Origin of the sequence: Carnobacterium alterfunditum DSM 5972, assembly GCF_000744115.1 — a bacterium.
GTDB classification, from domain to species: Bacteria; Bacillota; Bacilli; order Lactobacillales; family Carnobacteriaceae; genus Carnobacterium_B; species Carnobacterium_B alterfunditum.
On sequence record NZ_JQLG01000004.1, the window covers coordinates 1 to 230,686 of the forward strand.

Genomic DNA, 230,686 nt, shown 5'->3' on the forward strand with positions numbered 1-230,686 from the left:
ATGAGGGAGTCAAAGTCCCTTGCCTTACCGCTTGGCTATAGCCCATAAATAAAAAAGGCGACTGATGGGGTTCGAACCCACGCATGCCGGAACCACAATCCGGTGTGTTAACCACTTCACCACAATCGCCATGGTAATTATTTGTTTCCTGTCTTTCTTTAAAAATGGCAGGGGTAGTAGGAATTGAACCCACACTGATGGTGTTGGAGACCATAGTTCTACCTTTAAACTATACCCCTATCTTAAAATAGGTCTTTCTTACAAAAAACAATGGAGGGGGACAGATTCGAACTGTCGAACCCGAAGGAGCGGATTTACAGTCCGCCGCGTTTAGCCACTTCGCTACCCCTCCATAAATGGTGGCCTGGGACAGAATCGAACTGCCGACACCTTGAGCTTCAATCAAGTGCTCTACCAACTGAGCTACCAGGCCATTATAGAAATGGTTTTTAGTTTATTTAGTATACCAACGGTCTCGACGGGAATCGAACCCGCGATCTTCTGCGTGACAGGCAGACATGTTAACCCCTACACCACGAGACCTTGTTAAACTAATGGAGGTTGACGGGCTCGAACCGCCGACCCTCTGCTTGTAAGGCAGATGCTCTCCCAACTGAGCTAAACCTCCAGATAAAAGCGTACTTCTTTTCCTAATCTCAGTAACGTCGTTACTGATGACCCGTACGGGAATCGAACCCGTGATACCGCCGTGAAAGGGCGGTGTCTTAACCGCTTGACCAACGGGTCAGTGTTTTAAACGGAGAGTAAGGGATTCGAACCCTTGAGACAGCGTTCACCGCCTACATGATTTCCAATCATGCTCCTTCGGCCACTCGGACAACTCTCCAGATGGGGTTCACCAAACGAATCTCGTTTATAGTTACATAGATCGACTATGGTACTCCACAAGTAGGGCTCGAACCTACGACATCATGATTAACAGTCATGCGCTCTACCAGCTGAGCTATTGCGGAATAATTAAATTTGCGTGGCAACGTCCTACTCTCACAAAGGGAAACCCTTCACTACCATCGGCGCTAAGAAGCTTAACTTCTGTGTTCGGCATGGGAACAGGTGTGACCTTCTTGCCATCATCACCACACAATTTCAATCAAGAGAACATTATTCTCTCAAAACTGGATAAGTTAAAAATCGTTTTCGTTCATTGACCGTCTATCACCGTTTAAATCTTTGGTTAAGTCCTCGACCGATTAGTATTGGTCCGCTCCATATATCGCTATACTTCCACTTCCAACCTATCAACCTGATCATCTCTCAGGGGTCTTACTCACTTACGTGATGGGAAATCTCATCTTGAGGGGGGCTTCACGCTTAGATGCTTTCAGCGTTTATCCCGTCCACACATAGCTACCCAGCAATGCCCTTGGCAGAACAACTGGTACACCAGAGGTGTGTCCATCCCGGTCCTCTCGTACTAAGGACAGCTCCTCTCAAATTTCCTACGCCCGCGACGGATAGGGACCGAACTGTCTCACGACGTTCTGAACCCAGCTCGCGTACCGCTTTAATGGGCGAACAGCCCAACCCTTGGGACCGACTACAGCCCCAGGATGCGATGAGCCGACATCGAGGTGCCAAACCTCCCCGTCGATGTGGACTCTTGGGGGAGATAAGCCTGTTATCCCCAGGGTAGCTTTTATCCGTTGAGCGATGGCCCTTCCATACGGAACCACCGGATCACTAAGCCCGACTTTCGTCCCTGCTCGACTTGTAGGTCTCGCAGTCAAGCTCCCTTATGCCTTTACACTCTGCGAATGATTTCCAACCATTCTGAGGGAACCTTTGGGCGCCTCCGTTACACTTTAGGAGGCGACCGCCCCAGTCAAACTGCCCGTCAGACACTGTCTCCCAGCCCGATAAGGGCTGTGGGTTAGAGTGGTCATACAGCAAGGGTAGTATCCCACCAACGCCTCCACCAAGACTGGCGTCCTGGCTTCATTGGCTCCTACCTATCCTGTACAAGCTGTACAAACACTCAATATCAAACTGCAGTAAAGCTCCATGGGGTCTTTCCGTCCTGTCGCGGGTAACCTGCATCTTCACAGGTACTATAATTTCACCGAGTCTCTCGTTGAGACAGTGCCCAGATCGTTACGCCTTTCGTGCGGGTCGGAACTTACCCGACAAGGAATTTCGCTACCTTAGGACCGTTATAGTTACGGCCGCCGTTTACTGGGGCTTCAATTCTGAGCTTCGCCCTAAAGCTAACCCATCCTCTTAACCTTCCAGCACCGGGCAGGCGTCAGCCCCTATACGTCATCTTACGATTTTGCAGAGACCTGTGTTTTTGATAAACAGTCGCCTGGGCCTATTCACTGCGGCTGACCAATTGGTCAGCACCCCTTCTCCCGAAGTTACGGGGTCATTTTGCCGAGTTCCTTAACGAGAGTTCTCTCGCACACCTTAGGATTCTCTCCTCGACTACCTGTGTCGGTTTGCGGTACGGGCAGTTTGTTTCTAACTAGAAGCTTTTCTTGACAGTGTGACATCAGGAACTTCGGTACTTAATTTCCCTCCCCATCACAACTTGTTCTTAAAGAAGCAAGCATTTGACTCACTTCAAAACTTGTTGCTTGGACGTGCATATCCAACAGCACGTATTCCTTAGCCTACTGTGTCCCTCCATTGTTCAAACAAAACAAACTGGTACAGGAATCTCAACCTGTTGTCCATCGTCTACGCCATTCGGCCTCGACTTAGGTCCCGACTAACCCTGGGAGGACGAGCCTTCCCCAGGAAACCTTAGTCATTCGGTGGACGGGATTCTCACCCGTCTTTCGCTACTCATACCGGCATTCTCACTTCTAAGCGCTCCACTAGTCCTCACGATCTAGCTTCAACGCCCTTAGAACGCTCTCCTACCATAGAACCAATGGTTCTATCCACAGCTTCGGTGTTATGTTTAGCCCCGGTAAATTTTCGGCGCAGGGTCACTCGACTAGTGAGCTATTACGCACTCTTTAAATGATGGCTGCTTCTGAGCCAACATCCTAGTTGTCTAAGCAACTCCACATCCTTTTCCACTTAACATAAACTTTGGGACCTTAGCTGGTGGTCTGGGCTGTTTCCCTTTCGACTACGGATCTTATCACTCGCAGTCTGACTCCCGGATATAAATCAATGGCATTCGGAGTTTATCTGAATTCGGTAACCCTAGAAGGGCCCCTAGTCCAAACAGTTGCTCTACCTCCATGATTCTAATTCCGAGGCTAGCCCTAAAGCTATTTCGGAGAGAACCAGCTATCTCCAAGTTCGATTGGAATTTCTCCGCTACCCACACCTCATCCCCGCATTTTTCAACATACGTGGGTTCGGTCCTCCAGTGCGTATTACCGCACCTTCAACCTGGACATGGGTAGATCACTTGGTTTCGGGTCTACGACCACATACTCATTCGCCCTATTCAGACTCGCTTTCGCTACGGCTCCGTCTCATCAACTTAACCTCGCATGTGATCGTAACTCGCCGGTTCATTCTACAAAAGGCACGCTATCACCCATTAACGGGCTTTAACTATTTGTAGGCACACGGTTTCAGGGGCTATTTCACTCCTCTTCCGAGGTTCTTTTCACCTTTCCCTCACGGTACTGGTTCACTATCGGTCACTAGGGAGTATTTAGCCTTGGGAGATGGTCCTCCCGGATTCCGACGGAATTTCTCGTGTTCCGCCGTACTCAGGATACTGATCAGAGTGAAATTGGTTTCGGTTACAGGGCTTTTACCTTCTTCGGCAGACCTTTCCAGGTCGCTTCTCCTACCAACTTCATTTATGACTCTATATGTTCAGTCCTACAACCCCAGAAAGCAAGCTTTCTGGTTTGGGCTATTCCCGTTTCGCTCGCCGCTACTCAGGGAATCGATTTTTCTTTCTCTTCCTGCAGGTACTTAGATGTTTCAGTTCTCTGCGTCTACCTCTACTGACCTATGTATTCAGTCAGCAGTAACATCCTATCAAAGATGCTGGGTTCCCCCATTCGGAAATCTTTGGATCAAAGCTCACTTACAGCTCCCCAAAGCATATCGGCGTTAGTCCCGTCCTTCATCGGCTCCTAGTGCCAAGGCATTCACCGTGCGCCCTTATTAACTTAACCTATGGTTAATCGTTAATGTTTAATACTCATCTTTCGATGAGAACCTTAAAAAACTTATTATTTAAAAATTTCGGTGTGTTTCTGGTTTCTTACTTAAATTACGATTTTTAACTTTATCCAGTTTTCAAAGAACAAGGTGTTTCGATTAAAAAGATTGAGAAGATTAGACCTCTCAAAACTAAACAAAGATAAGGTGAATGTGTGGGTTTCCGTTATATTCCTTAGAAAGGAGGTGATCCAGCCGCACCTTCCGATACGGCTACCTTGTTACGACTTCACCCCAATTATCTGTCCCACCTTAGGCGGCTGGCTCCCAAAAGGGTTACCTCACCGACTTCGGGTGTTACAAACTCTCGTGGTGTGACGGGCGGTGTGTACAAGACCCGGGAACGTATTCACCGCGGCGTGCTGATCCGCGATTACTAGCGATTCCGGCTTCATGCAGGCGAGTTGCAGCCTACAATCCGAACTGAGAATGGCTTTAAGAGATTAGCTTAGCCTCGCGACTTTGCGACTCGTTGTACCATCCATTGTAGCACGTGTGTAGCCCAGGTCATAAGGGGCATGATGATTTGACGTCATCCCCACCTTCCTCCGGTTTATCACCGGCAGTCTCACTAGAGTGCCCAACTGAATGCTGGCAACTAATAATAGGGGTTGCGCTCGTTGCGGGACTTAACCCAACATCTCACGACACGAGCTGACGACAACCATGCACCACCTGTCACTTTGTCCCCGAAGGGAAAGCCCTATCTCTAGGGTTGTCAAAGGATGTCAAGACCTGGTAAGGTTCTTCGCGTTGCTTCGAATTAAACCACATGCTCCACCGCTTGTGCGGGTCCCCGTCAATTCCTTTGAGTTTCAACCTTGCGGTCGTACTCCCCAGGCGGAGTGCTTAATGCGTTAGCTGCAGCACTGAAGGGCGGAAACCCTCCAACACTTAGCACTCATCGTTTACGGCGTGGACTACCAGGGTATCTAATCCTGTTTGCTCCCCACGCTTTCGAGCCTCAGCGTCAGTTACAGACCAGAGAGTCGCCTTCGCCACTGGTGTTCCTCCACATATCTACGCATTTCACCGCTACACGTGGAATTCCACTCTCCTCTTCTGCACTCAAGTTCCCCAGTTTCCAATGACCTTCCCCGGTTGAGCCGGGGGCTTTCACATCAGACTTAAAGAACCGCCTGCGCTCGCTTTACGCCCAATAAATCCGGACAACGCTTGCCACCTACGTATTACCGCGGCTGCTGGCACGTAGTTAGCCGTGGCTTTCTGGTTAGATACCGTCAGGGGATGAGCAGTTACTCTCATCCTTGTTCTTCTCTAACAACAGAGTTTTACGATCCGAAAACCTTCTTCACTCACGCGGCATTGCTCCGTCAGACTTTCGTCCATTGCGGAAGATTCCCTACTGCTGCCTCCCGTAGGAGTCTGGGCCGTGTCTCAGTCCCAGTGTGGCCGATCACCCTCTCAGGTCGGCTACGTATCATCGCCTTGGTGAGCCATTACCTCACCAACTAGCTAATACGCCGCGGGTCCATCCATAAGCGGTAGCCGAAGCCACCTTTCTTCTATTCGTCATGTGACGTTTAGAAATATGCGGTATTAGCATCCGTTTCCGAATGTTATCCCCCTCTTATGGGCAGGTTACCCACGTGTTACTCACCCGTCCGCCACTCCTTGACTTCGGTGGGTGCAAGCACCCGGTGAAGTCAAAGCGTTCGACTTGCATGTATTAGGCATGCCGCCAGCGTTCGTCCTGAGCCAGGATCAAACTCTCATATAAAATGATGCTTGAAGCTCATTATTGAATTGCTAGCGAATAATTATTCACTAATTTTGTTACTGTTGACTTAGCACTGCTAAGTCACCCTCACATTTATTTCATCTTACTTTGTTTAGTTTTCAAAGGTCTAAAGCGTGTTATCTGTTTGTGACAACTTCTAAATAATACAACAAATTTTTCGTTTCGTCAAGCTTTTTAATTTTTATTTTGAATATTTATTCAAAATAAAAATGCGAATCTGCTTAACGACATTTATTAGATTACCATGATTCACATAGCATTGTCAATCAAAAAAAAAAAATTTTATAATGTGAAATATTTTGGTATCGCTAGTGTTTAACTGCTTACGACATCAATTACTATAACAAGTCTATTCCCTATGGTCAACCATATTTTTCACATTTTTTACAAAAAAAAAAAAAGGCGAACGTTTATTTATTTACCTAGAGAGAAAAGACGAATATATATTCAAAACACATTCTACTCCAGAACTATCGCAAATAAAAAAAGGTTTTTGTTCGCATTTTTATTATTTCATAAAATTCATTTTAATTTGAAAACGATCGATTCAAATGCACGTAATGTTAAATCGTCTATTTTTTCACTGCTATCTTCGTAATTACTGATAATGATCGTGTCTACTTTTCTATCCTCATCTTTATAAAAAGTTGGTTCTTGATAGAAATTAATAATAACTAGCCATGTTTCGCCTTTATAACTGCGTTCATAAACAAACAGTTGCGGATCATTTGGTAAGAGTTCCTTATACTCGCCCCATACAATGAGTTCGTGTTCTTTTCTTAAACGAATCAAGGTTTTATAGTAGTTAAAAACAGATTCATCGTCTTCTTGGTCATTTTTCACATTCAATTCTTTATAGTTAGGATTAAGAGCCAGCCAAGGTGTACCTGTCGTAAATCCTCCATTTAAAGATCCATCCCAAGGAATAGGGCGTCTAGCATTGTCTCGACCTTTTTTATTGATGGCTTGAAGGATCTCTTTTTTACTATATCCTTGCTGAAGTCGTTCATTGTACATATTGATACTCTCTATATCATTGACTTCTTCAATTGAAGCAATCGGTGTATTTGTCAGCCCGATTTCTTCGCCTTGATAGATGTATGGCGTCCCCTTTAGAAAATGCAAAAACGTTGCGAACATCTTGGCAGCTACTTTACGGTACTGCGGGCTATCATCGCCCCAATTAGATACGATCCTGGGAATATCATGATTGTTCCAAAATAAACTATTCCAGCCATCTCCATCTAACGCTAACTGCCATTTAGTAAATACTTGCTTTAAAGCGATAAAGTTTAAGGGCTTTGTATCCCATTTAGGCTTGCCGGGTTGTTCATCGAGACCAATATGTTCAAATTGGAATACCATTGACAGTTCATCACGTTCAGGTGAGGAAAATAATTTTGCATCGTCAGTCGTTACTCCCCAAGTCTCACCTACTGTTAAGACATCACGCTTGCCAAAGGTTTTTTGATGCATTTCTTTAAGGTAGGTATGCAGCATTGGACCGTTTCCAGTAATCAGCTCATCCGGAACTTTTCCAATCAGGTCGATAACATCCATTCTAAAACCGCCAATACCTTTATCTAGCCAAAAATTCATCATCTGCCAAATTTCATTGCGGACTTTTGGATTCTCCCAATTTAAATCAGGTTGTTTCTTACTATATAAGTGTAGATAATATTGATTGGTTTGCTCATCTAATTCCCAAGCCGATCCGCTAAAGATAGATGTCAATTCGTTAGGTGCTTCATTATTTTTTCCATCACGCCAAATATAGTAGTCTCTGTACTCGTTGTCTTTGCTCTTTCGGGATTCGATAAACCAAGCATGTTCATCAGATGTGTGATTCACGACAAGGTCCATAAGGATACGAATTCCCAATTCCTTAGCTTTTTGGATCAACATATCCATATCATCCATCGTTCCAAAGTCTGGTGAGATCGCTTGATAATCACTAATATCATACCCATTATCATCATTAGGGGATCGATAAACCGGACTCAACCAAATGGCATCGATTCCTAACTCTGCCAAATGGCTCAATCGTTGAATAATGCCTTGGATATCTCCAATACCGTCTCCATCGCTATCTTGAAAACTTCTAGGATAAATTTGGTATATAACCGAACTATGCCACCATTTTTTTTGCATTCTAACCACTCCTCAGCTATTTGCTCTTTCTAGAATATCCGTTAATTTTAATTTACTAGTATCTGCTACTGCATAATCAGCTTTTTCCATTGCTTCTTTTGTTCCTACACCAACAGAAAAGATCCCGGCAGCATTGATTGCTTCTATACCAGCTTGAGCGTCTTCGACTCCAACACATTCAGCTGGTTTTAAATGCAACTGTTCGGCTCCTTTAATAAAAATTTCTGGATCTGGTTTTCCATTTTCTAATCCTGCAGGATCGACGACTACATCAAATAAATCAGCAATGCCAAGTTTCTCCATTATTACGGGCCCGTTTTTGCTAGCTGAGGCCAGCGCTAAACGAATACCTGCCGCTTTTAGATTTGCCAATAGGTCACTTATCCCAGGCAATAAATCAGCTGGCGTAACATCTAAGATCAATTTTTTATAGTCTTCATTCTTTTCATCTGCTAATCGTTCTTTTTCTTCAACAGAGTAACTTTCTATCTGATTTCCTAAAGCTAAGATACGATCAAGTGAATCCATTCGACTGATCCCTTTTAACTGTTCGTTCATCTCACGGTCAAGCGAAATCTTTAATTTATCCGCAAGTCTTTTCCATGCTTGATAATGATATTCAGCAGTATCCGTTATTACGCCATCTAAATCAAAAATAAATCCTTTGATCATGTTCTATCTGCCCCTTTTTTTCAATAGTAAAAGCTATCAAATGAATTTATCGATTTGATAGCTTCCTATTGATAGTCTGTTTAAATCCATCTTTTTATCATTCGATTGCCTGTAATTACTGAAGCTGACTTTTAACTTCATCCGTCAACAGCATTTCTTGATCAAATAAAGTAAGGTTGATTGCTTCGCCTTCTTCTAACCGAACACTCACAGATTCTTGCGTCACTGAGATATGCAACAAGCGTTTACGATACTTGATCATGAAGTTGTATCCTGTCCAATTCTTTGGACAAAATGGTTTAAATGATAATTTATTGTCAAAAGTACGCATGCCTGCAAATCCTTGAACAATAGCTAGCCAACCACCGCTCATGGAAGTGATGTGCAATCCATCTTCCGTATCGTTGTTGTAGTTGTCTAAATCTAAGCGAGCAGTACGCGAATAAAACTCGACTGCTTTTTCTGTCTTGCCTAATTCTGCTGCTAATATAGCATGGATAGAAGCTGAAAGAGATGATTCATGGACTGTCATTGGCTCATAAAAATTATAATTTGCTTCTTTTTCTTCTATAGTGTATTCATTATTCAAATAATAAATACCTTGTAAAACATCTGCTTGTTTGATGAAGCAAGAACGTAAAATTTTGTCCCATGACCAATGTTGGTTGATCGGTCTTTCAGATGGGTCAAGATCATTTGTGGTAAGCAATTCTTTATCTAAAAAAGTATCATGTTGGACAAAAACATTTAATTCTTCATCACGAGGGTAATACATTTTTTGAACGATATCTGTCCATTTAGCCTTTTCTTCAGCGGTAACATCCAGTTCATTCATTATTGCAGAAGAACCTTTTTCCAAGCTTCCCAACGTGTAACGTAACGTCCAAGCAGCCATCGTATTTGTGTACCAGTTATTATTGATATTATTCTCATATTCATTTGGACCAGTGACTCCATGGATCATGTAGCATTCATTGCGTTTAGAATAATGCACACGATCAGCCCAGAAACGTGAAATAGAAACTAACATCTCGATACCTTTGGTTTTTAAAAAAGATTCATCGCCAGTATAATTCGTGTAATTGTATATGGCATAAGCAATCGTACTATTGCGGTGGATCTCTTCAAATGTAATTTCCCATTCATTATGGCTTTCGATTCCATTAAAAGTTACCATTGGATACAAAGCACCTTGCAACCCTTGTTGTTTAGCATTATGAAAAGCACCTGAAAGTTGATTATGACGGTAAGTCAATAATTGTTCTGAGACTGTTTCATCAGCTACCGCTAAATACATAGGTAAAATAAACGCTTCTGTGTCCCAGTAAGTTGCACCGCCATACTTTTCACCGGTAAAGCCTTTTGGACCGACATTCAAACGGTTGTCTTCTCCATAGTAAGTAGAAAATAATTGGAATATATTGAAACGGATTCCTTGTTGGCTTTCTGCATCTCCTTCGATCACTACATCTGCTTTATGCCAACGTTCTTGCCAAGCGGCAACGTGCTGCGCTTCTAGCTCTTCTTCACCCAAGGCAATAGCTTGATCTAAAATTTCAGCAGCTTTCGTTAGCTGATCTTCAGGTTGCACATCACGACTTGTAAGCACACTGACAAATTTAGTCACTTTGGCTTTTTCACCAACAGCTAATGTATAGGTAATATTTTCTTCAACTAACATAAATCCTTCAGAGAATGTTCTCTCTTCATAATTTTCCATCACAGTTTCCATCATGGTCGTTACCGTAAATTGTTCTACCCCAAAAGGATTTTCAATCGTTTTAGTAGTCAAACTGCTTTTTTCACCTGAAACGCGGTTCATTTCCAACCAGAAATTTTCTTCATAATTACTGTCTTCATTCACCACATTTCCATCCATTTTGGGACTGAATACGATTGTTGCTGTACCCTTTAATACCTCACCGGTCACTTCAATGACTGCTAATTCTTTTAATGCTGCACTAACAAAGCGTTTAAAGGTAAATCGAACCTCGATTTCTCCTTTGACCCAAGTATATGAACGATTTAAAATACCTTTTTTCATATCTAAGTCGATTTTATAATCTTTCACTTCATCAATAGCTAAATCAACTTTATGGTCATTTACCGTTATTTCGATAGGAATAAAATTCGTGGCATTGATCACTTTTCCAAAATATTCTGGATAACCGTTTTTCCACCAACCAACTCTCGTTTTATCAGGATACCAGACCCCAGCCAAGTAAGTCCCTAAATGCGAATCACCAGAATATCCTTCTTCAAAGTTTCCCCGCATACCCATGTACCCGTTCCCGATAGCGGTTAAACTTTCTTGCAATCTTTTATCTGCTCTATCTAATTTTGTTGAGCTGACTCCCCATGGATCAACATCAAATAAACGCTTAATCATGAACTCTTACCCCCAAATCCTTTTTCACTTCGTTCTTATTCATTTTGTCGTTAAATCTTGTTTTATAAAAGACGAACAGCAACATGATTACCAGTCCAACTGATTGGATCATTAACATGATCACGATATCGAATTGGATCGATCCGATCAATAATGCAATCAACGATGGCAACCCAATACAATTCGTTAATAAGTTGACTGATTCTTTATAGCTATTAATAGAAGAGAACTGACTTTTTCTAGTCAGATATAAGAAGATTGCTGAACCAAATGTTAGAAAAAGGGTACTGACCAATGTAATAGTGAAAACTAAAAACATCAACGTCGCTACAGTGTATCCTTTATTTTTGATAAACCATTGGCGAGAAAGAGCTTCCTTTAATTCAGCTGTATTCGTAACTTTTGACAAATCAAAATCTTTTGTATAAGGAATGGTCGACAACGACTGGTTGCCTTCTTTGATCACGAATTCATTTTCTTGAAATATCAATGCATTTTCAGGTGCTAAAGTTTCTTCTATCTCACTTTCGGTCAACATTCCGCTAATAGTGCCATTTTCAGATATAAGGACAAATGATTCCGGCAACACTAAAGTGCCGTTCTCATATTTGCCTTGTTGCAATTTCAAAACAGCCGATTCATCTATCAGACCAAATGAATCAGGTAAGGTATCTTCTACTGGGAAAGTATCCATTTTTGTATAATTTAGCGATACGGGAATCATCAATAAACTGTTAACAAACAGCAAAACAATAAAAATTTGAAACCAGTTCAATTGATGACGATTTTTGAAAATTTGTCTTGGAGACCAAATACTTTTAAAATAATTTAATGGGAAAGCATCAGTTTTCATTGTTTCACTTCTTTTCTTTCAAAATTAGTGTTCATTTACCCTTTTGTTCCACCGCTCGTTAAACCAGAAACAAAGTTCTTTTGCAGTAAGAAGAACAATACGGAAATTAGAACAGCGATCAAGATCGCACCAGCTGCGAATAAGGCAACTTTTTGATCTTGCGGATTACTGATAAACGTTTGCAATCCTACTGCTACAGTGATTTTTTCCGGACTTCTCAATAAGAATCTTGCTAGCATAAAGTCGCCGAATGGAGTCATAAATGCCCATAATGCTTGTACAGCAATCATTGGACGGACCAGAGGAAGAACGATTTGCCAAAAAATTCTAAAATGTCCAGCTCCATCTAATTTAGCCGATTCATCTAAGTCTTTTGGAACCGTATCAAAGTACCCTTTCATTAACCATGTATTCATGGGTATTCCACCACCGATGTATAACATCGTCAAGAACCAAAATTGATCTAAGGCCCCTAACAACAAGGCCATAACATAAAAGGCAGTCAATGCAGCCATAGTTGGGACCATTTGGATCACTAAGAAAAACATTAAACTCTTTTTCCGTCCCAAAAAATTGTACCGGCTGTAAGCATACCCAGCAATTGTAACCAGCCCTACTTGAATGATCATAGTGGATACTGCTACAATCAAAGTATTTCTATACCATGTTCCATAAAGCGTTTCTTGGAATAAACGCGCGAAGTTAGACAAAGTCCACTCTGAAGTTAAATCTAGCGAAAAAGCCGTTATGTTCCCTGACTTAAACGCTGAACTAGCTGTGATCAATAATGGATAGATGATGATGATCGCTAAAACGATCAAATACACATACGTGAAAAAGCGACTAAACAAACGACCTACTTTTTGTGATCCAATTATTTTTTTCATGTTATGCATCCTCCATATTAAATGCATTTGTTCTCTTGAAGACTGTCAAGGAAACAACGATAACCAAAGCCGAAATAATCAAGGTGATGGCAGCTGCCATAGAATATTGAGGCGATGTTCCGGTCGTTAATTTATAGATCCAGGAAATCAAGATATCGGTAGCTCCTGCGCCACCTCCGACACTTCCTGGTCCACCATTATTGAAGAGGTAGATCATTGAAAAGTTATTGAAGTTCTGTGTATATTGTGTAATAAAAGTTGGAGCAGCAACTAAAAAGACCATTGGCATAGTGATTTCTCTGAAACGCTGAAACGCACTAGCTCCATCAATTTTTGCAGCTTCATATAAATCTTCTGGGATCGATTGCAATATACTTGTTGTCATGACGTAGATATAAGGGAAACCTAGCCACCCTTGTATCATGATAATAGCTGCTTTAGACCAAAAGGCATTTGTTTTCCAAGCGATCCGACCAATTTCTACAAATGGCAGTTCATTTATCAACGGAATAACTTGGGTATTGATTGCTCCGATACTATCGTTAAAAATATTTGAGAAAGATAGTATTGTGATAAATGCTGGTACAGCCCAAGGTAGCAAGAAGATAACACCAAAGAAACGTTTTCCTTTAATGAAGGACTGATTGGCAATAACGGCTGTGAAAATCCCAATAACGATTTGCAGTGTCGTCGCACTGAATGTCCAAATGATTGTCCAACTAAAAACAGACGTAAATGCATCTCGGTATGTGCTTAAGAAGAAGATATTCACGAAGTTTTTTAATCCGATCCAGTCAATTAAATTTGCTGGAGGAATATGATAAAAATCGTAGTTTGTAAAAGCCATAAATAATGTGACTAAAACGGGGAAAATAATTGTAAAAGCCATCATTAAGTATGCCGGTACGATCAGCAGATAAGGAAAACCTGCATTGTATACATTCCACATCACATCTTTAATCGTTACGTTAACTTTTTGTCCTCTATTCCAAATGGACGCCACGCGTTTTGCATCATAGATATTTAACGCATAAAAAGCTAAGAAAATGACTGTTATGATCAATTGAAGTGTTCCTTCGATCATAATAAATAATGAATGATCTTCTACTGGAGTGCTTCCTAATGTAATTAATCCGTTAAATGCATCAAAACCAAAAACAATCATCTCGACAATAAATGCGACGAAAATAGCTAAAAATACGATTCCTTTAAATAATTGTCCGTTATAAAGCTGACCTAAACCTGGTATGATTGAATACCGCATCGCTTTTTTTTCATTTTTGATATTTTGAGGTTCTGTCTGAGAAGACATTTTTAATTCCTCCCTTTTCTATTAACATTTTTCGGCAGAGAACAACTACGTTCTCTGCCGAAATCTGTTCATTTTTTTTGGAAATTAGTTTGTGTATTTTTGTTCGATTGATTCTTTAATTAATTTAGCAGAATCATCAGCTGATTCTTGAGGTGTCTTGTTGCCAGATGCTGCATCAAACAACATGTTTTCAGCGCCAGTCCAAACTTCAGCCATTTCAGGGATGTTTGGCATTGGTTGTGCATCTTTGTATTGGTTGATTACAGCAGTTGTTAACTCATCTTCTTTTTCAGTAGCATAAACACGTGAATCTTGATTTGCTGGAACTTCATTTGTTGCATCATAGAATTTGTTTTGGTTCTCAGTATTTGTTACATAATCTAACCAAGCTTGGCCAAGGTCTTTGTCTTCTGAGTAGTTGCTGACAACCCATCCTTTTCCGCCACCGAATGCTTCATAAGCTTCGCCATTGTTCAAAGTTGGGATAGTAGAAACACCATAATTTACACCAGCATCTTTCAAGCTAGCTGCTTGCCATGGTCCGCCGATGAATGCGCCAACTTTACCATTTAAGTATTGATCTGTGATGAATGCATCAGAACTTGTTACATCTTGCATTCCTTGAGGCCATGTATTTTGGAACCAGTCAGTAGCATATGTGATAGCTTCAACAGCGCCTTCATTGTTTAAACCGATGTCTGTTGGGTCTGTTCCATCTTCACCAAAAACGTATCCGCCGTAGCCAGAAACCAAACCGTAAGTGAAGTAGAAATCAGTCCATTTAGCTAAGAAACCTGTATTTTTTCCTTCTTCGCCTTCAAATGCAAATTGATCGTCTTTTGCTAATTCTTCTAGATCTGCAAATGTTGTTGGTGCTTCATCTAATAAATCAGTATTGTAATACAATACCAATGTTTCGATAACTGAAGGTGCTCCATAAATTTTTCCATCTAAAGTTACTTGAGCTCTATCTGTATCATCATATTGATCGTCATTTGCCAATGTTACTTCAGCAATATGTCCTTGTTGTCCTAAAGATCCCATACGGTCATAAGCAGACATCATAATATCAGGTGCATTCCCAGATGGACCATCTAGAGGTAATGCTTCTAATTGTTCAAACATATCTCGTTCAGTAATTTCGATTTTAACACCATTTTTCTCTTCAAAATCACCTTTGATATCTTCAACATATTCTACATAACCTTTGTCAACCGAAATCTGTAATGTTGTATCTTCTCCTGCTTCTTCGCCACCGGCTGTTGAACCCGATTCTGTTGCATCTTCTCCGCCACCACATGCTGCAAGTACTAATGCACTAGCCGATACCAAACCTAAAACATATTTTTTCCAAGCTGTCTTCTTCATCTTTGTATTTCCCCCTCATATAAAAAGCTTTTTGATTACATTCTTATTATCAGTTATTAAATCTCTTTCTGCAAACGTTTTCTTTCTGTTACCGGTAACAGGATATTTTTTTAAAATAATAATCGTTTTTTTTAGATTCTAAAATAATCTTTCGACTATACCAATGAGCGTTGAAATTTAGATTGCAGCTCTCTTTTTCACCATCGGTTATTTTTGGTATTTTTGTGCAATATTTTCTTCAATAAGTTGAACAGCATCATCTGCAGCTTGTTGAGGCGTTTTATTGCCCGAAGCAGCATCAAAAATCAATGTTTCAGCTCCCGTCCAAACTTCACTCATTTCAGGTATATTTGGCATTGGAACGGCTGAATCAAATTGTTCAATGACCGCTTTTGTTAACTCATTACCTGATTCGCTGGCAACGGCTCTAGCTTCTTGATTTGCTGGGATTTCTGAAGTTACCTCATACAATGTTTCACTGTTTTCGGCATTTGTTACATAGTCCAACCATTCTTGAGCTAACTCAGGATTCTTTGAGTATTTACTAACGGCCCATGCAACTCCGCCAGCAAATGGTTCATACTCTGATCCATTCGGTAGTATTGGGATGGTCGAAACACCGTAGTTTACACCCGCATCGTCATAACCGCTTGCTCCCCATGGACCATTTATTACAGCAGCCGTTTTTCCGCTAGTGAATAACTCGTTCATAAAGTTTTCTGAACTTGTCGCATCTAACATACCTTGTGGCCAAACATCTTGGTACCAATTTGCTATATAACTGATCCCTTCAACTGATTTGGGCGAATTCAATCCAATATCCGTTGGATCTGTTCCATCTTCCCCAAAAACATATCCGCCATACCCAGAAAGAAGACCGATGTATTGGTAAGCCGTTGTCCAATTAGCTAAGAAAGCTGTATTTGTTTCTTCTTCATTTTCAAATGCATATTGGTCATCTTCTGACATTTTTTCTAAATCTTCAAATGTTTCAGGTGCTTGTTTAAGTAAATCTTTATTGTAGTATAAGACTAATGATTCGATCACAAAGGGCGCTCCATAAATTTTATCTTCAAGCGTAACTTGTCTTTGATCCAATTCGTCATAACGTCCATCATCCGGTAGCGTTACTTCTGCCAAATGCCCTTGTTGACCTAGTACTCCGACTCTGTCATAAGGAGCAATCAAAATATCTGAACCGATATCGGCCGGTCCGTCTAATGGCAAAGCTTCGATTCCTTCAAACATATCCCGCTCAGAAATCTCGATCGTTACACTATGTTCTTCTTCAAAAGCTGGAATAATTTCATTTACATACTCACTATAGCGAGGATCAACATCAATTTTTAGCGTTGCAGACTCCCCATCTTTAACAGCATTTTCTGCATCTGTTTCCGTTGCTTCTTCGCCACCTCCGCAAGCTGCCAATAATACCGTACTGACCGATACCAGACCCAAAACCATTTTTTTCCAATCTTTCTTCTCCACCATAATTTACTCCTCCTTTTCATATAATTTCATTATCTAACTTCTGTTATTTTTTCGCAACCGCCACCACTTGGTTAAAGTAAAATAAAAAATTTAGCCTAAAATCTGGTTAAAGGAATCTTATTCGGTGGTTGTTGAGCACGCTGTTTGGAATGCATTTAAGCATTATTTTTTACCGACACAAAAAATGGAACTGGCTAAAGATCCCAGTTCCATTTCTCTTTTATCCTTTATAAATAACAAAGCCATATTGTTTGATCAACAACGATTTAGTGTCTGTTTCAGCAAAATTGGCGAGTAAGACTTCTGTTTTTTGTTCTAAGTCCAATTCTAAATCTTTCTCTCCTTGATTGAAATAACAGACAAGCTCTTCGGTGCCAAACTTCCTTTTGAATCCGATGACCTTTTCGTCGTCTCGAACATCAAACCATTCGATTTCTCCATAACTCAATAGTTCCTGGTTATGCTTTCTAAATGTGATCATTTTTTTGGTGAAAGCAAGCATATCGCTATCTTGTTCTTCTTTATCCCAGATCATACATTTGCGGCAATCGGGGTCATTAAACCCATCCATACCAATTTCAGTTCCATAATAAATACATGGTGATCCGTGTTGGGTAAACATAAAGGCTAGACCTGCTTTTGCCAATTGTTTGTTATTTCTACTGATGGTCAGCAAACGAGCAGTATCATGAGAATCTAACATATTGAACATGACTTCGTTTGTTTGGTTACGGTATAACATCAATTGTTCATTTAACCCAGCAACCATTTTATTCGCTGAAATAGTTTCCTTCATAAAGAAATTTTGGATCGTTTCGGTATATGCATAGTTCATAACAGCATGGAATTCATCGCCTTGCAGCCAACTTTGTGAAGAATGCCAGATCTCTCCTAAAATATAAAAATCCTCTTTTAAAGCAACAGAAGCTTGGTTGAATTTCTTCCAAAAATGATGGTCTACTTCATTTGCGACATCTAGACGCCAAGCATCAATATCAAACTCTTTGATCCAGTAAGTAGTAACATCCAATAAAAAGTCTTGGACTTCAGGATTGCTGGTATTTAATTTTGGCATGTGACCTGTAAAAGCAAATGTATCATAAGTTAGTTCATTCACATTTTCTAATTCTTCCATGGATAAACCAGCGAGTGATTCAACCGGAAATTGGTTGATATGGAACCAATCTTTGTAACGCGATTTCTCTTGATGTTCAAGCACATCTTGCCATTGCATCGAATCCATTCCTAAATGATTGAATACAGCATCCAACATGACACGGATCCCTTTTTTATGTGCTTCTTGTACTACTTTTTTAAAGAGTTCTTTGTCACCAAAATCTGGATCGATATCATAGTAATCGATCGTATCGTATTTGTGATTCGATTTAGCTTTAAACAATGGACAAAAGTAGATTCCATTGATCCCTAAGTCGACTAGATGATCCAAATGATCAAGCACACCTTGTAAATCACCACCATAAAAATCGTCACGTCCAGGATGTTTTTTGCTGCCCCAAGGCAACGTTCCTGCTGGATCATTAGTCTTGTCTCCATTAGCAAACCGTTCCGGGAAAATTTGATACCAGACCGTTTTTTTTACCCATTCAGGCGTTTTCACTCGATCGATTTCATGTAAGTAAGGCATTCTAAAAAAGGTATTAGCATCTTCTAAGTAGTTATCCGTAAATGGAAAAACGCCACGATCTCCATATAGTACTTCAATGCCATCAGTTCCTTCTACATGGAAACAATAAGCAATGCGCTTTGTTTTTTCAAATGTTTCAATTACCCAATAATCATGAATATCCGTACTCACAGCTAACTTCATCGGTTTATCTTCTTTGTACCATTTTTGTGATCCATGAGCATAAGGATCTCCGCTGATCAAATTGACTTTCTTGGCATCCCCTTTTTTTGTTCTTAAGCGAACGTGAAATTGATTTGTTTCATATAAATAAGCGTATTCGCTATCCGGTCTGTGGTAAATTGCAGCTGTTTCCATTGTTATTTCCTCATTTCTTTAGTTTGTTTTAGCTCTACTTTTTAATAGATCATATTCACATCAAAATAACCATTGCTCCATATGGGCTCAAAGTCACTATTCCTTCTTGCAGAGAATTTCCTTCATTGGTCAATTTAATTGTATATGGCTCTTTTATTAATTCTTTTATTGAAACGACTTGCGTTTTTCCCGACATATTGCAACACACTAAAGCTTTAGCCGATTCCCAGCTGCGTTCGTAACAATAGGTTTCTAAACTCGTTTCTAACAATTGAAACGCACCTTCTATAAATACCGGTTCTTGTTTCAATTCTAATACCATTCTATAGTAGTTTAAGATACTGTTTACGTCTGCTTCTTGATCCAACACATTATACTTTTCTTCACGATTTACTCCGCTCCATGGAGCACGGGCTGAAAACCCAGCAAAATTCGAGTTATCCCACTGCATAATACCTCTGCTGACGTCTTTGCTTCGTGCATTTAAGTGTTCCAAAGCAAATTCTTTTGAGTGGCCTAGATCCAGTGCTATTTGATAAAAAAGATCTGCTCCGGGCAATGAGAAATTTTCAATCGTTTCGATCGTTAAATTTTTCATTCCTATTTCTTCGCCATTCAATAAAAAAGGAATACCTTTTTGTAAATACATTAACGTCGCCAGCATCTTACTGCTATTATCACGATGCTGTTCATCATCACCAAAGCGTGAGACCGCTCGAGCCATATCATGATTATTCCAATACAATACCGGTCCACCGATTGGGGCTAATTCTTTTTGCCATTCTGCCATTATCTGCTTGAATTTTTTTAAATCCAGTTTTCCATGTTGCATGTTCAATGGAAGCCGTTCATCTTTTAACTGTTCCGTTTCTGGAAAGTACCGGAATGTTATCACGCTGTCACACACTGCATTGATTGGGTCTGTATATTGTTTTGCTAAATCAATACTCGCTGACGCCGCCTCTCCAACTAGAAAGACGTTCGGATAATCTTTACGGATGCGCTGACTAAATTCCTTCATGTAGTCGATTACTTTTGGTAAATTAGCATAATAATTCTCCGCTAAAACGATTTCATTTTTGTTTGCCGTGCTAACATCTGGAAAATCCGCTTCTTTGTCGACATGAATAAACGCATCTAATCTCAGTGCATCGATTCCTTTGTCTAGCCAAAACTCCGCACAATCAGCCATTGCTAACCTTACTTCAGGATTTTCCCAATTCAGATCCGGCATTTCTTTTGCAAATAAATGAAAATAGAAAGAGTCACTATTTGGTTCTTTTTCCCAAACAGAACCGCCAAAAAACGAGCCCCAGTTATTTGGCACTGATCGTTCTTTAACTGCTTCATGCCAAATATAGTAATCACGATACAAATTGTCCGGCCCTTTCAATGCTTCTTGAAACCAAGGATGCTGATCAGATGTATGATTCAATACGAAGTCCATCATGACTTTAATACCTCGTTTATGTGCTTCTTCGATCAGCTTCTCCATATCCGCCATCGTGCCAAAACTATCATCAATAGCATAATAATTAGCCACATCGTAACCATTGTCGATCTGAGGGGAATCAAAAACAGGATTAAGCCAAATCATATTTACTCCAATGGATCGAATGTAGTCCATCCGTTTAAGAATCCCTTTTAGATCGCCGATTCCATCATCATTTGTATCTTGAAAACTTTTTGGGTATATTTGGTACACAACTGCATTTTTCCACCACTTGTCATGAATGGTACTCATACTCCACCACCTCGTCTTCACTAAATTCCATTTCAACTATCAGTTTACAGAATCTAGAAAGCACTTACAATCAGAACTCCACTGTTACCGGTAACAACTTAATTCATTGAGGTGGTCGTTTTTCATAATTTCTTAGCTGTTTGAGTATCATGCATAAAGACAATGGCTCCGTATGGGGCTAAAGTGACTGCATCTTGATCGATAGTATTGCCTTCATTTTGCAATATAATCTTCCACCCTGCTTTTGAGATGCCGTCTTCTTGAATGTGTTCTTCCGTATCGGACAAATTACAGCAGATGATAGCGCGCTGACCATCAAAATCTCTTTCATAGATGTATAACGTATCTTTAGTCTCCGTTAATTTAAAAGAGCCTTCTCTAAATATGGCCGATTTCTTTAACGTTAAAACTTTTTGGTAATACGCCAAAATACTATTTGGATCTTTTTGTTGATCCTCTACGTTGTATTTCGTTTCCACATTTACAACACTCCATGGTTCGACCGTTGAAAAACCAGCAAATTTTGAAGCATCCCACTGCATAGCTCCTCGGCTTACATCTCGTCCTGTATGATTTAATTCTTTCAAGATATGTTCTTCAGAATACCCAAGTTGCTTAGCCTTTTCATAAAAAGGGATAGCCCCCGGTGTGTCAAATATATGGTGGTCTGCACATTGCAGATTACGCATGCCGATTTCCTCACCATTGAAAATAAATGGGATACCATGTTGAAGATACATTAAAGTAGCTAGCATTTTACTACTGTTGTCTCTGTATTGTTCCACATTTCCAAAACGCGAGACAGCTCGGGGCATGTCATGATTGCTCCAGTATAAAATGGGTCCACCGGTTGGGTTCATTTTCGTTTGCCAATCAGTCATGATTTTTTTAAAGGCTTTTCTATCTAATCGACTTGATTGCATATTAAATGGTAATCGTGGATCTTTCATTTTTTCGTCTTCTGGAAAGATCAAAAAGGAAACAACGGCATCGCACATATTACTTTCAGGATCGGCATACTCAAAAGCAAGATTTACATCTGCCGAAGCAGCTTCTCCTAGAATGAAAACGTCTTTTTTAACTTTTCGCAGATCCATCGTCAATTTTTGAACATAGTTTTTAATATTAGGCAAAAAAGCATTAATTTTTTGAGCAGAAACCAGTTCTCGACCTTCTTCCATTTCAATTATCTGAAAGTCATCTACTTTATCCATATGAATAAATGCATCTAAGCGAAATCCATCTACACCGTGATCCAACCAAAATTTTCCAATATCCAACATAGCTTTTTCAACTTCCGGATTATCCCAATTCAAATCCGGCATTTCTTTTTTGAACAAATGAAAATAATATTGGTCTCCAACTGGTTCTTTTTCCCAAACAGAACCACCAAAAACGGCGACCCAATTATTGGGTAGATGACCACCTTTTTTTGGATTTTCCCAAATATAGAAATCACGATAAGGATTTTCTGGTCCTTTTAGCGCTTCTTGAAACCAGAGATGCTGATCAGATGTATGATTCACAACGAAATCAAAAATAACTTTCAAGTTGCGTTTATGAGCTTCTTCGATCAATTCGACTGCATCATCGATTGTTCCAAAAATTGGATCGATCGTATAATAATCTGATACATCATATCCATTATCCACTTGCGGTGAAGTGAATATCGGGTTGAGCCAAATAGCTGTAGCACCTAATTGATGAATATAATCTAACCGCGAAATGACACCCTTGAGATCCCCAGTGCCATCCCCAGTCGTATCCTTGAAACTTCTTGGGTAAACTTGATAAACGATCGCTTTTTTCCACCAATCCTGTTCTTCCATCGTTATCGCTCCTTTATACTTTTTTAACCGCTAGTTATTATTATTGTATGTAAATCTTGAAAAAATTGCCACTTTTCTGATTATCGTTTACTTTCCAAACGAAACTAGGCACACGTTAAAGTTTAATTGTCCCATAAAAAAACAAACTTCCCCCAAAGATACTCCCACTTATTTTGCTATAAAAAATGACCCCCAAAAGGTTAGATTTTACTCTAACCTTTTGGGGATCGCTACTTGATCAATGGTATTTTTTTAACGGCTAGCTTGATTTTTTCAAAAAAGCGCTCGCTATAATGCTTATTGTTGCGTTGTTGTGCCTCTGATGATCAATTCAGGAGTGAAAAACAGCTCTCCTTGCGGGGCATTCTTTTGCTCGATTTTATTCAACACCATTTTAGCACAGGCTTCTCCCATTTGAACAACCGGTTGTTTCACAGTTGTTAATTGTGGAAAAGCAATTTGGTCTAAAAATACACCATCATAGCCAATAATTCCAAAATCAGAAGGAACTGTTCCTTCCATATTAATGATCCCTCTTTGGATCCCGATTGCTAACCGGTCTGAACTGCAAATGAAGAGCGTATTGGTTTTAAATTTGGCCCAATTTTCTTTAATAAAATCTGCAGCATAACGCGAACGATTTTCAAAACGGTGGATTTCTGGTTTTAGCTTGTTTTTTTGAATCGTTTTTATATAACCATTTTCTCTTGAGTACTCGAAAGATTCTTTTACATCGATCCCAATGAAAATAATATTTTCATAACCTAAATCGATCCCATATTGTGTTGCTTTCGCTACACCTTCTTTATTATTTGAATCCACAAAGTCATACCCATGTCGATTTTCTCCAAATAATACTACCGGTTTTGTTGCGCGGCTTATCCACTCATAGTCGTTTTCACGCATGCCGCAAATAATATACCCGTCGCATGCCCCAATATCGAAGTTGTTTTTAGTTACTAGTTGCAAAGAATAATGGCGATTGTCTAACTCACGTGCGATACCCATCAATAAATTCATGTAATACGGTTCAGTTGTATCCATTTCTTCAAGAATAAACAGTTTAATGATTTGAGTGCGGTTACTGACCAATGCTTTTGCTGCAACGTTTGGCCGATACTTTAGTTCTTCCATTGCTTCAAATACCAGTTCTTTTAATTCATCTGTCACTTGTTCAGGATGATTGATCACTCTGGACACAGTCATTTTGGACACATTTGCTTTTTTTGCGACATCATTAAGCGTTGTCATGCACTGCCTCCTTTCTATTATCTCAATTTTCTAGCTACCTTATAAATACATGCTCTCTTATACACGAAATGTTTTACTATCCTACTAATAGTATAGAGAATCTTTTTTTGTGTCAACATTCTTTCTAATTTTAGGGGATTACTTGCTTTAACAACAATTTTTTCTTTTTGGAACACTTTCTAAAGGGCTAAGTCAAAACAAGCAGATGCAGCTAGGGCAAATATCCCTACTGCATCTGCTTATTTAGATCTGTACATTAATCTTCACCATTTAATTTTTTGCTGCTTGCTCTTGTTTCAGTTGACATTCAGGGCAAGTACCGTATATTTCCAAACGATGCCGTTTCACTTTAAAGCCAGTCAAGTTGGTTGTTACCTCACCGATATCTTCTAAACCTGGATAATAAAGATCTTCAATTCTCCCACAAACTTCACAAATAGCGTGATAATGCTGGGTTGAGGTGAAATCAAATCGACTTGAAGCATCTCCGTAGTTCATTTCAACTACAAAACCAATTTTAGTAAATAACCGTAAATTATTATAAACAGTTGCAGCACTCATACTAGGGAATTGTTCTGCGAGAGCTTGATATATCTCATCAGCGGTAGGGTGGTTATGATTTTCAATTAAATATTCTAATATTCCATGACGTTGTGGTGTAATACGAATATGAGCTCGCTTTAATTTCTCAATCGATTGGGTAACTAAATGATTTGAAGACATACTACTCCTCCTTTCAAATCGCATAATAAATATTTATATCGGTAGATCAACAATTCACCGTTATCATTTGATAGTGATTATTATATTGTAATAAATATTTTATGCTTTAATAATAACTTTTCTAGCTCAACTTTGCAACTGATAGTTAGTGCTTAAATTAGTAGAAAGATTGCACTTCTAAGTTAAGAGATTTACAATAGATATGATTTTACTTTTAAGGAGGCAATTATTTTATGTTAAAACATGTTCAAAGTGACCGTTTAGCTAATGAAGCAAGTCAAGTTATTGTAGGAGGAGTGAATAGTCCCAGTCGTTCCTTCAAAGGAGTTGGCGGAGGGAATCCTGTAACGATGGCTCGCGGAGATGGAGCATACTTATATGATGTTGATGACAATCGTTATATCGATTACTTAGCAGCTTTTGGACCAATCATAACCGGTTTTAATCACCCACATATTGTCAAAGCAATAAAAAGAGCTGCCGATACTGGTGTTTTGTTTGGTACTCCATCCGAACATGAAATAATTTTTGCAAAAATGTTAACCGATGCTATCCCTTCAATGGATAAAGTTCGTTTTACCAATTCAGGAACTGAAGCTGTTATGACTACTGTTCGAGTAGCTCGTGCTTATACAAACCGTGAACTGATTGTGAAGTTCTCTGGTCAATACCATGGTCATTTTGATCTTGTTTTGGTTGAAGCAGGCAGCGGCCCTTCTACTTTGGGAGCCACAGATTCTGGCGGAGTAACCCGTGGAACCTCTAAAGAAGTGATCACCGTACCTTATAACGATGTCGAATCTTACCGAGCCGTCATGGAAAAATGGGGTAGTCAAGTAGCGGGCGTTCTAGTTGAACCGATTGTTGGAAACTTTGGCATGGTAGCTCCAAAACCTGGATTTTTAGAAGCCGTAAATGACATCACACACGAGCATGGCGCGTTAGTGATTTATGATGAAGTAATCACTAATTTCCGCTTCCGATATGGAGCTGTACAAGATATGTTAGGTGTCATCCCTGATTTAACAGCATTTGGTAAATCAATAGGCGGTGGATTGCCAATTGGGGCTTATGGTGGCCCATCCGAAATCATGGATACTGTTGCGCCTCTTGGACCCGCATATCAAGCTGGTACAATGTCAGGTAATCCTCTTTCTATGCAAGCTGGGATTGCTTGTTTAGAAGTTTTGCAAGAACCTGGCATTTATGAAAGAATGGCTGATTTTGCTGTTCAATTAAAAGAGGCTCTACTTGAAGCTGGTAAAAAACAGGCTATTCCAACCGTTGTGAATCAAATCGGTGGATCATTAACGGTCTACTTCACAGATCATCCAATTGAAAATTATGCAGATGCAAAAGATACAGATACTGAACGTTTTGGACACTTCTTCAAAGCTATGTTAGACGAAGGCATCAATCTTGCTCCAAGTAAATACGAGGCTTGGTTTTTAACCATTATGCATACCCAAGAAGATATAGATGAAACAAAACGAGCTATTGATAAAGCTTTTGCTAAATTAGTATAAGAATTCAAACATTCCTGATATTATTATCTTAATTTTCAAACTATTGACTACAAAATCTTTGCTTAATCACATAAAGTAGCATATTATTGGGGTACAACTATCAATCAAATGGAGTGAATTTATCTTATGAGAATTGGAGCAAGAACGCTAAAAACAGGAATTGCTGTGGCTCTTTCAATAGCGATACCTGCGCTACTCAGCTTTCCATCGGGCAGTGTTTTAGCTGCTATATCAGCAATTTTTGCGTTACAGCCTTCTGTTAAGCGATCGATCAATACTCTTAAAGATCGTATTATTGCTAATTTGATCGGTGCATTTGTCGCTGTGACTATTACTTTGACTTTAGGAAATAATTTCATCGTGATCGGATTAGCTGCTTCTCTGTTGATTGCTATCTTATATCAGTTGAACCTTAGCAGCGTGATTGGTTTAGCAACGGTAACTTTGATTGTTATCATGCAAACTACTGAAGACAATTTTATTCTTTACGCAACTATAAGGGTCCTAGCTACTATTGTTGGTGTTCTTATTGCTTTCGTAGTAAACACGACTTTATTCCCACCGAAATATGAAGAGAAATTATATCATGTTACAGACTATTCAACCACTGAGATCATGAAATTTTTACGTGCAAGCGTTCGGAAAAATAGCCAGTATCCAGTTCTAAAAAAAGATTTAAAATGGATCAAATCCGAATTAAATCGAATGGATGTCTACCTATCATTATTCAAAGATGAAGGGCTAGTCACTAGAAAAAAAGACCGTGTTCAAAAAATGCGAAAAGTAGTTGTTTATAGAAAAATAATTGCAACCGCAAATGAAGCTTATAATCTTTCCTATACTTTTCATAAGTATGAAAATTCATTTAACCATTTTCCAAAAGAATTACGTATTTTGATCCGTGAACGTCTTGAGACCTTGCTCACAGCGCATGAACAAATTTTATTGAAATTTAATGGGCGTGTTTCACCAGATAGTGTGAATTTTATCGCATATAAAGCTCCGCTTAGAAAAGAATTCATGCAATCCTTCTTTGATGAAGCTAGTTTAGAAGAGTACATGCATGATGATTACGGTCAAAGCAATGCGGTCATCCATATTATGTCAAGTATTTTAAAATACGAAGAATTCTTGGAACATTTAAATATTTTAGTTAGCAGCTACAAGGGAAACGATTGGAATCAAGATACAGAAATTTCGAACATTGAACACATTGAACAATAAAAACCAGGCTGGGACATAACCAGCTAATAACAATGAGAGAGTCTGCTTATCAGGAAACTGATAAACAGACTCTTTTTTGGTCTATATCTATTGATTGATTAATAAATGGTGTTGGTGTCCCAAAAAGTAATTTCTTCTGGAATAACGGGTTTACTTTTGGGGAGCCATGGAAGCGCATGAAGCCCAAAAGGAAAGCTGTCATGGTTGTTGCTGCTTTAGCAGCTTACAAACATGATATACTTGGGCGTTATTTGCCCACAGTGCTTCATTTTAGGCTACAAGCAAACCCTATTCCGCCAGAAATTCCAGGTAAGTGATCAAACTGATCTATTAACACCTAAAATATTAACTTCATATCGATTGTTTCAAAAATGGTATTAGTGTTCCAAAAGTAATTTCTTTTGGAATAACGGATTTGCTTGTGGAGAGCCATGGAAACGCCTGAAGCCTGAAAGAAGGTCTTCAGGTTTTCAAGCCTCAAATAAAGCTTAATCGCTGAAGCGTTAAAGCTCTATAATTCGCATTGAATTCTCTACATGGCTACAAGCAATTCCTATTCCGCCAGAAATTCCAGGTAAGTGATCAAACTAATTTCAGTTGAGCATTTTGATAAAAAAAGTTAAAGGTATTATAAATGCAGTCTCATTTTCTAACGGCGAAGCTACTTTTAAAATCACTAGTTAAATAGGAAAAGAGGCTTGGATTTATGTCCAAGCCTCTTCTTGTGCTATTAAATGCCACTAGTCGTATCTACTTTTTGGTTTAACATTTCTTCGAATAAAGTGCTATAAATGGATGTTCCTTCCCCATTCAATGATTTACCAGTTTCATTCAATGTGTTTTCCAATGCTATACCATCTGTTTCAAGTTTTTTCAGATAGCTTTTATGAAGATCAAAAACAGTCCATTCATTCTCTTCAACGGTTGCTACCATTTCATTTAGATAAGAAGTGTAATCCAAAGTTCTTGAATTATTATTTCCTCTTTCACTACTGCTAGGATTGGGTGTCACAAAAATAACTAATGCTTCTGGTAAGACATCTTTGATTGCAGCATAATTCATAGCTAGATACTCGCTTGAATCATCTAAACTGATGTCTTTTTCTTGATCAGCATATGGCGTCACTTGAAAAAATACAACGTTTGGATTCGTTTTTGCTAACTCAGTTACTTTATTCTCACTTATTAACTGATAAGAATTATAAGTTGGATAAGCCAAACGATTGCTGTTTATTTTGCTGGCTATTTGTTCATCTATGTACTCTTCTGTTGCAGCTATCCACGGCTCTTCTTGTGCTATATCGCCATAAAAGCTAATAGAAACTTCTTCTTTCAGAGAACCGATATATTTTAAGTAATCCAATACTGATAACGCTCCACGACTTTCTTCATAATCCGTCATTTGTTGGGAATCATCTTCTTGGATTTCCACTTTCTCTTTTTTATTCGTTTGTTCTGCAACCATTTCTAGCTCTTGTTGTTGTTGTTTTGAGTAACTCATACCAAACAAGACAACTCCTACTGCTAAAATCATTAGTAGAAAAACAGCAAATCCACTTTTTTTAGACAACTTTCTCACTCCTCAGGACTAATAATCATTTTTTACCTCGAATGATTTCATTCGTTATTCAATTATCCATTATTTTACCATACATTTGTTAAAATCCACTACTCTTTTTCTGTAAAATAGTAAAGGGACTCCAATAAATTGGAACCCCTTTACTATTTTACTATCTATTTTTGGAGAACTGACTTTCATCTTATCCAGTAGAAGCTCATTTTTTATGCGATAACTGTTGATAGCGTTTATACCATAAGTCAACGTACTCTTTTGAAAAAGGACCTTTTTCTTCATTGATCCAATCCACTAAAATTTTCACGTTTTCTTTTAAAATATGGTCAATATCATCAGGATAATCCCACTTTTTGCTATGATCTTCATACTCATCTACATCCAACAAGCGTTTTTCGCCATCTGGAAAGACTTTGATATCTAAATCATAGTCTATATACTTCAAGCCTTCTTCATCTAATGCAAAAGGCGAAGCAAGATTACAATAGTAAGAAACACCATTATCTCTTATCATTGCAATGATATTAAACCAATAATGCTTATGAAAGTAAACAATCGCTGGTTCTCGAGTTAACCATCTTCGGCCATCCGATTCCGTTACAAGAGTATGATCATTTACTCCTATTAACGATTGATCACTTGTCTTAAGTACCATTGTATCTCTCCAAGTGCGATGTAAACTGCCATCATGTTTATAGCTATGGATCGTGATGTATTCTCCTTCTTTTGGAATATGCATCTCTAACCCAACTTTCTTTTTCTCACGTGAAAATTGCAAGAACTTAGCAAATAATAAACCAGAGAGTGACTGAACACTCGACTCGTATTTATTATATCACAACTCTTATTATTTATAGTATAAAACCAAATAAATAATAAAAAAAACAAACAACCCATTTTTCAGTAAGTAAAAACTGAAAAAAGAGCTGCTTGCTTTTCCTTTTCTTATACAAATGGCTATTTTTTGAATTTAGACAAGTAACTTTGCCACATTTTAGTTTGTGGACCTGGAAATACGTATTGATCAAAGTCAGAAGGCTCTACCCAATAACAATTTTCAGGAATATTTATTGGTTCTTCTACTCTTATTTGACCATAATAAACAGCTACAAACCATTTCAGGTGACTAAAAATATGTTGGACTTCCTCAAATGGTGCTTCCATAAGAGTCGGTCTGATCCCATACTTGCTCCCTAGTTCAAGCATAACATTTTTCATCACTTTTTCAGTAAGTTCTTCATCCTTTAACTGAGTCAATGTTCCTATTGCAATACCTGTTTCTTGGATCACCAATTCTTCCTCAATCAATGGAAAGGTCCACATATTAGCCAACAAGCCTTGCATAGGACGTTTTTCTAGCAAGAAAGCGCCTGTGCTGTTTTTAATGATCGCCCCCACATAATAAACTGGTTTGGCTTTTTTCTTTTTACTTTTCACAGGAAATTTATCCCATGTGCCCTTTAAATACGACTGATTAAATTCTTTGATTGGGCTTGATTCTGGATGATAATTTTTAGGTGTACAGATGCTTGAACCTAGATCCATAAAAGCTTGATTAAAATCTCCTGGTTTATATGGATCGATCAGCTCTCGCATAATACCCTCAAAAATTTTACGATTACCTGGTTTTGCAATATCCGCATCAATTTCAAATAAGCGACTTAATACACGCATTACATTTCCATCAACAGCTGGCTCGGGCAAGCCGAATGCCATACTGGCGATTGCTCCTGCTGTATAAGGACCGATCCCTTTTAATTTAATGATTTCCTTAGGATCGACAGGCATTTTCCCATCATAATTTTCCATGATTTGTTGCGCTGCAGTTTGCATATTGCGAACGCGTGAATAATACCCTAAACCCTCCCAAGCCTTTAGCAGCACATCTTCGTTTGCATCTGCTAAGCCTTTGATCGTTGGAAAAGTTTTCATGAAATTCAAGTAATAGGGAATGACCGTGTCTACTCTTGTTTGCTGTAGCATGATCTCAGATACCCAAATACGATAAGGATCATTATTTTTTCGCCAAGGCAGCTCTCGTTTTTCTAAATCGTACCAGCTAAGAAGTGTTTCCCGGAATCGTTCGATTTTTTCTTGAGGCCACATAGGTATATCAAAAATCAACTTTTGCTTTTTTTCGGTTACATTTGATTCGATTTGTGTCATTCTTCTTCGTCTTCCATTTCTTTTTCATTAATAAATTGCGAGATCAGCTCACCAGCAAAACCTTTTTGGAACAATCCACTTTTAACTTTTTGAATCTTTTTAGCTCCCTTTAATTTGGATTGCTTACGCCAAATTTTATCGCCTTGTACTTTCAATGCACTGTATTCATCGTCTTCTTCTTTTTCTGTTGAGATTTGTTCAAGTACTTGAGTGATCACATCAGATTGAAACCCTTTTTGCATCAGATTTTGACGGATCTTATTGCTAGTTTCTCTGGATGATTGTCTTGTGGACCGTCGCATCACTTTTTCGGCTAACGCGACTCCATTTTCTACCATTTGATCAAATGGGTATTGTTCCAATGCTTCTTCAATTATTTCATCATTAACTCCACGTTTTTTCAATTCTCTTTTTATCACGTAAGGCCCCTTTCCGCTAACATTTGCAGCGGTTCTTGTGTAACTTTCAGCGTACATCAAATCATTTAAATAACCTTGTTCTTTTAATTGCTCAACAACTTGATCAGCTGTTTCACGAGTAAATTCATGGGCGATCAAATCATCTTTGATTTCTTTTATTGAACGCATAGAATAATTTAGATAGACGAGTGATCTTACATAAGCTTTGCGGTACCCATCTTCAATTTCTAGCTCTTGACGGTAGGCATCTGAGACTTCCATTCCTTTATGCAAAATATGTTTAATTAAAATGGTTTCATCAACAGGAAAAGCATATTCTTCATCTAAGTAAATATTGTAGCGCCCTTTCCTTTTTTGCGCTTCAATTTTTGTGATTTTAGGTAATGCTGATGTTGAAGCTTTTTTTTTACTATTTGGTTCATATATCATAGCCTCACACTCCTACTTCAGTCTCACTAGTATAGCATAAACCAAAGACAAACACATGTTCGAAATTCGAATATTGTTGCTTTTCAAAAAAAAAACGATACTGACCTAAGTCAGAGTCGCTTTTACTTTTAGTTATTTTTTATCAGTGCTTTGGGAAATTTCTTTCTGGATCATTTCTTGGCTGACCTGCTAACGTGCTGCCATCAAATCTTGGTAGATCTAATTCCTCTTGGTTTGTTGAACTAGGCCCACTTAATTCATTATTTGGTAAATTTTTGTCTAGTGGTGTGCCTTGTAATGGATTAACATCAGGATCATATTCTTGGTATTTTAATGGATCGACTGTAGGAGTAACTTCGTCTTTAGTTTCATCTCGATTATCTTGCAATCTAGGTTTATTGTCAATTCCAATAGATTCTTCTATAATCTTGTCGTCTTTGGTCATTTTAGGTTCATTCATCTTTAACACACTCCGTCTCTTAATATCATTCTTTTATCGATCCTTTTATTCCTCATTATCGAACCGAGGAATAGAATAATTTAGTTTTATTCCTCTAAATCAACCGTAACAAATGAAAACCAAATTTTCAAAATAGACGACTTGGATTCGCCCTTCAAGTTTCAAAGCTAAAAAGAGGTTGAGAGAAAATAATCTCAACCTCTTTCAGCTTTATTTGTTTTCTTCTTCATCTTGTTGGATCGATTTTCCACCAGCTTCTTCGTATCCATCGCTGTAATAAGCATCACTTTCTGGTTGATTAGCATTTTGCTCTGGCTTTGTCTCATCCAATTTTCCAGTTCCATTTATATGTGCAGCTTTTGAAGAAGAATTTCCGCCATCAATGACTCCTTTGCTGATATTATTAGGATAAGCATGCTCTTGATCTTCAGCTACTACAGTAGATTCATCCCCCGTTAATTCAGGAGCTGCTTCATCTGTTGGACTGATCTCTTTATCTGAAGTTGAAGGCTTTTTATCGGGAGCTGTAAAAGCATCTCCTTCGATATCTTCTCTAGAAGATTGAGCTTTAGTAGGATCAAATTGTTCTTCCTCACCAGGAGTCGGTTCCATTTCTTCTTTTATAGAAACTTCAGTTGGGTTTTTAATTGCAACAGTTTCATCGTTAACCTCATCAGTCCCTTTAAGCACATCTTCAGTCACGCGAGATAAACGGTGGGTCTTAGTTGGCCCTGCACTATTGACGAGAATGACGATTTCACCTTTTTCTAATGCTTCTGTATAATGATCTCCTGGATCTTCTTCAATACCGTAATCCTCTAATGGGTTAGAAGGTTCATCCGAATTGTAGCGTCCAAAACTAAAGGTTTCTTTCAATTTTTCCCATAATGACAATCCCTCATTAGGATCTACTGCATCCACCTCAACGATCGTTAAGTCTTCTAACTCACTTTCATTCTTCTCGTTTGTTACGATAATGATTTCTTCAGCTACATAACCTTCGTTGATCAAACGTTCGACCGCACTTACGGTTTCTTCTTTTGACAAATATGTTCCTTCTACTTTTCTATCCATTAAATCCACACTCCATTTCGTATTTGTATTACTGAAATTTTTAAATTCCCATTGCCTTGCCCCTGGTTTTAAGAGCTTTTTCAGAAGCCTTGATTTATATTCATAATAGCAAAATTTCATACTGCAAGCAAAGAAGAAGCCTTTGTTTGTAGTATGAAATAAGTACAACTTTTTTATTGGATGAAAAATTCTTCGTCAACAACAATCTCAATAGTAGAGTGAGTCACATTCGCATCTTTGATTAAGTAGCGAATGTCTTCTTTAACTTGTTCTTGTTTTTGGGTATCCTCTGAGTCGAGATAGACTGTAACTACCAGAGCATTTTCTTCTCCATCGATCGACCACATATGCAAATGTGAAACGGCATGAACATCTGGAATGAGCTTTATTTTATCTTCTAATGCTTTCATGTCAACTCCTGTTGGTACAACCTCAAGAAAAACTGCTGCACTTTCTAAAAAATTTGGAATGGCTTTCGATAAAATATAACTCGCTATTACTAGTGATAAGATTGGGTCTAAAATAAACCAATTGGTATACTCTAACGCGATGCTGACAATTAAAACACCTACCCAACCTAAAACATCTTCTAACATATGCAAGTTGAGTACTTTTTCATTTTTCGATGTACCCTTGCTGATCAACCATGCGGCATAACCATTGATTCCAATTGCTACTATTGAAAGCCAGAACATCCCTCTTGAATTGACAGGCTGAGGATCAAACAACAATGGAATACTATTCATGATAACTAAAATAGATCCCCCTATCAAGATGATCGAGGTGATCAATGCACCCAGAAGTGAAAAACGCCTATGCCCAAAACTGTACCGCTCATTCGCTTCTTTCGCAGAAAATTTTTGAAAAAATAAAGCTGATCCGATAGACAAAGAATCGCCTAAATCATGGACGGCATCAGATAAGATAGCTGCACTATTAAACAGGGCTCCCAAAATAAATTCAACTACTGAAAATGTCAGATTTAAAATAAAAACAAATTTTATATTTTTGACTGCTTTACTACTGCCCGTAACAGGATGATCATGAGAATGATGATGATGATGATGCTTTTTTGTGATTTCTCTTACTGAATGGTGTTGGTCCTGTTCCGTTTCAAAACCCGATTTCCGGTCGCTTGCATTATTTTCTAAAATTTGTATTTTATCAGATAATAAAATCTTTTTTACAGCTTTGAGATCGATTTCTTCTGGAAGATATATCTGACTAGTAGCATAATTTAAACGGATAGTATCACCATTTTTTAGTTGGTGCAATTTAGCTTCCATAATTTTAGTACAATTGGCACAATGTAATCCCTGAACAGTATAGTTGTTCATTTTTATTCCTCCTTATCATAAAAGCTATTGATTTTCTTCCTTTGAGTGCAAAATCACTTGTTTTAGAATACTGTAAACATGGTCATCTGTTTGACTGTAAAGCATCGTTTTTCCTACTCTTCTAGACTTTACTAAACGAGCAGCTTTCAAAAGCTTTAATTGATGAGAGATCGCAGATTGCTCAATGGATAGAATCGAAGCCAATGTTCCCACGTTTATTTCTTTACTTTCTAATAGATACAGGATTGAAAGTCGCGTAGGATCACTTAATACTTTAAAAATTTTGCTAACCGTTGCAAGAGTCTCGTCATCTAGCAATACATCTTTATCGTTATTTAACATATACTGTATTCTCCTTTCATATCCATTTATATTCATATGAACATTTTATCATATGTGGAATAATAAAAAAAGTCGGAATCTTTCTTCCGACGGTTTAACTTTCTTAAAGGGTCACTCAATTTCATCCGTTTCACTTATGATCGTCTCATCTTTTTTGTTTTGCTTGGTAGATTCTATTGTAAACATGATCTCATCTTTTTGTTCTTCTAAATACACTTTATTGTTGATAAATTCAGCAACTTTAAGAACGACTTTTTGACTGTAAAAATCAACAGCAAATGCAATAAGTTTATCCGCCTCTAAATGATATTTATTCATATGATGAGTCAGTGTATAGTTATATTGAATATTGTCTCCTTTGATCAAATCGTTTTTTATTAGGTCTAATATTTGCAAATAACTATAATTTTTATTCGTTACAGTTGTCGGAGGATTGACCAACTTAAAGTTCATATCAGCCGATTCAACATTCCCATTCCGCTTTTCATTTGTTGCAATGACGATTTCGCTTGGATTATTTTCAATCAATCCTAGCTTATGCAAGTAAGCTTCACCTGTTAAATAGCCATAGACATTCCCTATTTTATCCTCTACATAAGTTCTCTCGATCAACTCGACACTATCAATACCTGATTCTTCTGTCTGCTCTGTGTCGTCACGATAATAGACACCCGTTCCAAAACGCTTTAAACATTTGTCTTTTTTTACCATTCTCATTAAAATTACATTCACATTTTTTCTTATTTGTTGGTGCTCTTTATCTTTGTCAACATGCTCCTCTATGTATTGCATAATATCAGAAATGAAGATTGGGCTGCCAATTTTTTGACTCAAAATATACTGTTGCACTAGTTTCTTTAAATTCATAAGGACCTCCATATTCATTCGTCTGATTTAAAAATCATAATCGCTATAAAAATCCTAAATAAAGAACGCTTTTTTTATTTTACATAAACAAATTGCATTCTGCAAGAAAAAGTAGCTTTTATTCATTTGAAAATGTAAGCAGAATGTCATTTAAACTAGGATGTTCCTCACCTAAGAGTGCTGTTAAGGACTGCTTTTTTATGATTGTTTTAAGATCATTGCACTGGCTTCGGATGAAAAGTGCATATCGTCTTAGTGTTAATTGGTCAATTTGGTTGAGGAATAGTCCTGTTTCTTTAAAATAAAACAGATTTTGTCCAGTGTTTTTATCAAGTATCATTTCTTCTGCAAATAACTTTTGACAAAAACTTAATGCGGTTCCTTTTCTTGCTTGACTCAAAAAACACGTTCGTTTAGTCATTACACTGATATTTGACTGGTTCTTAAAATATAAACGGATAGTATTTGACTGCTCGACCACTTCATATCGACTGACATGATGCAACGAAAACCAGCTGCTAGTTCCCTTCAATGAACTTTTTTCAGGTATAAAGACTAATTCGCCTAATACGTAAGGGATTTTATAATGAAAGCCCATCGATTGGCCAATCAATCGGATTTTCTCATATGGAACACCTTTATGATCAATAAAGCGTTGCATTAGATCCTTTGACGTTTCTTTGGTCTTAAGCGGGTATAGATTAGACTGAAAAACGATCGTATTGAATGGTGTTGATGAATGATGACTAATATCCATTACATAAAAAGTGTGGTAATCGAGCAGAATTTGATTTTGCTCGATACTCCTTTTCAACCATTCCTCTATCGTATTTGTTGTTGCGCTCATTTTCTCTGTTATGTCTGTCATAATAGTATCAACTAATTCTTCTTCTTCAAAATAATCTTCTTGTAAACGATTCTCTCTTTGATGCTGCAATTCTTCTAATAAATTACAAATTATATCCTCTACTTCACGGTTCCAAGTCATTTTATTGAAAAAACAGTTATCTTGAATAAAGTAATCTTTCAAGCATGCATCCTCACTTCCATCACCCTTTTTTTAATATATAACAATTGTAATCGTTATCAAAATAAAAAGCACTATCATTTGGTTGAATTCAAAAAAAATTTATCGATTTTGTGTTATTTTCTTCACTTTTCCAATACTAGGTAACACTCTTTGCTTTCTAAACGTTATTAAAAGTGTAAGACGTCATGACAAAAAACTTACACAGCAACTTATTTTACAAGGAGGAATTAATTATGCAAAAAGAATGGACAAAAGGGTCAATCGAAGTACATTTTGAAGATGCCGTAAATGAAAAAATACTATCACGCGGCTATTCTAATACGATCAACAATGTCACACCTGAACAAGTTGAAGGATTTACAGCTGCTTTAGAATCTTTAACTAGTTTCCCTTATTTAGAAACAGTCATGGTTGAAGAATATACCTATACTCGTTAAGCACTAAAAGCACGTTATCTTTACTCAGTTTGACCATTAAAGGAGGAAAATAGTATGGCAAAATCACTAGAATTAAGATTTGGAACAAGTTTAGGAAAAACAAAAACGATGAGCGTGAAAGATCCGATCCTTAACTTAACAACAGAAAAAGCTCAGCAAGCAATGAATTCCATCATCTCATTAAATATGTTTCAAATCGAAGGTGCTAATCCCTACGCTACTGTGGTAGGTGCTCGCTACGTTGAGCGAGTCGTAGATGATATCTTTGAAGCAGAATAGAACTTGACAAAAGTTAGATAGACTAATTATTCGAATATACAAATGGGATGAGACAAAAGTCTTATCCCATTTTATTTTTCAAAGGAGGAATACAAATGAAGTATCTAATTGAACAGCAACTATTGCCGATCACTCAAAAAGAATTGATCAGTACCAGTCTAATCATCGCTCATGAATCTGGCAACGCCAAAAATAGTGGTCCGCTTTCTTTAGAAAACGAGGTAGCTTATATGAAACGACAAGCTCAAGCAAATGGCGCCTTCACAAGTCATTGGGTCGGTGGCGGCGGAAGGATCATCCAAATTGCTCAGTCAGGAAAAATGCAATATGGTGCAGGGAAATATGCAAATCCACATGCATACGCCCAAGTAGAGTTAGCTCGGACATCAAACCTGGATTGGTTCCAAAAAGATTATCAAGCTTATATTTGGCTTTTACAAAAGCTGGCAGCTGAAGCTGGTATCCCTAACACGTTAAATTCCGGTACTACTCTCGCTTCTAAAGGTATCAAAACCCACCATTGGATTTCTAGTAATTTAGGAGGCACTACCCACACAGATCCTGATGCTTACCTTTCGCAGCAGAATATTTCACTTGAACAATTTTCCAAAGATCTGGCTTTTACCGATCAAACTACCCCTATACCTATTCCCAACTCTTCTGAGCCGCATCATTTGTACCACAATGTTTTAAAAGGCGATTCTTTATGGGGTATCGCCAAAAAGTATCATACTACCCTTACTTGGCTAAAAATGATCAACAACTTGTCCTCTGAAACGATACTGATTGGCCAAAGACTGATCATTTCGATAGAACAACCAAAAGCAGCTGCACCCTCTCAAATCGAACTGATCAAACTAGTTCAAAAAAAACTTGGCATCAAGCAAGATGGACTCTTTGGATCAGTAACAAAACAAGCCTTAATAAAACTAGTCCAAAAAGAAGCTGGTTCCAAAACAGATGGCCTTTGGGGGCCTAAAACGGCTTCTAAAATGAGGATCCTAAAAAGTGGATCTACCGGATGGGATGTCTATGCCGTCCAAGTCTTTTTATTAAGCAAAAAAAACTACTTGATGGGTAATCCAGATAATTTTTTTGGATCTAAAACAGTTCAAGCAGTCAAAAAATTCCAAACCGCTTATGACCTTCTATCTGACGGCATTGTCGGTCCAAAAACATATCAAAAATTATTTTCCTGAATATTTTAGCCATATGGGTTTAGAAAATTCACAGAACTGATACCTTAAAATATGGTATACTAGCATTCGAAAAGAAACCAGAAAAGGACATCGGTCTTTGATAGGAGTGTGACCGTTATATGGAAGGGGAAAATAAAGCTGTGATTGTTTTAGCTGGTATGATTGGTGCTGGTAAAAGTACCTATACAAAATTTATTTCAGACGCATTAGGAAGTGAACCTTTCTATGAAAGTGTCGATGATAATCGGATTTTAGAAAAATTTTATGAAAATCCTGAACGATGGGCTTTTTCCTTACAGATTTATTTTTTGAATACTCGTTTCAGAAGTATAAAAGAAGCTTTTAAACACGAAAATAATGTATTAGATCGTTCTATTTATGAAGATGCTTTATTCACTCGTATCAATTATGAAGAAGGAAACATGAGCGATGCCGAGATGGATACTTATTTAGACTTATTGGACAACATGATGGAAGAACTTGACAATATGCCTAAAAAATCTCCAGATCTTTTGATCTATTTACGCGGTTCATTAGATACTGTTTTAAACAGGATCGAAAAACGTGGCCGTACTTTTGAACAAATTGATGGAAACAAAGGTTTATTAGACTATTATACTCATCTTCACGGTCAATATGACGGCTGGTTTAACGAGTATGATAAAAGTGAAACGCTCATTATTGATATCAATCAGTATGACTTAGAGAAATTAGAGGATGCTGAAAAGGTGATCAACATGGTTACCGAAAAATTAGCAGAAGTTCGAAATAAAGCGTCTATCAAATGAAAAACAGAGGTCGAGAATCTTTAGCTCGACCCCTGTTTTTTTGTACTTAGTTGGATATTCCAGACTACCTCAAAAATTTGGACAAAAGGAAATAAAAACCCGATTTTTTATACGGCGACTTCTACTCTGATTTTTTTTGTTACATTAGAGTAACCTTCATTTGTATTCGATTACAAAAAATATAACATTGCTTATAGCAACACATTATTTATCAAAAGTATCGCTAACCCTTCCCTGTTGATTAAAATCGGTTGACATTGTCCTTAAAAATACTATTTTCCAACTGATATAGACCATTAGACCATTTTACACAAATTCGTTGACATTTCTTTTTCATTCCTTTATTATTAACCTGCTTGACAGATTAATAACTTTTTTGATGTCTATACCAATTTTAATTACACAAAAAAATCAACCTAGGTATTCTTTAATTCCTGGATGATGAAATTAAAGAAGTTAACTTCACTATGAAAGACTATAAAAAAACGAAAGTAGGAATTTAAAAATGTGCGGAATCGTAGGCTATATTGGAAGACAAGATGCAAAAGATATTTTATTACATGGGCTTGAAATGTTAGAATACCGTGGATATGACTCTGCTGGTATTTATGTAATGGATGATAAAAATGTAGGTCATTTATTCAAAGAAAAAGGACGTATTGCTGCTTTAAGAGAAAAAGTAGACCATAACGTTCCTGCAAAAACAGGTATTGGACATACTCGATGGGCTACTCATGGCGTACCAAGTATCGAAAATGCTCACCCTCATCAATCAACTAGCGGTCGTTTCTCAATCGTGCATAACGGAGTAATTGAAAACTACAAGGCTGTAAGAGATGCTTTCCTTACAGATAGTATGTTACACAGTGATACAGATACTGAAATTATTGTTCAATTGATCGCATGGTATGCTGAAGAAGAAGGTCTAGATACTATTGATGCTTTCAAAAAAGCAATCGTTGCTTTAAAAGGTTCTTATGCCCTAGCTTTAATTGATAATGAAAAACCCGATGTCATTTTTGCAGCTAAAAATAAAAGCCCTTTATTATTAGGTACCGGAGACGGCTTTAATGTTATCTGTAGCGATGCTATGGCAATGATCAAAGAAACAAATCAATTTATCGAACTAATGGATGGCGAAATTGCCACTTTAACAGTAGACGACATCAAAATTGAAACATTAGCTGGTGATGTGATCATTCGTACTCCGTACACTGCTTTGTTAGATCTAAATGATTTAAGCAAAGGTACTTACCCTCACTACATGATAAAAGAAATTGATGAACAACCTGCCGTTATTCGTAAAATCGTTCAAAATTATCAAAATGATAATGGTGAGTTAGAGATCGATGCTGCTATTCTTGAAGAAATGACAGCTAGTGACCGTATTTATATCGTGGCTTGTGGTACAAGTTACAATGCTGGTTGGGTCGGCAAACAGATTATTGAAAACTTAACAAATATTCCAACAGAAGTTCATATATCTAGCGAATTCGGCTACAATATGCCTTTATTAACGGAAAAACCATTCTTCATTTTCTTATCTCAAAGTGGAGAAACAGCCGACAGCCGTCAGGTACTAGTAAAAATCAATGCTTTGGGCCACCCTTCTCTAACCTTAACAAATGCACCAGGATCTACTCTTTCTAGAGAAGCAAAATATACCTTGTTATTACATGCAGGTCCAGAAATTGCTGTTGCTTCAACAAAAGCTTATACAGCACAAATTGCCGTTCTTGCTATACTTGGAGAACTTGCAGGCCGCAGAAAAGGGTTTGCTCTTGATTTAGACATTGCACACGAATTAGGTATTGCAGCTACAGCAATTGAATCGATCATTGATGAAAAAGAAGTTTTCGAGCAATTATCGGTTACACATTTAAGTACTAGCCGTAACGCTTTTTACATTGGACGCAGTATTGATTACTATGTTGTGATGGAAGCTGCTCTTAAATTAAAAGAAGTTTCATATGTTCAAACTGAAGGCTTCGCAGCTGGAGAATTAAAACACGGAACGATCGCATTGATTGAAGAAGGTACTCCTGTTATTTCGATCATTACTGATCCAACAACAGCTGGCCATACTCGTGGAAATGCACAAGAAGTTATCTCTCGTGGCGCACACAGCATGATCATTTCTTTAGATGGTTTAGACCAACCTGAGGATGCTTATGTATTGCCAAAAGTACACCACCTATTGACTCCGTTAGTGAGTGTAGTACCAACTCAATTGATTGCTTACTATACAAGTTTACACCGTGGAAACGACGTTGATAAACCAAGAAACTTAGCTAAGAGTGTAACAGTCGAATAAAACTTGATCTATTCAAAAGCCCTCAAAACTATGAAGAATTTCCTTCATAAATTGAGGGCTTTTTTTTTGGTTATAATTTGAGTTGCCCGAACTGAAGCTCGTCACACTTACTCAACCTAAAAGGATCTTTGAGTTACTCGAACTGAGGCTCGTTACCGTAACTCAAATGAAAAGCGCCTTTGTGTTACCCGAACTGAGGCTCGTTATTGTAACTCAAATCAAAAGTACCTAGTGAGTTACTCGAACTCAGGCTCGTTACCGCAACTCAAGTGAAAAGCACCTAGTGAGTTGCTCGAACCAAGGCTCGTTACCGCAACTCAAGTGAAAAGCACCTAGTGAGTTGCTCGAACCAAGGCTCGTTACCGCAACTCAAGTGAAAAGCACCTAGTGAGTTGCTCGAACCAAGGCTCGTTACCGCAACTCAAGTGAAAAGCACCTAGTGAGTTACTCGAACTAAGGCTCGTTTACCCTACTCAACCTAAAAAGCATCTCTGAGTTGCTCGAACCAAGGCTCGTTTACCCTACTCAACCTAAAAAGCACCTAGTGAGTTACTCGAACTAAGGCTCGTTTACCCTACTCAACCTAAAAAGCATCTCTGAGTTGCTCGAACCAAGGCTCGTTACGCTTACTTAAATGCAAATGGCAAATGCTAAATGCAATTTTCAGACTGCTTCTATCCATACACAGCCAATTGTTTGTGATGCTGGTATAATTGCTTTATATCTCCCGTGATTATCATACGCTTTAAAAAACAGCTTCCCCTCCTCATTGTATCCATAAGCGTAAACGACTAGCCAATGGTTTTTATAAGGGCTGCCAAATAAAGTTGCTGTGCCGACTGCAACTGGGATAGGATTCTTTCTGTTTAATAGAGCCACTACTTTTCGTTCAGGAACAAAGTGCATTTTTACTTTAAAATCCTGGTTTCCTTTTAATACCCAATTCAAACCATGCCAAACATCCCAAGGAAAAGTACCTTTGTAAACAAAGGTATCATCAATGATCATCTTTAATCCGGTGATCAATTTTTCTTTAGATAAATCGATCCCGTACTTTTGGTTAAAAGCATCATGTAAGATCACTGCACCTACATAAGTACCACATATTCCTGGTTTAACAGCATTGATCCAAGTTCTGTATTTTCTAAAACGAGCTGGTTTAAGCCCAATCCAACTCACTGGATAAGCATTTTCCATTTGCTTAGACATGTTATCACCCTTCATATATCTGCCATCTTTTCCTTTACTATTATTTAAATACAAAAAAGCTTGTAAGTAAAGGGTTTCCTTTGCTTATAAGCTATTAGCTCATTGCTTCATATGTGGATAGGTAACCCCATTGCTAATTCAGCTGTATCCATTACTGATTCTGCAATTGATGGATGTGCGTGGATCGTTAATGAAATATCTTCGGCAACCATTTCTAACTCAATAGCTAATGCTAATTCAGCAATAACATCTCCAGCACTTACACCAACAACTTGCGCTCCAGCAATTTTACCTGTTTTTTCTTCGATGATCATGCGAACAAATCCTTCATTTGCATTTAGAGATAGTGCACGACCATTACCTGCTAACGAAAATTTACTGACTTTGTAGTCTTTATTGCCTCTCACTTCGTCTGCTGCTAAGCCAACTTTTGCGACTTCAGGTTCAGTATAAGTAGCAATCGGCAACGTTTTATAATTCACCACTGCTTCTTTACCCGAAATAACTTCTGCCACGACTTTTGCATCATGACTTGCTTTATGCGCAAATGCTGGACCTGGAGTGATATCACCAATAGCATAAATGCCTTCTACATTAGTTTTCAATGAAGCATCCACATCAATTCTGCCGTTTTCTAATCGTTTAACACCAGCTGCTTCTAAATTTAATTTAGTTGTATTAGGCACTCGACCTGCCGAAACTAAAACAAAGTCAGCTTTAACTGTTTCTTCTTTATCGTCTTTTATATAATTAATCGTCACTGTTTCGTCTGTTTGTACCGACTTAGTGATCTTAACGCTTTCTATAACATCAACACGCTTTTCTGCATAATTTTTCTTAACTAATTTCACTATATCCCCATCAAAAAAATTGATGATACTAGCTTCCTTTTCAAGAATCGTTACTTTAGAACCAAAATTACTGAAGGCAAATGCTAATTGACTAGCAATATACCCACCACCGACGATCACTAAATGTTTGGGAATTTCTTTTATACTTAATCCGCCAGTTGTATCTAAAACGCGTCCGCCCATTGGAATTTCAAAAATTTCAAGTGGTGAACTTCCTGTAGCAATCACCACATTTTTGAACGCGATATCTTGAGAACCATCTTTCGCTTCAACGGTCAAATGATTTCTATTCATGAATACAGCTGTTCCGCGAATAATTTCTACTTTATTTTTTTTTAATAAAGCTTCAGTACCACTTGTTAGCCTATTTACTACTTTAGTCTCTTTCCATTTTTGCATTTTTATAATATCAAACGAAACCTTTGAAGCTATGACACCAAATGTTTCAGAATGCTGTATATTATAAAAGTGATGTCCAGCAGTGATCAATGCTTTAGAAGGAATACAACCGACATTTAAACATACCCCACCGATAAATTCTTTTTCAATGATGGTTACTTTTTGTCCTAATTGTGCTGCTCTGATTGCCGCAACATAGCCTCCTGGGCCAGCTCCAATTATAACGGTTTCTTTTTGATTAGTTGCCAAAATAGTTCAACCCCTCTTTTATTTTTATCCATAGGCATAAGGCTTGAAAAACTGGGTATGCTAACGTTTTCATTGTATTTTGATATAAAAAAATTATAGTTACAGTTGATCAAATGTATCAGCCACTCTTCATTTTCCAGATATTAAAATAAATATGTGTCATACTTCTAGCCATGATACAAGATGTTTTAACTTTCTGACTTCTCAGCTCATCTAATGAAAAATGATATAGAATTTGCCTTGCTTCATCAATTAGCTGACGATTTTGCTTTTCCTCATCTAAGAGATGCATCAATAATTGAATCGAATAATTGACATGCTGTTCTTTTATGATAGAGACATCAAAATTGTTTACATCCTTTGTTAACTCAATGACTTTCAACAGTCCTTTTGGTCCAGAAAGTTTTTCTTTTGTAAGCCCGTTAAAAAAAGATGCATGCTTATAAGCAATATAGTGATAATGTAAATTAGGATCGTAAATAATTTTTTCACTTTTTAAAATACATTGGACTGACATCACTAAATCCCCAAAAGTATCCAGTGTTAAATCAAATTCAATAACAGGTTCAGACCGGAATAAATCTATGGTATACAGTTTGTTACATAAAAAACTTTTGAGCTGAAATTGATCAATGATCTTATTTAAGGCCGTTTCTTTTGCCCAAATAACTGTTTCCGAAGATTCAATTATCTCTTTTTTATTTATAGTTAACTCTTCTCCATAATTAGCTATTACCATATCTGCTTTGTTTCTAATGATCGTTAAGATTAATTTTTCAAACATGAGCCCATCCATCCGATCAACCGGATCAATAAAACTAATAAATTCTCCTTTAGCCATCCCTAGCCCAATATTTAAGGCTTCAGAAATATTTCCAACTTTTTTATGGAGTACTTTAAATCGGGAATCAACTCGTGCAAAGCGGTCGCATATCGCACCACTCTTATCTGAGGATCCTTCATTGATTAAAATGATTTCAATATTCCGATACGATTGGAATCTCAAACTATTCAAACAGTGGCTTAATACATTTTCAACATTGTGAACAGGAACAATAATAGATAACATCAACTGTTCCTCCTTCCCAGACAGCATCATGGATCGTCAGTCTACTACATGTTTTTCCCTTCCTGATTTAGCTGTTTCGTCTATCGATTATTGCTTTAAGCTGCTTTTTGATGAGCCTTAGCAAATGAAATCAATTGATCTTTTAATGAAGCTTCCGTGCATCCTTCAACTGTTTTCAAAAATAACATTACTTCTTCTATAGAACGTTTTGCAGCTTTTCCTACGAATATTTTATCATATACTTTTTCACCAGTATTTTCACTAGCAATCAGTAATTCTTCATATAGCTTTTCTCCTGGGCGAATACCTGTTTCAATTACTTGAATCTCATCATTACTAAAACCACTTAATTTAATTACTTTTTTAGCTAAGTCAACAATTTTAACGGGTTGTCCCATATCTAAGACAAAGATTTCTCCACCTTTTGCTAAAGTTCCAGCTTGGATCACTAAACGGCTAGCTTCTGGAATAGTCATAAAGTAGCGTGTCATCCTAAAGTCGGTTACCGTTACAGGTCCTCCAGCTTTAATTTGCTCTTTAAAAAGGGGAACCACACTGCCACGACTGCCAAGCACATTTCCAAAACGAACAGCAGCAAAATTCGTTTTGCCTTCTTCATTCAAGCTAGTCACGATCATCTCAGCGATCCGTTTGGTTGCACCCATAACATTCGGAGGATTAACGGCTTTGTCAGTCGAAATCATGATAAAAGTACCAACTCCAGCTGTTTTAGCTGCTTCAGCTATATTTTTTGTGCCAAAAACATTGTTTCTTACTGCTTCAAATGTATTCAATTCCATCATTGGTACATGTTTGTGAGCAGCTGCATGATAAACGATATCAGGTTTATAGATTTCCATAATATCAAACATTCTTTGTCTATTTTGAACATCTGCTATAACAGGAGTGATCTCGATTTTTCCGACAAATTTTTTATTCAATTCACGATGGATCTGGTAGATCGAATTTTCACCATGACCTAATAAAATGATTTTTTTAGGTGAAAAATCAGCAATGATTCGACAAATTTCTGAGCCAATAGATCCACCAGCCCCGCTAACTAAAATCGTCTTGCCAATTAGATCTTCCGAAATTTGTTTTGTATCTAACGTTACTTCATCCCTGCCCAACAAGTCGACAACGTCAATTTCTCTGAAGCGGCTGACCGTAAGTTTCCCATTCATCACATCTTCGATCGACGGCATCAAGTTCACCGGGAGATCGATCTCATTACAAATTTCTAAGATTTTTTCAAGTTGTTTGGGTTTTAGAGAAGGAATAGCAATTGTTATTTGTTCAATATCTAATTTTTTTGTAAACAGTGGGATATCGATGATATTTCCCAAAATAGGGATATTATAGAGCCTCATTCCATGTTTAGTTTTATCATCATCCACGATGCCCACCACTTTTATCTCTGTTGAATTTTTTTGAATATTTTTTATAAATAAATTCCCGCCATCTCCAGCACCAACGACTAATGTGCGAATTTCATTTGCCAATTTTTTTTCTGGAGAGGTAGTTGTCTTATACTCATGGAAAATTCTAAAAACGATGTGCCCACTACTAACAAGTAACAAAGAAATAAGATAGACTAACAAGATATACCTAAAACTCATTTCATCTAACAACAAAATGGATAAAGTTGTCGTCACACCGAAAGATATGGTTATCGAAATAAAAATAATCAGCATGTCCTTGATGCTTGTGTAGCGGTAAAGGGTAGCACATATCCCTGAATAACTGGCCAAAACACTGTAACCTGCTATCCCAAAAACTATCATGAACACATAAGAGAATACCGGGAGGGCAACATAAGGATTAAGAAAGAAATAAGCTATCACACCTGCTAAAAGGATCACTAAACTATCTAAGAGCATATAAAAACCTTTTTTGTTCAGAATTGTTCGAACCATTTCGATCACCCCTATTATTTTTTACGTTCATTGATATTAATAATTGACTTGATTTCCCTCGCTGCCCTTATCGAATACCATCTGGTTCTTTTTCTTTAGCATAATAACCGTATTTCATACCTTTTATTCGTTCTTTACTGTTGAATATTGCACCTAAAACATTCGCATGTACTAAGTTCAATAGCTCTTTAGCTTTTAAAATATCGCTTAAATCAGCAACTTCTTTGCGAATGACAAATACCGTTCCATCTGTTTTGTTTCCCATAACTTGTGCGTCGGTCACGATATTAATAGGCGGTAAATCAAAAATAATTAAATCATAATCATTTTTTACGGCTTCAATAAATTGGGTCATCCGTCGAGAAGCCAGCAATTCTGAAGGATTTGGGGGTATGATCCCACTAGTCAATAGTACTAAATTTTCTTGACCAGTTCTGTGCACAATATCACTTAGTTGTCTATTCTTAGCGGTCAAAATACTAGTTAGACCTTGCTGATTGCGTACTTTAAATAGTTTATGAAGGGAAGGATTCCGCATATCTGCATCTACAAGAAGTACTTTATCCCCCTGAGAAGCAAAGATAACCGCTAAATTTGCTGCAATTGTCGATTTTCCTTCTCCTTGTCTTGAAGAAGTGACCATTAAGGTTTTTAATTCTTTATCGATCATAGAAAACTGGATATTGGTTCTAAGTGTTCGAAATTCTTCTGAAATAAAAGAGGAAGGATCTTTTAACGTGATCAAACTTTTTCCTTCGTATTGGTTGTTATTTATTGTTTTTTTAAACATAATCAATCTCCTCCCAAAACTTTTTTAGAGTGATTTGTTGCTATAGTAATAACATGATTTTTTTCTTCTGCAGCAACTTCTGATGGTGTCATCTCAGTAATATTTCCTAAATGGATCCATCCTAGTTTTTCAGTAATGATTTTTTCATCGTGCACTTTCTTATCTTTCGTTTCTAAAATAATAGATAGGGTCATCCCTAATAGAAAACCAATCAATACACCTACTACTTGATTTAACATTAGATTAGGTGAAACAGGATCAGGGTTTGCCTTAGCTTTTGAGAGAATCGCGACATTTTCAACATTAATGATGCCATCTATATTTTCTTGGAATGTAGCAGCCACAAGATTGGCGATCTCAGCAGCACGATTTGGATTTGTGTCTGTCACCTTTATACCAAAAATTTGGGAATCCTCTTGGGTAATAATTTCAATTTTTTTTTGCAGCTCAACCTCAGACAACGTATTCCCTAACTCATTTATTACTTTATCAATAACCACCGGGTCTTCTATGATATCTCGGTACGTATTGATCATTTGGATATTGGTTTCAATTTCTCCTAACGCAATTGATTGTGTGTTAACATTTTTTCTACTAACTAAAAGCTGAGTTGTAGTAGCATATTGAGGAATAAGTACATAATTCGTCAATATCGTTGTAAGCACGACTCCCATTACACTTACTAGTAAAATTACCCACCAACGTTTCTTTATCATTTTAAACAGGTCTATTATTCCAATCGTATCCATCATCTTCTGTTCCTCCTCCTAAACTTTATTTTCTAAGAAATTTAAGTATGCGCTGATTATTTCATCTATTAAGATCATTAAGTTCAATTTTTGACTTTATACCTCTTTGAATGATAAATTTTCCCTTTTAATAGTAAAAATAGATCTTTTAAATATGGCACTTTCAAAGCGATTGAACAGCTGCCATAAGTTACTGATCCAATTACAATTTGAACAAGTGTCGTTACGAAATTATCGTCCATTCCTTTAGTAGTCAATTTAATAGTGACTGCCATGATTACCGCTGAAGCAACCATTTTTAAAATCAAAACTATATCAAATGTGAACTTAGTCTGTCTGTTTAAATAAATCAATCGGAAAGCCGTAACAAATGTTTCTACTATTAAACTTGTTATGACCGATCCTATAACACCTAATATTGGGATCAAAGAAAAATTTAATATAATACTAATTGCTGCACCACCAAAGGTAGAATAAGAATAAATTTTTGTATTCCCTCTCGGCAATAAGTATTGGTTACTAATGGCTATCCCTATAGGCATGATAATAATGACCGGTGCAATAATAGGAATATAAATTTTTAATATTTCGAAGTCGCTGCCAAAAAACCAAGGAACCATTGTTGCGGCTAGCGCACTTACACCAAAAGCTGCAGGTATAGAAATAAACATTTGAGCATGGATCAAGCTGTGGAGGGTTTTATTTATTTCATCGATTTTATTTTTTGAAAATAGATTACTCATTTTAGGGAGCATTACTAAATTAATAGTTGAAATCATCGTAATGATGATCGTACTCAGATTAAGTGTGTTTGTATAGATCCCAACAGCTGTTGGGCTCTCCAAGACGCCTAAAATCGTTTTACTTAATGTAGTATAAAAAATCACGGCAATTTGAGGGAAGAAATACGCTACCATCGGAATCAAATGCCTCGTCATTTGCTTAATAGGTACCAACTGGATGGAAATTTTTTTAAAGACAAAGCTCCACATCACTAATTGTGAAAGAAGATTTCCTAAGGATTGAAGCAGCAAATATAAAGGTAAATCATCATAGTCGTTAATAAAAAACAAAATTCCAAAAAATACCATTGTTTGAACAGCTAAGTTACTTAAACTCACTTTTTTAAAATCTTCTATTCCCATAAAAAACCAAGAAATATCAAACAAAACGGCTATAATATGCAGCGATTGAATCAAATAATAGAGTAAGTCTCTTTGAAAAAAAACTAACACAACAACTGAATAAAGGATAAAGGAAACAATCGTTGTCACTAATTTCAAGCTGACCAATTCAGAAAATGTTTGATTCATTTTTTCTTTATCATCTCTAACCCTTGCAATCTCACGATTTCCATACAATGTGATGCCTAAGCCGGATAGTAAAATAAAGTACTCAGCTATCGAATTAGTAAAGGAATAAATCCCAATTCCTTGTGCACCCAATGCTTTAGAGATAATTGGAATAGTAATGACAGGCATTAAAATTTTAATCCCTTGAAATAGTGACTGATAAAACAAGTTTTTTGCAACACTTGATGTCATTTTTAGCACCTCAATTTTATTAACTCCACTTAGTAGAATAAGGACCTCCTTCACTAAATAAATGCTCCTTATTCAGCCTATTAAGTTCCTGTTATCTTTTTTAATGCATTAAATGCGTAATGATAATTTTTGCTGAATTGGATTTTAACTCTCATCACTTTTAATACTTGAAGATACCTAGCATTTTTTAATAACAGAATCAATAAATAGATATGGTATTTTTTTTTCAATCCTGAATTCAGGGAAAATAATGTTTCTTGAATTTTGGGGTGGTTTAAAATTGATGCCATGTGTTGTTCCTTCTGGTAATCATTAATAGGGCAATCTTCTAACACTAAGTTACTTAACTCTACATATAGTGTTCTCCAATAAGCTAAACTAATTAAATCACGATAGCTTTGTTCCTGTTGCCAATACACCAATAATTTTTCAAAATGTTCTGCAATATTGTATTCTAAAAGAAAACGATCCGGGTGGTAACGATTAATGGCTGATCCAAATCGTGAAACGTAATGATAATAAGGAGTTTGATTAAAATAAACTGACTCTAAATCGCGATAAACCAGGTGGTTGAACAAAGCATCTTGACCTACCCTTTGGTCAGTAAAGCGGCAGTTATTTTCAAGTAGATAACCGTGTTTATAAAGCTTGTTCCATAATACATTTGAATCTAAAGTTTGAAACGCTCTAAAACTTTTTCTGAAATCCTCTTTTGTAGTTAATACAGATAAAGTCGGAAGTTCTCTAGTCTTTTTAATTTTTCCTTTTGGATTTATTTCTTCAAAATAATATCCAAAGACAACCATATTCGCTTGATTTTCTAAAGCAATCTTTACATTTTCTTCAATCAGTAAAGTTTCTACATAATCATCGGGATCAGAAAAGTAAATATACTCTCCAGATGCTTGATCAAGACCGGCATTTCGAGCAAATCCAGAGCCAACATTTTCTTGATGGATGACTATTATTCGGCTATCTTTTTTTTGAAATTCATCACAAATATGTCCTGAACTATCTGTTGACCCATCATTAACCAGAATTAATTCAAAATCTTTATAGGTTTGATCTAACAAACTTTGAATGGATTTTCCTAATTCATCCGCGACATTGTATATTGGCATAATAACAGACACTGTAACCATAGTAATCTCCTTCCTTTTCTTGAAAAATTTTTTTATTCTAGATAGTTGGGTGAGTTTTTTTATCAACCGAATTTTTTTCTAAACCTTGATGCCGCAACAATGTCAGTACTGCCTGAGGAATGAGTCCTACAATTAAAGGTTTGAGTACATAAAGCAATCCTAATGGCATAAGCTTCATTTTCTTGAAACCGTTATACCGCACCTTAGCTTCATCTAATCTGTAATTATAAGCCCTTCTTTTAAATGTTGCGTTATCTTCTCTGTAGTTGAGTAAAACGTCTTGCAAATTATGCCCTCTAAATCCAGCAGCATATACTCGCATAAACAAATCATAATCTTCTGCTCTTAATGTCGCTTTCGAAACAGTATAATTTCCAATCTGGTTGAGGATGGTTTTTTTGATAATGATTGTCGGATGAACAAATTGCGATCCGAATAAAAAATCTTTTTTTAAAGGATCACTTTTTGCTTTTCGAACTCCCCAAATGCCATTATCATTAAATAGAAAAACTTGACTTCCAACTAATGCACATTCTGGATGAGACTCCAAATAGCTTATTTGTTTTTCCAACCTGTTTTTATAAGAAACATCATCTGCATCCATTCGTGCGATATACTCGCCTTTTGAAATATCGATGCATCTATTTAACGAGTAAGCTAATCCATTATTTGTCTCATTTTGGATCAATCTTATTTTTTGTGGATATTTTTTTACATAATCTTTTGCGATTTGTAAAGTTGTATCCTTTGAACCATCATCACATAATATGATTTCAAAAGATTTATAAGATTGATTCAGAAGTGAATCAATACTTTCTTTTAATGTTTTTTCACAGTTATAAATGCCCATTATCACGGATATTTTCATGCTGATTTTCTCCTTTCGATGACTGAGTTAATAGATCGCTGTATCTTGTTTGGAAGACGCTCATACCTAATACTAACCAAAATATTCGAGCATTATTTAATGATATTGAGATAGAAGCAATTAAAAAGATGATCAAGATATCTCGAATAATTTGTCTATTTTGATTATCTTGGTCATTTTTAGAAATACTTCTCTTATTATCGATCAGAGTTGATCCAACATATAAAAAGAACAAAGCAGTTAAAACGATTCCCCATTCAGCAGCGAGCTGAAGATACGTATTATGAGCAACATTTGGATCATGAATAAATTGGTTGGCTATGTTAATATAATTACCTAATCCGACTCCTAATAATGGAGCAGAATCAATCATTTGTCGTGCTGTCTCCCATACTTGCACTCTTCCTGATCCGCCATCAGATACGGCCGAAGAGAAGTCTGTAAACAATAATTCGACTCTTGAAAAAGTAGGAAATCGCTCAATGATCATTGCCAACAGCTCATCTGAGTACTTCAAAAGAGTGGGTACAATTGATGATAGCCCTAAAATCAAGAACAGTGAGCCTATAACCTTTGAAGGAGTTGTTTTGTTTATTCTCAAAAATTTACCAATCAACAAATATCCGCTGTAAAGTGCAACTAGAATAATCGCAGACTTTGAGCCGGAGCTAATGATTGATAAAAGAATGATCCCAATCGCTCCACTTCGAACGAAAATATTTATTGGTTTCATTCTTAGCAGAATACTTAATGCACAACATTGGATCACTGCAAAAAAATTCGGATCATTCATAAAGCCGATCAATCGGCTTTCTCCATACAACATGATCGAAGATAGATAAGGAATTTGAACAAATGAAATCAAAATGCCTAAGAAACCGATTCCAACCGCTCCAACTACAAATCCATTTAGAAAAACTGCTGTTAATTTTAAGCGGGAGAGATTGAAGCCAATGATGTAATAGAGGAAAACAACTAGCAGCTTTGTATAATCGATTAGAGTGGCTAATGGATCAGCTGCGATCATGTACTGATTAGGAATGATAAATAAAGAATGAAACAAAATTAAAATTGAAAAAGCACTAAATGTCACAATATGTGTTAGAGGTAATTTCAGTTCCTGCTTCATAATCAAACTAATCACTAAACCTAGAATTAAAAAATCAGAAAGCGATAAGTTGATTCCAAATAGCACATTAGATTGATTTAAAAAGATAGATAGTAAAAATACGATGACAATAATGAATGGAGTATCTCGTCTTTTATCTAGCTGCAAAGAATTTGCGACCACATTTTCCACCTCCAATGAGACCCTTTTTATAGGAAACTCATTTGATCAAAGCTTTTGTTACTTTTTTATTATTGATGAGCGATGAATCTGGGGTATAGTTCACGCTTTGATAGATTTGAGTCATTTGGCTCATAACTGACTGAACAGAATACTTATCAAGGTACTCTAAGTTTTTCAGACCAAAAGCTTCTCTCAAACTACTGGAATGGTAAAGTATACCTACATAACTAGCCAACTGTTCTCCATCACCTAAATCTACTAGATAGCCATTTTCACCATGGTGGATCAAGTCTCGATTTCCTCTGCAATCAGTGGCTATAATTGGCAATCCGGTTCCCATCGCCTCCATAAGGTTAACAGGCAGCCCTTCTTGTTTTGACGTAGAAATGACAATATCTGATACACTCATCAGCTGATCTACATCTTTTCGATAACCAAGTAAAAATACATTTTTCTCTAGCCGCAAGTCTTTGATCTGTTGAGCATACGTTTCTCTTAATTCACCGTCTCCGACTAATAATAATTTAGCTTGTGGTATTAATTGAACGACTTTTTTCATCATGTCGATAGTTAATTGCTGATTTTTTCTTTTGCTGAGTTCTCCAACATAGATCAACAGAAAGTCATTTTCTTTATAACCCAGTATGCTTCTTCGCTGATTTTTCAATTCCGTATCGATCGGTTTAAATTTATTCTTATTGATTCCTACGCCATTGATTTTTTCAACCTTTTTAACTTTAAAATGATTATTTTGAGCTGCATGATAATCTTCTTCATTGATCGTTATTAAACAATCGGTGTATCTAGACAACCATTTTTCAACTGAATAATACATTAACCAATTTTTCATGGGTGCCCCTTTAAAAAAATGAAATCCATGTGCTGTATACACAACTTTAGTATTTCTTTTTCGCGCTTCTCTTGCTGCGAGTCTGGATAGCACTCCTCCAATTGGCGAATGGCAATGGATAAAAGCATAGTTTTCGTGATCAATAATTTGCTTGATCTCTTTATAAGCTTTATAATTTATCATTTTGAATGGATTTCGGTTAATAGGTATATCGAATACCAATACGCCTCTAAATTCTAATTGATTTCTAAAATGATTATTCCGCTCATTTGCTTCTGTATGTTCATCTTTAAAATTTGCTAAGACATGGACTTCGTATCCTTCTTTTTGTAACAGGTCTATATTGGGTATATTGAAGCCTTCTATCATTGGAGCGATCGATGCTAAAATCAATACTTTATCCATAATTGAATCCCCCAAACTATTTACTTTATCTGATTACTATTTTCATGACTTTAAACTTGACCAACTTGTATTTTATTCAACGAAACCTTTACTCTATCAACAGGTGCTAGAATTTTTTTCACTTCTTCAATAACTCTGAATTGATTTTCTTCTGTCAAATTAGAACCAGAAGGAATACAGATACCCATTGCAAACAGTAATTCAGAGACAGCAGGTGTTCTTTCATTATGCTTATAAAATTTATTGTGTTTAAATAGTGGCTGTAAATGAAGGGGTTTCCATAAAAGACGAGTTTCAATATTTGCTTGGTTCATTCTGTCAACAAATTCAAACGGAGTAACCTTTGTCATAAATGGATCGATTATTAATGTCGTCAGCCAACGATTCGATTTGGATTGTTTGAGTTCAGGCATAAAATGCACTTCTTCAATTGTATTTAATTCTTTATAATAATTTTGGAAAATCGCTCTTCTTTTTTCAACCCGATCGTCCAAAACCTGTAATTGAGCTCTTCCAATTCCAGCCAGCACATTGCTCATACGATAATTGTAGCCAACAATTGAATGTTGGTAATAAGGGGCTGCATCTTTTGCTTGAGTAGCCAAGAAGAGAGCTTTATCTAATAATTCTTCATCGTCACTAACGATAGCTCCTCCACCAGAAGTAGTAATGATTTTGTTACCATTAAAGGAATAAATACCTATTTTTCCTAATGATCCGCTTTTTTTATTTTTGTATTCTGCTCCTAGAGATTCTGCAGCATCTTCAATAATTGGAACACCAAACAAATCGGCAATATTCAGTAATGTATCCATATCTGCACTTTGTCCATAAAGATTTACCACAATGATCGCTTTTGGCAGCTTATTTTCTTTGCTTGCATCAAACAATGCCCTTTCTAATGCTTGCGGCGACATATTCCAGCTGCTAGGTTCAGAATCGATAAAGGTTAATTCAGCTCCTAAATATAGTGCTGGATTGGCACTTGCAATAAAAGTAAAACTTGAACAGAAAACGCTGTCTCCTTTTTCTACCCCCAAACAGGCAAGAGCCAAATGGATAGCAGCCGTCCCGGAACTCGTTAATGAAGCCCCTTTTTTATTTGTATATTGAGCCAGTTCAAGTTCAAAATTAGTGACATTCGGACCTAAAGGAGCGATCCAATTGGAATCAAATGCCTCCCTGATGTATTTTTGTTCATTTCCAGACATATGTGGGGATGATAATAAGATCCGGTCTTGATTTGTCATTGCCTTCCCTTCTTTCTATCGCTGATTCCTATCAGATTTCGTTCGAATCAGCGATGACTACTTTTTAGTTAATTTGGTTTAAATGCTCTATTTTTCATTATTGGTTTTGATTTCAAAGAAACTGTTTTAGTAAATAACAGAGTATCATTATTGACTACCTTTTCCTGTTCCCATTGTTTTTTGCGGTATTCATCAAAAGCAAGGATGTAATCATCTTCATTTTCGACAATATCTGCTTTCATCAATACTTTTTGGATCGTCATAAAAACAATTTTTACATCTAAGAAAAATGAACATTTTTCAACATATTCAACATCTAAAGCAAATCGGTCTTCCCAACTTAAATGGTTGCGTCCCTTAACTTGTGCCCATCCACTGATACCTGGCCTTACATTATGGCGACGCAATTCTGTTTCGTTGTAACAAGGCAAGTATCTGACAAGCAACGGTCTAGGTCCGATAAAACTCATATCTCCTTTTAAAATATTGATGAGCTGGGGCAATTCATCTAAACTTAGTTTCCGAATAAATTGTCCGATTTTTAACATCCGCTCATCATAAGATAGTTCCTTACCATCAATAATAGTTGGATTTTTCATGCTCCTTAATTTATAAATATTAAAGATTTCACTGTCTTTTCCTACTCGTTCTTGAATAAATAAGATAGGACCTGCAGGATCTTCTATTTTTATTAAAATTCCTAGCATGATTAAAATGGGGAAAACTATTAAAAATAATATACTAGCAAAAATCCACTCAATAACTGACTTAACTGAATAATAATTTGTCATAGCATTCTCTCCTCGGATTATATTTTTACGTTCCTTTTGACTAAATGCCAGAAAGAGAGGGGTAGGGCTAAAGACCGATTGGAGGTTAATTAATAAGGGATTATTATGTGGATGGATCAGAGGTACATTTCAAGAGGCGATCAATAAGAGGAAAGGTTTAATTACGAAGTTGAATTACTGGAAGAATGAGTATGGGGAATATTTAATAATAAAGAGGGAGTAAATTTTTTAAATGCTGACATTTGGTAACCACTGAACTGGTAGTGTTGACGATAATACATATTGTTGGCATCCGTTCCTTTATCAACAACTAATATTACTTTTTTATCTTTTGTTAGCGACATAATAAATTTTTGGATTTCGGTTCCTATTCCTTTATTTTGTGAGGTTAGTGCAACTTCAAAGTGATCGATTTCAATAAATGGTACAGATAATATAATATTAGCTGTTCCTACAACCTTTCCATTTAGATATGCACTGATTTGCTGGATCTTAGTTGAGTGAAAACGATTCAAGTAAAATACCTGCTTTTTATGAGCAAATGAAATACCATTTTTTAAATTTAATTGGTACATAAAGTTTAAATAATCTTTTAATTGGCTGTTACTTTGGACCAAAACAACAGTCACTTCTTCATTTGAATGTTTAAAGAAAAAATCCTTGGGGTCAATACTCAATAATTCTTCACTTGCAATACTATAGTTTTTTGATAATAAATAGTGTTCTACTTCCTTTGAGAATGGTTCATTTTCTACTGTATAAAGAAAAATATAATCTTGATTCATTATCTGCTGGAACTCCATTAATTTATTTTCAGCTACAATATATTCTTCAAGTGTAGGATTTCTTTTGAATTTTAGTACATTACAAGAATAGATAGAGGGCATTTTTGGATTATAAAAATGCTGATAGAATTCTGTTTCCTCTACTAAATCATATTCATGGTACGTTTCACTGAAAGATATCATATTCAACTCTCCTCGCAATAACGGGATTTTATTAGACCTAGTGAATTCAATATATTATTTAAGTTCTATACTTTGGAAAAAAGGAGGTCTCTCCATCAAAATCACCAATTGTCTTGCGGAGATTAATCAATTTTTTATAAATAATTGGATCATGTACTTTTTTACCCACATAGAATGGATAATCGCCATTTCTTGCGTATCCCTTTTTATGAAGATATATACCATCTTCTCCTTTATGTCCTCCACCTATAATGTATTTTGCTAACCCTTTATCTTTTAACCATTGGATAGTCGTTAATTCAACTAAAGCTTCTGGATGATAGTCGTAATACTCTCCAAGTGTTCCTGCTAAAAAAGCAAATGACTTTTCTTTGCCAATTAATATCAAGGCTGTTGAAATGACTTTATCATCCATAACAGCATGGAAATAGATGAATTGATCTTTCATCGTTTCGTGGATCTGTTCAAAAAAGGGTTTTTTAAAATAATAGTAATCATCTGCTCCAGTGCGCTCCATTGTTGAATAATAAACATCTAGAAAATCATCAATGTACTCTCCTGTTTTATCTGAAATAATTTTTATGCCACTTTTTTTAGCTAATTCCGCATTTTTCAAGTTACTCTTACGAACATCTTTAGTCATTGGTAAATTTAGGTCTCTTACTATATTTTTTCCAACTAACGTTACATCTCCATAAAACTGATCTCTTACTTGTGTATTTTCAAATAAATCAAATCGAATAAATTCAGTAATAATATCATTTTTTTGACAATAATCGGAAAAGGCTTCAAAATACCCTTCCAATAATTTTTTTTCATTCGTCGTTTCTTGAATGACCGGTCCGCCATATCCGTAAGGGGTAACAATATCAAAAAACACTTTATTGTCTAAATCAAAGGGTATTTTCCTTTTAATGAACATATTTTTTACTTTTCCATACTTGTTTTTGAAGTTAAAAAATTCTAATTCTCCATCTTCTATTGTTTCGTATAATCTTCCATAAGGTTCGGTGAAATTAATTTCCATACAGCATTCTCCTTCACATATTTAATATATTTCCTGTAAAAAAGTAACTTAAATAAACCTACTTTAAATTATTTTTTTCTAAACTAATTTACGACTAAATATAAAGAATGGATAAAGAAGAATAGGTGAATAAAAAATTATGGAATGATGCTTACGGTGCGTGGGGTACAAATGGGTGAATTAAATAGGGATCAGGATATACTACTTAAAAAAGCTAAACTAAAGGTTTGAAAGGCGGTCAGGATGACCAAGGATAAAACTGGGGATCTTACTTTTAAGAGGAAAATAGATACTAAGTAAACGCAGATCGGTCAATAGATCCTACTTTACTATTTGATAATCAAAGTATATCAACTAATATTTGAGAGGGCTAACATTTCACATTAAAAAAAACCTTTTGTTATTGATTTGTGACAAAAATATGTACACCTCTATTGAAAATGCCTACGTACAGTCTTTTAGAGTTGTACATATTTGTGGAATTATTAATTTTTTTGATTTTACGTAACCAGGACTAAGAATCTACGCATTTGAGTTAAATCGATTAAACAAAACTTATAAAAGAATATTTAATAACAAAGTGTCAGTAAACGATCTAAACGCATTGGTCTGGTAAAAGCTGAACTCGTAATATTGAACATAATTCATACTGTCAGCATTTGATTCCCTCCTGCTTACCAATCTTTCCTGCAACTTCTTGATTTAAACGGATAAAGTTAAAATCCTCTTTTTTTAAGTTCTGTACTTTGGAAAAAAAGAAGTTTCCATATCAAAATCACCAAATGTTTTGCGGAGTTCAATCAATTTTTCGTAAATAATTGGATCATGTACTTTTTTACCTACATAAAACGGATGAGCGCCATTTCTTGCCAGCCCTTTTTTATGGAAGTATATCCCATCTTCCCCTTTATGCCCTCCACCTAAAATATATTTTGTTAAACCCTTATCTTTCAACCATTGAATAATCATTAATTCCATAGAAGCTTCTGGATCATACTTGTAATACTCTTCAAGTGTGCCTCCTAAAAAGGAGAATGCTCTTTCCTCACCAATCAAAATTAAGGCTGCTGAAATAACCTTTCCATCCAGAGTAGCAAATACATATAAAAACTGATCTTTCAGCGTTTCATGGATTTGTTCAAAAAAGGATTTTTTAAAATAATAGTAATCATCAGCCTTATTGCGGTCCATCGTTGAATAATACATTTTCAGAAAATCATCGATGCGTCCTCCAGTCCGATCGATACTCATTTTGACACCCTTTGCTTCAGCTGCCCTAGCATTTTGAAATATTTTTTTTCGAACATCTTCTTTTACGGGTAAATTCAAGTCCCTCACGATCGTATTCCCAACTAGCGATACATCCCCATAAAATTGATCCTGTACTTGTAGATTTTCAAATAGATCAAATCGGATAAATTCAGTAATGATATTATTTGTTTGACAATAATCGGAAAACGCCTCAAAATATCCTGCAAGCAATTTTTCTTCATCTATCGTTTCTTGAATGACCGGCCCTCCATATCCATAGGGTGTTACGATATCAAAAAACACCTTATTTTCTAAATTAAATGGTATTTTCCTTTTAATAAACATATTCTTTACTTTTCCATACTCATTTTCGAAGTCAAAAATAACTAATTCTCCATCTTCTACTGTTTCATATAACCTTCCATAAGGTTCGGTGAAATTAATTTCCATACAACATTCTCCTTCGTATTTTTAATAGCTTCTATAGAAAGGTCAACTCAAATAAATCTACGTAAATCATTTTTTTCTAAACTACTTTATGACTACATATCACAAGTGAATCAAGAAAATGGGTGAATAAAAGATTATGGACTGATGGTTACGGCGTATGGAGTAAAAGTGGGTAAATGAAATAAGGGGTCAAAATATACTGCTTGAAAAAACTGAACTGAAAGTTTGAAAAACGGCCAGGATGACCAAGGATAAAACTGGGGATATTGCTTCGAAGAGGAAAATAAGCACCAAGTGAAAGCAGATTTATCACTAAATTCTGCTATTCTAATTGATACTCAAAGTATAGCAATTAATATTTGAGTGAGCTAATACTTTCCATTATAAAAAACCTTTTGTTATTATTTTGTGACAAGAATATGAACAAATCTATTAACAATACTTATCTATAAGCTTTTAATGTTATACCTTTGTAGAATTCTAAAAAATGTCCCTTGTGTTATCACATTAGCTACTGATAAAGAAAAAACCCCTAGTTTAAAGGCTTTACTCGCACAACAAGTTATAGCTATATTGATCATAGATCAAACGTTCATTGATGGACTTAAGCTCTAAAAAATAAAGCTATCTGAAGGAAATCCTTCAAACAGCTTTATTTTAATTTTATACTAACCTAAAATTGAATACCCTAATCATTGTTACAAGCTTACTATTAATTAAATCACTCATTTAAAATTTCTAGCGGAATAGTGGTTGCTTGTAGCCATGTAAAGTATTCAATGCGAATTACAAAACGTTAGCGCTTCAACGATTACGCATTGTTTGAGGGGGAGTGTGGCTAAAAGCGTTAAGACCCGAATCACTGGAACAAATAAGCACAAGATGGTCCCTAACTATCGAGCGAGAGCACTGTAGGCTACGCCTAAGTGTATCATGCCTGTATGTAGCTGAAGCAACTACAGTCATGACAAAGTGGACGTCGGGTCTGCTTTTTGAAACACGTTCTAGAACAGACCTTCAGGCGTTACCATGGCTCTCCACAAGCAAACCCGTTATTCCAGAAGAAATTCTTTTGAAAAATCACTAACCAATTAACAATTACTTATTAATTACCCTTTTAATGCCCATTCATAAATAGCATGTGCAACTCCATCTTCTTGATTTGATCTGGTTACATGTGTCGCTGCTTGCATGATCGAATCTACCGCATTTCCCATGGCTATACTTGTACCTGCTACTTTCATCATATCTAAATCGTTTTCTCCATCACCTATAGCCATCACTTCATCCATCGAAAAACCCAATTTTTCAGCTAATCCCGTTAATGCTTCGCCTTTATTGGCTTTTTGAGGCAATAACTCTAAAACGTAAGATAAGCTTCTGATTGGATAAAAATTTTCAGAAATAAAGGGCGGCAATGAAGCAACTAAACGATCGAGTTCTGTTGCTTCAGCCACATACATAGCCTTAAAAACTTTCATTTCTTTAGGAATCTCTTTGATCGGTAGGTGCTTAGCTTCCATTCCCAACAAATTAACATCATAGTGCATCATTTCAGTTGGTTCTCCCGTAAAATAGTAATTATTTTCATCAAAATAAGTGAAATTCATTTCAAATGATCCAATCAATTTTTCAGCCTCTACCAAGTGCTTATGGTCTAATTCATGTGAATACACAATTTCCCATGTCGTTGTTTTTTGAACGACCGTACCATTTAATGAAATAACATAGTCCTCTTCATCTTGAGGCATCTCTAATTCTTTAAGGTACTCATAAACAGCTTGCACCGGTCTTCCCGTACATAAAACAATTTTAATACCAGCATTACTGGCTTCTTTGATAGCTTTTTTCACCTTATCCGTCACTAGGTGATGTTCATTTAATAGTGTTCCATCCATATCGATTGCAATTAACTTGATCAATTTTGTTCTCCTCCAATTACCAATTCGTTATTAATAGTTAACTCTTCTTTATTAATATTCTACGTACTCATAGTCTACACTATTCAACGTTTGTTTGACCCATTGATTATGGATCACTTCTTTTTTAGGACCAGATAAATTTTCAATCGATTTTTCAATAGCTAAACAAGCTTGATAAAATTGTTGAGCATCCTCTTCTAGTTTAAATTGGAATTCTTGAGCCAACTCTTTCGAGTTTGCATAGTGCAGAACGACTTCTTTTTCATTTATATAAACACTGAAATAAGTTGAAATTATTCGCTTTTTCACTCCAAGTCAACTCCTAGACTGCCTTAATTACCAGACGAATGATTTACCTTTATCATAACACTAATTCAGAAAAATCTGTAGGGTTGTTCCGCATCTTCACTCAAACGAAGTAAAAAATAGAATAAAAATCAGACTATGAACAGCCGATTCCCCTTCTATTATACCTCACATTTTTGTGTCGAAATTTTGATTGTAGCGTTGAATAGCTGCCTTTGATTTTTCTAAATTAGTTACACTTAACTCATAATATTTAGAAGCATAATCATAAAATAAAATATCGACAGCATACATTTGGGTCAACAATGAAATTGTCGCACCACTTCTCAATGGAGCTTCATGAGCAAAAGCTGTTTTCAAAGCAATATCCGCTTCAAGACTTAACGTGTTTTCTGTATTGCTTGTAAGCGACACTGTTTTTAAGCCCAACTCTTTTGCGATGGTCATTAAGGCTAAAACTTCTTTCTTTTCGCCACTATTTGAAACACCAAAGAATACCGCACCCTCTGAAGCAACGGCCATTGAAGTAACTAAAAAATGTTGATCAAGGGAACAAATAATTATTTTCCCCATCCGGCTAAATTTTTGCTGGATATCTGAAGCAACAATGTGCGATGCACCTAGACCGTATAAATAGATCACTGAACTTTCGTATAACAGTTTCGTTGTGCGCTCGATTTGTATTGTACTCAACACATTATTGGTTTCATTAAACAAGTGATTGGTGTTGATCAGCAATTTCTTCTTCACTTGTTCTAAGCTTTCGTCTGATTGAATATCTGTGTACAAATTATCTTTGATGCCTTGCGAATCAGCCGATAATTGCAACTTTAATTCGGTGAAGCCTTTTACACCGATCGACCGACAAAAGCGAATCACAGCTGCCGAACTGGATCCCGCTTCAGCTGCCAAGTCAGTAGCGCTCATTTTAATAACCGACACTGGGTCTTTAAGGATCGTTTCAGCAATCTTTTTTTCCGATTGCGGCAAAGCAATTATTTTCTCTCTGATAGTTAATAAGACATTATTTTGCATAACCTGCAACCTCCGTATTTTTTAAAGAACAAACTTTCATTTGATTTCAAGTAAAAAAAACATGCGAATCTTTAGACTCACATGCCCTTTCAAATGCTATCGCCATATTACTAGTTTACATTTTATACATCTAATTAGCCAACAATACTTTCTGTTACCAACTCTTCTTCTTCATCATAGGTTACTAATTCGGTTGGTTCCATTGCTGCTTTTGGAACACCAAATAGGTAAGTTGCTGCGAATCCTCCAGCATAAGCTGCTAATAATCCGACAACGTAACCCCACCATTGACCATTTGCAATCAACGGGATCAAAGCTACTCCACTTGGCCCGATTGCAGTTGCACCAATGCCGCCAAATAATCCAATGACAGCTCCACCGATACAGGCCGTAATGAACGGACGGCCTAAAGGCAATGTGACAGCATAGATCAGTGGTTCACCAATGCCTAAAATACCAACTGGTAATGACCCTTTGATCATATTTGTTAATTGTTTGTTTTTACGACATTTTACCCAAAGAGCGATCGAAGCTCCCACTTGTCCAGCACCAGCCATTGCTAAGATCGGCAATAACAGAGTCATGCCTTGAGAAGCAATCATTTCGATATGGATCGGTGTTAAAATTTGGTGTAAACCGAACATAACCATCGGTAAGAATAATGTGCCTAAAACAAATCCGGCAAATGCTCCACCTACATTTAATACCCAAGTAATTGCTCCAACTAAACTAGTTGAAACAGCACCTGCAACTGGCATGATCAAGAATATTGTGACTAATCCAATCACTAATAGAGAGACGGTCGGTGTTACAATAATATCGATTGAATCTGGAACAACTTTGCGTAAACTTTTTTCTACTAGTGATAAGAGGTATACAGCAAAGATAACGCCGATGATCCCACCTTGTCCTCCAGCCATCGGTGCACCCGTAAAGATGTTCGTCAATGGTGCTTCAATGTTCATTCCTGGAAGGTAAATGATTCCAGCAACGACCCCACCGAGACCTTCTGTGGCACCAAATACTTTAGCTGCATTGATCCCTACATATACATTCAAGTATAAGAATAATCCGTTTTTAATGATGTTCAATACAACGACACTATTCTCCCAGTTTGCTCCACTGATGGTTTCAGCAACTAACATATTACCAAAAATAGAAGCGATCCCGCCAATGATTCCAGCTCCTACAAATGCAGGAATCAAAGGAACAAAAATATTTGCAATATCTTTTAAGACGCGCTTAAATGGTGTATTGTTTTTCTTTTTCAATTCAGCTTTATTTGCCGCAGCTTTTTTTTCGGCTTCAGAACGGCCAGATACAGTTGCCGCTGATTTACCAGCTGGGATTTTATCGCCTAAACGAACGCCCGCCATAGCGACCATTTGATTCGCAACTTTATTTACAGTCCCTGGTCCAACGACCACTTGCAAGGTATCATCTTCTACGATACCCATCACACCGTCAATTTTTTTCAGTCCATCAAGATCCACTTTAGCATTATCTTTGATATCCATCCGAACGCGTGTCATGCAGTGAATAACTGAATCGACGTTTCCCATACCCCCAACTTGCTCATAAATCTGTCTAGCTATACGCTGTTCTTTAGTTTCGGTCATTTTTTCTCCTCCTAGTTTAGGCTAAGGTTTCGCGAATGAACCCTTTAGCTGTTGTTAATTTTTGTGCTGCTGTTGTTTTATCTGAGTCCGTTAGAATCATAACGATGGCTAATTTCACTTGCTGATCTGCTAATTCAAATGCTTCGCCAGCTTTTTCATACGTACATTCTGTCGCTTGCATAATGATGCGTTTTGAGCGTTCTTCTAATTTTTTGTTAGACGGTTTTACATCTACCATTAGGTTTTGGTAAACTTTGCCAGAACCGATCATTGCCCCTGTTGACAACATATTTAAAATCAGTTTTTGAGCTGTACCTGCTTTTAATCTTGTAGAACCCGTTAAGATTTCAGGACCGGCATCTACTTCGATCGGCATTTGGGAAAATCGGCTGATTTCAGCATTCTTATTACATGAAATCGTGGCTGTTTTTGTTCCGATACTAGCCGCATATTCTAATCCACCGATAACATATGGTGTACGTCCGCTTGCCGCAATCCCTACGACAACGTCTGTATCATTTAACTGGATAGCTTTCAGATCTTCTGCACCAAGTGTTTTTGAATCTTCTGCTCCTTCAACAGCAATCGTCATTGCTTTCATCCCGCCAGCAATCAATCCTTGGACCATGCTCGGATCTACGCTAAAGGTAGGCACACATTCAGCTGCGTCTAAAACGCCTAATCTTCCGCTTGTTCCAGCCCCCATGTAGATCAAACGGCCGCCTTGACTGAATGATTCAGTTATAGCTTCGACTACCTTTATGATCATTGGCAATGCTTCTTCAACGGCTACAGCCACTTTTTGGTCTTCTTGGTTCATTAACGTCATGACTTCACTTGTTGAGAGTTCATCTAAATTCATTGTTTGCGTGTTTCTTGTTTCGGTCGTTAATTTAGCTAAATTCATTTCATTAACCTCTTTCATTGTCTTGTATCGATTGAAGTTCAAATAATTGACCTTCTTTACACCAGTCGATTAATTGGATATCTTCTGGGATAACATGTGCCACTATATTTACCTTTTCATCGTTAAATAATGGTCGCTTGACCACCTGGATTTCTCCCATATATCGTCCATATAATTTATTATCTAATGTGATACTTCCTTTTACTCGATCATCCATGTGTTGTGGTTCAATTGTCGGAATAGTTCTAAAGCGCGCATCAGCACTTCGAATCACATCTCTTGCTGCATCCCAACGATTTTGATGCTTTCCAACAATGACGGATAAATAGTTTGTTTCTGGGACTTCTTTAATTGAGAATAATAACGTTTTCTTTTTAATATAATAAAAAAATTGCTGTTTTGTTCTTTCATCGATTGTTGGATCGCCAATATAAACATCATTGACTGCACATTCTTCTAACAACTCGATCGTACTAGCTAAAGGATGCATTCCGCGATGATTTTCTAACGTTGGCAACTGGCAAAACAACGGCCCTCTCAACTTTTCATTTCCTGGAACAAATGCCATCACATTGAATCCTAGTGCTTTTAACCATTGATTTTTACGGATAAACAGCCTTTTTTCTAAGCCCGTTTCTGGACGCGGATAATAATTATGCCACGCTTCCATTTGATCAAAATCTGCGTTGTATTTCTTCAACTCTTCAACATCTTCTTTAGTGATCGTACTAGCATTAAAAGCAACTGTCATTGATCGGCTTACTTGGGCACTGATCTGGTTCGTGATGCCGTAATCCATTCTTAAACCTGTGATCCCAATCGCCAACATTTCATCAGGTCGGTCAAATGAAAAACCAATCTTCCTCAAGGCTTCCCCTGAAATATCGACCATCAATCGCATGCCTAATTCTTTAGCCCATTGCCCTAACGTCTTTAACCGTTTTACGTATTGAGAAACATCTTCTTCTGGAATATGCAATGAAGAAAATACACCTTCAAAACCGCTGTCTTTCATCGCTTGCAGATAGTCTTTTGTCTCAATGGTTAACTCATCTCCAAGAAAGACAGATACACCAAACATTGCACCACTCCTTTGTAATCGTTTTACTAACTGAATCAATCATAACATTTTAAAATAAAATTTCAATAACTTTTCCTCATTTTAATAAAATTAGACCACCCAGTACTAAAAAACCCTTTAACCCATATAATATCTAATCAATTAAATGTATACCTTTACATTTAAATTCCATTTCATAGGTTATTTTTTAAATTTATGCTTGAATAATTGTTTTTATCCTTTCTTTTTTTAGCAACTCGTTTATGTTAAACTGAAATTATATTTCAATATAGGAGGACGTTTTATGCAACGACTATTTTTTATCCGTCATGGAATGACCGAATACAATTTAGCGGCTCGGATCCAGGGTGGGAGTATTGATTCTCCCTTATTGCCGCAAAGTTTAGAAGATGCTAAAAAAACGGGCCAGCACCTTAAAGATTATGGATTTGAACATATTTTCGCTAGCCCTCAAGAACGGGCGGTCGAAACCGCTCGTCTGATCACTTCACAATTTGATCAAGCTTTCACTATGCATTACACAGATGATCTCAAGGAATTTGGCTATGGTTCACGGGAAGGAACCTTTACGACTGATTGGCGTGAAACATCACCTGACTCTTTTTATAATTTGCGTAATCGGCCAGATCGGTATGATCCTAGTGATTTTAATGGTGAAACGTATCCAGCGTTGATTGCTCGAGGAAGCGAAGCAATCCATCGCGCTATTGAACAATTTCCTGATACTGATTTATTGTTTGTTGGGCACAGCATCATCTGGACAATGACACTTTTATCACTGATTGGAATGGATCTGAAAGATCTTCGTTCTCAAGAACCGCTAGCAAATACAAGTATTTCTGAACTAGGCTACGCTGATGGAAAATTCACCTTGACTGCTTGGAACCAGATTGGTCATTTGCAATAAATGATTGGTAGCGGACTAGCTGAGAATAAGCCAAAGGGTCTGTTATCAGGAAACTGATGAACGGACCCTTTTTTTCTATACATATTGATTGTTTGAAAAATGGTGTTGGTGTTTCAAAAGAAATTTCTTCTGGAATAACGGGTTTGCTTGTGGAGAGCCATGGAAGCGCCTGAGGCCTAAAAGAAGTCCTCAAGCTTTCAAGCCTCAAACAAAGCTTAATCGCTAAAGCGTTAATGCTTTATAATTCGCATTGAATTCTTTACATGGCTACAAGCAACTCCTATTCCGCCTGACATTTCAAGTGAGTGATCCAACTGATCTATTAATATCAAAAATTATAATCTCATATTGATTGATCAATTAAGTGTGTTGGTATTCTAAAAGAAATTTCTTCTGGAATAACGGGTTTGCTTGTGGAGAGCCACGGAAGCGCCTGAGGCCTAAAAGAAGTCCTCAAGCTTTCAAGCCTCAAACAAAGCTTAATCACTGAAGCGTTAACGCTTTATAATTCGCATTTAATTCTTTACATGGCTACAAGCAACTCCTATTCCGCCTGACATTTCAAGTGAGTGATCCAACTGATCTATTGACAACAAAAAATATAGACTCTACATATCTGAATCATAAAAATTTTGGTTTAATACACCAATATTTTTATCAGACAACGTAAAAAAAGAAGTTATGCGATTTTCGCACAGCTTCTTTTTTGCGGTCGATTCATCTTTCAATTTGTTTCTAGCAGTTTATTTTTTTCTCTTAGCGAAAAAAATTTGACTGCTAAGATGTGTAAGGCTATACCTAACCCTGCGCCCCAACTGTCAATAACCACATCGCTCAATTGGCCGCCTCTTCCCGGAACCAATAGTTGATGGGCCTCATCTGAAAAAGCATAGCCGACACAAATCAGCAACCCGATTCCTATCGCTTTGACTCCCTTGATACCACTACTATTCAAGGCGTATTTTACTAAAATACCTAAAATGAGATAAATAAAAAAATGAGCATTTTTTCGGATAAAATGATGTAAGTCTGGCGGAACTAACGCTTGCCTTACTCCAATTGATAAAAGATAAAGCAGATAAGCTGTGATAAAAATAAATGTGAATTCTTTTATCCCAATAGTTACGCCACGTTTTTTTAATTTTATAATTACAAATCCTGCTAAACCGATCATGATGATCACTTGACTGATTTTAATCGCTTGGATACTGATTCCTAAAACGGTATAACTCAAATTCCAGGATTGTTGTTGAACTTGCTGTGAAAAATAAAAAATCAAAGCCATCCATAATAGCACGAGTAACCAAGACCATCCTCTTGCTAATTTTTTATTTTTACCATTCATTTCACACATCCCCTATATCCGGCATCTAGTTCAATCTTTTCATTTGTGTTCAATATGATTTTTCTAGTATACCGATAAGACCTGGGCAATTCAAATAAAACTCATTTATGGGTGATAAGAATATGAACCAACTAAAAAAGAAGGGTTTATAATTTTTAGAGTTGATAAATTAATTTCATTTTGAGCATCCCCACCATTTGTTGTAGAACAAAAAAAGTTGAGAATAGCATATAAAAATGGCTGTATAATTTTTAGTGTTGATAGACTTAATCTAATGGCATTACTTACCCAAAATTTATGAAGGAATAGGGTTGCTTGTAGCCATGGAGAGGATTCAATGAGAATTACACAACGTTGCCGCTTCAGCGATTACGTTGTGTTTGAAGCTTGAAAGCCGGAAGACTTTCTCTTTAGGCTTCAGGCGTTCCCTTGGCTCTCCATAAGCAAACCCGTCCATTCCAGAAGAAATTTTTTTGAAGCATCCCCACCATTTGTTGTAGAACCATAAAAATAGACTCTATAAAGATCTCTTTTTTAGAGTTCACTTTATAGAGTCTATGTTATTCAACTCAACTTCTTTTTTGATGGATATTTTTTTGGATCCATTTTAATACCACTTGTATTTCTTGATCCCAGAATGCCCAATCATGGTCTCCAGGATTTTCAAGATACGTATAATCATTAGCAATCGCTTGAAGATGCTTTTTAAAGTTCAAATTATCAGCATAAAGGAAATCTTCCATACCGCAAATTTGTAAAAATGATGGTTGAACAGTTTTCCCTTTTAATTGTTCTAGCAATGCATACAAGTCGTTTTCTGACCCTTTCAAAGACTCTTTTGATTCAAATATGGCTGTGAAAAGCTTATCTCTATCTGGATCCTCTTGCCATATTCGATAAGGATCTACAGCAGCTGACAAAGCAGCAACACCTGCTACTTGTTCTGGATAGGACAGTCCCCACTTCAATGCGCCATACCCGCCCATTGATAGACCGGCAACAAATGTCTCCTCGCGTTTGTGAGAAATATTAAATATATTTTTCATTTTTTGGGGGAATTCTTTCGTTAAGAAGCTCCAATAATTCGCCCCCATATACATATCGGTATAGTAACTTAAGTGAACTTGCGGCATAAAAATGGCTATATTGTACTGCGCGGCATAACGCACTAATGATGAATTATAAAGCCAACTGGAATCATCGTCTGATGATCCATGCAATAGATATAAAACAGGATATGGTCCTATTTGCTCCTCAGGCAAAATAGCTTTATACGAAATCGTGAACCCTAGTTCTGAAGAATTGATTTGACCAGAAATAACACTCATCATTATTCCCCCAACGGTTTAATAAGATTGGTTTTTCACCAATACTGTTTTAAGTACCTTATTTTCGACTGGTTCTTCTTTGATCAGATCAATCAAAGATTGAGCCGCAAGAGAACCCCATTTGTGCTTAGAATACGCGATACTTGCTAATCTTGGTTCCAAGTAATTGCTGACCAGTAAGTTGTCGAAACCAATCATGCGGATATCTTTTCCAATTTTCAACTCAGTATCCTTAAAGTAATTATACATTCCAATAGCCATTTCATCATTAAAGGAAAATACGGCAACCGTTTCAGTCCATTTTTCATGGATCATTCTTCCGATTTTTTTTCCGGATGCTTCTGAAAAATCACCTTCGATAACTTCATAGGACTGGTCATTTTCAGTCAACTTCTCGATTGCAGCTTCCAACCGCTCACGACTATCAAATGAGTCAGGTGGACCAGTGATCAAATAGACCAAAGACACCGGTTTTTCCAAAAGAGCTTCAATTGCTGTTTCGGCTCCAAGTCGATTATCAACCAATATTCTGCGGATATTTTCATGTTCGATTTTACGATCCATTACCACAATTTTATGTCCTCGATCAGCGTAATCAATCAGCTCGTTATCTGAAAAACCAGCATCTAGGATGATCGCACCATCGATCATTCGTTCTGGTAGAAACAAATGCGAACGACCTCCTGAACAAACGATCATGTCATAGTTATTTTCTTTTGCGGTAGCCATGATTCCTTCCAATAAATCACCATAAAAAGTACCCCCATATGTCGCTAGGTAGACTCCAATGATGTTCGTTTCTTTTTTACGTAGATTTCGGCCTGCTCTATTCGGAATGTAATTTAGGTCATCCGCAATTTTCACGATTCTTGCGCGTGTTTCTTCGGTTACCTTAGAGCTACCATTTAAAGCATATGATACGGTCGAGATGGAAACATGTGCTTCTTTTGCGATATCCTTTATTCCTACCATTTTATTTTCCAACTCTCTAACCTTCATTTTCTAATAAAATCAATTAGTTCATTAAAAAACGACTTCATCTTTTATCAAAGGTAAATATCGATCCGGTTATTCTCGTCTTTCAGCCATTTTTCAACTTCTGCTTTCAAGACGATAAATCCCCCAGAACGGTACCGATTTGAGTAATCATCTTTTGCAGCTTTTTCTTGATTTATTTCTAAATGCGGCTCTTCATTATTCAGGTGATAATAAAATTTTATCGGTTTATCATAAAGTTCAAACTCAAATACTAAGCCGTTCAATGAATCAGGCAGCACAGGATCGATGGTCAAATCAGTTGCTGTTGCACGGATCCCTAGAATATTTGTGATCAATTGGTTCATGTAGATCCCCGGTCCGCTTGAATAGATGCGCCAACCGCCCTTAACATCTACCGTTCCATCTCTTAGCTTACTAAAGTTTTCAGCTGCTTCATACCGCGTCTTGAAAGCTCCATCTGAACTACTGAAATAAGCATTGCTTTGACGTCGTTGTGCATTAGGAACAACAGTTTTGATATTGATTGGATTCACGATCGCTAATGCGTGCCAAGCTTCATCTCGTTTGCCGATTTTCGCCATAGCTTCAGCAAACCGGATGTGAGCATGCACATACTGCAACCCAACTTCACGGCCAAAGTTTGCCGCTTGTTCGGCCCGCTTGAAATAGGTGCTCACTCCTCCATCATAACGTGCAGGTTCACTCATAAGACGTACACCGTCTGGGTGGCTCAATTCATTTTTGATCACTTGATAATGTTGTTCTGCTTCTTCTGGGCTGAACAGTTCAGCGATCATCGATTGCTGCATAGGCAACAAACGATAGGCAATACCGGTTCGGGTGTCCGTTGGATGGATCATCAGTTCGACTTTATCCGGTTCTTCCATAAATACAAAACCCGGGATCACATCCGTTGAAAGCATATATTTTTTATAATCTGCTTCAAGATCTTGATACATCTCTTTCAGTTTATTAGAAAATACAGGATCGTGTGAATTTAGAACGTCTGCTAATTGCTTTAATGATTGATACATCAAGGCTACTGTCCAGCTGCTTGCCATATGACTCTTTAAACGAGAATCGTATGGTTGCAAGGTGTCGTCCCAATCGCCATCACCGTAACCAGGTAGATTCGTACCCTCTAATAAATGCTGTTTAATATAATCGATAGCTTTAACGATATGTTCAAATACCGTAGCAGTCTGCTCGGTCTTATCACATGTTTCGCGGTCTGTATAAACGATTGTTTCGTCTAAAAATGCATGATCATTTGAAGCCGATAGATAATCGCCTATCACTTTAAGCGGCCAAACAATGACATCACCATGACTTTCTTTAGCTTTCAGATGGGTGTACCGATCAAACATAAACCATTGTGGCCAGTTCCCATCATCCGCAAATTGGTTCGCAAACAAGACCCGCAATATTGCTTTGATGCTGCTATAATTTTGCGTTGCCATGAAATATTCTGTTGGGCCTTGCATCACATCTCTTGTACCCCAAGCTGCTCCACCATATTGCTCTAATCCATGAGGCATCAAGTAGTGGACCAGCATATTGTGGGTATACCACCAAGCAAGAATATTTACCCGGTCTAATGACTTGTTGTCTTCAGAATTGATCGATAATGCGAATCCATTCATCACTTGTTTAAAATGGTGATTGTATTTTTTGACTTCATCAGGAAATGAGCGTTGCACAAATGCGCTTTTCTCATCTTCTAAACGGCCTTGGATAGCAATTGTGAAATGAGCTGTTTTAGCTATTTTCAATGCCACTAGCGGGCTATCCGAAGATGAACTGTTTTCTAAGAAAAACTGCTCATCGGTAAGAGCGAATTCTGCACCGTCGACCGTCATTGTATAGCTTAATTCTGGATAAAAGTCGAACATGGTCGATTCTTTTTCAGGACGAAACTCAAGTTGATTTTTTTGTTTAGACAATGAATAAGGCACTCTATTTTCGATTTCATTCATGATCACTTGATTGGTCACAACAAAACGATACGTTTTGTTGTTTTCGCTCTCTACTTCTAAAAAGAGTTCAGGTCCATCGATCGTCGTATAATTTTTGATTTTTAACACGTCATCTTGTAATTTATAATACCATATCGCATAATTAAATCCCATTTCAAATGCACTTGGCATCGTTAGAAGATGATAGATTCCATCTAGTTCGACATAAAGTCTTTGTCCAGCCGTTTTAGGAATATTCAAGTCATTCCGCACATTGCTGATCAATTTATTGTTCGATGTATTTCCCATAACCACCTGCGAATTAAAAATACCATACATATAAGCGGTGGTTGTCAAAATCGTTTCAGCGATGGTCAATTGAGCGCCACTCAACAAAATATGTCCATGAGGCCGTTCCATTAACTGTTCTTTTTCTTGTAGCACAACATGGGCTTTCTCAGCAGTGAAAAAAGATAACAGTGTTTCTCCTTCATATTCTTCTTCTAATCGTTTTGGAAAATAGTTTTCAACTTCTGTTTTGGTGAAAGCTTGTGTTTTTAAAGACTCACCGATCACAGCTGCTTTTTTCACCATCACAACGTCTGTAAATGCATCCTCTGTTTGGATCGTCTCTTCCCAAAGTTGTTGGATCGTTTTTAATGCGACCGGCTTTGTGATGGCTTCTGGATGGTCAGAGACTGTATACCCATAAAATACTACGCTATACTTGCCGTTTAATGCTATTTGTTCAGATTGTAACGCGCTATATGCCATTTCATATTGATAAATTTCATTTGCTAAATGTTCTTGGATCAATACAGCTGGTTCGTTGGTTGTTTTATAGCTTTTTCCAAAAAATTGGAAACCATCTGTTGAATACCCTGCCGTTTTACTTAATGCGCCTTGTTGCAGATACGGGTGATTCCCATCGCTTTGCGGTTGATTCTGGCGGCTGCAAATAATGTATCCACTCGCTTCTGTTTCGACTACCACATGATCCAGGTACTGGGAGTTGTAAGATTCATTTGACTGGACCGTCCCTTTGTCTGCTAGACCAATATCTTGACCATAGACGATATCGATGGTGACATCCTGTCCCTCTACTTCCACATTCCAAAACCAGGCCTGATTCGTTAACGAAAATGTGACGCTATATGCAATGTCTTCCCATACACCCGTCCAACGAAGCTTATTTTTAGAACGTGCAAGCTGACTGGCAGATTGCAGTCCAATCAATGGTGTGTAAGACACTTTACCCACTTCAAATTTTCGCAGATAAAGATTCATAATGGAGGGATCAATAGCTCCAACATTTAGCTGGTTCAACATGGTCCCATTTGAATTTAATTCAAATAGATCACCGCTCATTTTAAACTGAGCGGTCAGTTCGCCTTCGTTTATACTGATCAATTGATTTATCGTCATATTTACCCCTCATCTTTTCCTATTTAGTGATCAATTTAGTGATCAATCTAATGGTTTCACTTTGGACATTTTCACTATCAGAACCTACCATGATTTTGAATGTCCCATTATCAGCAGCAAACATCAGATCTGGATGCACATAAGCCAATGCTTCAGCTGTTAACGTAAAAGTCACTTCTTTTTGGGCTTGGGGTTCTAACGTGATTTTTTCAAAATTTTTCAACTCTTTTACCGGTCTGACAACTTTTGCGACTTCATCTTGAACATACAATTGGACGATCTCAGCTCCCGTAACGTTCCCTTCATTTTTCACGGTAACACGCACTGTGACGGTCTCTTCTTCAGTAAAAGTTGTGTGCGAAAAATTTAGAGCTGAGTACGAAAACTTGGTGTAGCTTAAGCCGAAACCAAATGGAAATAAAGGCGTGTTCTCGACATCTAAATATTTAGATAAGTACTTTTCAGTTTTATTAGTTTCATTTATCGGTCTGCCAGTTTTATCTTGATTGTAGTACATCGGAACTTGTCCGATCGTTCTTGGAAAAGACATGGTCAATTTCCCAGAAGGATTTACTGCTCCAAATAGTACATTTGCTAAAGCTGTTCCCCCTTCTGAACCTGGGAACCAAGCTTCTACTAAACCGTCTACTTCCTCAACAATAGCGGATAGATCCAAAGGACGTCCGTTAAATAAAGTCGCTACAACGGGTTTAGCTGCTCTACGAACAGCTTTCACTAATTCAAGTTGATTGCCTGGTAAAGTAAGGCTTGTTCGACTAGCTGCCTCACCACTCATTTCAGATGTTTCGCCAAGTGCGAGTACGATCACATCTACATCCGCTAATTTTTCATCAGCCGACTGATCTAGCATATCCGCTTCTGCTATTACAACTAACTGTTCGGTAGACACATGTTGCAGTATTCCTTCATAAAGCGAAGGTGTTTCTGCCGTATCACCCTTCCACGACCATGACCCCAGTAAATCACGGGTTTGACTGTTTGGTCCGATCAAGGCAATTTTTAGATCATTTCTCAAAGGTAAGACATGTTCATTTTTCAGCAATACGATTGATTGCTCTGCACTCATTCGCGCAACTTCACGGTTTTGAGGACTAAACATTTCCTGTGTTTCTTTTTGGGCATCTGCTCCACGGTAAGGATTTTCAAAAAGACCTAAGTCATTTTTCAACTCTAATATACGTAACACAGCCGTATCTAATTTGGTTTCATCTAATGTGCCGCTTTCAATCAAACCTTTCAACTCACTTGAATAGGCCGCTGACATCATTTCGATATCAACTCCAGCTTCAAAAGCTAACGTCCCGGCTTCTTTTAAATTTTCTGCAACACCATGGGCAATTAATTCACCAATCGCACCCCAGTCTGAAATGAGGACACCATCGAAACCCATTTCTTTACGCAGCACTTCATTCATCAACCAACTATTGCCCGTAGCCGGTATGCCATCTACAGTGTTGAAAGCTGTCATTACTAAACGGCTGCCTTCATCAATAGCGGCTTTATAGGCGGGTAAATAATTTTCACGCAATTGACGTTCCGACATATTGACGGTGTTGTATTCTCTACCAGCAATCGGTGCTCCATAGGCTGCAAAATGTTTCACACATGCAGCTAATTTAGTCACATCCTCTTTAAGGTTTGGACCTTGATAGCCTCGTACAAAAGCTCGCGCCATTTGTTGGTTTAAATAAGCATCTTCTCCAGTTGATTCCATAACCCTGCCCCATCTTGCATCTCGGACTAAATCGACCATTGGGGAAAACGTCACATGCAAGCCCGCAACCGCTGCTTCTTTTGCTGCGATCGAAGCTGTTTGTTCCACTAATTTAGGGTCCCAAGAACTGGCTAAACCTAAAGGTATCGGAAAAATAGTCCGGTAACCATGTACGATATCGGCCATAAACAATAAAGGTATGCCTAATCGGCTAGATTCTAAATGTGACCGTTGGATCTCTTTTACTTGATTCGCTCCTGAAATTCCAAGGACCGACCCCACTGTCTTCATTTTTTCGGTTGTCAAATACATCTCATTCATTGGACCTGTAATTTCATTTTCCGTTGTATTGTAGAAATCGGATGACAACTGGATCATTTGACCAATCTTTTCTTCAACCGTCATTTGATCTACAAGTTCTTTTAATTTTATTGCTTCCATAATATCCTCCTTATGACAAGATTATTTCAAACCAGATACGTTGAAGCCTTGTAAAATATATTTTTGGAATGTTAAGAAGATAATGATGATTGGAATAACCATGAAGGTTGAACCAGCCATTTGTAAAGCGAAGTTATTGCTGTATTGACCTTTTAGTAGGTTCAACCCAACTGAAAGAGTATAATACTTTTCATCATTAGCAATGATCAACGGCCACATGAATGAATTCCATCCGGCAATAAACGTTAAGATCCCTTGTACAGCTAAAATGGGTTTAGATAAAGGTAAGATGATGCGCGTGAAAATGTACAATTCGCTAGCTCCATCTAACCGTGCTGCTTCTAATAATTCATCAGAAATGGTAGTCATAAATTGACGGAATAGAAAAATTCCATAGGCTCCCACTAATCCTGGTAAAACGATCCCAGCTAAAGTGTTCGTCAATCCCATCCTGTTTAAAATTAAATAGACCGGGATCATCGTTACTTGTCCAGGAATCATCATCGTTGCCAATATCATGATGAAAAGGCTTTTTTTTCCTTTGAAGCGGTATTTGGCAAAGCCATATCCTGCCATAGCATTTAGAAACATCCCCCCAAAGGAGAAAGCTGTAATGATCAATGTGTTTTTTAAATAAACACCAAAATTCATTTTTTGAAATAAATCAATAAAATTTTGAACGGTCCATTCTTTAGGTATCAACCCTGATTCCATAGAAACAATCTCAGCATTTGTTTTAAATGCCGAAAGTATCATCCAGATAAACGGCATAACGGCAATGATCCCTCCGATAGCCAAAATAATGCCTACGATCCATTTATTTATTTTTTGCGTATTTTTATATGAATTCATACGTCCTGTACTCCTTTCGCTTACCTGTCATTTCAGTCATTTTTTAACTGTCCTCTAAGTTGGAATAAGGTTATCAGAATAATGACAACAAATAGGATCAGTGATCCAGCAGCAGCATAACCAAATTCATTTAATTGGAACCCATTACGGTACAAGAAGAGAGCAATACTTGTCGTACTGTTTAAAGGTCCTCCTTCAGTCATAACAAATGGTTCTTCAAAGAATTGCAGCCAGCCAATAACGGTTGTGATACTGACAAAAAAGATCGAAAATTTAAGCATCGGGATCGTAATGAATCTCAACTGATTCCATTTTGAAGCGCCATCTAATTCTGATGCTTCATAATATTCTGGTGGGATCCCTTGTAAGGCTGCTAAGAAAATCAACATATTGATCCCTGTTCCTCTCCAAAGAGCCAAAATGATCAATGAGATTTTGGCTACTGCTGGATCTTGCAACCAAGAAACAGGAGCAATTCCAACCAAATCTAATAGTTGGTTAAATAATCCTATCGCAATATTTGGATTATACAAAAAGGTCCATACAACGGAGACCGCAACAATATTGGTTATCGAAGGAGCATAAAAAATCAACCTCATGAACGAGAAAAACTTTCCGTCTCCAACATTTATTAAAATTGCCAGTCCTAAGGAAATGATTACGACTAAAGGAACTCCAATCACAACATAATACAACGTATTTCCTGCAGCTTTAATAAAAATTGGATCCTTTAAAATCTTTTGATAGTTCTCTATCCCAATAAAATTGATTCTTGACCAGTCGGCCAATCCTGCTAAACTCAAATCGGTGAAACTAATGAACAAGGCGATAAAGATTGGAAGAATCGAAAAAATCAAAAGTAAAATAATGGCAGGTGAGATAAAAAGATACGGGGCATTTTTGTTTGCTGATTTCATACTATTTTCATCCTTTCTACTATTGACTAATCTGATACAAGTATTTATTCATGATCCTCTGATGATAAGAAACAGTAAAAATCCAGAAAAATAAATCAAGAACCGATTCGTTTTGATTATTTTTCTGAACCTCTACACCATGCTGCTAACTACTATTATTAAAAAAATCGCTTATTCTAAACGCTTGCTTATTTAAGCAAGCCTTCCGTTTCACTATTGAATTCATCCATTTTTTCTTGAATGTCAGCTCCACCTAAATAAATTTCTTCCCAATCTTCTAAATAGATTGCTGCAATTCTTTCAAATTCTGGAATCAGTGGCATTGACGCTGAATTTTCAAGTTGTTCACCAAAAGTCGCAATTTTTGGATCAGCTAAAGCTTCATCTTCCCAAGCAGCTGTTGCTGATGGTAATGAATTTGACGTTTCAAAGAATGCCAATTGATTTTCAGGACGAGATAAGAATTCAATCAAGTCAACAGCATTTTCTTCATTTTCTGTTCCGCCAAATACGGCTAAGTTAGCTCCACCGGTACTTGATAAATTACTTTCAGAACCAGTAGGCAATACAGCTGTTGCCCATTTGTCTTCAATATCTGTTGTGCTGTCATTAATAGCATTGATCATCCAAGGACCGCTGATGAACATTGGCACTATTCCGTCGCCACCAAAGGTTTGAGAAATATCTAAACCTAAATCTTGTTTAGGAGAAGAACCATCTTGGATAAAGCTATTTAAATAGTCAACTGTTTCTACAAACGGTGCTTCATTAAAAACTGGTTTTCCATCTTCATCAAATAATTCGGACCCATTTTGACGAGCAAACATAAAGGCAAATGATTGATCGTTAGAATCAACTTGGAAACCATACTTATCGTCACCACGTTCAGATAATTTCATAGCAGCATCTTCTAACTCTTCCCAATCTTTTGGAGCTTCAGGATAGCCAGCTTCTTCTAATAAATCAGTACGGTAGTAAAGAGCTCTTGTTTCTGTGTACCAAGGTACGGCATAAAAAGCATCATCAAATTTAGTTGTAGCAACTGAACCTTCAAAAAAGTTTTCTGAATTCAAGGTTTCCTCTGATTCAACGTAAGAAGAGATATCTTCTAAAGCACCCGCATCAACGAATTCAGCCATCCACGTTGTACCCATTTGGACCACATCCGGGCCGTCACCTGAAGCCACTGCTGTCAACAATTTATCATGCGCACTATCCCAAGGAATACTTTGAATATCAACTGTTATACCTGTTTCTTCAGTATAATCATCTAAAATCGGCTGAATTTGTTCGTTCCCATCCCCCATATACCAAAAAGATACCGTATCATTTGCTGCACTGTCCTCTGTATCTGCACCATCACTTGAACAAGCCATCAATAAATCGGCTGAAGCTACTGTCACGGTCCCAACTACTACTTTTTTACCCCATTTTCCCATACTTTTATTCCTCCTTTTTATTAGTGAAACGTTTCTATAACCATAATATAGCTTTTATTTTATAAATGCAAGCGTTTTACAGAAACGTTTTTCTTGATAATTTAAAAAATAAATGTTATTAAATAACATTTATTTTCCTATATCTTTTTTTTGAAATAATGGGTAAAATGAAGATATAAATACCATAATCAGGCTTACGTATTTATTTTAGTTCTCCGATTGCTAATTATTAAAAATCCTTAAAGAAATGAGGGCTATTTATGCGTCAAGTATTAGAAGCCAATGAACGTAGGCGTCTAGAAGTGATCGAACACCTTTATGCCAGTAATAGATGGTTGACCTTAAAAGAAATTGCGCAAAATACGACTGGTTCTGAGCGGATTTTAAAACAAGATATGATTATGCTACGCGAACAATTTTCTAAAGAAGTGTTACAAACGTCTCATCGTGGCATCCGATTAGTCTTGCCTTCGAATAAAGATATTGACGATGTTTATCGTCTTATTTTAAAAAGTAGTCTGGCCTTTAATTTTATTGAGCAATTGATTTATGATGAAACAAAAACTGTTACTGAACTAGCAGAGGAATTATTTATCAGTCCTTCTACATTGATTCGTTTAATAAAGAAAATCAATCTTTCATTAGGAGCCTATTGTGTTCAAGTACAGACAAATCCTTGTAAAATGATCAGTGAAAGTGAAGATAATATCCGCTATTTCTATATCAGCTATTTTTCTGAACGGTACAGTAATTTTGAATGGCCTTATAAAACGATTGATCAAAGTTTTTTTGAACAATTTTTACTGTCTCTAGCAAAAATGGTCCATCTTCCTTTAGATTTTGCGGATTTCAAACGTTTAAAGCTTTGGACAGCTATTCCTTTTTTAAGGACACAACAAGGACATTATGTAGAAATCAAGTCTGACCGCTACTCACATATGATCCCCGATTCGACTGATTTTAGGTCCTTAATAGAACTATTTGAGAAGAAAATAGCAATCACTCTGGATGTCCCCTTTATTGAACAGGTCTTTTCGATCTTTATCAACAATCATTTCGCATTAAGCTATGATTTTTTAATCGAAGAAGCAAAAAGTGACCCTATTGTTAAACAAAAGATCTCTTATCATGCTATGTTGCTAGATCATTTATCTGATGAGGTAAAGATCTGCATACCAAACCGCAGTCATTTAATAAAAGAAATGTACAATATTTCTCATTTTGCATTCAAAACCGAACAAGGACACTATCCGCTTCCTTATATTTTATTTAACCCTAAAAAAATTTTCATCCAATCGATCGAAGAATTATTTCCTGATTTTATAAACGCCGCTTTTGTAACTTTAAACATGTATGAACATAAAATACATGAAAGCTATAGTGAAGCTGCCCGTTATGAAATTATTTACACACTGCTCATCCATTGGGATCGCTTGGTACCAGAACTTTATAACCAAAAAGCGAAATTTCATTTGCTGATTATAAGCGATCTTGATTTTGAACACGCTAAAATGATTCAATCCTTATTTCATCACTACTTTAAACAAGAAATCACGACTGAAATTTATCTAAAATCAGATATCTCAATAGACCAAATCAAAAAGCAGCCGCATGATCTTCTGGTGACCACTTTTACATTGGAAACAGAAGATCATACCCTTGCAGAAAATTGTATCTGTGTTCAAAACATTCCAACTAAACGTAATATATATAATATCCGCCAAGCTATCGAAGAAAAATATAGACTGAAAAAAATCGCTTCAAATATTCAGTGAATAGACCACATTTATTCTTGAGAATAAATGTGGTCTGTTTTTTTGTATTGATAGATCAGTTGGATCACTTACTTGAAATTTCTGGCGGAATAGGGTTGCTTGTAGCCTAAAATGAAGCACTATGGGCAAATAACGCCCACGTGTATCATGTTTGTAAGCTGCTAAAGCAGCAACAACCATGACAACTTCCTCTTTAGGCTTTAGGCGTTCCCACGGCCCCACAAGCACAACCGTCAATTCCAGAAGAAATTCCTTTTAAAACACCAATACCATTTGACGTAGAATCAATAAATGGCGGTAAAAATTACTCAAAAAAAATAGTCTTGGAGATCACATAAAACGTGACCCCCGAGACTATCTTACTTATCCTTATTATTCACCTTTAACTAATTCTAATGGTGAAGCAATATATTCTTCGATCGTTTCGCCAGCAAAGTAATCAAAAGCCGCTTGCATTGCTAATTTACCCATTTCACTAGGTTGTTGAGCAACCGTTGCACTTAATGTTCCTGCTTCTACAGCTTTGATTCCGTCTTCTGTTCCATCAAAACCAACAACTTGGATCTCTCCTGTTTTTCCTGCAGATTGGATGGCTTGGATCGCTCCTAGAGCCATTTCATCATTTTGTGCAAAGACAGCTTGGATCTCTGGGTTTGATTGCAACATGTTTTCCATAACGGTCAATCCTTCTGCACGGTCAAAGTTAGCTGTTTGACTATCTACTACATTTAATGATTTTTCGGCTACATTAGTGAATCCTTCGCCACGTTCTCTAGTAGCTGATGCTCCGGGAACGCCTTCTAATTGAACCGTATTTGCATCTGTTCCTGAAATTTCTGCAATATATTCAGCAGCCATTTCTCCACCTTCAACATTGTCTGAAGCTACTAAGGTTACCACTTGTCCGCCATCACTTGAACGGTCGATCGTAATGACTGGAATCCCTGCTGCATTCGCTGATTCAACAGCTGGTGTGATAGCAGATGAATCGACTGGGTTGATCAGTAAAATGTCTACTCCTTGTTGGATCAAATCATCAATATCATTTGTTTGTTTAGCCGTATCATCTTGAGCATCGACACTTTTCACTGTTGTGCCTTGTTCGTCTGCTAAATCAGTAATACCTTCTTCAAGAGAAATGAAAAACGGATTATTTAATGTTGAGATCGAAACGCCAACCACTAATTCTGCCGTATCTTTTTCTTCAACTGGGCCACTCTCCGTTGTATTTTCACCTTCCAAAGTTGCCGCTCCACATCCTGCAATAAATAACGCTGCTGCTGTTGCTAATCCGACTAATTTTTTCATAATTATAATTCCTCCTATTTTTTGTTTTTTCTGTCTAATAGTACAGCGATAATGATTACAATACCCTTAACAACTTGTTGATAGAAACTTGAAATACCTAATAAGTTCATACCATTGTTCAATGTCCCAATGATCAAAGCACCAATCAAAGTCCCAACTAATCTTCCGCGTCCGCCTGATAAACTCGTTCCGCCTAATACGACAGAAGCAATGGCGTCCATTTCATAAGACGTACCAGCAGTCGGTTGTGCAGAATCCAATCTAGACGTAATAATGATACCCGCTAGAGAAGCCATTAAACCAGATATAGCATAAATACCTGTTTTGATTCGGTCGTTCTTGATCCCTGCAATAAATGCTGCTTTTTCGTTCCCTCCTATCGCAAATGTTTTTCTACCAAAAGTCATTTTGTGTAACAGGATATACAATAAGATAAAACTGATGATCATCAATACAACTGGGAATGGGATACCGAATAAATATCCGCGTCCGACAAATTTGAAAATGAAGCTGTCGCCGATCCCAGTGATCGGATTTCCATTCGTATAAACCAATGTCAATCCACGATAAATCGTCATCGTTGCAAGTGTTGCAATAAATGGTGCCATCTTGCCTTTAGTGATCAACAAGCCGTTGACTGCTCCAAAAGCTGTTCCTGCAAATAAGCTTAACACCATAGCCAGTATCGGATCCAAACCAGAGGCGATTGCACCAGCCATCAAAGCACTGCTTAAAGCTAGCGTTGAACCGACTGATAGATCGATCCCACCGGTGATGATGACAAATGTCATCCCGAAAGCGATCAATGCATTCGTTGATACTTGTCTCAATAAATTCAATAGATTATTTGGTGAGATAAAACCTGGATTGACGACTGTGACTAAGATAACTAGAACGACAAGCGCAAGCAATGGACCAAGTTTTCCCATATAATCTTTTGGGTTTCTTTTTTTCGTTTTTACTGTATCTGTTTGTATCATTTTAGTACCCTCCCGTTGCGAGTTTCATTATTTTTTCTTCTGTTGCTTCTGTTTTAGCGAGTTCACCTGCGACATGACCTTCGTGGATCACGATCACGCGATCACTGACGCCTAAGATCTCTGGTAAATCACTAGATACCATGATAATGGCCACTCCTCTATCAGCTAACTCATTCATCAGTTGATAGATCTCTCGTTTTGCTCCAACATCAACGCCTCGTGTCGGTTCGTCTAAGATCAAAACTTTTGAACCGATCCCGATCCATTTAGCTAACACGACTTTTTGTTGATTTCCACCTGACAAACTCGATACGCTGTCAAATTGATCTTCAGCTTTGACATGCAGCCGTTCCATCAATAATTTGGCAAAATCGGATTCAGCATGTGTATCGATCAGTCCTTTTTTACTAAAGCCATCGATCGATGGTAAGCTGATATTATCTCGAATCGAATAATCTAAGATCAAGCCTTCTTCTTTACGATTTTCGGTCAAGAACCCGATCCCTTTTGCAATAGCCATACTTGGATTCTTGATCGTAATTTTTTCTCCTTCAAGGTAAATTTCGCCTTGATCCAACTCATCGATTCCGAATAGACTGCGCATGATTTCTGTTCTTCCTGCTCCCATCAAACCTGAGAATCCAACGATTTCACCTGCTTTGACAGTGAAAGAAATATTTTCAAAGCGATTTTCTTTTGTCAGTCCTTTTGTTTCGAATACAACTTCCCCGATTTTGGAGTGTTTCTTCGGATAATAATCTTCCAAGTCACGTCCAACCATTTTACGCACCACATCATCATTCGTGGTTTCTTTTGTCAGCGATGTATCGATCGATACGCCGTCTCGCATGACGGTGATTCGATCACTGATTTTAAAAATTTCTTCCATCCGATGTGAGATATAAATAATAGCAACATTTTTTGTTTTCAATGTGTGGATGATCTTAAACAGCATCTCGATTTCTCTTTCCGTCAAAGCAGCTGTCGGCTCATCCATGATGATCACTTGAGCATTGGTCATCAATGATTTGGCGATTTCGATCATTTGTTGTTGGCCTACTGAAAGTTTTTTAACGTCTTCATCTAACTCGATCTGAACACCTAAATCAGCAAAAGTTGCTTCAGCGAGTGTTCTCATTTCTTTGGTCTTGACCCAACCCATTTTATTTTTAAGTTCTTTTCCAATAAATAAATTTTCCAGCACAGTCATTTCTGGCCAAGTATTCATTTCTTGATGAATAAAACTTACCCCATTTTCTTCTGCTTCTTTTGGATTGTCAAAACGCTTATTTTCGCCGTTGATAACGATCTCGCCGGCATCTTCTTTGTGCAGCCCAGTCAAGATATTCATTAAAGTCGATTTTCCAGCGCCATTTTCACCCATCAATGCATGAACTTCTCCAGCTTGGATATCAAAATCGACTCCTCTAAGGACCGAGTTGCTGCCAAAACTTTTTCTAATACCAGTCATTTTCACTTCCATTTGATACACCTCCTAAAATAGCACACCTGATTGCAATATGATGTTGGAATACGGTGTTGCCTCCCCTGTTCGGATCACAGCTTTAACATCCTTCAGCTGACTTTTAAAATCTTCGTGACTCACGTACGTTACAACTTCATCTTCAGTCAACGCTGCTTCAACAGCTGCCAACTGAACGGCATTTTGTTGTTTGATTTCTTCCGCTAAGACAACTTTTTCGACTTTCATGTCACTCAATACGACTTTTAAAACGGACAAGAAAGACGGTTCGGATAAAGTCAACGCTAAATCGATTTTTTTCACACCATCCGGTACCGGAAGTCCCGCATCCCCGATTGCAATTTTGTCCATATGTCCTAAATCTGCTAACACTTTGGCGATCTCACTATTCAATATTCCATGTTTTTTCATACTCTTCACTCTCTTTCATTTCTGCTAGCGTAGGCATTCCGCCTTGAGCGCCAAATTTTTGGATCGATAACGAAGCGGCTAAATTGCCAAATCGAATACTGGATTCCATATCCAGACCAGCCGTAAGAGCGACTGCAAAAGCTCCGTTAAACGTATCGCCGGCACCGGTTGTATCTACTGGGTCGACCTTGTAAGAAGAAACCTGTTTTTCACTTGTTCCATCATGGTAATAGACACCTTTTGATCCCATCGTCAAAATCAATTGATTTGGAAATTTTGCTAACCCTTCAGAAATGGTCATATCCGGGAACAACAATTTGAACTCACTTTCATTTGGTGTAAAGTAGGTTGCTTTTGCTAAAAGACCTTGGTCCACTTGTCTAGCCGGAGCCGGGTTATAGATGACTTTGACCTGCTGTTCAAAACAACTTTCGATAATTTGTTCCACGACTTCTTGCGGCAATTCATTTTGCACCACTACGATGTCGCTTGATTGGATCAATTCTCTTAGTTTTGCCATTCGATCATTACCTATCACATTGTTTGCTCCTGGTATATAGACGATGGCATTGTCTCCATCAACAACGGTGATATGAGCAGATCCTGACGGCACTTGTGTAACGGGTTCCACATAATCCGTATGGATATTATTTTCGGTCAAGTTTTTGAGCAATTCTTTCCCAAACAAATCTGTTCCAACGGTTCCAGCCATGTAAACGTCTCCGCCTAAACGAGCACTTGCTACCGCTTGGTTCGCTCCTTTACCGCCAAAGGTTGTCTTAAATCCGTTACCGGTAATGGTTTCTCCAACTTTTGGTCTTTTATCAGCAGTCACTACGAAATCTGTTGAAATACTGCCGATCACTGCTATTTTACTCATCTTTATCCTTCTTTCTGACTGATTCTCTAATTTTTAATGTTACAGGTAATTGGATGCGGCCATTCTCAACGAATCCTTTTTCAAGAATATCACATAATAATTCTGCTCCCTTATAACCCATTTCATAGGCTGGTTGAGCAATCGTCGATAAGCCTGGATACATCATTCTGCTAAACGGCATATCATCATAGCCAATAATTTGAAACTCTTCTGGGATACGTTGCCCTCTTTTGGTGGCTTCTTTCATCAACGCGATTGCGTACACATCATTTGAGGCGATGACGCTATCAGCTTGAGGAAACGTTTCAAAAAATTGGTGAGCTGTTTGCTCGGCTAATTCAAATTTGTAACTCTGTGTTTGAAACAATTGATAGTCTAAATGGCGTTCTTTTAAAACCTTTTCGTTACCAGCTAATCGCATTGCTGAACTTGGAACGTCTTTTGGTCCCACCATGATCACGATCTCTTTTGGATCTCTATCTGCAATAACTTCTGCAGCGAGCATCCCGCCAGTGTAATCATCGGAATGGACCGCAAGATCTCGGTCGCTTTCGACACGGTCTAACGTAACAAATGGCATTTTTTTTATTTCTTTGGCATCTCCCTGAACAGCAGAGATCACACCAGCTATGTTATTTTGTAAGAAAATTTTTAAGTAGTCTTTCTCTTTTTCTAAATCATCTTCTACATTGCCTAACAGTAAACTGTACCCTCGTTGGTTCACACCGTCTTCTACTCCTTTAGCGATCAAAGGAAAAAACGGATTCGCGATATCTGGCAACAATAGCCCAATCAATTTTGATTTTTTTTGATACAACGACCGTGCCACTTCATTAGGGTAAAAATTCAATTCCTCGACGGCTGCCTCTACTTTTTTGCGAGCTGCTTCACTGACGTAGCCGCTATTGTTTAGCGCCCTCGATACAGTAGCTACCGATACACCTGCTAATTTTGCTACTTCTTTTATCGTTGTCATGTCATCCCCCGCTCATTCTGAAAGTAATGTGGAACCGATTACATACAAATCTTAACACGGTTCAATTTTATATGCAAGCGTTTTCTTGTTCTTTTTTTAATTAATTTAAAAAAGGTTATTTAGTTACTGTTATTGGTAATGGCGGTAGTGGTGATTCAAGAGAAATTTCTTCTGGAATGAATGAATTCTACTTGTAGAGAGTCGTCGTACAGCACTAAATTTTGCAGTTATTATAGTTATTTAATGACTGGTATTCGTATTCTAATAGAAATTTCTTCTGGAATATACGGGTTTGCTTGTGGAGAGCCATGGTACCGCCTGAAGCCTTTAGGTCTTCTTGGCTTTCAAGCCTCAAACAACACGTAATCGCTGAAGCGTTAACGGCTTGTAATTCGCATTGAATACTTTACACGGCTACAAGCAATCCCTATTCCGACAGCAATTTCAAGTACGTGGTTGAACCAATCAACCAATATAAAGAAGGATAAAATAGAAAACAGCATCTAAAGAAGGAACACTTCAGATGCTGCTCGAACCATGTTAAATTTAGCGGTTCACATACCTTAGGATGACGATCCCATTATCGACAATATATTCTTCCAACTTCAACTCAATTGGCGGATGCCCACCATAGAACAGCGGCCGCCCGCCTCCTAGAATGATTGGGATCAATCCGATGATATACTCATCAATACAATCCGCTTTTAAAAAGGTATTGATCAACTGACCACCGCCAAAAAGCAAGATATCTTTCCCTGCTTTTTTCTGTTCACTTTTGATGACATCAATAATATCACTGCCGTAAAATTTGACGTTATCGTAATCAGCGATCGGCGAATGAGTGGCTACATAAACGGTCTTCGTTTTGAATTCCAGATGCATATCTTGTTCATAGCACCTTTTTCCCATTACCACGATATCGACATCTTCTAACAACGTTTCATAATTGTACTGATTGTCCGTATCTAATGAACTGTCTTCGTACCCTTTGATCCATTCATAGCTGCCATCTTCATTGGCGATATATCCATCTAAACTCATCGCTAAATTCATCATGATTTTTCTCATTTTAATTACTCCTTTTCAAGCTGCCCTTCGTAAGCTTTTTTCAATTCAGCGATATTAATTTTTTTCATTGGAAGAAAGGCTTGTGTCACACGATCCAATTGTACTCGGTCTGTCGTATTCATCATGTCATTCATGATCGTAGGCGAAATTTGCCATGAAAATCCGTACTTATCTTTCAACCAGCCACATTGCTCAGCTTCTGGTACAAAAGATAATTTTTCCCAAAAGTAATCAATTTCTTCTTGCGTATCGCAATTCACTAAAAATGAAATGGCTTCAGTAAACGTAAACCCATGATCAATGACACTATCCATCGCTACAAAATTTTGACCTTCTAAATTGAACATTCCGTGCATTACTTTTCCACCCTGACCTTGTTCATCATCCTCGCTGTAATAACTCAACCCGTCGATGGCGGCATTCGCAAAGACCGAAGTATAAAATTCTATCGCCTCTTCTGCTTTGCCATACTGTTCACCTGTAAATAACATAGTTGGCGTAATTTTTTGCGAAATCAATTGATCTGGCAAATATATAATTTGCCAAGAAAGGCCATACTTATCTTCTGTCCAACCATATTTCTCACTAAATGGATAAGTATCTAGTGGCATGAGAATTGAACCATTTTTGGATAGTTGTTTCCATAAATGATTTACTTCTGCCAAAGTGTTACAAATGACTTGCAGCGAAACAGATGGATTTAACTTAAAAGTTGGACCAGCAGAAATGGACATAAAAGTTTGGCCTGCCAGAGTGAACACGATACTTTCTGCAGATCCAGAAGGCGTATCAGAGGGGGTGTCATTAAGGGTTACTACGCTGTCGATAGAAGAATGATCAAATAACTTTATATAAAATTCCGCAGCTTCAAGAGCTTCTTTATCATACCAAAGATGTGTAACAATTTTTTGCATGTGTATACCCTCCTTAGTTCTTCTAATTCAGTGTACGACTGACAAAAATAAGTGTCGAAGCATATTGGTTCAGTTTGGGTAACTCAAAGTCGTTTTTCATTTGAGTTGGTGCAACGAGCTTCAGTTCGAGTAACTCATTAGACGCTTTTCATTTGAGTTAGTGCAACGAGCCTTAGTTCGAGTAACTCAAGGTTGATTTTCCATTTGAGTAGCCGCAACGAGCGCTAGTTCGAGCAACTCATTAGACACTTTCCCTTTGAGTCAGTGCAACGAGCCTTTGTTCGAGTAACTCATTAGACGCTTTTAATTCGAGTTAGGGCAACGAGCTTCAGTTAGACTAAATCATTGCTAAATTCATGATGATTTTTCTCATTGCAAGCTTGCCAGCTACTATTTTTTAAGTTACCCTTCATAGATTCTTTTCAATTCGGCAATATCAAGCTTTTTCATTTTAAGGAAGGCTTCTGTTACTCGCTTTAGTTGCTCAGGATTTTTTGTTGCCATCATATCTTTTATGATCGTAGGAATAATTTGCCAAGACACGCCATATTTATCTTTTAACCAGCCGTAATGTTCTGATTCAGGTACAGTAGATAATTTTTCCCAATAGTGGTCGATTTCCTCTTGCGTATCGCAATAGATCATAAAGGAAATAGCTTCGTTAAATGTAAAGTCGTGTGCTGCCCCGCCATCCATCGCTACAAAAAATAGTCCTTCTAGCTCAAACAACCCATACATAACTGTGCCAGCTTGATTCTGTTCATCATCCTCACCATAATAATGAAGGACATCAATTGTTGAATTGAAAAATACCGAAGTATAAAACGTCATTGCTTCTTTTGCTTTGCCGCACTGTTCATCGGAAAAGAGCAAGGTCGGGACAATTTTTTGCGTAATGAATTGATTAGGTAGATATAAAATTTGCCAAGAAAGACCGTACTTATCTTCTGTCCAACCGTATTTATCACTAAATGCGTTGGCACCGAGTGGCATCAAAATGTTGCCTCCGTCAGATAGTTCTTTCCATAAATATTCTGCTTCCTTTGCAGTATCGCAAAAGACTTGAAAAGAAACAGCTGGTGTAAACTTAAAGGAAGATTCGGCAGAAATAGCCATAAACGATTGGCCAGCTAATATAAATTTGACGGTTTCTGCTGCTCCTGAAGGAATATCATAAATAGTCACATGAGTGTTGAGCGAATGAATGTCAAATAATGACGAGTAGAATTCGGCTGCTTTTATTGCTTCTTGATCGAACCAGAAATGCGGAATAATTTTTTGCATGGATAGTACCTCCTTATCGCTTATTGCCCTTGTTTAGTTGAGTATACGCCACACAAAATTAATTGAAAAGTATCTTGCCTATCCTTTTAGAGAGCTGACTAACATCTGATTTTCTACTAAAAAAAGGCCTTCTCTTTTCAAATTGTTCCAAAGAATAATGATAAGTATCGTTCAATCAATCTGTTGTTCAATAAAATAAAACCATTTGTTATTTTTATGATTATTGGTATTAAAGGAAATTAATTAAAAAACAATTACATTTTAATGTCAAAGATAAAAAAGTGAGTGTTATATGAAATGATAACGTTTACAATATTATCATGTTATCTTTTTAACAAATAGGCATTTGAAATGGAGACAGAAGTATGAAAGAAGATTTTGAACGTGATCAGCAGCACGGTTATTACAATAACTGGCGAAAGAGCTATTATCAATTTAATGAGAAATCACACATTAACCATTTTCCTTCTCATTTAAGCGAAGTTTATGAATCGAATTACTATTATAAAACGACTCTTATTCGAAAACCGATCAGCCCTTTATTGATCACGGATAAAACGATTTCTGCTCTGCTTGGGATTAGTTTTGAACAATCCCATATTCTGGTAAATTCAAAAACCTTTTACATCAAAGATATCCGTGATGTAAAGGATACACCTTTTAACACGATTGTTTTTCAATTAGGTGCATTGCCGCTGAAGACAAAAGAAGATTCTCGTACCATCATGAACCGTTACTTCAACAAAGGACCCTTAAATTATCAAATCATTCAATACATTGGGAAAAGTCTAGGGTATCATCACCGTTGCCCTTTTGTTTCAGGTTATGAAATATTTGTACCTGAAAAAGGTTCCTCTAACGGTTCAACAAGTTGGTATGGGCTCCATCATATCCTAGATAGTGTGGAAGATAAAAAAGCGAACCATATCCAGGTTTATTTTCGCGAAGGGCATGAATTGCAGCTGAACGTTTCCGCTCGCAGCTTTAATGAGCAATTAGAGCGTTCGGTCAATCTTTCCATTCTTCAGCAAATGGTGATCGACGAGCTAGTTGGGTTGTTACACTACACCCGTACGCCTTACTTTACCGAAGAACTAAATATTGTCCAAAGACGGCTAAAGGCTTCTACTTTCACTTCAACATTCCACTCAATAGAAAAAGTTCTGAATTTCATGTCAAACTATCGCGTAAACGAGATACTTGAAACAGTTTTTGGGGTAGGGAATCCTTATATCGACGAGATCAGAAGAGATTTTACCCTGACCTTGAAAAATAAACCATCCTCTTTTAATGAATAAATCAAATAGGTCGCGCTCAATTAAAAACTGAGCGCGACCTATTTTTTAGTTGACTGTTTCTTTTAATTTTTTAAAATAAGCAAAAAATGGTTTAATTTTTCGGATACTCTTTTTTTCCATTGGTAAACCGTTTTACGGCTCACTCCTTGCTTTTCAGCAATTTCGGTAACCGATAACTGATTGACCACTGCATCTAATAAATAGGATTGTTCATTTTTAGTTAAAAGCGGCAGCATCTCTTTCAATAGATCCATCTCTTGATAAGCTTGTTCGAATGGCAATTGCGTGTCTGGCTGATTGGACTCTAGTTCTTCTGGCCAAGGCATTTCACGATCCCATTTCCGCTTCTGTTTTCTTAACAAATCAAGTATATGCCAGCGGACCTTTGTGTACGCAAAACCAGTAAATTGATACAAAAATTCTTCTTGTTCTAGGTCTTCTGGAAATGTTTCATAAGCTTCTACTAGTTTTAACAATCCTTGTTGCACAAAATCATCGTAGTCTGCATGTTTCCAGTTTACGTTTAATTTCTTCAATGCTCCATGGACGATTTTTGAATGTTGCTCAAAAAAGGCTTTTTCTTTGTCTTCGCTCAATGTTCTTATCATCTGTCTCAAATCCTTCATAGTGGTGTTACAAGGCCTTGTACCCTTACAGAATAACCAGTTATTGAATAATCGACAATAAACCAAACTAGACAAAAAAACCGCCAAATCCTCACTAATGAGAGACTTTGGGGTCATTTAATGCTATTTGGTGGTTCTGTATATTAAATTTCTAACGGAATTAATGAGTTTGCTTATAATAAGCCATGGTAACGCTTGAAGCCTGAAAAGAAAGTCTTCCAGCTTTCAAGCCTCAAACAGACCATAATCGCTGAAGCTCTAACGCCCTAGAATTTAAATATGAATCCATTGATGATCACAAATGCGGCAAGAACAATAAATAATGAACCTTTCATAAATCCGATTGCTTCAGTTTTTTTGTCAGTTTCAGCTTCTTCATTAGCTGATGATCTGTCTACCGCTTGAGCAGCTTCTTCGATTGCTGACGTTTTTTCACTTGTCATGCTATTTACATCTTCCGCTTTTTGTTCATCAATAAGTGAGCTGTTCTCCACTCCCACTGCTGCTGATACGGTTTCTTTACTCTCGATAGCATCCGACTCTGCTAACAAACTAAGGGGTTCTTCTTCTGATGTGCCACTTTCCGCTTCATTCTTGCTTGGCATCTCTTTATCTATTTCTTCATCTATCGTTTCGGCATCTTCTTCTACTATAACTTCTTGTACAGTGAAGTTCCCTATCGAAAGATTCGTTTGTAGCATCTTTTCTTTTGCTTCTATTCTTGTTTCCAGTTGTTTTATTTCTGCTTTTAATAGATCGATTTTACTTTGATCGTCTGTCTCTTCTAATTCTTCTGCCGCCTGTTCTTCTAGCAGTTGATTGTTTAATTCAGCTAGTTGTTTTTGCATTTTCGCTTGATCCAATTCGATTACGAACTGGTTATACAATGAAAATGAATCGCCTTTGCTATCAACAGCACTCAGATACTCTATCACCCAATCGCCTATTAACTGGTTTGCGATCGAAGGCAACTTTCCTTCATAGGCTTTAGTTTCTTCGTTAAACGTTAAGGAGAGCGTCAATTGTTGGCCCGCTGTCTCTCCATCGAGAGATAATAAGCGGTAAGCAACCGTTACATTTGTCAATAAATCATCTTTAGCTGAATGCAAACTAAATCGAAGCTTTTCACCAACTTTAACCATATTTTGTTCAACTTTGATGGATGAGAGATCAAATAAGGCGGCAGGGTGCGGGATCACTTCAAAATCACCTTTTTTTAGTACTGATTCTTCAGTTATCAAGGCCCTCGTTTCTAATATACTCGAGACATTATTCTCTTCGACCCCAACCGCCTTTGTCATCGACCAAATCCCGATATCTGTTTCTTTATTTGTTTCAAGTCGGCCTTCATATCGTTTTGTTTCACTATCATAGGTCAAGACAACTGTTGTTTCTGCCTCTGTGTTGCTCGAAGAATAACTTAACCTAATTGTTTCAAAAATTTGATCTTCTGGCAGCATCAATTTGAAGGCAATTTGCTCGCCAGCGTGTGCTTTTTTAGGCTCGATCATCAGCTTGTCACTAACGGTTATTTCATTCGTTGGAACAGGCTCCACATTCTCTTCAAGTTCTCTGATTTCATCTGATGCAGCACTCTCTGATCCTACACTTGATTCTATCTCATCATTTGGTGTTGCTGAGACAGATTGGCTGTCGAAATTGGCAAGCAGTATCAAACTCATCGCCAGCAGTAGGTGTATTCCTTTTGATTTCATTTTATGTATCTTCCATTCTATATGTTATCTAATGGTCCCTTAGCTAGTTTAGCGCAAACAAAAAGTTAATCAATCTATTTAAGGGTTTTGACACCAAATAGACAAAAAAAGCCAAGACGATTGTCTCAGCTTGATTCAATAAATTTATATTTTCAAGTAAATAACAAAGGTCTTTTTTTGTTTCGCCACAATTTGTTCATTAATAAACAAAATCGATTTTTTTCTTTTTTATTTTTAATCTTTTTATAGAAAGTTTGTGCTAAAATTATTTGAATTCATTTAAAGGTTCACATTTAATTTAACGGTACGAAGGATTTGTTCATCATCATTCTTAATAAGAATAAACTGGATCTCTTCAGCTGACCAACTATTTAGATCATTAAAAGTATATTCATTTTTACGCAAGACTGTATCGATTGGACAATCTATCATACCATCAGCATTGATTAAAACATCCGCATTTTCTACATCTAGTCGAATCGTCTGATTTCTTCCTTTGATCACATAAATATACTCTGGTTGAAAATATTCTGGTTTAGTTAATTGCATTTCTGTTGTAATGTTTAATCCCTACTTTCGGTGTGCAGCTTGTACAAACATCGTTAAGATAAAATGTGTTGCTTAGTCTCAACTTGAGTTCGTTACTTAACTAGTATACCGAGTATTCATGGCTTCATAACCAAAAGTTACAATAATAACTGGACTAATTTTTTTAAGGAGGCAGTCAAATGACTGACATAAATGTACCCATCGGTTCCACACTAAAGAAAATTAGAGAAAATAAAGGCTATACACAAAAAGAAATTTCTGATCATACGATGGCTCGTTCAACGTATACAAAATTCGAAAATGATGATATCACCCCTACGCTTTCAAAGTACCTTGCCATTTTAGATCATATGGATATGTCCCATGAGGAATTCATCTATCTTTTAAATGATTTTGAACTAGGACAGAAAGAAATGATCCTTTATTTATTTAAACAATTAGAGAAAAATCCAACTCGTGAATTAGTTAATGAGATCATTGAAAAGGGCGAAACATTAGTGCAAGAGCGCTACGACCAATTGATCTTGGATATTCTAAATGCTTGTCGTGGATATGCGGTTTTATTTGAAGGACAAGATCTAGCTACAGCAAAAGAATATGCGCAAAAAGTTTGGGATCGGATGGAAGCATTGGATAAGTGGTACCTAGCTGAACTGCACATTATCAATAGTATCTTGTATCTATTTGATAGTGAAACGGCTGCTTTATTCACAGAAAGAGCACTTGAAACATTAGTTCAATACCCACATCTCGAAGAAGCACTTGTTTTAAAAACCAGCTTTTTGCTTCACTTGACCAACCTCTTGATGATGGATCAAAAGTACGAACAAGCCTTGTTTTACATCAAGCAAATGGAAAGCGAATGTTCCCGTTTGGATTATCCGGTCTTGCTGGCAGCTGCCTTAGTACGCAAAGAAGTTTGTATGAAAAAAATCGGCGATGACTCTGAACCGGGACTTATTGACCAAGCTATCCGTATTTTCGATAGTTTAAACAAACAAAACTTAAAAGAACTAGTTGAAAAAGACCCTGAAAATTTTTTCAATCTTTATTCAAACTACCCTGTCGATAAAATACAAAGTGAACTTTTAACTCATTAATAATAGATCGAATTAGCTGTCAAGATAAATGTTCTTGGCAGTTTATTTGGCGTTAAATGATTTTGGCTTTAGCAATTGCGGTGGTAACGATAAAAATGATATTTGTCTCATCCAACGTTGCTCTTGATCGACCTTTCCTTTTAACAGGTATGTGTAAAATAGTTCTCGAGATGATTTTATTTTTTACTAGCAAAATGAAAGAAGGCGTTCTATCATAAATGTATGCTGAGCGGCAAATACATAGATGAAAGAGGCCTTCTTATGGATAGAATTATAACAAAATTATATGAAATAATAAAGGAATCGAGCGATTTAATCGCTACAGAGGAGTCTATACAACTCTATATGTATGAAGTATTCACTGAATTAGTAGGAGATATCTTCACCCATATGAATCAAGTGATCAAAGAACAAAAACAAGGCGAAGGCTGGAAAGTGAAACGAGACGATTGGAAAACCGTTCAGTTTATTTTTGGTCCTGTTCGTTATCGCCGTACCTTAATGGTCGATCAAGAGAGTCAAAATCATTATCCGCTAGATGACTGGTTAGGCATTCGAAACTACCAACGCCATAGTCCACTCGTAGAAGTGAAAGTAGCAGAACTAGCTAGTAAGTGTACCTACCGGGACACCGCTGAATTATTGAAAGAATGGACGGCAGTCACTATTAGTCACCAAACAGTCGGCAGTCTTCTTAAACGAGTTGGAGGAGCACAAGCACGTGAAGATGAAGAAATGGTAGTAGAACTAGACGAAGCCGTCGAGTTGCCAGAAGGTAAAAAAGTGGACTATTTTTACGCCGAGGCTGATGGCATTTTTGTTCGTGGGACGGAAAAGAGAAAAAGCTTAGAAGTTCGTCATGCGCTACTTTACGAAGGCTGGGAGAAAAATGGAAAGAGAGTCTCCTTAAAGGAGCCTAAAGCGATCATGACGACTAAAAAAACGGCTGGTTTTTGGGCAGAAGTTCAAGCCTTTACTGCGAGTCATTATGCGTTACAACAAGCTCAAGTCATTACCAATAGTGACGGTGGACAAGGCTATACCGCAGACAAATTTCAAGAAGCCTTTTCTCAGTCGAACTATCCTGTAGTCAATCAGTTAGACTCTTATCACATCTTCCAAGGCTTAAATCGCGCGTTTGGTTCACAGACTAGCCTCTTTAAACAGAAGGTCAATCAAGCTTTAAAAACACATGATTTAAATGAGTTAACAATCTGGTTGGATACTTATGAAAGCACACTAGACGAGACACCAGCAGTGGAAAAACTGACTACCTTTAGAACATACGTATTACGGAATTGGGATCGAATTTTCGATTGGCGTGAAAAAGTAGAACAGGTTCCGCAGGACGCAAGAGGTTTAGGCGCAATGGAGTCGAATCAGCGGCATATTTCTTTTCGGATGAAAAAGCGTGGGATGCATTGGAGCGAAGAAGGCTGTGAAGCCATGGTAAAGGTAAAACAAGGCATCTTAAATCACACGTTACGTGACGCCTATCTTCACCAACAAAATAGGAGTACGAGACAACAACGCAAGCTGAAACAAACGGTTCGTTTATCGTCGCTATTGCATCAGAAGACACGTCAGTCGGTTGGTGCAAAGGATGGGACAATGCCGTTGTATGCTTCTCATTCATCAGCAATGGGGAAACTCATAAAAAGTTTTCGTTAATTCCCTTCTGTTTGGGGAAGGTTCCTTGTTTTAGGAACCTTCTCCAAACGGATGGGCCAGCAAACGGCGGAGCCGTGCGGTAGTAGACGAGTGTACAAAAGTAGAACGCCTAAACTAGCAGGATAATAGGACGACCGAGAAAAACTTGACACAGACTTTTAACAGTCCAAAATTGAGTTCCCTAGCCTTTTATGCTAAACTAAATTAGTATAAAAGGAAGCGCTTACTTATTTCGTTATTTTTTGTTTGTTTTTACAAAAAAGGAGGAGGAAGTTAAGATGACAAGTTTTGTAGAATGGGATTTTTTGACCGAGTTTGTGGAAAAAGCTTTTATGGCTTATGGAATACCGGAAGCAGATGCGAAGATCTGTGCGGACGTTTTATTACAGTCAGATAAAAAAGGGATCGAGAGTCACGGAGTCAATCGTTTTAAACCGATCTATATCGACCGGATCAAAGATGGTATCCAAAATCCGGTGACTGAATTTGAAATCGTGCGTGAAACACCTACAACGGCCGTAGTTGATGGACATGACGGTATGGGCCAAGTGATCGCCCATCGTTCGATGCAAATGGCCATTGATAAAGCTAAAAAATACGGTATGGGCATGGTAGCCGTGCGGAATTCTACCCATTTTGGCATTGCCGGTTATTATACGGATATGGCGGCAGATGCTGGTTGTATTGGTATGGCTGGAACAAACGCCCGCCCTTCCATTGCGCCAACATTTAGTGTGCAAAATAAATTGGGTACGAACCCATTGACGGTCAGTTTCCCAACGGATGAAGCATTCCCATTCTCATTAGACTGTGCCACTTCCATCATCCAACGAGGCAAAATTGAACTCTATGAGCGTGAAGGCAAAGATACTCCGGCTGGAACAGTCATCGCCCATGATGGTTCTGTCATGACGGATTCTCCAACGATTCTAAAAGCTCTTCAATCTGGCGAAGCAGCTCTTGCTCCACTGGGAGGGATCGGCGAAGATCTTTCTGGTTATAAAGGTTATGGTTACGCTACGATCGTTGAAGTTCTTTCATCTGCTTTACAGCAAGGGAATTTCTTAAGTATGCTATCTGGTATCGGCGAAAGCGGCGAAAAAATCAAATTCCATTTAGGTCACTTCTTCATCGCCATTGATACGGAAGCCTTTATGGGTCTAGAAAGTTTCAAGAAAACGACCGGTGACATCATGCGTGAATTGCGGGCTGCTGAAAAAGCTCCCGGCGCTGAACGAATCTATACTGCCGGAGAAAAGGAATACTTAATTTGGCAAAAACGTCAAAAAACTGGTCTTCCGGTTAGTGAACCCGTTCAAAAAGAACTGATTGCGATCCGCGACGATGCTGGATTGACCGATTACCGCTTCCCATTTGAACAGTAAGGGAGATCAATTATGGATAATAAAAAAGAAGCACTTGCAAAGCATTACGAATGGAACGGAAAAATTGAAGTCATGAGCCGCGTTCCGCTCAATAGTCGGGAAGATTTGGCACTCGCCTATACACCTGGCGTGGCCGAAGCTTGTTTAGCTATTGAAAAAAAACCAGATGAAGCTTATAAATTAACGCGGAAAAACAATTTAGTAGCGGTCATCACGAATGGGACGGCTGTGCTTGGCCTAGGCGCTATCGGTCCAGCGGCTTCTATGCCAGTAATGGAGGGCAAATGTGTTTTGTTTAAAGCCTTCGCTGACGTTGACGCCTTCCCTATTTCCATTCAATCAAGAGATGTTGCTGTTATTGTGCAAACGATCGAGCAAATCAGTGGCAGTTTTGGTGGGATCAATCTTGAGGACATTGCAGCGCCTGAATGTTTTGAGGTTGAACGTCGCCTGAAAGCTTCGCTGGATATTCCGGTTTTCCATGATGATCAACACGGAACAGCCGTCGTCGTTGCTGCTGGATTGATCAATGCCTTAAAACTAGTTGATAAATCCTTTGCTAGCATCAAAGTCGTTGTCAATGGAGCTGGGTCAGCTGGTATCGCTGTTGCAAAACACTTATTGAACTTTGGTGTGCGAAATCTGATCTTAACGGATAAATCCGGTATTTTAGCTAGTGATACACCTGATTTAAATAGTGAACAGCAACACATGATGACCGTGACCAACTTGACGAAGCAACATGGTGATCTGACTTTGGCATTAAAGGATGCGGATGTTTTCATCGGTGTATCGTCAGGGAATATCTTGAAGCCGTCTATGATTCAAAACATGAAGTCAGATCCAATCGTTTTCGCCATGGCTAACCCGGTACCAGAGATCATGCCTGAACTGGCAGCTACAGCTGGTGTCGCCGTCATAGGGACTGGGCGCAGCGATTATCCGAATCAAGTCAATAATGTCTTAGCTTTCCCTGGGATATTCAAAGGCGCTCTCAGCGTTCGAGCTTCTGATATCAACGAAGCCATGAAAGTCGCCGCCTCTCACGCAATTGCTTCGCTGATTACTAGTGATGAATTAAGAGCGGACTATGTGATCCCTGATGCGTTGGACCCAAGAGTCTGTCCTGCTGTTGCTAAAGCTGTAAAAGAGGCTGCTATTGAGACACAAATTAATCGCATTTAACGATGTATGCTTTACTAGTTAAAGGTACTAATTTAAACATAAAGGGTTCTTAACAAAATAATATTAGTACATTTTAAATGAAATTTATGGAGGAATAGGATTTGCTTGTAGCCGTGTAAAGGATTCAATGCGAATTACAGAGCGTTGACGCTTCAGCGATTACGCCCTGTTTGAGGCTTGAAAGCCTTAAGACTGTGCGTTTCAGGCTTCAGGCGCTCCCATGGCTCCACAAGCAAATCCGTCTATTCCAGAAGAAATTTCGTGTCATCAATACTATCTATTGAATCCAAATAAATAACCTGATAACCGCCACAGAGAAAATTGGCCGTTATCAGGTTATTCTTTTTTAATAGGTATCGCTTGTCCAGCCATTGGCTTTGTAAGCATTCACCATGTTCTTATTGTGCTCATCCGTTGCATAGTTGATTTCTAAAGGTCTTAAATGGATTGCAATCGTTCCTGCTGCTTTATTTTTTTCTACTGAAATTACTTCGATCTCAACAGGATCCACAAACATAGAATCTTTGATGAAATCCCCTTTTCGCGGAATATTGATTGATTCAAAGGGTTTTGTCAGTGTGATTACTTTCTCTTCAGGGATTTTTATATTGATCGTGCGATAAAGTGTCATTTCCATTATCTTCCCTCCAAAGTTTTATCGTTAAGTAAATCATATCATACCTTTCGAAACGCGACGAATAGAACACTCATTTTTTAGATTAATTTAATTTTACTTGAATTTTTTTGATGTCTGGCTGATTTCTTTATTTCATAGTATTTATTCATATACTGTGCAGCTAAACTTGTTACTTTATCAAAATCGCCTATTTTTACAGATTCGAATAAATGTCCACCCACACCAACAGCAACGACTCCTGCTTTAAACCATTCTGCCATGCTGTCTATGCTGACACCGCCTGTAGGCATGATATTTAAATAAGGTAAAGGTGCTTTAAATGCCTTGACGATACTCGGACTATAAACACTTCCTGGAAATAATTTAACAATATCGACGCCACTTTTAAGTGCTGTTTCCATCTCAGTAATCGTCATGCACCCTGGTAAGTAGGGAATTTGATAAAGATTGCACATCTCTGCTGTTTTATGATTAAAACTTGGGCTAACAATATATTGCGCACCAGCTATAATGGCTAAGCGTGCCGTTGTTGCGTCTAGCACTGTTCCAGCACCTATGAGAATGCCAGTATCCTCTTTGTAGTAATCAGATAGTTCTTTTATAATTTCATTAGCTTCTGGGACAGTAAAGGTTATTTCTATACTCATGATCCCACCCTTAATGACAGCATGACTCGTTTTCAACACTTCTTCTTTTGTTTCACCTCTTAGAACAGCTATAACTCCTGCTTTTTCTATTCGTTGTAAAATCCTCATTTTTTTCATTTTTTCGATCTCCTTAAAATAGTATCAACATGAAGTAACCGTATTCATTTTATCTTCAACAAAATTATTTAAATCGACTTTTTTTTCATATTAGGAGCTCTTTAGATTTAACTAGTGTATCTTCCTCTAAGTTGATTACTTCTAAAAATAAAAACATAGCTTCTATACGAATGGTATAGAAGCTATGTTCGACGATCTTATTTTAGAATTCTTCCTCTTCGTCATCTTGATCATCTTGATCAGAATATTCAGCTGACCATGTCACGATCCCTCGCTGAGCTTCGTTGATTACAGAAGCGACTGCGTCTTGGATGGAAGAACCAATCATTTGTTGATTGATCGCATCAATAAACATTGGTAAATTGACACCTGCGATCACGTGGACTTTCTTTTGTTGTTCCGCTGTAAGTGAATTCACAGCCAAAACAGCTTGGTTATACAGACTAGCGCCCGCTAGATCCACGAAAATAATGACACCATCATTTTGATCAACTGCTTTGATTGCTTTTAAAAATTTTCCATTTAAATCTTGGACATTATCTTCTTGAAACAGGTTTAGCGTTTTAATATTTTCGGTGCTGCCAATGATCAAATCGGCCGCGCTGACAATACCATTACTCATCTCTCCATGTGTAGCAACGATGATCCCAATCATTTATTATTCCTCCCGACTAGCTGTTTCAAATAAAGTAATACTTCATTCATATTCGTATCACTCAGTTGATTCTGCTTCAAATCGTCTTTACTCAATGTAAAACGATCTTTTTCTTTGGTGGCGCTGATGACGTACACTAAGCGATTATTTGCAATCTCAGACGAAACAACTGTCTCTATTGAGTTGCTAGAAATGGCTAATTTACGATTACTCATCACTTGGTATAATTTTTTTCTTGAACCAATACTATCTAACATATAGACAGTAGCATTGCTTTGGCCCATGACTTTTTCTAAACCGGCATTATTCGTACAACCGGCATCTAGAAAAGCAAATGCTAGTTTTTTATTTCTAAATTGTTTCGTGCTATAAAGCTGCACTAGAACAGAAGATGTATTTCGAATCAAATTGTGCTTATTCGGCCAGCCTCTAGCTACGCTCTTTAAAAAGAAGAAATAGAGAACATAGAATAGAATGCACAGTAGCGAAACCGGGCTTATCAAAGCATTGGTTTGGAATACCGGCATAGCCACTTGCCATGTGAACACTAACCCTACGATGATGTATAAGATAGCCGAAAGAAAAATGAATCTCATCGTATTTTTCTTTCGATCTGCTACATCAAAAAATTGATACGGACCAAGATGAGCTGCTGGAGTATCATAATAAGTGCAAATAATTGTATCTGCTTTTTTTATGTCTCCAACATAAAGATTATTATATTCTACAAGATCTTTCTCATTCAATTTAAAGGTCTCTAGCTCAACATCTGACCTGAATTGACGAATGTCAGCTGTCAAACTTTCTAAAAAACGATCTTTTCGTTTTCGCGTATAACGCTTCCCAAAAATGGAATGATAGCGAACATACCAATCTTCTAATTGTTCATCTTGTTCCATCAATTATCATCCTAACTCATTATAGATTAAATTTTGCCAAAACTTCTTTCAAATTAGTTCTTGGAGCAGATGGTGTTGCTTGGAAATAGATATCTTCCACATGGTACTTTTCATCAAGCTCTTTTAATTTTAACGCATCTTCTCTATTTAGGTAAACGGATTTTGTAACAAAAATATCCTCTTCCCCTTTTTGAGCGATGCCGCCGATATTTATTTCTTTCATTGGAACACCATGTTTCACCAATTCATAAATAACATCAACTGTTTTGGCGATCAAGATACAGCTGTATTCTTTGAACTCGAATTCATCCCAATAGTATTTGCATTTTTCTAGAGTCATAACGACCGTTTTCTTACCTGTACGTCCTCCAGCACTTTTATACAAACTTTTCATAAATTTATCTTTTGCTACAATATCATCCACAACGAATAATGAATTTACTCCGTCACGCCCAGAAAGTGTCAGCATGACTTGTCCATGGATCAAACGCTCATCTATACGCGCTAAATTTACTACTCCCATTGATTTCAACTTCCTTTCTTATGCTTGTTTCGCTTCTTAATTGATTATAAAATTCCTACTGCTGCTAATACGATCAAGATCAATGTTAACCATAACAGTGCTCTCGTAACTTTTAATCCCTTCTTGACATAGTACCAATAAATACCCATAACGGTTGCAAGTGGTAGTATACCTGGCAAGATAGTGTCAAGCGTTTCTTGAATGATAAACGGCCTTCCAGAGATCATGAATTCCAAGGAAGAGGAGACCGTTACATAGTTTCCGGCTAGGATCCCCATCATGAACAACCCTAAAATAGACAACAATTCGATCGCATTTTGAACTCCTGCACTTTCCATTAGTCCTGTAGCACTTTTACCCATGACGAACCCTTGACGAGCAAAGAATAAACCGATCAACACTTGATAAGTGGCAAAAGCGATGAATGGGAATAACGCTCCAGCAGCTGATCCATTTTGAGCCCAAGGAATAGCGATAGCAATAAAAATATATTGGATCGTTCCTGAGTCGATCGAGTCACCAATACCAGATAAGGCACCCATTAGACCGGCCTTAGTATTGTACATTAAGTCATCTGTCATAACAATTTCTTCGTTGTTTTGTTCTTGTTTGGCACGTTCTTGTTCCATTGAAGACATTAAACCGGTTAAGATCCCGCCACCCCATGTTAATTGGGTATTGAAGAACAATAATTGTCTTTTATATGCTGCACGTAAAGCATCATCGTCTTTGTATAGTTTTCGCAAAACAGGCATCATACCGTATAGTAAAGATGGTGCAAGGTAACGCTCAAATGAATGAGGGATCTCATTTGCAAAGTGCCATCTTAAGTAAGCTATCGAAACATCCTTGTTTGTCAGTTCTCCTAGTTCCATTTCTTTAGTGCTCTCAGTAAGCGTTGCTTGTTGTGTGTCAGTCGTCATTTTTAGTGCTCCTTTCGCTCATCGTTTTTTTTAGAAATCATCGTCGTCATCATCATCGGGTCCGTCAACATTATTTGTGCCGTTTGCCGAAGATGCATTTGCAGTATTGTTGCGACTAAGTACGAATATTGCTGCAATCAATGTCCCTACAATTGCATAAGTTACCATTGTAATGCCTATATCCTTGAAGACTACACTGATAAAGTAAGCTAGTAAGAAAAATACCATATAATCGCGACGTCCAATAACATAAATGGTAGTAGCGATCCCGATAGCTGCTAATCCGCCACCAACAACTTCAAGGATGTGTAAGAATACGGTCCCTTCCAAAGTTGCGATAACATCCGCAATGACTGGGGCTCCCCAATACAAAGCACCGAAAACTAATGGTACGAATAAGATGAAAGAAGCAATGACTGGATAAAAAACGATTGAACGAGCAATGGCACCGTGGTCCAATTTTTCGACCGCTCTATCTGTATATCTTCCAATAAATGTATTGATAAAGAAACGGAATTGGTAGAGATAAGATCCTAACAAACCGACTGGAACGGCGACCGCGATTGCAGCCTCAGGCGAAAGATCTCCCAACAAAGCTACTGACACAGCAACGGCTGCAGCAATCGATGGTTCAGAAGGCATTGTACCCCCTGGAGAAAATACCCCCATATAAATCAATTGGATCGCTGCAGTGATGATCATTGCACCTGCAACATCTCCCATTACGATACCAACTATTAAACCGGTCATTAATGGAGAAAAACGTAGTGTTAACGTAGCCCCACCTAAAAATGACCTTGACATGATTGCAGCTACCCAAAGTGCGATAACGAGACTTTGCCATATTGATAATGTTTCCATTTCTTATTACCTCCTTATTTATTGATAAAATTTTCTAAATCGATCAGTGTTGTTGTTAATCGTTCTTCATTTATTTGCAACGGCAACAGATGAACTTTTTGTTTGCTGTCGATCAATTGGACTATGTTTTTTAACGTACTTTCAGACATCGGATACACACCCATCTCTGTTAACGATTTGGGTAACTGCAGCGATTCATAAAATGGGATCAATTCATTGATCGTAGACCATTTTTTTTCTAATGCTAGTTGATAAAAGATACCATATGCTACCTTTTCACCGTGTAAGTATTCATGCACCTCTGGTAGATAAGCCGAGATCGCATCATGGATCGCATGGGCCGCCGTATTTCGCGCATATTTATCGCCCAAGCCGCCAACCAAACCAGCGATGGCAAAAATGATCTCTGAAATATGAATAAATTCAGCTGAGATCGTTTTTGCTTCCATATCCATGATCGCTTTTTCAGCTTCTGCCAGCACTTTTTCTTTGCACATACGAGCAGCAAAACGTGCCATCTGTGGAAAAGGTTCGTCGTTAAACGCTTCTTGCTCTAAAATCAAGTCTGACTCATACCATTTTGCTAGCGTATCAGCAATTCCAGCAATAAAGTAATTGACCGGTGAATCGATCACTAGTGCTGGATCGGTGATCAGGAAAGCGGCTTGTCGCTTGACATGCTCGGATTTCCCTTCTGCTAAACCATTGTCATGATACATGACCGAGAGCGGTGTCCATGGTGCACAATTGCTAGCCATTGTTGGAACGAGGCCGAATTGCGTATTAGTTAAATGACTAGCATATAAAACTAAATCGGATAATTTACCTCCGCCGACTCCGATAACAAAATCGATTTTATTTTTTTCAATAATTTCTGTAATACGGTGACACTCGTTATAACTGCATTCTCCATTATATTGTTCATAGATCATTTTTTTGTCTAGCTGCATCACCTTAGTTAGGTAAGGTTTTGCTTTTTCCCAAGATATGCTGCCATGCACGATCAATATACGACTAGCATCATATTCTTGAAGTAGTTCTGGAATCAGGTCTATCGATCCCTCACTATAACAGTAAAACTGCGGCCCTCCCTTCACATTTAAATCGGTAAGCATTCACAAATCTCCTTCCTAATTCAAGTAAGAACTACTGCTCTGTACGGCTCTATTTGGAAGAAGACCTTGTGTGATCCGCTCACAATCGGCAGCACATTTATTTCCCATTTCTTCAAGACATTCCATCGTGTAAGCCGAAGTATGCGGAGTGATGATAACGCTGTCAAAATCAAGGTAAGAATGATCTGCACGACCGGGTTCAACTTCCAGTACATCGGTCGCAAATCCAGCAACTTTACCTATTTCTAATGCATGGATCAACGCGTCTTCTTCGATCAATGCTCCTCTAGCCGTATTAGATAAGTAGACATTATCTTTCATTTTAGTAAACTCTTCCGTAGAGAGCATATGGTAGTTATCGTCTGTTAGACTTGCACATATACAGATCACATCTGCTCTTTCTAAAAGCTCATCTAGTGCTACTTTTCTTGCACCAAATGCTTCAATTTCCACTTTTTCTTTATTGGGATCGTATGCCAGCACTTCGCAACGGAAACCATAATGAAGGATCTCAGCAACGCGGCTGCCAATATTTCCGATTCCGATAACACCTACTGTTTTCCCACCAAGAGCATGACCGACAAATTGAGCTCGTTCTTCCCATTTGTCTTGCACGACGCTCTGATAAGCTAAGCTGGTTTTTCTCATGACATTCAATAAATTGGTCACATTGTTTTCGGCAACTGCATCCCGTTCGATCAAAGCCGGTACGATCGATACGATCGTGTTGTGTTGCTTAGCTGCCACTAGATCGACATTGTTAAAACCGATGCCATGTCTTGTGATCAATTTTAATTCATCTTTATGATCAAAGAACGTTTGTGTGAAAAAAGGTGTCACGCTGGCAATGATCATATTGAATCCTTTTAATTCTTCGGCTAACGTTTTTCCATCGATAGCACTATCAAAAGTAAATTTTTGCACCTCTCCTATTTGTTGCAAACGTTTTAAATGGTCTGGAAAAATTTTTCCAAAACTACTTGAATTGACGATTGCGATTTTGTTGTGTCCACTCATTTTTAGCGTTCCCCATTTCTCGTAACCTTATGACCGCCGAATTGATTGCGCATAGTTGCTACAACTTTTGCCGAAAAGCTATCATCGATTTTCGATACGTTACGAGCGAATAATGAACTTGCAATAACCGGAACAGGGATATTTAAATCGAGCGCCTCAACGACTGTCCATTTTCCTTCGCCACTGACATCTACGACACCTTTGATATCGTCCAATTTAGGATCACTCTTGAAACTTTCTTCGGTCAGTTCCATCAGCCATGAGCGGATAACCGATCCATGATTCCAAACGGAAGCTACTTTTTCGAAATCGTAATCGTATCTACCAGCATTTAAGATATCGAATCCTTCACCAACAGCTTGCATCATGCCGTATTCGATGCCATTGTGAACCATTTTCAAGTAATGTCCGCTACCGGATTCTCCTGTATAAAGATAACCTTGATCACAAGCTAGTGCAGCAAAAACTGCTTCTGTTTCTTCGAAAACGTCAGCATCTCCGCCAACCATCAGACAAGCTCCAGTTTGAGCCCCTTCCATTCCACCTGATGTACCGCAATCTAGAAAACCGATTCCTTTTTCTTTAGCTAGTTCATAATTTTTCACACTATTCTTGAAATACGAATTTCCTCCGTCTATCAAAATGTCACCTGGGTGCAATTGATTGCTAAGTGTTTCCACTAATGCATTGGTAATTTCTCCTGCAGGTGTACTTAAAAAGATGATTTTTTTTTCTTCTAAGCTTTCTAAAAATTCTTCTTGTGAGTTGGCAATTGCTAAATGACTTTCAGAAGCTTTTTGGCGTGCTGGGATCGAAACATCGTAACCCACAACAGCGATATTACTTTCTTGTAAATTCAAAGCTAAATTCAAACCCATTTTTCCTAAACCTATAATACCTACTTTCAAGTCTTCTCCTCCTCTTTGCTCTTCTCTTTCATAACCCAATTATAACAAATATTTTTTATTTGTAAAGGGCTTTCATAAAAAATATTTTTTACTCAAAAAATGTAGTATACTATTATTAAAGAGGAGTTGAACTTATATGTCCTATAATTATTTAGAAAAATTACTACGACCTTATATGAAAGGTTTTAACGATACTGAGAACATCATCGCCGACCATTTCATTAAACTCGGCAATGAAGTAGTCAATAAAACGCTTTCTAATTTAGCAGATGACACCGGACTTTCTGAAGCTACTATTTTCAAATTTGTTAAAAAAATCGGTTTTGACGGCTTCCCTAATTTCAAAATTTCGGTGGCTTCCAATTTTCGAACGATGGAAGAACGAAAAAACGAGTTAGCGGTCTTTTCTGACATCAGTAAAGAAGATTCTTCGTACACGATCGCCCAAAAGTTGGTTTATTCAAATAAACTCGCACTTGATAACTTAGGTGAATCACTTGATGAAAAGAAAATCAATCAAGCATTAGATTTAATGTATGATTCAAAAACCCTACACTTTTTTGGCCAAGGGGCTTCCTCCGTGATCGCATTAGACAGCTACCACAAATTTTTGCGCACAGGGGTCTACTGCAATTACATTTCTGATTACCATATGCAACTGAGCTACGCTACAAAGCTTGGCCCAAATGATTGTGTCTTTTTATTTTCCCACTCTGGAGAGACGATCGAAACGATTGAAGTGGCGAAAATTTTGTGCGCCAATCATGTCAAAATTATTGTCTTGACCGGTAACCACTACACGGATTTAGTGAAACTTTCGACTGTCGCGTTTATTGTCGATTCAGAAGAATCCGTTTTCCAATCAGAGACACTCACCTCACGAATTCTTTATATGACGATCATTGATATTCTTTATGTGGCCTTGATGTATCATGATGAAGCCAAAAATAAAGAGTCACTAGAGAAGATCCGCAAAGCACTAGTTATTACCAAAAAAAGAAGGCCATTGCGATGACCATTAAAGCAATCGTATGCGATATGGACGGGACGCTGCTTACTTCTGATCATACTATAGCCCCTAAAACGTTCAGTAAATTGATGGAGCTGCAAACTAAAGGCGTCCAATTGATTCTGGCCAGCGGGCGTAGCTATATCCGCTTGTTGCCTGATGCTTTAAAATTGCAGATGGATAAAAATGCTGGCTTGATGATCGATGTCAACGGTACGTCTATCTATCACGTCGAAACCGCTAAACGCGACCGGATCGGGCTATTAGAAGGATCTTTCATTACTGAACTCAATCAGTTCTTCTCGCTCTTTACAGTGGAATTGCAATACAGTCAAGATGATACGATCTTTACTTATTTACCCGATGAGATTTACACCATTAAACAAAATATCCGCGGGGAAATGCGTCTGCCAGATGATTACCCTTGGATGGGCGGGATGTATGGCTGGTTATGCGACACTCGTGACGGTTACCCTAATCAACATATGATTCGCAGTTTGGCAAATACGCCAACTTCTTGCAATAAGATATCCGTCGTCCAAGAGCCTGCTTATATGTCCTTTGTTCGTGACACATTAAAAAATCATCCGATCTACGAGCAATATGAATACGTTTTCTCAGACGAACGTAAGATGGAGATCACGAATAAAGCTATCACCAAAGGAAATGCTTTGGATCGCATTATGGCAAAACAAAACATCCAGCATGATGAAATGGTCGTGTTTGGCGATAGTGAAAACGACATCTCGATGTTCAAAAATAAAAAATATTCGGTTGCTATGGGGAATGCACTTGCCTCCGCAAAGCAACAAGCTAATTACACCACCGATAGTCATAACCATGAAGGGGTCTATCATATGTTGGTTCGTTTAGAAGATCAAGGACTCTTCGAATGAGAAGATAAAAAGTGATACACTTATTTCTTAGTATTAGTGCAATAAAATAAAATTCCTTCTGGAATGGACGGGTTTGCTTGTGGAGAGCCATGAGAGCGCCTGAAGCCTCTCGTCTTACAGGCTTTCAAGCCTCAAACAGAGCATAATCGCTAAGGCTCTAACGCTCTGTAATTCGCATTGAATCTTTGACACGGCTACAAGCAACCCCTATTCCTCCAGAAATTTGGTGTCATCAATTTATCTAACATAAGAATAAAAAGTTGTATAATTTTTGGTTCTACGTCAAATGGTGTGGATATTTAAAAATAAAATTTCTTCTGGAATGGATGGGTTTGCTTGTGGAAAGCCATGAGAGCGCCTGAAGCCTTTGGTGTTATAGGCTTTCAAGCCTCAAACAGAGCGTAATCGCTAGGCTCTAACGCTCTGTAATTCGCATTGAATCTTCGACACGGCTACAAGCAACCCCTATTCCGACAGAAATTTGGTGTCATCAATACTATAAAATCGTTATAAATAAATAACCTGATAACTGCCATTACTAAATAGGTAGTTATCAGGTTATTCTTTTTTTATAAGTATCACTCATCTAGCCATTGGCATTATAAATAGGACTATTACCGAAGAAAATGCGTTAAATTTCATTATGAAATGAAAAAACATCTAGCATGATGAAATACCTTAATAAATCAATTCCACATCCATAGATATGATTATTAAAATTTATAGATACTTCTTCCTGTTTGCGTACTCTAATAAAGAGGAGGCGAAGATTATGATAGTAGTCAAAAATCGAAATAAATCGAGTTACTTGTGTGCTATAGAAGCTTTGGATAAACGAATGGTACTGCCTGATGAAGAAGCTCTTCATTTATTGAATATGCAAAAAGGATTTAAAGGAGAGGTCTTATTTGATTCGCTGTTGGAAGAATTTTTAGACGTGGACGCATTGATCCTGAATGACTTGATGTTCACAGAAAAAGGAAGTACGTTTCAAGTCGATTCATTGATTCTGACCGGAGAAAAAGTTTTATTGTTTGAGGTAAAAAATTATGAAGGGAATTTTCAATTCAAAGCGCATCATCTCTTGACATCTTCCGGCAAAGAAATCGGTAACCCATTAAATCAATTGGATGATACTTCTATCAAGATGCGGCAACTTTTGAGCAAATGGAATGTCAATCTGACGTTTGATCCTACACTCATTTTTGTGAATCCTGCTTTCACGCTGTACAATGCGCCAGCTGGCAGTCCAATCATTTTTCCTACACAAATCAAGGAACACTTTTCCCGAATGAATCGGAATGTCTTACCACTATCGAAAAGGCATCACCATTTTGCGGATAAAATGATAGCAGAAAATCAGGAAGAAGCGGCTTTTCAACGGAAGTTACCGAGTTACACTTACGATCTACTCAAAAAGGGTCTATGGTGTATCGAATGTGACTCTCCCGATTTATCAAATACTCAACGGACTTGTTCTTGCAAAGCTTGCGGATCTAAAGCAACTATCGAAGATACGGTTTCGCGTCAAATAAAGGATTTCAAACTACTGTTTCCTGATTCTAAAGTAACTACCGCTGCTATGTTTGACTGGTTAGGTTCCACTATTTCAATGGAAAGAATCAGGAAGATATTATTAAAAAATCACAAAACTTGCGGAGCCACGTATGGTTCCTATTATGAATAAAAAAAATCTTTTTAAGTTATAGATACTCGTCTGGTGACGAGTATCACCCGATCAATTCCTTTCTATTAACTTTTTTTATTATCATCGCTTAGATTCGGTCGATTCAATTGCGATTCAGCTTTGAGTTACCCGAACTGCGGCTAGTTGCTGCAACTCAAATGAAAAGTGACTAATGAGTTACTCGAACTGAAGCTAGTTGCTGCAACTCAAATAAAAAACGACTAGTGAGTTACTCGAACTGAAGCTAGTTGCCGCAACTCAAATGAAAAGAGCCTTTGAGCTACTCGAACTGAAGCTAGTTACTGCTACTCAAATGAAAAGTGACTAATGAGTTGCACGAACTGAGGCTAGTTACCACTACTCAAATGAAAAGCGACCAATGAGTTGCTCGAACTGAGGCTAGTTGCTGCAACTCAAATGAAAAGCGACCAATGAGTTACTCGAACTGAAGCTAGTTGCTGCTACTCAAATGAAAAGTGACTAATGAGTTGCACGAACTGAGGCTAGTTACTGCTACTCAAATGAAAAACGACTAGTGAGTTACTCGAACCACGGCTAGTTACCGCAACTCAAATGAAAAGCGACCAATGAGTTACTCGAACTGAGGCTAGTTACCACTACTCAAATGAAAAACGCCTAATGAATTACTCGAACTGAGGCTAGTTGCCTCTACTCAATCGGAAAGTGACTAATGAGTTACTCGAACTGAAGCTAGTTACTCTTTCCCAAATAAAATACGCTAAGAAAAGAAAGAGAGCCTCAAGAATGAAGATTCTTGAGGCTTTCTTAGTTTATTAATGAAGTTCTTTCACTGGTACATCCAACCGCTCTTTCAATAATTCGAACCACAACTTATAGCCTTCTCCATTTGGATGGACTTCGTCAGACAGAACATCTCCAATCAATAAATGACGTTCTTCCATTCTAGTTTGCATTAATTGATAAATATCAATAAACGGCCACTGCTGCTCTTTAACATATTCAGCAATTTCATTATTGTATTGGTCATAGGTAACTCGACTGCCCGTTAAATATACATCATTATAAATAGTAGGATTTGCAGTTTGCAAAACAACCAATGTATCTGGCAGCTCCGTTTTGAACGTGTCCATGATCCAGTGGATGTCTGCTTTTGTTTGGTCAATATCCCTTTGCGGATAGCGGTTATTGTTGATCAAACACAATTCAAAAATAATAATATCCGGATCGTCTTTAATGACTGACCTAATTTTATGCCTTGAAATCAGATTTGCTGTACTATAGCCGCTGTAACCATGATTGATTACTTTAGCGTTTATCCCAGCCATCTTGTCAAGATCCGTTTCCAGTAAATTACCCCACACGGATTGTGCTTCAGTCGCACCTTTTCCATAGGTTACACTGCTGCCTAGAACAACGATAGTTACTTCACCATCGCGTTCCGTTACAAATTTTGAACGCTCCACTAAACTTTCATGTTTAAAAGTATCCGATAATTTATAGGTTTCATTCATCTGAGCCAAGGTTCTATTTTCTTTAGTAAACTTGAAGAAGAAAATAAAAACCGCTACCAACACTATGACTATCCCAATTTTCAAATTAGCTCGTTTCATTTAAACGACTCCTCCAACTATTAGTTAATGCAGTATACCATGATTTACTATCCTAAAATAAGGCAACTTTCCGACTATTTTGACGGCTGATTTTAAAAAAAATCATCCTGGTTTAATGCGTGGTTCAAACTGCTGTTTCAAGAAAAATTTTATCAACCTCATTCTTTAACTCAACGTCTATAAGTATTTGCAAGCTTTTTATTTCCTTAGTCACAGTATCTCTTTTTTTTATCTATTACAAATTTATTTTAGTTGTACTCGAGCAGTTTGATAGATCCATGCCGTCACTTCTTCTACGGTCATCTGTTCCAATTGACTCTTAACTTTCTGCATATACTCTTTAAATTGCATATCCTGTTCTCCTCCTATTTGTAAGGTCGGTTTTATCCACTTCTATTTTGTCACATGGGTCGTATTTTGATGTTTAAAGACATTAAAAGCAGCTATTGTATTTATCGGGATAGAAAAAAAACGCTCATTACATCAATTGTAATGAACGCTCTTTTGAATTGCTAAAATGTTTGTCTTTATAACTTTTTAGTTTTGGCAGAGTAGTTAAATCGATTACACGAAATTTTTAGAAGGATAAAAGGTGCTTGTATCCATGTAAAAAAACTGAAAGGAAGTACTGTAGTCACTAATGCCCAAGTGTAACAGGTTTGTAAACTGTTAAAACAACCCTAAGAATTTAGCCTTTTTCACTTTTTGAGGTGTCTTAGTAAAAATAGGTTCACCATTTACCAAGTCTTTAGTGACTTGATGGTATTCTGCAACTTTTTCTGGACCAAATTCTTTTTCCAATTTTTGATAAGCTTCTTTCATATGAAAAGAACGTGAACCAATATTGTGTGCATCCGAAGCAATAAAATGTACTAAGTTGGATTCGATTAATTGCTTACTGACTTTTTGGATTTCTTTACCGAACCCTCCAGTATAACTGGCGGCAGTTAGTTGCACCAAAACTCCTTTTTCAACAAAAGACATCAATAGGTCCGGATCTTTCAATACTGCATGATTGCGTTCTGGATGAACGATGATCGGTGTGATACCTTCTCTTTGCATCTCAAAAAATAACTTTTCAGCATATTGAGGAATCATCGGTGTCGGAAACTCAATCAAAACATACTGATTTCCTTCATCAATAAATTGAATTTTATTTTCTTCAACATCCTCAAAAAATTCTCCATTGATGCGAACTTCTTGTCCAGGAAAAATTGTTAAGGGAATATCTCTAGCATCTAATTCCTCTTGCACTTCTTCGACTAAGCTTAAAATATCTTGTTTTTCGTTATCCCAATGTCCGTTTTTATAATGGGGAGAGGCTAAAATATGGGTGATTCCTTCAGCCACAGCTTTACGCGCCATGTCCATAGAATCTTCTAAATCTTTTGCCCCGTCATCGATTCCAGGTAAAATATGACAATGTAAATCAATCATGTGATTTTCTCCTTCAGTTTTGCCCACTTAAATTATAGTTCATTATAAAACAAAGTTTAAAAAAAAGCTAGATGTTCAAACTTAAAAGCACTTGGCCTTTTTCTGGCACTACATTCTTTTAAATGCACAGGTGAATGGTTTTTTTGTCTTACTCATCCGTGAAAACACACTTCATGAACAAGTGCATATCCTTTTAAATCACACTTATCCGTGCAAACATACTTCATGAACAAGTGCACCTTTTTTTGAATCCCACTCATCTGTGCAAGCACACTTCATGAACAAGTGTAGCCGGTTTATAAACAAACCCGTACATTCCAGAAGAAATTTATTATTAACACTCAAAAAAAACCTCATCTTTATACGATCAAGCCGTACAAACATGAGGTTAGTTACTTATTACAAATTAAGTAATGACTAGATACAGTACTGCAGCGATGACTCCGCCTACCATTGGTGCTGCTACTGGGATCCATGAGTAAGCCCAATCTGAAGCTCCTTTGTTCGGGATCGGTAAGAATTGATGTGCTAGACGCGGACCTAAGTCACGTGCCGGGTTGATCGCATAGCCTGTTGCTCCTCCTAGTGAAAGACCAATTGACAGAACTAATATCCCTACTACTAATGGATTTAGTCCATCAGCAAATATATTTTTCCCAAACATCATAAGTGCAAATACTAGCACAAAAGTACCAATTATTTCTGATATTATATTGCTGACAGTGTGACGGATAGCTGGACCTGTTGCAAATATTCCAAGGATACTAGCTTCGTCTTTTGTTTCTTTGAAGTGGGGTAAGTAAGTTAACCAAACTAAACCGGCTCCCACAAAAGCTCCGGCGGTTTGAGCAAGAATGAATGGAATAACTAATGCCCACTCAAAATTACCAATAATGGCCATAGCAAGCGTTACAGCTGGGTTTATGTGAGCTGGTCCCATCGATCCAGCAACATATACACCAATCGTTACCGCTGCACCCCATCCAAGAGCGATAGCAACCCAGCCAGCTCCTTCAGCTTTACTCTTTTTCAAGCTAACGGCCGCAACAACTCCGTCCCCAAGTAAAACCAAGATCATCGTTCCTAAAAATTCACTAAAAATCTGTAATGTATCCCCTGTCATTTTTTCCCATCTCCTTTTAAGTTTTTTAGATCAGACTCTGCAACGGCTGTTTCTAATCCTTTCCGATAGTTTATTTTTGCTTCTTCTGTCCAGCCATAGTAGCGAGCCATTTCTGTGATCACCGGTTCTATAATGCTATCCAATGTGTCACGCATGAACAACATATGGTTTGTGCGACGGATCAAGAAGTCACTTGGTGTAAGCGCCATCTCTTCTTTCATAGCATAGCATAAGCTTACACTATCTGCTAGAGTTAAGCCTTCTATTTGTTGGATCTCATCCAGTAAAGCAAGCACCTTAGGCGTGTTTGAACCATACAGGTTAGCAAGATACAATGCTTCTGATTCGTTCAGTCCTTTTTCGATCCCCATTTGAGCTAATTTTCCAGTTTCTGCTTCGACTTCTTGTGGGTCGATTTCTCCACCAGATACGGGGTATTTAGCAGAATCAATCAATTCATAAGACAGATTGAAGTTGTTTTGTAAGATTTCAATAACGGCTTTCATTGCCCCGAGTGCCATTTTGCGGTAGTCAGTTATCTTGCCCCCAGCTACTGTGATCAAACCGTCTGGATCGATGTCTAACGCACTGCCACGTGAAATGGCTGACGGGTTAGCTTCTGATTCAGAGTTGTCTTTTTCGATATTTTTCAAGGCCTCTTCGACGGTGTAGCGATCGACGTTCCCTTTTTGATATTGTTTGATCGTATTGATTACCTTATCAAAGCTTTCATCTGAGATGGGTTGATTTTTTGCGCCATTGTAGTCCAAACCGCCGTTTGCAGAAATCAATGGACGCAATCCGGCCCAGCTGGCTTCGATATCGTCGATCGTGATCTTAGCTGACGGGTAACGATTGTTGACGATTTCTAGTAGATAATCCACATCTTCTTGTTCAACCGTTGGGTTTGCAAAATCGCCTGTGTAGTCTGTATCCGTTGTACCAAAGTAGGTTTTTTCTTCACGCGGGATCACGAATACCATCCGGCCATCGTTTTTACCTGTGTCAAAATAAGTGGGCTGCGGTACAGATAATCTTTTGTTGTCTACGACTAGATGGACGCCTTTTGTCGGGCGCATTTGAGGTGCAGCGTCTACTTTAGTATCCATTTGGCGGATCGTATCTGACCATGGGCCCGTTGTGTTCAAGACAACGCGGGCTTTGATGTCAAATGTTTCCCCTGTCAACAAGTCTTCTACCGTTGCTCCACTAACTTTATCATCTGCATCGTGTAAGATACCCACCACTTTCATCTGACTGACCATATGTCCGCCGTCCGTAGCAGCGCGTTTGATATTTTCGATCACTAAGCGAGCATCGTTATTGCGGTAGTCTAGGTAGACACCAGCACCTAATAAACCATCGCTTCTCAGTTGCGGTTCACGTTTTAGAACTTCCTCTTTGGTCAACGTATAGTTCGCATATTTTGTGCCGGTAACGTCTGCTAAGCGGTCATACAAATCCATCGCTATTTTTAAAGAGAACATCGAGAAGGTTGAACCCGGTTCGTCATAGATCGGCAAGATCATTGGGTCGGCTTTTGGAATGTGCGGTGCGATACCTTGTACGACAGCGCGCTCTTGAACCGTATCGGCTACAACTTCAACGTCAAAGTTTTTCAAATAGCGTAAACCGCCGTGGACCAACTTAGTCGAGCGAGAAGAGGTTCCTTCTGCAAAGTCCTGCATCTCGACAAGTCCTGTCTTAAGACCAGAAGCGCTGGCTTGCAATGCTGTCCCAGCGCCTGTGATCCCTCCACCGATGATAAAAACGTCTAATGTGCCTTCTTTTAAGGCTTTGATGTCTTGCTGTCTTCGTTCGATTGAAAAGGCCATGATACTTCTCCTCCTTTTATGCTTCTGGTTTAAAGACTTGCGTAGCTTTGACGGCTAGTTTCCAGTTTTTATATAATTTTTCGCGTTCAGCATCTGGCATTTGCGGTTCAAAGATACCACCTTCTTCGTACATGCCTTTGATCTCATCCATACTTTCCCAGAACCCAACGGCTAAACCAGCTAAGTAAGCTGCTCCTAAAGCTGTCGTTTCCAAGTTGTGGGCCCGTTGGACTTTAGTACCTAAGATGTCCGCTTGGAATTGCAATAACCAGTCGTTATTAGCAGCTCCGCCATCGACTTTCAATAATGGAATCTCAATACTAGAGTCTTTGTTCATCGTATCAATAACATCGCGTGTTTGGTAAGCAATAGACTGCAAAGTTGCTTTGACAAAATCTTCTTTTGTTGTTCCACGGTTCAAACCAAAGACAGCTCCTCGTGCGTCTGAATCCCAGTAAGGTGCACCTAGTCCAGTAAAGGCTGGCACCACAAAGACTTCATTGTCGTTTTTAGACACTTCAGCGAGTGCTTGTGAATCAGCTGAATTCTCGATCATTTTCAATCCGTCACGCAACCATTGGATCGAAGACCCAGCCACAAAGATACTTCCTTCTAAAGCGTAGTAAATTTTGCCATTGATGCCGTAACCGATCGTAGTCAATAAATTGTTATTTGACAATCGTGGTTTTTCGCCGGTATTCATCACGATAAATGAACCTGTTCCGTAAGTATTTTTCACCATGCCTGGTTCGAAAGCCATTTGGCCGAATAAAGCGGCTTGTTGGTCTCCTGCCATTCCTGAGATAGGTGTGTTGGCACCGTAGAAATGGTAGTTAGTTGTGTGACCGTAAACTTCTGAGTTGGATTTGACTTCTGGCATCATGATGCGTGGAATATTTAATAAGTCTAAGATTTCTTGATCCCATTCCAAGTTATGGATGTTGAACAACATCGTCCGGCTGGCGTTTGAATAATCGGTAACGAATGAATCGCCACCAGTCAATTTCCATACCAACCATGTGTCCACCGTTCCAAACAGCAACTCGCCTTTTTCAGCACGTTCTTGAGTGCCTTCTACGTGGTCCAGGATCCAACGAATTTTTGTAGCTGAGAAATAAGAATCAATGATCAAGCCGGTTTTTTCATGGATCATTTTTGAATGTCCCGCTTCATGCAGTTCAGTTGCAATCGGTGCCGATTGACGTGATTGCCAAACGATTGCATTGTAAATCGGACTTCCTGTTTTTTTGTCCCAGATGATCGTTGTTTCCCGTTGGTTCGTGATACCGATCGCGGCGATTTCTTCAGGTTTGACACCGGATTCGATAAATGATCCAGCAATCACGGATTGGACTGAATTCCAAATTTCATTCGGGTTGTGTTCTACCCAACCACTTTGTGGGAAAATTTGCGTGAATTCTTTTTGCGAACTGCCAATCGTGTTTGTTGCCTTATCGTAAATAATCGCTCTTGAACTAGTCGTTCCTTGATCGATTGCCATGATGTATTTTTTCTCTGTCATGTGTTATTTCCTCCTTGTTTTGCAAACGTTTTCTCTACCTGTTTATTGTAACCGTTTTTATCAAATTAAACATGTCATCTTTTTTAGATTTTTAAAATTTTTTGAGAGTTTTTTCCTATTTGATAAATTTTAGATCGAAAATCTATCAAATAAGTTGCCTGATACATGTATTAGTACAACGATGTGAAATTTCTTCTGGAATGGACAGGCTTGCTTGTAGAGAGCCGTGAGATCGCCTTAAGCCTAAAAGTCATAGTCTTAAGGCTTTCAAGCTTCAAACAACGTTTACACGCTAAAGCGTTAAAACGGTGTAATTCACATTGAATCTTCTACACGGCTACAAGCAACCCCTATTCCTCCAGAAATCCCAGGTTACTGATTAGATAAGTCTATCTACATTAACATTATAAATAAAAAAACAAGCTGCAGTAAAATCACTGAGCTTGTTCTATGAATGGAGTTCTTGAATGATCGTCTGGATATTCTTCATGTCAAAGGATGATAAAATCTCAGAGAAGACATAAACTTTGGCGTCACCGTATGGGTCTTTTTTAAGTGCTGGTTCATTAGTAAGAATAAGATCATACACTTTACCAGGCCGATAAGCTTCTACCTTTATACCGTTAATATGGCGCATATTCAGTATCAATAACTGATTCAACGTTTCTGTATAAATTCTTTCCATTTTTAAATCGATCCCGATCTGCACAATCGTCGTCATCTTGAAAGAAACCATCGCCAACAGACTGATGTATTTCAACAGACTTATCTCCACTGAGCCAGGTTCTTCTAAACTCGGCATCCCAAATTTACTAGTACTGATGTCAACTAAGGTATGGGCAAATGAGACCAAGTTCCGGCCAATAAACGGTTTTTCTTTAGCCAGCATTTCTTCATAGGCATAAACTTCCATTTCACCTTGGAAGAAATACAATTTTGTATGGATATGAGACAAGTGATAGTGCATGTCGCGTTCCAACATATACGGCAATTTACGGAACTTGTAATGGATAATAATGGTCTCCACAATATAAGTATCCAGCGTCGCAATCGGTGCTCGGCGATCTCGTTCCAATGTATACTCATGAAAAGCTTGTTCAGTCAATATCGGAAAAGCCATTAAAAAGGCAAAGTGTAACATAGCCTCTTCCTCATCGACTTCAATCGAGTAGCGGCTAAAATAGCGTAAGACCATGATGCGTATTTTTTGGTACAGCGGATCTTCTAAGTAAGGCTGCATCTGTTCGCGCAAATAGACGTATTGCTTTTCTTTACTGGTGACGCGGCTTTTACTGATCAGCATCCAAGTATTGAGCTGTTGCCTATTTTCGGATTCGATCGTGACTTGCAGAAAACTTTCCACCGCTTGTCCTACTTGAGTGATCTGCTTACCAGAATCAGAAACAACGAGAGCTTCTTTGTTTTCGATATGGCTGAAAAATTGAAAGTAAAAATGTCGGATATGCAATTCTTCGCCGTGCAACTGCCCATTGCGGATCTTGATGCCAAACTCTTTCAAGTAATAGTTCAATTCTTTGATCTTACGAAATAAGGAAGAATCGCTGATCGCCAATTCTTGAGTCAGCTGCGTGATTGAAAATTCTTGATGCTTAAACAAAAAACGGATCAAGTTCACTTTGATTGACTGGTCCAAATAAAGCTGATAGATATGCTGCAACGAATAGTCATCGCTCATGGTCAAGGAAATAGACTGTCCATCATAAGTGACATGTACTTGATCGGTAAGAGGTTTGATCCGGAAAGAAATGGATTCCAAGTCCTTCTCGAGTGAAGCCTTAGCGATACTCAAATAGTCCAGCATATCGGTATAAGAGATTTCTCCGCCGTTCAGCACCAATTGTTTAAAAATCGTGACTTCTCTGATATCGTTTTTCTCAAGGAAGTGTTCAATTTTCATTGCCGTCATCCCTCACTTCTAGCCAAGAAACAAAATTAGTGGCTGAGATCATTTGTGAAAAAGATGGATGAAAAAAATACTCTTTTTGCTGCAAATCTTCCAAAGTCTGCTTGGTTTGAATGACCAACGCCAATGTATTGATCTTTTCCAAGATATTTGACGTGGAAATCAGTTGTGCTCCAAGCAAAACGTGGCTGGCTGCATCGTAGATCCATTTGATTGTTACCGTATCAGCATCCGGCAGACTAGTTAGGCTCACTTTTTGACAATAAGCTTTAACCGTTTGACCCGAAAATACACTTTCAGCTTCGGTCATGCCGGTACTGGCAACGTAGTAACCAAACAGGAAAGTCCCAATCGTTTGTAAGGAGCCCTTGAAAGCTGTTTCTGGTTGGATCAGATTAGCCGCCGCTACGATTCCTGTCCGGACAGCATTGTTCACCAGTGGGATATACTCCGTTTTGTCACCATCTCCATAGGACAATTGGATACAATCCCCAACTGCAAAGACATCTTCTACCGACGTCCGCATATAGCAATCAACCGCAATTGTTTGGTCCAAGTGTAGTTGGATATGTTCATCTAAATAGGACAAGTTGGGTCTCACATTCACACCTAAGATAGCAGCATCACTCGTAACCGATTTGTTGCCAAATCGAACTGTTACCGCTTGTTCGCCTTCAGACTCAATAGCAGAAACCGTTTGATTCAAGCGTAAATCGGTCCCCATTTCAATCATTCTCTCCTGAACTGGCAGAATCATTTCTTTATCAAAATATTTAAATAAAATATAGTCCATGCTCTCAATCAACGTGACTTTTTTATGCTGCTTACTTAACAAATAAGCCGCTTCCACCCCGACTGGACCAGCTCCAATAATCGTAATACTTTGACTCGTTTCCATCTTAGCCAAAGCAGCAACTGCTTCAGGATATCGTTTGTACTTCAAGATGCTTTCCCCATCACTGCCGCTGATTTTTTGCGACAACTGGCTCGAACCTGTTGCGATGATCATCTTGTCATAAGTAAGCCTCAATTCTCGCCCATGGTAGAGATACGTAATAGTTTTATTAACCGTATTCATTTTTTCAACAGAAGCTTCCAAAAAACACTGGATGTTCTGCCTTTCCAATTGCTCCTTCGTGATAAAGTAAGCTGCATCTAAATCAACAATGCTATTTTCCCAATACAAATGTAGCCCATTCGGAATATATCCTAACGTAGCTTGTTTTTCCAGCAAGATAATTTCTGCATCCTCATATCTTTTTCGCACTTCTAAAGCCGCTGCTACCCCAGCATAAGAAGCTCCTATAATCACTACTTTCATACCTTTACACCTCGTCAATGTGTTTTCAATTAGTATAACATAGAGTGGAAACCTTTCGTATAACCAGAAGCTAATTCGATAAATGGGGGTAGTGCAACAAAATAATAACTTATTATGGAATAGACGAGTTTACTTGTGGAGCCATTAGATTTTACAAATTAAAGAAATGATACAGTCCTAATAGATAGCCCCAATATTTCCAAAATTCTAGATTAGCCACGTACTCCATATCTTCTCCAGCTTCATCCCACGGAATAAATTCACCGTCCACTAACTGATACGCAGCTACATAGGTCAAATCATAGCCATACTCACGATTTGTCCGTTCATAAATCAGTTTTGTCCGCAGCATATGATAATCAGAAGACACAATGATAGCTGAATCAAATCCATTTTCTTCCATCATTCCCAATGTGTTCACTGCATTTTCGTAGGTGCTTGTTGCTTCCGTTTCAGGAATGATCTGCTCTTCTGCGACGTCAAATTCTAAATAAATTTGTTCATTAGCCTTATCTATTGGCGATACAATTATTTTTTCTGATTCACTATATCCTTCGTGTAACAACTCCGAAGCTCGATAGGCTCTCACATATTCCTGCCCTTCTGGAACAATGATCACATCAGACCGAATAGGTTCCTCATCAACAATGAGATTATTGATAATAAGCGAATAACTAACGCCAATAACCAAGCACACAAACAGAATAACGCCTATAAAAATAAACACCCTTCTTTTTATCATTCAGTTCTCCTCGCAGATAGATTAGTCTAAATTGAACCTCATATTAAGCCAACAGATCAAATCTAGCAACTGATTTGATCTTTCTAACACACTAATTTTATCTTCGCAGCATTCCTTGTGAGTTCCCAAATTTTTTTCATCTGAGTTTCTTTTATGAACATAACTACACCTCTTCCGTTTGTTCTCAACCAAAGTATATACTTGTTGTCGATTTTCTATTACTGTACGCTGAACTGTCTGTCATTAACAAATGATAATGTCCCCTGATCATGTTATATGAAACCAAAGAGTAATTTATTATCCTGGTGTCATTATTAAAACGTTTGTTCTCTAATTCAGTTTAGTACTCACAAATATGTAAAATATCCCTTGCTATAAAAATAAGAATTTATAGCGAGGGATATTTATAGGCCGTTTTATTTTATTCTTACTTTAGTTAGTATGCTGAACAAAATTTCAGGCTTTATAAGCTATAATTTTTCTAGCATATTCTTCTGTTAAATCGTCATTTGCTGCTTTTACTATACTTGGCAATAAGAATGCATCCACAAGAACCCAGATTGCTACTACTACTAAAAATATCCAACCTATAAAGATTGCAAGTGTTACCCATCCTATAATCGTTAATATCAGTAACATAACCCCACTAAATTTACGTCCCAAATACATTCTATGGATTCCTAACGAACTTAAGAAAAACCAAAGGAGATATGAAACACCAACACTTTTTTTATTGTTAGCAACTTCTAAGTTTACTAACATCTTTTCTTCATTTGACAATTGATTATACATTTTAGATTACCCTATTTATGTTTTATTGTACTTCAAGTGATTCTAATAGTGGATAATAATCATATTCCATTTCACCTGATTCTTCTAATATCACCTTAGCCTTAAATGAAATGACTTGTTCAAGGTCTTCTATATTAGAATCATAAGAATAGCTAGTATCGACAGTTACATCATAACTGATCTCATATTTATATGCATCTATTTGCTGCACATCTTTGACCTCAGCATTATAAGTTACAGAGGAGATTGTTTCATCATCGTAACTTTTTTTTGCGTTACTATAGAGCGTTTGGTAAATTTCATTTTCTTCACCATCAACCATCATTTCTCCTAAATCATATTCATAATCATCACTATACTCATCGCCATAATAAGATATATTTTCTGTTAGTTGATAAATATTATACATAAAATCCTGAGCTGCATATTCATCCATTAAATCAAAAGTAAAATAATAACTCTCATCATAATCTTCAAGATAAACTTGAGAAGATTCCAGCGTTTCATTTGTAAATTCTTTCTTTACACTTAAATAACTGTCCTCTTTCCAAGAAATAGGGCCGAATGATCCTTCCCCTTCTTTTAGTTGACCAATCTCTTTGTCATCTAAATAGACTTTGCCATCTGTTAAGTCTGAAGCAACATCAATATAAACACCTGACAGAGATAAATCAACATAATTCATATCATCTTCACCGCTAAAGAAAACTTCTTGTTCATTTATCAATGGCGAACCATACTGTTCGATAGATGATACTAACGTATAACTTCCAGGAGACAATGGACCGACTTTTTGTGTATACTCTGAACGATCGGCTGTTCCAATTTCTTTCCCATTTAATGTGATTACTGCTTCTTCCATATTTGTCGTTAATTCCGCATAGACGGGATTAATCATCATTTCATAGTGGTCGAAAAATAACGAATCTTTTCCATCTTGTTTCAAATATATACCGTATGAATCATTTTCAGATTCAGATTCATCTTTCATGCGATTAGATAGCAAATGAACGTATTCCTTATCTTCTTTTATATAATCTGCAAATGGTTGTAAATTTTCTTTCTTCAATTCAAAATTCAAGTCTTCTGTAGAGAGAACTTTCGCAATCTTTGAAGCATCTCCAGTATTAATTAATTCAATATAGCGATCAACTTGATTTTCCTTTGAATAATAATTTTTAGCAAAAGAAAACCCTCCTGCAAGTATAAGAACAATCACTATTGCAAAAACAATTCCAAATTTTTGTACTTTTGTAAATGGCTCTAATTTCTTTTTAGTTATAGGTAGGTCTACTTTTTTTTCTATTGATGGTTCAGTACCTAATAAATGGCCACATTTTTCACAAAATTTCGCGCCATCTTCATTGACACAACTACATTTCTCACAAATCATTTATACTCTCTCCTTTGAACTATCTTAAAATAAAGAATCCCTAACAATATCTTCTACCATTGTCATCACTGTAGCTGCACCGATTCTAGCAACTATAAACCAAACAAAAAATAACATTACCGTAGCAATGATGCCAACATAAAATTTATCCATTTTTTCTGATGTATCACTTTTGTATAAGTAGTTTGCAAATGCAAAAGATGAGATGATAAAGGATAATAGATATAGAACACTTATCATAACTGCAAATTCTTCACCTGAAATAAGTGCAAGTAGCATAATAATTCCTTGTAAGATAACTGAAGTAGTAAAAAAACCGCCATATTGTGTTGCGGTGGCAAGAAAAGAATCACCCGACTTATAAGCCACTCTCTTTACACCATGTACGACAAAAACTGAAAGAAAATTAAATATTAATAAAGCAAAAAATAGACCAAAAAGTGTTCCAAATCCCATTTGAACATACTGATAACTATAGCTGTCGATTGAGAGGAACCATAGACCTACTACTTGAATCAAACTTAACAATACAAATTGAATCACACCGTTGATTGACGCAGCTTCATGGAAACTTTCTGAGGGTTTCACTAACGTGGTTTTAAAATAAGAAAAATAGCCATGAGACATGTTTGAAAGTTTTTCTTTATCAATATTGAGCGAACTTAGATTTATTACTTGTTCACTTTTAGTTGAATCTGCTTTTTGACTAGGAGTTTCTCCAATAGCTGTAGTTGAACCACAGTTATTACAAAATTTAGCCCCTTCTTTTACTTCTTTTCCACAATTAGCACAATATTTCATTTTTCTATTCCTCCAAAATCAATATTTTTTAATAAAACAGTATAAAGTGAAAAAATTTCAAGGCATAGCTATTGCTGATTATGAAATATACGTTTATTCCTAAGCCTAAATCGACTTATAGTTAAGTTCCTCTCATTAAATTTCCAAAAATCATTATATGTATTGCAAATCTACCTATTTCCTCGAAAAAACCTTCACAATAAATTTATACTGTTATTTTTATTATCGGTTAAATACACTCTTATATCAAGGAGCTTGTTCAATTTAGTTATATTATTTTCTAGAAAACACAATCATTGGTTACATAGTTAGAGTCCTGCACAATTAAATCACATCGCCAATTGTAAAATTAAGTTAGACAACTAAAAAAGACAGTAGTGGTACACTCAAAATGTAATTCCGGCAAAGATGATATCCGCCACCGTAAATTACCATTAGTGACAGGGTTATTACCAGCCAGTGACACAAAAATCACCACACGTTGCCAAGAAAGTTACCATCAAAATAATAAGTGAACTAAAACAACACTACCTCCCATATAATAAAGGAGCACAGACATGTGCAAAACTATTATATAGGAGGTATTTTATATGATTCACTATCGTAAAATAATGGAACTGGCCTATGATGAGGTGAGTTTACGAGCTATTTCGGCAAGCACCGGGAACGGTCGACCGAAAGTCACTGAAATACTTCAGCTGGCTAAAGAAAAGGGACTAAACTGTCCATTGTCAGAAGAAATGGATGATCAGTGGATAGAAGAGTTTTTATATCCACATAAGGCAATTGAAAATTCTGGTTATGGCATGATTGATTTTGATCAAGTTCATAAAGAATTAGCTAGACCTAATGTTACCTTATCTTTGCTTCATCATGAGTATGAGGTCAATTGTCGCACGAATGGTAAGATTCCGTATGCCTATCGTTCTTTTTTGCGGCATTACAAGTCTTATGCGGACAAGTACAAAGCAACCCTAAGGGTTCGAAGGAAACCAGGAGAAATCGTAGAAGTAGATTGGGCAGGATCAACAGCTTTCCTTATAGATCAAGATACAGGTGAAAAGATAAAAGCCTATCTTTTTGTTGCAACTCTGCCTTGCAGCCAACTATCTTATTCTGAAGCGACCTTATCAATGGATTTAAATGCCTGGATTGGAGCACACAATAGAGCCTTTCAATACTTTGGCGGCTGTACCCAGATTATTATACCGGATAATTTGAAAACATCTGTTACTCGTCATACGCTGAAAGAACTTGTTTTAAATCCAACTTATCGAGAAATGTGTGAGTATTATGGGACTTTATGTATGCCTGCTAGAGTTCGCGCTCCAAAAGATAAAGCATCCGTTGAAGGATCCGTTAGTACCCTCTCTACATGGATCATAGCAGCCTTGAGAAATGAACACTGTTTTACGCTAGATGAATTAAACCAAAAAGTAAGACAGAAACTAGAAGAGTTTAATCATAGAAAATTCTCTAAAAAGAACGGTACTCGTTTCTCAGCATTTGAAGAAGAGGAGAAATTTGCCCTTTCTCCTCTTCCATCAAAACCTTATAAAATGGCTGAGTGGAGAACCGCCAAAGTCCGTCCAGATTATCATATTAGTGTTGATAACAGATTTTATTCTGTACCCTATGAATATATTGCAAAATCAGTTGATGTAAGAATCACTGAGTCTCTTATTGAAATCTTCTTTAAACATATGCGTGTGGCTACACACACTCGATTATATGGGAAATTTGGACAGATATCCACCAGCAAAGACCATATGCCTGATAACCATAAACTTTACATCGAGCAAACACCAGAAAACGCCTTAAGTTGGGCAGAAACAATTGGTGAAAATACCGTACGTATTATTCAATACCTTTTGGATACTTATCAAGTAGAACGGCAAGCTCTTTCTTCTATTTTTTCTTTAAAAAATAGTGCCCGTCGTTACACAAAATATGAAATGGAAAGAGCCTGCAAAGAAATCTTAAGTATTACAAATCGACCTACGGTCAAATTAGTCCAAAGTCAGTTAAAGGCAATTAAGAAAAAAGATGCCGAAAAGGTACTCGAAAAAAATTCTTCAGTATCACAAGAAGTGTTTGGTTTTACACGTGGGACAGACTATTGGGGGGAAAAGTAAATGAATGAACAAACAGTAAGCAAGATGATCTCAATGAAGTTATCAGGTATGGTTGAAGGTTACCAACATCAAGAAAGTACTCCTGATTTTCAAAAGATGAGTTTTGAAGAACGATTCCAAATTTTGATAGATCATGAGTATGATAGGCGTAAATCAAACACTTTAAAAAGACTGATTAAAAGTGCAAACTTCCAGAATACTCAAGCCTGTATTGAGGATATCGAATACTATGAAGATAGAAAATTGGACAAGACCCGTATTTTAGAATTATCTAGCTGTAATTATATTCGACAAACGAATAACATTATTATTAAAGGACCAACAGGTGCAGGGAAAAGTTTTCTAGCACAAGCATTTGGAGTCTCTGCATGTCGTCAACACCACACTGTAAAATATGTACGCCTTCCTGAACTATTGGATGAACTCCTATTAGAACAATATAGAAATGATAACTCTTATCGTAAAAGTATTAAAAAGCTTTCAAAAATAGACCTACTCATTATCGATGAATGGTTATTAATTGATATTTCAACAGAACAAGCTGCTTTGGTTCTTGAAATTGTAGAAATGCGCTACAAACTCAAATCAACTATTTTTTGTTCTCAAATCGATCCGCAAGGATGGTCACAAAGACTGAGTAATGGGACTGTAGCTGAAGCAATCATGGATCGTATTGTCCATAATTCTATTCAATTAATGGTGGATGGAGAAGTATCTATGCGGGAACGTCATGGACTAGATAGCTCAATGTGATACTTTCAAAATCAATTGAAGTAAAATTCTCCTATTATTTTATGGCACCAGAAAATTTATCATCTTACATCTTAATTGATGAAATCAACTTTTCGCAGGTTCAAGGATAAACAACAAAGCGACCACAATGCCTTTATTAAAGACATTGTGGTCGCTTTCATTCTGTTATTTTTCTTACTGGTAATTTGTATGGCACTGATTGGTAACAGTGGTGGCACTCAGTGGTAATAATTATGTCCTTGCTGGTAATTTATGGTGGCGGATATCACAATTCAGTGTGTTTTCGGCGATCAAGTTTTAACTGAAGTAGTTTTCGATTGGTTTAGTCATCATTCTCATTTACTCATTTTGTCATTACATCCTATAAAACTCAAGAAAAAATGAAGGTCTTAAGAAATCAGCTTCTTAAAACCTTCACCAAAACTTTCATCAAATTATATATTCCACTCACTATCACTATTTAACAAAAAGCTACTTAAGGTAGTAGCTTTAAAATATTCCTTATCATTAAAAGCAACTATATTAGTTATTATTCTCAAGTGATTCTTTAAAAAGAATCACTGCTTCTTGCCAAGTTGGAATCTTAAACCCCGTAGCTTTTGCTTTAGATAAATCCATTACTGAATGTCTTGGGCGATAAGCTTTTTGAGGGTATTCTTCAGAAGTAACTGGTGCAATTTCTACAGATGTATCTTTTAAAATTTCTGTTGCAAATTCATACCATGAACAGTATTCTTCATTTGACAAGTGATATAAACCATACTCTTGATCAGTAGAAGTTAAATGCACCATGAATTCTGCAAGAGTGCGTGTCCAGGTTGGGCGTCCAACTTGGTCGTTAACCACTGTTAAGCGTGGATGCGTTTCAGCCAAACGTTGCATGGTATATACAAAATTATTTCCGAATTCTCCAAATACCCAAGAAGTACGAATAATATAGGCTTTACTTGAAATTTCCTGAACAACTTTTTCACCTTCAAGTTTGGCACGCCCGTATTCACTTTTAGGATTAGTTTTTGCATCTATATTATATTCGCCTGCATTTGTCCCATCAAAAACGTAATCTGTGCTAATGTAAACTAAGGCAGCTCCTACCAATTCTGCCGCTTCTGCTACATTTCGTGTACCTACCACATTCACTAACCGATTTATTTCTTTGCCTTCATCTTCAGCTCTATCTACCGCAGTGTAGGCTGCGCAATGATAAATCAATTCTGGCTTTATTTTTTCAATAAATCTTATTGTTGCATCTTTATCTGTTATATCTAGCTCTTTTGAATCAGTTGCAACATATTGCATTTCATTTTCATCTAATAATTTACGTAATTCCGTTCCTAATTGACCATTAGCACCTGTAATTAAAATCATTTAATATCCTCCTCTATAAAAAAAGATAGGAATAATCCTACCTTTTTCTTAAAAACTCTTGATATATATTGTTATTGCCCATTTTTAGCGTAGTTCGCTTCAACAGCTTTTTTTTCAGCTAACCACCAATTTTTATTTTCTGTATACCAATTGATTGTTTCTACTAAACCCTCTTGGAAATTAGTGAACTCGGGTGTCCAACCTAACTCTTCACGAAGTTTAGTAGAATCTATTGCATAACGTAAATCATGACCTGTACGATCCGTTACGTGATCGTAAGCATCTTTTGGTTTATTCATTAGTTCAAGAATCATCTCGAGTACTTGCTTGTTATTTTCTTCTCCATCCGCACCAATCAAATAGGTTTCGCCTATATGACCTTTGGTTAAAACAGCCCAAACGGCAGATGAATGATCATTTGTATGAATCCAATCTCGTACATTTTTACCTTCACCATACAGCTTAGGGCGAATACTAGATAAAATATTCGTAATTTGACGAGGAATAAACTTCTCAATATGTTGGTAAGGTCCATAATTATTTGAACAGTTTGAAATTGTTGCTTGTAAACCAAATGAACGTACCCATGCTTTTACTAATAAATCAGAACCTGCTTTCGTAGAAGAATAAGGACTAGAGGGATTATAAGGCGTTTCAGATGTAAACTTTTCTCCTGGTCCTTCTCCATTTCCTGGAAGATCTTCACGTAATGGCAAATCACCATATACTTCATCTGTTGAAACATGATGATAACGCACATTGTTCTTAAGACAAGCTTCAATTAATGTGTATGTTCCGATAATGTTCGTTTGAACAAAAGGAAATGGGTCTTTAAGCGAATTATCATTATGAGACTCTGCGGCATAGTGCACGACGGCATCTGTTTCTTTTACTAGACGTTCTACTAATTCTGCATCTACGATATCTCCTATAACCAATTTCACTCGATCTGCTGGTAGCCCTGCTAAATTTTCTTTGTTTCCTGCATAAGTCAATTTATCCAATACAGTCACATGAATATTAGGATGATTAGTTACCACATAATGAACAAAATTTGACCCTATAAATCCAGCCCCACCAGTAACAATAATATTTTTCATTTTATGTATCTCCTATTTTTAAATTTCACCGTAAACAAAAAGATTATCGAATTCAGCTAATGTTGGGTGTTTGGTATCTTTTTCAGATAAGACCAATTTATCCATTGGCATTGGCCATTGAATATTTAAAGCTGAGTCATCAAAAGCGATTCCACCATCATGTTCTTTTGAGTAATATTCGTCCACTTTGTATTGCACATTGCAATTGGGCGTAAGGGTCACAAACGCATGAGCAAATCCTTTAGGCACTAACAATTGACGGTGATTAAACTCGCTCAAGATATAGCCTTCCCATTGACTATAAGTTGGAGAACCCACACGCATATCTACGATGACATCATAAATGACACCAGTTGTGGCACGTATCAATTTTGTTTGAGCTTTTCCGGGCGTTTGGAAATGCATTCCTCTCAATACTCCCGGTTCAACGGATAAAGAATGATTATCTTGAATAAAATCAATATCGATTCCAGCCTCTAAAAATTTTTCTTTTGTGTAGCTTTCAGTGAAAAAACCGCGATGATCTCCAAAAACAGCCATCTCGATAATTTTTACATCTTGTAATTTTGTATTTAATACTTTCATACTATTTGGCCCCCTTCTATTTATCCATTTGAGCAATGCGTAAGATGTACTGACCATATCCATTTTTTTTCAATGGTTGTGCCAATTCAATCAATTCTTCACGCGAGATATACCCCATGCGATATGAGATTTCTTCTAGACAAGCTACTTTAAGATTTTGACGCTTTTCAATGGTTTCAACAAATGTTCCAGCTTCTAAGAGTGATTCGTGTGTACCTGTATCTAGCCAAGCAAACCCACGACCCATTACCTCAACTTCTAATTCTCCTGCTTCTAGATAAGCTTTATTGATATCTGTAATTTCAAGTTCTCCACGATGAGAAGGTTTGATAGACTTAGCGATTTCAACAACTTTATTATCGTAAAAATACAAACCCGTCACGGCATAATTACTTTTAGCTTTTTCTGGTTTTTCTTCAATCGACAATGCCTTCATATCTTCATCAAATTCAACAACTCCAAAGCGTTCTGGATCATTAACATGATAGCCAAATACCGTAGCACCAGATTCTTTTTCAGCCGAACGTTGCAATAATCTGGATAATCCTCCACCATAATAGATGTTATCTCCTAAAATAAGGCAAACTGAATCTTCTCCTATAAATTCTTCTCCTATAATGAACGCCTCTGCTAAACCATTCGGTTGGTCTTGCAGTTTATATTCTATATTCAATCCTAATTCTGATCCATTTCCAAATAATTGTTCAAATCTTGGTGTATCATCTGGTGTTGAAATAATTAGTATGTCTTTAATGCCCGCTAACATTAAAGTTGACATTGGATAATATATCATTGGTTTATCATAAATTGGCATTAATTGTTTTGATGTTGCTTTGGTTAAAGGATACAAGCGTGTTCCACTTCCCCCTGCTAAGATAATTCCTTTCATAATACACCTCTTTTTTTATTTTTAATACTATTACTAGGTATTTACAAATCGCCGATTGTAAAATTAAGTTAGACAACTAAAAAAGCCATTCGTGGTACACTCATCATGTATTTCCGACTAAAGAAAACATAGGAGTGATCACGAATGACCTAAACCTATCGTACCACGGATGAACTGGTGATGCTAGAGTTTTATTGCAAAAAAAATATCTCAGTTGCGAAAATAGCCACTTATTTAAATCGAACTCGTACATCTATTTACAATGTCATCAACTTTTTGAAAGAAGAGCTTACAGCCCTTGAATATTACTAACAGTACAAGTAAAAGAAAAAATGTTGTGGGAGTCACAGAATCATTCTCCCCAAAGAAAACAGGCCTATATCAAAGATAAAGTCGCTCAATGTCGGGCGGAAGAGTCTATTCATTGTTCCGTTCGTACTTTTTATCGTTAATTTAAATGAAAAATCTTCCATGAAACCACACTCCCAATGAAGGGAAAAAGGAAGACTATGGTCATAAAGAACGTCGGGGAAAACAATCTTTCAAGCGAAATATCTCAGAAAGAGAGAAAGATTATCCACAGTTTAAAGAAGAATTTGGCCATATCGAAGGCGGCACAATTTTAGGTGTCTATCATAAGAGTGCTGTCATCACGTTAGTAGAACGTTTGTCGAAAGTCATCATTACCTTGAAACCCAATGGACGAAAGGCCAGCGATATTGAATTAGCCATGAATCACTGGTTTCAAAGCATTCCAAGAAACTTATTCCCTTCTATCACATTTGACTGCGGAAAATCATTGAAATATCAAACACCATTGGAAGTATTTTTGAGTTATATGAGCGAAGATATTCTGTCTAACTTAATTTGACAAATCAGAAATATAAAATTATTGACCTCAGTTATTTTTTTATAAAAAATCTTATATTTTTAAAGGACTGCATAAAATCCTTTCTTTTAAAAATTAAATATAAACAAAATGCTAACAAATAAAAATATAAAGTTAACCAAGAATCAAATTTCCATCCAAAGAATACAAATAAAAATGTCAATATCCATTCACTAATAACATCCTTTTTAATAGAAATTTTCAAATAACTAGCTAAAACAATTTCTGAGAAGCTTACTCTGAAAACTAATAAAAGTAAAATAGACAAAATTGCAAAATCAAGGTTTATAAATACACGTGTTGTAAAGAAAGTAACCACTAAACTTAAAAACATAGATAGAACATTAATTATTAACATAGTTTGCTCTTTTCGTAGAGTTTTAAAATATGTATTAATTAATAATGACATTTTACCTTCATAAACAATAATTGGAAAAATAAGAGCCATGTATTTAAAACTTTCAGCATAATTAGGCAACCATATTGTTATAATTTCTTTCAAAGGATAATATAAAATTAGCATTCCAAACAAAATAGCCATTAGTATATCTCTTATTGTTCTATATATCATTGGCAATTTTTCTAGTTTAGTATTTCTCAATATAGGAAATATTATTATACCAATTGCATTTATAAAAATCATCATTGAGCTTGATATACTTAAAGTTAGGGAAACTTTACCAAATGTTGCTATATCCCAAGTATCTTCAATTCCCCACCTAACAATACCTATAACTAATGTACTCGAAAGGTTAGCTATCATTAACTTAACTCCACCTTGAATATTAGACATAATTTCAGTTACATTTAAAGCAAAAGAATTAACTTTACGAAAAACTATGTCTTTACAATAATAAGTTGATAAAAACAAAGAAATTATTTTCCCAATTAAGTCAGCTACTATTAATATTTGGTAATTTCTTATACCAAATATTAATGCAACAATAATTATTATTATATAGGAGAGCTTATCAATTGTTGTAATTATTGCGTATTCTTTTATTCTATTAGTTGCTTGTAAAATAAAAAGAGGCATTGCACGAACCCCTGCTGCAATCATCGCTACAGCTGTCGTTAAAACAATAATTTTTTTTTCTGGATCATTAGAAAAAAATAATCCTATTACTGAAATTATTATTGAAAAAAATATTTGAGTTCCAAAAAGTGTCCAGAATTGAGAATAGAATAAACTCTTATCTAATTCTTTGTAATTTTCTCCTGCATATCTTAAATATATACCATCATTCCACCCAAATTGAAAAAAACCAATAAAAGAAGCATATAATACATACAATTGCCAATAACCGTACTCCTCAACTCCAATCAACTTAGGGACTATTAAAGTTACTACAGTTGAAATAACTAATGAAATCGCATTAGATGATACTGCGTATGCGATATTTCTTATTATTTCATAAAATTTCAAACTCAAAATTTCACCTCTCAATTTCTTCTTTCAATAATTATCTTCTGAAAATCTGAATACTTCTTTACTTAGAGTTTCTTTAGTTACTGGTATATACAAATCATCAATATGTGATTTTATATTTTTTTCAGTTAAATAAGATAAATCTATCTTTATAATTTGTTCGATTATTTCTTTTGAAAAACGAAATTTTATAATCTTTGCAGGATTTCCACCCACAATAGCATATGGGGGAACATCCTTAGTTACTATACTTCCTGCTCCAATAACGGCACCTTTCCCAACTCTAACACCGCTTAAGATTATAGAATTAGTTCCAATCCATACATCATCATTAATTATAATTTCTCCTTTAGATATCGCTTCTGCTTCCTCTCCATTAATCATTACCCTAAAAGGATACGTAGATAATGTGTTTAACATGTGATTACCTCCGAGCATAAAGGTAACATCCGAAGCAATAGAAACAAAACTTCCAATACTCAATCTTTCATTTTTAGAACCATAACTATATATATTAAGCACACCATAAGTATATGTTCCCACTTTTACAATATCTAATGGAAATATCTTAGATACCGTGGTAAAATTTTTTTTATTTACTTTTCTCCATTTCTTCTTAAATAACACTATCTTCAACATATAAATTATTTTATAAATCATTTTTCCTCCTCCCTTTTCATTGAATATTTTACAGTAACTAAAAGCTATATGAGAATATACCAGAGTTATTATCATATTAAGACTTTTTTAATAAAGGTTGGGATATCTTTAATACGATCTTAAATAATTCTATATTTCCGGAAATTTAATTTCTTTCATCTATTAATAGTTTAGAAACGCAGTTTTAGTGAGATTTTAAATGGTATAAATATTTAGATAGCACTACAACATTCATAAGAATACTTTTTGAGCTCGATATTTTCATTATTAAATTAAGTCTTGCAATTTAATGAATGGTCTTTATTATATCATCTACTTCTAACAACCATTTATGCCAATTCAATTTGTCTTCATATAATCTTCTAGAATTTTCTCTAAAAAGATTCAATTTTTTTTCGTCTATAAATATTTCTTCAATTACATTAGCAAACTCTACTTCTCTTGCTTTAAGATTAATTCTATAACCATTGTATCCATTGACTACGTAATTACTTATGCCCCCAGTATCAAAAGTTATACTTGGTAATCCATATGCACAAGCCTCTGCAAAAGCAATGCCAGCACATTCTGCTTTTGTTGGTAAAATTAAAATATCGCTATTTGAAATGATTTCTATTAATTTTTTTTCTTCTTTTTCTATATTTTTATTTAAAAAACCTTCAACTTTAATATAAAATTCATTTACTTCATATGGGGGAGAACATCCGACTATTATTAAATTTGCTTTAACTTCTCTTTTTCTTAATTCTTTTACCGTTGCTATTGCTATCTCTCCCCCTTTTCTTTCCCATTCAACTCCTAAAAACAATAAATTTATTTCATTATCCTTCTTTTTAAAGTCAATATTATCAGACTCCGGAACTTTAGATAGATTAGCCCCAAATGGGATAGTTATGCATTTTGAACTAGAAATTGAATAATCATTTAAAGCAGAGTTTTTTGCCCAATCTGAAGCAAAAATAATTTTACTGGCTTTTAAAAGTGCACTCATTTCTATTTTATTACCTTCCATTTGATTTATTTTTAATAATTTTTCAAACGATGGATAATAATTTAACATAACTGCAAAAGTAGCATCTGTCAAATAAATTATGGGTATTTTTGTCTTAAGATAAGTTATACATTGACTATTTCCTGTTAAAAAAATCAAGTCTATATCACTCGTTTTTTTTATTTTTTTTAACACTTGATTAGAGTAGTTTTTTGCAATAATTAAATTATGAGAACGATCGTAATTTTTTTTTAGTATATTTCTAGATATATATACCAAAGCTTTAGTTAAGAATTCTAATAAGGGGCTCTTATGTACATTAATTAATTTTACATCATATTTTTCAGATAACATTGTATAAATCTTATTAGTCGTTCCAGACCATATTTTTTTATCTACCGGATCTCCAACCGAAATAAAGGCTATTTTCATTATTGTTCTCCTGTTCCATTCTATATTTCTAACAAAGTTAATTATAAAAACATGAATTTCTTAATTAAATCTTTTTTTTATTTTTATTAATATTTTTCTTTCAAACAAACAATATCTCATACCTATTTCTAATATTTTTATTTCTAACTTATTAATAGCATTATATTTTTTTTGAAAATATAATGCTGATCTCATAGAAATTTCTAAAGCTTTAGATGAGGCTTCTAATGATATTGTTGAGGAATTATCATGATCATGTATATAATGATATTTTGTCAAAATACCTTCTTTATAATTTTTATTCTTTAATTTATAAGCTAGAATATTTTCTTCATAAAATAAAAAAACATTTTCATCAAAATAGCCTATATTCTTTAATACATCGGCTCTTACTGCAAAAAAACTTCCAGGTACTACTTCGACATCTATAATGTCACAGGAATTTTTGTTAAAGGAGTATATTGCTTTTTTCTTATTTAGTAGCCTAAGTAAAAAAAAGCAATCCATTATTTCTCTCGTATAGGTTGGAATTTTCCAATGCTGATTTTGTGTAAACTGTTTATCACTATCAACTCTGGCTGAAGATAATAAAGCATAATCTCTATATCTCTTATCTGAAAAAACATCAATAATTCTCTTTACTACTACCTCTTCAAAATTAACATCTGGATTAGCTATAAAAATTATATCTAATTTGAATTTCTCTAAAAATTTTATTCCATAATTATTTCCATAAGAATATCCTTTATTCTCTTTTGTTTGTATCACATCCACTTTATTAGATACTATTTTTCTTAATATATCAAATGAGTTATCATTTGAACAATTATCAACGATAACTACTTTTTCAAAGTATGAAAATTTTTCCAACCTATTTACTAATTGTATCGTTGTATTTGCTGAATTAAAATTAAGAATTACAACTCCTGAAGTTTGCATTAGATTCTCCTAACATATATTTTTTAATAATTGATATACATGGGCATTCGATTTTTATTAAACTTAAGGTGTGAAATTAAGCTAAATAAAATAAAAAATCAATTTGTGATACACTAAAAATTTAATTCTAGCTAAATATGACATAAGAGAGATACTAGATAAACTAGTGATGACAGTTTATTCTTCCTAAAGAAATAGCTCAGTTACTCAAATAGCAGTCTAACTAAAACAAACTCGAACACCTATTTACAAAGTCATTGCTTCTTGAAATAATATTATACAAGCTTTGAATATTTCAAACAGTCTAAAGGAAAGGAGAAACGTTATGGGTTAAAAAAATCATACTAACAAAGAAACAACAACCTTCATCAAAGAGAAAATCTCTTGAAATTAAATGCAGTATGTTATTGCTGTTTGGACGAAAGATACTATTAATTAATCTATACGTACTTTTCACTACCAGTTGAAAGAATAATTAGGGTATATCGAAGCCAACATCATTAGAATTACTATACTAAAAGTGCTGTCATAAAAATAGCGAAACATCTATTTATAGTCATTCTTAACTCGAAAATCAATAATAAAAAGATAAGTGACATGAAAAATGTTATGAATCAATAGTTTCAAGGTATTCCAAAAATTCTTTTATCTCATTTTGATTACATGAATTTTTTCTAATCAGAGCTGACTATTTAACCCTCTCGTTATCTTAATATATATTGAAGATTTCGTTACACCTGCTAAATGAATTTCAAATGAAAATTTTAGCATTCTTATTCGAAAAAGTTGGCCTTTCCAAAGAGATTGACTTCAATCAGTTCAACCAATCTTTTGTTTCTTTAGTTGCATATAAACAGAATAACATTCCACAAAAATCATTGAGTTATCAGTCATCCTAGGGAGTATATTTAGCTAAATAAATGACGATGTTCTGTCTAGTATAATCTGATAACTCACATTTTCATTAAATTGACTATAAATAATTTTAATTACTAAAATTATAGGGATAATGTCTAATCCATATAGCAAGGAGAAATCACCTATAACAAGAAAAGGAATAAGAAATATAATTAAAGTAATATTAAATTTCAAATTATTATAACTTATAATTTGTCCAATACTCTTAATTGTTTTTACCCAATAAAAAAAACCAATTACGCCAATATTAGATAAAATACTGATTATTGATGAATGAGAACTAGTGGTACCTATTCCTAATCCAAATAATGGTCTATCTAAAAATACTTTAAAAGTATCAACTATACTAATAATACGAACCTTTTCTGAAGTTATAATACCGGTATTATATCTACCTTTAAGAATTAATTGGAATTCATTTATTGAATTTTCCAACCTTAGCATATAATAATTATCACTACTATTTTGATTTAATATATATATAATCAGCCCAATGATTACTAATAAAGTTAACATCTTCTTCAATACATTAGCTTTAGTAATTTTAACTTCAAATACCAAAATAGAAATTATAATTATCATAGTACCTAATACAATAGAAGAAAGAGACATAGATAAAAATAATAAAGCAACATTAATATATAGCCAAAACATTTTATCCTGATTTATCTTTATATTATAAATCAGGAGTATCGCAATATAAGCTAAAGTAATAGCATATCCAGAAGGTTCCCTTGAAAACCCCATAATAGCATACGTATCATCTCTCAATATTAGATTTGTATACGTTGATTCTCCTATACCAAAGATTTTATTACTAATATTGTTCATAATATTAGTGACAAAAACGTTTTTTGTTATCCATTCAAAAACTCCCCAAATTATACTTAATTTTGAGAAGTATAATACATATTTTATAACACTATTCCAATCTTTTTTTGTAAAAACACTCTCATTAACCAGCAACAACACGATAAATATCAGAATCCTAATAACAAACAATATTGGCTGAATCGTAAAATTGACATTCACCTTATCCTGAACTCCATATAAATATTCATCCCATGATCCAGAAAAATCTATAATAAGTCCATTATACGGGATGACTATCATAAAAAGAACCCCAATAATGATGACCGCTATTAAACAAGATATTGTTAAAAATATTTTTTTATTTATAGGCACTCTTATTAAAAAGAACAAAGAAGTAATTAATAGAATACCTGTTACAACTTCACTAAAAGAAAATTCAGTGTTTCCAAATTTCAAGAAATATCCAGCACCTATATTTATTTCTAATATAATAGTTAATATCAATAATTTTTTGTATATATTTTTTAAAGATTTATTTAAAAAAAAGATTACTAACAGGGTTACAATTAATATAAATGAAAAAATTGTCATTGTACCACTCACTTTACATTTTACTTTATTTAATTAATAAGAGTATGTTTTAATAAATTTAAAAACTTTGTTTTTCGAGAATATAATTTAACAGCTCTTCCCAATTTTCTAAATAGGGTTGTTGTGGTTTTATGTTACTAGATTCCGAATAATTATTTTTATTTTCTATAACATCTTGCATTAACTCTGCTAATTTTTTATAATTTGAAGGATTAAAAAAATTCACTTTTCTATATGACCCTATAGTTTCGTGAGCATACGGTAAATCAGATACTAAAATAGGTTTACCACTATCTTTAAATTCTGAAATTGGAAGTCCCCAGGTTTCTAATTTTGATGGAAAAATTAAACAATCAACTTTTTCATATAAATTGATTAGCTCTTCTTTTTTTAGTAATCCAACAAATTTTACGTGTTCTAAATTTTCATATTTACTCATTAGGTCATGTGTATATCTATTTTCAGTTCCATCAATGGTTAATAACACCTCATAATTAATAATTTTTTTCTCATCCAAAAATTTAGATGCTTCACAAATCACTTCGAAATTTTTAAAAAATCTAGGATAACTTGGAAAAATAAACATTTTTTTTTCATTAAACTTGAATTCTTTAGGTTCAGATACCTTTTTAGATGTTAAAACAGGTCGTGCGACAATAACATTATTTATATTAAACATTTTTTCAAATTCTACTCTCAACCACTCTTGTTGTACAATTACCCCTGTATTTTTTCTTATATTTATTTTATAAAGATATTTATAAAATAGTGAAAACAAATAAACTTTATAATCATACTTAATATTTTTTATATCTTTATCCATAAATGGAGTTGAATTATGACAATATACATATTTTTTTTTTGCTTTAACGTTTGGCGTTATATCATGTAATGATATCCAAATATCTACTTTTATTTTTCTAGAATAAAAGTAAAAATAAACATATTCATACCATAATCTGTTTAACCAACTAGATTTAGATTTAGGGAATTCTACTAATTTTATATCATTTTCATACCTTTTTAGCAATTCTACTTTATGTACTAATGCAATTACATTAAATTTTTTATTAATGTTCTCTTTAATTATGGTATCCATACAATCTGTAAGAACTGAATATATTCCACCTTCTACTGAATTTATACCAGAAATTACTATGGTTTTCACTTGAAAGGCACCTCATTTCAATATTTTTAGAAAAAAAATCACTTTATTAATTTATTTTTTTATAGTTCGATATCCAATATACTTGGCTAGATTTCTTAATATTGATTCAGGTATTTTATTAATTTTTCTATTTCTAATTAGATATTTCATTTCATTTATTACTAGTTTAAAACCCTCAGTAGTATTCTCCCCAAATTGCATCTGTATTTCAGGGTATTCTCTATGGAAATTCCCAATACTTTTATATCTATTAAATTCTTCTTTTAAAGAAAAATTATGAGTATGAAAAACTTTTGAATTTGCACAATACCCTACTTTATAGTTCGCGTTTATAAATTTTACAGCAGCATACATATCCTCTGAAAATTGTAAATTTTCAGGGAAATAATTTATTTCTTTTAATTTCATAGTATCATAAATACAAAACGCATCTGATGTAAATACAGTTTTAATGCCTAAATTTGGTATGTCTTCTTTTGATTTCACTAAATTTTTTTCGGAATAATTAAAATATCTTGATCGATATTCAAATATATTCCCTCTTTCAATATCAACTTCTTGTTTTCCATAGGCAACAGCAATTTCAGAATTTTCTCTAATAAAATCAATTAATGATTTTAATGCATTTTTTTGCAAATAGATATCTTGAGTCATATAAATAACATAATCAAAATCTTCTAAATCTTTACCAGCTTCTGTGCGTGTTTTACCATGTCCAAATTCTTCACTTTTAATAACTTTCACATCAAAATTATGATTTTTAGCAATCTTAACTGTATCATCTGAAGAAGATGAATCAATTATGTACTTTTTATTAATATACTTTGCTTGTTCATCTATTAAATTAAGTACCTTATTAAAATCCGGTCCTGCATTATATGTTGGTATAAAAAGTGCTATTTTTGAAGTATCCATTCTTTAAACTCTCCTATCGATTATTTAAATACCTGATTTGTCAAATTAAGCTAGACAAACTATTTTCATCTATGTAACTCAAAAATACTTTCAAATGGCCAAATTCTTTATTGAATTGAGGGTAATCTTTCTCTCTTTCTACAATATTCCGCTTGAAAGCTTGTCTTACCCAACGCTCTTTATGACCATTTGACTTTCTTTCTCCCTTCATTGGGAGTGTTGTTTCATCAAAGATTTTTTCTTTAAATTGGTGGTAAAGGGTGCAAGCAGAACACTCTAAAGACTCTTCAGCCCGACCACTAATGACATCAGGAGTCCATCCTTGAGTGAATTTCTCTTTGATGTAGCCCTGTTGTTTCTTTGGGAGAAAGATTCTGTGACGCCCACAAAGCCTTTTATTTTACTAGCTCATCCGTGGTAAGATATGCAGGTCATTCGTGATTATTCCTATGTCTTCTTTTGTCAGAATTACATTTTGAGTTTACCACGAATGGCTTTTTATTTGTCTAGCTTAATTTTACAATTGGCGTAATAAATTAAATACTCTTCAAAATTTTTCCCTCAAATCTCTTAAATAAAATCATGTTAAAAATTATATTCTATACTGAATCTATAAGTCGTCGCTTGTAATATTAAGCTAAGCAACATGAAATGGCCATTCATGGTAAACTTAATTTGCCTTTCCCGCTAAAAAAAACAGAGGAGTGAATAAGAATAGCCCTAAATGTCATAAATAAAGCGATAATGATAGAGTACTATTATCACCAACATTTTCTAGTTATGAAAATAGCAAGTTATCTAGATAATGAACCCTAGTATCAATTTAACACTTTACTATTCTATAGAAACGTTAAAATTTTAATCAAGTAGGTGATGGGGAAATTTTAGAATTATGGACGATTTAGGTTTATATTGAACCTTTTTTTCTTAGCACAACCCCCACTGTTTTAAAGAGGATCTTTAGATACAAACTCAAAGAAAAATTTTGAATATACTCTGTATCTAGTTTGACGATTTCTTCAAAATCAGTAATATCACTTCTACCGCTTACTTGCCACATACCCGTTAACCCGGGTTTAGCTGCTAGCCTACGTTTATGGTGTAGTTTGTATTTATCGTATTCATCCACTGTCGGTGGTCTTGTTCCGACAAGGCTCATATCACCTCTAAGTATATTGATACTCTGCGGTAATTCATCTATTGAAACACGGCGAATAAATTTACCAATCGGCATGATTCGTGGATCATTATCCATTTTAAACATCAGGCCATCCATCTTATTATGTACCATCAATTCTTTCTTGCATTCCTCAGCGTCCATGTACATAGATCGGAATTTGTAGATTTGGAAACGTCGGCCATTTCTCCCCACTCTTTCTTGCGAGAAGAATATCGGGCCAGGAGACTGGATATAAATAATTGGTGCAAATACGACAAATGCGATAATAGTTGCGAATAACCCAAACAATCCGCCAGAAATATCAATCATTCTCTTTATAACTAACTGACGGTTTGTTGCCATTTTGATGCTTGTCGTCAGGACCGTAAAACCATTTATTTCCTCGACAACCTTATTCGGCATCTCGCTTGATAAATGAGCCAAAGAGATATGGACTGTAACTCCCATTTTTAATAATTTAGCAGTTAACACCTCTATATCATAATGTGAATTATGTATTTGAATAAAAACACCATCTACCGTGTTCGTCCGAAGATATTCATAAAGAGTATCTTCATTCGCCACAACTGGGACTCCTTTGATCGTATCACCTTCCATATCGACATCTACAATTACGAGCCCTCTAACGGCATAATTATTATACTTCCCTGCTTGCAGCTGTTGTGTTGTTTTCTCTACCTCTGCTTTCGTTGAAGCCACAACCAACATATACTTCCGGTTCTTTTCATTTGAATAAGTAAACAACAATGCTTTTTTCACAAAAGCTCTACTAATCCAAGAGAAAACAATATTGATCCCAAAAATAATAAAAAAGACGCTACGGGAGTAGTATTCTGATTGTTGTGTTGCAAACATATAGAATATTACCAGTGCAGCCAAGATAAGGTTATGTTGCAAGATTGCTTTAAATTCTTTCAAATATCCTCTTCTTAATATCCCTGAATACTCTTCCGTGAAGAAAACAATAAAAATATGCAAAATCGGAAGAATAACTGCTAATATTGAATAGTTGATTGTTTCGATGGGGGAGGATACCCCGAAGCGAATCTTATATGCAATAATAAATGCAACTTCTAGCAATAAGATATCAACTACCATAAAATCAAAATGCTTTAACCAACCGCTATTCGCTACTTTATACATCCTACAATCCTTTCAGAACTTTAATATGTATAGATTTTTTTATACGGTATTAATTAATGAAAGTCATCATTTTTTGATTTATCCCATAATAATAACGTGAAATACATACGTCATAGAGAATAAAAATAGCATTTGCGATTTTATTCTGCTCCGTAATAGTAATAATAATTATCGCCTTTCAATTCCACTCGGTTGAATACAACACCGATGACATTCGCTTTTACTTTTTCAAGTAGTTCTTTTGATTTTGTGTCCATTTCTTTATCCGCACCATCTTTATTCACAACAAAAATCGTGCCATCAGCTTTACTTGCCATCACTTGGGCATCTGTAACAGCGATGACCGGAGGCATATCAAAAATAATCAAATCGAATAGATCTTCAAATTCGGTTATTAGTTGATCCATCCGTTTAGATGCCAGTAACTCTGATGGATTTGGCGGAATGACGCCACTTGTAATGATAAACAATCCTTCTGTATCTACGCGATGAGCAATGTCTTTGATTTCAACGTCTCTTTCAGTCAATAAGGTTGTCAATCCATCACGGTTGGGCAAGCGGAATGTCTTATGGACTGTTGGCTTACGCATATCTGCATCGACGATCAAAACTTTTTTGCCTTGCATAGCAAAAGTAACGGCTAGATTAGCTGATATGGTAGATTTCCCTGCACCCGGTCCAGCTGAAGTGATGACTAGTGTTTTAAGATTTTTATCTACCATTGAAAATTGAATATTGGTACGGATCGTTCTAAATTGTTCAGCGATCACTGAACTTGGTCTTGTTAAGGTAACTAAACTTGGACGTTCATTATTATCTAATTGCTTTTGCTTTTTATTAAACATTTCTCTCACCTCTTTTATACTCTACTTTTTGTTCTTCTTGTATTTAATTCAGCTTTTTTTACTCTTACTTCTGCTTTTAATTCATCATTTGACATTTCAGAAACACTTCCTAATACGGACCAGCCTAACGTTTCTGTAATAAATCGTTCATCTCTGACCGTTTTATCCATGAATTCTAGTAAGAAGGCGATCCCAACACCTAACATTAGACCAACTAGTAACCCAATCACTAAATTCAATGAATTATTTGGTGAAATTTGATCTGTTACGGGAACAGCTTCAGAAATAATCGTCACGTTCTCAACATTCATGATATTCCCAATTTCGCTTTGGAAAGTAACCGCAACAGCGTTTGCAATCTCTGCTGCATCGTAAGGACTATCATCTGTTACAGTCAATGAAAAAACTTGCGAATTTTCTTGCGTTGTAATTTCAATTTTTTCAGATAATTCAGTTGTTGTTAAATTAGTTTCCAAGTTTTCTTGGACTTCATTTAAAATAACTGGCCCTTTAATGATATCTTTATATGTATTGATCATTTGCACATTTGTGTTGATATCTGTAAGTTGCAGTCCTTCTGCAGATTCTGTTGTCCGATTTACCAAAATTTGTGTTGTAGCATTATACTGGGGCGTTGCGATGAAAAAGGTGAATCCAGCCGCAAGTATTAGAGCAATCATACCTAAACTGATGATCAATGACAAGCGTTTTTTTAATGTAATGAATAATTCTGATAAGCTAATTTCTTCTTCCATTTCTTCCTCCTGCTTAAATCTTTTTTTAAATCAATTGTTATTTTAAAATACAATAAATAGTATACCATACCATTTTTTATATATGAACAAAAATAAAGTTATTTTATCTGACAAATTCCAATTCTTTTAGGATGACTATTTGAGATTTTTTCATTGACAGGTTACTTTAAATAAATACTCGTTAAAAAAATAAAGAGCTCTTATTTGAGCTCTTTATTTTTTTATTTAATTTCTGCCAACTAGTTCTTTACTTAATTGGATAATGTATTCTTTTAAGTCATCTTTAACTTCTTTATGTCCAAGACCATATTCGATATTGGTCATCATATAACCAAATTTGTCTCCAACGTCATACCGTTTTCCTTTGAATTCATGGGCTAAGACTTGTTGCGTTTTATTCAAGGTCTCGATAGCATCCGTTAACTGGATTTCATTGCCAGCACCGGGTTCTTGTTTTTCAAGAATGTCAAAAATCTCTGGTGTCAGCAAGTAACGACCAATGATTGCTAAGTCACTTGGCGCATCTTCCGATTTTGGCTTTTCAACAAAGTGATTGACTTTGTATAAGTCCTTAGAGACTTCTCCATCTAGATCGACGATACCATATTTAGATGTATCTTTATGGGGCACACGCATAGTAGCTAGAACAGATGAATGTGTTTCATCGTAGTGATTCATCAATTGTTTGGTCAATGGAACTTCATCGACCATCAAGTCATCCCCAAGCAAAACAATAAATGGTTCATTCCCTACAAAGCTTTTCCCATGCAGGACTGCATCTCCTAAACCTTTAGGATATGACTGGCGTACAAAATGTAATTTAATTTTTGTCGTACTTTCCACTAATTTTAATAATTCATACTTTTCTTTCATTATAAGATTCTGCTCTAATTCAAAGTTAGAGTCAAAATGGTCTTCAATTGAGCGTTTACTTCTTCCTGTAACAATCAAGATTTCTTCGATCCCTGATTCAATGGCTTCTTCAATAATAAATTGAATCGTTGGTTTATCCACGATTGGCAACATTTCTTTTGCCGTAGCTTTCGTAGCTGGTAAAAAACGAGTCCCTAATCCAGCTGCAGGAATCACAGCTTTTCTTACTTTTGACATATCCTTTACCTCCTAATAGATTAAGTTCAATTAATTAATTATTAATCTGTATGGAATAAATCTCTAGTATAGACTTTTTCTTGTACATCCATCAATTCTTTTGCTAAACGGTTTGAAACGATCACATCAGAAACTTTTTTAAATTCGTCAAAATCACGGATCACTTTTGAATTATAGAAGGTGTCATCTTTTAACACCGGTTCATAAACAACTACTTCAATTCCTTTTGCCTTGATGCGCTTCATAATGCCTTGTATAGATGACGCTCTAAAGTTATCCGAATCGGTTTTCATCGTCAAACGATAGATTCCAACTACTTTTGGATCACGCTTCATAACCATATTCGCCACATGGTCTTTGCGCGTACGGTTCGCATCCACGATTGCGCCAATAATATTATTTGGTACCTCTTCATAGTTAGCCAAGAGTTGTTTAGTATCTTTTGGCAAACAATAACCGCCATAGCCAAATGAAGGGTTATTGTAATGTGTCCCAATTCTTGGATCTAACCCTACACCATCAACGATTGATTTTGTATCTAATCCTCTAACTTCTGCATACGTATCCAATTCATTAAAATAAGCTACCCGTAATGCTAAGTAAGTATTGGAAAATAATTTGACTGCTTCAGCTTCTGTCGAATTCATAAATAAAACGGCAATGTCTTCTTTAATAGCTGCTTCGACTAACAGATTGGCATACGTTTTAGCTGCTTCCGTTTGTGCACCAACAACAATACGCGATGGGTAAAGATTGTCATAAAGGGCTTTGCCTTCACGTAAAAATTCTGGAGCGAAAATAATGTTGTCTACTCCATATGTTTCTTTTGTTTCTTTTGTATACCCAACTGGTACAGTTGATTTTATGATCATAGTCGCTTGTGGATTGTATTTAAGAACGTCTTCAATGACACCTTCGACTGTTGACGTATCGAAATAGTTTTTCTTTTCATCATAGTTTGTTGGTGTAGCGATGATAACATACTGAGCATCTTTGTAAGCCTTTGTTTTATCTGTTGTAGCTGTTAAATTCAATTCTTTTGTTGCTAGGTATTCTTCAATCTCTTTATCAACGATTGGCGATTTTTTATTGTTTATCAAAGTTACTTTTTCTTCGATAATTTCTAACGCTGTTACTTCATTGTGTTGTGCTAAAAGAACGGCATTGGATAACCCAACATAACCGGTTCCGACTACTGTAATTTTCAAAATGGATTGGCTCCTTCTAATTTTTATATTTTAAAACGAAAAATTTCAAACTAATACTTTAATAATAGCAGATTACTAAACCAATAACAATCAGTCTGTTACTCAACTCTTACCATAGAAAAACACTATGAAAAAAACATAGTGTTTTTCTTTTTAATTTAATTCCAGTTGTTCTTTTAATAAGTCAGATACTCGGTTCATTTCTTCATCGGATACGACACCATAATAAATTCCATCAATCGTTGTGCCTGTTGCTGCAAGTTGTTCTTGTTGGATATTTCCAGCAGCTGAACGATAATTATTGAATAGTTTTACCATATCATCGAATTCAAGACTCGTTTGCATATTATTTTCTAATGATCCTAAAATATCTTGGTAATTTGAAATAGTGGATAGTGAAGCTACTTTTTCTACGGTTGCTTGGATTACTTGTCTTTGTCTTTCTTGACGACCATTGTCTCCCGTTGGATCGTCATAACGCATTCTAGAATAGGCTAAAGCAGCTTTCCCATCTAATGAGGCTGTGACACCTTCTGTGAAGTTATAGCCCTCAGAAGAAAAGGTTAACGGACTAGTTACTTGAACTCCACCGACTGCATTGACAACATCTTGCAATCCTTGCATGTTTACTTCAACGTAATGATCAATTGGAATATCCAGCATACTTTGAACGGTATTTACAGACATCGATGTCCCCCCGAATGCATAGGCATGGTTTATTTTATCAGTTGTTCCATGACCTACGATCTCAGTGCGTGTATCACGGGGTATACTGACAATCGTTGTAGTATCTGTATTTGGGTTCACGGTCAGGACCATCATTGTATCTGAACGCCCTTGTTCCGTTCTACCTAGATCTCCTGTATCTACACCTAGCAGTAAAATTGAGAACGGTTCTTTCTTATTAATATCAACTGAACTTTCACGAACTTCTTCTGTTTCAACATCTTTATAAATTTTATCAGTTGTTCCAGCTACATCGCTATAGATTTTCCAAATAAATAAACCTAGAGCAATAAATAGTGCCAATACAATAATCAGAAAAATTTTCAAACCTTTTTTATTCTTCTTTGGTCGTTTTCTTGGATTCCGCATTTCAGATCTTGATTGTGACATTTCTCCACCCTTTTCATCATTTTTATAAAATCATTTTGTATCTAATTGTTTTTACGGATTATTCTATCATAACTATAACAAGTTTAATTTTACCATATATTGAAGTTAATAAAACTTAATTCTTAAAAAAACGGATTTACCAAGAAAGAAAATAGAGAAAAAGTTTTATTCAAACTAAACTCCTTCTCTATTCTATGATTATTTATTTATAAATTTTGTTGAGGTACTACCAGGGGCTTTATTCCCCTTTTTGATTAATCTTATTTCAATAGCTTCCAAGCGTTTGGACTTACCTTCTGAACCGGAAGATTCGCCGTTCTTAGCCCAACCTAACCAACCGTAACTTTGTGCATGCACACGATAATAAACATCGTATTTCTCAGCCATTTCGCCAGTCAATTGGATTTGTATGGCTTCCAATCGTTTGGCTTTTCCTGAAGTACCACTTAAGGCACTATTGGTTGACCATCCTTGCCAGCCATAGCTCTGGACATGCGCTTTATATTGCACTCCTCCAGCATATGGCAGATTTTCTAATTTGATTTTGATTCCCTCTAGGCGTTTGGCTTTGCCGGATGTTCCAGCCACTGTTCCATCTTTAACCCATGATTGCCATCCAATGGATTGAACATGCGTCGTATAAGAAATGGTTGGGATTATTTCTTTTTTAACAAAAGCATTTGATTTTGATCCAGGGGCAGCAGCTCCTTTTTTAACGATCACAATTTCAATTGCTTCTAATCGACGACTAAAACCTTCTGTACCCGCTTCTTCGCCATTTTTAGCCCAGCCTAACCAGCCATTTTTTTCAGCATGGACGCGGTAGTAAATATCGTAGTTTTCTGCTTCTTTATCGGTTAATTTAATTTGAATAGCCTCAAGTCTCTTACTTTCTCCTTCTGTCCCACTGATTTCGCCATCTCCTACCCAATCCATCCACCCATTAGATTGAACATGTGTACGATACTGTATTGATTCCGGAAAAAGAGAGCCCAGTGATATATTTATACCTTCTAACCGCTTTGATTCACCTTGGGTTCCACTCATTTTTCCACTTGTGACAGGAGCCTGCCATCCATAACTTTGTACGTGTGTTGTATATGAAATAGCCGGTGATTTTGATTCTGTAACTGAAAAATCCCCTTTTGAAAGATCAATTAAGCTCTCACTATAAATTGATTTATTGTATATTCGAGTTGTATCATCAGAAGCTCTTTGTACAATAGAATCAATATAATAATCTCCTACTGTATATTCACTAGGAATTTTCATTTGACCTATATATCTTTCTTTTTCATCATTATATGAGGTAATAATAGTTTGCTCATTAACTTTCCCATTTTCATTTGCTAAAATAATATCAATTTGATTAATTATTTCATCATAACTATTTGGTTTCATGGATACTTCGAGAATATCACCAGATTCAAATTGATTTTTATTTATTGTTACTGAAGTCGGATCAAAATAAGATTTATAATTCATTACTTTAGATAACATAAATTTAGATTCATCAGACACTCCAAACAAGAGATGACCAATCCAATCGCCATTATCATCTACTAATTGTGATTTAATATCTTTTAACTTCCACTCCCCCTCTTCAAATCCATCATTAAGAGTATAAGTACCTTTATAATTTCCATTCGAGTCCCTAGGGATATTAAAATATTCAACATTTTGATATACTGAATTATCTTCATCAGGACCAACAAATCCAATTCTTAAGAACCTTTCTATATATCTGATTTGTCAAATTAAGCTATACAAACTATCTTCATCCATATAACTCATAAAAACTTCCAACGGTGTTTGGTAATTTAGTGACTTCCTTGGAATGTTATTTCGTTTGTGTGCAACAGATGATACGAAAGTCTGGTCAACTTCGTTGAAATCCATTTTTTTTGGCAATCCATCTTTTCGAAGAAGTCCATTAGAATTCTCATTTAAAGCTCGTTGTGAAGGCGTTCCAGGATCAGCGAAGTAAATAGCGACATCATGTTGGTTGCACAAAGATTTCCAGTTGGAAAACTCCTTTCCGCAATCAAACGTAATGGATTTGAATAAATTTTTTGGTATGGCTTGGAACCATTGATTCATGGCATTCTCAATGTCGCAGGCTTTACGCCCTTTGGGCTTTAAGGTAATGATAGCTTTTGATAAAATCTCTACTAGAGTAATAACCGCACTTTTGTGGTGAACACCTACAATGGTATCTCCTTCGATATGACCAAACTCTTCTTTAAATGTGGGATAGTCTATTATTCTTTCAGAGATATTTCGTTTATAAGCTTGTCTACCTCTACGTTCTTGATGTCCGTTAGGTTTTCTTTTCCCTTTCATCGGGAGTGTAACTTCATCGAATATTCTTTCTTTAAACTGCCTATAAAGTGTTCGTACGGAACAGTCTATTGTCATTTCTTTACGGCCAATAATGACATCCGGCGTCCAGCCCTCAGCTACTTTTCCCTTGATATAAAGCTGTTGTTCTTTTGGTAAATCAATTTTTTTGCGTCCACACTGTTTCTTGTTTTTTTTATACCGTAGGTAATGGTCGAAAGCTGTGTGTCCTGCTTTGAAGAACCTGATAACATTATTAATCGGTGTACGAGTACGATTCAAGTAAGTAGCTATTTTAGCAACTGGAACACCTTGGTGGTAATAAGCTTCTATCATCACTAGTTCATCCATGGTAATATGGGTATAGGTCATTCGTGATCACTCCTTGTTTTCTGTGGTTGGAAATACAATTAGAGTGTATCACGAATGGCTTTTTTATTTGTATAGCTTAATCTTACAATCGACGATATTTAAAATTTTTAATTGTAAAGCTGACTTCAAGACGGTGTTCATAGTCTAAAGATTTTGTTACTGAAACGCTCTCAGGAATCAACTCTGGTCCATGACTTCCGCTTACTTCAATAGAATGTTTTGAAAAATCTTCTCTCCAAAAATTTTCATCAGCGATTTTATCACTATATATAAGAGTTCTATTACTATTATTTTTATTCATAGCTAGAATTTCGTATAAATACATTTCACCGTTTATTATGTAATCTTTAATAACTATATAGCTTTCGAATTTTTTTGTTTCTTCATTATATTTTAGTTCTGTTTTTAAAATAGCCCCATTAGAATCTCTAAAAGATATATAAACATATCTCACATTTGATGGATCATTAATTTCTATATCTATGAGAACCTTATCGCCAGGTATTGCATTTTTTTGTGAAGTTGAAATACTGTCTAAATTTATTGTAGGACCATTATTATAAATATACCTTTTCTGCTCTATCGATTCAGAATTTTCTACTTTCACTTCTTCTGAAATAGCTTCTTGTGATATAGGTTCTTCTAAAAGCTGTTCTTTAACTTGTTCAGCAGCTACTGAACTTTCATTATTTGCTTCTAAATCTGTACTAGTATCTGCATATACCACCAGACCTCCTGTATTTGATAATAATAATGAACTTATTAATAGTATACCAACTATTTTTTTCACTCATCCCCACTCCTCTTTTTAAATTACTTAAATCTATACCAATTAAACTCTATGTTATTTTATATAAAATATAACGTGTTTTTTAAAATAAAGCAATTGTTCAATAAAATAGTTCTCTCAAATGTATCAATATTTTAAAGATTTATATGAAAGTTAAACCTGTAGAAACAAACAACTGAACAACAAAACAAGTTTATCTTCTCTTTATGATAGATAACTAAAATATATTCCGTCGATTGTAAGATTAAGCTATACAAATAAAAAAGCCATTCGTGATACACTCTAATTGTATTTCCAACCACAGAAAACAAGGAGTGATCACGAATGACCTATACCCATATTACCATGGATGAACTAGTGATGATAGAAGCTTATTACCACCAAGGTGTTCCAGTTGCTAAAATAGCTACTTACTTGAATCGTACTCGTACACCGATTAATAATGTTATCAGGTTCTTCAAAGCAGGACACACAGCTTTCGACCATTACCTACGGTATAAAAAAAACAAGAAACAGTGTGGACGCAAAAAAATTGATTTACCAAAAGAACAACAGCTTTATATCAAGGGAAAAGTAGCTGAGGGCTGGACGCCGGATGTCATTATTGGCCGTAAAGAAATGACAATAGACTGTTCCGTACGAACACTTTATAGGCAGTTTAAAGAAAGAATATTCGATGAAGTTACACTCCCGATGAAAGGGAAAAGAAAACCTAACGGACATCAAGAACGTAGAGGTAGAAAAGCTTATAAACGAAATATCTCTGAAAGAATAATAGACTATCCCACATTTAAAGAAGAGTTTGGTCATATCGAAGGAGATACCATTGTAGGTGTTCACCACAAAAGTGCGGTTATTACTCTAGTAGAGATTTTATCAAAAGCTATCATTACCTTAAAGCCCAAAGGGCGTAAAGCCTGCGACATTGAGAATGCCATGAATCAATGGTTCCAAGCCATACCAAAAAATTTATTCAAATCCATTACGTTTGATTGCGGAAAGGAGTTTTCCAACTGGAAATCTTTGTGCAACCAACATGATGTCGCTATTTACTTCGCTGATCCTGGAACGCCTTCACAACGAGCTTTAAATGAGAATTCTAATGGACTTCTTCGAAAAGATGGATTGCCAAAAAAAATGGATTTCAACGAAGTTGACCAGACTTTCGTATCATCTGTTGCACACAAACGAAATAACATTCCAAGGAAGTCACTAAATTACCAAACACCGTTGGAAGTTTTTATGAGTTATATGGATGAAGATAGTTTGTATAGCTTAATTTGACAAATCAGATTCTATAATAGAAAAATAAAAAAATGACGCTAATTCTCTAAAAAAGAAATAGTGTCATTTTTTATTATTAGTAGTTCTTGTTATTTTTCTAGCTATTCTGTTAATTCTAGCAGTTAAATTAATTGATTTATTTTATAAATGATTTTACCGTACTGACAGGTGCTTGTTCACTTTTTTTAACTAATTTAATTTCAACGCCTTCTAATCGTTTGGCCTTGCCTTCTGTACCGGAAGATTCGCCGTTCTTAGCCCAACCTAACCAACCGTAACTTTGCGCATGTACACGATAATAAACATCATATTTCTCAGCCATTTCACCTGTCAATTCGATTTGGATGGCTTCCAATCGCTTAGCTTTACCTGAAGTACCACTTAGTGCACCATTGGTTGACCAGCCTTGCCAACCATAGCTTTGGACATGTGTCTTATATTGTACTCCTCCAGCATAGGGTAGGTTTTCCAGTTTGATTTTGATTCCTTCTAGGCGTTTAGCTTTTCCAAATGTTCCAGCCATTGTTCCATCTTTAACCCATACTTGCCACCCAATGGATTGAACATGCGTTGTGTAAGAAACGGTTGGGGTTATTTCTTTTTTAACAAAAGCATCGGTTGTTGACTCAGGGGCAGTAGCTCCTTTTTCAACGATCACAATTTCAATTGCTTCTAATCGACGACCAAAACCTTCTGTTCCCGCTTCTTCCCCATTCTTAGCCCAGCCTAACCAGCCGTTTTTCTCAGCATGGACGCGGTAGTATATGTCATAATTATCCGCATCTGTACCAGTTAGCTTAAGTTTAATGGCTTCTAACCGTTTGGCTTCTCCTGAAGTTCCACTTAAAGTCCCATCAGAAACCCAATTCATCCAGCCGTATGATTGAACGTGGGTAGAATATTGAATACCTAAGTCTGCATTCCCTTTTATATCAATCTTGATAGCTTCCATTCGTTTACCTTTTCCTACTGTTCCGGATGATGTACCATCTGCTACTGGATCTAACCAACCGATAGATTGAACATGAGTAGAATAACTAATTGAAGTATTAGAAACCGTAATAAAGGCTTCAATTTTTTTATCTCCTGTTTTAGCCATAATTATTGCATTTCCAGATTGAAAACCGGCTATTTTACCTGTAGAATCCACGGTTGCTACAGCTGGGTTCGAACTTGTCCATGTTATCATTTTTGAGTCAGTCGTATCTAATGGATTGAAGACTATCTTTAATTGTTCACTACTATTTTTCTGCAAAACAACATTTTTCTTGTCAAACTGTATACTTAATAACGGTGATAAAACTTTTAATTCATGACTAACTGTTTTTGTACCAACAGTAGCTGAAATGTTTGTGACTCCACCTTTCAAAGCAGTAACAGTCCCTGTCGAATCTATTTTAACAACACTAGAATTCGAACTACTCCATATTATTGTTTTATCTTCCGTGGTATTTAAAGGATCATAATTAACTTTAAATACAGCTTTTTCATTTAAATTCATCGTTTTAATAGGTTCTTCAAGATCGATAGTGGCAAGTGGTATATTCACAGTAATTTTTGTTTTGATGAGTTTGTCTTGGACCATAGCTATGATATTTGTTGTTCCTTTTTCTACAGCTGTTACGTTCCCAAGTGAATCTACTTTAGCTATAGCTGGATCCTCACTACTCCAGTTTATAGTCTTGTCATCAGTTGTATTTACAGGATTATAAAGTATTTGAAGCGTTTCTGATTCTCCTTTATTTAGATTTGCTTCAATTTTATTAAAGGAGATATCAACCAGTGGATATTTTCTTACATCTTTTATTATAATATTATAATCATCGAATCCTAATTTATAAGCTTCTGCTAGGAAATCTGTATCAAAGTTTGCACTTACTGTTGGTGTTTTCTTATTCCAATATTCATATTGCGGGAAAGAAGGATCTGGATATTCTAGGTACCATTCAAATGCATCTTCGTTAAAATTAACCATCTTTAAAGTTAACTTGTCTGTAAGATTAAAACTTGATGAATTACCATCATATTCAAGTATTTTTTGTTCATTCGGTTTTGTAAGCAACCCTCCTGTTGAGTCTGTTACTTTTATGGAGAAATTAATTGTGGCTCGATCACCTGTGGTAGGATTATAATCATTTAATGTGCTCACGATGTAAACTCTCTCAAATTTACCTTCTCCTGAACTTCCTTTTTGATTGCCGTATTGATCAAGCACTACCCACTGAAAATCATTGAAAGATGATGGATTTGAAAGAGTGATGACAACACTTTCTCCATTTCTAAAATTAGCAATTTTTTTATCTCCAGAAAATGAAACATTCGTTTGTTGGGTGCTCACACTAAATGAAATTGCTTCTACTGTTGACCCTAAAAAATTAGTGAATGTCATACTTATCACAAACATAGAAACGAACGTAATTAAAACTAACAATGCATTTTTTTTATTTTTCATTATTATAAAGTTCCCTTCGTTAAAAAAAATCACAAGTTTTTTGTGTATATTTGGCGTTTAATATTAATAGTTTCTTCAATAAAAAATGAAATAAGTAGATTATCTAAAGTTCGTTGCTTTTACATCATAAATCATTGTAATATAGATTTTTAATCCTTATGTACGTTAAATTAATAGTCCTTCACACTATTATTTCCCCTATCCCCCCTTTATATGATAATTATAAAAAACACGTGCTATTATATCTTAATTAATTATATCACTCCACAAATTAAATACAATTTGTTTTAATATAATAAAAAAAGATTAGGGCGTGTCTGAAAACTGACTGCCATCCTGATTTTCGGTATAATAAAAGAAAACAGGAGTGATCATGATGAGTATTGAACGTTATGAGCTGACTGATGTGCAGTGGAATCAAATCAAAAATCTGTTTCCTGAATATCACACAGGTAGACCACCTAAAAGCAATCGTATAATGTTCAATGCTGTTTTATGGATTGCTAGAAGCGGTGCTGCTTGGCGAGATCTGCCAAAAGAACGTTACGGATCATGGAAAACGGTCTATAGCCGCTTTTGTTTATGGCGTGATACTGGTTTACTTGAATCCCTTTTTATTACGTTGAATTATGAAGCAGATTACGAAAACTTGAGTATCGATTCAACCGTTGTAACGGCGCATCAGCAGAGTGCCGGTGCAAAAAAAGGGGGCTAAATTCTGTCATCTCGCAACATATCGGTAAAAGCAGTGGTGGGCACACAACAAAAATACATGTCATCGTAGACGGATTAGGAAATCCATTATATTTTCAGCTATCAGGTGGAAATCTCCATGATAGTGTTCTCGCTATTGAAGTTCTTCAACACGTTGAAATACAAGGCAGTAATGTTATTGGCGATCGTGCATACGGTTCTTTAGACATTCGGACTTATGTGACGAATCACGATGCGACTTATACCATTCCACCAAAGAAAAATACAAAAGAACCTTGGACTGTTGATTGGTGGCTATATAAAGAACGTCATTTGGTGGAGTGTTTCTTTAATAAGTTAAAGCATTTCCGTCATATCGCGACACGTTATGATAAACTCGCAACGTCCTACTTAGCCTTTGTATATATAGCAGCTATTTTTCTCTTAACCAAATAGTTTTAAGACACAACCTAATTAAAATCTGCTGTAAAACATTATGCGTTTACAATTCATTTATGCTATCTAAAAATGTTATAGGGCTTCTTCCTAATTTAATTCCAAATGTTCTCTCAATAAGCTAGAAAATCTGTTCATTTATTCATCAAATACGGTGCCATAGTAAATTCCATCAATCATCATTGTCTTTCTTGACGACCGTTGTCTCCGTTTGGATTTTCATAACGTATCTCCTGTTGGAATTCACAGTGGCCTATATTACTAATCTTCAACTTACTAATACATTTATTATATTATACTAATGATGGAGACTCTATTTCCTTTAATAATCATAATGACCATCAAAAAAATAACCTCCAGAAGTTTTTTCTTCCAGAGATTATCTATTTAATCTATGTTGTATTTTCAGTACTTCGCTTCTAATCAATTTTCAAATCCGTTACTTAATGAAAGAATTACTTGTACTGCCTGGTGCCTTATCGCCTTTTTGGACTAGTTTAATTTGGATAGCTTCTAACCTTTTTGATTTCCCTTGGCTACCAGCTGAATTTCCATTTTTAGCCCATCCTAACCAACCATAAGATTGAGAATGAACACGATAGTAAACATCAAATTTTTCAGATAATTCATCTGTCAATTTAATTTGGATAGCTTCCAGACGTTTCGCTTTTCCAGTAGTCCCACTTAATGTTCCATCGTTGACCCACTTTTGCCATCCAATAGTTTGAATATGGGATTTATATTGGATACTACCAGAATATTTAGAATCACTTTTTGAAATTTTAATTGCTTCTAAACGTTTTTCTTGACCTGTTGTTCCACTTGTATTTCCACTTAGGACCTTTTTTTGCCACCCATTAGTTTGTACATGTGTAGCGTAGTTTACAATAGCAGGTTTTAATTTATAAGCATTATCTGAAGATCCTGGAGCACTAAAACCCTTAGGTAAAACTTTTATCTGGATAGCATTTATCTTTTTCCTATAATCAACTGTTCCGGAGATATTTCCATTTTTAGCCCATCCTAACCAACCATCTCCATCTATGTTTGCTCTGTAATAAACATCGAATCCTTTAGCTTGCTCCCCGGTAAGTTGAATTTTAACAGCTTCTAAACGCCTACTTTCTCCATTAGTACCACTAACAGCTCCATCATTCACCCAACTTGTCCATCCTTTATCTTGAATATGTGAAGAATACTTAATGCCTAAATTCTCGAAACCAGCTACATTGATTTTAATTGCTTCTAATCGTTTTTTATTGCTTGTAGAACCACTAGTAAGTCCATTTGATTTAGTTTTCAACCAACCTGAAGATTGAAAATGTGAATCATATGTTACATTTGGATAATTGTCATATTTAGCCAAATCATACGTCTCAATAAGGTCTGTTAATTTTTTTGCATATGTAGGATCTGTTGCGTATGAATATTTAGCCACTGGTTTAATTAGTCCCGCTGCTGCTTCTTTATAGCCATCAGCATTGGCTCTCCAAGTACCTGAATAATTATCTGGTTGGTAAGTCAACCCATTTTTCAATTTCTGAGCATAGTCTGTTAAAGATTCTAAAAAAGAAGGATACTTTCTGAAATTTTGATAAATAGTATACCATTCTTTTTCTTCACTCCATTCTTTTGTTGGCATCGAAATATATTTCCCGTCGTAAGATCCTTTTACTCCGAACAAATTATTATTAGGACTGCTGGCAAGTGAGCTTGTTCCCCATCCACTTTCCAAACTTGCTTGAGCAATCATGACCGAGGGGAAGAGGCCATACTTATTTGCTGCTTCAACAGCATATGGGGCAATTTTATTAATAAAAGTAGTTGTAGCTGGTACGGTCATCACTCTAGCAAACATTCTTATATTTTTGTTATTTTCTTTTTCCATTAATTCTGTAGCATCTTCTCGATTTTCATCTAAAGAAAAAATTTCCTCATCTGAAGAATCTGCTGAAACGACAGTACTTGATTTAGAAACACTTGAATTTTCTATTTCTTTTTCTGACTCGTTTAACTCTGAGGTAGCAGATATTTCCTGTTTACTAGGCATTTCTGTATCTATCTTTATTTCACTAGATTCATCTAATATTGTTTCCGAATCATTTGATTCTTTTAAATCTGTCTTTGGTTCACTTGATTCAACTGTTATAGGTTTAGACTCAATTGATTCTGCTATATCGGTCTTTGGCTCCACTGGATCAGCTGCTATTATTGCTTCTGACCCCTCAGTTTCTGTTGTACTTGAATCTACTTCACTTGACTCCTTTGTGTTGTTCTTAATTTCACTCAATTCTATCATACTCGACGAACTTTCACTCTCTATCGCAAAAATAATACCAGGTTCTAAGGTAGCAAATAATAAAATATTGGTTACTAAAATTACAAGAGCCTTACTAAAGCTCTTTTTTTTATTTTTCATTAATAGTCTCCTCTTTTATAAAAAATTAACAATATGACTAGTGTAACACAAAAAAAATGTCACAAAATCAACGATTTTGTGACATTTCAAATAAAGTAAGAGCTTCTTGCCAAGTCGGAATCTCAAATCCTGTTTCTTTTGCTTTACTTAAATCCATCACAGAATGTTTTGGTCTATTCGCTTTTTGTGGATATTCTGCAGACGTTACTGGAACAACGTCAACTTTTTTATCTTTCAAAATTTCTTTCGCGAATTCATACCATGAACAACTGCCTTCATTGGATAGATGGTAGATGCCATATTCCGCTTCTTTTTCAGTAAGGTAATAAACAAATTCAGCTAACGTACGAGTCCACGTTGGACGACCAATCTGGTCAGCTACGACTGTCAGTCTTGGATGTGTTTCAGCTAACTTCTGCATCGTAAACACGAAGTTTTTACCGAACTCACCGAACACCCATGATGTCCGAACAATATAGTGCTTCGAAACTAATTTTTGAACGATTTGTTCTCCAGCTAGTTTGGCACGGCCATACTCGCTTTGAGGATTGGTTGGATCTGTTTCTTTATACTCCCCTAAATTTGTTCCATCAAAAACGTAATCTGTACTAATATAGACAACTATTGCACTCACTTCTTCTGCAGCTTTTGCTACATTTTCAGTTCCACGGACATTCACGGCTTGATTCAGTTCTTTTCCTTCATCCTCTGCTGCATCAACAGCCGTATAAGCTGCACAATGATAAATAATGGTTGGTTTCAACTTTTTAATATAGTGATTCACGGCCTTTTCATCTGTGATATCGACTTCTTTTGACCCAACTGAAACATACGCTACTTCTTTTTCATCTAATAATTTTCTCAATTCAGAACCAAGTTGCCCTGTTCCTCCAGTAATTAAAGCGGTCATTGGTTATTCCTCCATTTCATGAAAAATAAAAGATTTGTTTTGACTACAAACAAATCTTTTATTTTTATGCTATTTATTTAATCCAGCGCGTTCTTTTAATGGACGCCACCAAGATTCATTTTTTTGATACCAGTCGATTGTTTCTAGGATCCCAGTATCAAACGTGTATTTCGGCTTCCACCCTAATTCAGTTTCTAACTTTGTTGGATCAATCGCATAACGTTTGTCATGACCCAGACGATCATCAACGTAGGTGATCAACTCACGAGGTAAATCAAGTTGGTCAACAATAATATCGATGATTTGGTTATTCGTGCGTTCATTGTGTCCACCAACGTTATAGACTTCGCCTTTACGTCCTTTATGCAATACTAAATCGATAGCTTGACAATGATCTTGTACATGCAACCAGTCTCGGATGTTCAATCCGTCCCCATAGATTGGAAGTTCTTTGCTGTCCATGCCATTTGTGATCATCAACGGAATTAATTTTTCTGGAAAATGGTACGGACCGTAGTTGTTTGAACAACGGGTGATGTTGACGTTCATGCCATAGGTTTCATAGTAGGCACGAACCAATAAATCCGCTCCAGTTTTACTAGCTGAGTAAGGGCTGTTCGGTGCTAAAGGTGTTTCTTCTGTAAAGTAACCTTCGGCTCCTAAAGAACCGTATACTTCATCCGTTGAGACTTGTAGGTATTTTTCAATGTTCATTTCTTTAGCCACGTTTAATAACGCTAAGGTTCCTTGAATATTGGTTTCTACAAAAATTTCAGGATTTAAAATACTGCGGTCAACATGTGATTCAGCCGCAAAGTTCACAAAATGAGTAATGGCATGTTCGTTAACTAAATGGCGCACTAATTCCTTATTCAGGATATTTCCTTGCACAAACACATGATTCGGATTATCCATCACATCATCTAAACTATGAATATTTCCTGCATAGGTCAATAAATCTAAGTTGATGATTTTATACGTTGGGTGTTCTTCAAGCATATAGTGGACAAAATTACTGCCAATAAAGCCAGCTCCCCCAGTTACTAATACGTTCATAGTTATTTTTCCTCCCAAACAAATGGATTATCAAATTCAGCTAATGTTGGGTGTTTGGTATCTTTTTCAGATAAGACCAATTTATCCATTGGCATTGGCCATTGAATGTTTAACGCTGGATCATCAAATGCGATACCGCCATCATGTTCTTTTGAATAATACTCATCCACTTTATATTGCACGTTGCAATTGGGCGTAAGGGTTACAAAAGCATGTGCGAATCCTTTAGGTACTAATAATTGGCGATGGTTGAACTCGCTTAAAATGTACCCCTCAGATTGGCCATATGTAGGAGAACCCACACGTATATCAACGATAACGTCATAAATGACACCTGTCGTTGCACGCACTAATTTTGTTTGAGCTTTTTCTGGCATTTGGAAATGCATCCCTCTTAGTACGCCCGGTTCAACAGATAAAGAATGATTATCTTGAATGAAATCGATAGCGATGCCATTTTCCAAAAATTTTTCTTTCGTGTAGCTCTCAGTGAAGAACCCACGATGGTCTCCGAAGACATCCATTTCAATAATTTTTACATCTTGTAATTTAGTGTTTAGTACTTTCATTTTATCAGTTCTCCTTACTAGTTCGTTTCAGCTAAACGCAACATGTATTGGCCGTATTCATTTTTTTTCAGTGGTTGAGCCAGTTCAATCAATTGTTCACGAGTGATATACCCCATACGATAAGAGATTTCTTCTAAACAAGCTACCTTTAAATTTTGGCGTTTCTCAATAGTTTCAATAAAAGTACCGGCTTCAAGTAATGATTCATGTGTACCTGTATCCAACCAAGCGAAGCCACGACCCATTAGTTCCACTTCTAATTCTCCAGCTTCTAAATAAGCTTTATTAATATCCGTAATTTCAAGTTCACCACGTGGGGAAGGTTTGATTGTTTTAGCGATATCTACGACTTTATTATCGTAGAAATAAAGCCCAGTAACCGCATAATTACTTTTCGGTATAGCAGGTTTCTCTTCTATCGATACGGCATGCATGTCTTCATCGAATTCTACAACGCCAAATCGTTCTGGATCATTGACATGGTAGCCGAACACTGTCGCACCTGATTCTTTTGCGGCTGTTCGTTGGAGCATTTTTGATAATCCCCCGCCATAATAAATATTATCGCCAAGAATCAAACACACAGACTCTTTTCCAATAAACTCTTCTCCAATAATAAAGGCTTGGGCTAATCCATCCGGGCTTTCTTGTACTTTATACTCTAAATTAAGGCCTAACTCATGTCCGTCTCCGAATAGCTGTTCAAAACGGGGAGTATCTGTTGGAGTCGAAATAATCAGTATATCTTTTATTCCAGCCAACATTAAAATAGACATTGGATAATAGATCATCGGTTTGTCATAAATAGGCATTAATTGTTTTGATACAGCTTTAGTTAAAGGATACAAGCGTGTTCCGCTTCCACCCGCTAATATTATACCTTTCATAATAAGCTCCTTTAAAATTTATTAACGGCATTTTATTAATTAGTAACATATAAAATTCATTTTTTCTAATTACCATCAGTTTAAATTATACTTCATTTAGGAAAGGTTAAGCAAATTCATTTTCAGTAATCGACTTTTTTATTATTTAATAAAGTCTAAAAAAATAGACTTTACATTCTGTAAACAGAGAGTAAAATCTATCTTTTATATTTTTCATTTAAATTTAAGTAACTAGTTAAAATAATTAACTATTCCTTCAACTACTCCTTTAGCTAATTTATTTTGATAGTTATCTGTTACTAATTTAGCTCTTTCATTGGTATTATCCATGTAGCCTAATTCTAAAAGTACTGCAGGCATAGTTGTTTCCCTAATAACATGATAATTTGCTTTCCGATTGTTTCTATCATAAGCACCTGTATTGCTAATTATTTTTTTGTGTATTGCATTAGACAAAACGGTACTAGTAAGTAAACGTTTTGAATTATTTGACATAATATTCTTGGGATTTCCAAGACCATTATACGAATACGTTTCAATCCCATATGCTGTTTTCATAAAGGCATTATGATGCACACTAACAAAAATATCTACCTTCATTTTATTAGCTTCTTGTGCTCGATCAGATAAACTTACAAATTCATCCGTTCTTCTTGACATAATAACTTCATAACCTTTTTCTTTTAATAATTTTTCAACTTTTAATGCTACTTTTAAATTAAGAACTTTTTCTTTAACGAAGCCAGAAATTGCTCCAGGCTCATCTCCACCATGACCGGGATCTAGGTAGATAGAAATACTATCTACTCCCTTTTTATTCATCCATCCAATTGTTTTACCATTCATAGAAATTAAAGCCCATGTGGCACGAGAAGTTTGTTTTTCCTGGATAACTTTAATATTTTTATTTAAATAACTTCCTGATTTCCCAACAATTACATTGCCATCTGTGTAGCCTGGCATAGTATAAATATCGTGTTTACCTTCAACTACTTTAGCATTATAATTTGTAGTTTTAGTTGAGGTGATTTTATCGTATTTCATTTTTAATCCGTTAATATTCATCCAAATTGGGGGTTTTCCATCAACAGAAATTTCTGCCCATGTTGCTCGATTTGTTTTAACTATTTGAGTGACTATTCCTTTTTTATTCAAATACGCTAAAGATTTTGTTAATCGCTGACTATTTTCTGTATAGCCAGGTTTTGAGTACACATCATGATTATCTTGTACTACAACTGCCTCATAATGAACTTTTTTTGTGTCTAAGATTTTGTCATATTGAATAGATAATCCAATAATATTCATCCAGCCAACTACTTTTCCATTTACTGAAATTTGAGCCCATGTTGCTCGGTTTGTTTTAACTGTCTTTAAAACAAGAACCTTTTTATTAAGATAATTTGAAGATTTAGCAATTATTTCATTACCTTTAGTATATCCAGGCACAGTGTAAATATCATGGCGTCCTTGCGAAACAACTGCATCAAAATGTACACCTTTAGTAATTTGTATTGTATCGTATTTAAGTGTTAAAGTACTTTTATTTACCCAACCGATATTTTTGCCGTTGATTGAAATCTGGGCCCATGTTGCTCTATTAGTTTCTTTTTCTTGATTAATTTGAACTTTTTTATTTAAATAACTTGACGTATTCCCAATTTCTTTTGCTCCAACAGTAAACCCTGGAGCAGAATAAATGAGCTGGTTTTTCTTGCTAATGACGGCGTCATTATGAATAATACGACTCTCTGTAACCTTATCAACAAGATCTCCATTAAGTATAGCTAGTCCTTTTTTATTCATCCAGCCAATTGTTCTTCCATTTTGAGTAATTAAAGCCCATGTTGCTCTATCAGTTTCTTTTTCTTCTAAAATCGTTACATCTTTGTTAAGATAAGTTTCAGATTTTGTTAAAAGTTCATTGTTCTTGGTATATCCAGGTATCGTATATATATCATGTCTACCCTCTACCACTTTTGCTATAATATTAACTTTATTACTAGATATAATCTTATCATATTGAATAGACAACCCAATAACATTCATCCACCCAATTATTTTTCCGTCAATAGAAAATTGAGCCCATGTTGCTCTGCTCGTCTCTACGATGTTTACTATACGAGCTTTTTCATTTAAATAAGATGATGATTTTGTAATGATTTCATTTCCCTCTGTATATCCTGGGGTTGTATAAACATCATGACGTCCTTGATTCACTAGTGCATCATAATGAACTGCTTTAGTACTCTTTATGTTATCATATTGAACAGTTAAATGAGCTTTATCAACCCAACCAATTGTTTTATTATCAACTGAAATAAGAGCCCATGTTGCTCGTTTTGTCACTTTTTCTTCTAAAATTTTCGTGCTTCTTTTATAATAATCTTTTGTATTAGCAATTGCTTTTGATTCTTTTGTATAGCCAGGAGCTGAAAAAATCAATTGGTCATTTCTTGATACAGTTGCTTCATAGTGGACTAAACGACTTTCAATAACAGTATTATTATACGCAACTACTTTTACACCTTTTTTATTCATCCAACCTATCATCTTTCCATTTTGAGTAATCAATACCCATGTCGCACGGTCAGACACTTTTTCCTCAGTTATTTGAACAGTTTGATTTAGATATGTAGAAGATTTTGTTGTTATTTCATTCCCTTTTGTATAACCAGGTAAAGTATATACATCATGACGCCCTTGCTCTACTGTTGCATCATAATAAACTTTTTTAACATCTTTAAATGAATCATATTTGATATCTATTCCAATAATATTCATCCAACCAATCGTTACACCATTAATAGAAAACTGTACCCATGTTGCGCGATTTGTTTTAATTGTTTGAAGTAATTTAACCTTCTGATTAAAATAAGTAGCAGATTTTGTTATACGGACGTTTCCTTCAGTATATCCAGGTAAGGTATATACATCGTGGCGACTTTGTGTAATAACTGCATCGTAATGCACCATTTTCTGCTCAATGATCTTGTCAAGATTAACTTTTAATGTATTTTTAGCAACCCAACCTATCATTTTATTATTGATAGAAATTTGAGCCCAAATACCTTTTGCAGTCACTTTTTCTTGTGAAATAACAACTAATTGATTCAAATAAGTAGTCGTTTCTCCTGTTTTTTTTGCTCCTACAGTGTAACCTGGTTCCGAAAAAACAGGCTGATTTACTGTGATTACTACAGCATCGTAATGAACATAATCACTTTTGGTGACACTATCACTTCCATCAGCTTTAAATGGTTCAGCAGAAGATTTCATTGCATCATTTACTTCGTCTACTGCTGGTTTCTCTTCGAGTATCTTTTGTCCAGATTCCATACTATTACTAGAATCAGTATCAGTAAGAGAAGATTCCTCTATTTCCTTTTTTTCTGTTTCTTCTTCCACTATTTCGCTATGTATACTTTCTGATGTGACTCCTTGACTTTCCTGTTCATCACTTTCATAATTCTTGGTCTGTGTTTCCCCGACTATTTCTTTGTTAATTATTTCGGAAGCAGATACTGCAGCCGGTGCAATAGATGAAGCTAAAGTCGCCATTAGAGTCAGTACAGTGATTGACTTCAACATAAAGCGCACTCGTTTTTTCTTATTTTCCATTATAAACCTCCCTTTTTCTTTTACAAAACTACAAAAAAATACAAAAACTATTTGTATTATACCATAGTTTTTTATTTATTTTACACATTGTTAAATTTAAATATTTATTCGATAAATAAAAAATAACAATTTTCTAAAATAAAAATTCAATAGAATTTCTATCTAAAAAATTGTTATAATTTATGACATTACAGAATATTAGTCCTATATCACTAATAATATAATATTTGAAGATACTAATAAAAATTAATTTTTTTTATAATAATTTACATACCAATCAGTAAATTTTTGAAGTCCTTCTTTTATGGAAGTGGTTGGTTTAAAACCTGTCAACTCTTGCAATTTATCTGTAGAGGCATATGTTGCTGGAACATCACCAAGTTTTATAGGTTCATATTTTTTATTAAACTTAACTGTACGGCCTAAAGATTGACTGAAAGCTTTTTCTAAAGTTGTAATAAATTCCATTAACTTAACTGGTTGGCTATTTCCAATATTTAATATTCGATGAGGAACTTGCTCATTTGTTTTTTCTGGTTGCTTTAATAATAATTGGACTATTCCTTCAATAATATCATCTATATAAGTGAAATCACGGTATAAATCATTTTCAAAATCGCCATTATTATAAATCGTAATTAAATCATTAGCAAAATATTTATCTGCAAAGCCAAAATATGCCATATCAGGTCTACCCATTGGGCCATATACGGTAAAGAATCTCAATCCTGTAGCAGGAATATTATATAAATGACTATAAGTATGAGCCATTAGCTCATTTGATTTTTTAGTTGCAGCATATAGAGATACAGGATTATCTACTTTATCTGTTTCTTCAAAAGGAACTTTTTTATTATTTCCATAAACTGAACTAGAAGAAGCATAAATAAGATGATCGACAGGATGATTTCTGCATGCCTCTAAGATGTTAAAGAAGCCTATCAAATTGCTTTGAGTATATGCATCTGGGTTCTCTAAAGAATACCGTACACCCGCTTGTGCAGCTAAATTAATTACTATTGATGGATTAAACTCTATAAAAATTTTCATTACTGATTCTTTATCTGCTATGTCTACTTTCTCAAATTTAAAATTTTCAAACGTATTTAAGTTTTCTAATCTCTCTTTTTTTAAATTCACATCATAATAATCATTTAAATTATCAATGCCTATAACTTTTTTTCCGGATTCTAATAATCTTTTGGCTAAAAAAGATCCTATAAACCCTGCAACACCGGTTACCAAAATAATATCTTTAGTGCTTTTTGTCATCATTTAATCCATCCCTAACCTATTAATTTTTTGAAAAATTCCGTTACTTTTATTTGTGTAATAAAGAACGTAGTATTTAGTAGTCATATTCAGCTTTTTAATTTAATATTTATTTTACAATCAGTTTTTTCATTTCCTTAAGTTGACCTGTTACTAATAATCCAATCAAAAAGGTAATTACAAAAACAATTACTTGTATAACTAAAGTAATAAAAATACTAAAGTTTAAATCAGGTAACAATAAAAAGGCTATCAATTGAAGTATCCCTAAAACAACTGGTTTTTTCAAAGTCGTTACTAGCTTTGAAAAACCAGAACCAAAGACTTTATACATTAGTAAATAATTATTAACTAAAAAATTCACTGTAAATGATATTACTATCATATAGGCAACTGATTCAATTGTACCATTCATTATCCCATAAATAATAAATAGAGCATTAAGTATCATAGATTGTATTCCAGAAAATAAAAGCAAATCTGTTCTATTTGATGATTGATAAAATGCTCCTGTTGTACTTGCAATCATTTGTAGCCATATTGATACCGATAAAATACGAAAAGTTAAAACACTATCTCCCCATTGATTACCAAAAATAAATAAAATGATTTCCTCAGCCGCAAAGAAACAAAAAACCGAAACCGGGATACCAATATTTGCTAAAATTCTAGTAATCTTCAAATATACCTTCTCTATAACATCTTTTTCCTCTTGGTAATCAGACATAATAGGTTGGATTACGGGCGTTATAATACCAGCTAATAATTGATTTGGATATAACGATATTTGGTATGATTTGTTATAAAATGCTAATTGAATAGGATCTAAAAATTTACCTATTAGTATACTATCTAAATTCCTAGAAAAATAATTAATAAAATTAAACGAAAACTGGTTTTTAGAAAATTGCCAGATTTTTTTTATTGGGTCCCATTTAAATTTTTCAAAGGGAGAAATTCTAGTTTTATAATAATAATATGCAAAATTTATGATAGCCTGAACTATCCCACCAATAATAATAGAGTAATATTTAAACCCCATCACTGCTAATATTATTGAAACAATCCCTTTAACAATACCAGATATAATAACTACAACATTTACAGATTTAAAATCTTTCTTTTTTTCAAGTATTGCTTTAGGTACTACCAGTAGTGCATAAAAGAATACGGATATGCCTAAAATCACAAAGATAGGAACATAAACAGTATTATCATAAAATAGACTAACTGGGTACCCTAAAAAGGTAAAAGCGATACCTAATAATATTGCTGCATAGATTGAGAATTGAAAGATCACACTTATTTCAGTATCCTTTAATGTTTTATTTTGTATTATTGCTGGCCCAAAGCCCATATCTGCTAGTAGTGTAAAAAACGCCAAAAATATTTGTACAATTGCTACGATTCCATAATCTCCTGGGGAAAGTATCCGTGATAATACCGCATTTACTAACAATTGGATAATAACATTAGAATATTTTCCTATTGCACTATACCTAATTCCTGATTTAAAATCACTCATTGCCATAACAAATAGTCCCTACTTTCATCATTTAAAGCTTATTTAGACTTATTTTATATCGTAATAATACTTTTGTTCATTAACTATTTTTTTTATTCGTTCTGGTTTTGCAAAAAATAATTTTAGCGCTTCTTTGACACTTTTTCGTCCAAATTTATACTTTATCTTAGATTGATTAGAAAAACTTTTTATGGATGATTGGTCCTCTTTATGGTAAATACTCGTTTCATCATAGTACAACATCTCTAAATTCATTTTTTTGAAAATAATTCCTAAGATATTTTCTTCATAGTATAAAAAAGTTTTTGGATAAAATCCATTAATTTGGTTTAAATAATTTTCCGTTAAAAAGATTGCCGCTCCATGTAGGATAAAATTTTCATTATTTTTATTTTTATTTTCATTATTTTCAATTTTTTTTTCATCTTTTATATTTTGTTTTAACAATCCAATATTTCTTAAAAATAAAATTACTGGAAAAAGGTATTCTCTTATAATACTTTTAAAATTGGCGCTAAACTCAATAGGATTTTGATTTTCCCCATCGCTACCTATTATCTCCGTGCCAACAGCCCCAATATTATTTCCAATATCAATCCTTGATAATTTTTCGAAAAATAACTCATCAGTAAATATCGTATCATTATTAACTACAAAAACATTGTTTATCTTTAATTGGGTTGTACAGTATGAGATACCTACGTTATTTCCTTTTGCAAATCCCAAATTTTCTTTTGTCTGTAAAAAATGTATTTTTGTATAATTTGGTAAATGCTTCTTGATATTTTCTATGGACATATTATTTGAACAATTATCTACAACTACTATTTCTAAACCATCATAGGTTTGTGTTTTAATAGATTGAATACACTCAACAGTATCCTCCCAGTTCAAATAATTCAATATCACAATACCTATTTTCATAATTGCCTCCTAAATAAGTTTGTTTATAATGATACTTCCTTTATATTACTGTTACTCTTTTTTTGAAAATCAACTATAATGTAAAAAGGAATGAGGTAGGGAATTAAATAATGGAAAATTCCACCTTTTATCTCAAAGACAATAAATAAAAGAAATAATAGAGACCCTAAAAAGCGGGAACTTAATTTATCTTGTTTTGAGAGAGCATTTTTCATATCGGAAATAATAAAAAATGGAATAAAATAATTTATTAAAGTAGGAAAAATTCCAAAAAATAATATGCTTCTTAAAAAACCAACATCTGTTCCTCCGAAATAACTACCACTTATTGGATCAGTAAACCATCCTTCACCAACAAAAAATTCTTTTAGACTTGGAACGAAATACATTTTTTCAAAAAGAATATCAGTTGAGGTTGAAGAAAATTTCCCAGTTTGAACAAAGTTAATTATCAATTCAAATGCCCATTCAAACCATATCCGAATAGGTTCACTTAAAAATGATATGCCTATTAAAAGTAGTATCCCTATAAAAGAAAATGAGAGTATAGAGACACCGAAATGCATTGTTTTTTGATACCCTAAAAAAAATACTAGTAAAATGAAGAGTGTAGCAATACTAACCACACTTCCAATTCTTCCATACAAAAGAGTTCCTAAAAGCAGAAAAATTAAAGATACATAAAATAACCAAGATAATTTTTTTTGTGATTTTAATGTTTTTACAATTAAAAAGCTATTTAATACAATTCCAATTGAAAATCTCAAGGTTTGCCTGAAACCTGCAAAACCATCTATTCCTATTCTTGTTGAATACTGAGGTTTCAATAAATGTTCAATATCCGTTTCAGAAATGTAAAGAACACTTAGCCATATTTCTTTTAAAGGCGGAATACTAATTAATATAAATGTAGTCAAAATATACATTAAACAACTACCAATATAAAATTTAGTTAACAGTTCAAACGTTGCTTTTTCTTTGTATAGTTTAATAAAAATAGTAATCATCGCTAAATGGGTGATTAAAAGCTGCAAAGAAGTAAAATATATACCTCTAAAATAAGTGAAATCCATTGTACCTAAATATATAGGATATGCAATCGAAAAGATAGAAAGTAAACTAAACAACATGATTAAAAATATTTTTTTTGTAGAAAGAATATTTGTCTTCTTTAGCAGGAGCTTATAATTAGAAACTATAATCAAAACACTAATACCTAAAAATATTAAGTCCTGTAATAAATGTTGCTCTTTAAATACAAATGGAAATGTTACGTAAAATATTAGAAGAAAGAAAAAAAAATTTATGGGTTTATTATTCATTTATTTTCCCTTCCTTTACTAATATATTTTTAATAACATCTACGGTATTTTGAATACTAAAGCCGCTCTGTTCAACTGCAAAGGACATTTCTAAGCGGTTATTCTCTTTGTTAAATAAATCCATGATTTTATTAACCCAACTTCCAATTGGTTCATCCAAACTCATATAATTCACTTTTTCTGTAACATTTATTTCCAGAGGTACATTATCAGAGACTAAACAAGTTAAACCAGCAGATTGAGCTTCAATTGCTGCAATTGAAAGTCCTTCACTTTTAGAAGGAAGAATAAACAAATCTGATGCTGTTAAATAATCTTCGATATTTGATCTAAATCCTAATAAAATAACATGTTTATTAAGGTTTAAATTACCGATTTTTTCTTTCAGAATATTTTCTAAACTTCCTTCTCCAATTAATAGTAATACGATATTATTATCAACTTTTGATAATTGAGAGACAATATCTAATAAAAAAAATTGGTTCTTTACATCTTCTAATCTTCCAATATTTATTAAAACTTTTTTATTACTAATGTCTAATTCTTCTCGGATTTTTTTCCTTATTTCTGAATTAAATAAAAACCGTTTGATATCTATCCCGTTTTTTATTATTTCTACGTTTCTATCATCTCCAAACAACCATGAAGATGCTTCTTTTGAACTTGCAAATAAAACGTCTCCATAATTTATTAGAGATTTTTTATTAAAAAAATGTAATTTTTTTAATATTTTAAACTTTAATCCAGTATTTTTTGACTCGAAAGCCGAACCGTGTGAATGAATAATCAATTTCGCTTTAGTACTTTTTTTCACATTTTTATATATAGATATATTACTTGCAGAAGTAGCGTTTACCCAGATATAATCATAATCACTCTTTTTTAGAAGCTCTTTTATCTCTTTGTTATGCGCAACCGGATTTTTACCCCATGAGGTGATTTTAAAGTTTTTACCGCCATTTTCAATAATTTTTTTTTCGTATTGACATGCTGCACTTGAAGAAGTTATAAAGTCAAACGATAATGAAGTATCATTTAAATGAGATAGAATATTTATAAAAAAAGCTTCAATTCCTCCTATTTCATTTGATACACCGTAAACTAATATCTTTTTCATTGACCTTTCAACCCCTTCAACTCTATTTACTCTATTTTTCAGGTGGAATACTCACAGTGTACAATCTTCTTTTACCTTCAAAAACAGAATCAAAACTAATTTCATTTCCAGCTCTGTTCCATCTTGGATGCAAATCACATCTAAGTTCATTGTCATATTTAAACGGGGCAAACACACGTGCTATGGTTTGAACCTTATCATTACGAGCAAGATAAATAGAAGCCATTCTTTTTTTATTTGGATAGGTATCCGTGACAATGTACTTGCCACTAGGAGAATAACTAGGATGTCCATCATTTGTGAGCTCTTCTAAAACTTGGATGAATTCTGTAGTTTGATCATTAAACAGATAATATCCTGTTCCTAATTTATTTTTATTTGCATACGCTATTATTTCTTTATCATTCTTCCAAAAGCAGTGTGAAGTCATTACATCATCATTTAAATTGTATAAATTGCTTCCATCCATATCCATGGTTACCAATCTAGTGTGTTTTTCTCCACCATTTATCCATCTATGCAATACCATAAATCTTGTACCGGAAGGGTTAATCATAATATGATTAACTTTATGCTCTGCATTTTTCATAGAATTTGAAGTTTGAAAATCATAAAAATCAGAGTAGGTTAGTAAGGGATGGATTTCATTTTTTAATAAGTCAATTTTCCAAATAGCAGCAGAATTCGGAATTTTTTCATTTTTCGTTGAGTCTTCCTTGTTAGAATACCCATATCCTTCTCTAAGACGATGAAGTCTGGAAAAGTCTAAAGTAAGAGCCCATCTGCCATCACTTGAAACGTTATAAACAGGTTTTTTGATAATTCTCTTTTCATTAGTTTTTATATTTAGTATTACAGAACAATAATCTCCATTTTGAAAATCATTATAAATGATTTCTTCATCAAAATTTGGGCCTAACCACTGAACCATAGCGCCTTGTTGAACATTCCATGAATTCGTACTACCTAATTTTTTTATTTTATTATCATTTTCTGTGTCAATAATCATAATATCTGCAATTGTCTTAGGAGCTGTACTTTTTGATGTATCGTCAACTTTTAGACATAACATATATCGATCAGTACTATCCCATGGAGATTTATCATAATAACCAAAAAAATACTCGTATTCATCGTTAGGTGAAACTCTTTTTATTTCACCTGTTTTTTTTTGTTTTGGTGAAACACTATAAAAGAAAAGTTGGTACGCTCTTTTTACATTTTTTTTGATGAAAGGGAATTGTGAAAGGACATAATTGACTCTTTTTTCTAAAGACATATTTCCACCACTTTCTTTAATTTGAATTATTTTCTTAAAAAGTACTTATTAATGAGATCAAACATACTCAGTGGAGTTAAAAAAATGATCAAAAATCCTACAGTTGTAATTGAAAAATCGTATACTGAAGAATACCCTTTTCTTAAAAAATTATATCTCATGTATATATCACTTTTAGTTTTAGTCCAACTTTTTCGTCTGCTTAAATTTCCAGTATCGGCTCTAAATAATAATAGTGATTCTTGGATATTATATCCTTTATACCCCTTATTTAACATTCTAACGAACAAATCATAATCCTGATTTCTTCTAAAGTCTTTGTACCCTCCACATGCTAGCACATCTATTTTTTTATACATGACTGTTGGATGATTGAAAGGGCTTCTTCTTCTTGAAAACTTTAAAATATCTTCATTTTTTTCTGGGACAACTCTTCTACTTATAACATTAGCAGGATCTGAAATGAATTCATCTGTATTTGTTCCAACAATACTTAACTGTGGGTTACTCTCAAATTCTTGGAGTTGTTTTTCAAAGCGTAGTTTTTTAGCTATATCGTCGGTATCCATTCTTGCTACAAGTTCGAATGAACATGCTTTTAGCCCTTCATTTAATGCTAATCCTAAACCGACATTTTTTTCCAACTTTACAATTTTAAATAATTTTGGGTATTTTTTTATAAAAGTATTAATTAGATTATCTAATTCCTCATCTAAAGGGCCATCCTCTACAATCACTATTTCATTTGGAATACTTGATTGATTAAGGATGCTTTTAATACTACTTAATAAATAATCTTTTTTTTCTTTGCGATAAACTGATAGTAAAACAGAAAACTTTGAATTGCTCATTATTTATTCCTCCGAGTAACCATTTCTAAATAAGGCTTAGTCTATTTCAATAATTGTTAATCTATCACTATAATTTCTAGCTAATTTTAATTGTTGTTTGTACCAATTTTTATTGGTTTTATTTAAAGCTGTAATAATATAAATTTTTTGAATATCGATATTAGATGGAATAGTTAAAATATTAGAGCTAATAGTAACTTTCTTCTCAGAGTTATTACCATTTTCCAAATTATTCATATACTCAGCCGGAATTTCTTCACTGGCAACAATCATTGTGCCTTTTGAAGAATCTCTTACTACATGATTAATTATGCTTATCTCTGTATCTTTATTATCAGCTTTCAACTGATTTATTTTTACTAATCTTTCTTCATTTATTAATTGGTAGTTATATAAATAAGAAATTTCCTTTTTAAAATAATTCTGGAAAAAGCTAATAATAACGCCTGTTATAGCTGCCATTACAGTTGCCAAAATAAATAATACTACATTAATTCCTTGGTTTTGTTTCTCTACTGTTATTTCTGGAACAATAGTTTCTTCAGCTTCTTGATCTTCAAACTTAATTGGTGCTGCATCAATTAAATGAACTCTTTTATTTTCAAAGAAGGGCAAACTTTCTTCTTTAAATGTATTGTAATATTCTTGTGCTAATTTTTGATTACCTTTTTTATCCCCCATACCCACTAAAAATGTATGAATATAATTATCAGCATCATAATCTAAACGAATAGCTCTTTTTGAATCAGGTAAAAATTCCACTGACGTTTCATCTTCAATTTGTTGAACAATATCATCTGTTGTGAGAATCTCTTTTATAGTTCTAAAAGAAGTATACGGCACAGCTTCTTCATTTTCTATATAATATCTAAATAAATAAGCATCTTGATTTAGATACTGTATAAGTTCAGCTTGCTGATTCTCATTTAAAGATTCATAATCTGAATTCAAATATTTTGTCCCTTGTTCTTCATCTATAGTTGGTTCTTCTATTTCTTGTTCTTGCACAGTCTGATTTATTTGAGTTTCGTCGGTAAAAAAAACTCTAACGGTTATGAAGCCTATAAACAATACTGCAGTAATTAAGATAGTTGAAATTATTGTTTTTTTATAGCATTTAATAAACGCCCAGTATTCCTTTAATGTAAAAGGTTGGTCCATTTGCAAAGCCTCCACTTATTTCTTTATTTTTTTATACATTTTTAATGGTTCAGATAAAAGTCTAACATCTATTATTAACAAACCAGCCATCAGTTTTCTGCTCAAAGGAATTGGCGATTTAAGAAGAAAAATATACTTCTTTCTCAATTTATTTTTGAGTGATTTGATTACTTCTTTTTGGTCTAATGTATCATCTTCAAAACCGTACATTGCAATTTTAGCCAACAATGAAAAATAAGATCTTGCTTCTTTGACACGAGCTAAATAATATATATCTTTATTTTTTTCGATTTTTGCTAGTTCTATTAATTGTTCACTAGCATCTAATAAATCAAAATCTCTTTTTTTTAATCCGTTTCTGGTTGTACTTTTATTTCCTTGATAATAGTAATACCCAATTTTAGAAGTATGGATTAAAGAATTAGCCTTTGATAATACTTTAAAGTTAAAAACTATATCTTCATTAATTTTACCTTCATCAAACTGTATTTTTTCTATTATTTCCTTTTTATAGACCTTACGCCACACTGTAAATGGGGCACGGTCTGTTTGACCTCTATAAAGATAATCTCTTAATAATTCATCCTTATATACCGACTCTAACTGGAAATTCAAGTCTTTATCTATTTCTACATCTCCATTTGTTTCAATACAATTAAAACTAACAATATCCGGTTTGCTTTTTTTTATGATATTTACACAATGTGAATATATGTCATTTACTAGCCAATCATCACTATCAACAAATGTAACAAAATCACCGGTGCATAAACTTAATCCTAAGTTTCTTGCACTTCCCTGTCCTCCGTTTTTCTTTGAGATAAACTTTATTCTCCTATCTTTTTGAACATAAGATTTACAAATTTCAGGGCTTCTATCTGTTGATCCGTCATCAATTAGAATGATTTCTAGTTGCTTATAGGTTTGACTAATTACCGAATCAATACATCTGGGTAAATATTCCGCTATATTATAAACTGGAATAATAACACTAATAAGAGGGGTTTCCATTTATTTATTCTCCTTAACATTCATTTTTTTTTATTTTGATAGTTTTGATAAAATTTACTTAAAAAGATAATTTCCATATTTATTTTTAATGTTGTATTCCAATATTTTTTCCTATAAATATTGGAATACAAAGAATTTTTAGGTATTTTTTTCAAATCTTTTTTTAAAGTTTTAAAAACTAAACTTCGTTCTTTTTCACTTTTTATTTGTGGTATTTTTGATAATTGGTATGAATAATATAAAAATCTTATATTTAAAAACAGAAATTGATCAAATTGATTATTATCTTTATAAAAAGATTCAACATCGTTTATACTTTCTTTAATTTCTAAAATTGATTTAGTATACGTATTACTAATACTACCTAATCTAAACCTATAATAATAAACTACTTCATCAATAATTGAAACTTTATTAGCACCTAGTAATGCTTTTAAATAGAAGTTCAGATCTTGTGCTATTTTAACACTAGCAAACTTAATTTGGTTATCTTTTATTATAGACATTTTATACATTTTATTTCCGGGAAAAGGAGGCAAGAAAACTAGCTCTTTAAGGTCTTCTTTCGTTGTAAGTATACTTGATTTACTATACCCAAAATCTTGTATATGGTTTAAATTACCATTTTCATCCATATTTTGGTATTGTCCAATCACAATATCAGCATCTGTCATTGAAAAAGAGGTTAACATTAGAGAAACCGCCCGATTGCTTAATCTATCATCTGAATCAATAAAATATAAAAAATCACCTTGTGAATGTAGTAGACCGTTATTTCTAGCTGCTGGTGCTCCTTGATTCTCTTGTCTAATATACTTAACTCTACTATCATTTTTAGCTATTTCTTTGATAATATTTATGGAACTATCCGTAGACCCATCATCCACCATTATGGCTTCTAAATTTTTATGATCTTGATTTAAAATTGACAAAAGATTCTCAGCTATAAATTCTTCAGAATTATAGACTGGAACAATTATGGAGACTAAATTATTTGTATAAATATTTCTCACATCCCTATTTTTAAAAATAATAATTTTCAATACATTTTTTCCAAAATCTTAATTGTTTTTCTATAAATAAATATCGTGAATTCAAGCTGTATTAGTTAGAAATGGAAACTATTGATTACACTGTCATTAGCAGACTAAAAGTTGTTTCAGTGTTTGCTATATTCCATTATCATACAGCTTAAATTGTACCACACTTCAAGTCAAACAGAGCCTATAGCCAACGTTTTTATTTTTCATTTAAACGTGACGATGTTAAAAATTTCCCTTAATAGAACCTTAAGTCTTTACTATAATTTTTTCCAGTTGTAATATCATATAGGATTAAATCGTATTCTTCCAGTAACAATTGAGTAGAATGTTTTAATTCGTCTCGCGAATTTTTCACCCCAGTTTCTCTTTCTAGGTAGAAATTTTTCTCAAAAGCAGGTAGAACTTGCTTCATTCTCTCTAACATTGCTATGAAAGGGCTAACCTTTGCATCTGCAATTTCTAATACATAGTTTATAAAATAAATTGGACTAACCGTTCCTATGTCTTTTTTATCATCTATAAAGTTCGTATAAAACATTAATGGTGTCTCATGCATTTTTTGATAACCATTTAATTCTACAAGTTTATTCCCATAAAAAGATGGCAAATGGTCTCCCCAAAAAACAATCATTACCTTTTCATCATAAGAATCTAACTCTTCTAAATATTCTTTTAATGCGATATCACTATATTGGATTCCCTTTAAATAATTTTCAGCTTCAGCAGTTTCTGGAACTCCTTTCACTTTAAATTCAACATTATCGTATTTCCCACTATACCTCATATGATTCTGCATGGTGACTAAATGAATAAAATCTTTTTTATCTGTATTATTCATAACATCCATTACTTCTTTATAAGAAGCTTCATCCGATATATATGGACTTCGATCAATTACATCTGTATATTTCATATCATTTTTAAATCGCATTTGATCAAAACCGAATGTTTTATAATTATCAATTCGTTTGTACATGGTTGAATTATGAGGATGAATCGCTGTTAAATAATGATTCGATGCTTTTGCATAATCAGTGATTGTCGTTAATAAATTCAATTTATCACTAAGATGGATGTATGGTATTGAAATATTCCCTGAAAGAGGCTCTAATGAAATACCCGTTAAAGCTTCAAACTCTATATTAGCAGTTCCTCCTCCGTACGCTTGAGACAAAACTTGACCATGCATATGGTCCTGTGAGAATTCTCTATAATTTTCCAGGGGATCTCCTCCGTTTATTGTAAAACCATCTAAACGTTGTGCATCTGAAAAAGTTTCATTCATAATAAAAATGATGTTAATATCATCGATAATACCATTTCTATTATTATTGATAGCTTTGGCTTCTTTTGAATACTTTATAACTATTTCTTCAATTCTTTCCTGACTATAATCTTTAGGACGTTCTAATGCTGGGGACTTTAAATTGTACAATAACCCTGAAACAAAGCCATTTCTTGTATAATTTTTTTCTTGACTATACGAAATCCAATTAACATATTCATTAAAAGCAGCTTTCACCTTATTATTTGGAGAATTGAATTGATATACATATAACAGCATTAAACTTACTATAATCAGCCCAATCACTCTAAATCCTTTTGTAAATTTTGAAAGATTTTTCTTTGTTCTAAATTTAAAATACAATAAAGAAATAGTAATAAGAAGTACAATTCCAATTATTATTATTACTATAGCCTTAAAATCTACTATCTCTATGAAGAACGATATATCCTTTAAAAATGCCGCGTCCGAAGGATAAATTGGTTCTCCACGAAATCCCATTTTAAAATAAGACACTATTCCTATAATAAGTGCGGACACTGAAAGAAGTAAAAAAGAAAGAAACTTTGAATATAAAATAAAATAAATAAATAAAAATAAAAGAAAAACAATTACTATCTGAAGAATACTTAACTTTGTGTAAATAATCTGATTTGTCAAATTAAGCTAGACAAAATATCTTCACTCATGTAACTCAAAAATACTTCCAATGGTGTTTGATACTTCAATGATTTTCTTGGAATATTATTTCTCTTATCTGCAACGGAGGAAATAAACGATTGGTCGACTTGATTAAAGTCCATTTCTTTTGGCAAGCCATCTTTTCGGAGGAGACCGTTAGAATTTTCGTTTAAAGCGCGTTGTGAAGGTGTTCCAGGATCCGCAAAATAAATGGCGATATCGTGGTGGTTGCATAATGATTTCCAGTTAGAAAATTCTTTTCCACAATCAAACGTGATAGAGCGGAATAAGTTTCTTGGAATGACTTGAAACCAATGATTCATAGCTGTTTCAATGTCGCTGGCCTTACGTCCATCAGGTTTCAAGGTAATAATGACTTTCGACAGACGTTCCACTAACGTTATAATGGCACTTTTATGCTGGACACCTACAATGGTGTCGCCTTCTATATGGCCAAATTCTTTAGTGAATTGAGGGTAATCTTTCACTCTTTCTGCGATATTCCGCTTGAAAGCTTGTTTTCCTCGACGTTCTTTATGACCATTTGGCTTTCTTTTCCCCTTCATTGGGAGTGTGGTTTCATCAAAGATTTTTTCTTTGAATTGGCGGTAAAGGGTACGAACAGAACACTTAATGGGCTCTTCCGCCCGACCAATAATGACATCAGGAGTCCAACCTTGAGCGACTTTATCTTTAATGTAGGCCTGTTGTTTCTTTGGGAGAACGATTCTGTGACGCCCGCAACGCTTTTTATTTTCCTTGTATTGTTGGTAATACTCAAGGGCCGTATGACCTTCTTTTAAGAAGTTGATGACGGTATAAATGGGTGTACGAGTTCGGTTTAAATAAATGGCTATTTTGGCAACTGAGATATTTTTGTGGTAATAAGATTCTATCATCACTAGCTCATCCGTGGTAAGATGTGTGTAGGTCATTCGTGATCACTCCTATGTCTTCTTTTGTCGGAAATACATTTTGAGTGTACCACGAATGGCTTTTTTTGTTGTCTAGCTTAATTTTACAATCGACGTAATTAAAAAATTTGTTACCGCTTCAAAATTCATCGAAAGATGAAAGTATTGTAGTATCAGAAATGCAGAAAACGAACTAAATAATCCTATAGAGATAGTTATGAGAAATTTAAGGGAAATCATTCCAATCTCTTTCTTATTTTTCATTTAAAAATTACCTCCCTCCAGTAAAAAAATCATTAAGCATAAATGAAATCAACGTAAATTTATATTTCAAATTACCGATTCCGTTTACACTATTGTTAACTACTATCAACCGAATAATAAATCGAAGATTATGATCACCTGATGTTGCGTTAAGTTGCGATAGTTTAGAAGGACTGCCACAGAAAGGTATTAAACTAATTATAAAAAACTTACCTCATGCTGAATTAGAATTGTTATTAAACACTTTAAAAATAATTTTTCCTTTATGAAATGAACCAACCAAATATTTAAATAGCAGTTGATGATAGTTAGTAGTTATGACCTTAATTACAATAAATTAAAAAAAGAATCCTTCTATATCAGATTGCATCAATAAAAATTAATGCAACCTAGAAGAACTTTTATTTTTTAATTTATAACAAGTATTCCGCTATGATAGTCAAACAAACTTTTGCTAAAGAGTGTGCTTATTAAATCTAGTATAATTTTTTTCTCTTTGATTAATCAATCTAAATAAATTATATTACTAGGAATATCTTTATTTTTTTCTTGCTCTTCCTCATCCAAACCTTTTGACGAAACTTTATCAAAAAGAATTTTTATTGTTTGCAACATAATTTTTATATCAAGCAGTAGAGAATATTTTTTTATATATAGTAGATCAAAATTTAATTTACTATTAAAATCTGACGCATATTTACCATACACTTGTGCATATCCAGTTATACCTGCTCTAACATTATGACGTAAATAATAATGTGGATTTTCTTTTTTAAATTGATCCACAAAAAACGGTCGTTCAGGTCTTGGACCTACTACAGACATATCCCCTATCAATACATTAAACAATTGAGGAAGCTCATCCACTCGTAATGAGCGGATATATTTGCCAACTGTTGTAACTCTTGCATCATTAGACGATGCTAATACTGGACCAGATTCTTTTTCAGCAGTCGCGCTCATACTTCTAAATTTTAAAACATTAAAATCTTTGCCATCTTTAGTAATTCTAACTTGTTTATATAAAACAGGCCCTTCAGACGTTAATTTAACAAGTAATGCTGTTATTAGCATTATTGGTGAAGCTACAACTATAAGAACTAATGAAAAGACAATGTCGATTAGTCGTTTAATTAAATTATCTTCTGAAGAAATTTCAAAATTTGAAACTTCAATAATGCTTTCATCTTCAATATTCATGATATTAGGTTTAACAAGTAATAAATTTTCAAAACTAGTTGTTAAAAATAATTTTTTCCTTTTAGATACTAATAAATTATAAATTTTCAATTTTTCTTCTTCATAAATATCACTTGCTATATATACAATATCAACTTTTTCTAGATTTTTTTCTACATTATAGTAGTAGTTTGATACAATAGCGTATTTCACTATGTGTCGCTTACTCTTTGCATTTCCAATATTAAAAATCGCATTTTTTATATCTATTTCATTTCCAACAATCATCACTTTTTTACTTCCACTAAATCGTTCATAAATCTTATATACGGCCACACGCCAAACAAATAGAATAATTGAACTAACAATTAAACTAATGAATATCACTGATCTTGGAAAAGTAAACCATCTACCAAAAAAAGTTAGGGCCATTATAGATACTGTCATGATTATTTGTATAATCAAAGTAAGATAAAAGAAATCTGTAATAGACTTGTTATATAGTATATAAACCCCAAAAAGTAGATTTAATAATATAAATAACATCAAAATGTAAATACTTGAGTTTACATAAGCTTTATAATTATACATGGGTATATTACCCTCGTATCGAATATAAAAAGAAAGGAGAAGAGAAAGGTGGTATAATAATACTTCTATTAATACTATCCCTATCTTCTTAGTTTTTGTGAATTTTTCTCCTTGAGACATAATAACTTTCCTCCGTTCAATCCCTGTTTTTCAGACACTCGTAATCTATAATAACATATCAATATTACAAATCCTATTCCTAAATTATACATTATTTTCAGTATCATTTCCTTATACCATTTAACACTAAATGAAAAGAGCAACAACTCTTAAAAATAATTAAATTAAATTTCGAGTATCACAATTTGAATTAATAGCTTTAGGATTCAAACTACGACTTAGTTGATTTTTATCTTCGATATAAATAAAAATCAATAACAATAGAATTGAAAAAGCAGGATTTAAGTAGCCTCCTTTTTGAAAATTAAGTACGATAAAAATCATTCCCAGTCTAAAATTTATTAAAAGAAGATACAAACTAAATAAACAACTTAGAATGAAGGCTATTAAACCTAAATCAGATAAGATATAAGCATATATATTCCAAACGTTAGGTGTATGCCCTATTCCATTTCCAAGGAAAATATGTTCTGAATTTATGTGGCTCCAGCTGCTTATAATCCTATTATATGCTGAAATGTCTTCTCCACTTATAATATAAGCTGTCCTCTTTATCAGTGTTTCGTCAATAAAATCCCACGAGAACATTATAATCCCTACCAACAAAAGAACGTATACCGTTGTTTTGTTGGTCCATTTGAATTTTTTTAATCTAATTTTGTAAACTAAGTTAAGAAATTGAATCATTAACATGATTCCAATTGCACTATACGAGAAAGTTAAAAGTAATGTTAACGAAATAATTACAGAAAAACTTTTATTAATTTTCACATGAACTCCATTAAAGTAGTTCATTGTTAAAATAACATTTAAAAAATAACCAAGATAGGCTGGTTCAGAAAATATACTCCTTGTCCTAATAAGAGCCGTATTTTCTTTGAAGACAAAGCTTGCTAAATCGGTTCTAGTAAATTTCCAAAAAAATTCATATGGGAGTTGTCCCTCAGAATATAATGCAATAGTAATATATATTCCGATAAAACATACTATTATTGCAATAATATTAAGTGTTTTCAAGAAACGGGTTTCTAAATGTTGATCTTTCACGTAATTGTACACTCCTACGATAATAGCAACATAATAAGAAACCCTAATGAATGCTGCCGTTCCAGTCTTCAGAACAAAGGCCTCATTATTATATACATTCATTACTATATTAGCTGCTATAACACCCAATATCAAAAGTATCCATAATAACTGCCTTCTTTTTATTTTATAATTTCCACTAATAAACAGGCTTATTCCTACTAAAGCGAAAATATAATCACTTACAGTAAAAATAACGATCATCCAGTCAGTTACGACAAATGATATACTCATCAGAAACAAAATAATGTTGGACCAAAACCGACTATTTTTTTTATTAAAGTCTAGCCACTTGGTTAATATAGAAATCTCTTCCAATTCCAAACCCTACTCTCTTTCTGTTTCAATTACAGTCTCATTAACAAAATCTTTTAGTTCCTCTTTTTCATACCCTAATACATAAGCAATAGCGTTTAAAATTCTTTTACTCGCCATTCCATCGCCATAAGGATTATTAGCTTCAGCCATTTTTTTATGTGCTTCTTTATTTACTAATAAATTAGTCATCTCTTTTATAATCGTTTCAGTTTGGGTGCCGACTAATTTAAGGGTGCCTGCCGTTACTCCTTCTGGTCTTTCAGTCGTATCTCTAAGCACTAGAACAGGTACTCCTAGAGAAGGGGCTTCTTCTTGGACACCACCAGAATCGGTCATGATCATATAACTTTTAGCCGCTAAATTATGAAAATCTATCACTTCAAGCGGAGCAATCAAATGGATTCTAGGGTGATTCCCTAAAACTTTTTCAGCCATCTTTTGAACGATCGGGTTTAAGTGAACGGGATAAATGATTTCAACATCTTCATGTTGATCGACAACTTGTCGTATCGCTTTAAAGACTCGCTCCATTGGTTCGCCTTGATTTTCACGGCGATGCATGGTTATTAAAACAAGTTTACTTTCAGGATCGATATTTTCAAGAACGGTATGATGATAATCCGTTTTAATTGTCTCTTTAAGAGCATCGATTGCTGTATTTCCAGTAATGAATATTTTTTCTTCAGGGTGATTTTCTTTTAGTAAATTCAGTTTACTTTCACTTGTCGGTGCAAAATAGATATCTGCGATGACATCTGTCAATTGACGATTCACTTCTTCAGGGAAAGGAGAATATTTATCCCACGTGCGCAGCCCTGCTTCAACATGACCTACTTTAATTTGATTATAGTAAGCAGAAATACTTGCCGCAAAGGTAGTAGTTGTATCGCCATGAACTAACACTATATCTGGTTTAGCTTCTTTCATGATTTTATCTAAACCCATCAAAACATTTGATGTGATTTCAGATAATGTTTGATTTTTTTTCATGATATCTAAATCATAATCAGGAACAATATTGAACGTCTGTAATACTTGATCTAACATTTCACGATGTTGAGCTGTAACTGCTACGATAGATTCAAATCGATTCGATTGTTTATTGAGTTCTTTTACCACAGGAGCCATTTTTATAGCTTCTGGCCTCGTACCAAAAATTGTCAGTACTTTTATTTTTTTCATAAACTAAACCTCCAAAACAGATAATCATATTTTTAAACAGATAATTTACCGATGATTTTTTTTATAGAAAGATAAGCTTTATCTGTTATAGTAATGCCCTTTAAATCTTTTATTTTATTTTCTTTTTCAATTTTGTTGACATTGCTATTTTTCAACCCTGAATAAATCGATAGAATTTGTCTTTTGATCAATTTTTTTTGTTCTTTAGAATAAATTTTATTCAGGTACATTTTTTCTAATTCTTTAAAAATAATCAGATAAGACTCAAACGTTTGTTTTAATCTTTCTTGGCTTTGATCCGTCATAATCGAATTTTCACGGTATCTTCTATTGTAGTAAAAAGCATTTGCATAAATCATTGAGCGACTATTTAAAAAAACTTGCGTGGTAAACAGTTCATCTTCATGCAAGATGCCTTCATAGAAAGACAGATTATTTTGTTCAATGACTTCTCTTTTCACCATATATAAATATACCGGTGAAGCAAATGTCCGGCTATTTACTTCGAAACGGTCATCGGTATACTTTACGCCTTCTTGCAGCCGATGACTGAAATCATAGTTATTTTGTTTGATTGGTTCATTTAGTCCGTCTAAAAAGGCTCTGCCGTTAAAGCGGATAAGATCTGTATGATTTTTTTTCATTAAATCAACCAGATTTCCGATTGCCGTTAAAGCTAAATAATCATCTGAATCAACAAATAGCACATACTTCCCACATGCTGCTCTTAGCCCTGTGTTTCGTGCTCCTGAAAGACCTGTATTTACTTGTTCAATTAGCTGAACTCTACTGTCGGACAGATATGGTCTCACTTTTTGATTACTTTCATCGGTACTTCCGTCATCAATTATGATGATCTGCAGTTCTTGGTAAGTTTGTTTTACAATCGAATCTAAACACTCGTCGATATACCTGTCAACATTGTAAACAGGTACGATCACTGACACTAAAGGGTCTTGCTGCATGCTTTTCTTCCTCTCCAAACGGGTATTGTCTATTTCTTCTTAATGACTTCGGTTAACAATTTCATTTGCCCTGTAAGGATCAGTCCTATTGCAAATAGAATTACAAAGACGATACCATTGATCATAAGGTTTATAAAACTTGAAAACGGGAAACGTGGTATGATCAAAAAAAACACAACTTGGATCAAGGCCATAATAGCGGGTTTACCTAAAGCTTTTCCAATCTCACTAAAGTTTGATTTAAATAACTTGTACATCAATAAGTAATTTGTTTGAATGAAGTTTATCGTGAATGCTAGGATAACCATCCAAGCTACGGATTCGATCCTACCAGCTAATATACCAATCACGATAGCTGTAACAGTAACCACTGCGGATAACACACCAGAAAGCAATAATAAATCTGTCCGATTAGCAGATTGGAAAATAGCTCCAGTACTGCTTAATATCATTTGGATCCAAACCGATAACGCTAAAATTTGGAACGTTACGACACTTCCACCCCATTGATCGCCAAACAAAAATAAAATAATATCACTGGAATGAAAGACTAAAAAGACCGATAACGGCAAGCCGATCGTGGCTAATATGGTTGTAATTTTTAAATAAACCGATTTTATTTTTGCTAGATTCGTTTCATAGTTAGACATGATCGGTTGGATCACCGGTGAAATGACATTCGTTAAAATTTGATTGGGGTATAACGACACTTGATAAGCTTTGTCATAAAAAGCCAAAGAACTCGTTGAAAGATACCTTCCAATCAATATGTTATCTAAATTCCTTGAAAAATAATTGATGAAATTGAATAGAAATTGATTTTTTGAGAAACTAAAGATTTTTTTCAATGGCTCTTGGTCTATTTTTAAATCAGGCGTTAAATCTGTTTTTAGATAGAAAACAATAAACAATAAGGCCGCTTTGACTGTATTGCTGATAATCAACGAATAATAGCTGAAGCCATTTATGGCAAGTACGATCGACACCACACCTGCTGCAACGTTAGCCAGTACCGTTACCATATTCACCGTACTGAATTTTTTATCTCTTAATAACATCGATTGAGGTACAACTAGAATCCCATAGAAGAAGACACAAAAAGCTAACACGATACTGATTGGTTTATAAACCTCATTATTATAAAAAGCACTGATTGGATAGCCTAGAAACACAAATACGATTCCTAAAAACAAGGCTAAGTAGAGCGAAAACCCAAAAATGCTATTGATTTCCTGTTTCGACAATGTTTTATTTTGGATGATTGCCGGACCAATCCCAAAATCAGCTAACATTTGGAAAAAAATCAAAAAGACATTTACCACTGCAACTATGCCATACTCTTCCGGAGTTAATATTCTGGATAGCACTGCAGTGACCAGTAATTGGATCACAACATTGGAATATTTTCCTAGTGCACTGTAAAAAATGCCTTTTTTGAATTCATCAGCCATCCCCATAATGCTCCATCAACTCCTTTGTTACTAGATTGGCTAACCGAATTTCTTTTTGATTGCTTTAAAACTTTTTTGAAATTTCTTTCCGACCGTCACTCTCAACTGCATCACTTTTATGGCCGCTGCGTATTTTTCGTATCTTAAGAGTAGGATCAGAATTTTTACAAATGTGTTTTTTTCTTTTTCGGTCTCTATTTCAGAAATAGCTTGCTTGATTTTAGGATTTTCCATTAAAGCTTCAATGTGTTCCTCTTTTTCAGGACCCGTCAGCGGGCAATCTTCCCAAGCTAAATTGCTCAATTCTAAGTACAGTGCACCCCAATAGTGTTGGTTCACTAAATCGTGGTACTTTTCTTCTTTCTTCCAATAGACCATCCACTCTTCAAACTGATCAGCAATAGTGTATTCATAAAAAAAGCGTTCTTTACGGTAGCGATTGACCGCAGACCCTTCCCGGAAAACATAATGGTAATAAGCTTTTGGCTGATAATAAATCGTTGCTGCATCAAATCCTGCTCGTTGATTAAATAAAGCGTCCTGCCCTACTTTTTGATTGGTAAAACGGCAGTTGTGTTGTTTTAAAAAAGCATGGTTGAATAGTTTGTTCCATAAAGCATAAGGAGATAATGCATAATGGTCTCTAAAATTGTCTCTGAATGCTTCTTGTTCTAAGCGCCCAATTAATTTAGGCAATTTTTCAGTTGTTGTGACTTTGTCTTCTTTATCTACGATTTCATCGAAGTACCCAAACACTACTATATCGGCAGTCGATTCTGTTGCTTTGGCAACCGTTTCTTCAATCAGATTTGCTTCAAAGTAATCATCTGGGTCAGCGAAATAGATATACTCCCCAGTTGCCTGATCTAATCCTGCATTTCTGGCAAAACCTGAGCCGACATTTTTTTGATGGATGACAATAATACGCGAATCTTTTAAGCAATATTGGTCACATAGTGCTCCCGATCCATCAGTTGAACCATCGTCAACTAAAATAATTTCGATGTTTGTATAGGTTTGTTTTAAGGCGCACTGGATCGCTTTCTCCAGCTGCTCAGCAACATTGTAGATAGGCATAATAATTGATACTTTACTCATCGTTATACCCCTTTCACTTTCATTAATGCAATGACTTGACTATTATAGCATAATCAAATGACTGAAACATTACAGTTTCCTAAAGACTTTTCTCGTTTTCAGCCTTGAAGCTTTAACAATTTCAAACGTTTTTGCGTTGACTTATTTTCATTCAATGAGTAGACTTAAACTTATCAGATAGAATGATTGAAATTAAAAATTCGAGAAAAAGAGGGATGAAAATGGCTATTTTAGTAACAGGCGGCGCCGGATACATCGGCAGCCACACAACTGTAGAATTATTGAACGCCGGACATGATGTTGTCATCGTAGATAATTTTTCAAACAGCAAACCTGAAGTATTAAATCGAATCAAAGAAATTTCCGGAAAAACGTTCTCTTTTTATGAAGTAGATGTCTTAAATAAACCAGATTTAGAAGCAGTCTTTAAAATCCATGACATAGAAGCAGTCATTCATTTTGCCGGCTACAAAGCTGTTGGTGAATCCGTTAGCCAACCGTTAAAATACTACCACAACAATTTGACTAGTACCTTTGTTCTTGCTGAATTAATGGAAGCTTACAATGTTAAAAAATTAGTTTTCAGTTCTTCTGCTACCGTTTATGGAATGGACAATGTTTCTCCATTGACTGAAGACCTGCCTTTAAGCACCACAAATCCTTATGGCACAACAAAAATGATGATTGAACAGATCTTGCAAGATGTCTATGCTGCAGATCCTTCTTGGAGCATTGCCTTGTTGCGTTACTTCAACCCAATCGGTGCGCATGAAAGCGGACGAATTGGAGAAGATCCAAACGGTATCCCAAATAACTTGATGCCTTATATCACGCAAGTAGCTGTAGGTAAACGTGCTCAATTGAGTGTCTTTGGCGGTGACTATGATACTCCAGACGGTACTGGTGTGCGTGACTACATTCATGTAGTCGATTTAGCTAAGGGTCATTTAAAAGCAGTTGAAAAGATTCTTGCTTCAGAAGGCATCGAAGCTTACAATCTTGGAACCGGAAAAGGCTATAGCGTAATAGATGTTGTGACAAATTTTGAAAATGCTACTGGCAAGAAAGTTCCTTACACGATCACCGATAGACGTCCTGGCGACATTGCTACTTGCTATTCGGATGCATCAAAAGCTGCTCAAGAATTAGGTTGGCGCGCTGAACATACGTTAGAAGATATGTGCCGTGATTCTTGGAAATGGCAAGAAAACAATCCAAACGGATACGAATAAAATAAGATTAAATAAAGGCCTTATCTAAAAAAATTCATGCCCTCTTTTGATGATCTAGTTCATCAGAAGTGGACATGAATTTTTTTGTTTGTTTTTTAGCGATTTTGATTGCATAGTGCACCCCACTCTTTCGTGAACTGACCCTTCATAGAACAGTAGTCCCAAAAAACAGCACCACACATTCGTACAAGGACTCTCCACCGAAATGTGAGACAAAAAAAGGTGGTCACTTATTCGTCAATGTTGGTTTCACGTAGAAGTAGCACAAAAACAAAAGGATTTATCATCTTTGGTGTTGCTAGATTAGGTACATCACCTACTTGGAAATTTCTGCAGGAATAGGATTGCTTGTAGCCTAAAATGAAGCACTGTGGGCAAATAACGCCCAAGTGTATCATGTTTGTAAGCTGCTAAAGCAGCAACAACCATGACAACTTTCTTTTAGGCTTCAGGCGATCCAATGGCTCTCCACAAGCAAACCCGTTATTCCGGAAGAAATTTCTCTTTAAAGCACAAACAACCGAAAAAGATTCACTCTCCCATTGGGAAAGTGAATCTTTTTGTGCAACTTGTTCTTATCTTAGGTTTTTCTTTATCGTCTAAAAATAGTTTTTACTTTAGCTCGGATATAGTTTCCGATGCGCGATGGAGCAGCTTCATTGAGCGTACCTGTTTGATAGACTTCAATAGCGGCATTGATCACCGCACCCGCAGTCATCAATGCTCCAATGACCTGTAGCCAAATCAACATGATCATAAACGTTCCGATCGTTCCGTAACTTTGTGCACCAACAGCAAAATATTCAACGTATACCGCAAATCCTTGAGAAACCAGCATCCAGCCAATAGTTGAGAATGCTGCTCCAGGCAAAACGCTCTTGAAAGCTATTTTTGCATGAGGGACAAAGAAATACAACACACAAAAAATAATAAACAGTACGATCATAGTGACCGGCCACCTTAAACTTTGAAATGTCTCACCAATCGTTGCAGGTATGTCAATGATTGGGGTAATGTATTCTAATATCAATTGTCCAAACCCAAAAATAATTACGATTGCCATGATGCTAAAAATCATCAGTGTCGTTAAGATCAGTGAAAATAATCTAATGATCACGATATTTCTTCTAGGCTCTGCACCGTAAGCTTTATTCATGCTCACTTGCATCGCAGTCATTCCTCGACTGGCTGACCATAAGGCTCCAATCGCCGCAATAGACAAGATCCCACCACTGCTGCGTGTAAACCAATTCTTCAACAACTCTTCAACTTGAGCAAAAAAATAACTTGGCACAGCTTTTTCAATGTACGGCAATAATTCTGTCGCATCTAAACGTAAGTAGGGCAATACGTTTCCGATCACAACGATAATCGGGAAAATGGACAATAAAAAATAATAACTGATGATCGCTCCGGAATTCCAAACTTCAGCTTCCCGGTATTTCTGGATCAAAATCATACTAAATTTTTTAACTTCTTCTTTTTTATTTAATTCTGCCTTACCTAATTGATCATCTTTTGACATATTCAAACCCCTTTTTCAAAACCAATTACCATTATACCGATTTAAATCAAAAAAATAAAACACTTATTTAATAAAAATAAGTGTTTTATAGAATAAATCGTTTGATGAATGGCAACTGAGCTATTCCTTTGATACAGATGTAACTGATACAAAAAACTAGTAGCGTCAAAATTGGTACCGAGAGGATCGGTGTACTAAACAAAGTTGTTGCTCCTACCTCCCATAAAAGGAAAATAATCAGCACATGTACCAAATAGATCCCAAATGAATAAGCGGAGAGGTCTAATAGTATCCGTTTGAATTTAGCCGAAACATGTTTTGGATTTAATTTTTCTTTTGCCAATAGAAAAGCAGCTATACTCATCAAGAACACATTAGGTGTCAAGTATTCGTAAGGAACATCGTAATGTTTCCCTTGTTTTAGAGACTCTACACCCGTCATTACAATGGTACTTATCAAACCGGCTGCTCCTAACAGATAAATGGCTCTCTTCACCCATTTGCTTAAATCATAGTGTGCTAGAAAATAACCCGCGAAGAAATAACCGACATAACCAAAAGTGATATCCAAGTTGATGCCTCTTTCAGCAAAGGTCACCGTTGAACTGACGGGAAATTCATGGTAAGTTGGCAGGATAAATCCGATATAAAAACAAAAAGCAATCAGATAAAGGATCATTTTTTTATCCTCAGCGATCTTTCGCAAAAAAGGAATCATGACATAAATTTCAATCATCCGAAAAAGAAACCACAAATGAAAATGCCCTTCTTTAAATGCTTCAAACATCACTCCCCATACCTCTGAGTTAAATGTTCGGTATTCATTCCAAGTAAAAATCACAGCATATAGAGCTGACCAAAAAATAAAAGCTGTTACCAGTCGAAAAACATTTTTTTTATAGAATTTTCTAATTGAAAAAGCTTTTTTCGGATCTAAAAAAAAGATTCCGCTCATCATAAAAAATAACGGTACACTCATACGCGCAAAACTATCGAACACATTCAGTACTTGCCATTGGTAGGAATCGATTGCATACAAATCAAAATCACGTGAGATAATATGAATGGCGATCACTAAAAAAGTGGCTGCTACCCTTAGAATATCAGCGTAAATAACTCTTTCTTTCATAAATACCGCTCCTTTTCTTTATCCAGTATACCCAAAAATCCGGAAACAACTAAACTTTCGCAGTTGTTTTCGAATTTATTCAACTTTTTTAATTTTTAAAACCTGTTAAGATCATATACTTTATTAGTTAACTTGCCTAATGTAGTTTTTTATTGTGCAGATAGATAATCCATGATAGATTGACCCATTTCAATAAAAAATGGTGTAGCTTCATCATATGCATAGGTCCACCCATCGCTCATAACAACGACTATATAGTCTTGCCCATCTGAGTCTGTAATGATACCTGCATCATGGGAGACACTGTCTAAGACACCTGTTTTATGTGCAAACGTGACATCGTCAGCTAATCCGGTATTGAGAGCATAAACTAACTGCTGATCAGCCAATAACCCCATAAAATAATCGGTTGATGTTTTGGACAATAATGTACCATCCATTAAACGGTTCAGCAAGTCAGCGACATTCCCAGGCGTCGTCTGTAGCGTTCCTCTTGAAATGACGCCATTTTCATTAGACGTATTAAACGTTGTTTCAGTGAAACCATTTTCTTGAACAAACTTTTCTATCACATCCCAACCAAGCCTATTTGCAAGTGCTATAGCTGTTTGATTTGAAGACACGGTTATGGTCTCTCTCAAATAATCATCGATCGTTGCCATAGTCTGCTCATTGATCGTTGTGTCCAGTGATAAATTGCCTTCATCTACTTCTGTTAGTACTGCGTATGTTACATATAACTTATATAAGCTGGCACTTGTAAAAACAGTATCCGCGTTTACTTCAATCTTCTCATCGGTTGCTTTATTGAGTAGAACCAGTCCAACATTGCCTGGAGAAGTAGCATTCAGTTCTAAAGTCTCATCCATTAAGGCTTGTCCTGCATCAGTCGTCTTATCTACTTTCTCCACTTTTTCTTCCTTTTCGGAAACTTCGACCTCTGTATCTTTTTCAGAAACTTTTTTGGATTCCATTTCTACTTGCTGGCTTTCCGTATTCGTTTTCGTTGTATCTTGTTCTTTATTAACGGTAGTGATCCATACTAGAGCTACAATAAAAACAGCAATAATAGCGAGTGCTATCGTCACTTTCTTTTTCAACTCTCTTCTTTTCTTTTGCTTAACAATTACCACTCCAGTCAATACCATTTCGGTGCATTTAATTCACTATCTCTTTAAGTTAGTCAAGTATAGTTAAAAACGGTATTTATTGATAGTGCAATTAAACAATTCTAATCCTTTATTTATTCTCAACTTTACATCTTAGACAACTAAAGAGCCCTAACTAAACTTCGAATAAAGTTCAGATAGGGCTCTTTAGTTTTTTGGTTTGCCAACTAATTAGTGATTCTCGTTAGTCGCTATAGTTTGAAAATCAACTTTTTTGCTCGGTCAAGATTCTTGGACCATTTTTAGTGATTGCTAATGTGTGTTCGAATTGACAGCTGATGCCGCCATCTTTGGTGCGGGCTGTCCAGCCGTTGCCATCCATTTTAGATTTCCACGTTCCGGTGTTGACCATTGGTTCGATCGTGATCACCATACCTTCTTTTAAACGAAGACCTTTACCGGCTTCTCCATAATGAGGGACTGATGGTGCTTCATGCATCGTGGGTCCAATACCGTGTCCAATAAATTCGCGGACTACTGAAAAACCTTCTCCTTCAACGTACGTTTGGATAGCATGACCGATATCGCCAATGCGGTTTCCAACTTGTGCTTGTTCGATCCCTAGATAAAGAGCTTTTTTAGTGACTTCCATCAATTTTTCTGTTTCAGGAGTTCCTTCGCCAACAATATAGCTCCAACAAGAATCCGACATAGCGCCTTTTAAGTTAACGACCATATCGACTTTAATCAAGTCGCCATTTTTCAAAACTTTTTTCTTGCTTGGGAAGCCATGACAGATTTCATCGTTGACGCTGACGCAAGTAGCATATTCGTATCCTTCGAACCCGATTTGTTCAGCAATACCGCCATGGTCTTCAATGTATTTCTGTGCAAATGCGTTGATTTCCCAGCTCGTAATACCTGGTTTAATGATATCTCTTAAAGCAACATGAACATTGGCCAATAATGCGCCTGATTCTTCCATTGCATCAATTTCGCGTTGTGATTTTAGTGTAATCAATTTCCGTTCCTCTTTTCTATTGAATCGTGCAAGTTTATTTTTTTCTCTCCGGTTTATTATAAGCTTTATTTTTGAAATTGTGAACCATTCTGGCGAATCTTTAACCTGTATCCCCTTTTTTCTGTCATTGGTTGAACAAAATCGTTCTTTTTTGATTGATTCATCCTTTAAAGGGCTTTCTATTTGAAATTTTCTTACTTTAGGGTTATTTTTGTCCCTTTTTCCGTTATACTCTACTAAAAGAACATTTAATGAAAGTGAGTGGTTTTAATGGCTAAAAAAATAACTTATACACCTAAAAAGAATACTAATAATCAACTCTATACAGTGACTGAACCGATGGAATTATTGCCTTTCCTAATAAGCATCATGCCACATACAAGCCGTAATTCGGTAAAATCGATTTTAACAAGAGGTCAAGTGACCGTCGATGGAAAATTGATCAAGAAACACAATCATCCTTTACTGCCGGGCCAAGTTATCGCGATCCAATCCAATAAAGCGGCAATCAAAGAAACGGCTCTTGTTGGGATGACGATCATTTATGAAGATGATGCTATTATCGTCATCGATAAGGAAGCCGGATTGTTATCGATCGCTGCCAAGTTTGCTCAAGAATTGACTGCACATCGTCAATTGATCAATTATGTCAAACAAGAAGATCACAACAACCGCATTTACGTGGTCCATCGTTTAGACCGTGATACTTCTGGTGTAATGGTTTTTGCAAAAACCGAACAGATCAAACAAGACATGCAAGAAAATTGGCGTGAAATCGTCAAAGAACGGATCTATACAGTGCTAGTCGAAGGTGTAGTTGCTGAAGAAGAAGGCACGATCAAAACGTGGTTGACTGAAAGCAAATCGATGAAGGTCCATTCAGCTACTTACGATAACGGCGGAAAATTGGCGATCACTCACTATAAAAAAATCCGTAACAATGAAGATTTCACCTTATTAGAAGCCCGTTTAGAAACTGGCCGCAAAAATCAAATAAGAGTCCACATGGAAACTCTTGGTCACCCCGTTGCAGGCGATAAAAAATATGGTGCAACTTCTAATCCATTAAAACGCTTAGGCTTGCATGCAACTACTTTAGCTTTGATACACCCGACCAGTAAAGAATTGGTCCGGTTTCATTCTAAAGTACCAAAAGTATTCTTGATGTATTCAAAATAAGCTTTATCTCTTCTATAGTTCAATGGTATGATAACTAAAATGTTTAGTTTAGTAAAAGGGTTTAAGGATGGTTGGCAATTATGGAGCATAAAAAAGTATCAGTATTAGGAGTAGCTTTTGACAATCAAACAAAAGAAACATTCCTTGAAGAATTAATAGAGCGAGTTGATCACAACCAAAAATCGTTTGTGGTTACCGCTAATCCGGAAATCGTTATGTACGCAAAAAAAAATCCAGCTTATATGTCGCTTATAAATAAAGCAGACTACGTTATCGCTGATGGGATCGGCATTATAAAAGGATCAAAAATGCTAGGAACTCCGATCGTTGAACGGGTCGCAGGATATGACTTGATGTTGGCTTTGCTTGAAGAAGCTAATGTTAAGGGCAGTCGCGTTTATCTATTGGGTGCTAAAGAAGATGTTTTACAAAGTACGGTAGCTAAAGTTCAAAAGTTCTACCCTTCAATCGATCTTGTTGGAGCAAGAAACGGCTACTTTGATTTGTCTGACGCTTCGATCATTGAATCAGTTCAAGCAACGCAACCTGACATGGTCTTTGTCGCTATCGGTTATCCGAGACAAGAACAATGGATCCATCAATACTTATCTACCGCTTCAAAAGGTTTGTTAATGGGTGTGGGCGGCAGTTTTGATGTGCTTTCTGGGAAATCAAAACGTGCACCAAAAATCTTTATCCAATTGAATAGTGAATGGTTGTATCGTTTGATCAAACAGCCGCTTAGATTTAAACGGATGATGGCACTGCCTCAATTCCTAAGAGAAGTAAACCGCGAAAAGAAACACATCTATAAAAAATAAGTCAAAAAGGCTGAACAGATTCTGTTCAGTTTTTTTGACAGCTTTTTATCGGAAGAAACAATCGACAAAGGAGGTCAACTAGTTATGAAAGTGTTGCACATCAATGCAGGTTTAGAAGATGGCGGCGGAAAAAATCATATTCTCTCACTGCTTTCACAATTTGATCCAACAACGGCTGAGCTTTTAGTGATGGAAGACGGTATTATTGCGGAAGAAGCTAAAAGCTTAGGGATCCAGGTACATACTCTTAAACAACAGTCGCGGTATGATCTCTCTATCTTGAAACGATTGACTCAATTCATCAATGACCATGCGTTTGATATCGTCCACACGCATGGGGCACGTGCGAATTTCATCTTCTCGATGATCCGTAAAAAAGTCGCTGTACGATGGCTCATCACCGTTCATAGCGATCCTACACTTGATTTTATGGACAGAGGCATAAAAGGCACGTTGTTCACCAAACTCAATTTAGCTAGTCTAAAAAAAGCGGACCACTTGATCGTGGTGACCGATAGCTTGATGCAGCCGCTGCTTAAATTAGGCATCAGCCCCAAAAAAATGACGATCATTTACAATGGCCTCCAATTCGAACCGAATACAGCTAAGGCTCATGCTAAGAATGACCGCTTCACTTTAACTTGCATCGCTCGTTTGCATCCGATCAAAGGACATGACCTTTTACTAGAAAGTCTGCGCTCTGCTCACTTTACTGATTTCACTTTAAACTTGGTCGGAGATGGAGACTTGAAGGCTTCGCTTGAAAAAAAAGCCCAGCAGCTAAATATACAAGAAAACGTTCATTTTTTAGGATTTTTGAACAAACCGCAAGTAGAAGAAACCATTGCCCATTCAGATATCACTGTTTTAGCATCGTACAATGAAGGATTTCCAATGGTGTTACTGGAATCAGCCAATCAAAAAGTTCCTTTCATTGCCACAGATGTCGGCGATATTTCTCTTTTAGTACCCGATGCAAGCTATGGCTGGTGTGTGCCTGCTAAATCGATTGCGTCGTTATCGGGTGCGCTCAATGAAGCATATACTGCATGGGAGAACAACACCTTAGAGCTTAAAGGTGAACGATTGTATCAGTTGGCTTCCAAACAGTTCTCTCTTGAGCATTTTTATAAACAGACTGTGTCTCTTTATGAAGCGTTAGCCCGCTCTTAATCGATTTTTAAGTGGCTAAACAGATTTCTTTCATTGCAGAACCGGTGTTTCCTTTGGTATACTTTGCTGAGGAAGCACACAAGCGTAGAAAAGGATGCGATAAAAATGGCGAAAGCTTTGATTGTCTTTGCAAGTTTGACTGGTAATACAGAAGAATGTGCCGAAATTGTAAAAGAGGCCTTAGAAAATTTAGGCGTGGATGTTGAAATGGTTGAAAGCATGCAGGCTGAACCAGAAGACTTTCTAGAGGTCGATATGTGCATTATCGGAACGTATACTTATGGGAACGATGCTAATTTACCAGATGAATTCGTCGATTTCTATGAAGAACTGAATGAAATTGATTTAACGGGAAAAGTTTACGGTGCCTTCGGTTCAGGAGATCATTTCTATGATAAGTTTTGTCAATCTGTAGATGATTTTGCTGATAAATTAGCTTCGATCGGTGCTGTTAAAGGTGCTGAAAGTGTCAAAGTCGATTTAGATGCCAATGAAGAAGATAGGTTGAATTTAGAAGCTTTCGCAAAAGCTTTAGTCGACAAAACGGCTGCCTTGTCTCAATAATAGTCAAAAAATCCTCCTCGCTTAAATGGTGAGGGGGATTTTTTAGCTGTATAATTTTTGGTGTTGCTAGATTAATTAAATCACTCACCTAAAATTTCTGGCGGAATAGGCGTTGCTTGTAGCCTAAAATGAAGCACTGTGGGCAAATAACGCCCAAGTGTATCATGTTTGTAAGCTGCTAAAGCAGCAACAACCATGACAACTTTTTTTTAGGCTTCAGGCGCTTCCACGGCTCTCCACAAGCAAACCCGTTATTCCAAAAGTAATTTTCTTTGAAAAACCGACACTATTTATTAAAAAATCGATACAAAGAACAAAAAAAGAATCTTTTCATCAGTTTCCTGATAAGCAGACCCTTTTCCTTATTCTTTGCTGGTTATGTTCCAGCCTCTTTCCTTAGTTAATCCGTATAATCGGGTACTGATTGTTGTAAAGCTTGCTTAATATAATCAGTAACATCTTTTTCGTGGAACTTCAAGAAACCTTGGGCTACCAATACTGCTGTACCGTGGACAGTGATCCAAAGATTTTTAAAGAGTTTTATTTTTTCAGTTTTTGTCAACTCTTTGGTTCCTTCATTTTGCTTGAATAGTTCCATCATCTTATCAGATGAGATAGCATGCATTTGATCTGTATCCATTTGTGATTCAAAGAAAAGTGCTTTAAAAAAGATTGGTTCATCTTTTGCAAAATAAATGTAGTTCAAACACATATTGAGTAATGCCTCTTCTGTGCGTTCTTTTTCATAAATGGTCTCATCGATATAGGTCTTTATTTTAACGACAAGTTCGTGCTTTAAGTCATCCATGCTTTTAAATTCTAAATAAATGGGCTGGGTTGAGCAATCCATTTTTTTAGCAATGTTACGTGCTGTAAAACCTTCAAATCCTTCTGCTTTAACAACTTGGTAGGCTGTTTCCAGAATTTGTGATTTTAAAATCGTCTTTTTTCTAGCCATCTCGGTTCACCTCTTTGTTATCATTTACCATTAATTAGGGGGCAATTGTCCGCTTATCCCTGAATTTCCTATTTTTCATACCCAATAATTTTTGACTTTGTTTTTTACGAGTAGCTGACCAGTATCACCTAGAATTTGAATTTAATGCAAAACAGTATTCGCTTTTATTCGCATCCTTTAAAGAACAACACTGTACCTATTCTATCCGGATTCTCTCTCCAATAACCCTTAATTCATTCTATCACTATTGTGATTAAAAGAGAACTATTTTGTTCTATTTTATAAAAACACTTGTGAGCTATACATTCGGTAAATCAGATTGGTACACCTATCTTCCCAACTTTAAAGACTACTGCAAAACACGAACTTTATTTGTTGTCAATTTTTTTTTGAATTTCTTTTAAAAAAAGCGAGTGAAATTGTTTCTCGCTCTTTCATATGCTATTATTGTTTAGTAAGAGTTTGAGACAAAACGAACTGAAAGAGCTACTTATAACTTTCGTTTTTTTGTTTTAGCCTCATTTCGTATCTCTAGGAGGAAAAAAATATGGTATTGCCAAATTTTGAAGAAAATTTACAAAAATATGCTCATTTATTAGTTAAATCGGGTGTAAATGTTACAAAAGGACACACTGTTGTCTTACAAATCGATGTCGATCAAGCACCATTGGCTCGTTTGATCACAAAAGAAGCTTATGCATTTGGTGCAACAGAAGTCATTGTGAAATGGGCAGATGACATCGTGAACCGTGAACAATTTATCGGAACACCTCAAGAGCGCTTAACGGATATTCCACAATACAAAATCGATGAATCATTAGACCAAATCGCTAAAGGAGCTAGCCGTATCAGCGTTCGTTCTTCTGATCCTGATGCACTATCTGGCGTAGACAGCGACAAGATCGCTGCGTACCAATCTGCCGCTGGTAAAGCGCTGAGTGAACAACGCAAAGCTACTCAAGCTAATAAAGTGAGTTGGACCGTTGCTGCAGCTGCCGGTGCTAAATGGGCTGCCAAAGTATTCCCAGCTCTAACAACGGAAGAAGAACAAATTGATGCGTTATGGGATGCTATCTTTAAAGCCGTCAACCTTTATGATGCTGACCCTGTTGCGTCTTGGGCTAAAAAAGATATTACCCTAAATGAAAAAGCTGAAGAACTAAATAAAGAACAATTTATCGCATTGCATTATACCGCTCCTGGTACTGATTTAACCGTTGGTCTGCCAGAAGGTCACCTTTGGGAAGGGGCCGGCAGCGACAATGTCCGTGGCGAACGTTTCATGGCTAATATGCCGACTGAAGAAGTCTTCACCGCTCCTGACGCAAATCGTGTCGATGGTGTAGTTCGCAGCACTAAACCGTTAAGCTATGCTGGGAATACCATTTTAAATATGGCATTCACCTTTAAAGATGGCAAAGTTGTAGATGTTACGGCTGAACAAGGCGAAGATGTTTTGAAGAACCTGATCGCGACAGACGAAGGAGCTGCACGTTTAGGTGAAGTTGCCTTAGTTCCAGATCCTTCTCCTATCTCTCAATCCGGTATCGTTTTTTACAATACATTATTTGACGAAAATGCTTCAAATCACTTAGCATTAGGTTCTGCTTACGCTTTTAACTTAGTTGGTGGAACAGAAATGACCGAAGAAGAATTAAAAGCAGCTGGTTTAAACCGCTCAACTGTCCACGTCGACTTCATGATCGGTTCTGACCAAATGGACGTCGATGGTATCCGCAAAGACGGCAGCAAAGTCCCAGTATTCCGTAATGGCGATTGGGCTTAGTCTTCTAGTCTGAAAAAATGATCAGGTCTTGGATTTTCTAATCTATAATTGTAGTTTTTACTTCCGCTAAAGCAAAAGAAGAATGACTCGGCTGTTGCCGAGTCATTCTTCTTTTGCTTATTTTTTTAATCATTGTCTATCAAACAAACGATTTTACCCCGAACGCGTTTCTCTTCTATTAGGACTTGTGTGATTTTAAAATTGACTTGGTCGCCTTCTCTTACTGCTAGATGGAGCGGAATAGAGCAGAGTGCATCTAAATTTGGTGCGATCCTAACAAAGATGCCCCATTTTTTGATATTTCTAACGTTTCCCAAAACGATTTTATCAGGTTCTAAATTCGCTAATGAAACGGATACTTCATTTTTATATTTCTTAAGTGGTTCTACGCGTAAGTTTTTATTATCAGTGATCCGATTAAACCTGACTTCTATCGAATCGCCGATAGTTAAAATATCGCTTATCGTTGTATGATCTTCAGCGAAATCTTTATTGAGCATTTGGACAGAGATATTTCCGATAACAAAATAAGCTCCATAACGCAAATTTTTAGTTAATTTAGCCTGAAAAATTTCCCCCTCTTCTAGTTGCTTATGTAGTTTATCGAATTCTCTTTCTTTTATTTTTTTTGTCGAACCGAACAATCTACCTTTTGTTTCATTTACTTCAATCAACTGAAATTGGATCGTTTCACCTACAAAACGCAGCAAAGGCAGTTGTTGCACTTTAAATTCTAGCTCTTCCCGCACAATAAAAACGGGTAATCCTTTTACTTCTAGCGTCACACTATCGCTAGCTAATTCTTCATCATATTGAGACGATAGAACTATACCTGTTAATTCAGTTTCTTTATTGATCATCTCATAAAATGCATTATAGTCTATTTTTGGATCTACTTCATGATCAAGAAAAACGTCCCCACTTTTTTCCAAAACAGCGGCATCCGTTGGAACAACTTCTTTATTTTGAACCCTGATCCATCTTTTCACTAATTTCCTTATTCCCATATTTTCCTTCCCACTCCTTAGAAATACTGACCAATATGTTCTTATAATTCAATTATAGCATATGTTTTTTAATTATTACGTACTTTTTTGGATCCTTTGCTTTTTTTGGGCCCTTTCATCAGGAAAAATATGAACAAATACTTACAAATAAGCGACTTGTCACTAAATGTCCACTTATTATTTTAGCAAATCTTATCTTTTCAATCTTCTTTTACTGTATACTACTAGTTATAAATATATATTTCTTGCTTTTTAATAGTTCGCTCAACATACATGGCTATCAATCTATTCAGTTTATTCTGATACGGGGAGGAATCTTTATGCGACAAGAAGAGGTAATCGATATACGCATTACACGAAGTAAAAAAGCCATATCTGATGCTCTCGTTGAATTAATAGAAGAGAAAGATTTCAAAACCATTACGATCACAGATATCGTCAATCAAGCTGGAGTGAATCGAGGAACTTTTTATAAACACTATGCTTATAAAGAAGATATTCTAAAGGAAATACAAGATGATTGTTTAGAAAAGTTTGCTGTTATGCTGAAAAATAACTATCAGGAAGTCTGCTACTCGAACTTAAAAACATTTCCTTTATCGGATGCTATTTTCACTTTTACCTATGCTCATCGTAATTATTTTCATTTTGCCGTTCATCATGCCGGTTTTTTAAACTTCCATTTGCAGTTCTCTGCAGTCCTAAAAGAATTCCTGATAGCAAAATTTTTCCCAACTGCCCGCTACTCACTAGAATCGCAAAACCTTCTAGGTGCATATATTGCAAATGGTATATACGGCTATTTAGTGGAATGGGATGAAAAAAATTACACTTCTTCGCCTGCTGAAATGGCCCAACAACTGACCAATATTTTTCTTTTAGACCGCAGCATTGTTAGTTTGCCCGTTCCGGAGCTCTCAGCGGATAAGGAAACGGTTGAAGAGACTCATTAAATCGCAGGTTTTTGAATGTGTAACCAATGATTGTGTTTTCTAGAGATCTATCTAATTTTTAATTTTTACAGGTAGACATTTATTTTAAACTATGAGAAAATAGAACCTGTGTTGAAGAGGTCCTATAGCTCAGGTGGATAGAGCAAACGTTTCCTAAACGTTAGGTCGGGAGTTCAAATCTCTCTAGGATCATCTGGTCAGAACAATTAAATATTTGACCCCAAAATAATATTCAAAAAAGAAGAACGGCCTTCCTTTCCATTTTACGAATGGGAAAGAGGTCGCTCTTCTTTTTTACTGTCTGCTATTAGTATTGAAATAAAATGCCGTAAAGGCCAAGCTCATCTCTTTTAACTGATTTACTGGCTTTCTCATCTATTGCACCTTCAAGAACCAGTTCTCCAGATCGACTATCAAAAGTCATGATCTGCATATCTTTGTCTGATGCATTAGAACTGCTTACAAAGAAAGCAAGGCCCTCATTTATTTGCATAGTCATACCCTCTTTTAAAGCTTTTTTTTGGGTCTTTGATAATGCAACAGATTCAACTTCAGTCAGTTCTTTTTGGTCCAACTGATACGCATAAATCGATAGACTAGTCTCATTGATTTTATATGTATACAAAGTCATGTTTTCAAGCGGCAGCGTATCTCCTAGTCCTTGACTGCCTACTTCTTTTGAAATATCAATCAAAAATTGTTCTCCTGTTTCTACATTCACCCCTATCAGACCATATACGGGCGGAGCTATTTCTTGCTCTCCTTGATTGATTTCCATTTCGATCTGCGTATCCTCTAGCACTACACGGTAAACTAAAAATTTCGCTGAAGCGATATCCGTTGCTTCATTGATCAATTCAACATATTGGACCTGCTTACCTGTTACATCTACTAGATCCAACTGGATTTTTTCGTCTTTTTCAATTTTTTCATTTGGTAGATCGATCGAATACAAATGCTGCTCATCTTGCATATCGTCTTTATTTGATGCGTAACCGTTTGTCACAACGATCAGTTTATTGTTTGCTACTTGAACATCTTCGACATAGATAGATACGTATTCAGTTGTTTTTGGAAAATCAACTGAATATGAAAGAACTTCCTCAGTCTTTTTATTTAATACTTCGATTTTGAATTCAGACTCTTCAGTAACGGATGAGAAGCGATTCGTCGTTATCTCCGCATAAGCTAAAATCGATTCATCTTCAAAAAAATTAGTTAAAAAATAATTTTTCCCTCGCATAAAGCTGCGGTACTTTTTTTGTAGCTGAGTCATTTTTTTATTGGCACTCACACTGCCTTGCAGTTGGTTCTGATAAGGCTGATTCGAGTAATAGGTCGTACCCTCTGGTGTGATTTCCAGATCTGTTCCTATCCCAAATAAATTATTTTCATGGTAATACCCTTCTATCGTCATATCCTCGATCAGTTCTTGATTACCTTTTTTTTCTGAAATCGTAAATTCCGGCTTTGTCTCTGCCGTAAAAATAGGTTGAATATAATAAATTCCAATCGTCAGAACGACTAATACTGCTATAACACTCAATTTTCCATAACGTTTCATCTTCTTCGCCTCCTTTTAAACCGTTACTCTTTTATGCAACAAGTAGTGACTTACCCAACTACTGATTGCTATTACGAGTATTCCTAAAACCACCTCTATGACAAGGATTTCACCTGGATAAAGCCAATCAAAGCCGAAGAACTCTCTGGCAATGACTGGTGATCCAAACAAGAGAAACAAGGTCCCTCCAAAAATCAGTCCCATTATCAGCCCTTTTAAACGAAAACTTCTTTCGAATAATATGGCCGTGAAACTTAAGAAAAGCAACGTGAACCCAACACCATAATAGCTGACAAATGATACAAATGATTTCGGTAAAAGGATCGAAAGATACAGCGATACTTCAATTATTTGTCGAACCGACAGATCCAGTCTAAACTCGCTTGCAACAAGCACTTCTAATAATTGGCTTTCAATCAGTAATAAAATAAGTTGTATCGAAACAAGTCCAAAAATCATCAAGGCAATCGTCGTTAATTTGGACCAAAAAATAGTCATACGGGAGGTTGGCAGCATCAATAACCGGTAGATAAACGTATTCTTCCCCATCCACTCGACATACCAGATAAAGAAACTATAAAATAATATCGCCGTTATACAGATGACGATCGGCAAGTAAAACCAGACATTATTGACGACTTCGAACATGCTTATTTCACCCGTTTCACTTAAAAACTGTGCTTTAGGGATCTTATTTTGATAGAGAGCTTCATTCAATTGATTTATGTACCCTCTGGATGCTGCAAAAACGGCAATCAACTGCGATACGACCGTCATCCCGATCAATACAGCATATAATTTTGCACAGCGGTTAAATTCAAAATTCACTAGTTTCAAGTACGTTTTCATGGTTGGAACACCTCTCTCATCACATCAACAACCGATTTTCCTTCCTCTTCACGAACTTGCTCTGCATTGAATTCCCGCAAGACTAGTCCCTCATCAATCAGCACGACTTTATCGATCAAATGTTCAATATCGTTGATTTCATGTGTCGTAATGATCACGCCGCGATCTTCAATCAAGTGACTAGTAAAAACAGCCGCAATTTGTTCTCGGCTAAATATATCGATACCTGAAAAAGGTTCATCCATCAACAAATAATCGACATCTAAAGCTAGCCCCAGCAGCAAATTCACCTTGGCTGTGTTTCCCTTAGAAAGCGAAGAGATCTTATCCTCTTTTGCTAGTTTGAAAAAGCCTAGTAATTCATCGGCTCGCTTTTGATTCCATGTTTGATAAAAATCGTTCATGAATTGCATAGCCTGTTCGATCCTGAATTCTGGCAGCATCGTCATCGTATCGGGAATGAGAGTGATTTTGTCATAACTATTTTTACTGATCTTTTCACCATCAATCAAGATCTCCCCGCTATTCATGGGAGTTAGGTTCATGATAGCGTTCAGTATCGTGGTTTTTCCACCACCGTTGATGCCGATAATACAAGTGATCTCACCCTTATCAGCAGTAAATGAAATACCCTTTAAAACCTTTTTTCGGCCAAATTTTTTCGTCAACTCTTTTACTTGGATCATTTTACTCCTCCTTTTCTCCTACAACTCCACCAACATACTTCTCTTTGATCAATCCAATGACTTTATCAAGCGGAACTCGGATCGGACGTATGGCCGAAATAAACGAGGAGATCGCTTCTTCTAACAGTTCATCTTGAACAGTACCCAAAATAGTTTGATTTCTTGTGATCCTGCTGGGTGAATTGCTCTCGGTATGGATCAAGCCTTGTCCCTCCATCTCTTTATAAGCTCGCTGAGCAGTGTTGGGATTGATCTTCAATTGATTAGCCAGTTCTCGTCTAGATGGAACTTCTTGACCAGGCACTAGTACTCCTGCTGCAATCTCTTCTTTAAAATGACGCACGACTTGCTCATAAAGCGGATCGCGTTTATTAAAATTTACGTTCATAACAGCCTCCTGTTTCTCTATATTTTCCTCTGACTGTATTAACTGTTTAATACACACTAAATAAAAAAAAGGCGTACAAACTACTTAGCACACTTCTTCTGTATTATATGATTCATACACTTTGCTGTCAATAAGTTTTCAATATTTAGAGCGTTCACTTTTAGTAAAAGTGAGCGCTCTAAACTGCTGTGATCGTCATTTCTGCTTATAAACCATCACTCATGTCAAATAACAATGAAATTCAGCTATCATTTCATCGTCTGATCCACGGTATTTCCAGCCAACAGTTCTTTAAATGGTCAATCGGCTTTCTTTTCTCCCTTATTGTATAAAGCAAAACCTAAAATGATCAACAGGATACCGATTCCTAACATGAGTATCTGGCGTCCTTCAAAATCGGTAAGACCCAATATAACGACAACAAATCCAATAGCTATCGTAAATAATCCGTTTTTTATCATACTCGCTCACCCTCACTTTTTATGATCGAGACTTAGACAAAGACTCCATTTTTCTTTCTTCTCATATTCATTTTCATCAAAATGAAAACGTGTGTCAACCTTTTACACTTATCTTAGCGTTAATTGTAAAACAACCCTTTTTCTTTATTTAGGAGTATGCTACCATACACAAAACATGCGCTAGATACACCTATTGCCAACGCTTCGTTATTTTTCCCACTAGCGCATATCGCTTTGTTTCTTCAATGAAACTTGGTACACTGTCGTTAGAGAATTTGACCAAAATGAAATGAGGTATTTTGATGCATAAATTAAAGGCAAGCTGTCATCCTATTTCAATACGCCCCCTCTTTGGCCTTAGTTTTTTGCTAATTTTTTTTGTTATTGTTACTGGCTGTGGTAAAAATGAACTAGCCGTGAATGCAGATAGCTCCTTTTCTGCTCAACGAGAATCGACTTCTTCTCATCCGACCGCTGTAGTTGCTACGCCAATCGAATCAAACAATCTAAAACAAGATGACGGGATCATCACATTTGCTGATTTTAAAGGGTACTGGGCTACTTTTGACTCAAAAGAAACCGAACCGTTCCAATCCGATATCGGCAAATATACCGTTGCGATCACCGATGATGCTTTTGTTCCTGGAGAATGGGGAACATCGCTAGGAAGCAGTGATATCCTTGATCACACTATCGAAGGATCGACACTAACGTTAAAACTTTATACACCCGATTCAGACCTTGAAAACACTGATGAAACCTACTCATTGACACTGGAACTTGTAAAAAAAGGCAGCTTGTTTGTCTTAAGATCCAAAAACGGATCCGTTATTTTCTACCCCGTTACGTCACAAGAATTTTTAGACGCCGGTTGGAAAATCCCAAGTGATGATCTCTGATCTGGACAAGTAAAAAAGAGCCCTCATTTTCTTTCACTTACGAAAGAAAATGAGGGCTCTTTTTTTGCCTGTTCACTCTTACTCTTACGTGAAACCCATTTTGACGTAGAAGTGAGGATCTTTGTCTGCTTCACTCCCACGTCAGAGACGCTTTGACGTAGGACTGAAGCTTTTTTGGAGTGTCACTCCTTCGTAAAACGACGCTTCACGAAGGAGTGACGCCAAATTCTTGTTCAACTTCGTCATCAAACCTTATTTCCGGGCTATATGAAGCGTATAGTTGTCGTGGCTGCATTTTGGACTTGTAAGATCCCTCGTTTTCTTTCACTTACGAAAGGAAATGAAGGCTCTTTTTGTTCTACTTCTACGTGAAACCCGTTTTGACGTAGAAGTGAGGATCTTTGTTTGCTTCACTCCCACGTCAGAGACGCTTTGACGTAGGAGTGAAGCTTTTTTGGAGTGTCACTCCTTCGTAGAACGACGCTTCTCGAAGGAGTGACGCCAAATTCTTGTTCAACTTCGTCATCAAACCTTATTTCCAGGCTATATGAAGCGCATAGTTGCCTTAACTGCTTTGAAACATGCTCTGAAATTGGCATTTGAAGGTGAAAAACGATGAGGCTAGGACATAAGTCCAAGCCTCTTTGATCCAACTAGTGATTCTAAGGATACTCCTAAAAGTAGCCTCATCGGAAGAAAATGATACTACAATTGACTACCATACTTTTAACTCTTTTTATCAAAAAATTCAGATGAAATTAGTTTAATCACTTACCTGAAATTTCTGTCGGAATAGGGTTTGCTTGTAGCCTAAAATGAAGCACTGTGGGCAAATAACGCCCAAGTGTATCATGTTTGTAAGCTGCTAAAGCAGCAACAACCATGACAACTTTCCTTTTAGGCTTCAGGCGTTTCCATGGCTCTCCACAAATAAACCCGTTATTCCAGAAGTAATTTCTTTTCGAACACCGACACCACTTATTAAACAAGCGATATAGAACAAAAAAAAGTCTGTTCATCAGTTTCCTGATAAGGTGCTGACCCCTAAAAGTTAGAGTTTTTATTATTCAGCTGATTGGCTGGTTTGAATTCGGTATTCTACCGGACTTAAGCCAGCCAATTTTGCTTTTGATCGAACATGATTATACCATTCGATATATTCTTCAATTCTTGATTTCAATTCCTCATAACTGACTAATTTCTCCCCATGATACATTTCTTGTTTTAGGATGCCGAAGAAATTTTCTATTGCCGCATTATCTGCACAAGTCGCCTTGCGAGACATACTCTGAAAAACGTTATTTTTCTTTAGTGTTTTGACCCAATGATTATGCTGATACTGCCAACCTTGATCAGAATGAAGAGTGGTACGAACCGTGGCGTATTCTTTAAGCATGCCGATGGCTTCTTCCAAAGGTTTCATCACTAAGTCCAGGATAGGTCGTTTATTTATTCCATAAGCTATCACTTCACTATTAAATAGATCTAGAATAGGACTAAGGTAGAGCTTTTCTCCGCCTGTACATTTAAACTCTGTCACGTCGGTGACGAGCTTCTGTAAAGTGATGGATGTAGAGAAGCGTCTATTTAACTTATTCTTGGCAATAGTGCCTACTTTTCCTTTATAAGAGTTATATTTCCGAGATTTTCTAATAAATTTAACACACTTCAAACCCATTTCTTTCATGAGACGATAAACTTTCTTGTGATTGACACTATAACCTAGTTTCTTCAGTTCATTTGTAATGCGTTTGTATCCAAATCGCTCTTTGAACTGAAAGAAAAGTTGTTCAATCTGTTCTTTTAGTCGCTGATTACTATCTATTTTTTTTAATTGCTTTACGTAATAGTGATAGGTTGACTCTGGAATACCCACCACCAGAAGGATATCTTTTAGTTTGAATCCTTCTTCTTTAAGTTCGTATGCCACTGCTGCTTGTGCTTTTCGAGAAAGACGTCGGGATTCTTCTGAAAAGCTTTCAACTTTTTTAAATAGGCATTCTCCAATTTCAGTAGTTCAATTTCTCGTTCTAATTCTTGTCTAGAACAATCTGCTGATGTGCCTGGTTTCTGTTGCTGTTTTTTTGGTTTTTTAGTCATTGAAGGACGCCCCTTTGGGTGTGGTTTTAGGCCTTCAACTCCCTTGCCTTGGAAAGCTTGATTCCAATTTGCGATAAGGGAAGGATTATTCATGCCGAAGGTAATGGCTGTATCTGAATAAGAAGTGCCTGTCTGTTTTATAAAGTGTAATACATCTACCTTAAATTGAACAGAGTAAGCTGCTTTCGTCTGTTTCCTTTTTAAACCGTCCAAACCAAGTTTTCGGTATGCCTTTACCCAATTATTAAGGGGAGTTGTAGAGGAAAGAGCATATTTCTTCGCTAGTAATTGAAAGCCCAAAGGGCCGTTTAGATACTCTTGAACAACTTGTAACTTAAATTCTTCACTATATTTTGTCATAAAAACAACCCCCAAAAGTTTAGATTTCACTCTAACTTTTGGGGGTCGCTACCTAAGCAGACCCCTTTTCTTATTCTCAGCTGGTTATGTACCAGCCTCTTCGTTTTTCGTTTGGGTTGTCTCTTTATTTTTTGTTTTTCTACGTGCACCCTTATTTTTGTCCACTTTTTTGCGGTGCTTTTTCTTTTTGAAAACCGGTTCAACGATCTCTCTTTCCGGTTTCGCTGGAGCTGGTTTGATAGTCTTTTTCACTTTGACCGGTGCTTTTACGGCTTCAACTCTCTCCGGCTGTTCTTCAGCTACCGGAAGTTCTTTCACAATTTCGCCTCCGTGCAAGTAAACGCGGCTTAATTTGATTTCTAGCGACGAGATCAATTTCTTGAATTCTCTTAATTCTCGTTCATTCACTAAAGTTAAAACAGTCCCTGTTTTACCCATACGAGCAGTGCGGCCTGAGCGGTGAATGTAGCTTTCTTTCGTCAGCGGGACATCATATTGGATCACATACGGTAAGCCTTGAATGTCTAATCCTCTAGACCCGACATCCGTTGTTAACAATAATTTGATTTTGCCATCGCGAAACTGCTGCAAGGCTTGTTTGCGTTCGGTCTTGTATTTTTCGCCATGTAAAACAGCTACTGAGATTCCTTCATACGTCAGCTTTTCAAAAGCTAATGTCAAATTAGCAACATTGTTGACAAAAACCAATCCTCTGAAATCCTTCATATGTGTCAAACGTCTAAGCGTCTCGACACGTTTACGCGTCGGTGTTTCGATATAAGCGTGCAGCACTTCACCTTTAGAACGATCATCTTCTGTGGCATCGATCCATTCTGGATCCACATTGAACCATTTGTTTAAATCTTGCATCAATTCATTGCTAGTAGCCGAAAAGAATCCCATTTGGCGTTGTCCAGGCATTTTATTGACTAATTTTCTGACGGTTGCCAATTGCTCTTGTTGCAACAATTGATCGGCTTCATCCAAAATGACCGTTTTTACAGCATGTAATTTTAATTTCTTGGTTTCAGAAATTTCAAAAATACGTCCTGGAGTCCCAACGATGATCTCCGGTTTTTCTTTCAATTTATCCAGTTGGCGTTTTAAGTTTGCCCCGCCGATGATGGTTTGAGCGTTTAAACCAAGTTGGCTTGCCCACTCTTGGACTACTTCTCCGACTTGGATCGATAATTCTTGTGAAGGTGTCAAGATAACAATTTGTAAGCCTGCTTTAGGTTCAACTTGTTCAAGGGTCGGAAGAGTATAGGCTACTGTCTTACCAGTTCCCGTTGGTGAGATCCCTACCACGTCTTTCCCGGTTTTTAAAGGTTCATACACTTTTTCTTGAATAGCAGAAGGTTCTTTATATGCTAATGTTTCCCAATATTGTTTAAATGCGGGTAAACTATTTTCTATCATCATTTAATCCTCGTTTCTTTTGTGTTGCTGTCAACCTCTATCATATCAAAATTATTCGCTTTCGGCTAACTTTTCTGTTATCCATCGTTCTAATTTTGATGAAAAAATGAAAAAAAGCTCGAATAAACTATTCGGGCTTCTCCACATTAGTATTATTTTATTGTTCATCTGCCACAAAAACGATGCCAGCATCTTTACGTAAATCGGTCATCAATTGGTTCACCTGTTGGCTTAAAGTCAGCCATTCTTTGTATTCTTTTTGCTTATTAACGTCTTCAGGGAAGTTGATCACATCTGCAAAATCTTTCGCTTCATCCATCATTGGATTTTCAGACGTTTTTTTCGCGATGCTTTCCTTCAATTTTGTTTTGCAATCAATGACGTCGATCGTTGTGATCGATTCAATACTGTCCATCGACAAAGTTTTGTTTAGGCCGTAAATTTCAGCTGGCAAGAAAGAATTAACGATTTTACCGGCTAATATTGTCACATCAAAATCTTTGTAGCGTAAAATGATCGTCCCTTTTCCATCTACGCCTGTTGCGATCTTAGTACAGAAATAATGGCTTGTTTCTGGAACACCAAACCACGCAAGGGCTGCATACAATGGATAGACCCCTAAATCAGCTAGGGCGCCTCCAGAAAAGTCTAGTGAGAAGATGTTCGGCTCTTCACCTCTTAAAACTGCATCATAACGAGAAGAATATTTCATATAAGTAAAGGTTGCCCCTTGCAGATTTTCAAGTGCCTTCACTTCTTCTTTGACGATTTTAAAGTTTTCTTCGTGTACATGACGAGCAGCTTCAAATAAAAACACCTTATTTTCTTCAGCTACCCTTGCTGCATCGACCCATTCGCGCGGGTTAGAAAAAATAGGTTTTTCGACTATTACGTGTTTGCCAGCTTCCATCAAAGTAATGGCTTGTTCGTAATGCATGCTATTTGGTGAAGCGATATAAACAACATCAATATCTGAATTTGTTGCAAAGGCTTCTAAACTAGTCTCAAATACCGTTGCTTGGTACGGAACACCAAAAGACTTGGCTTTTTCGATCGATCTTGAATATACCCCTACTAGTTGATACTCTTGTGTAGCGATCGCTGCATCCACAAATTGATTCGTGATCCAATTTGTTCCAATAATTCCTAAGTTTAATACCATTCTCAACCCCACCTAATCATCCGTTCACACTTTTAGTGCAACCGTTTTTTTCTTTTATCATACCATATTTCTTTCCTTAATTGAAATCAGAGTATGCATTTACTCAATTACTGCCTCTAGAAAACACAATCATTGGTTACATACTCAATACCGATCACGGGAACTTCATTTAGTAGATTTTTTCGGGGTGCCTCTACTTGAGTGTCTGTTACCACAACTTTCATTTCTGAATCTTTGAATTGTTTATCCGTCTCGCTAAAGCAATCTAATTCATTAGGAAAATAGCTCTCTAAAATATCTGCTAAAAAAATTCATGAGCCTTCCCAATAAACGATCAGAAGATACTAGAGCTCGATAAATTCTTGTTTTGATTCCTTTATCCACCTACTGTTAGGGCTACTTTCTATTTCTTCAAAAACTAATTTTATAAACGGATGATACATGTTATCTATATTCACCAACGTATTCTTAGTGTGATTGATCAAAAAAATGCTTCCTTGAAATTCTCTGTTGTAGACAATAGGATGGAAAATATTTTGTTGCACAACTTCTTTATTCGGCAACGCGAAAGAATATTTTCCGGAAATATTTGTTATGAATTGGCCAATATTCTGAAAAATAGCCAGTAATTCTTCCGGCAATTGTTTGAGTTGAGGCTCAGGATTCAGATATTGATCAGTAAAGTAAAAGCCCCTAAATTCGATTTCTGGCTTTTGAATTGTCAGAGTTATATCTTTTGAGAGATCTTCAATAATTGCTAGAACCGTCTGACTCTCTTTAATAGGATCTGTATATTTCTGCAGTATGTATCCTTTGCTGATACGTTCGAGGCAAATAAGCAAACAAATAGCTAGTTTATTTTCCACGATATGTAATAGAGTTAAGTCTGTTTTTTTCAAGTTCTTGTATCATACATCTTGCTTCATCTAATTCAACGAATTCAACGTGTTGGTTTTCACTCATTTTAGTCCCCTATTTTTCCCAGAAAAAAAGACTGTAAAAATACCAAATCTGTTTCTCTGACCCTGTTATCCTCATAGGTTTTTTTTAAGTCAAATTATATTCTTCAAGAAATAAATTGATTTGTTTAATACTGCGGACAATAGAAGATGTACTGGTAAATAAATTTTCAGCGTAATCTTCGATAGATTCTAACTTTTCTTGGTACAAGCATTCTAGTATTTGATAGTTTACGTTATCAGCTAAAATTTCTTGATAAACACTTTCCATTTGAAAGTAAGCTGGTAAGATCAATTTTACTCCATATTTTACTCCTAGTTCCAGACGCCTTAATGAACTTGAATCCATTAATAACCTCATGGTGATCCTCTCTCCCACGTTATTATTTTACTTATTCGACCTATGTATGCGAAGCAGAACTATTTTTCGCTAAATAAAGAATCGTCTATCTCGCTAGACGATTCTTAGGGAGACGTATAACACAGTTTTTTTGCGGGGGTTAAGATCTACCACAACTTGGCATGGAATATTGTGAGTAGATGAGGAGAATGAAAAGCTGGATGTTATGATTAAATAACTTAAAAAAACCATCCGTAAAGATAAGTTTGCCAGACAAATCGTGGGTATACGTGATCGTTTTCAGTAGGAATAGTTTCAATATATGGGGTATGGGGTATGGTATAGGTATAGGTATACTTTTTCTTCCTTAAAAGTCAGTGTAAGAGCTTGGAGAGGGATAGGTCCAGTTAGGCAAATGACGAATAAATGACAAACATTTGTTCCTATTCTTCATGGCTTCACTCCTTCTTTGTTCTGTAAAATAACTATATCATTTTTTAATCAAATTTTCATTTCAATATCTGCACTACAATAGGCAAATTATGATCAAAATGAATATTTAAACAGTAAATCAAATCTAAACATTTGTCCTTTTTGATTTTTCCAAAAAAAAACCAATGAATAATCGGTGCTTTAAAAGCACTTTATCCATTGGCAATTTACTGAACAGTTAGCTATAAAGTATCTTATATTCACTAAGGTCCTTATTTTATTTATAAAAAGCGGTATCTGATATCAGTTTTTTATTTTCCACCATGTTTTTGCTCTCTATGATTACGTGCTCGCATAACTTCAGAACGAATCAAACTGTTAGGATTTCGATCTCTATTTTGCTTATCTAATTTGTTGATCGTATCCATGTCTTCATTTGATAACATAAAATCAAACACTTCGATATTTTCTTGAATACGGTCTTTGTTGCTGGATTTTGGAATTGGAATAACATTTCGTTGGATATCCCAGCGTATGGCTACTTGTGATGCTGTCTTGCCATATTTTTCGCCAATCGTTGTCAAATGGCGTTCTTTGCTGATATTTCCTCTTTTCAATGGACTATGAGCCATGCTGACAATATTTTCAGAATCACAAAAGTCGTTTAAATCTTCATTTGGATTTCCTGGATAAATTTCAAATTGATTGATTGCTGGACGTACTTGGGCTTCTTTCAACAATTCAGATAAGTCGGCTCTGCTAAAATTAGATACTCCGATCGATCTAGCCCTGCCAGATTCATAAATAGCTTCTAACGCTCTCCACGTTTCTAGATTAACTGCATCATCTTTATCAGGCCAATGAATCATCAACAAATCTACATAAGGTTGGTTCAATCGGTTTAAACTTGCTTCAAAAGCTTGGGTAGCCTTATCAAATCCAGCATCCGTTTTCCAAATTTTGGTAACTAAAAAGATTTCATCACGAGAAATACCTGAACTAATAGCACGATTGACCCCGCGCCCAATATCTTCTTCATTATCATACTGTGAAGCTGTATCGATTAGTCGGTAACCTTTCATAATTGCTGAAAAAACGACATCTTCAGCCTCTTTTCCTGTCATTCCGCTTGTTCCTAATCCAATTCCCGGAATCGTGTACCCATTGTTCAACGCCATTCTGTCTAATAAGCTTTCTACCATAGTTATCCGCCTCCTAAACTTTGTTATCTTCAGTTTAAACAAGAGTATCTCAAACTTCAAAAGATAACACTTACAAAATAAAAAGGAAAGTGGCTAAACACAAAATTCTGGTTTTGTGTTTAGCCACTTTCCTTTTTTGATTGCTTATTTTTAGTTTCTTAGTGCAGTACGATAACAACTATTTCTGGTCGATTATTGATACGAAGTGGGAAAGTCGAATTCCCGATACCACGGCTGACCATCATCCGGTAAGCCGGCATTTCAGGGTCATAATAGACTCCATTAGTAAATGTTGGCAACTTCCCTTGTCCTGGCGAAAATAAGCCGCCTAAGAACGGTAATCTTACTTGTCCTCCATGAGCATGCCCGCTAAGCGTAAGGGCAGGTACACGTGTTAGATCCATTAAATACTCTTCGAATAATTCTGGACGGTGTGCCAATAAAATACGCGGCTTTGTCCGCAAAGATTCTTCTATCATCACGCCTCTTAAAATAGGCTTTGGTGTTGAACTAAAATCTTCTTTTTCCGACAATCCCATCACAACTATCCCGGCTTCGCCAATCGGCAACCAATCCGCTTCATCGATCAATACCCTTACACCTACAGAAGTTAATGTTGCTTCCCATTTTTGTAGATGTCCTGAATTCAAATCATGATTGCCAGTCACTGCAAAGGTTGGAGCAATCTCAACTAGTGAGCGACACAAGAATTCTAATTCTTCTTGCGGAAAATCATCTCGCACATCGATCAAATCACCGGTCAATGCGATCATATCCGGTTTTTCTTGTGCTACTTTTTCAATCAATTTTTTTACCGATACGCCTTGACGCGGCAAATGCAAATCACTCAATTGAACTATTTTTGCTCCGCTTAAACTTTTCCCTGTAAACGGGATTTTTATTTCAATTTGTGTTCGTTCTAGTTGGGTGTTTTGTAAATATAAATAAAGAATAATGACACATACAATTGCTACCACAACACCAACTATTGACCATCCTGACATGCGTATTCCTCCTTGACTATGCTAAACATATTTGTCTTATCTGATTTATTCACTACAATAAGCTTTTCTTATTGTATCATAGTTTTTTAAGTAAAGCGGATACAAAAGATGGTTTATTCAAAAATAACAAACAAAAAATCCGGTTCTTTTTTTTAAAGAATCGGATTTTCTATTTTAGTTGGTATAAATCATTTTTGTGCTTTCTAATGTATCTGCTTTTACTGATTCAAAGAAATAATTTTCTTTACCGCTTTTGATCTCAAGATCGATAGCTTGGATCTCCTTCTCTGCATTATGGATCATTAACAATTCTGTCAACCCTTTTGACTGAGTCAAGATTTCATCAACAGTTAACCCTTCTTCAATCGTTAGTTCGATCGTAAGAAGACCGCTTACCAAGTCAAAATTATTTTTACTAACGTCCCATCTTCTTGATAGCGTTGATTTTGAAACCGCATTCACATTATAGTAAAAATTTGTCATTCTTACCCCTTCACTTGTGGTTTCAACTTTGTGTTCCAATTTATTTTCAGTATTAGACTCTTCAGTTTGTATAGTGTAACCACTGTAAGTTAGAATGGTCACTTCTTGATCTTTTACTTGTTTTAAAGCATTCGCTTGTTCCATTAACTCTTTTTCTGTTCTGCTAGGATCAGCAATAGCTACAATAGGTTTTTTATTGTCCATCTGTTCTGATGAAAAGTTAGTTTGATAGGCACTAGTCAATCCATCTATTGCTTTAACGGATAAAGGTTGGAAAAGATAACCAGATAAAAATGCGGTCAATCCTAAAAGTACAATTAAACTTAAACGAAGGTGATTTGTGTTCCTTCTTTTTATGTGAGTTTGAACTGTTGGATTTATCATAAAAAAACACCGCTCCCTATTATTCAATTAAAATTAATTATTATACAGCATATTTATTATCCTTATTGATAATATAACGTTTTGAAAAAAACATTGTATAAAAATTTATTTTTGATGTAAGGCCCTTATTTTTATAAGTTAAGTATAAACTATTATTTCATTATATTCTATCTTATACCTATATAATCGGCATAAAGTTTTATTAGTTAAGGGTTACTTCAAAGAAATTTTTTTCAAACTAGTACCTATAATAAAGCCACAAAAAAAAGCCCGCTATATTTAGCGAGCTTTTTTTGATTCTTTATATTGGTTATGGCAGTATTATTGAGGAAAAGGAATTTTTGTTTACTTTGATTTCTGTCTTGATAATAATTACTCGATTTTATTATTTTATTGGGTCATTATTACATCTCGGTAAATCACTAACCTATTTCCAGTGTTTCCTACAATAATTATTTTAAGCTTTCCTTTTTTATCCTTGTCTGACGATTTTGCAGCTTTACTTGTATTGATTAACAAATAATTTTGTTTATCATTTTGATCAGCTTTATGCAGACTCAAGTCAAACAGCGTTGGTTCTGTAACAATCTCAGCGTACAGATTCTTATATAACAGATTCGCGTCAGCTAAAGAATCCCCCAGATTATTACCATTCCAATTATCACCTAAGCTTGTATGTTTAAATGTTAGTTTCTTTTGATTTAAAGTAGTATAAATTGGCAATATTTTAAACTCATTTGAAGTTTTTTCATCCGTATTTAATAAAATTCTTTTTTGAACTAAAGGCAATAAATCACTAGCAAACTTCACATACGTATTCGGTCTACTACCATCATAATGAAAGTCTACCTTGTAATAGTTAGGTTGAGTTAATAAATTCTCAGCTTTTTTATTTGATATATCAAAAGAGAAAGTTAGTTTAATAAATCGTCTATTCTCCATTACCTCTGCCTTTATATTATAACCTTCTGGTTGATCAATACGGAAATTATCGTCTGCTTTCAACTTTCCTTCTGGCAGTTCAATATAAAGCACATTATCATTTAAATTTCGAACTCCATCGCCTGACTCTAGTTCACTAAAATACATGATATTTTCAAATTGTGCATCATTGTATCTTACTTCATTATTCCATTTCCAATTCTTATCATCGGCTGCTGGCCAATAGTTAGGATCTGGTACTTCTTCGGCTTTCAGTTTTAATTCATGTTTGAAAGAAACTTTATCATAAAACATCGTTTCTTTAGGTTCAGATGAATTAGTTTGTACCAAAAGAAATGTAACTGTAATATCAATATCACGATTTTTTTTAGGTACGGTATTAGTTTTATATTCGATTGTTACTGGAGCATCTTTTTCCTGATTTCCATCAAAAATCCATTCATTATTCTTGTTGTCTGTTACAAATGTATAGTTAGCTGAATTTATTTTTGAAGCAGGAATCGATTTGTTATCTGATGCAAAGTCAAAATTCATTATTATTTGGATTTCACTATCATTAACCAAAGTATCTGTTCCCTTTTCCGTGACTTGAATCTTATAAGCCAGTTTGCCATCCAATGTTCCTTTATTTTTTAAAACATGAGAAGAAAGTAAAACTGGATCCCCACCTAAGTAGGTTAATCCAGTGGTAGTTTCATTTTGTTCAGGAGACAAGTCCAAGTTGCCTAAAGTCAACTTTACTCCTGCATTTAAGCTAGCACTATCAGTAAAACTTGCAAAAACTTTACTGGAAGGAATTAAGTAGAAAGTCATGAAGAATAGTGCATTGATATATATAAACACTTTTATCATTAACTTTATTTTTTCCATCTACTTATTTCCTCCTTATGTCAGCCATTCCTTAATTTATTAGTTTTTATTATATGATTCGTTATTTTTTAGACTAATTTTGCTTATTTATTTACTTGATTTGCTGTTACCGTAACTGCATTTTTAATAATATCTGTTGTAGCAGTAGCATCCTGAAGTGCGTTAAAAATTAGACTGTCTTTATTAAGCGTCTTACTATTTTTTTGATTATTTGTTGCGTCAAAAGAATCTTCTGTATTAACACTGATAGTCATTTTATACTTTACAGATTCATCTTTTTTAATTATGCCATTAGTTGATAGTCCACTAGCAGCTTCAATTGGTTCAAAATTAACATTAAAAATACTATCAGTATTGCTTGATACAGTATTTTTCACTGTCACATTCTGTTCTAAACTGCCGACATTTTTAAATTCAAATATTCTCTCAAATTTATCTCCTGGTTGAACATTTGTAATATTTTTAGCATTTTCAGTTGTAACAGTCATATTATTTGTCACTGAAGTTGTGCCAGTTAATAAAGCGGAATTAACTTTACCATTTTCTGGAGTATATTTCCATAAGCTATCAACTGATTCAATGTCTAAATTTCCTAATTCTAATTTAATATCCGCTTGTTGTGTTGCACTATCTGAGAAATATGCCCGAGTTCCGTATGCTGCCACACTGATGATCAGTAATGCTCCTAGTAGTAATGGTAATTTTTTTCTTCTGTTGTTAGCTGATGTTTTTTTCATTTTATATTCTCCTCCATCGCATTTTATTTACGCATTTTATTTAGTTTTTTGTTTCGGTTTTAGTAACTATAATCCCGGGATAAAGATAAGTCAAACAGGTTAGTTTTTATACAAAATCATAAATATTCATCTCACAAGATATAACTTTTGTTTAGGATTACTTATTTTATTTTTTTATTTGATAATCAAACTAACGGCATTATAATGGGATTTTTAAAATGTTTGTTATAAAACTGTATGAGAGATCATCTGATTTCAAACAATAAAACAACATTTGTTTAAACCAAAAAAACATAAATTGAATATTAAATGTATAAAAAAACCGTTTTCATGGATATAGCCAATTAAAATTGTCTATTTATTAAAAAAAAGGTGTTATTTGTAATAAATATAAATAACGTTTTTTTTTTTATGATCTTCATTTATTTTAATGGCTGATTTTTTCGCTATAACGCCATTAAAATGCCTAAAAAAACCAAAAAAAAATAGAAGGTGGATGGTTTTATCCACTTTCTATTCAATGAATCCGCTATATACTGTATAAAAATTCTTTTTAAAAGTTTTTGAAAATCGAGTGGAAATGCTTTTACTAAACAGTTGTTCATTTAAATATTGCTCTTTTCTTCCTCTTTTGTGCTGGGATTAATATACAGATGAATAAGATAGATACCCATGAAAGCAACAACTATAGCAAAGGCAATCGGTTTTTGTAAGAAAGTAACGACGTACCCAAAATAAGGGATCAGAATTTTTTGAGTCCCAATGTAGGTTTCTTCTGTAACAAAACCTTGATCTTGGATGTTATTTGCATCCCCTTTGGTCACTAAGCCTTCAGCCGTTTTATCGTTCACTCTATGTGTGACGAGTTCTTGATTGTATTGAAACGTGATCACATCTTCTTTTTCAACATCAGCATAAGGTTCCGTTTCAACAATGATAAAATCACCGACCGCTATCTCGGGTTCCATACTGCCGCTCACAACTGTGTACCCTTTGTATCCGAGTAATCCGCTACTATCAGGTGCGGAAAAGAAACTGATCCCGGCGATGATCACAAAAACAGAAACAAGTACTACTGCTAGAGCTGTTCCAATATCTTTCACTATTTTCATTTTTAATTTCCTCACTATCTTTCTATTTGCTTTAAAGATAGCATATCACTCAAATGAAATCTATCTTATTTCGATTTCCATTAAACAAAAATCACTACTTATTTATAAATTTTTCTTTTGATAAATATCCATTATACTCACTTTGCAATTGGTTCTTAGATAAATTAGGTCGAACAACATAAAGCGATTGAGAAGTAAGGAAAGCATTTGTTAACCCTACACCGATGCTTTCATAGATCGACTTATCCTGCAAGTAGCTATGAACTAAGCCAGCACAAAAAGCTTCATTCATGCCCCAATTGTACTGATCATTTTGTTCACTTGAATAATTGAAAATAGAAATCTCACCTTTTTGATTTCCAAATGCTATTTTAGTACTGCCTTTAGAAATAAAGACATTTTCTGGTCCTTTATCTAACCATTTTTTGACAGCCTCTTTTAAATCTTCGTCCGTATCGATAGTCATATCAAAATGAGCTTCTGTTTCATTGTGTTTTGTGATCAACACTTTTATTCCACCTAAGAAACAAGGGATATTTGTTAGTTTTTGAACCGAAACGGTCAGTAAAGTAACCGGTATATTGTGTTTGATAGCAAAACCATTTAAAAATTCAATCGTTTCTTTAGGACAATTTAAGTCGATGATGATGTATTTTGCTCGCTTTAATACAGAAAGGTGCTTATTGATCCACTCAACCGTCATTTTATCAAAAATATCCATTTCTGCTAAACCTAAAACCATTTTGCCAGTAGAATCGATCACTTCCATGAATGTACCAGTAGCACAGCCTTCTATTTTATCGACAGCTTTGATATTCATAAAATGTTCCGAATGTTTTTCAATGATCGTCGATTCAACATCATTGCCGACTACCGAAAAAAACTTCACTTTTTCTTCTAGTCGTCCTAAGTTTTCAGCTACATTACGTGCTACGCCACCAGCATTTTTACGAGAATGCACATTGTTTGACGTTCCTTGGATCAATGTATCTTTTATCAAATAGCGGCGATCAACGTTCGCTCCGCCAATACAGATGATTGGTTCTTCTTCAGTTAACACATAAGCTTTTCCCAACAAATAATCTTTTTTGACAAGTCCTGAAATAAGATTCGCTGTAGCTGAACGGGATAATCCAATATCATCCGCCAATTCTTGTTGTGCTATAAAAGGATTTTCACGAATGATTTCTAGAATCTTCTTTTCTTTTTCGTTAAGGCTCATCGTCAGTTCCCTCTTCCCTGTTGTAACTTATTAATCAACTCGTTCTCATTACCGATCACCGTTTTGAAGTTGAGAGCTGATTTCCTTATTCTTGCAAATAGTTTACTGTTTCTTGATCTGTTTTGGTCTTTAAAGCATAGTTTTCTTTGTACTGCTCATGCCCTTTACCTAGTAACAATACCCAGTCACCTGCTTGAGCTCCTCTGATCACTTTTTGAATAGCTAGTGTTCGATCCATAATAATACTCGTTTTATCCTCTACATGACACTCTTTTTGGATAGATACGTAATCAGCGTATAAGTTGTCGATCGTCGAACCAAAAAGTTCGGTTACCGTTAAAATAGCATGTGTGCTTAACTGACAAACATTTTCCAGCATCGCTTTTCGCTTTGATTCATCACGGTTTCCGGCAAATCCGAATACGGTTATGATGCGTTTTGCGCCCTTGCTGATAGCTGTATTGATTGAAGTAGCTAAAGCATCCGGCGTATGAGCGTAATCAACGACGACCGTTACTTTGTTGGCTAAGTGGAAAATTTCAAATCGTCCTACGATGCCTGAAAACTGAGCCATATAAGGCGTTACCTGTTCATACGGTACTCCTAGTTCGTGAGCGACACAACTAGCCATCGTTAAGTTTTCCAAATTATGCACTCCGGGCAAGGGTGACCACAAATCATATTCATTATTTTTATACCTTACTGAAACATTATCCAGCTCTTTAGCTAGAATTTGAACCTGATTAGTTGGTTCTTCGCCAACGGTCACGACCATCTTTCCTTCCGCAGTCAAACGTTCGGTCAGCTTTTTGCCCCAGCTGTCATCATAATTGATTATAGCTGTACCATCCGGCTTAAGTTTTTCGAACAATAAGGCTTTGCATTCAAAGTATTCTTCCATTGTATCGTGGTAATCTAAATGATCATGTTGTAAATTATTAAATAAAGCATAATCAAACTGGATCCCCTCCAAACGGTCTTGTTCTAAACCTTGAGAAGATACTTCCATAACTACAACTTGATCGTTCGATTCCCTTAGCAATTGATTGATCATTTTTGCATTTGGGGTCGTATTGACAGATTGGATCCTTTTCCCATTGATTTCATTGTAAATGGTCCCAATCGAAGAAACACTGTAACCTTGTTTTTCTAAGAGCTGTTTAACTAAAAAACTAATCGTTGTTTTGCCATTAGTCCCCGTGACGCCGATCATAATTTTATCTTTTGATGGATCTTTATAAAATTCCTTTGCCACTTGACCTAGTGTCTTTCGAGCATTTTTTACTTTCAAATATGGAACTGTTAAATCTATGCGATCATTTTCCCCAATAATAAGGATCGCGCCATTAACAATGGCTTGCTGGATATAGATGTGCCCATCTGCCATATGTCCTTTGATTGCTATAAAGATATAGCCAGGACCGACTTCATTTGAATTATCGGTGATCCCTTTTACATTAAGTGATTGATCCAAGGTTTCACTGTATTCCAAATGACCCATTGTTAGTATATCTGTTATTTTCATCGTAATCAGCTTCTCCTTTTATTCTTTGATAGATACAAAGTGAACTCGTAGTATCTATTTTTTTGACAAGCAAATTCCATTACGAAATAAACCGTTTTCTACTAAATCATTCACTAGATACTTATCATCTTAACCTAATCAGTACTCGATTTCAATTTACACCGCTTTATTTAGGCTTTTAGCTTCCTGAAAGGGACAAACGGTTCTTGAATTGGTTTTTATTCGCTTACTGCACGATCAAAGTACTGGGCAAATAAAAAAATCCCCATAGGACCTTAGTCTTTTTGGGGATTTCATCTTTAAATAAGTCTAATAAAAATTGGGATCTTTTAAAATAAGCCTCTCGTGTTGGTTACGTCCATTGTGAAGAGTACACCGTTTCCAGGTTGTTCGATTTTCAGGGCATTGCTTATCGATGCTACTACTGCATCTGTCGTTTGTTGTTCGGTAAGGATCATCACAACTTCTTTTTCTGGTTCGATATTCATTGAGAAAAGTCGGCTTGTTTCGTGGCTACCAGAACCACGGGCATTGATAACTGTTCCTCCTTGCGATCCAGCTGCAACGGCAGCGTCAATCACTTCTTCTGCTTGGCCACGATCAACGATCGTAAATATAGCTTGGTGCATACTATCCTCAACCTTTCTGCCGTGAGCATCTTTATCATAGACGCAGTTACGGTTTCCCAATAAATTTGCAATGGGGATCGTAAACGCGATCCCACGATTTCTTTTTTTCAATTGTAATTTTTCAGTTAAATCATTTAAGGCTGTTTCAGCTACTTCTTTGCGTGCGGCCATGATCAGAACTTCTTTTCTGACATCCTCTAGACCAAAAAATTTCAACGCTGAATTAGAAGCTGTTCCTAAACCGCGAAAAACGGTTCCACCTGAAACACCACTCTTTTTAGCAATTTGCAATGCTTTACTTCCGGTTCCACTATTAACGACTAAGAATAGCACGTCATAGTCGACACCTTGAATAACCGTATTACTCATTCGCGTGGAATCCTCCCTTACGAGATTTAATTTTGAATAGTATACCAAGTATTTCTAATGTAATGATGGGCATCATAGCCACCATTGCGATCATGCCAAATCCATCTAGTAAAACATTTGCGCCTTCGATCGATTCAGCTGCACCTTGGACAAACGCTAAAATGAAAGTTGCAGTCATGGGGCCGGAAGCTACACCACCAGCATCAAATGACATCCCGACAAACATCTTAGGCGTGACATACATTAATCCGATAGCCAAGATGTAACCAGGTAAAAGGAAATGCCATAATTGCAAGCTTGGAACCAAAATTCGAATCATTGATAAAAGGACTGCTAATCCAACACCGATCGATAGTGCTGTCAGAACAACTTTTCTTGTAACGTAACCATTTGTGACATCCTCGATTTGATTTGTTAAAACATAAACAGCCGGTTCGGCTAAAATAGTTACGATCCCTAGTACGAAAGCAACGATCAAGACATAAAAAGTGTTGTCCAATGCTGCTACAGTATATCCTACCACACTTCCAACATCCATGAAACCAGCATTTACTCCAACTAAAAAGATAACTAAACCAAAGAAAACATAAAAGATACCTTTCATGATTTTAACTAATTTCTTTTTCGATAATTTCAAAAAGAAGACTTGATAAAGTAAGAAAATAGATACGATTGGAACTAAAGCGACCAGAATTTCGGTCATAATAATAGGAAAATAATGAATAAATGGTGCTATGATGGAATCTGATCCAGCCGTATCTACTGATAAACTTCCTACAAGCTCATCCTGGCCGCCAAAAATATTCATCATCATAACTGCGATAATGGCTCCTGAAGAAGAAATGGCTACTAATCCAAAGCTATCTTTTTCAGATGCCTTGCCGTCTTTTTTCAAGGTTGATACACCTAATGCTAAAGCCAACATAAAAGGTACGGTCAACGCACCTGTAGTCGCTCCAGAAGCATCAAATGCAATAGCTAAAAATTCATTTGATGTAAATAATGCTAATATAAAGATGACACTATAAATCCCTGTCAACAATTTGTACAAAGGAATATTAAACACGATCCGCAACAGACCAATCGTCATCATCACCGCGATCCCAATAGAAACATAAAGCAATATGCTCATATTGCTGATAGCTCCTCCAGTTACATCTGCGATCTGGTTGGCTAAGATATGCAGATCCGGTTCCGCTATTGAGATAAAAAACCCTAGCACGATGCCGGCAACAGCGACGATCCAAACTTTGTTACTCTTGGCCATTCCTTTTCCTAAATTGGTCCCAATCGGGCTAATTCCTATATCGGTCCCAAATAAAAAGATAGCTAATCCAATAACAATAAATAATGCACCTAGTAAGAAACGCAATAACAGATTGGTTTCAA

At 35.8% G+C, this 230,686-nt stretch carries 187 protein-coding genes, 10 tRNA genes, 3 rRNA genes and 3 pseudogenes (1 of these 203 cut by a window edge); 32 read left to right on the forward strand and 171 right to left on the reverse strand.

The genetic code is table 11. From position 1 onward, the window contains the following. Positions 1-56: 56 nt before the first annotated feature. From BR50_RS00635 to BR50_RS00755, 25 genes are all read right to left on the reverse strand, one after another. Positions 57-129, reverse strand: a tRNA-His gene (locus tag BR50_RS00635). Positions 130-165: 36 nt separating this feature from the next. Next, positions 166-239, reverse strand: a tRNA-Trp gene (locus BR50_RS00640). Positions 240-271: 32 nt separating this feature from the next. Then, positions 272-352, reverse strand: a tRNA-Tyr gene (locus BR50_RS00645). A gap of 5 nt (positions 353-357) precedes the next feature. After that, positions 358-433, reverse strand: a tRNA-Phe gene (locus tag BR50_RS00650). Positions 434-470: 37 nt separating this feature from the next. Continuing rightward, positions 471-543: transfer RNA gene (locus tag BR50_RS00655), tRNA-Asp, on the reverse strand. A gap of 12 nt (positions 544-555) precedes the next feature. Next, positions 556-628 (reverse strand) — tRNA-Val (locus BR50_RS00660). A 47-nt stretch (positions 629-675) separates the two neighbouring features. Further along, positions 676-747: transfer RNA gene (locus BR50_RS00665), tRNA-Glu, on the reverse strand. Between the two features lie 11 nt (positions 748-758). Beyond that, positions 759-847 (reverse strand) — tRNA-Ser (locus BR50_RS00670). Between the two features lie 54 nt (positions 848-901). Continuing rightward, positions 902-974 (reverse strand) — tRNA-Asn (locus BR50_RS00675). Between the two features lie 12 nt (positions 975-986). After that, a 5S ribosomal RNA gene (gene rrf / locus BR50_RS00680) occupies positions 987-1,102 on the reverse strand. Positions 1,103-1,191: 89 nt separating this feature from the next. Further along, positions 1,192-4,112: ribosomal RNA gene (locus BR50_RS00685) — 23S ribosomal RNA — on the reverse strand. Positions 4,113-4,337: 225 nt separating this feature from the next. Further along, positions 4,338-5,899, reverse strand: a 16S ribosomal RNA gene (locus tag BR50_RS00690). The 16S, 23S and 5S rRNA genes sit together here with 9 tRNA genes alongside, the layout of an rRNA operon. A gap of 543 nt (positions 5,900-6,442) precedes the next feature. Then, complete coding sequence (locus tag BR50_RS00695) at positions 6,443-8,071, reverse strand: glycoside hydrolase family 13 protein (protein ID WP_034545146.1); 1,629 nt, start codon at positions 8,069-8,071, stop codon at positions 6,443-6,445. A 12-nt stretch (positions 8,072-8,083) separates the two neighbouring features. Further along, the gene (gene pgmB / locus BR50_RS00700; protein ID WP_034545148.1) at positions 8,084-8,743 is read right to left on the reverse strand and encodes a beta-phosphoglucomutase; all 660 of its coding nucleotides are present in this window, start codon (positions 8,741-8,743) and stop codon (positions 8,084-8,086) included. Between the two features lie 115 nt (positions 8,744-8,858). Beyond that, on the reverse strand, positions 8,859-11,132 hold the full coding sequence (locus BR50_RS00705) for a glycoside hydrolase family 65 protein (RefSeq protein ID WP_034545151.1): 2,274 nt from the start codon (positions 11,130-11,132) through the stop codon (positions 8,859-8,861). Next, the gene (locus BR50_RS00710; protein ID WP_034545154.1) at positions 11,125-11,985 is read right to left on the reverse strand and encodes a DUF1189 domain-containing protein; all 861 of its coding nucleotides are present in this window, start codon (positions 11,983-11,985) and stop codon (positions 11,125-11,127) included. Before BR50_RS00710 ends, BR50_RS00705 begins: the two co-directional genes overlap by 8 nt. Before the next feature lie 35 nt (positions 11,986-12,020). Then, positions 12,021-12,872 carry a sugar ABC transporter permease gene (locus BR50_RS00715; protein WP_034545157.1) on the reverse strand — a complete coding sequence of 284 codons (852 nt, stop codon included), beginning with the start codon at positions 12,870-12,872 and terminating at the stop codon, positions 12,021-12,023. 1 nt (position 12,873) lies between these two features. After that, complete coding sequence (locus tag BR50_RS00720; RefSeq protein WP_034545159.1) at positions 12,874-14,184, reverse strand: sugar ABC transporter permease; 1,311 nt, start codon at positions 14,182-14,184, stop codon at positions 12,874-12,876. Between the two features lie 84 nt (positions 14,185-14,268). Continuing rightward, positions 14,269-15,552, reverse strand: coding sequence for an extracellular solute-binding protein (locus BR50_RS00725; RefSeq protein WP_034545160.1), 1,284 nt, complete (start codon positions 15,550-15,552; stop codon positions 14,269-14,271). 207 nt (positions 15,553-15,759) lie between these two features. Beyond that, positions 15,760-17,040: an extracellular solute-binding protein gene (locus BR50_RS00730; protein ID WP_211249834.1), complete on the reverse strand. Its 1,281-nt coding sequence runs from the start codon at positions 17,038-17,040 to the stop codon at positions 15,760-15,762. A 223-nt stretch (positions 17,041-17,263) separates the two neighbouring features. After that, on the reverse strand, positions 17,264-19,045 hold the full coding sequence (locus tag BR50_RS00735) for a glycoside hydrolase family 13 protein (protein WP_034545162.1): 1,782 nt from the start codon (positions 19,043-19,045) through the stop codon (positions 17,264-17,266). A 55-nt stretch (positions 19,046-19,100) separates the two neighbouring features. After that, positions 19,101-20,789 carry an alpha-glucosidase gene (locus BR50_RS00740; RefSeq protein WP_034545164.1) on the reverse strand — a complete coding sequence of 563 codons (1,689 nt, stop codon included), beginning with the start codon at positions 20,787-20,789 and terminating at the stop codon, positions 19,101-19,103. Positions 20,790-20,911: 122 nt separating this feature from the next. Then, positions 20,912-22,618 (reverse strand): glycoside hydrolase family 13 protein, encoded by a 1,707-nt coding sequence (locus BR50_RS00745; protein ID WP_034545167.1) that lies wholly within the window; start codon positions 22,616-22,618, stop codon positions 20,912-20,914. A gap of 297 nt (positions 22,619-22,915) precedes the next feature. Beyond that, entirely contained in the window at positions 22,916-23,869 is a 954-nt protein-coding gene (locus BR50_RS00750) for a LacI family DNA-binding transcriptional regulator (protein WP_034545169.1), read from the reverse strand. A 270-nt stretch (positions 23,870-24,139) separates the two neighbouring features. Then, positions 24,140-24,592, reverse strand: coding sequence for a Fur family transcriptional regulator (locus BR50_RS00755; RefSeq protein ID WP_034545171.1), 453 nt, complete (start codon positions 24,590-24,592; stop codon positions 24,140-24,142). A 233-nt stretch (positions 24,593-24,825) separates the two neighbouring features. Here BR50_RS00755 and BR50_RS00760 point away from each other — a divergent pair, with 233 nt between their 5' ends. The 3 genes from BR50_RS00760 (at position 24,826) to BR50_RS12695 (ending at position 27,659) form a co-directional block, all read left to right on the forward strand. After that, positions 24,826-26,118: a glutamate-1-semialdehyde 2,1-aminomutase gene (locus tag BR50_RS00760; RefSeq protein ID WP_034545174.1), complete on the forward strand. Its 1,293-nt coding sequence runs from the start codon at positions 24,826-24,828 to the stop codon at positions 26,116-26,118. A gap of 126 nt (positions 26,119-26,244) precedes the next feature. Then, complete coding sequence (locus BR50_RS00765) at positions 26,245-27,342, forward strand: FUSC family protein (RefSeq protein ID WP_034545177.1); 1,098 nt, start codon at positions 26,245-26,247, stop codon at positions 27,340-27,342. A 176-nt stretch (positions 27,343-27,518) separates the two neighbouring features. Then, positions 27,519-27,659 (forward strand): hypothetical protein, encoded by a 141-nt coding sequence (locus BR50_RS12695; protein WP_156097496.1) that lies wholly within the window; start codon positions 27,519-27,521, stop codon positions 27,657-27,659. Positions 27,660-28,072: 413 nt separating this feature from the next. Here BR50_RS12695 and BR50_RS00770 read toward each other — a convergent pair whose 3' ends face one another. The 10 genes from BR50_RS00770 to BR50_RS00815 form a co-directional block, all read right to left on the reverse strand. Beyond that, on the reverse strand, positions 28,073-28,912 hold the full coding sequence (locus tag BR50_RS00770) for an SGNH/GDSL hydrolase family protein (RefSeq protein ID WP_034545180.1): 840 nt from the start codon (positions 28,910-28,912) through the stop codon (positions 28,073-28,075). A 205-nt stretch (positions 28,913-29,117) separates the two neighbouring features. Beyond that, positions 29,118-29,654 (reverse strand): nucleoside tri-diphosphate phosphatase, encoded by a 537-nt coding sequence (gene ntdP, locus BR50_RS00775; protein WP_034545182.1) that lies wholly within the window; start codon positions 29,652-29,654, stop codon positions 29,118-29,120. 218 nt (positions 29,655-29,872) lie between these two features. Next, entirely contained in the window at positions 29,873-31,081 is a 1,209-nt protein-coding gene (mutY, locus tag BR50_RS00780; RefSeq protein WP_081884461.1) for an A/G-specific adenine glycosylase, read from the reverse strand. Beyond that, positions 31,078-31,929: a recombination regulator RecX gene (recX, locus tag BR50_RS00785; protein ID WP_034545183.1), complete on the reverse strand. Its 852-nt coding sequence runs from the start codon at positions 31,927-31,929 to the stop codon at positions 31,078-31,080. The genes mutY and recX overlap by 4 nt, the downstream gene beginning before the upstream one ends. Positions 31,930-32,071: 142 nt before the next feature. Beyond that, complete coding sequence (locus BR50_RS00790; protein ID WP_051905693.1) at positions 32,072-32,389, reverse strand: hypothetical protein; 318 nt, start codon at positions 32,387-32,389, stop codon at positions 32,072-32,074. 210 nt (positions 32,390-32,599) lie between these two features. Then, positions 32,600-33,463: a general stress protein gene (locus BR50_RS00795; protein WP_034545184.1), complete on the reverse strand. Its 864-nt coding sequence runs from the start codon at positions 33,461-33,463 to the stop codon at positions 32,600-32,602. 173 nt (positions 33,464-33,636) lie between these two features. Then, on the reverse strand, positions 33,637-34,800 hold the full coding sequence (locus tag BR50_RS00800) for a cation diffusion facilitator family transporter (protein ID WP_245792796.1): 1,164 nt from the start codon (positions 34,798-34,800) through the stop codon (positions 33,637-33,639). A gap of 24 nt (positions 34,801-34,824) precedes the next feature. Beyond that, on the reverse strand, positions 34,825-35,142 hold the full coding sequence (locus tag BR50_RS00805; RefSeq protein ID WP_034545185.1) for an ArsR/SmtB family transcription factor: 318 nt from the start codon (positions 35,140-35,142) through the stop codon (positions 34,825-34,827). 111 nt (positions 35,143-35,253) lie between these two features. Further along, positions 35,254-36,009, reverse strand: coding sequence for a hypothetical protein (locus tag BR50_RS00810; protein ID WP_034545186.1), 756 nt, complete (start codon positions 36,007-36,009; stop codon positions 35,254-35,256). 118 nt (positions 36,010-36,127) lie between these two features. Then, positions 36,128-37,039, reverse strand: coding sequence for a competence protein ComK (locus tag BR50_RS00815; RefSeq protein ID WP_034545188.1), 912 nt, complete (start codon positions 37,037-37,039; stop codon positions 36,128-36,130). Positions 37,040-37,272: 233 nt separating this feature from the next. On the opposite strand from BR50_RS00815, the gene BR50_RS00820 reads away from it, so the two are divergent. The 5 genes from BR50_RS00820 (at position 37,273) to glmS (ending at position 42,056) form a co-directional block, all read left to right on the forward strand. Beyond that, positions 37,273-37,476 (forward strand): DUF1659 domain-containing protein, encoded by a 204-nt coding sequence (locus tag BR50_RS00820; RefSeq protein WP_034545190.1) that lies wholly within the window; start codon positions 37,273-37,275, stop codon positions 37,474-37,476. 54 nt (positions 37,477-37,530) lie between these two features. Beyond that, positions 37,531-37,755, forward strand: a complete 225-nt coding sequence (locus BR50_RS00825) for a DUF2922 domain-containing protein (RefSeq protein ID WP_034545192.1) — start codon at positions 37,531-37,533, stop codon at positions 37,753-37,755. 95 nt (positions 37,756-37,850) lie between these two features. Further along, a complete protein-coding gene (locus BR50_RS00830) occupies positions 37,851-38,954 on the forward strand; it encodes a peptidoglycan-binding protein (RefSeq protein ID WP_034545193.1) in 1,104 nt (367 codons plus the stop codon). Positions 38,955-39,073: 119 nt separating this feature from the next. Further along, positions 39,074-39,742, forward strand: a complete 669-nt coding sequence (locus BR50_RS00835; protein WP_034545194.1) for a deoxynucleoside kinase — start codon at positions 39,074-39,076, stop codon at positions 39,740-39,742. 505 nt (positions 39,743-40,247) lie between these two features. Then, on the forward strand, positions 40,248-42,056 hold the full coding sequence (gene glmS, locus BR50_RS00840; RefSeq protein ID WP_034545195.1) for a glutamine--fructose-6-phosphate transaminase (isomerizing): 1,809 nt from the start codon (positions 40,248-40,250) through the stop codon (positions 42,054-42,056). Positions 42,057-42,719: 663 nt separating this feature from the next. Here the strand turns inward: glmS and BR50_RS00845 are convergent. From BR50_RS00845 to BR50_RS00950, 22 genes are all read right to left on the reverse strand, one after another. Continuing rightward, a complete protein-coding gene (locus BR50_RS00845; RefSeq protein ID WP_051905694.1) occupies positions 42,720-43,265 on the reverse strand; it encodes a hypothetical protein in 546 nt (181 codons plus the stop codon). A 107-nt stretch (positions 43,266-43,372) separates the two neighbouring features. Beyond that, positions 43,373-44,764 (reverse strand): dihydrolipoyl dehydrogenase, encoded by a 1,392-nt coding sequence (gene lpdA, locus BR50_RS00850; RefSeq protein ID WP_034545196.1) that lies wholly within the window; start codon positions 44,762-44,764, stop codon positions 43,373-43,375. Between the two features lie 118 nt (positions 44,765-44,882). Further along, positions 44,883-45,833: a glycosyltransferase family 2 protein gene (locus tag BR50_RS00855; protein WP_034545198.1), complete on the reverse strand. Its 951-nt coding sequence runs from the start codon at positions 45,831-45,833 to the stop codon at positions 44,883-44,885. 95 nt (positions 45,834-45,928) lie between these two features. Further along, positions 45,929-47,749, reverse strand: coding sequence for a polysaccharide biosynthesis protein (locus tag BR50_RS00860; protein WP_051905695.1), 1,821 nt, complete (start codon positions 47,747-47,749; stop codon positions 45,929-45,931). Positions 47,750-47,816: 67 nt separating this feature from the next. Then, positions 47,817-48,539 carry a CpsD/CapB family tyrosine-protein kinase gene (locus BR50_RS00865; protein WP_034545201.1) on the reverse strand — a complete coding sequence of 241 codons (723 nt, stop codon included), beginning with the start codon at positions 48,537-48,539 and terminating at the stop codon, positions 47,817-47,819. Positions 48,540-48,541: 2 nt separating this feature from the next. Then, positions 48,542-49,291, reverse strand: a complete 750-nt coding sequence (locus BR50_RS00870) for a YveK family protein (protein WP_034545204.1) — start codon at positions 49,289-49,291, stop codon at positions 48,542-48,544. Between the two features lie 80 nt (positions 49,292-49,371). Beyond that, positions 49,372-50,832, reverse strand: a complete 1,461-nt coding sequence (locus tag BR50_RS00875; RefSeq protein WP_034545206.1) for an oligosaccharide flippase family protein — start codon at positions 50,830-50,832, stop codon at positions 49,372-49,374. An 80-nt stretch (positions 50,833-50,912) separates the two neighbouring features. Next, positions 50,913-51,974, reverse strand: a complete 1,062-nt coding sequence (locus BR50_RS00880; RefSeq protein WP_034545208.1) for a glycosyltransferase family 2 protein — start codon at positions 51,972-51,974, stop codon at positions 50,913-50,915. 37 nt (positions 51,975-52,011) lie between these two features. Then, entirely contained in the window at positions 52,012-52,842 is an 831-nt protein-coding gene (locus BR50_RS00885) for a glycosyltransferase family 2 protein (RefSeq protein WP_034545210.1), read from the reverse strand. Then, positions 52,811-54,133 carry an O-antigen ligase family protein gene (locus tag BR50_RS00890; protein ID WP_051905696.1) on the reverse strand — a complete coding sequence of 441 codons (1,323 nt, stop codon included), beginning with the start codon at positions 54,131-54,133 and terminating at the stop codon, positions 52,811-52,813. Before BR50_RS00890 ends, BR50_RS00885 begins: the two co-directional genes overlap by 32 nt. A 37-nt stretch (positions 54,134-54,170) precedes the next feature. After that, a complete protein-coding gene (locus BR50_RS00895; RefSeq protein ID WP_034545213.1) occupies positions 54,171-55,388 on the reverse strand; it encodes a glycosyltransferase family 4 protein in 1,218 nt (405 codons plus the stop codon). 50 nt (positions 55,389-55,438) lie between these two features. Next, on the reverse strand, positions 55,439-56,638 hold the full coding sequence (locus BR50_RS00900) for a DegT/DnrJ/EryC1/StrS family aminotransferase (RefSeq protein WP_034545214.1): 1,200 nt from the start codon (positions 56,636-56,638) through the stop codon (positions 55,439-55,441). A gap of 68 nt (positions 56,639-56,706) precedes the next feature. Further along, positions 56,707-57,429 (reverse strand): sugar transferase, encoded by a 723-nt coding sequence (locus tag BR50_RS00905; protein WP_034545217.1) that lies wholly within the window; start codon positions 57,427-57,429, stop codon positions 56,707-56,709. Between the two features lie 161 nt (positions 57,430-57,590). Beyond that, the gene (locus BR50_RS12375; RefSeq protein ID WP_051905697.1) at positions 57,591-58,397 is read right to left on the reverse strand and encodes a GNAT family N-acetyltransferase; all 807 of its coding nucleotides are present in this window, start codon (positions 58,395-58,397) and stop codon (positions 57,591-57,593) included. Between the two features lie 58 nt (positions 58,398-58,455). Further along, on the reverse strand, positions 58,456-59,424 hold the full coding sequence (locus BR50_RS00915) for a GNAT family N-acetyltransferase (protein ID WP_034545219.1): 969 nt from the start codon (positions 59,422-59,424) through the stop codon (positions 58,456-58,458). A gap of 732 nt (positions 59,425-60,156) precedes the next feature. Further along, positions 60,157-61,125 carry a GNAT family N-acetyltransferase gene (locus BR50_RS00920; RefSeq protein WP_034545222.1) on the reverse strand — a complete coding sequence of 323 codons (969 nt, stop codon included), beginning with the start codon at positions 61,123-61,125 and terminating at the stop codon, positions 60,157-60,159. A 1,109-nt stretch (positions 61,126-62,234) separates the two neighbouring features. Then, positions 62,235-63,047: a Cof-type HAD-IIB family hydrolase gene (locus BR50_RS00925; RefSeq protein ID WP_034545225.1), complete on the reverse strand. Its 813-nt coding sequence runs from the start codon at positions 63,045-63,047 to the stop codon at positions 62,235-62,237. Between the two features lie 51 nt (positions 63,048-63,098). Continuing rightward, entirely contained in the window at positions 63,099-63,356 is a 258-nt protein-coding gene (locus BR50_RS00930; protein ID WP_034545227.1) for a hypothetical protein, read from the reverse strand. A gap of 165 nt (positions 63,357-63,521) precedes the next feature. Then, on the reverse strand, positions 63,522-64,388 hold the full coding sequence (locus BR50_RS00935) for a MurR/RpiR family transcriptional regulator (protein ID WP_034545229.1): 867 nt from the start codon (positions 64,386-64,388) through the stop codon (positions 63,522-63,524). A 134-nt stretch (positions 64,389-64,522) separates the two neighbouring features. After that, positions 64,523-66,007, reverse strand: coding sequence for a PTS transporter subunit EIIC (locus BR50_RS00940; RefSeq protein WP_034545231.1), 1,485 nt, complete (start codon positions 66,005-66,007; stop codon positions 64,523-64,525). Positions 66,008-66,023: 16 nt separating this feature from the next. Continuing rightward, complete coding sequence (gene murQ / locus BR50_RS00945) at positions 66,024-66,914, reverse strand: N-acetylmuramic acid 6-phosphate etherase (RefSeq protein ID WP_034545234.1); 891 nt, start codon at positions 66,912-66,914, stop codon at positions 66,024-66,026. Positions 66,915-66,918: 4 nt separating this feature from the next. Beyond that, positions 66,919-67,995: a DUF871 domain-containing protein gene (locus tag BR50_RS00950; RefSeq protein WP_034545237.1), complete on the reverse strand. Its 1,077-nt coding sequence runs from the start codon at positions 67,993-67,995 to the stop codon at positions 66,919-66,921. A 283-nt stretch (positions 67,996-68,278) separates the two neighbouring features. Here BR50_RS00950 and BR50_RS00955 point away from each other — a divergent pair, with 283 nt between their 5' ends. After that, positions 68,279-68,902: a histidine phosphatase family protein gene (locus BR50_RS00955; protein ID WP_034545240.1), complete on the forward strand. Its 624-nt coding sequence runs from the start codon at positions 68,279-68,281 to the stop codon at positions 68,900-68,902. A gap of 724 nt (positions 68,903-69,626) precedes the next feature. Here BR50_RS00955 and BR50_RS00960 read toward each other — a convergent pair. The 8 genes from BR50_RS00960 to BR50_RS00995 all read right to left on the reverse strand — a co-directional run bounded on the left by BR50_RS00960 (position 69,627) and on the right by BR50_RS00995 (position 81,338). After that, on the reverse strand, positions 69,627-70,247 hold the full coding sequence (locus BR50_RS00960; RefSeq protein WP_034545242.1) for a VanZ family protein: 621 nt from the start codon (positions 70,245-70,247) through the stop codon (positions 69,627-69,629). Between the two features lie 569 nt (positions 70,248-70,816). After that, the gene (locus BR50_RS00965) at positions 70,817-71,578 is read right to left on the reverse strand and encodes an alpha/beta hydrolase (protein WP_245792798.1); all 762 of its coding nucleotides are present in this window, start codon (positions 71,576-71,578) and stop codon (positions 70,817-70,819) included. Between the two features lie 15 nt (positions 71,579-71,593). Beyond that, complete coding sequence (locus BR50_RS00970; RefSeq protein ID WP_034548847.1) at positions 71,594-72,547, reverse strand: LacI family DNA-binding transcriptional regulator; 954 nt, start codon at positions 72,545-72,547, stop codon at positions 71,594-71,596. Between the two features lie 74 nt (positions 72,548-72,621). Further along, complete coding sequence (locus BR50_RS00975; protein WP_034545247.1) at positions 72,622-75,954, reverse strand: GH36-type glycosyl hydrolase domain-containing protein; 3,333 nt, start codon at positions 75,952-75,954, stop codon at positions 72,622-72,624. Between the two features lie 19 nt (positions 75,955-75,973). Then, positions 75,974-78,130 (reverse strand): glycoside hydrolase family 3 N-terminal domain-containing protein, encoded by a 2,157-nt coding sequence (locus BR50_RS00980; RefSeq protein WP_034545249.1) that lies wholly within the window; start codon positions 78,128-78,130, stop codon positions 75,974-75,976. Between the two features lie 21 nt (positions 78,131-78,151). After that, entirely contained in the window at positions 78,152-78,982 is an 831-nt protein-coding gene (locus tag BR50_RS00985; protein ID WP_034545251.1) for a carbohydrate ABC transporter permease, read from the reverse strand. 32 nt (positions 78,983-79,014) lie between these two features. Next, the gene (locus BR50_RS00990; protein WP_034545255.1) at positions 79,015-79,899 is read right to left on the reverse strand and encodes a carbohydrate ABC transporter permease; all 885 of its coding nucleotides are present in this window, start codon (positions 79,897-79,899) and stop codon (positions 79,015-79,017) included. 188 nt (positions 79,900-80,087) lie between these two features. After that, positions 80,088-81,338, reverse strand: coding sequence for a sugar ABC transporter substrate-binding protein (locus BR50_RS00995; protein WP_034545257.1), 1,251 nt, complete (start codon positions 81,336-81,338; stop codon positions 80,088-80,090). 260 nt (positions 81,339-81,598) lie between these two features. Between BR50_RS00995 and BR50_RS01000 the strand changes: the two genes are divergently transcribed. Then, complete coding sequence (locus tag BR50_RS01000; protein ID WP_034545260.1) at positions 81,599-83,113, forward strand: AcpB/EbpR/MafR family transcriptional regulator; 1,515 nt, start codon at positions 81,599-81,601, stop codon at positions 83,111-83,113. Between the two features lie 372 nt (positions 83,114-83,485). On the opposite strand, the gene BR50_RS01010 is transcribed toward BR50_RS01000, so the two are convergent. The 9 genes from BR50_RS01010 to BR50_RS01050 all read right to left on the reverse strand — a co-directional run bounded on the left by BR50_RS01010 (position 83,486) and on the right by BR50_RS01050 (position 92,417). Further along, a complete protein-coding gene (locus BR50_RS01010) occupies positions 83,486-84,421 on the reverse strand; it encodes a D-ribose ABC transporter substrate-binding protein (protein WP_034545264.1) in 936 nt (311 codons plus the stop codon). A gap of 14 nt (positions 84,422-84,435) precedes the next feature. Then, positions 84,436-85,401: an ABC transporter permease gene (locus BR50_RS01015; RefSeq protein ID WP_034545268.1), complete on the reverse strand. Its 966-nt coding sequence runs from the start codon at positions 85,399-85,401 to the stop codon at positions 84,436-84,438. Position 85,402: 1 nt separating this feature from the next. Continuing rightward, a complete protein-coding gene (locus BR50_RS01020; protein WP_034545271.1) occupies positions 85,403-86,884 on the reverse strand; it encodes a sugar ABC transporter ATP-binding protein in 1,482 nt (493 codons plus the stop codon). Between the two features lie 12 nt (positions 86,885-86,896). After that, positions 86,897-87,295, reverse strand: coding sequence for a D-ribose pyranase (rbsD, locus tag BR50_RS01025; protein WP_034545273.1), 399 nt, complete (start codon positions 87,293-87,295; stop codon positions 86,897-86,899). Continuing rightward, a complete protein-coding gene (rbsK, locus tag BR50_RS01030) occupies positions 87,270-88,175 on the reverse strand; it encodes a ribokinase (protein ID WP_034545275.1) in 906 nt (301 codons plus the stop codon). Before rbsK ends, rbsD begins: the two co-directional genes overlap by 26 nt. Further along, on the reverse strand, positions 88,168-89,151 hold the full coding sequence (locus BR50_RS01035; protein ID WP_034545277.1) for a LacI family DNA-binding transcriptional regulator: 984 nt from the start codon (positions 89,149-89,151) through the stop codon (positions 88,168-88,170). The genes rbsK and BR50_RS01035 overlap by 8 nt, the downstream gene beginning before the upstream one ends. Positions 89,152-89,697: 546 nt before the next feature. Beyond that, entirely contained in the window at positions 89,698-90,219 is a 522-nt protein-coding gene (locus BR50_RS01040) for a dihydrofolate reductase family protein (protein WP_034545279.1), read from the reverse strand. A gap of 5 nt (positions 90,220-90,224) precedes the next feature. Further along, positions 90,225-91,133, reverse strand: a complete 909-nt coding sequence (locus BR50_RS01045; RefSeq protein WP_034545282.1) for a VOC family protein — start codon at positions 91,131-91,133, stop codon at positions 90,225-90,227. A gap of 402 nt (positions 91,134-91,535) precedes the next feature. Further along, entirely contained in the window at positions 91,536-92,417 is an 882-nt protein-coding gene (locus BR50_RS01050) for a VOC family protein (RefSeq protein WP_034545285.1), read from the reverse strand. Positions 92,418-92,782: 365 nt separating this feature from the next. Between BR50_RS01050 and BR50_RS01055 the strand changes: the two genes are divergently transcribed. After that, complete coding sequence (locus BR50_RS01055; RefSeq protein WP_034545287.1) at positions 92,783-93,715, forward strand: competence protein ComK; 933 nt, start codon at positions 92,783-92,785, stop codon at positions 93,713-93,715. 62 nt (positions 93,716-93,777) lie between these two features. Here the strand turns inward: BR50_RS01055 and BR50_RS01060 are convergent, their stop codons facing one another. The 3 genes from BR50_RS01060 to BR50_RS01070 form a co-directional block, all read right to left on the reverse strand. Continuing rightward, entirely contained in the window at positions 93,778-94,323 is a 546-nt protein-coding gene (locus BR50_RS01060; protein ID WP_034545289.1) for a sigma-70 family RNA polymerase sigma factor, read from the reverse strand. 284 nt (positions 94,324-94,607) lie between these two features. Beyond that, positions 94,608-96,056, reverse strand: coding sequence for a hypothetical protein (locus BR50_RS01065; RefSeq protein ID WP_034545290.1), 1,449 nt, complete (start codon positions 96,054-96,056; stop codon positions 94,608-94,610). Positions 96,057-96,335: 279 nt separating this feature from the next. Continuing rightward, positions 96,336-96,560 carry a hypothetical protein gene (locus BR50_RS01070; RefSeq protein WP_143298363.1) on the reverse strand — a complete coding sequence of 75 codons (225 nt, stop codon included), beginning with the start codon at positions 96,558-96,560 and terminating at the stop codon, positions 96,336-96,338. A 224-nt stretch (positions 96,561-96,784) separates the two neighbouring features. On the opposite strand from BR50_RS01070, the gene BR50_RS01075 reads away from it, so the two are divergent. The 4 genes from BR50_RS01075 (at position 96,785) to BR50_RS01090 (ending at position 101,946) form a co-directional block, all read left to right on the forward strand. Then, complete coding sequence (locus tag BR50_RS01075) at positions 96,785-97,705, forward strand: helix-turn-helix domain-containing protein (protein WP_034545295.1); 921 nt, start codon at positions 96,785-96,787, stop codon at positions 97,703-97,705. 261 nt (positions 97,706-97,966) lie between these two features. Beyond that, positions 97,967-99,376: an ISLre2 family transposase gene (locus BR50_RS01080; RefSeq protein ID WP_034545297.1), complete on the forward strand. Its 1,410-nt coding sequence runs from the start codon at positions 97,967-97,969 to the stop codon at positions 99,374-99,376. A gap of 278 nt (positions 99,377-99,654) precedes the next feature. Further along, positions 99,655-100,761, forward strand: coding sequence for an Ldh family oxidoreductase (locus BR50_RS01085; protein ID WP_034545299.1), 1,107 nt, complete (start codon positions 99,655-99,657; stop codon positions 100,759-100,761). A gap of 12 nt (positions 100,762-100,773) precedes the next feature. Further along, positions 100,774-101,946: an NAD(P)-dependent malic enzyme gene (locus BR50_RS01090; RefSeq protein ID WP_034545302.1), complete on the forward strand. Its 1,173-nt coding sequence runs from the start codon at positions 100,774-100,776 to the stop codon at positions 101,944-101,946. A gap of 346 nt (positions 101,947-102,292) precedes the next feature. Here the strand turns inward: BR50_RS01090 and BR50_RS01095 are convergent, their stop codons facing one another. The 10 genes from BR50_RS01095 to gnd all read right to left on the reverse strand — a co-directional run bounded on the left by BR50_RS01095 (position 102,293) and on the right by gnd (position 110,248). Next, positions 102,293-102,583, reverse strand: a complete 291-nt coding sequence (locus BR50_RS01095; protein ID WP_034545304.1) for a hypothetical protein — start codon at positions 102,581-102,583, stop codon at positions 102,293-102,295. A 77-nt stretch (positions 102,584-102,660) separates the two neighbouring features. Next, positions 102,661-103,347: a bifunctional 4-hydroxy-2-oxoglutarate aldolase/2-dehydro-3-deoxy-phosphogluconate aldolase gene (locus tag BR50_RS01100; RefSeq protein WP_051905698.1), complete on the reverse strand. Its 687-nt coding sequence runs from the start codon at positions 103,345-103,347 to the stop codon at positions 102,661-102,663. Between the two features lie 202 nt (positions 103,348-103,549). After that, on the reverse strand, positions 103,550-104,002 hold the full coding sequence (locus tag BR50_RS01105; RefSeq protein ID WP_034545307.1) for a PTS sugar transporter subunit IIA: 453 nt from the start codon (positions 104,000-104,002) through the stop codon (positions 103,550-103,552). Beyond that, positions 103,999-104,901 (reverse strand): hypothetical protein, encoded by a 903-nt coding sequence (locus BR50_RS01110; protein WP_034545310.1) that lies wholly within the window; start codon positions 104,899-104,901, stop codon positions 103,999-104,001. The genes BR50_RS01105 and BR50_RS01110 overlap by 4 nt, the downstream gene beginning before the upstream one ends. A gap of 19 nt (positions 104,902-104,920) precedes the next feature. Then, positions 104,921-105,424 (reverse strand): PTS sugar transporter subunit IIB, encoded by a 504-nt coding sequence (locus BR50_RS01115; RefSeq protein ID WP_034545313.1) that lies wholly within the window; start codon positions 105,422-105,424, stop codon positions 104,921-104,923. Positions 105,425-105,468: 44 nt separating this feature from the next. Then, positions 105,469-106,347 carry a PTS system mannose/fructose/sorbose family transporter subunit IID gene (locus BR50_RS01120; protein ID WP_034545316.1) on the reverse strand — a complete coding sequence of 293 codons (879 nt, stop codon included), beginning with the start codon at positions 106,345-106,347 and terminating at the stop codon, positions 105,469-105,471. A 30-nt stretch (positions 106,348-106,377) separates the two neighbouring features. Next, on the reverse strand, positions 106,378-107,208 hold the full coding sequence (locus BR50_RS01125) for a PTS mannose/fructose/sorbose/N-acetylgalactosamine transporter subunit IIC (protein ID WP_034545319.1): 831 nt from the start codon (positions 107,206-107,208) through the stop codon (positions 106,378-106,380). A gap of 14 nt (positions 107,209-107,222) precedes the next feature. Then, a complete protein-coding gene (locus BR50_RS01130; RefSeq protein WP_034545322.1) occupies positions 107,223-108,323 on the reverse strand; it encodes an iron-containing alcohol dehydrogenase family protein in 1,101 nt (366 codons plus the stop codon). A 15-nt stretch (positions 108,324-108,338) separates the two neighbouring features. Then, positions 108,339-109,340 carry a D-isomer specific 2-hydroxyacid dehydrogenase family protein gene (locus tag BR50_RS01135; protein WP_034545325.1) on the reverse strand — a complete coding sequence of 334 codons (1,002 nt, stop codon included), beginning with the start codon at positions 109,338-109,340 and terminating at the stop codon, positions 108,339-108,341. Positions 109,341-109,342: 2 nt separating this feature from the next. Continuing rightward, entirely contained in the window at positions 109,343-110,248 is a 906-nt protein-coding gene (gene gnd, locus BR50_RS01140) for a phosphogluconate dehydrogenase (NAD(+)-dependent, decarboxylating) (protein WP_034545328.1), read from the reverse strand. Between the two features lie 136 nt (positions 110,249-110,384). Between gnd and BR50_RS01145 the strand changes: the two genes are divergently transcribed. From BR50_RS01145 to BR50_RS01155, 3 genes are all read left to right on the forward strand, one after another. Beyond that, positions 110,385-111,263 (forward strand): MurR/RpiR family transcriptional regulator, encoded by an 879-nt coding sequence (locus BR50_RS01145; protein WP_034545331.1) that lies wholly within the window; start codon positions 110,385-110,387, stop codon positions 111,261-111,263. Between the two features lie 23 nt (positions 111,264-111,286). After that, entirely contained in the window at positions 111,287-112,153 is an 867-nt protein-coding gene (locus tag BR50_RS01150; protein WP_211249818.1) for a Cof-type HAD-IIB family hydrolase, read from the forward strand. A 772-nt stretch (positions 112,154-112,925) separates the two neighbouring features. Next, positions 112,926-113,840, forward strand: coding sequence for a nuclease-related domain-containing protein (locus BR50_RS01155; RefSeq protein ID WP_034545336.1), 915 nt, complete (start codon positions 112,926-112,928; stop codon positions 113,838-113,840). 794 nt (positions 113,841-114,634) lie between these two features. Here BR50_RS01155 and BR50_RS01160 read toward each other — a convergent pair. From BR50_RS01160 to BR50_RS01210, 11 genes are all read right to left on the reverse strand, one after another. Next, on the reverse strand, positions 114,635-115,432 hold the full coding sequence (locus tag BR50_RS01160) for an SGNH/GDSL hydrolase family protein (RefSeq protein WP_034545339.1): 798 nt from the start codon (positions 115,430-115,432) through the stop codon (positions 114,635-114,637). 669 nt (positions 115,433-116,101) lie between these two features. Continuing rightward, entirely contained in the window at positions 116,102-116,869 is a 768-nt protein-coding gene (locus tag BR50_RS01165; protein WP_034545341.1) for a tyrosine-protein phosphatase, read from the reverse strand. Positions 116,870-117,275: 406 nt separating this feature from the next. Continuing rightward, positions 117,276-117,992 (reverse strand): MIP/aquaporin family protein, encoded by a 717-nt coding sequence (locus tag BR50_RS01170; protein WP_034545344.1) that lies wholly within the window; start codon positions 117,990-117,992, stop codon positions 117,276-117,278. Next, on the reverse strand, positions 117,989-119,827 hold the full coding sequence (gene glpO, locus BR50_RS01175) for a type 1 glycerol-3-phosphate oxidase (RefSeq protein ID WP_034545346.1): 1,839 nt from the start codon (positions 119,825-119,827) through the stop codon (positions 117,989-117,991). The genes BR50_RS01170 and glpO overlap by 4 nt, the downstream gene beginning before the upstream one ends. A 16-nt stretch (positions 119,828-119,843) precedes the next feature. Beyond that, positions 119,844-121,349 (reverse strand): glycerol kinase GlpK, encoded by a 1,506-nt coding sequence (gene glpK, locus BR50_RS01180; RefSeq protein WP_034545348.1) that lies wholly within the window; start codon positions 121,347-121,349, stop codon positions 119,844-119,846. A gap of 448 nt (positions 121,350-121,797) precedes the next feature. Beyond that, positions 121,798-123,276, reverse strand: coding sequence for an AcpB/EbpR/MafR family transcriptional regulator (locus BR50_RS01185; RefSeq protein ID WP_245792801.1), 1,479 nt, complete (start codon positions 123,274-123,276; stop codon positions 121,798-121,800). After that, a complete protein-coding gene (locus BR50_RS01190; protein ID WP_034545354.1) occupies positions 123,257-124,594 on the reverse strand; it encodes an FAD-dependent oxidoreductase in 1,338 nt (445 codons plus the stop codon). The genes BR50_RS01185 and BR50_RS01190 overlap by 20 nt, the downstream gene beginning before the upstream one ends. A 151-nt stretch (positions 124,595-124,745) precedes the next feature. Further along, the gene (locus BR50_RS01195; RefSeq protein WP_051905699.1) at positions 124,746-125,336 is read right to left on the reverse strand and encodes a YdcF family protein; all 591 of its coding nucleotides are present in this window, start codon (positions 125,334-125,336) and stop codon (positions 124,746-124,748) included. A 456-nt stretch (positions 125,337-125,792) separates the two neighbouring features. Then, positions 125,793-126,128 carry a TM2 domain-containing protein gene (locus tag BR50_RS01200; RefSeq protein WP_081884462.1) on the reverse strand — a complete coding sequence of 112 codons (336 nt, stop codon included), beginning with the start codon at positions 126,126-126,128 and terminating at the stop codon, positions 125,793-125,795. A 22-nt stretch (positions 126,129-126,150) separates the two neighbouring features. Beyond that, entirely contained in the window at positions 126,151-127,521 is a 1,371-nt protein-coding gene (locus tag BR50_RS01205) for a zinc ribbon domain-containing protein (protein ID WP_034545356.1), read from the reverse strand. A gap of 24 nt (positions 127,522-127,545) precedes the next feature. Then, complete coding sequence (locus tag BR50_RS01210; RefSeq protein WP_034545358.1) at positions 127,546-128,322, reverse strand: zinc ribbon domain-containing protein; 777 nt, start codon at positions 128,320-128,322, stop codon at positions 127,546-127,548. A gap of 590 nt (positions 128,323-128,912) precedes the next feature. Here BR50_RS01210 and istA point away from each other — a divergent pair. Then, entirely contained in the window at positions 128,913-130,457 is a 1,545-nt protein-coding gene (gene istA, locus BR50_RS01215; RefSeq protein WP_034545360.1) for an IS21 family transposase, read from the forward strand. Further along, positions 130,458-131,210: an IS21-like element helper ATPase IstB gene (gene istB / locus BR50_RS01220; protein WP_034545363.1), complete on the forward strand. Its 753-nt coding sequence runs from the start codon at positions 130,458-130,460 to the stop codon at positions 131,208-131,210. It begins immediately after the preceding gene. A gap of 522 nt (positions 131,211-131,732) precedes the next feature. Here the strand turns inward: istB and rfbD (BR50_RS01225) are convergent. The 4 genes from rfbD (BR50_RS01225) to rfbA (BR50_RS01240) all read right to left on the reverse strand — a co-directional run bounded on the left by rfbD (BR50_RS01225) (position 131,733) and on the right by rfbA (BR50_RS01240) (position 135,152). Then, positions 131,733-132,578, reverse strand: coding sequence for a dTDP-4-dehydrorhamnose reductase (rfbD, locus tag BR50_RS01225; RefSeq protein WP_034545365.1), 846 nt, complete (start codon positions 132,576-132,578; stop codon positions 131,733-131,735). Between the two features lie 71 nt (positions 132,579-132,649). Then, entirely contained in the window at positions 132,650-133,678 is a 1,029-nt protein-coding gene (gene rfbB / locus BR50_RS01230; RefSeq protein ID WP_034545369.1) for a dTDP-glucose 4,6-dehydratase, read from the reverse strand. A gap of 18 nt (positions 133,679-133,696) precedes the next feature. Next, positions 133,697-134,263 carry a dTDP-4-dehydrorhamnose 3,5-epimerase gene (gene rfbC, locus BR50_RS01235; protein ID WP_034545372.1) on the reverse strand — a complete coding sequence of 189 codons (567 nt, stop codon included), beginning with the start codon at positions 134,261-134,263 and terminating at the stop codon, positions 133,697-133,699. A gap of 16 nt (positions 134,264-134,279) precedes the next feature. Beyond that, positions 134,280-135,152 carry a glucose-1-phosphate thymidylyltransferase RfbA gene (rfbA, locus tag BR50_RS01240; protein WP_034545374.1) on the reverse strand — a complete coding sequence of 291 codons (873 nt, stop codon included), beginning with the start codon at positions 135,150-135,152 and terminating at the stop codon, positions 134,280-134,282. Between the two features lie 180 nt (positions 135,153-135,332). On the opposite strand from rfbA (BR50_RS01240), the pseudogene BR50_RS12515 reads away from it, so the two are divergent. Further along, positions 135,333-136,023, forward strand: a pseudogene (locus tag BR50_RS12515) (IS30 family transposase). A gap of 31 nt (positions 136,024-136,054) precedes the next feature. On the opposite strand, the gene BR50_RS01245 reads toward BR50_RS12515, so the two are convergent. From BR50_RS01245 to BR50_RS01330, 17 genes and pseudogenes are all read right to left on the reverse strand, one after another. Continuing rightward, the gene (locus BR50_RS01245; RefSeq protein ID WP_034545377.1) at positions 136,055-137,473 is read right to left on the reverse strand and encodes a lipopolysaccharide biosynthesis protein; all 1,419 of its coding nucleotides are present in this window, start codon (positions 137,471-137,473) and stop codon (positions 136,055-136,057) included. A 24-nt stretch (positions 137,474-137,497) separates the two neighbouring features. After that, positions 137,498-138,130, reverse strand: coding sequence for a CatB-related O-acetyltransferase (locus tag BR50_RS13035; protein ID WP_034545380.1), 633 nt, complete (start codon positions 138,128-138,130; stop codon positions 137,498-137,500). A gap of 286 nt (positions 138,131-138,416) precedes the next feature. Then, positions 138,417-139,553 carry a glycosyltransferase family 4 protein gene (locus tag BR50_RS01255; RefSeq protein WP_034545383.1) on the reverse strand — a complete coding sequence of 379 codons (1,137 nt, stop codon included), beginning with the start codon at positions 139,551-139,553 and terminating at the stop codon, positions 138,417-138,419. A gap of 60 nt (positions 139,554-139,613) precedes the next feature. Next, positions 139,614-140,492 (reverse strand): glycosyltransferase family 2 protein, encoded by an 879-nt coding sequence (locus tag BR50_RS01260; protein WP_034545386.1) that lies wholly within the window; start codon positions 140,490-140,492, stop codon positions 139,614-139,616. A gap of 912 nt (positions 140,493-141,404) precedes the next feature. Then, positions 141,405-142,814, reverse strand: coding sequence for a hypothetical protein (locus BR50_RS01265; protein ID WP_143298365.1), 1,410 nt, complete (start codon positions 142,812-142,814; stop codon positions 141,405-141,407). Positions 142,815-142,872: 58 nt separating this feature from the next. Next, on the reverse strand, positions 142,873-143,982 hold the full coding sequence (locus BR50_RS01275) for a glycosyltransferase (protein WP_034545395.1): 1,110 nt from the start codon (positions 143,980-143,982) through the stop codon (positions 142,873-142,875). 51 nt (positions 143,983-144,033) lie between these two features. After that, positions 144,034-144,897: a glycosyltransferase family 2 protein gene (locus BR50_RS01280; protein WP_051905700.1), complete on the reverse strand. Its 864-nt coding sequence runs from the start codon at positions 144,895-144,897 to the stop codon at positions 144,034-144,036. Between the two features lie 88 nt (positions 144,898-144,985). Further along, positions 144,986-145,297, reverse strand: a pseudogene (locus BR50_RS12705) (IS30 family transposase); the annotation flags it as partial. A gap of 507 nt (positions 145,298-145,804) precedes the next feature. Beyond that, positions 145,805-147,220 carry a sugar transferase gene (locus BR50_RS01290; protein WP_034545397.1) on the reverse strand — a complete coding sequence of 472 codons (1,416 nt, stop codon included), beginning with the start codon at positions 147,218-147,220 and terminating at the stop codon, positions 145,805-145,807. A 140-nt stretch (positions 147,221-147,360) separates the two neighbouring features. Beyond that, on the reverse strand, positions 147,361-148,065 hold the full coding sequence (locus tag BR50_RS01295; RefSeq protein WP_034545400.1) for a CpsD/CapB family tyrosine-protein kinase: 705 nt from the start codon (positions 148,063-148,065) through the stop codon (positions 147,361-147,363). Positions 148,066-148,079: 14 nt separating this feature from the next. Then, a complete protein-coding gene (locus tag BR50_RS01300; protein WP_034545403.1) occupies positions 148,080-148,820 on the reverse strand; it encodes a YveK family protein in 741 nt (246 codons plus the stop codon). A gap of 225 nt (positions 148,821-149,045) precedes the next feature. Beyond that, a complete protein-coding gene (gene galU / locus BR50_RS01305) occupies positions 149,046-149,930 on the reverse strand; it encodes a UTP--glucose-1-phosphate uridylyltransferase GalU (RefSeq protein WP_034545405.1) in 885 nt (294 codons plus the stop codon). Between the two features lie 41 nt (positions 149,931-149,971). Beyond that, positions 149,972-151,138, reverse strand: a complete 1,167-nt coding sequence (locus BR50_RS01310) for a nucleotide sugar dehydrogenase (protein ID WP_034545407.1) — start codon at positions 151,136-151,138, stop codon at positions 149,972-149,974. A 153-nt stretch (positions 151,139-151,291) separates the two neighbouring features. Further along, positions 151,292-152,254, reverse strand: coding sequence for an LCP family glycopolymer transferase (locus BR50_RS01315; RefSeq protein ID WP_081884463.1), 963 nt, complete (start codon positions 152,252-152,254; stop codon positions 151,292-151,294). Positions 152,255-152,452: 198 nt separating this feature from the next. Then, positions 152,453-153,775, reverse strand: coding sequence for a hypothetical protein (locus tag BR50_RS01320; protein WP_245792852.1), 1,323 nt, complete (start codon positions 153,773-153,775; stop codon positions 152,453-152,455). A 231-nt stretch (positions 153,776-154,006) separates the two neighbouring features. Then, positions 154,007-154,966: an IS30 family transposase gene (locus tag BR50_RS01325; protein WP_034545409.1), complete on the reverse strand. Its 960-nt coding sequence runs from the start codon at positions 154,964-154,966 to the stop codon at positions 154,007-154,009. A gap of 82 nt (positions 154,967-155,048) precedes the next feature. Beyond that, entirely contained in the window at positions 155,049-155,756 is a 708-nt protein-coding gene (locus BR50_RS01330) for a hypothetical protein (protein ID WP_034545411.1), read from the reverse strand. A gap of 324 nt (positions 155,757-156,080) precedes the next feature. Between BR50_RS01330 and BR50_RS01335 the strand changes: the two genes are divergently transcribed. Next, the gene (locus tag BR50_RS01335; protein WP_034545413.1) at positions 156,081-157,040 is read left to right on the forward strand and encodes an IS30 family transposase; all 960 of its coding nucleotides are present in this window, start codon (positions 156,081-156,083) and stop codon (positions 157,038-157,040) included. A gap of 136 nt (positions 157,041-157,176) precedes the next feature. Here BR50_RS01335 and BR50_RS12380 read toward each other — a convergent pair whose 3' ends face one another. Next, the gene (locus BR50_RS12380) at positions 157,177-159,492 is read right to left on the reverse strand and encodes an Ig-like domain-containing protein (protein WP_051905702.1); all 2,316 of its coding nucleotides are present in this window, start codon (positions 159,490-159,492) and stop codon (positions 157,177-157,179) included. 373 nt (positions 159,493-159,865) lie between these two features. Here BR50_RS12380 and BR50_RS12520 point away from each other — a divergent pair. Next, a protein-coding gene (locus tag BR50_RS12520; RefSeq protein ID WP_143298334.1) for an IS5 family transposase occupies positions 159,866-160,641 on the forward strand; the annotation gives its coding sequence in 2 pieces (ribosomal slippage) (positions 159,866-160,205 and positions 160,205-160,641; 777 coding nt in all). Between the two features lie 439 nt (positions 160,642-161,080). On the opposite strand, the gene BR50_RS12385 is transcribed toward BR50_RS12520, so the two are convergent. The 24 genes from BR50_RS12385 to BR50_RS01470 all read right to left on the reverse strand — a co-directional run bounded on the left by BR50_RS12385 (position 161,081) and on the right by BR50_RS01470 (position 192,742). Further along, positions 161,081-163,060: a glucosaminidase domain-containing protein gene (locus tag BR50_RS12385; protein ID WP_051905703.1), complete on the reverse strand. Its 1,980-nt coding sequence runs from the start codon at positions 163,058-163,060 to the stop codon at positions 161,081-161,083. Positions 163,061-163,127: 67 nt separating this feature from the next. Then, a complete protein-coding gene (rfbD, locus tag BR50_RS01360) occupies positions 163,128-163,970 on the reverse strand; it encodes a dTDP-4-dehydrorhamnose reductase (protein ID WP_034545417.1) in 843 nt (280 codons plus the stop codon). A gap of 69 nt (positions 163,971-164,039) precedes the next feature. Beyond that, positions 164,040-165,026, reverse strand: a complete 987-nt coding sequence (gene rfbB, locus BR50_RS01365) for a dTDP-glucose 4,6-dehydratase (protein WP_034545419.1) — start codon at positions 165,024-165,026, stop codon at positions 164,040-164,042. A 2-nt stretch (positions 165,027-165,028) separates the two neighbouring features. Next, positions 165,029-165,595 carry a dTDP-4-dehydrorhamnose 3,5-epimerase gene (rfbC, locus tag BR50_RS01370; RefSeq protein ID WP_034545422.1) on the reverse strand — a complete coding sequence of 189 codons (567 nt, stop codon included), beginning with the start codon at positions 165,593-165,595 and terminating at the stop codon, positions 165,029-165,031. Positions 165,596-165,612: 17 nt separating this feature from the next. After that, entirely contained in the window at positions 165,613-166,482 is an 870-nt protein-coding gene (gene rfbA / locus BR50_RS01375; RefSeq protein ID WP_034545425.1) for a glucose-1-phosphate thymidylyltransferase RfbA, read from the reverse strand. A gap of 231 nt (positions 166,483-166,713) precedes the next feature. Further along, positions 166,714-170,103: a GW dipeptide domain-containing protein gene (locus BR50_RS01380; protein WP_034545429.1), complete on the reverse strand. Its 3,390-nt coding sequence runs from the start codon at positions 170,101-170,103 to the stop codon at positions 166,714-166,716. A gap of 246 nt (positions 170,104-170,349) precedes the next feature. Then, positions 170,350-171,375, reverse strand: coding sequence for a GDP-mannose 4,6-dehydratase (locus tag BR50_RS01385; RefSeq protein WP_081884506.1), 1,026 nt, complete (start codon positions 171,373-171,375; stop codon positions 170,350-170,352). A 109-nt stretch (positions 171,376-171,484) separates the two neighbouring features. Next, positions 171,485-172,906: a lipopolysaccharide biosynthesis protein gene (locus tag BR50_RS01390; RefSeq protein ID WP_034545433.1), complete on the reverse strand. Its 1,422-nt coding sequence runs from the start codon at positions 172,904-172,906 to the stop codon at positions 171,485-171,487. 42 nt (positions 172,907-172,948) lie between these two features. Then, a complete protein-coding gene (locus BR50_RS01395) occupies positions 172,949-173,824 on the reverse strand; it encodes a glycosyltransferase (RefSeq protein WP_051905704.1) in 876 nt (291 codons plus the stop codon). A 23-nt stretch (positions 173,825-173,847) separates the two neighbouring features. Continuing rightward, the gene (locus tag BR50_RS01400; protein ID WP_034545435.1) at positions 173,848-175,146 is read right to left on the reverse strand and encodes a hypothetical protein; all 1,299 of its coding nucleotides are present in this window, start codon (positions 175,144-175,146) and stop codon (positions 173,848-173,850) included. Then, entirely contained in the window at positions 175,139-176,263 is a 1,125-nt protein-coding gene (locus BR50_RS01405) for a glycosyltransferase (protein WP_034545438.1), read from the reverse strand. Before BR50_RS01405 ends, BR50_RS01400 begins: the two co-directional genes overlap by 8 nt. A 31-nt stretch (positions 176,264-176,294) precedes the next feature. Continuing rightward, positions 176,295-177,542, reverse strand: a complete 1,248-nt coding sequence (locus tag BR50_RS01410) for a TolB-like translocation protein (protein ID WP_034545441.1) — start codon at positions 177,540-177,542, stop codon at positions 176,295-176,297. Positions 177,543-177,568: 26 nt separating this feature from the next. Further along, the gene (locus BR50_RS01415; protein WP_034545443.1) at positions 177,569-178,393 is read right to left on the reverse strand and encodes a glycosyltransferase; all 825 of its coding nucleotides are present in this window, start codon (positions 178,391-178,393) and stop codon (positions 177,569-177,571) included. Between the two features lie 36 nt (positions 178,394-178,429). Then, the gene (locus tag BR50_RS01420; RefSeq protein WP_034545445.1) at positions 178,430-179,554 is read right to left on the reverse strand and encodes a hypothetical protein; all 1,125 of its coding nucleotides are present in this window, start codon (positions 179,552-179,554) and stop codon (positions 178,430-178,432) included. A 15-nt stretch (positions 179,555-179,569) separates the two neighbouring features. Continuing rightward, a complete protein-coding gene (locus tag BR50_RS01425) occupies positions 179,570-180,565 on the reverse strand; it encodes a glycosyltransferase family 2 protein (RefSeq protein WP_034545447.1) in 996 nt (331 codons plus the stop codon). Between the two features lie 20 nt (positions 180,566-180,585). Next, positions 180,586-181,608: a glycosyltransferase family 2 protein gene (locus BR50_RS01430; RefSeq protein ID WP_034545449.1), complete on the reverse strand. Its 1,023-nt coding sequence runs from the start codon at positions 181,606-181,608 to the stop codon at positions 180,586-180,588. Positions 181,609-181,843: 235 nt separating this feature from the next. Further along, positions 181,844-183,394 (reverse strand): LTA synthase family protein, encoded by a 1,551-nt coding sequence (locus tag BR50_RS01435; RefSeq protein WP_081884464.1) that lies wholly within the window; start codon positions 183,392-183,394, stop codon positions 181,844-181,846. Positions 183,395-183,549: 155 nt separating this feature from the next. After that, a complete protein-coding gene (locus BR50_RS01440) occupies positions 183,550-184,509 on the reverse strand; it encodes an IS30 family transposase (RefSeq protein WP_034545451.1) in 960 nt (319 codons plus the stop codon). A 747-nt stretch (positions 184,510-185,256) separates the two neighbouring features. After that, a complete protein-coding gene (locus BR50_RS01445) occupies positions 185,257-186,642 on the reverse strand; it encodes a sugar transferase (RefSeq protein ID WP_034545454.1) in 1,386 nt (461 codons plus the stop codon). A gap of 159 nt (positions 186,643-186,801) precedes the next feature. After that, the gene (locus BR50_RS01450) at positions 186,802-188,052 is read right to left on the reverse strand and encodes a hypothetical protein (protein WP_074200271.1); all 1,251 of its coding nucleotides are present in this window, start codon (positions 188,050-188,052) and stop codon (positions 186,802-186,804) included. Positions 188,053-188,055: 3 nt separating this feature from the next. Beyond that, a complete protein-coding gene (gene wecB / locus BR50_RS01455; RefSeq protein WP_034545457.1) occupies positions 188,056-189,228 on the reverse strand; it encodes a non-hydrolyzing UDP-N-acetylglucosamine 2-epimerase in 1,173 nt (390 codons plus the stop codon). Positions 189,229-189,260: 32 nt separating this feature from the next. Next, positions 189,261-190,193, reverse strand: a complete 933-nt coding sequence (locus tag BR50_RS01460; protein ID WP_034545460.1) for a glycosyltransferase — start codon at positions 190,191-190,193, stop codon at positions 189,261-189,263. Between the two features lie 29 nt (positions 190,194-190,222). After that, positions 190,223-191,644: a lipopolysaccharide biosynthesis protein gene (locus BR50_RS01465; protein WP_245792803.1), complete on the reverse strand. Its 1,422-nt coding sequence runs from the start codon at positions 191,642-191,644 to the stop codon at positions 190,223-190,225. Between the two features lie 39 nt (positions 191,645-191,683). Then, on the reverse strand, positions 191,684-192,742 hold the full coding sequence (locus tag BR50_RS01470) for a glycosyltransferase (RefSeq protein WP_034545465.1): 1,059 nt from the start codon (positions 192,740-192,742) through the stop codon (positions 191,684-191,686). A gap of 221 nt (positions 192,743-192,963) precedes the next feature. Here BR50_RS01470 and galE point away from each other — a divergent pair, with 221 nt between their 5' ends. Next, the gene (gene galE / locus BR50_RS01475) at positions 192,964-193,974 is read left to right on the forward strand and encodes a UDP-glucose 4-epimerase GalE (protein ID WP_034545467.1); all 1,011 of its coding nucleotides are present in this window, start codon (positions 192,964-192,966) and stop codon (positions 193,972-193,974) included. A 592-nt stretch (positions 193,975-194,566) separates the two neighbouring features. Here galE and BR50_RS01480 read toward each other — a convergent pair. From BR50_RS01480 to map, 4 genes are all read right to left on the reverse strand, one after another. Next, a complete protein-coding gene (locus BR50_RS01480) occupies positions 194,567-195,499 on the reverse strand; it encodes a YihY/virulence factor BrkB family protein (protein WP_034545470.1) in 933 nt (310 codons plus the stop codon). A gap of 85 nt (positions 195,500-195,584) precedes the next feature. Next, the gene (locus tag BR50_RS01485) at positions 195,585-196,628 is read right to left on the reverse strand and encodes an acyltransferase (protein ID WP_034545472.1); all 1,044 of its coding nucleotides are present in this window, start codon (positions 196,626-196,628) and stop codon (positions 195,585-195,587) included. A gap of 149 nt (positions 196,629-196,777) precedes the next feature. After that, positions 196,778-197,761: a serine hydrolase gene (locus BR50_RS01490; protein ID WP_170206173.1), complete on the reverse strand. Its 984-nt coding sequence runs from the start codon at positions 197,759-197,761 to the stop codon at positions 196,778-196,780. 241 nt (positions 197,762-198,002) lie between these two features. Continuing rightward, on the reverse strand, positions 198,003-198,758 hold the full coding sequence (gene map / locus BR50_RS01495; RefSeq protein ID WP_034545478.1) for a type I methionyl aminopeptidase: 756 nt from the start codon (positions 198,756-198,758) through the stop codon (positions 198,003-198,005). Positions 198,759-199,028: 270 nt separating this feature from the next. On the opposite strand from map, the gene BR50_RS01500 reads away from it, so the two are divergent. The 4 genes from BR50_RS01500 to BR50_RS01515 all read left to right on the forward strand — a co-directional run bounded on the left by BR50_RS01500 (position 199,029) and on the right by BR50_RS01515 (position 202,495). After that, on the forward strand, positions 199,029-199,937 hold the full coding sequence (locus tag BR50_RS01500; protein ID WP_034545480.1) for an RluA family pseudouridine synthase: 909 nt from the start codon (positions 199,029-199,031) through the stop codon (positions 199,935-199,937). An 80-nt stretch (positions 199,938-200,017) separates the two neighbouring features. Beyond that, the gene (locus BR50_RS01505) at positions 200,018-200,758 is read left to right on the forward strand and encodes a WecB/TagA/CpsF family glycosyltransferase (RefSeq protein WP_034545482.1); all 741 of its coding nucleotides are present in this window, start codon (positions 200,018-200,020) and stop codon (positions 200,756-200,758) included. Positions 200,759-200,842: 84 nt separating this feature from the next. Further along, on the forward strand, positions 200,843-201,931 hold the full coding sequence (locus tag BR50_RS01510) for a glycosyltransferase (RefSeq protein WP_034545484.1): 1,089 nt from the start codon (positions 200,843-200,845) through the stop codon (positions 201,929-201,931). Between the two features lie 105 nt (positions 201,932-202,036). Next, positions 202,037-202,495 (forward strand): flavodoxin, encoded by a 459-nt coding sequence (locus tag BR50_RS01515; protein ID WP_034545486.1) that lies wholly within the window; start codon positions 202,037-202,039, stop codon positions 202,493-202,495. Between the two features lie 400 nt (positions 202,496-202,895). On the opposite strand, the gene BR50_RS01520 is transcribed toward BR50_RS01515, so the two are convergent. Beyond that, positions 202,896-203,453, reverse strand: coding sequence for a TetR/AcrR family transcriptional regulator (locus tag BR50_RS01520; protein WP_034545489.1), 558 nt, complete (start codon positions 203,451-203,453; stop codon positions 202,896-202,898). A 547-nt stretch (positions 203,454-204,000) separates the two neighbouring features. On the opposite strand from BR50_RS01520, the gene BR50_RS01525 reads away from it, so the two are divergent. Then, positions 204,001-205,239, forward strand: coding sequence for an aminopeptidase (locus tag BR50_RS01525; RefSeq protein WP_034545492.1), 1,239 nt, complete (start codon positions 204,001-204,003; stop codon positions 205,237-205,239). Between the two features lie 125 nt (positions 205,240-205,364). On the opposite strand, the gene BR50_RS01530 is transcribed toward BR50_RS01525, so the two are convergent. Further along, positions 205,365-206,246: a hypothetical protein gene (locus BR50_RS01530; protein ID WP_034545494.1), complete on the reverse strand. Its 882-nt coding sequence runs from the start codon at positions 206,244-206,246 to the stop codon at positions 205,365-205,367. A gap of 320 nt (positions 206,247-206,566) precedes the next feature. Between BR50_RS01530 and BR50_RS01535 the strand changes: the two genes are divergently transcribed. Next, positions 206,567-207,199 (forward strand): TetR/AcrR family transcriptional regulator, encoded by a 633-nt coding sequence (locus tag BR50_RS01535; protein ID WP_034545497.1) that lies wholly within the window; start codon positions 206,567-206,569, stop codon positions 207,197-207,199. Between the two features lie 118 nt (positions 207,200-207,317). Next, positions 207,318-207,391 (forward strand) — tRNA-Arg (locus tag BR50_RS01540). A 115-nt stretch (positions 207,392-207,506) separates the two neighbouring features. Here the strand turns inward: BR50_RS01540 and BR50_RS01545 are convergent. From BR50_RS01545 to BR50_RS12860, 5 genes are all read right to left on the reverse strand, one after another. Further along, positions 207,507-208,763: a hypothetical protein gene (locus BR50_RS01545; protein ID WP_034545499.1), complete on the reverse strand. Its 1,257-nt coding sequence runs from the start codon at positions 208,761-208,763 to the stop codon at positions 207,507-207,509. Positions 208,764-208,778: 15 nt separating this feature from the next. Further along, a complete protein-coding gene (locus BR50_RS01550) occupies positions 208,779-209,612 on the reverse strand; it encodes a hypothetical protein (RefSeq protein WP_034545502.1) in 834 nt (277 codons plus the stop codon). After that, a complete protein-coding gene (locus tag BR50_RS01555) occupies positions 209,609-210,298 on the reverse strand; it encodes an ATP-binding cassette domain-containing protein (protein ID WP_034545505.1) in 690 nt (229 codons plus the stop codon). Before BR50_RS01555 ends, BR50_RS01550 begins: the two co-directional genes overlap by 4 nt. A 1-nt stretch (position 210,299) precedes the next feature. Then, on the reverse strand, positions 210,300-210,686 hold the full coding sequence (locus BR50_RS01560; RefSeq protein ID WP_034545508.1) for a GntR family transcriptional regulator: 387 nt from the start codon (positions 210,684-210,686) through the stop codon (positions 210,300-210,302). Positions 210,687-210,985: 299 nt separating this feature from the next. Further along, positions 210,986-211,147, reverse strand: a complete 162-nt coding sequence (locus BR50_RS12860) for a hypothetical protein (protein WP_170206174.1) — start codon at positions 211,145-211,147, stop codon at positions 210,986-210,988. Positions 211,148-211,449: 302 nt separating this feature from the next. Between BR50_RS12860 and BR50_RS01565 the strand changes: the two genes are divergently transcribed. Further along, entirely contained in the window at positions 211,450-212,046 is a 597-nt protein-coding gene (locus BR50_RS01565; RefSeq protein ID WP_034545511.1) for a hypothetical protein, read from the forward strand. A 1,063-nt stretch (positions 212,047-213,109) separates the two neighbouring features. Here BR50_RS01565 and BR50_RS01570 read toward each other — a convergent pair. The 16 genes and pseudogenes from BR50_RS01570 to BR50_RS01645 form a co-directional block, all read right to left on the reverse strand. Next, a complete protein-coding gene (locus BR50_RS01570) occupies positions 213,110-213,976 on the reverse strand; it encodes an IS3 family transposase (protein WP_081884465.1) in 867 nt (288 codons plus the stop codon). Continuing rightward, entirely contained in the window at positions 213,940-214,506 is a 567-nt protein-coding gene (locus tag BR50_RS01575) for a helix-turn-helix domain-containing protein (protein WP_034545514.1), read from the reverse strand. The genes BR50_RS01570 and BR50_RS01575 overlap by 37 nt, the downstream gene beginning before the upstream one ends. Before the next feature lie 84 nt (positions 214,507-214,590). Then, the gene (locus tag BR50_RS01580) at positions 214,591-215,928 is read right to left on the reverse strand and encodes a DEAD/DEAH box helicase (protein WP_051905706.1); all 1,338 of its coding nucleotides are present in this window, start codon (positions 215,926-215,928) and stop codon (positions 214,591-214,593) included. A 154-nt stretch (positions 215,929-216,082) separates the two neighbouring features. Beyond that, positions 216,083-217,087 (reverse strand): Gfo/Idh/MocA family protein, encoded by a 1,005-nt coding sequence (locus BR50_RS01585; protein WP_034545517.1) that lies wholly within the window; start codon positions 217,085-217,087, stop codon positions 216,083-216,085. Positions 217,088-217,431: 344 nt separating this feature from the next. Then, the gene (locus BR50_RS01590; RefSeq protein ID WP_143298368.1) at positions 217,432-217,986 is read right to left on the reverse strand and encodes a hypothetical protein; all 555 of its coding nucleotides are present in this window, start codon (positions 217,984-217,986) and stop codon (positions 217,432-217,434) included. A 73-nt stretch (positions 217,987-218,059) separates the two neighbouring features. Next, positions 218,060-218,407: pseudogene (locus tag BR50_RS01595) on the reverse strand (helix-turn-helix domain-containing protein). Positions 218,408-219,129: 722 nt separating this feature from the next. Continuing rightward, positions 219,130-220,020 carry an aldo/keto reductase gene (locus BR50_RS01600; RefSeq protein WP_034545523.1) on the reverse strand — a complete coding sequence of 297 codons (891 nt, stop codon included), beginning with the start codon at positions 220,018-220,020 and terminating at the stop codon, positions 219,130-219,132. A gap of 158 nt (positions 220,021-220,178) precedes the next feature. After that, positions 220,179-221,024, reverse strand: coding sequence for a metallophosphoesterase (locus BR50_RS01605; protein WP_034545526.1), 846 nt, complete (start codon positions 221,022-221,024; stop codon positions 220,179-220,181). 174 nt (positions 221,025-221,198) lie between these two features. After that, the gene (locus BR50_RS01610) at positions 221,199-221,891 is read right to left on the reverse strand and encodes a hypothetical protein (RefSeq protein WP_245792804.1); all 693 of its coding nucleotides are present in this window, start codon (positions 221,889-221,891) and stop codon (positions 221,199-221,201) included. Between the two features lie 390 nt (positions 221,892-222,281). Continuing rightward, entirely contained in the window at positions 222,282-223,703 is a 1,422-nt protein-coding gene (locus BR50_RS01615) for a hypothetical protein (protein ID WP_034545528.1), read from the reverse strand. Positions 223,704-223,786: 83 nt separating this feature from the next. Further along, positions 223,787-224,440, reverse strand: coding sequence for a hypothetical protein (locus BR50_RS12390; protein WP_051905707.1), 654 nt, complete (start codon positions 224,438-224,440; stop codon positions 223,787-223,789). A 605-nt stretch (positions 224,441-225,045) separates the two neighbouring features. After that, a complete protein-coding gene (locus BR50_RS01625) occupies positions 225,046-225,552 on the reverse strand; it encodes a signal peptidase I (RefSeq protein ID WP_034545530.1) in 507 nt (168 codons plus the stop codon). Positions 225,553-225,646: 94 nt separating this feature from the next. Then, positions 225,647-226,774: a carbohydrate kinase gene (locus tag BR50_RS01630; RefSeq protein ID WP_034545533.1), complete on the reverse strand. Its 1,128-nt coding sequence runs from the start codon at positions 226,772-226,774 to the stop codon at positions 225,647-225,649. An 85-nt stretch (positions 226,775-226,859) separates the two neighbouring features. After that, positions 226,860-228,299, reverse strand: a complete 1,440-nt coding sequence (locus tag BR50_RS01635; protein ID WP_034545536.1) for a UDP-N-acetylmuramoyl-L-alanyl-D-glutamate--2,6-diaminopimelate ligase — start codon at positions 228,297-228,299, stop codon at positions 226,860-226,862. A gap of 329 nt (positions 228,300-228,628) precedes the next feature. Continuing rightward, positions 228,629-229,297 carry a P-II family nitrogen regulator gene (locus tag BR50_RS01640; protein ID WP_034545539.1) on the reverse strand — a complete coding sequence of 223 codons (669 nt, stop codon included), beginning with the start codon at positions 229,295-229,297 and terminating at the stop codon, positions 228,629-228,631. Then, positions 229,290-230,686, reverse strand: the 3' portion of a protein-coding gene (locus tag BR50_RS01645; protein ID WP_034545542.1) for a DUF1538 domain-containing protein. 94 nt of this gene lie beyond the right edge of the window; 1,397 of the gene's 1,491 nt are visible here — the last part of the coding sequence; its start codon lies beyond the right edge, outside the window — the gene reads right to left on this strand; the stop codon is at positions 229,290-229,292. Before BR50_RS01645 ends, BR50_RS01640 begins: the two co-directional genes overlap by 8 nt.

What these genes read in the sequence shown, in the direction of transcription:
- BR50_RS00695 (WP_034545146.1), bottom strand. Translation starts at nt 8,071, where the DNA reads ATGCAAAAAAAATGGTGGCATAGTTCGGTTATATACCAAATTTATCCT.
- pgmB (WP_034545148.1), bottom strand. Translation starts at nt 8,743, where the DNA reads ATGATCAAAGGATTTATTTTTGATTTAGATGGCGTAATAACGGATACT.
- BR50_RS00705 (WP_034545151.1), bottom strand. Translation starts at nt 11,132, where the DNA reads ATGATTAAGCGTTTATTTGATGTTGATCCATGGGGAGTCAGCTCAACA.
- BR50_RS00710 (WP_034545154.1), bottom strand. Translation starts at nt 11,985, where the DNA reads ATGAAAACTGATGCTTTCCCATTAAATTATTTTAAAAGTATTTGGTCT.
- BR50_RS00715 (WP_034545157.1), bottom strand. Translation starts at nt 12,872, where the DNA reads ATGAAAAAAATAATTGGATCACAAAAAGTAGGTCGTTTGTTTAGTCGC.
- BR50_RS00720 (WP_034545159.1), bottom strand. Translation starts at nt 14,184, where the DNA reads ATGTCTTCTCAGACAGAACCTCAAAATATCAAAAATGAAAAAAAAGCG.
- BR50_RS00725 (WP_034545160.1), bottom strand. Translation starts at nt 15,552, where the DNA reads ATGAAGAAGACAGCTTGGAAAAAATATGTTTTAGGTTTGGTATCGGCT.
- BR50_RS00735 (WP_034545162.1), bottom strand. Translation starts at nt 19,045, where the DNA reads ATGGAAACAGCTGCAATTTACCACAGACCGGATAGCGAATACGCTTAT.
- BR50_RS00740 (WP_034545164.1), bottom strand. Translation starts at nt 20,789, where the DNA reads ATGAGTACCATTCATGACAAGTGGTGGAAAAATGCAGTTGTGTACCAA.
- BR50_RS00745 (WP_034545167.1), bottom strand. Translation starts at nt 22,618, where the DNA reads ATGGAAGAACAGGATTGGTGGAAAAAAGCGATCGTTTATCAAGTTTAC.
- BR50_RS00750 (WP_034545169.1), bottom strand. Translation starts at nt 23,869, where the DNA reads ATGACAACGCTTAATGATGTCGCAAAAAAAGCAAATGTGTCCAAAATG.
- BR50_RS00755 (WP_034545171.1), bottom strand. Translation starts at nt 24,592, where the DNA reads ATGTCTTCAAATCATTTAGTTACCCAATCGATTGAGAAATTAAAGCGA.
- BR50_RS00760 (WP_034545174.1), top strand. Translation starts at nt 24,826, where the DNA reads ATGTTAAAACATGTTCAAAGTGACCGTTTAGCTAATGAAGCAAGTCAA.
- BR50_RS00765 (WP_034545177.1), top strand. Translation starts at nt 26,245, where the DNA reads ATGAGAATTGGAGCAAGAACGCTAAAAACAGGAATTGCTGTGGCTCTT.
- BR50_RS12695 (WP_156097496.1), top strand. Translation starts at nt 27,519, where the DNA reads ATGAAGCCCAAAAGGAAAGCTGTCATGGTTGTTGCTGCTTTAGCAGCT.
- ntdP (WP_034545182.1), bottom strand. Translation starts at nt 29,654, where the DNA reads ATGCATATTCCAAAAGAAGGAGAATACATCACGATCCATAGCTATAAA.
- mutY (WP_081884461.1), bottom strand. Translation starts at nt 31,081, where the DNA reads ATGACACAAATCGAATCAAATGTAACCGAAAAAAAGCAAAAGTTGATT.
- recX (WP_034545183.1), bottom strand. Translation starts at nt 31,929, where the DNA reads ATGATATATGAACCAAATAGTAAAAAAAAAGCTTCAACATCAGCATTA.
- BR50_RS00790 (WP_051905693.1), bottom strand. Translation starts at nt 32,389, where the DNA reads ATGAATGAACCTAAAATGACCAAAGACGACAAGATTATAGAAGAATCT.
- BR50_RS00795 (WP_034545184.1), bottom strand. Translation starts at nt 33,463, where the DNA reads ATGGATAGAAAAGTAGAAGGAACATATTTGTCAAAAGAAGAAACCGTA.
- BR50_RS00800 (WP_245792796.1), bottom strand. Translation starts at nt 34,800, where the DNA reads ATGAACAACTATACTGTTCAGGGATTACATTGTGCCAATTGTACTAAA.
- BR50_RS00805 (WP_034545185.1), bottom strand. Translation starts at nt 35,142, where the DNA reads ATGTTAAATAACGATAAAGATGTATTGCTAGATGACGAGACTCTTGCA.
- BR50_RS00810 (WP_034545186.1), bottom strand. Translation starts at nt 36,009, where the DNA reads ATGAATTTAAAGAAACTAGTGCAACAGTATATTTTGAGTCAAAAAATT.
- BR50_RS00820 (WP_034545190.1), top strand. Translation starts at nt 37,273, where the DNA reads ATGCAAAAAGAATGGACAAAAGGGTCAATCGAAGTACATTTTGAAGAT.
- BR50_RS00825 (WP_034545192.1), top strand. Translation starts at nt 37,531, where the DNA reads ATGGCAAAATCACTAGAATTAAGATTTGGAACAAGTTTAGGAAAAACA.
- BR50_RS00830 (WP_034545193.1), top strand. Translation starts at nt 37,851, where the DNA reads ATGAAGTATCTAATTGAACAGCAACTATTGCCGATCACTCAAAAAGAA.
- BR50_RS00835 (WP_034545194.1), top strand. Translation starts at nt 39,074, where the DNA reads ATGGAAGGGGAAAATAAAGCTGTGATTGTTTTAGCTGGTATGATTGGT.
- glmS (WP_034545195.1), top strand. Translation starts at nt 40,248, where the DNA reads ATGTGCGGAATCGTAGGCTATATTGGAAGACAAGATGCAAAAGATATT.
- BR50_RS00845 (WP_051905694.1), bottom strand. Translation starts at nt 43,265, where the DNA reads ATGTCTAAGCAAATGGAAAATGCTTATCCAGTGAGTTGGATTGGGCTT.
- BR50_RS00855 (WP_034545198.1), bottom strand. Translation starts at nt 45,833, where the DNA reads ATGTTATCTATTATTGTTCCTGTTCACAATGTTGAAAATGTATTAAGC.
- BR50_RS00860 (WP_051905695.1), bottom strand. Translation starts at nt 47,749, where the DNA reads ATGGTTCGAACAATTCTGAACAAAAAAGGTTTTTATATGCTCTTAGAT.
- BR50_RS00865 (WP_034545201.1), bottom strand. Translation starts at nt 48,539, where the DNA reads ATGTTTAAAAAAACAATAAATAACAACCAATACGAAGGAAAAAGTTTG.
- BR50_RS00870 (WP_034545204.1), bottom strand. Translation starts at nt 49,291, where the DNA reads ATGATGGATACGATTGGAATAATAGACCTGTTTAAAATGATAAAGAAA.
- BR50_RS00875 (WP_034545206.1), bottom strand. Translation starts at nt 50,832, where the DNA reads ATGACATCAAGTGTTGCAAAAAACTTGTTTTATCAGTCACTATTTCAA.
- BR50_RS00880 (WP_034545208.1), bottom strand. Translation starts at nt 51,974, where the DNA reads ATGGTTACAGTGTCTGTTATTATGCCAATATACAATGTCGCGGATGAA.
- BR50_RS00885 (WP_034545210.1), bottom strand. Translation starts at nt 52,842, where the DNA reads ATGAAAATATCCGTGATAATGGGCATTTATAACTGTGAAAAAACATTA.
- BR50_RS00895 (WP_034545213.1), bottom strand. Translation starts at nt 55,388, where the DNA reads ATGGATAAAGTATTGATTTTAGCATCGATCGCTCCAATGATAGAAGGC.
- BR50_RS00900 (WP_034545214.1), bottom strand. Translation starts at nt 56,638, where the DNA reads ATGACAAATCAAGACCGGATCTTATTATCATCCCCACATATGTCTGGA.
- BR50_RS00905 (WP_034545217.1), bottom strand. Translation starts at nt 57,429, where the DNA reads ATGACAAATTATTATTCAGTTAAGTCAGTTATTGAGTGGATTTTTGCT.
- BR50_RS12375 (WP_051905697.1), bottom strand. Translation starts at nt 58,397, where the DNA reads ATGATATCTTTCAGTGAAACGTACCATGAATATGATTTAGTAGAGGAA.
- BR50_RS00915 (WP_034545219.1), bottom strand. Translation starts at nt 59,424, where the DNA reads ATGGAAATTAATTTCACCGAACCTTATGGAAGATTATACGAAACAATA.
- BR50_RS00920 (WP_034545222.1), bottom strand. Translation starts at nt 61,125, where the DNA reads ATGGAAATTAATTTCACCGAACCTTATGGAAGGTTATATGAAACAGTA.
- BR50_RS00935 (WP_034545229.1), bottom strand. Translation starts at nt 64,388, where the DNA reads ATGCAAAATAATGTCTTATTAACTATCAGAGAGAAAATAATTGCTTTG.
- BR50_RS00940 (WP_034545231.1), bottom strand. Translation starts at nt 66,007, where the DNA reads ATGACCGAAACTAAAGAACAGCGTATAGCTAGACAGATTTATGAGCAA.
- murQ (WP_034545234.1), bottom strand. Translation starts at nt 66,914, where the DNA reads ATGAATTTAGCTAAATTAACGACCGAAACAAGAAACACGCAAACAATG.
- BR50_RS00950 (WP_034545237.1), bottom strand. Translation starts at nt 67,995, where the DNA reads ATGTTTGGTGTATCTGTCTTTCTTGGAGATGAGTTAACCATTGAGACA.
- BR50_RS00955 (WP_034545240.1), top strand. Translation starts at nt 68,279, where the DNA reads ATGCAACGACTATTTTTTATCCGTCATGGAATGACCGAATACAATTTA.
- BR50_RS00960 (WP_034545242.1), bottom strand. Translation starts at nt 70,247, where the DNA reads ATGAATGGTAAAAATAAAAAATTAGCAAGAGGATGGTCTTGGTTACTC.
- BR50_RS00965 (WP_245792798.1), bottom strand. Translation starts at nt 71,578, where the DNA reads ATGATGAGTGTTATTTCTGGTCAAATCAATTCTTCAGAACTAGGGTTC.
- BR50_RS00970 (WP_034548847.1), bottom strand. Translation starts at nt 72,547, where the DNA reads ATGGTAGGAATAAAGGATATCGCAAAAGAAGCACATGTTTCCATCTCG.
- BR50_RS00975 (WP_034545247.1), bottom strand. Translation starts at nt 75,954, where the DNA reads ATGACGATAAATCAATTGATCAGTATAAACGAAGGCGAACTGACCGCT.
- BR50_RS00980 (WP_034545249.1), bottom strand. Translation starts at nt 78,130, where the DNA reads ATGGAAGCAATAAAATTAAAAGAACTTGTAGATCAAATGACGGTTGAA.
- BR50_RS00985 (WP_034545251.1), bottom strand. Translation starts at nt 78,982, where the DNA reads ATGAATTCATATAAAAATACGCAAAAAATAAATAAATGGATCGTAGGC.
- BR50_RS00990 (WP_034545255.1), bottom strand. Translation starts at nt 79,899, where the DNA reads ATGAAATCAGCAAACAAAAATGCCCCGTATCTTTTTATCTCACCTGCC.
- BR50_RS00995 (WP_034545257.1), bottom strand. Translation starts at nt 81,338, where the DNA reads ATGGGAAAATGGGGTAAAAAAGTAGTAGTTGGGACCGTGACAGTAGCT.
- BR50_RS01000 (WP_034545260.1), top strand. Translation starts at nt 81,599, where the DNA reads ATGCGTCAAGTATTAGAAGCCAATGAACGTAGGCGTCTAGAAGTGATC.
- BR50_RS01010 (WP_034545264.1), bottom strand. Translation starts at nt 84,421, where the DNA reads ATGAAAAAATTAGTCGGATTAGCAACAGCAGCAGCGTTATTTATTGCA.
- BR50_RS01015 (WP_034545268.1), bottom strand. Translation starts at nt 85,401, where the DNA reads ATGATACAAACAGATACAGTAAAAACGAAAAAAAGAAACCCAAAAGAT.
- BR50_RS01020 (WP_034545271.1), bottom strand. Translation starts at nt 86,884, where the DNA reads ATGGAAGTGAAAATGACTGGTATTAGAAAAAGTTTTGGCAGCAACTCG.
- rbsD (WP_034545273.1), bottom strand. Translation starts at nt 87,295, where the DNA reads ATGAAAAAACATGGAATATTGAATAGTGAGATCGCCAAAGTGTTAGCA.
- rbsK (WP_034545275.1), bottom strand. Translation starts at nt 88,175, where the DNA reads ATGAGTAAAATAGCAGTGATCGGCAGTATTTCAACAGATTTCGTAGTG.
- BR50_RS01035 (WP_034545277.1), bottom strand. Translation starts at nt 89,151, where the DNA reads ATGACAACGATAAAAGAAGTAGCAAAATTAGCAGGTGTATCGGTAGCT.
- BR50_RS01040 (WP_034545279.1), bottom strand. Translation starts at nt 90,219, where the DNA reads ATGAGAAAAATCATGATGAATTTAGCGATGAGTTTAGATGGATATATC.
- BR50_RS01045 (WP_034545282.1), bottom strand. Translation starts at nt 91,133, where the DNA reads ATGCAAAAAATTGTTACACATCTTTGGTATGATAAAGAAGCTCTTGAA.
- BR50_RS01050 (WP_034545285.1), bottom strand. Translation starts at nt 92,417, where the DNA reads ATGCAAAAAATTATTCCGCATTTCTGGTTCGATCAAGAAGCAATAAAA.
- BR50_RS01055 (WP_034545287.1), top strand. Translation starts at nt 92,783, where the DNA reads ATGAAAGAAGATTTTGAACGTGATCAGCAGCACGGTTATTACAATAAC.
- BR50_RS01060 (WP_034545289.1), bottom strand. Translation starts at nt 94,323, where the DNA reads ATGATAAGAACATTGAGCGAAGACAAAGAAAAAGCCTTTTTTGAGCAA.
- BR50_RS01065 (WP_034545290.1), bottom strand. Translation starts at nt 96,056, where the DNA reads ATGAAATCAAAAGGAATACACCTACTGCTGGCGATGAGTTTGATACTG.
- BR50_RS01075 (WP_034545295.1), top strand. Translation starts at nt 96,785, where the DNA reads ATGACTGACATAAATGTACCCATCGGTTCCACACTAAAGAAAATTAGA.
- BR50_RS01080 (WP_034545297.1), top strand. Translation starts at nt 97,967, where the DNA reads ATGGATAGAATTATAACAAAATTATATGAAATAATAAAGGAATCGAGC.
- BR50_RS01085 (WP_034545299.1), top strand. Translation starts at nt 99,655, where the DNA reads ATGACAAGTTTTGTAGAATGGGATTTTTTGACCGAGTTTGTGGAAAAA.
- BR50_RS01090 (WP_034545302.1), top strand. Translation starts at nt 100,774, where the DNA reads ATGGATAATAAAAAAGAAGCACTTGCAAAGCATTACGAATGGAACGGA.
- BR50_RS01095 (WP_034545304.1), bottom strand. Translation starts at nt 102,583, where the DNA reads ATGGAAATGACACTTTATCGCACGATCAATATAAAAATCCCTGAAGAG.
- BR50_RS01100 (WP_051905698.1), bottom strand. Translation starts at nt 103,347, where the DNA reads ATGAAAAAAATGAGGATTTTACAACGAATAGAAAAAGCAGGAGTTATA.
- BR50_RS01105 (WP_034545307.1), bottom strand. Translation starts at nt 104,002, where the DNA reads ATGATTGGGATCATCGTTGCTACACATGGAGAGATGAGTAATGGTATT.
- BR50_RS01110 (WP_034545310.1), bottom strand. Translation starts at nt 104,901, where the DNA reads ATGGAACAAGATGAACAATTAGAAGATTGGTATGTTCGCTATCATTCC.
- BR50_RS01115 (WP_034545313.1), bottom strand. Translation starts at nt 105,424, where the DNA reads ATGGGAGTAGTAAATTTAGCGCGTATAGATGAGCGTTTGATCCATGGA.
- BR50_RS01120 (WP_034545316.1), bottom strand. Translation starts at nt 106,347, where the DNA reads ATGACGACTGACACACAACAAGCAACGCTTACTGAGAGCACTAAAGAA.
- BR50_RS01125 (WP_034545319.1), bottom strand. Translation starts at nt 107,208, where the DNA reads ATGGAAACATTATCAATATGGCAAAGTCTCGTTATCGCACTTTGGGTA.
- BR50_RS01130 (WP_034545322.1), bottom strand. Translation starts at nt 108,323, where the DNA reads ATGCTTACCGATTTAAATGTGAAGGGAGGGCCGCAGTTTTACTGTTAT.
- BR50_RS01135 (WP_034545325.1), bottom strand. Translation starts at nt 109,340, where the DNA reads ATGAGTGGACACAACAAAATCGCAATCGTCAATTCAAGTAGTTTTGGA.
- BR50_RS01145 (WP_034545331.1), top strand. Translation starts at nt 110,385, where the DNA reads ATGTCCTATAATTATTTAGAAAAATTACTACGACCTTATATGAAAGGT.
- BR50_RS01150 (WP_211249818.1), top strand. Translation starts at nt 111,287, where the DNA reads ATGGACGGGACGCTGCTTACTTCTGATCATACTATAGCCCCTAAAACG.
- BR50_RS01155 (WP_034545336.1), top strand. Translation starts at nt 112,926, where the DNA reads ATGATAGTAGTCAAAAATCGAAATAAATCGAGTTACTTGTGTGCTATA.
- BR50_RS01160 (WP_034545339.1), bottom strand. Translation starts at nt 115,432, where the DNA reads ATGAAACGAGCTAATTTGAAAATTGGGATAGTCATAGTGTTGGTAGCG.
- BR50_RS01165 (WP_034545341.1), bottom strand. Translation starts at nt 116,869, where the DNA reads ATGATTGATTTACATTGTCATATTTTACCTGGAATCGATGACGGGGCA.
- BR50_RS01170 (WP_034545344.1), bottom strand. Translation starts at nt 117,992, where the DNA reads ATGACAGGGGATACATTACAGATTTTTAGTGAATTTTTAGGAACGATG.
- glpO (WP_034545346.1), bottom strand. Translation starts at nt 119,827, where the DNA reads ATGGCCTTTTCAATCGAACGAAGACAGCAAGACATCAAAGCCTTAAAA.
- glpK (WP_034545348.1), bottom strand. Translation starts at nt 121,349, where the DNA reads ATGACAGAGAAAAAATACATCATGGCAATCGATCAAGGAACGACTAGT.
- BR50_RS01185 (WP_245792801.1), bottom strand. Translation starts at nt 123,276, where the DNA reads ATGACGGCAATGAAAATTGAACACTTCCTTGAGAAAAACGATATCAGA.
- BR50_RS01190 (WP_034545354.1), bottom strand. Translation starts at nt 124,594, where the DNA reads ATGAAAGTAGTGATTATAGGAGCTTCTTATGCTGGGGTAGCAGCGGCT.
- BR50_RS01195 (WP_051905699.1), bottom strand. Translation starts at nt 125,336, where the DNA reads ATGATAAAAAGAAGGGTGTTTATTTTTATAGGCGTTATTCTGTTTGTG.
- BR50_RS01200 (WP_081884462.1), bottom strand. Translation starts at nt 126,128, where the DNA reads ATGTATAATCAATTGTCAAATGAAGAAAAGATGTTAGTAAACTTAGAA.
- BR50_RS01205 (WP_034545356.1), bottom strand. Translation starts at nt 127,521, where the DNA reads ATGATTTGTGAGAAATGTAGTTGTGTCAATGAAGATGGCGCGAAATTT.
- BR50_RS01210 (WP_034545358.1), bottom strand. Translation starts at nt 128,322, where the DNA reads ATGAAATATTGTGCTAATTGTGGAAAAGAAGTAAAAGAAGGGGCTAAA.
- istA (WP_034545360.1), top strand. Translation starts at nt 128,913, where the DNA reads ATGATTCACTATCGTAAAATAATGGAACTGGCCTATGATGAGGTGAGT.
- istB (WP_034545363.1), top strand. Translation starts at nt 130,458, where the DNA reads ATGAATGAACAAACAGTAAGCAAGATGATCTCAATGAAGTTATCAGGT.
- rfbD (WP_034545365.1), bottom strand. Translation starts at nt 132,578, where the DNA reads ATGATTTTAATTACAGGTGCTAATGGTCAATTAGGAACGGAATTACGT.
- rfbB (WP_034545369.1), bottom strand. Translation starts at nt 133,678, where the DNA reads ATGAAAAATATTATTGTTACTGGTGGGGCTGGATTTATAGGGTCAAAT.
- rfbC (WP_034545372.1), bottom strand. Translation starts at nt 134,263, where the DNA reads ATGAAAGTATTAAATACAAAATTACAAGATGTAAAAATTATCGAGATG.
- rfbA (WP_034545374.1), bottom strand. Translation starts at nt 135,152, where the DNA reads ATGAAAGGAATTATCTTAGCAGGGGGAAGTGGAACACGCTTGTATCCT.
- BR50_RS13035 (WP_034545380.1), bottom strand. Translation starts at nt 138,130, where the DNA reads ATGATTTATAAAATAATTTATATGTTGAAGATAGTGTTATTTAAGAAG.
- BR50_RS01255 (WP_034545383.1), bottom strand. Translation starts at nt 139,553, where the DNA reads ATGAAAATAGCCTTTATTTCGGTTGGAGATCCGGTAGATAAAAAAATA.
- BR50_RS01260 (WP_034545386.1), bottom strand. Translation starts at nt 140,492, where the DNA reads ATGCAAACTTCAGGAGTTGTAATTCTTAATTTTAATTCAGCAAATACA.
- BR50_RS01265 (WP_143298365.1), bottom strand. Translation starts at nt 142,814, where the DNA reads ATGACAATTTTTTCATTTATATTAATTGTAACCCTGTTAGTAATCTTT.
- BR50_RS01280 (WP_051905700.1), bottom strand. Translation starts at nt 144,897, where the DNA reads ATGGATACTTCAAAAATAGCACTTTTTATACCAACATATAATGCAGGA.
- BR50_RS01290 (WP_034545397.1), bottom strand. Translation starts at nt 147,220, where the DNA reads ATGTATAAAGTAGCGAATAGCGGTTGGTTAAAGCATTTTGATTTTATG.
- BR50_RS01295 (WP_034545400.1), bottom strand. Translation starts at nt 148,065, where the DNA reads ATGTTTAATAAAAAGCAAAAGCAATTAGATAATAATGAACGTCCAAGT.
- BR50_RS01300 (WP_034545403.1), bottom strand. Translation starts at nt 148,820, where the DNA reads ATGGAAGAAGAAATTAGCTTATCAGAATTATTCATTACATTAAAAAAA.
- galU (WP_034545405.1), bottom strand. Translation starts at nt 149,930, where the DNA reads ATGTCAAAAGTAAGAAAAGCTGTGATTCCTGCAGCTGGATTAGGGACT.
- BR50_RS01315 (WP_081884463.1), bottom strand. Translation starts at nt 152,254, where the DNA reads ATGTCACAATCAAGATCTGAAATGCGGAATCCAAGAAAACGACCAAAG.
- BR50_RS01325 (WP_034545409.1), bottom strand. Translation starts at nt 154,966, where the DNA reads ATGACCTATACCCATATTACCATGGATGAACTAGTGATGATAGAAGCT.
- BR50_RS01335 (WP_034545413.1), top strand. Translation starts at nt 156,081, where the DNA reads ATGACCTATACCCATATTACCATGGATGAACTAGTGATGATAGAAGCT.
- BR50_RS12380 (WP_051905702.1), bottom strand. Translation starts at nt 159,492, where the DNA reads ATGAAAAATAAAAAAAATGCATTGTTAGTTTTAATTACGTTCGTTTCT.
- BR50_RS12385 (WP_051905703.1), bottom strand. Translation starts at nt 163,060, where the DNA reads ATGAAAAATAAAAAAAAGAGCTTTAGTAAGGCTCTTGTAATTTTAGTA.
- rfbD (WP_034545417.1), bottom strand. Translation starts at nt 163,970, where the DNA reads ATGACCGCTTTAATTACTGGAGGAACAGGGCAACTTGGTTCTGAATTG.
- rfbB (WP_034545419.1), bottom strand. Translation starts at nt 165,026, where the DNA reads ATGAACGTATTAGTAACTGGGGGAGCTGGCTTTATTGGCAGTAATTTT.
- rfbC (WP_034545422.1), bottom strand. Translation starts at nt 165,595, where the DNA reads ATGAAAGTACTAAACACTAAATTACAAGATGTAAAAATTATTGAAATG.
- rfbA (WP_034545425.1), bottom strand. Translation starts at nt 166,482, where the DNA reads ATGAAAGGTATAATATTAGCGGGTGGAAGCGGAACACGCTTGTATCCT.
- BR50_RS01380 (WP_034545429.1), bottom strand. Translation starts at nt 170,103, where the DNA reads ATGGAAAATAAGAAAAAACGAGTGCGCTTTATGTTGAAGTCAATCACT.
- BR50_RS01385 (WP_081884506.1), bottom strand. Translation starts at nt 171,375, where the DNA reads ATGACAAAAAGCACTAAAGATATTATTTTGGTAACCGGTGTTGCAGGG.
- BR50_RS01390 (WP_034545433.1), bottom strand. Translation starts at nt 172,906, where the DNA reads ATGGCAATGAGTGATTTTAAATCAGGAATTAGGTATAGTGCAATAGGA.
- BR50_RS01395 (WP_051905704.1), bottom strand. Translation starts at nt 173,824, where the DNA reads ATGAAAATAGGTATTGTGATATTGAATTATTTGAACTGGGAGGATACT.
- BR50_RS01400 (WP_034545435.1), bottom strand. Translation starts at nt 175,146, where the DNA reads ATGAATAATAAACCCATAAATTTTTTTTTCTTTCTTCTAATATTTTAC.
- BR50_RS01405 (WP_034545438.1), bottom strand. Translation starts at nt 176,263, where the DNA reads ATGAAAAAGATATTAGTTTACGGTGTATCAAATGAAATAGGAGGAATT.
- BR50_RS01410 (WP_034545441.1), bottom strand. Translation starts at nt 177,542, where the DNA reads ATGTCTTTAGAAAAAAGAGTCAATTATGTCCTTTCACAATTCCCTTTC.
- BR50_RS01415 (WP_034545443.1), bottom strand. Translation starts at nt 178,393, where the DNA reads ATGAGCAATTCAAAGTTTTCTGTTTTACTATCAGTTTATCGCAAAGAA.
- BR50_RS01420 (WP_034545445.1), bottom strand. Translation starts at nt 179,554, where the DNA reads ATGGACCAACCTTTTACATTAAAGGAATACTGGGCGTTTATTAAATGC.
- BR50_RS01425 (WP_034545447.1), bottom strand. Translation starts at nt 180,565, where the DNA reads ATGGAAACCCCTCTTATTAGTGTTATTATTCCAGTTTATAATATAGCG.
- BR50_RS01435 (WP_081884464.1), bottom strand. Translation starts at nt 183,394, where the DNA reads ATGGGATTTCGTGGAGAACCAATTTATCCTTCGGACGCGGCATTTTTA.
- BR50_RS01440 (WP_034545451.1), bottom strand. Translation starts at nt 184,509, where the DNA reads ATGACCTACACACATCTTACCACGGATGAGCTAGTGATGATAGAATCT.
- BR50_RS01445 (WP_034545454.1), bottom strand. Translation starts at nt 186,642, where the DNA reads ATGTCTCAAGGAGAAAAATTCACAAAAACTAAGAAGATAGGGATAGTA.
- wecB (WP_034545457.1), bottom strand. Translation starts at nt 189,228, where the DNA reads ATGAAAAAAATAAAAGTACTGACAATTTTTGGTACGAGGCCAGAAGCT.
- BR50_RS01460 (WP_034545460.1), bottom strand. Translation starts at nt 190,193, where the DNA reads ATGCAGCAAGACCCTTTAGTGTCAGTGATCGTACCTGTTTACAATGTT.
- BR50_RS01465 (WP_245792803.1), bottom strand. Translation starts at nt 191,644, where the DNA reads ATGGCTGATGAATTCAAAAAAGGCATTTTTTACAGTGCACTAGGAAAA.
- BR50_RS01470 (WP_034545465.1), bottom strand. Translation starts at nt 192,742, where the DNA reads ATGAGTAAAGTATCAATTATTATGCCTATCTACAATGTTGCTGAGCAG.
- galE (WP_034545467.1), top strand. Translation starts at nt 192,964, where the DNA reads ATGGCTATTTTAGTAACAGGCGGCGCCGGATACATCGGCAGCCACACA.
- BR50_RS01480 (WP_034545470.1), bottom strand. Translation starts at nt 195,499, where the DNA reads ATGTCAAAAGATGATCAATTAGGTAAGGCAGAATTAAATAAAAAAGAA.
- BR50_RS01485 (WP_034545472.1), bottom strand. Translation starts at nt 196,628, where the DNA reads ATGAAAGAAAGAGTTATTTACGCTGATATTCTAAGGGTAGCAGCCACT.
- BR50_RS01500 (WP_034545480.1), top strand. Translation starts at nt 199,029, where the DNA reads ATGGCTAAAAAAATAACTTATACACCTAAAAAGAATACTAATAATCAA.
- BR50_RS01505 (WP_034545482.1), top strand. Translation starts at nt 200,018, where the DNA reads ATGGAGCATAAAAAAGTATCAGTATTAGGAGTAGCTTTTGACAATCAA.
- BR50_RS01510 (WP_034545484.1), top strand. Translation starts at nt 200,843, where the DNA reads ATGAAAGTGTTGCACATCAATGCAGGTTTAGAAGATGGCGGCGGAAAA.
- BR50_RS01515 (WP_034545486.1), top strand. Translation starts at nt 202,037, where the DNA reads ATGGCGAAAGCTTTGATTGTCTTTGCAAGTTTGACTGGTAATACAGAA.
- BR50_RS01520 (WP_034545489.1), bottom strand. Translation starts at nt 203,453, where the DNA reads ATGGCTAGAAAAAAGACGATTTTAAAATCACAAATTCTGGAAACAGCC.
- BR50_RS01525 (WP_034545492.1), top strand. Translation starts at nt 204,001, where the DNA reads ATGGTATTGCCAAATTTTGAAGAAAATTTACAAAAATATGCTCATTTA.
- BR50_RS01530 (WP_034545494.1), bottom strand. Translation starts at nt 206,246, where the DNA reads ATGGGAATAAGGAAATTAGTGAAAAGATGGATCAGGGTTCAAAATAAA.
- BR50_RS01535 (WP_034545497.1), top strand. Translation starts at nt 206,567, where the DNA reads ATGCGACAAGAAGAGGTAATCGATATACGCATTACACGAAGTAAAAAA.
- BR50_RS01545 (WP_034545499.1), bottom strand. Translation starts at nt 208,763, where the DNA reads ATGAAACGTTATGGAAAATTGAGTGTTATAGCAGTATTAGTCGTTCTG.
- BR50_RS01550 (WP_034545502.1), bottom strand. Translation starts at nt 209,612, where the DNA reads ATGAAAACGTACTTGAAACTAGTGAATTTTGAATTTAACCGCTGTGCA.
- BR50_RS01555 (WP_034545505.1), bottom strand. Translation starts at nt 210,298, where the DNA reads ATGATCCAAGTAAAAGAGTTGACGAAAAAATTTGGCCGAAAAAAGGTT.
- BR50_RS01560 (WP_034545508.1), bottom strand. Translation starts at nt 210,686, where the DNA reads ATGAACGTAAATTTTAATAAACGCGATCCGCTTTATGAGCAAGTCGTG.
- BR50_RS12860 (WP_170206174.1), bottom strand. Translation starts at nt 211,147, where the DNA reads ATGATAAAAAACGGATTATTTACGATAGCTATTGGATTTGTTGTCGTT.
- BR50_RS01565 (WP_034545511.1), top strand. Translation starts at nt 211,450, where the DNA reads ATGCATAAATTAAAGGCAAGCTGTCATCCTATTTCAATACGCCCCCTC.
- BR50_RS01575 (WP_034545514.1), bottom strand. Translation starts at nt 214,506, where the DNA reads ATGACAAAATATAGTGAAGAATTTAAGTTACAAGTTGTTCAAGAGTAT.
- BR50_RS01580 (WP_051905706.1), bottom strand. Translation starts at nt 215,928, where the DNA reads ATGATGATAGAAAATAGTTTACCCGCATTTAAACAATATTGGGAAACA.
- BR50_RS01585 (WP_034545517.1), bottom strand. Translation starts at nt 217,087, where the DNA reads ATGGTATTAAACTTAGGAATTATTGGAACAAATTGGATCACGAATCAA.
- BR50_RS01600 (WP_034545523.1), bottom strand. Translation starts at nt 220,020, where the DNA reads ATGGTAGAAAGCTTATTAGACAGAATGGCGTTGAACAATGGGTACACG.
- BR50_RS01605 (WP_034545526.1), bottom strand. Translation starts at nt 221,024, where the DNA reads ATGTCAGGATGGTCAATAGTTGGTGTTGTGGTAGCAATTGTATGTGTC.
- BR50_RS01610 (WP_245792804.1), bottom strand. Translation starts at nt 221,891, where the DNA reads ATGATAAATCCAACAGTTCAAACTCACATAAAAAGAAGGAACACAAAT.
- BR50_RS01615 (WP_034545528.1), bottom strand. Translation starts at nt 223,703, where the DNA reads ATGGAAAAAATAAAGTTAATGATAAAAGTGTTTATATATATCAATGCA.
- BR50_RS12390 (WP_051905707.1), bottom strand. Translation starts at nt 224,440, where the DNA reads ATGAAAAAAACATCAGCTAACAACAGAAGAAAAAAATTACCATTACTA.
- BR50_RS01625 (WP_034545530.1), bottom strand. Translation starts at nt 225,552, where the DNA reads ATGAAAATAGTGAAAGATATTGGAACAGCTCTAGCAGTAGTACTTGTT.
- BR50_RS01630 (WP_034545533.1), bottom strand. Translation starts at nt 226,774, where the DNA reads ATGAGCCTTAACGAAAAAGAAAAGAAGATTCTAGAAATCATTCGTGAA.
- BR50_RS01635 (WP_034545536.1), bottom strand. Translation starts at nt 228,299, where the DNA reads ATGAAAATAACAGATATACTAACAATGGGTCATTTGGAATACAGTGAA.
- BR50_RS01640 (WP_034545539.1), bottom strand. Translation starts at nt 229,297, where the DNA reads ATGAGTAATACGGTTATTCAAGGTGTCGACTATGACGTGCTATTCTTA.